This is a genomic window from Bacillus sp. TH19 (assembly GCF_016651075.1).
GTDB lineage: Bacteria > Bacillota > Bacilli > Bacillales > Bacillaceae_G > Bacillus_A > Bacillus_A mycoides.
Window position 1 is genome coordinate 871,292 of sequence record NZ_JAEKEO010000007.1, and the last position, 230,686, is coordinate 1,101,977.

Sequence of the window (230,686 nt, forward strand, 5' to 3'; positions counted from 1 at the left end):
TTCCTCACTTCGATCGTTCTCCTTACGATGGTTTCGCAATTCGAGCAGAAGACACGAAGGAAGCGAGTCAAGAGCATCCGATTGAATTTGAAGTAATAGGGGAAATCGGAGCAGGATCTGTTTTTACAGAAGAAGTAGGGGCTTTTCAGGCGGTTCGTATTATGACAGGAGCAGCTATTCCAGAAGATTGCAATGCAGTCGTAATGCTAGAACTGACGGAAGGATTCGAGAGGAACGAAAGTACATATATGAAGTTAAAACGTCCTTTCCAAAACGGTGACAATGTGTCATTTAAAGGAGAAGATATAAAACAAAATCAAGTCCTCGTTAAGAAAGGTCTTGTAATCAATCCAGGTGTTGCCGCATTATTAGCGACGTTTGGATATAGCACTGTGAAAGTTGTAAAACAGCCTGTTGTCGGTATTGTAACGACAGGAAGTGAATTACTAGAAGTGCATGAGGCGTTAGAGCCAGGGAAAATTAGAAATAGTAACTCTTACATGATTGCCGCTCAAATTATGAAAGCTGGCGGGAAAGTGCGTTACTATGGACAACTTGCCGATGAGTTAGATGCATGTTTTACAGCTGTTAAATCAGCGATGGATGAGGTTGATATTTTAATTACAACGGGCGGTGTTTCAGTAGGGGATTACGACTATTTGCCAGCTATTTATGAAAGGTTACAGGCGAATGTACTCTTTAATAAAATAGCGATGAGACCGGGGAGTGTAACGACAGTAGCTGAAGTTGATGGAAAGCTACTCTTTGGTTTATCAGGTAATCCGTCAGCTTGTTATGTAGGTTTCGAATTATTTGTGCATCCAATTATGAAAACGTATTTGCATGTGAAGGAGCCTCACGTATATAGAACTGATGCTATTTTACAAAAAGATTTCCCGAAACCAAATCCGTTTACTCGTTTTGTAAGAGCAAAAGCGAGTATTGTTAATGGGGCACTACAAGCGATGCCAGTCGGTTTAGATAAATCGAGTGCAGTCTCTTCACTTGCGGATGCAAATGCTTTTATCGTGCTGCCTGGAGGAACGAGAGGATTTGAAGCAGGAATGAAAGTGTCTGTATTATTGTTAGAATGCTCTGAGGGAAGTGATTGGCCGTGGACAAAGCCTCTTCAATCTTACAAATAGTAGGGTATCAAAATAGCGGGAAAACAACACTTGTAGAGAAGATGGTGCATGCATTAACTGAAAGAGAAATGAAGGTTGCTACAATTAAACATCATGGTCACGGGGGCTTTCCTGAAGTAGCGCAAAAAGATAGTGAAAGACACAGAAAAGCTGGTGCTGTAGTAAGTAGTGTAGAAGGTGCCGGATTACTATCTTTGTCCTCTTTGCGAGATGAATGGTCCTTGCAAGAAATTATCCGCTTGTACGAATTTTTTGAAGTAGATACGATTTTAATAGAGGGCTATAAAGCTGAGAACTATCCGAAAGTAGTGTTACTTCGTTCTGCGGAAGACGCTGAACTTTTACATAAAGTAGAAAATATAGCGGCAGTTATTACGTGGTATGATGCTTCGTCAAATGTACGAGAAGAATATAAAGTATTTCATATAACAGAAGAAACATTGTATATAGACTGGTTTTTACAAACGGCTAGGGGTGCAAAATGATAAATACGTATTATGAAGTAATTGATACAGAAATCTCGATTGAAGAGGTGACAAAGAAAGTAGTTCGCCGTGAATGTGGTGCTGTTACAACATTTATCGGGACAGTTAGGGAGTTTACGAAAGGGCGTCGTACACTATACTTAGAGTATGTAGCTTATAAGACGATGGCAGAAAAGATGCTACAGAAAATTGGGTCAGAAGTGAAGGAGAAGTGGCCTGGTACACATGTTGCGATTACGCATCGCATCGGCACGCTGCAAATTTCTGATATAGCGGTTGTTGTTGCTGTATCAACGCCTCATCGCAAAGAGGCTTATGAAGCGAATGAATATATTATGGAGCGTATTAAGCAAATTGTTCCGATTTGGAAAAAGGAGTTTTGGGAAGATGGTGACTCATGGATTGGTGACCAATTAGAAAAAACACCATATCCAGCAGGAGAGCCTGGGAAGGAGTTATAAATATGATTCGAGTATTGTTATTTGCTAACTTGCAAGAAGAAGCAGGAACGAGTGAATTACAAATAGAGAAAGAAAATATTACTGTTGCAGAGTTAAAAGATATTGTTGCGAAAGAATATAATGTACCAGTGTCAGCGCCAATTATGGTTGCGATTAATGAAGAGTACGCAAATGAAGATGACACGATACACTCTGGTGATGTAGTTGCACTAATACCACCAGTGAGTGGTGGTTAATATTGGATTTATGCTATAAAAAACGACTTTCCTAAATAGGGAAAGTCGTTTTTTTATGGCATTTTGGAGAACACTATCTTATAGGAAAAGGAGGAAGTTATGAAAAAGATATGTGTAATGATTGCAATGATATGTTCTGTTTTTTTCTTTTCTCCAAGCAATTCTTTGGCAAAAGAATCGACGGAACAGCTTTTAGAAAGTGCGTTACTGAATCGATATTACTCGGTTATAAGGCAAGTGACAGAAGATCAACATGAATGTGAATCTGTTATAAATATAAAGCGTCTCGGTAAGAAGGATGAGTTCGTTCCTAGATTTGAAATTATGCTACAATTTCTTACGTTTCAAGGTGCACATAATCCGCCGAATGATAAAGTTACACTTACATTGGAAGATAATTTAGATTACGTAAAGATAAAGAAAGTGGAGCGAGAAAAGAATGTTTCTGGTGCTATTGTAGAAAAGATTTGTGCACGGAAAAACGAAAAAATAAAAGCTCACTCTAATGATTTAGAGCGGTAATCTATGACATTTTGTAGAGAAAGGTAATGAGCGATGGATATACTTTTAGCGATTTTACCAGCTATATTTTGGGGGAGTATTGTGCTATTTAACGTGAAACTGGGCGGGGGACCGTATAGTCAAACGCTCGGTACAACGTTCGGTGCACTTATCTTCTCAATTGTCGTTTATATTTTTATGAAGCCGGTATTAACTCCGACCGTTATTGGAGTTGGAATTGTATCTGGCTTATTTTGGGCACTTGGTCAAGCGAATCAATTAAAAAGTATTGATTTAATGGGTGTTTCTAGAACGATGCCGATTTCAACAGGGCTTCAATTAGTCGCGACAACATTATTTGGGGTTATCGTGTTTCATGAATGGTCAACGACGATATCGGTCGTTCTTGGAGTTTTGGCGCTCGTTTGTATTATTATCGGGGTTATTTTAACATCGCTTCAAAGTAAAGAAGAGAAAAATGCAGAGCAAGCAGGAAATTTTAAAAAAGGAATTATTATTTTATTAATTTCAACAGTCGGTTATTTAGTTTACGTAGTAGTTATCCGGTTATTTAACGTGAACGGTTGGTCGGCTTTATTACCACAAGCGGTCGGTATGGTATTAGGCGGGATTTTACTCACATTTAAACATCATCCATTCAATAAATATGCGATTCGAAATATTCTTCCAGGATTGACCTGGGCAGCTGGGAATATGTTTTTATTCATTTCACAGCCAAGAGTTGGGGTCGCAACAAGCTTTTCCCTTTCACAAATGGGAATTATTATTTCGACGCTTGGCGGGATTTTTATATTAGGTGAAAGGAAAACGAAGCGTCAATTAATTGGGATTGTTATTGGTATCGTTTTTATCATTGCAGCTGGAATTATGCTGGGGATTGCGAAAGGTTAAGGAGGTATTAAAATGTATAGCGATTTAGAAGGGAAAGTCGTCGTTATTACAGGATCAGCAACTGGTCTTGGAAGAGCCATGGGAGTAAGATTTGCTAAAGAGAAGGCGAAAGTTGTTATTAACTATCGCTCAAGAGAGTCAGAAGCGAACGATGTATTAGAAGAAATAAAAAAGGTAGGTGGAGAAGCGATTGCTGTAAAAGGTGATGTGACGGTTGAGGCAGATGTTGTGAATCTCATTCAATCTGCTGTGAAAGAGTTTGGTACGCTCGACGTTATGATTAATAATGCAGGGATAGAAAACGCGGTACCGTCGCATGAAATGCCGTTAGAGGATTGGAATAAAGTAATTCATACAAATTTAACAGGTGCTTTTTTAGGAAGTCGTGAAGCGATTAAATATTTTGTGGAACACGATATTAAAGGTTCGGTTATTAATATGTCTAGTGTTCATGAGAAAATCCCGTGGCCATTATTTGTGCATTATGCGGCTAGTAAGGGAGGGATTAAGCTTATGACAGAAACGTTAGCGTTAGAATATGCACCAAAAGGTATTCGGGTAAATAATATTGGTCCTGGTGCAATTAATACGCCAATTAATGCTGAAAAATTTGCTGACCCGAAAAAACGTGACGACGTAGAAAGTATGATTCCAATGGGGTACATTGGAAAACCTGAAGAAATCGCAGCAGTAGCAACGTGGCTTGCTTCAGCAGAGGCAAGTTACGTAACTGGAATTACGTTATTTGCAGATGGTGGAATGACTTTATACCCATCGTTTCAAGCGGGGCGTGGGTAATATGAAAGGCCAAAGGGATTTAACTCTTTGGCCTTTTTTACGCAAAAAAAAAATAGCGGTCGGCTATTTTTAAAATTAATGATTGATTGTATCTTGAAGAAATTCTGTTGCTTGATGTTCTGAAACATTCTGTACGAGCGCAACTTCACTAATAACCATTTTACGCGCATTATCTAGCATTTGTTTTTCGCTCGCATTTAATGCTCTTTCTTTATTGCGACGAAGTAAATCACGAACAACTTCTGCACTATCTTGAAGATTGCCGTTCTTCATTTTTTCCATATTCATTGTATATCTTTGTTTCCAAGAGAGTGAGGGGTCTGATTCCCCATGATGAAATTCAAGAAGTATACCATCTAACGTACCTTTATCGACGATATAACGTATACCTGATTTTTGTAATTGATTTATCGGAAGCATTACTTGCATATCTTTACTAATGATGCGTATAACACAATATTGACGCGTAGTGCCTAATATTTCTTTCTCTTCAATTGCTTCGATGATTCCTGCACCGTGCATTGGATAAACGATTTTATCACCAATTTGAAACAAATCATCCACCTCCGTATGTGGTAACTACTTTTAATGATAACATACTAGGATAAAAATGTCAAATTTTATATAATATCACATCTGATATACTGTAGTCAATATATAAAAGTCGTTTTTTTTGTTTGTTTTTTTGCTCTTATAAGTTGAATAAATAGGGGGAATTTTTTTAGAAAAATAGTACAGGCGCAGAAAGAGGGCATATCCACTTATTTTTAAGCATAAAATATAAAATCGCTAATACAATATACCTAAATCCGTTCTTTGCAAGGGAGGGAGAGAAGGTGGGGCGCACAATTAGAATTGATATTACAAATAAAGTTGTAGCTAAATTTAGGCAAGATTATTTGGAATTATATACGAGTAAGTTTATGATAGGTAAGTTTTATGTCTATACTGAAGATAAACAATATGTGTTAGAAGACGGATATATATATGAAGATGGAAAGTTTTATCGCATCATAGATACGCACCGTGGCAATAAACAAGCGGCGGAGGGCTGCGATCTAGGATGGTGTTAACATGATTCGTGTGAAAGTGTTTGATGAAAGTCATGAAAAAGACTTAGAAGACGCTGTAAATGTATTTTTGAAAAAAATTGATGATAGTAACTTTGTAGATATTAAGTACCAAGTCGGTGTTTCTATTAACGATGACGAAAACCAAATTTATTGTTTTTCAGCAATGATCGTTTATAAAGCATAAAAAAGAGCTGGGTGAGCCAGCTCTTTTTTATGTTTTATGTTGGGACAACATGTGTCGGTAATACGTTCATAATAGATTGAGTTGTGCCTAATTTCTTTGTCGCTAAAAGAGGCGCCCCTGTTTCATGGTTTTGGGCATCTGTACACATACCAAGGTGATAACGATCACCTAAAAATGGATCAATATAAAAACCGTTTTTAAAAACTTTATCATTCGGGTGTTTTTCATGGTGAATTTCAGAACAGTTAATGCAATAGAACATAGCTTTCATCTCCTTTTTATTTTTGTTTGAAAAAGTGGGTCGGTAGTCATTTCGCTCCTAAGGAAATGTTGAGGAGAAGAGAAATAACTACCTACCCAAATGGCGGGCATACTCCTTCTGATTTTTACATATCTCGCGTATTGTCCCCGAGGGAAGGAGGAGAGACGAAGTACAGATGAGATAAGTTAGGCGCTTCTCTCAATAGGAGTGATAGAGTTTCATATTGAGGGAATTTTCTATTTTTCATTGCCTTTGTGAGTATATTATGAAGGAATGGTGAGAGGGTGTTTGTCCTGTTGAAAAAATGTTGAGAATTTCTCAACAGTGAAAAAGAGTCTTTCTTGACATGAAACCAAAAGGTGTTATATTGTTAATGTGAAACTAAAAGGTGTTATATTTTAATGCCGAATAAAGGAGATATAAAATGGAACAACAAAATACATTAAATGATATTAAACAAACAATCGTTTTTAACGCGCCTATTCAAAAAGTATGGAATGTAGTATCGACTGCAGAAGGAATTGCGTCATGGTTTATGCCAAATGATTTCGAATTGGCGGTAGGACATGAGTTTCATGTGCAATCACCTTTCGGACCATCACCATGTAAAGTGTTAGAGATTGATGAGCCGAATTATTTATCTTTCTCATGGGACACAGATGGCTGGGTTGTTTCATTTAATTTGAAAGACCTAGGAGATAATAAAACAGAATTTACGTTAATTCACGGCGGCTGGAAACATCCTGATGAAATCCTTCCGAAAGCGAATGCGAAGAGCTCTATTATTCGCGATAGAATGAATGGTGGCTGGGTAGCGATTGTAAATGAAAAACTGAAAAAGGTTGTTGAAGGTTAAGTGTCCTCGTCAGCAGCGAAATATGATGTATTTCAAGCAATTGCTGATCCAACCCGCCGAGAAGTGTTACGATTATTAAGTGATAAAGAGTTACCAATTTCAAAAATAACGGATCATTTTCCGATGAGCCGTACTGCAGTTGTAAAGCACCTTCATATTCTTTCAGAAGCGAATTTAGTGAGTGGAAGAAAGAGTGGAAGAGAGAAGATATATCGTTTGCACCCAGAACCATTAGAGGAATTACAGCAGTGGCTCTCGTACTATGAACGATTTTGGGATAATAAATTGTCCGTGCTTAAACATATTGTGGAGAATGAAGAGTAGATTTTATGCAAAAAGGATGACCAAAATGGTCATCCTTTTTTTATTGTTCACTTGTTTGTTTAGCTGGCTTTAATAGGATCCAAGCGATAATTAATGTGAATACCGCTAATACGAAAGTGCTCATATAAATGACGTGTACACTTGATGCTAATGCGGATTGTGACTCGGTTACCACGTTTGCTGTAGTTCCGCCGTGTCCGCCAGATACAAGATCAAGGTTTTTAATGCCACGTGCATGAATCATCGTATTGAAGATCGTTCCGAAGATTGCAGCTCCTAGTGTTTGACTAAATGTATTAATAAATGTATTTAAACCAACTGCCGTTCCGCGCGTATGGGCCGGTACAGCTGCTTGAATTGTTACCATGTAAATTGGTGTAACAAGCCCCATTCCTAAGCCGAATAATCCGACTGCAACATAAATAAGGAATGATGGTGAATCTGTTGATAATGTAAATAATAAGAAAGTAGCAACTGATAAAATGCTAGCTCCAAGTAAAATAATTTGTTTCGTTTGTAACTTGCCAACTAAGTTACCGGAGAACATAGCACCGAATGTCCACATAACAGGAATCGGCATTAAAATGAGTCCAGCCTCTGTCGCATTTTTTCCTAAAACACCTTGGCTCCAAATTGGAAGATACACTGTAATACTAATAATCATTGCGCCAGCAATAAGTGTTAGTATGTTTATTGTAGATAATGTACGGTTAGAGAAAAGTGCTAGCGGAATTAATGGCTCCGGAGACTTTTTCTCGATGTATAAGAAAATAATGAATGAAACAGCGGCAAAGATTAATAGGCCGATAATTGAAATGTCTCCCCAGTTTTGCTTACTGCTACCTGTTAATAATGCGTATAGTAAAGCAATTGTACTTAATGAGAAAACTGTCGCACCAAGATAGTCGATATGTTGCTTAGCGGCGGACTTAACAGATTCCTTATAAGAAGTGGCAAACATTAAGCAAGCGATAATTCCAAAAGGAACGTTTAAGAAGAAAATATAGCGCCAAGAAAGAGAATCGACTAAAAATCCACCTACTAACGGCCCAATAACACCAGATACACCCCAAACGGCACTCATCCAGCCTTGTGCTTTCGCGCGGTCTTTAGCTTCGCTATATAGATCTCCAATAATCGTCATTGTGATCGGCATAACAGCACCAGCCCCTATACCTTGAAGAGCACGGAAGAAGATTAATTGTTCCATTGATGTAACGACTCCGCAAAGTGCAGAACCGATTAAGAAGATTGTTGCTCCGATGAGCAGAACTTTTTTACGGCCGAATAAATCAGCTAGCTTTCCGTATATTGGAGTCGAAACAGCTGTTGCAAGCATATAGATTGCATATACCCAACTAACAAGTTCGACACCTGACAAATCACTCGTTATACGAGGGATCGCTGTACTAACAATCGTTCCTTCTACCGCAGAAAGAAACGTCATTAGCATTAAAGACATCATGACTTTTTTTCTCATTTGTTTTCCCCTTACCCTTTTTCGAATATTCAACAATATAAAATATAAAGGTACTAAGGTATATAAAGCAACAAAAAAGCAATGGGAAGTTAGGAGGAAGGGATATTTTTGAAGAAACGGTCGACATATTTAAAGTATCGCCGATATAATTTCGTGTATTACTTTGCTATTTCAACATACTAAAAAAAGAAACAGGAGTCCCTGTTTCTTCTTTAATATTGCATTTTTGAATTTTGTCCTGCTGTTGTTCCGGCAATTCGGCCAGTAACAAGGGCAGATGTAATGTTATAGCCGCCAGTATAACCGTGAATATCAAGAACTTCTCCACAGAAGTATAAACCATTCGTGAATTTCGAAGCCATTTCTTTCGGGTTAATTTCTTTAACGGATACCCCTCCGCCAGTAACGAATGCTTTTTCAAGTGACTGCGTACCATTTACATGGACGGTAAATTCTTTAAAATCTTTCACAAGTGCGCGAATCTTCTCATGAGAAACTTGTCCAGCTTGTTCGCTACCGTCAATTTCATTTTTTTCTAATAAGAATAGGAAGTAACGTTCAGGAACATAGCCTTTTAAAACGTTTTTAATTCCTTTTTTCGGATCTTCTTTCATTTGTTTCAGCATGCGCTGGAACAGTTGCTCACTATTTTCTTCTGGCAATGCATCGATACTCATGTGCACTGTGTTCGTTTTAAACTTTTTCATCGCTTTCACAACGAATTGGCTACAGCGAAGAGCAGCAGGACCAGATAGGCCGAAGTGAGTGAAAAGCATGTCCATTTTATGAGAAATGATAACTTTTCCTTTCGGGTTTAATACACTTAAGTTTACATCTCGTAAAGCAAGACCTTGTAATGTGCGGTCACGAATAAACGGTTCGTTTGAAAGAATTGGTACTTCTGTTGGGAAAAGTTCTGTAATTGTATGCCCAGCTTTTTCAGCCCAAGCGTATCCGTCTCCAGTAGAACCAGTTTGAGGAACAGATTTTCCGCCAACAGCGATAACGACGTGATTCGTTTCTAACACTTCACCTGTTTGCAGAATAACAGCCTTCGTTTGACCGTTTTCATACTCAATCGTTTCGACAGGCGTATTCGTACGTATTTTCACACCTAAGTCTTTTAATCGTGTTAACAGTGCATCTACAACAGATTGCGCTTTATTTGATACTGGGAACATGCGGCCATGATCCTCTTCTTTCAGTTGTACACCGAGATTTTCGAAGAATGTAATAATATCTTCATTACTGAAAATAGAAAAAGCACTGTATAAGAAGCGACCATTTCCAGGTATATGTTTAACGATTTCATCAAGTGGTAGACGGTTCGTTACGTTACAACGACCACCACCAGAAATCGCAAGTTTACGTCCTAGTTTATTTCCTTTATCAAGAAGTAAGACGCTTGCGCCTTCTTCAGCAGCACCGATTGCAGCCATTAGCCCTGAAGGACCGCCGCCGATGACAATAACATCATAATGCATAATATATCGACCTCATTTTCTACATTTCCTGCCTAAAAGAATAGCATGTTTTCCCTTAAAAGAAAAATAGAGTGAAGTACTGCTTAAGAGGAGAATTGTGGTACAATACAAAAGTTAGAGTTCAGCATTATCCTGCTATTTATGGGCAATAAGACTACTACCTTAAGATTTTGGAGAAGTAAAGAGGGAGTTAAAGCAGCCTGTAAATGCTTGAATGGTTAGTAGGAGGAGAGTCTCCCACTAATTATAGTTTCACTTTATGTAGATGTAGGAGGATTTTCGTATGTCCGATTCAAAATTTCTGCGCGGAACGCTTATTGTGACGTTAGGGACATTTTTAGTAAAGTTCTTAGGCATGATTTACGTTTTTCCGTTTCATGCATTAGTAGGCACAGAAGGCGGAACGCTCTATACATATGGATACATTCCATATACGATATTTTTAAGTATCGCAACGGCAGGAGTGCCGCTTGCTGTTTCTAAGTTTGTTTCCAAATATAATGCACTTGGAGATTATAAAACGAGCCGGAGAATGTTCCGCTCGGGAATGGTTATGATGATAGTAACAGGAGTTCTTTCCTTCTTAGTACTGTACATGACCGCACCATTATTTGCAGAAGCAATGCTTGGTAAACAAAGTTTACAAAATAAGATAGAAGAAGTTACGACGATTATTCGCCTCGTAAGTTTTGCGCTTATTGTTGTGCCGGCAGCAAGTTTGATTCGTGGTTATTTCCAAGGCCACCAATCGATGGGACCGACTACGGTTTCACAAATTATTGAGCAAATTATTCGTATCGTCTTTTTATTAGCGGGTAGTTTCATCGTTATTAAAGTACTTGGCGGTACAGTAGCAACGGCAGTTGGGGTTGCGACATTCGCTGCGTTCGTTTCAGCAGTTGGAGCACTTGGCGTATTAATTTGGTACTGGTTAAAACGTAAAAAATATTTGGATCAATATTTAATTGAGCAAACTGTACCAGAATCGACGGTAAGTACCGCTCAATTGTTTAAAGAGTTGTTTGCATATGCAATCCCTTACGTTGTAATTGGATTAACAATTCCTTTATATCAACAAATTGATACATTGACATTTAACTCTATTATGCAGGCGATTGGTCAAGGAGATATCGCAGAGCGAGCACTCGGTATTTTCACGATGTGGACGCATAAATTAATTATGATTCCAGTATCACTTGCAACAGCGTTTAGTTTAACGCTCGTGCCAGCGATTACAAAGTCGTTTACTGAAAAGCAATACCGTTATTTGAAATTACAAATTACACAAACATTCCAGGCGAATATGTTTTTAACATTGCCAGCAGTTGTCGGTATTTCTACACTTGCATATCCGATTTACACTGCTTTCTACGATTCAGACCCACTAGGTGGACAAGTATTAATGTGGTATGCGCCAGTTGCATTGTTATTCGCTTTATTCACAGTAACAGCAGCAATTCTGCAAGGGATTAACCAGCAGAAACATGCGATTGTTGCGCTTGTGATGGGTGTTATTTTGAAATTTGCATGTAACGTAATCTTTATTCGTTATTTCGGTACAGTTGGGGCGATTTTGGCTACTGCAGTCGGCTTCTTAGCTTCCGTATGGTATACGAATAGACAAATTAAAAAACACGCACACTATTCATTTGGTGTTGTATATAAGAGAACATTCCAAATTGCAGTCTTAACACTTGTAATGGTTATTGCTGTAAAACTATCACAATGGCTTCTATCCTTCATGATTTCGCCTGATGGCCGTATTGGTGCTCTTATTACAGTTGCGATTTGTGCAGGTATTGGTGGTCTTGTTTACGGATTGTTAGCGATTCGCACAGGAGTACTAGAAAGAGTATTTGGCGGAGAAGCTTTAGAGAAAATCCAGCGTAAACTTGGTAGTAGATTCAAAATAAAGTTGAAATCAAAAGGGGCGTAAATACGTCCCCTTTTCTATGATAAATAAAGAAGGTGAAGAACATGAGATTAGATAAATTATTAGCGAATATGGGACACGGAAGTAGAAAAGAAGTAAAGAAATTACTGAAAGACGGCGTTGTGAAGATTGATGGAACGCCAGTGAAAGATGCGAAGTTTCATGTGAACGTAGAAGAGCAAGAGGTTATGATTCACGGTGAAGTTGTGGAATATAAAGAGTTTGTTTATTTAATGATGCATAAACCACAAGGTGTTATTTCAGCGACAGAAGATGATAACCACGAAACAGTAATAGATTTATTAGAATTAGAAGATGCGATTTTCGATCCATTCCCTGTTGGAAGGCTCGATATTGATACAGAAGGTTTCTTATTAATCACAAATGATGGGAAGTTAACGCATCAACTATTATCTCCGAAAAAGCATGTGCCGAAAAAATATTATGCACACATTTCAGGTGTTGTAACGGAAGAGGATGTAATAGAATTCGCTAAAGGTGTTATTTTAGAAGATGGCTATGAAACGAAGCCAGGCGAACTTACAATTTTAAAAAGTGATAATATTTCTGAGATTGAACTCGTTATTACAGAAGGAAAATTCCATCAAGTGAAGCGTATGTTTGAAGCGGTAGGGAAAAAAGTAGTTTATTTAAAGAGAACAGAGATGGGACCTTTAATGTTAGATGAAGAGTTAGAACTTGGGCAATATCGTGAATTAACAGATGAAGAAGTAGAAATGTTAAAGACGTATCAAGTAGATAACGAAAAGTAACGCCAATTTCAGAGCATAGAAAAGACCCCTTTCTAATGAGTTAGAAAGGGGTATGTATTTATTTACATACAATTATTTTTTATTATGAGGTCATTCTCACTTTCTTTCCTGTCGTTGTCCACTTGCCGCGGCAAGGGCTATACACGAGTTCATTAAACTGCAACACATTTAGATCACGTTGTATTGTTCGCGGTGTGATCCCGAACTCATCTACAAGGTCTTTCGTTGTTACCGTACCGTTTTCATTGATGTACATATAAATCGATTTAATGCGTGTTAGCATACGAGTAGTTGTAGGTTTCAAGAGAAAACCGCTCCTCTACTAGTTTTTTTGACCCCATTCAGGAAAGAAGGTCGTTACTACCATTGTACTCTACATGATAAAATTCATGCTTTAATCTACTTAAATTTTACAAAAGTTTAACAAATATTCATATAGAAAAATATTGGTAGTTGACATTGTATGTCTGGTCAGTCAACTAACTCATAAATTTCTACGTAAAACGCCAAATTCCTGCAAATTTTTTTGAAAAAATAAAAGAAAAACTAATAAGAAATATCTGAAATATTACAATTGTCCGTTATTAGGTTTTCATGTATGGCACAAGAGATTTTCGTTTGCTATGATGAAAGAGACAATATAGTGAAGGATGGATGTGTGATGTCGACGATTAATTGGACAGAAGAAGTTACAAAACGAAAAGATGATTTAATTCGTGATACACAAAAATTTTTACAAATTAAAAGTGTATGGGAAGAAGAATCTGCGAAAGAGGGCGCACCATTTGGTGAAGGTGTAGAAAAAGCCTTATCTTTCATGTTACATAAAGGAGAAGCAGAAGGTTTCTGTTCTAAAAATTTAGAAGGATATGCAGGTCATCTTGAAATGGGACAAGGAGAAGAATTAGTAGGTATTCTTTGTCACGTTGATGTTGTACCAGAAGGAGATGGCTGGACAACGCCTGCGTATAGTGCGGATATTCGCGACGGGAAGATTTTTGCACGCGGTGCAATTGATGATAAAGGGCCGACGATGGCAGCTTATTATGCGATGAAAATCGTTAAAGAATTAGGCTTACCTCTTTCAAAACGTGTTCGTATGATTTTAGGAACAGATGAGGAAAGTAATTGGAAGTGTGTAGATCATTATTTTAAAAATGAAGAAATGCCAACAATTGGTTTTGCGCCGGATGCAGATTTTCCGATTATTAATGCGGAAAAAGGAATTTCTGACATACAAGTTGTGCAAAGTGGTGGCGAAGAGAAAGAAGGCACATTTAAGCTTATTTCATTTGAGTCAGGTCGTCGTTTAAATATGGTTCCTGATTTTGCAGAAGCAGTTATTACAGGAGAAGATGTAAATACACTTACAGTAGCATATGAAGAGTATTTACAAACTGCTAAAAAAATAGGTAAAGCAATTGTAGAAGGAAAGACGGTGACGTTGCAAATCAAAGGGATTTCAGCTCACGGATCTACTCCGGAAAAGGGAGAAAATGCAGGTTTATTATTGGTAAACTTCTTAACGAAAGTTTCTCTTGATGGAAAAGGGGCTTCATTTGCCTCGTTTGTAACAGAAACATTTACAGGTGATATTATGGGAGAAAAAGCTGGTATTTCTTATAAAGACGATATTAGCGGGCCGTTAACAGTGAATGTTGGTCGCCTGTCTTACTCGCAAGAAAACGGTGGTAATTTAGGATTAAATGTACGCTATCCAGTTACAACTAACTTTGAAGAAACAATTGCAAAGTTAAAAGAATATGTTGGTACTCATGGATTTGAAGTAGCGGATTATTCTAACTCTCGCCCGCATCACGTTGACAAAGATCATACGTTAATTCGTACTTTGCAACGTGTATATGAAGAACAAACTGGTGAAAAAGCTGAATTGTTAGCAATTGGCGGTGGTACTTATGCTCGTTCATTGAAAGCTGGTGTTGCATTTGGCCCGTTATTCCCAGGAAAAGAAGAACTTGCGCATCAAAAAGATGAGTACATTGAAATTGAAGATTTATTAAAAGCGACAGCGATTTATGCTCAGGCAATTCATGAATTAGCGAAATAAAAGATATTTAAATAATGACCGCTCTCTACTTTAGAGGGCGGATTCTTTTTAGCTGAATGAGATAAGGAAGAAAAGCAACAATAACATAAAGGAGACGATGTAGATGGTGCCGCATTATTTTGTCGCAGTAACTTTACCACGTCATATAAAAGAAATTCTTTCTAATTATAAAGAGGAAATGAAGGGTGAATTACCATTTCGCTCGTGGGTACATGAAGAAGACTATCATATTACCCTTTCATTTTTAGGAAGTGCGACAGAGGAACAGTTAGAAGGAATAAAGAATGGATTACAAACACTTACAGAAAAAACGGAATTATCGTTCACGTTACAAGGACTTTCTACATTCGGACAGGTGGACCAGCCGCGTATATTTTGGGCGGGGATAAGTGATAATCAAGATTTGTTTACTTTACAAAAGCAAGTGCATACAATTTGTGAAGAAAATGGCTTCTCTCTAGATACACGTCCTTATCATCCACATATTACTGTTGCGCGTAAATGGGTAGGAGAAAAAGTGTTTGATCTGACAAATGTAAAAGAGTTACCTGTAACATCATTTCAAGCAGATACGATTACTTTGTATGAATCTCACGTTAAGGAAACGCCGAAGTATAAATCGATTACTGAAATAAAACTACAAAAATAGAATGTATGAAAACGTTTTTTATACAGGTGAATATACTATAGGGAATAATGTGTTACTGTATAGAGCTTCGCTGATAAGAAAATCCTTATCATTTGCAGCTCGTTTCATTTTAACTTTAAGAATGATGGTGATTTTTTATGTTGAAAGTAAAACGTCCATTTGATGCCTATTTAGATGAAATGAATAAAATTACAATTTTGCTCCCGCATGCGTATGGAACAAGCCGGACATTTCGTTTACAAGAAGGAAGCAATGTGAAAGAGTTACCGATTGTTCATACTATTGCTCTTCCAGATGCAACGAAGTATGAATGCTTTATAGAAGAGCCGATAGATGTGGGGAAATATTATACAGTACGGGATGAACGGAATGAAGAAACAGATTTACAAATAGGCGCTGTGATTCGAACAGTAGTTTTCGATGAAAAATATTATTACGAAGGTACCGACTTAGGTGCTGTGTATACAAAAGAAGAAACAATATTTAAAGTATGGGCTCCGACTGCAAGGCTTGCGAAAGTACGGATTTATAAAAGTGATAAAGAATATATTGATTATGAAATGTACAGAGAAGAAAACGGAGTGTGGATTCATACATTACAAGGTGATCATGATGGAGCACGATATACATTCCTTGTTTGTATTAATTTAATATGGAACGAAGCGGTTGACCCTTATGCAAAGTCTGCGACGATAAATGGAAAATACGGCGTCGTTATCGATTTGGAAAAAACGAATGTGACAAAACGAGTAGAATTATCACCATTACAGTCAATGACAGATGCCATATTGTATGAACTGCATATTCGTGACGCTACTATTCACCCAAACAGTGGGGTGAATAAGAAAGGAACATATAAAGGGCTAATGGAAGAGGAGACAGTAGGGCGAAATGGGACATTAACAGGATTGTCTCATATAAAAGATTTAGGCGTTACACATGTTGAACTATTACCTTTACATTGTTTTGGTGGTATAGATGAAGTGAATCCTGCTTCCGCATATAATTGGGGCTATAATCCATTATATTACAATATACCAACAGGATTTTATGTTACAAACCTTTCTGATCCATATAACAGGATAGTAGAGTGTAAACAACTAATTGAAACATTTCATGATCACGACATTCGAGTGATTATAGATGTTGTATACAATCATGTTTATGAAAGAGAATTATCATCATTTGAGAAGCTTGTCCCGGGATATTATTTTCGTCATGGGGAAGACGGTATGCCTTCTAATGGGACGGGAGTTGGAAATGATATAGCATCTGAACGGAAAATGATGAGGAAATTTATTATAGAATCTGTTTTATATTGGCTTACTGAATACAATGTTGATGGATTCCGATTTGATTTAATGGGAATTTTAGATGTTGAAACGATGAATGAATTACAAAAAGAAGTACGAAAAATAAAGCAGGATGCGCTGTTATTAGGTGAAGGATGGGATTTGCAAACACCGCTTCCTCTTGAAGAGAAAGCGACGTTAAATAATGCGAATAAAATGCCATGTATCGCACAGTTTAATGATCAATTTCGTGATGGAATAAAAGGAAGTACTTTTAATATAAATAAACGTGGCTTTGCATTTGGTGGGCATGTAGACTGTAATCATTTGCAGTATATAGTAGCTGGTAGCCTTTTAAGTATGAAAGAAACAGGATTGTTCCTAGAGCCAGTACAAAGCATCAACTATGTAGAATGTCATGACAATATGACGATGTGGGATAAACTAGTGCAAAGTAATCCAGAATCAGAAGAAATTTTGAAAAGGCGTCATCGTTTAGCAACTGCAATGGTTATTCTTTCACAAGGGATTCCTTTCTTACATGCGGGGCAAGAGTTTTATCGTACGAAGCAAGGGAACGAAAATAGCTATAATGCAAATGATGAAATTAATCAATTAGATTGGGATCAAAAAGAGAAAGAGATGGAGACCGTTAACTATATAAAAGGGTTAATTGCGATTCGCAAAGGGCATGGGGCATTCCGATTACAAAATGTAGACCTTATAAAAAAGCATATGACTTTTTTGCAAACATCTACAGAAGTACTGGCATACTACTTAGAGCATGTAGAATTATTTGGACCGTGGAAAGAAATTGTAGTTTTATTTAATAGCGGTTTGGAAGCTAAAACGGTGCAGCTTCCAAAAGAAGAAACGTGGCATGTGTTAGTAAACGAAAAGCAAGCGAAAATAGAGCCAATTTCTTCATTTAGAGGAAAGGAACTTCAATTGGCTCCAATTAGCACGTATATATTGACGATAATGTGACAAATCGCTACTTGACGATGAGAATGTAATAAATGTAGAATTGACAAAGGTGACGATTTTCATAAGTTGTCATTCTATGATTGATTTTGTAAAATAAACTAGAAGAACAGGTGATTTATCCTGTTTTCGGCTTATGCCAAGTTTTTTCATTCAAATACAGTAAAATATATGAATCCACAACATGTGTAGAAATGTTGCGGTTTTTCTTTTCATAACTATAAAAGATAAGGATTTGTTAACGGGTAATGAATATGGAATGGTTGGAACAATTATTAGGAAAAGAGTGGAGTCTTATACCGGCTGGTGGAGTAACGGGCGATGCATATATTGCGCAAAACGGACAACAAAAGTTATTTTTAAAGCGGAATACATCGCCCTTTTTAGCGGTATTGTCAGCAGAAGGAATTGTTCCAAAATTACTTTGGACAAGAAGGGTAACGAACGGTGATGTAATTTCTGCTCAAAAATGGCTTCCGGGACAGAAGTTAGAGCCAGAGGATATGAAACTAGAACGTGTTGCGAAACTTTTGAAGAAAATACACTCCTCTAAAGCGCTTGTGCAGATGATTCAAAGGCTAGGAAAGCAGCCGCTTCATGCGCAAGAGTTATTACAACAATTACAGCTCGTTTTAAGAGGAGATATAAGAGTTGATGAAACAATTCAGCAAGGTCTTCAATATTTAACGGAGTCATTAAAAGATATTGAGTACAATGAATTCGTTGTATGCCATTGTGATGTAAACCATAACAATTGGATATTGTCGGACGAAGATGAATTGTTTTTAATTGATTGGGATGGGGCTGTTATTGCTGACCCAGCTTTAGATCTTGGTATGTTATTATATTGGTATGTTCCGCGCCATGAATGGAGTGAGTGGCTCGGATATTATGAGATTGAACTAGATGAATCATTGCTTAGGCGTATGAGATGGTATGTGATAGCACAAACGATTTTATCTATGCAATGGCACACAACAAAAAAGCAGCAAGCAGAAGCTAAATATTGGCATCAATATTTACAGCAACTACTTGCTTCAGAATAATACTTAAGAAAAATTGTCCATTCCAGCAATCCACTGAGTAAGTTGTTCTTGATTATTGGAAATATGGTTGTCCAAATTAGAGGAAGATTTACCCGATTGACTATAAGAATATACATCGTTTAGCATTACTTTAGTGTCACTACTTATACTATCGTTTGCGAGTAACGATTGAATGAGTCGCTCTAATTGCTCGCATTCAGAAACTGTCCCGCAGCAATCACTTTGATGGTTGACTAAAATATCTTTTAACACTTCTAATTGATGCTGTTGATTAATTGGCATGAACGGATCATCCTTTCGAGTGTTTTTCTCTCCCTAGAAATGTAAGAGAAAAAGCTGTTTCGTCATGGAATGTTTAATGCTTTATGTAGTTTTTATCAAAATGGTACATCTTATACTTGAAAGAAACGGACCGAGTGCTCGTACGTACTTGGTTTTTTGTTTGATAGATTGATTAAAACAGAAAGAAGGAATTTTTCCTTTAAAATAGTTTTGTAAAGAGAGGGAGACATCTATGCGTTTAAGACATAAGCCTTATGCAATGGATCGAATTAATGAGTATTCACATATCGTAATTGGAAACCCAGAGGAGAGCGCTGGTAACTGGAAAGAAATATTTGGAAATGAACAGCCAATTCATATTGAAGTAGGTACAGGACGTGGCCGCTTCATGTATGATATGGCAAAAGCAAATCCGCATATTAACTATATTGGAATTGAAAAATTCACAAGTGTTGTTGTAGATGCACTTGATAAATTAATTGAAGAAGAAGTACCGAACTTAAAGTTAATTAATAAAGATGCTGAAGATTTAACAGTTTTCTTTGCGAAAGGTGAAATTGACCGCGTTTATTTAAACTTCTCAGATCCATGGCCGAAGAATCGTCATACGAAGCGTCGTTTAACGTATAAAACATTTTTACGCAATTATGAAGAAGTGTTAGTAGATGGCGGAGAAATTCATTTCAAAACTGATAACCAAGGTTTATTTGAATATTCTATTATGAGTATGGCTGAGTATGGTATGTTATTAACTTACCTTAGCCTAGATCTTCATAATAGTGATTATGAAGGAAACATTATGACAGAATACGAAGAGAAATTTTCTAGTAAAGGTCATCGTATTTATCGAGTTGAAGCAAAATATCGTACGGAGCCTATGCAGTAATGCATAGGTTTTTTATATGAAAAATAATCGGAATATTATGTTAAAATTAAATGGAAAAGGGGGATGGGATATGGAACAGTTACAAATTGGAAATATAAAAGTGACGTGGCTAAAAGGTGGGAATACACATTTAGATGGAGGCGCGATGTTTGGAGTTGTGCCAAAAGTACTTTGGTCACGAAAATATAAACATAATGATACAAATCATATTTATTTACGAACAGATCCGTTACTCTTACAAACGAAAGAAGGAAACATGCTTATTGATTCAGGGATAGGGAATGGTAAATTGAATGAGAAAATGAAGCGGAATCAAGGTGTAACAGAAGAATCATCAGTTAAGGAATCTTTAGAAAAATTGGGACTGAATAATGAAGATATTCATTACGTCTTAATGACGCATCTTCATTTTGACCATGCATCTGGTTTAACAAAATGGGAGGGAAATCGCCTTGTTCCGGCGTTTCCGAACGCAACGATTTATGTAAGTGAGACTGAATGGAATGAAATGAAAAATCCGAATGTTAGATCGCGTAATACATATTGGAAGGAAAATTGGGAGCCAATCGTTGATAAGATTGTTACGTTCAGGCAAGAAGTAGAAATTACGGATGAAATAAAGATGGTGCATACGGGTGGTCATAGCGATGGACATGCTGTTGTCGTCCTTGAAAGTCAGGGTGAAACGATGCTTCATTTAGCGGACATTTTACCGACGCATGCACATCAAAATGTATTATGGGTAATGGCATACGATGACTATCCAATGACATCGATTGAACATAAACAAAAGTGGATGAAGTATGGTGCTGAAAAAGAGGCGTGGTTTACTTTTTATCATGATGCATATTACCGTGCAGTAAAGTGGAATGAGGAAGGGCATATAGTGGAGAAGATAGAGAGAAAAACAAATATAGAAGCTTAATATTAATAAGAGGAAGGTGTCCAAAAATATTTATTGGAACAATCTCCACTTATTATGTATTGCTGTTATTATCAGCTTTTGTTGGTAATTCTAAAAAAAAAGAGGTTCACCTAATGGGAAACCTCTTTTTATGCTGCTATAACCTCTAAAACAGTACCTGTTTTAGCATCAACTAAAAATTCAAATCGTTCTTGTATTTCATCTAACATCGTTGTAAGACCGCCGCGATAAACTTCGTACGCGACATCATATTTTTCAAATGCCTCCGGAACCATATGTACCCAAGAGCCAGTAATTTCACCTTTATGACTTAATGCTTGTTTCACCATTTTCAATGCTTTTTCTGAAGAAATATGGGATTGTTCTTGTACTTTGTTTGCAACGAAATAACCAGCTGCGAACCCAACGCCAAGACCTGTGACTAAACCTTTCCAGCTCATATATTCACCTCAATTCTGTAAAATAAAAATAGTGTACCAATAATAATTATAATGCAAATGCAACTAAAAAAGAAGAAACTAGAAACATTTCGAAAATTTCGTTACAATAAAAGAGGTATTCTACTAAGGTTTGAAAGAAGGGGACTTCGTGAATAAAGAGACATTACAATTATTTCGTACGTTAACAGAATTACAAGGTGCATCAGGTTTTGAACATGATGTGCGCAGTTTTATGAAGCAAGAATTAAGCAAATATGCTGATGAGATTGTGCAAGACGGTTTAGGTAGCGTATTTGGTCTGAAAAAAGGGGACGAAACTGGCCCGCGCGTTCTTGTAGCAGGTCATATGGATGAAGTAGGTTTCATGGTTACGCAAATTACGAAAAATGGGATGCTTCGTTTTCAAACGTTAGGTGGCTGGTGGAGCCAAGTACTATTAGCTCAGCGTGTACAAGTTATGACGAAGAATGGTCCTGTTATTGGGGTTGTTGGTTCCATTCCTCCTCATTTATTAAGTGATGCGCAACGTGCAAAACCGATGGATATAAAAAATATGTTAATTGATATAGGTGCAGATAGTTATGAAGATGCGATTGAAATTGGCATAAAGCCAGGGCAACAAATCGTTCCAATCTGCCCATTCACGCCAATGGCAAATGAAAAGAAAATTATGGCGAAAGCTTGGGACAACCGCTATGGATGTGGCCTTGCTATCGAATTGCTAAAGGAATTAAAAGATGAAACATTACCAAACACATTATACTCTGGTGCGACTGTACAAGAAGAAGTAGGTCTTCGCGGAGCACAAACTGCTGCAAATATGATTCAACCAGATATTTTCTATGCGCTTGATGCAAGTCCAGCAAATGATGCATCTGGTGATAAGACGCAGTTCGGTCAATTAGGAAAAGGCGCTCTTCTTCGTATTTATGACCGTACAATGGTAACACATAGAGGAATGCGTGAATTCATTTTAGATACAGCAGAAACACATAACATTCCGTACCAATACTTTATTTCACAAGGTGGTACAGATGCGGGCCGTGTGCATACAAGTAACTCTGGTATCCCATCAGCAGTAATTGGTGTTTGTGCACGCTACATTCATACACATGCTTCTATTTTACATGTTGATGATTATGCGGCAGCGAAGGAATTAATTACGAAGCTTGTGAGAGCGACGGACAAAACGACGTTAGAGACAATTAAGAATAACGCGTAAAGAGGAAGGGTGAAAAACCCTTCTTTTTTTAGGTTGAATAGATGACCCAGCGATGAATGGGAGCGGTCAGTGTCTAGTTGGTGTTCGAGGCTAGTATTAGGATAGAATGATGAATTTATATAGAGGTGAATGAAATGAAGGTAGTAGTTGGATCGAAGAATAAGACGAAGGTTGGGGCTGTGGAGAAGGTTTGGGAAGATGCTGAAATTACATCTCTTTCTGTTCCATCAGGAGTAGCAAATCAGCCTTTTTCAGATGAAGAGACGATGCAAGGAGCAGTAAATAGAGCGAAGAGAGCATTGCAGGAAGGTGCAGCTCATATCGGCATTGGGCTAGAAGGCGGCGTTATGAAAACGGAGCATGGGTTATTTATGTGTAACTGGGGTGCTTTAGCGACGATTGAAGGTAAAACATTTGTTGCGGGCGGGGCACGTATTAAGTTACCAGACGATTTTTTAGCACCGCTTGAAGAAGGAAAAGAGCTAAGTGAAGTGATGGAAGAGTTTGTAGAGCGAAAAGATATTCGTAGTCACGAAGGTGCTATCGGTATTTTTACAGATGATTATGTCGACCGAACGGAATTATTTGTACACGTTGTTAAGTTACTTGTTGGGCAATATAAGTATGATGAAAAGCAAGCATAAACCTTGCACCATGCGCGATGTATGGTAGTATAAAGAAAAGATTATAGTGTGAAAAAGTGCACTCGTTAGAGGAGGAAATATAGATGAAATCATTAGAAAGCATGGAACAATTCCAAGAATTAAAAAATGAAGAGAATGTAGTCTTCATGTTCTCAGCAGAATGGTGCCCAGATTGCCGTTTCATTGATCCATTTATGCCAGAAGTAGAAGAGAAGTATAGTGATTTCTCATTTTACTATGTAGATCGTGATGAATTTATTGATTTATGCGTGAAAGTAGACGTATTTGGCATTCCAAGCTTTGTAGCGTACAATAAAGGTGAAGAAACTGGACGCTATGTAAATAAAGATCGTAAAACACAAGAGCAAATCGAAGAGTTTATTGAAGGTTTAAAATAAGACAATTAGCCAATTGAATTGTAAAAACAACCTCTACCTTCGCGGGGGAGGTTATTTTTTTGGAAGGGAGGAAAAAGAGATGAAAATGACAAGTAAAAAGATGAAAGACGAGTTAATGAAGAAATTATCTCGACCAGAATGGGACTGTCATTATGATAGCGAGAAAGAAGTTCTTCGTATTGAACAAACAGACTCGAAAAAAGGTATTAACGTATCACTTCCAGGAGTAGTTGCAAAATGGGAAGTGAACAAAGAAAAAGCAATTGAAGAGGTCGCTTATTATGTACAAGAAGCGCTAATTGCAATGCATAAAGAAGAAAATAGCACGGCGAAAATTTTACCTGTTATTCGCTCTACTTCTTTCCCGAAACAATCAGAAGAAGGGAATCCGTTTATTATGACGGACCATACGGCGGAAACACGTATTTACTATGCGCTAGATTCTAATAAAACGTATCGATTAATTGATGAGCGCTTATTGCAAAAATTAGAGCTTACAGAGGAACAAGTACGTGAAATGGCATTATTTAATGCTCGCTCATTAGGCTATGAATTTAAGCAGGAGACAGTAGCAGGTAATACATTCTACTTTTTAAACACAAATGATGGATACGATGCGAGTCGTATTTTAAACGAATCGTTACTACACTCGATGCGTGAAAAGATCTCTGGTGATATGGTTGTTGCAGTTCCTCACCAAGATGTATTAATTATTGCTGATATCGTCAACGAAATCGGTTATGATATTATTGCACAAATGACAATGAAATTTTTTGCCGAAGGGCATGTTCCGATTACATCACTTTCATTCGTATATGAAGATGGGGACTTCGAACCAATCTTTATTTTAGCGAAGAATCGGAAGAAGACAGATGGAAAAGAGAAAGGATGAACGAAGTGAACATTTTTTACAACCTTGAAGGAATTGGTGACACTTTAATTGTTACCTTAAAAGATATTACTTTAGAAAACCGTACATTTGACCGTAAAGGAGATGTTGCTCGCGTATACGATCGTGAAAGCAACGTAACAGCAGGATTCAACATCTTTAATGCGTCTTCTTATGTAGAAGTAACAGACAACGGAAACGTTACATTAACGAAAGAGTTTGTTGAAAAAATTAACGGAATTTTAGCGAAGAATGGCTTTGAAGAAAAAGTAGAAGCTGATTTCACGCCGAAATTTGTTGTAGGCTATGTAGCTGAAAAAGAGAAGCATCCAAATGCTGATAAATTAAACATTTGTACAGTAGAAATCGGTACAGAAACATTACAAATCGTATGTGGTGCACCAAACGTTGATGCAGGACAAAAAGTTGTTGTTGCAAAAATCGGTGCTGTAATGCCAAGTGGTATGTTAATTAAACCAGCTGAACTTCGCGGTGTTCCTTCTTCTGGAATGATTTGCTCTGCACGTGAGTTAGAGCTTCCAGATGCTCCAGAAGAAAAAGGTATTCTTGTATTAGAAGATAGCTTTGAAGTTGGACAAGAATTTAAATTTTAATTGATGTTAGAAAAAGTAGTCTCGCATATGTGAGGCTATTTTTTTGTGCGAAATTCCTAGCATTGTAACGTTTCCTCTCAAAATCTATATTGTATTTCAAAAATGGATTAGGTAAAATTTAGAAAAAAGAAGGGGGTAGACGTATGAAACAACAACCAAAAATTGCAGAACTTCTGAAACGAATTGAAACTTCAAAACAGCAAGATATCGAACTAGGTTCCTATGAAATATATGTGTTTAGCGAAAATGAATTAGAAAAAGGACAAATCGGTTATCGATATGATAAACATAAAAATTCATTAATAAGTGAAGAAAGTGGAAAATGGAAAGAGGAATGGATTGTTATCGGATATGAAACGGATATGGGGGATCCTGTTTTCGTAAATGTAGCTGATGATGCTTATCTAGTCTATACCGCAGAGCGTGGTACAGAAACGTGGCAACCCGTTCATATTGGAAATATGGATGAAATTATAAAACAATTATAAGAAAAACTTTGAGACCGGTGCAAAGTGATAGGAGAGAAAAATGAAGTATATAAAAATAATGAGCGCTATTGCAGTCATTGGAATATATATGGGAGGTTGTTCGCAAGAAGAGCCGAAAAAAGAAACAACATCTTCTATACAAGAAAAAAACAAAGATAATAAGGAAGACGCACCGGTAGAAAAGCAGCAAGAAGAACAAGAAAAGAAAGAACAGCCGCAAGCAATTCAAACGAATGAGCAAGTGGAACATAAGCAGGAGGAAGTGCCGGCCGAGGAAAAGAAAGAGGAAACTACACCGCTGCAGCCAACTGAGCAACCGCTGCAAAATAATGAACAAAAAGTAGAGAGTAATGAAAAACAAGAAAAGTTTCTCGTCGTTATTGATCCAGGGCATCAACAAAAAGCGAATTTAAATTTAGAGGCAATTGGTCCAGGAGCAACTACGCAAAAATATAAAGTAACAGACGGAACAGCGGGAGTTGTAACGAAAAAGAGGGAATCAGTTCTTGTATTAGAGATGGCTTTTATATTGAAAGAAAAACTGGAAGCAAAAGGTATACAAGTATTGATGACGAGAACGTCACATGAGGTTGATATAAGTAATAAGGAACGAGCAACATTCGCGAATGATCATAAAGCGAATTTATTTTTGCGCCTTCACGCAGATGGTTCTGAAAATCCAAATCAAAGTGGATTTGCTGTATTGACACCGGCAGAAGGAAGTCCGTATACGAAAGAGATTTATGCTGAAAGTCTTCAAGTCTCTCAAACGATAGTAAATAAAATGAGAGAGAATCATCAAGTGAAAGTAAATGGAATTAAATTTCGGGATGACCTTTCTGGATTTAATTGGTCAAAAGTTCCAGGAGTACTATTAGAACTTGGATTTATGTCAAACCCTGAAGAAGACAAAAAATTATCTGACCCACAGTATGTAAATTCTTTATTGCAAAGTGTAACGGATAGTGTGGATGAATATCGGAAGGGTAAAGATTAAACGAGGTCTTACATGTAAGACCTCGTTTTTCTATATGAAAAACAATCGTGAATTAGAATATTATGGATAAAACTAATATGCTTAATTTTACCTGCACTTTTTGCCGAATGCTGATACAATAAAGGATGTTACTATTTAGTAGAAAGAGTGGTAAACATGTTAGATTGGATGAAAAAGCTGTTTAACAAAGAGGAAGAAAAAACAGTGATGAATAAAGAAGTACCGGCACAAATTGAAAGTCAGCCGAAAATTCCTCGTGTAAACCACTACACTGAAGCAAGAGAAGCACAAATGGCAAGTCGGAATGCAGGGAAATGTCGTTTTCCATTAATACCAGATAATGGCTTCGATGAGGAGGATGTAAGAGAACTGCCTAACTTTGAAGAACAACCTATTCAAAGAGGAGCATATGAAGAACAGCCTACTCAAAGAGGAATAAAAGTGGAAAGAAGCAGACGACCGTATGTGGAAACAGAAGCACCTACATATGAGGAACCGGAATTGCAATATGAACCGGAACCAGAGCCTGTCGTAAAAAAAGCATTCGTACCGTCGCAAGAAAGTAACCGTAGACCATTTCGTCCAACAGAAATGATTTCTCCGATTTATGGATATAACCGTCCTTCAGTAGAAACGAAGGTTGTGCAGGAGGAAGAAAAGGTAAGAGAAGATCTTGAAATATCTGTTGAAGGAAAAGCTGTTGTTGACGCATGGTTAGAGAAAAAGGGATATACATTATCTGACTTTTCGGGAGTTCTACAAGGAAGTTCATCTGTTAAGAACGGAGTGAACGAACGAAGTAATAAAGTAGAAGAAAAATCGGTTGTGGATACATGGTTAGAGAAAAACGGTTACGAAGTTGAACGTCAAGCCCCTTCATTAGAAGAAAGCCTAAGTGATGATTTGCTTCATAAAACAGTAGGACAGCATGTGGAAGAAGAGGCTACAATTGTACAAGCCTTGAAGCAGGAGCAAGATGTAGTGGCGTTATCATCTACAGAAGATAACGAAGAAACTTTACAAGAAGAGTCAATAGATTCTAAAGTAGAGCATGTGTATTCGATATTAACAGAAGAAAATGAATGTAATACAGAAATAGAAGAAACTGTTGCTGAAGTTGCAGCAAATCAAGTCGAAGAAGAAACATTAGAAGATGTAGTGATTGTAAAAGCAGATGAAAAGCTTGAAGAAACAATTACTATAGAAATACCAGATGCTTTTGAAGACGCTAAGGAAGCAGAAGAAGTTGTGGAATTAGAAGCAACTGAGGAAGCGATAGAAGAAGTTGTGGAATTAGAGAAATCTGAGGAAGCGACAGAAGAAGTTGTGGAATTAGAAGAAACTAAGGAAGCAGCAGAAGAAGTTGTGGAATTAGAGAAATCTGAGGAAGTGACAGAAGAAGTTGTGGAATTAGAAGAAACTAAGGAAGCAGAAGAAGTTGTGGAATTAGAAGAAACTGAGGAAGCAATAGAAGAAGTTGCAGAATTAGAGGAAGCTGAGGAAGCAGCAGAAGAAGTTGTAGAATTAGAGGAAGCTGAGGAAGCGACAGAAGAAGTTGTGGAATTAGAAGAAACTAAGGAAGTGACAGAAGAAGTTGTGGAATTAGAAGAAACTAAGGAAGCGACAGAAGAAGTTGCAGAATTAGAGGAAGCTGAGGAAGCAGCAGAAGAAGTTGTAGAATTAGAGGAAGCTGAGGAAGCGACAGAAGAAGTTGTGGAATTAGAAGAAACTAAGGAAGTGACAGAAGAAGTTGTGGAATTAGAAGAAACTAAGGAAGCGACAGAAGAAGTTGTGGAATTAGAAGAAACTGAGGAAGCAATAGAAGAAGTTGCAGAATTAGAGGAAGCTGAGGAAGCAGCAGAAGAAGTTGTGGAATTAGAAGAAACTAAGGAAGCAGCAGAAGAAGTTGTAGAATTAGAGAAATCTGAGGAAGCGACAGAAGAAGTTGTGGAATTAGAGGAAGCTGAGGAAGCGACAGAAGAAGTTGTGGAATTAGAGGAAGCTGAGGGAGCGACAGAAGAAGTTGCGGAGTTAGAGGGTACTAAGGAAGAAGAACCAACTTCTCAAGAAACAGTAATTGAAGAAACGATGAATACAGATTTAGTGGAAAATACACCAGTTGCAGAGCAACCAGTGATTTCTCAACAAGAAACAATTACGTTCAAGGAAGAAAGTGAAGTATTCGTACCAGTTTCAGAAACGGATGAGCAAACAAAGAAAGATGTTCAAAACTTTGCGAACGTTTTAGTTGAAGAAGCGGAAGAAAAGAAGCAAGTTGCTGAAGAACAGCCTGCTTTACAAATAGAAGAACCGAAACGTGAGAAAAAACGTCATGTCCCATTTAATGTTGTCATGTTAAAGCAGGATAGAAAGAAATTAATGGAAAGACATGCGGCAAGAACGAACGTAATGCAATCAACTGTCAGTGAACGAGTGGAAGAAAAGCCAATGCAGCAAGTGGTAGTAGAACCACAAGCAGAAGAAAAGCCAATGCAGCAAGTGGTAGTAGAACCACAAGCAGAAGAAAAGCCAATGCAGCAAATGGTAGTAGACCCGCAAGTGGAAGAAAAACCAGTGCAGCAAGTGGTAGTAGACCCGCAAGTGGAAGAAAGTCCAGTGCAGCAAGTGGTAGTAGAAGCCCAAGTGGAAGAAAAACCGATGCCGCAAGTGGTAGTGGAACCGCAAGTGGAAGAAAAACCGATGCAACAAGTAGTGGTGGCTGGACAAGTACAAGAGCCAATTTCAAGTACGGAAGTACAAGAGAAAGCATATGTTGTAAATCAAAAAGAGAACGATATGCGCAACGTACTACAAGCGCCACCGAAGTATGAACTTCCGCCATTAACGTTGTTGTCAATTCCACAGCAGGCAGCATTAGATAATACGGAGTGGCTAGAAGAACAGGAAGAATTATTAAATACGACATTTAATAATTTCCATGTTGGAGCACATGTTATTAATGTGTCACAAGGGCCGGCGGTAACTCGTTTTGAAGTACAACCAGACCCAGGTGTGAAAGTAAATAAAATTACAAATTTAAGTGATGATATTAAGTTAAGTTTAGCTGCGAAAGATATTCGAATTGAGGCGCCAATTCCGGGGAAGAGTGCAATTGGAATTGAAGTTCCAAACAAGGAAAGTAAGCCAGTATTCCTGCGTGAAATTTTAAGAAGTCCTGTATTTACAAAGAGTGAATCACCGCTTACAGTTGCGCTGGGGCTTGATATTTCAGGTGATCCAATTGTAACGGATATTCGAAAAATGCCACATGGACTTATTGCGGGTGCAACTGGTTCAGGGAAAAGTGTGTGCATTAACGCGATTTTAACGAGTATTTTATATAAAGCGAAGCCGCATGAAGTGAAGTTGATACTAATTGATCCGAAGATGGTTGAGCTTGCACCATACAATTCTGTTCCACATCTTGTAGCACCTGTTATTACTGACGTAAAAGCAGCTACAGCTGCGTTAAAGTGGGCGGTTGAAGAGATGGAACGTCGTTATGAATTGTTTGCTCATGCTGGTGCTCGTGATTTAACTCGTTACAATACGATTGTAAGTGGTAGAGAAATCCCAGGTGAGACATTACCTTATATTGTAATTGTCATTGACGAGTTAGCGGACTTAATGATGGTTGCTCCTGGTGATGTTGAGGAAGCGATTTGTCGTATTGCACAAAAAGCGCGTGCTTGTGGTATTCACTTATTAGTTGCGACGCAGCGTCCATCTGTAGACGTTATTACAGGTTTAATTAAATCAAACATTCCAACGCGTATTGCGTTTACAGTATCATCTCAAGTTGATTCGCGTACGATTATCGATATTGGGGGCGCGGAGAAGTTACTTGGTCGTGGTGATATGCTATTTTTAGGAAACGGCACATCTAAACCAGTTCGTGTACAAGGTGTATACGTATCAGATGATGAGATTGAAAGAACAGTTGATCATGTGAAAAAGCAAATGAAGCCAAACTACTTATTTAAGCAAGAGGATTTATTAGCAAAATCAGAGCAGAGTGAGTCTGAAGATGAACTATTTTTTGATGCATGTCAATTTGTTGTAGAGCAAGGGGGAGCGTCCACATCTTCTGTACAGAGAAAATTCCGCATAGGTTATAATCGCGCGGCACGTCTAATTGAAGAGATGGAGTCGCAAGGGATTATTTCTGAAGGAAGAGGAACGAAACCGAGAGATGTCCTTATTTCTGAGGATGAATTCGCTGCTATGCAGGAAACAAATGTATAGGAAACGGTTTTGCTGTATACTAATAGAAAATGTTGGATAGTAAAGTAGGGAGTAAAGCGACATGAAAGAAATTGAATTAAAATTAAAAGGTGAAATAAATCGACTAACAAATAAAACATTTAAATTTGATGAACGTGTTGGAGAAGGCTGGTTCTCTGCCGTTTACTTTTTAAAAACTAGAGAAATCATTGAAGAATTTCGCCCGAAAAGCGTTGTAACAATGCAGTTTTTTCAAAAAGAACATGCAGTTCTTTGCGGAGCAGATGAGGTAATCGCATTGCTACAAACATTTGCCAAAAATCCTGAGGAATTAGAAATTCATTCTTTAAAGGATGGCGATAATATTAGTCCGTTTGAAACAGTTTTAACAATTCATGGTCCTTATGAATACTTCGGCTTTTTAGAAGGTGTAATTGATGGGATTTTAGCTCGTCGTACATCAGTTGCGACAAACGTATATAACGTTGTCCAAGCTGCACGTAGTGTAGATAAAGAAAAACCGGTTATTTTCATGGGAGATCGTGACGATCATTATACGCAACAAGCTGGTGACGGCTATGCGGCATACATCGGAGGTATGAGCGCGCAAGCGACGCATGCAATGAATGAATGGTGGGGCAGAAGTGGTATGGGGACGATGCCTCACGCTTTAATTCAAATGTTTAATGGTGATGTTGTTGAAGCTGCAAAGGCATATCATAAAAAATTCCCAGAAGATGAATTAGTCGTACTAATTGATTATAACAATGATGTCATCACAGATGCACTTCGCGTAGCGCGTGAATTTGGATCAACATTAAAAGGTGTACGTGTCGATACGTCTCGCACAATGATTGATCAATACTTCATTCGTCACCCAGAAGTACTTGGAACATTCGATCCACGTGGTGTAAATCCATCACTTGTATTTGCACTTCGTAAGGCTCTTGATGAGGAAGGGTTCCAACATGTAGATATCGTTGTAACTGGTGGGTTTGATGAGAAGCGTATTCGTGAATTTGAAGCTCAAAATGTTCCTGTCGATATATACGGAGTAGGAAGTAGCTTATTAAAAATGAATATTGGTTTTACTGGTGATAACGTAGAATTAAATGGAAAACCAGAAGCAAAAGCTGGTCGTAAATACCGTCCAAATTCACGTCTAGAGCGTGTTCAATTAGAAACAAAAGAAGATATGTAAAAGCGAGAAAAACTGATAGGTGATTGACCCTATCAGTTTTTCTGTTATCATAGTATAGCGGCTTGTTTTTTGCTATAATAAATGTGTTATGGACATAAAAGAAGTACGTACGAGTTTATCACTGATAAGTGAATATAAAAAGAAATTCACTGCATCAGAAATGTATGATGATTACCAAAATAAGAAAAGATTCATATACTGTCTTATAGATAGGCCGTTGTATTAGTTCGAAATGTTGGAGGTTCTTTAAGATGACAGTTTACCATTTTGTAGGAATTAAAGGAACAGGAATGAGTTCATTAGCACAAATTCTTCATGACATGAAGCATACTGTTCAAGGGTCTGATTATGAAAAGCGTTTCTTTACACAAACAGCATTGGAAAAGCGTGGTATTTCCATCCTTCCTTTTGATAAGAATAATATTAAAGAAGGACAAGTGATTATCGCAGGAAATGCATTTCCTGATACGCATGAAGAAATCGTAGCAGCAAAAGAATTAAATATCCCAGTACATCGTTACCATCACTTCTTAGGTGATCTTATGAATCAGTACACAAGTGTTGCTGTAACTGGTGCACATGGAAAAACATCAACAACTGGTTTGTTAGCCCATGTAATGCAAGGTGCACACCCAACATCATACCTTATTGGAGATGGAACGGGGCATGGGGTAGAAAATAGTAAGTATTTTGTATTTGAAGCTTGTGAGTATCGTCGTCATTTCTTGTCTTACTATCCAGACTATGCAATCATGACAAATATCGATTTCGATCACCCAGATTACTTTGCAGACATCAATGATGTATTTAATGCATTCCAAGAGATGGCATTGCAAGTGAAAAAAGGTATTATTGCATGTGGTGATGATGAAGAACTTCAAAAAGTTCAAGCGAAAGTACCTGTTATTTTCTATGGATTTGGAGAAGATAATGATTTCCAAGCACGTAACATTCAAAAGAGAACTGATGGTACTATATTCGATGTATTCGTTCGTAATACGTATTATGACACGTTCAAAATTACAGGATACGGCGATCACAGCGTATTAAATGCATTAGCAGTAATCGCGCTTTGCCATTATGAAAACGTTGATGTAGAAGCAGTTAAGCATCAGCTAACAACTTTTGAAGGCGTAAAACGTCGCTTTAATGAAAAACCAATGGGAGAACAAGTTATCATTGATGACTATGCACACCATCCGACAGAAATTAATGCAACGATTGAAGCAGCTCGTCAAAAACATCCAGAGCGTGAAGTTGTCGCTGTATTCCAACCACATACATTCTCACGTACAGAGAAATTTTTAGATGAGTTCGCGGAAAGCTTAAGTAAAGCTGACCAAGTATACTTATGTGATATTTTCGGATCAGCACGTGAAAACAAAGGTGAATTAACAATTGAAGATCTGCAAAAACGTATCGATGGCGCAGAACTAATTACAGATACAACAACGGATGTGTTAAAGAAACATAAAAACGGCGTTCTTATTTTCATGGGCGCAGGTGACATCCAAAAATTCGAAGCAGCTTACGTAAAAGAAGTTCAAGTTGCAGAGAAGTAATAGAAAAGACGCATAGCTTGGCTGTGCGTCTTTTTTTGTTGTGTCCGATTTTTATTTATGTATTGACCTAGAGTTAGCTCTAGGTTGTAAGATGAATATGTAAAAACAAGGGGGAGAAAACATGTATAAAATCGGTGAAGTCGCAGAATTAACAGGGATGGGTATTCATACTTTGCGCTATTATGAGAAACTAGGTTTATTGCCACCACCAACGCGGAATAGTGGCATTCGTCAGTATACAGAAGGTGATGTGCGCCTATTAAAATTTTTATATTCATTAAAGCAAACAGGAATGTCTTTAGAAGAGATGGCTGAGTTTGCAAGTGACGGATGTATTATAGAGGAGATTAAACAGCGGGAAGAGGAAGTACCTGCGAAAATAAAAAAGAGGATTTCAATTTTAACAACACACTTAGATCGATTAAGGGAACAGCAGGAGCAATTGCAAAAAGTAATTTTGTTAACAGAGGAGAAGTTAGAAATTTATTATGGTTTTCTAGAAGAGAAAAACTCGGAGGCCAACAATGAAGAATAAAGTATACGCTCAGTTACTAGGGTTTGCGATTTTCACTGGTGGAACATTTAATGCTTCGAAATATGCGGTGCAATATTTCGAAGCGATTCATATAGCGGCATGGCGTTTTGGGATTGCTGCATTTGTGATGTTATGTCTGTTAAAAATACGAAAAGATTTTGAGGTGGAGGTATGGAGGCAGAATAGGGCTTATTACCTTTTGCTAGGTATTGTTGGTGTATTTGGTTTTAACTTCTTTTTCTTTTTAGGTATGAAACATACAGAAGCTATTAATGGTGCACTTATTATGGCGACGAATCCGCTCGTTACGATGCTATTAGCAAGTGTTATTTTACGAGAAAAAATTATAAAGCGCCAAGGTATTGGAATGTTACTTGCATTACTTGGTGTTGTTTTTGTACTTACACAAGGTTCATCTACAATACTACAAAGCTTATCATTTTCAAAAGGGGATTTTTATATTTTATTAGGGAATATTTGCTGGGCGTTATACGGTGTACTAGGCAGAAGGTTTATTAAAACTGGTAGCCCAATACAAACTACGACATATACGATGACGATTGGTGCTCTTGCCTTTATTGTGATATCTGTCACTCAAAAAAGTATAGTACCAGTTTTGGAAGTTCCTTTGTTAGCTTGGGGAGCGATTCTCTTTATGGCAATTGGAATGAGTGTGCTCGGTTACTTATGGTGGAATAATGGAATTGCTCAAATTGGGGCAGCAAGGACATCTTTATTTTTTAATTTAGTGCCTGTTGTTACAATGATTATTTCTTTTATTGAAGGAGTAAATATAACGCCCGCACAATCTGTAGGAATGATATTAGTTGTTACGGGAGTATTATATTCTTCTGGTTTTATACAAATAAAACCGAAAAAAGTGTGAATATTTAACATTTTGTATCTGTAAGTGTTAGAATAATAAGAAAAATAAAAAGGGGCTAAAAAACATGTTCACACTCCGAGTAGATGACGAAATCGAACTACAACTATTAGAAAAACATCATAAAGAGGAATTATATCAATTATTAGATCAAAACCGTAACCATTTAAGAAGATGGCTCCCTTGGGTAGATGGAACGAAATCAGCTGATGCGTATAATGAGATTTTTCCGATGTGGTTAAAGAAATTTGCAGAGGGAGATGGGTTTGAGGCTGGTATACGCTATAAAGGAAAGCTCGTTGGGATGGTAGGTATTCATCCGGTGAGCTGGGGTAAGAAAGCTACGAGTCTTGGATATTATCTTGCAGAAGATGCTGGCGCGAAAGGTATTATGACGCGAAGTGTGAAGGCTGTGCTTCATTATGCATTTGATAATTTAAAGCTGAATAAAATTGAAATTCGTTGCGGTGTTGAAAATGCGAAAAGCCGTGCGATTCCAGAACGTTTAGGTTTTAAATTAGATGGTATTTTAAGAGATGACGAATGGTTATACGATCATTTTCAGGATATCGCTGTGTACAGTTTACTAGCTTCAGAATGGAAAAAAATTCGATGAACGAGAAGATTTGTATTATTCCGTATGAAAGTATGTTTCAAGAGGAAGTAGTAGATCTTATCGTTCATATTCAGCGAAAAGAGTACAAGGTCCCTATTACGAAAGAAGAGCAGCCGGACTTACTAGAAATAGAAACGTTCTATCAAAGGGACAACGGAAATTTTTGGGTAGCAACTTATGATGGGAAAGTAGTTGGAACGGTAGCTTTATTAGATATTGGAAAGCATCAAGTAGCGCTAAGAAAAATGTTCGTGAAGAAAGAGTTCCGCGGAAAAGAATGGGGCGCATCACATACGCTACTTCAAACGGCAATTTCTTGGGCGAAAGAAAAGAACTTGGAAGACATTTATTTAGGAACAACAGTTAAATTTCTAGCAGCACACCGTTTCTACGAAAAGAATGGTTTTCAAAGCGTGAGTATAGAAGAGTTGCCAAAAAGTTTTCCAGTGCTAGAGGTAGATAAGAAATTTTATAGGTATACTGTTTAAAAAGGTCATTCATAAATGATCTTTTTTTATGAACTAAAATGGAGATAATGGTATAATTTGGATTAGGGGGTGTGGGTATGAACTTTCCAATTCAGAGAAGTAAGTTAGGAATGATTTTCGTTAGTATAACGTTAGCTTTTATGGTGATATATCCAATAGTTATGTTCTTTACAAGAAAAGGGGATTGGGCTTCAGCTCTAATTGGGATGGGATTATGTTTTATTGTAAATGTCCCTCTCGTTTGGGAAATGTTCATTAAAAAACATAAAGTAGAAAATGGTATTTTAAAATACGGAATTTTAAATGACGACGTTGTATTAAAAGATATAAGAGTTATTCGTCAAGTTGGAAAATCATTTGAGATTATAACGAATGCATATAAAGTACATATGATTGCGATGCCGCAAGATCCGGATGAATTTTTGGCGCTTATCGCGAAAGAAAATCCATATGTGAAAATAGAAATGGTAGGTAAGAAATGAAATATGTAAAACTTTTGTTTTGTTTGGAAATTTTGTTTGTGCTTGTTGGTTGCACTAGAGTATATATGAAATGGGATCTGCCCTTATATGTCCCAATATTAATAGGTACTATCGTAGTGACGCTTTTATTTTATTTTCATTTTCAGCAAACAAAAAGCGAGAAAAATAGCTCCATATAAAGTAGGGGGATTAGAAATGAAAAAGATCTATATGTTGTTTTTGTTTCTGCTAACTGCATCCATTCTTTTAATAGGATGTAGTGCGAAGAAAGAGAAGTCTGATGTTAGTTTAGAAAAGGCACAAAAAATTGAAATTGAATCGCTTATTGATTCGAGTGATAAAAAAACAATTACCGATAAGAAAGAAATCACAAAGTTGTTTGAATCAATCAAAATGGATGAGTGGGAAATGGAATCGGCTCCTTTAGATACTCCGCAAGGGAAAACGTTTAAAATGTATCAAGAGGATACACCGAAATTATTGGATTCGGGTAAAGATAAAAAAGAGTTACATGAAATTGGTACTATGACAGTATATAAAGATGTCCCTTATGTCGAAGTTGAAATGAAAAATAAGAAAATGAGTTTTAAAGTGCCAGAAGATGTGGCGAAAGATTTATTACAATATTAATAAAAAGACGCTCGGAGAAAATTCCGAGCGTTTTTCATTATTTTAAGTTCTCTGGGTTTAAAGCTTCTAGTTCAGTTACAACGAAGCGTCCGTCTTTACGGATTAATACGTCGTCGAAGTAAATTTCACCGCCGCCGTATTCAGGGCGCTGAATGCATACTAAATCCCAGTGAATGTTAGAGTTGTTGCCGTTCCATGCATCATCATAAGCTTGTCCAGGTGTGAAGTGGAAGCTGCCATCGATTTTTTCATCGAATAGAATGTCACCCATTGGATGTAAGATGTATGGGTTTACGCCGATTGCAAACTCACCAACGTAGCGTGCGCCTTCGTCCGTATCGAAGATTTTGTTAATGCGCTCTGAATCGTTTGCAGTTGCGTCAACGATTTGGCCATTCTCAAATTTAAGTTGTACATTTTCAAATGTATAACCGTTGTAAGGAGATGGTGTGTTGTAAGAAACTGTACCGTTAACAGAATCGCGAACTGGTGCAGAGTATACTTCACCATCTGGAATGTTTAAATGACCCGAGCATTTAATAGCTGGAATGTCTTTAATAGAGAATGTTAAGTCAGTTCCAGGGCCAGTTAAGCGAACCTTATCTGTTTTATTCATTAATGTAACAAGGCTATCCATCGCCTTATCCATTTTACCGTAGTCTAAGTTACAAACTTCGAAGTAGAAGTCTTCGAAAGCTTCTGTGCTCATTTTAGCAAGCTGCGCCATAGAAGCATTTGGGTAGCGAAGAACAACCCAGCGTGTTTTCGGAACACGGATGTCTCTATGAACTTTTTTGCCAACTGTTTGGCCGTGAACTTTCATACGTTCACTTGGAACGTCAGCTTGTTCGTTAATGTTATCACCAGAGCGAAGGCCAATGTAAGCATCCATATCTTTCATTACACTAGCTTCATATGCAGCGATTTGTTCGAAATGTTCTTCAGTAGCACCCATTAATAAAGAGCGATCTACTTGATGATCTTTTAAAGAAACGAATGGGAAACCACCAGCTGCATATGCTTCTTTTACAAGTGCAGTTACAAGTTCTTTTTGTAAGCCAAAGTTTTCAATTAATACTTTTTCGCCTTTTTGTAAACGAATAGAGTAGTTAATTAAATTGTATGCTAACTTTTCAATGCGTGGATCTTTCATATGTAAAGCCTCCCTACTAATTATGTATCCTCTCCTATTGTAACCTACTTAGTGGAATTTGTTGAATCATTTATGTTAAAGTTAACGAATAAGTATGAAAATTCTAATGGAAAGATAGGGATTAGAATGAAACGGAAAATGATTGTATAATGGGAGAAAGTATGAAAAAGATAAAGGAAGTGATGAAATGCAAGTTCTTCTATATGTAAGTGCGGCTATTATCGCGGTTGCTTTCGCAGTATTAGTAGTGTATGTATGCAGAACGTTGTTATCGGTTCAGAAGACGTTAGAAAACGTTGCGAGCACGTTAGAAGGTTTAGAAAAGCAAATGCAAGGAATAAGCGTAGAGACGGAGCAATTATTACATAAGACAAATGCGTTAGCTGATGATATTCAACAGAAGTCACAGTCGCTAAATAAAGTAGTAGAAGGTGTGGATGGAATCGGAACGACGATCCACTCTTTAAATACGAAGCTTCGCAATGTATCAGAGTCTGTTACGGACGAAATTGAAAATAATGCAGATAAAGTAGCACAAGTTGTACAGTGGAGCAGCGCAGCAATTGAAGTATATAATCATTACCGTACTACGAGACAAGAGAAAAAGATTGAAAAAGAAGAGCGTAAACTTGAGAAAGCTGAGCAGAAGGCTGAAAAGAGAGAGAAGCGCTCTAGACTTCGCATGAGAGGTGAGTAATGATGAGTATGATGAAGATTGAAACGATTGAAGAACTTGAAGCGTTAGTAGAAAAGAACGAGCCTTACGTTCTTTTTAAACATAGTACGACATGTCCAATTAGTCACGGTGCATATACTGAGTTTCAAGCGTATTGCGGTGAAGAAAGAGAAGTGCCAGCATATTACTTATACGTACAAGAGGCGAGAGATGTTTCGAACCATGTTGCAGAGCAGTACAGCATTAAGCATGAATCTCCGCAAGTGTTATACATAAAAGATGGAATGGTAGTATGGCATACATCGCACTGGAATATTAAAAAAGAAGCTTTAGAAGAGAATGTAAAATAGGGAGAGGCAAGCGAAGGGCTTGCTTCTTTTTTATTTTGTTGCAATATATTTAATGGTACACTAGAGATACTTTAAAACTAAGTAAATTGACTTTTGAAAGTGGGTTTTAAGCAATGAAGAAAATGGCATTATGCATCGCAAGCTTAAGTTTATTACTGGGGGCTTGCAGCAATAATACTATTGAGAAGAAGGATGAAGTTGTACAGAAAGATACGAAAGAAAAAAGTATGATTCCAAGAACTGCTGTTTCTAAGGATTACTATAGAACTGTTATTCCTTTAAAAGAACAAAAGGTAATTAATACAGTTAATGTTAAAACTAATTCTAAACTAGATTTAGCAGAATATGAAAATGGTTTAATGGATATTGCTTCAAAACAATTCGATACAGAAAATTACGTATTACAATTAAATCAATATATTCCAGAGAAAACAATTGATGAATTAGTTACGAAACAAGAAGTACCAGTTTTGACTAATATTATAGAACAGGACTACTTCGGCAAACAAAATTCAAATGAACTAAGCTTATCTGGTGTTGTTATTGGTTTATCTATGTCTTCAAGTGTATCTAATGAGGAAGCTATTTCTAAAGGTACTGAAGTCGCTAAGGGGCTTATAGAAGCTATTAATAAAAATGATAAATATAACAAATCTCCAATTACGTTTGCTATATTTAAGCAAGAAAGTACAAGTTCTTTAAAGAATGGTACTTATATTTCAAGCGCTACTGTTCAAAAGAACGAGACTAATCTTGGAAATTGGGATACTATTGATGAAAAGTCGTATTCGTATCCTTCTCAAGAATTTGAGGGGGCACATGGAGAAGATAATGATAAGCTAAAGAATTTTTCTAAAGCAATGAAGGCATTTTCTCCAGGAGATTATATCCCTGTTAATGCTAAGATTTCTTATAAGCAAAATAAGATGGATAAATTAAAGATGGATATTGTCGTTAAATATAACGGTAAGTCAGAATTAATGGCACTCTCTCAAACGGCTGCTCAAAGTATGATAGAACAATTTCCTAAAGATGCTAAAGTTCAATTACAAATAAAGTCCGAGAATAAAATCGAGGCTGTTATTATAAAAGAGAAGAACAGCGATAAACCGTTTGTTTCTTTCCTATAATAAAAAAAGACAGTTTTTAAGCTGAGGCTACTGAAAAAGTGAATACTTCGAGAAAAACATTTCGAATTTCCTAAAGATGTTGAAAGAAGAAAGGAGATCATTACCTGTACATAATAGGGAATGACCTCTTTTTTCTTATGAAATAGACTCTTTCAGTGCCTTCTTTAAAGTGTCAGATTATGTTGATGTTATTCAAATTGGCGCTCGCAATATGCAAAACTTTGAACTGTTAAAGGCAGCTGGTGCTGTAAATAAACCAATATTATTAAAGCGTGGTTTATCAGCAACAATTGAAGAATTTATTAATGCAGCAGAATATAGTATGGCAGAGGGGAATGGTACTATCATTTTATGTGAGCGTGGTATTCGCACATATGAAACAGCAACGCGTAATACGCTTGATATTTCCGCTGTGCCAATTTAAAAGAAAGAAACACATTTACCTGTTGTTGTCGATGTAACGCATTCTACAGGGCGATGTGGCCTTCTATTACCGTTTGCAAAAGCGGCTATGGCAATTGGGGCTTTTGCTATTATGGCTGAAGTACATCCAGACCCAGCAGTTGCATTATCAGATGAAGCGCAGCAAATGGGTATTCCAGAATTCAATGAGTTTATGAAAGAATTAAAAGCATTCGGAAGTAATTTATAAAAAGATTTCTTAGTCTATGTAGCCCTTGTTACATAGCTTTTTTACAAAAATTGACCTTTTTTGCATGAAAAATACGAAAATACGAGAAAAGAAGCGAATTTTTTCGAAACTTTTGCGGGAAAATATTGTATGACCCTGTGTTTTTAGCGTATCATTAGTAAAAGGAAGAACTCGGGACGATTGTTGGCATCTGCAAATAGAGTTGATGTCTTTTTTTCATTCAAGTGAACCGATACATAAAAATAGATAACATAAATAGAAGGAGTGTGCGAAGAGATGAACGTAACAATCTATGATGTAGCGCGTGAAGCAAATGTTTCAATGGCTACCGTATCACGCGTTGTGAATGGTAACCCAAATGTAAAGCCTACAACAAGAAAGAAAGTATTAGAAGCAATTGATCGTTTAGGATACCGCCCGAATGCGGTAGCACGTGGACTAGCAAGTAAGAAGACAACTACAGTGGGTGTTATTATTCCTGATATCTCAAATACGTTTTATGCAGAACTTGCTCGTGGAATTGAAGATATCGCAACAATGTACAAATATAACATCATTTTAAGTAACTCTGACCAGAACAAAGAGAAAGAGTTCCACTTATTAAATACGATGCTTGGGAAACAAGTGGACGGGATTGTTTTCATGGGTGAAGATATTACAGATATTCACGTTGAAGAGTTCAAAAAATCTCCAGTACCAATTGTATTAGCAGCGTCATTTGATGAACAAAATGAAACGTCATCAGTAAATATTGATTATACACAAGCAGCTTACGATGCAATGAAGCATTTTATTGAGCAAGGACATAAACGTATCGGTTTCGTCTCTGGTCCTTTCATTAATAAAGCAGGAAGCGCGAAGAAGTTACAAGGTTATAAAAAAGCTTTAGAAGAAGCAGGTATTTCATATGATGAAAATCTTATAATTGATGGAGATTACACATATGATTCAGGTATAGAAGCGTTTGAAAGACTTTGGGGCATGGATGAAAAACCAACAGCAATCTTCGTATCTTCTGATGAAATGGCACTAGGTGTAATCCACGCAGCACAAGACGCGGGATTAAACGTACCAACGGATATCGAAGTGCTTGGTTTTGACAACACACGTCTTGCATTAATGGTTCGCCCGCAACTTTCGACAGTTGTACAACCAATGTATGATATCGGTGCAGTAGCAATGCGTCTACTAACGAAATATATGAACAAAGAAAAAGTAGAAGATCACTCAGTTATCTTACCTCACCGTATCCAATTTAGAGATTCAACGAAGTAAGAATAAGAGAGCTCACAGCGATAGCTGTGAGCTTTTATTCATATTCAGGATAATGGTGTTTAACTACTGTATCTACACTTTCAGTTTTCTTAACATGTAAAAAGCGTGCATATAATTCTTTTCCTGTCTCAAATGGTGTGTCATCTAATTCGAAAACATGCAACACTTTTCTAAACGTCCATGTTACTTGCTCACCGTACATATTATCGTACGTATCTTCAGACTGTAGAGCTATCTTTTCACCTAGCTCATGAGCTTCCTCTAAACTGTTCGCCTTAACGAGAATGATACTTTCTTCAAAAAGTGTATCGTGATTCTCTTCATAATGTTCATCAATTTTACTAGGATTAGGTTTACCTGAATGGACAGATTCAAATAATAATTTTACAGCATACACATGAGATCAGTCTCCTTATGCTGAATGTTTTATTTTATAAACAATACTCGCGATAAGTGAAGCCGGTATTGTAAATACGTTACTTTGATAATGATAATGTACTTGGGATTCTTCATAAGACATTTTGTCGTAAAGTTCATTTTGAGACACGTTCATTTTTTTCTGTTTTTCCTTGAGCATCTTAATATAGTTGTACTGTATTGGGACGAGAATGATGAAATAGGCTAATACGATTAGTGAAATCCAAATCATTATGAACACTCCCTTACAAAGAATATTTCTATATAACAATTATATCAATAAAAAGAAAAAATAACCATTTATTATTAGGACTAATTTTCTTCTAAAAATGCGAACAGTTCCTCTTGGTTTCTTAAATTGCGATCAATACATGTTTGAGCAATACATTTTAATCCTTGTAATAATGTGTCTATGTACAAAGTATCGTACTGAATTATATTTCCCTCTACCATTGTTTCATCTTTTTCCAAGTTAATTGATATTTTTAGTACAGCTGTATTGCTTTGCAAATTTACAACGTCGATGCAAAAAAACTGTTTTTCTAAGTCAATCGTAACATAATCGAATCTTTCGGATAGCTCCAAATTGCATGTGGTAGTGTATTCCAAATGAAAGCCTCCTTATTGTGTAAGTGTATGTTGTAATGCTTTCGCTACAGTAGGGGGGATTCCTTGTTATATGTCACACAAGTGCAAATTTAACTATTATAGGGCAATGTCATGTATAATAGAAAGAAAAGGCTTGTGAGGGGGGAGAAGAGATGATCGTTCTTTGGATAATTACGCTTTGCATGACCGCTATTTTTGCATATATGACGTTAAAACAAAATGGCTTAAAGCGATTTGTTCCAGGAAGTATTCTTGCAGGAATCGCCCTTATCACGTATGTAATTTCTATTTTTATTGAAAGTGTATCAGTGGACATGAGCACAAGTTTAATGTTTATGGGTATTACACTATTTGCAGGTAGTATTATGGTACTTATGGTTGCTGGTATTATTTTATTTATTCATATGAATTCGGAAACTTTATAGCATATAGAAAAGGCATGTCCCAAGGGGGCATGCCTTTTTATCCGTTCAATTATGCTCTATCTTTAGAAGAGTTTTGTTGTTTTAGTAAGTCGCGAATTTCGCCAAGAATTTCTTCTTCTTTTGTTGGTTCTGGAAGTTTTTCTTTCTTTTCTTCTTCTTCTCTTTTAGATGTTAGTTTGTTGAAAACTTTAACAAACATAAAGATAGCAGCTGCAATAATTAAGAAATCAAAAATAGTTTGGATGAAGTTACCATACATAATAGATGATTTACCGAATGTAAGTTTTAAATCTGTAAAGTTAACGCCGCCCAGTACCATACCAAGTAATGGTGTGATGATATCTTTTACTAAAGAACTAACGATTTTACCGAATGCAGCACCGATTACAACCCCGACAGCTAAATCGATTACATTCCCTTTGAATGCGAATTTTTTAAACTCGTTCCACATGTGTTAATCCCATCCTTTCCACGATTCAATATGAAATTTATAATTCCTATCAACATATTCTATAGAAATTTGCGACAGAAATAAAGGGAAAATGGGAATGAAAGTAAATTCTGAAAAATGTATCCGTTTTAATTTTTGTTTGCATTCTCCAGTAGAGATTGCAACAGTTGCTGCGTTTTTAATCCTTCTAATCCATCTACAACAGGTTTTGTATCTCCGTGAACACATTCGATAAAATGATGAACAGCATCTTCAAAACCGCGCTGTTTTAACGTCGTATCCCATGATGGTGAACCGCTTTGCGAAACGGAGTTTTCTTGTTCAATTTCAAATGTGTTCATATTTTTTACGCGAATGATTTTCCCTGTTGTTACAAGTTCAATTTGTTCTAAGTTTGTACCGGCATGGCGATGCATCGCTGTAGAAAGTAACAGTCCATTTGCAGTTGTATATGTATGATGTCCGTAAAGAAGTTCATTCTTTTCATTAATTTGCATCATATTATGAACGACGTTAAGATCATCATTAGCTAACCAGCGAGCAGTATCTACAATATGTAAGTAATCATCTAACATAGTAAAGTCGTACGTATATGGCCCGACTTTATTTGTGCGGTGTTTTTCAATTCGAACCCATGAAATATCATGAGCTTGCTCTTTTGCAGCAACATACATAGGAACGAATCGGCGATTAAATCCGACCATTAACTTTCGGTTATGCTTTTCGCTCAACTCGACTAGTTGCTCAGCTTGTTCCACTGTAGCTGCTAGCGGCTTATCAACATAAACGTCGATTCCTTTTTTCAGAAGTTCAGAAACGATTTCATAATGTGTAGCAGTTGAACTGTGAACGAAGATTGCATCACATTCCGAAGCTAACGTTTCAATAGAATGGAAGTCTTGAATGCGGTATTGTTGGCAAACTTGTTTCCTTTTCTCTGCGTTAGGTGTAAACGCCCCTACAAAATTCCAATCTGTTTCTTTTGTAAGTGTTGGAAGATAGGCCTTTTGCGCAATACTTCCAAGTCCAATCATCCCAATTTTAGGTTTGTTCATGTTTATTCCCACCCTATTAATATTAATGTAACGGGTTAAATGTAGCATAGGGTGGGGGAGGAAGGCAAAAATTAGCTTTTTACTTACGCCCTTCTAACAAAATCTTCTCTATCTCTTCAAAGTTATGAGCGCGAGCATGCTCTAACGGGGTAACACCATCGTTGTCTGGAATATTTACATCTGCACCGTGCTCAATAAGAAGCTGAATGACTTGTTGCTGTGTTTCGTTTCCATTACTTAGTACGATGGCTTCCATTAAAGCGGTCCACCCGAGATTATTTACATGGTTAACATCAATAGTTGTTCGCGTAAGGAGTTCTTTAATAACATCAATATAGCCATGTTCTGAGGCGGGGATAAGAGCTGTTCCGCCGTAACGATTCGTAAGCGATGGATCTGCACCGGCATCAATTGTTAGTTTTAAAATATCAAAGTAACCTTCTGCACCGGCGTATAGAAAGGGATTGTTTTTCATATCGTCTTGGATATTTACGTCAGCACCAGCGTCGATAAGAGCTTTGGCGGTTTTTACATCATTTTTGTATGTAGAAATCATAAGAGGGGTACGTCCTTTACTGTCCGTTATATTTATGTCAGCCCCTTTTTTGAGTAACGATATAACAGTATTCGTTTCTTGTTTCTCAGTAGCTGCTAGTAGCGCTGTCTCCATGTTTGTCATCTCCTTTTTTACTTCTTGTTCTTGCGAGCATCCTTGCAAAAAAATTACGCAACAGATCATGCTTAATGTTTTTTTGAACATGGAATTCCAACCTCCTCATTTCAACTGTAAAATAAGAACATTAAATTTTTATAAACTGACGCTAAAATTACTATAAAATCGCTTGAGTATTTGAACATATATTTTTATGCTTATGAGTAATAAGGTTTGATAAAGTGAAACTTTAATCAGTGGGGGGGTACCCCCACTGATTATTAGTTGAACCAATCGGGCTTTTATGGGCAGTTGATCCCTACCTAACTTCGTTGCTTTCTCTGAATTTTGAGGTGGGGGGTCTTACTGCCCGTTAATGCGGGATAAAGTGAGGATGTAACATATGTCTATTAAAACAAGATTTTTATTCTCTTATATTGCTGTTATTCTCGTTTCCATTACGCTCATATTAGTCGCGGGATTTTTAATTGTTTTTTCCATAACAGGAGACTTGGAATCGGTGAAAAATTTCTATAAAAGTTCCTATATTCAAAAGCCGCTTACGCCAGAAGAAGAGAATACGTATATTGAATTGAAATTAGCGGCAAAGAAAAATCAATCACAACTATTAGATGAATCGTTCGTTTCATCACTTGAAAAAGAAGGTGTGAAAATAGTTGTAAGAAAGGGAGAAACGATTTCTTATGCTACAAAAATATTTGAAGGTGTATCTTTAAAAGAAGTCATTCCGAAATTTGAATCAGCAAATATTAATAGTCGTGGTACAACGGAACTAGGTGATACATTTTATCGATATGTAAAATTTGATTTTTATTTTCCCGGAGATGAAGAAGGGAGTATATTTGTACTAAAAAGGCAAAGTTCATTTGTCGATCTCACACAAAAATTATTTCCAATTTTGTTCGGAGGGCTTTTACTGTTAGCCATTTTACTCATAGGGTTATTAAGTTATTTCGTCTCAAGAAGTGTGATAAAACCAATTTTTGTATTGAAAGATGCGACTGGGAGAATTAAAGAAGGGGATTTAGATTTTCAAATTCCAGTTACATCCCATGATGAGATTGGGCAATTAAATCATGGATTTGAGGAAATGAGGAAGAAGTTAAAAGGGTCGATTGAGATGCAAACACAATATGAAGAAAATCGAAAAGAGCTCATTTCAAACATCTCTCATGATTTAAAAACACCGATTACATCTATTATTGGATATGTAGAAGGCATAAAAGATGGAGTCGCAAATACGCCAGAAAAAATGGATAAGTATTTAACGACCATTCATACGAAGGCAAAGCATATGGATACACTCATTGATGAGCTCTTTTTGTTTTCGAAGCTTGATTTGAACCGAGTTCCTTTTCAGTTTGAAACGATAGAGTTAAACGTGTTTATGCAAGAATTATTAGAAGAGATGCAGATGGATTTAAGTGAGGGAGGTATAGAAGTTTATTTACAATTACATTCATCACCACTATATGTAACGGCCGATTGTGAAAAGATAAATAGAGTGATATCAAATTTAATTCATAATAGTGTGAAATACATGGATAAAGAAGCGAAGAAAATTACTGTAACAGTATTAAGTGATAACAATAAAGTTATTGTAAAAGTGATGGACAATGGATCAGGTATAGAAGCTGATACGCTGCCGTATATATTTGAGCGGTTTTATCGTGCAGAGCAATCGCGAAATTCTAGCACAGGTGGAAGTGGACTTGGCTTAGCGATAGCGAAGCAAATTGTTGAAGAACATGGCGGGGAAATTTGGGCGGAAAGTAAGCTTGGGGAAGGTACAAGTATTTTCTTCTCATTGAAAAAAGTACAGGAATGTGGTGAGTAGAATGAAGAGAATTTTACTAGTAGAAGATGAAATAAGTATTGCAGAATTACAGCGAGATTATTTAGAAATTAGTGATTTTCAAGTCGATGTAGAGCATTCAGGTGAAATAGGTCTACAAATGGCTCTTCAGGAAGACTATGACTTAATTATTTTAGATATTATGCTTCCGAAAATGAATGGTTTTGAAATTTGTAAACAAATACGTGCTATAAAAGACATTCCGATTTTACTTGTTTCAGCAAAGAAGGAGGATATAGATAAAATTCGCGGACTCGGTTTAGGGGCGGATGATTATATAACGAAACCGTTTAGCCCGAGTGAATTAGTAGCAAGAGTAAAGGCGCATATTTCTCGTTATGAAAGATTATCAGGAAATGTGAGTAAGCAACGCGATACGTTATACATTCATGGAATTTCTATTGACCAGCGAGCGAGAAAAGTTTTTATAAACAATGAAGAAATTGCGTTTACAACGAAAGAATTTGATTTATTAACATTCTTTGTAACGCATCCAAACCAAGTATTAAATAAAGAACAGTTATTTGAACGTATTTGGGGACTAGAATCAGCTGGCGATTTAGCCACTGTCGTTGTTCACATTAGAAAGCTACGTGAAAAAATTGAAAGAGATCCTGCTCACCCGCAATATATTGAAACAGTGTGGGGAGCTGGTTATCGCTTTAACGTGTAATGTACCTGCCAAGTAATTGGTAGGTTTTTTATGTTATTCGAACAAAAAGGGAATAATAGGTAATTTATGTTAAAATATAAAGAGAGATAAAACATAGGAGAGCATGAGAGGGCGTGATACATTTTGGGAGATACATTAAAAGATAATAAATCAAACAAGGCTTTAAAGATTGGGACCAATATCATACTTATCTTATTAATTATCGGTGCAATACAAATGTTTTATGATGAAGATTCTACGAATGATCATTTCGGTGGGTTATTTATGATGGTCTTTTTTGGAATTAAAATAATTTCTAATTTTATGATGAGTATAAAAGCAGGAGATAAAAAGTCGATATTCATTGATGTAGGCTTAATGATTTTTTTGTTCTTCTTGTTGTTTCTAGTGTGAAATATTTCTTTTGAAAAAAGTTCATATTCTTATAGAGGCTGTGAGCTTTCCTTAGTAATAACGGTACTAGTGTAACGATTTATAAAATGTTTGAGTAGTAGAAGTAAACTGAGCAGCTTCTTCTAAAAAAGGATAATGGTTACTCTCCTCAAATATCACAAAGATAGAATTACGTATACCCTCATGCATCTCGATAGAATATTGGATCGGGCACTGTACATCATGTCTTCCGCATATAATAAGGGTCTTTGTTTGGATGGAAGGTAAATTCTCTCTTAAATCAAATGACGGATATTCATTGGCGAAAGTGTTCATCCGGCTAGCGGACATTGTTTTTTGGATTGGTTTACAAAAATAAGAGTTGTAGTTTTCTGGTTTATACAATGATAATTTTGTTCTCTTAGTAGATAATTCTTTTCGTTCTGCATTTGTAAGATGAGGGCTTTTCAAGTTTTCGATGAGTTGTTGCATATAATGAAACTGAGGATGTGCTGGGTGATAAATGCAAAATAGTGTTTCGGTATAGTTACTTGCTGCGGCTCCGGCCATGACTAATGATTGTAAGGAATTTGGATATGTAATCGCATATAAAAGTCCAAGCATACCGCCTGTTGAGTGGCCAGCGAAATGCCATCTTGGGAGTTGTAAAGCTTCTCGTATTGCTTCTAAGTCGTGAACGGTTTCAATCATACTTAATTCTTTTTCTGAATTGGCTTTTGCTGAGTTACCAGCGTTTCGTAAATTAATGAGCAATACACGATGCGTAGCAGTGAAAACATCCGCAAAGTAATCGCCAGTGTCATTAAATTGTGAATAGTGATGTGTAATACAAAGCGGTTCGCCATTTCCTTTTGTAAAGAGTTCGAATGTGCCGCGTTTCGTGTTGATTATTTGTTGTTTCCACATAATATCACGACCTTTTCTCATAAAAGTTGGACCGGCTAATTCTTAAATAAAATATATCAGCGAATCTCAAAATATATCGACTTACCGACAGAAAATGACAATAATAGCTAGCTATAAATAAAAGGAGGCTGTTCAAAAAGCGAGCCTCCTCTCTGTTTAATATAAAGATTTTGTCATATTATTCCGAATAATTTCAAGAGATTTCGCTACAGTTAATGCATTTTTTTCTTCGATTTCTGGTTTTCTAGGGATAGGTTGATACATGTTGTCTGGATCTTCCCATGTAAGGGGAAGGTCGGTTTCTGCTTGTCCTTTCCAAGCGTCAATCCATTCTGGAGGGAGATAACCTGAGATGTTTTGGATGTTGTTCATTTCGAGCCAAATGAGTGCCCAAGCTCTTGGTACGACGCGCCAGTGATCATAGCCACCACCGCCGACAGCAATCCAGCGACCGTCGCAATATTCATTAGCGATTTCACGAGCGAGCTTCGGTATTTCACGGTAAATGTTCATCGTTGCGCAAAGGTGTGTAAGTGGATCGTAATAATGTGCATCAGCACCATTTTGCGTTAAAATAATATCCGGTTTAAAGTATGCTGCCACTTCTTTTACAACTGTTCGATATGAATCTAAAAACGATGCGTCTTCTGTAAAAGCGTCGAGTGGAACGTTAAAAGAATAATTATATCCATTTCCTTGTCCACGTTCATTTACTGCGCCAGTTCCAGGAAATAAATAACGCCCAGTTTCGTGTAATGAAATGGTGCATACGTTAGGATCGTCGTAAAAAGACCATTGTACCCCGTCACCGTGATGAGCATCTGTATCAATATATAAAACGCGTAAACCGTATTTCTTCTGAATATATTTCATTGCGATAGAGCTATCGTTATAAATACAAAAGCCAGATGCTTTACCACGGAAGCCATGATGTAAGCCGCCGCCTAAATTGAGGGCGTGCTTTACTTTCCCAGAAATAACAGCATCGACAGCTGTTAATGTTCCGCCAACGAGTAATGCACTTGCTTCATGCATATTTGGAAACATTGGTGTATCTTCTGTTCCAAGTCCATATGTCATCGCAATTGATTTTTCTAACTTTCCTTCTCCAGCAAGTTTTACCGCATTTATGTACTCCTCTGTATGAATGAATGCAATTTCCTCATCTGTAGCCATTCTTGGCGGGATGACTTGAGAAGGGGAGATAAAACCACTCTTTTGTAATAAGTCATACGTAAGTGTGACGCGTAGTTGGTTAAAAGGATGATCAGGGCTAAAAGAATAGCCCCGAAAGTCATCCGAATAAATGAAGGCGCTGCTCATGCTTGCATCCCCATTATGTTTGGCCATAATACGCGGTAGCCCTCTGTTTCGAGTGCATCAATCACTTTTAGAGGATTCATCGTTTGAATGCGGAAAACGAGTACTTTATCATTCTCATCTTTTGCTGGATAGACGAGAACGCTCACAATATTTATTTGTAAATCACTAAAAATAGCAACGACTTTTCCAAGAATACCAGGTTCATTTTTCACTTGAATTTCAATTTGTGAACTCGGTTGATGAGCTCCTGTTAATTTTACTAACGTGTGCAGCACTGTAGATTCAGAAATGATACCTACGAGTTTTCCAGCTTTCGTAACAGGAAGACAGCCTATTTTATTTTCAAAAAATAAAGTCGCAATTTCCTCAACGAAATCGAGAGGGTGACAAGTCATAACAGGGTGTTTCATTATGAGTTCAAGCGGTTGCTTCAGCATATCGAGTGAAACTTGTTCATCTAAAATAGACGGACTTGCATCTCTTACATCCCGATCAGAAATAATGCCTACGACATGATTATTTTGATCGACAATTGGAATGTGCCGAATACCTTTCGTACGTATCGTTCGGATTGCTGTTTCAATTGTATCGTTTGGATGCAGTGTTACTACATCTTGATTCATAATTTCTTCTACAATCATTCCAGTTGCCCCCTTTATTAATACATAAAACGATTGTGAAAACGTAGACGATCGAATGCTTGAATGGAATCCGTATCAACACGTTTACCGATGCGGACCATTAAACAGTTGGCAGGATGTGAACAAATTTCAGGATCGTCTGTAGCCATCCATTGTAAACCACCAGCATTCATCATTTTTTCCATTACTTTTCGGTATTCCCAAACATTTAAGCCTGTTTGTTTTAAATCCCAGTGCCAATAATATTCAGTCGTTAATATAATGTAATCTTCCATATGATCGTCCATCATTGAAACTTCTAATAAATTTTTTCCGACAGAGCAACCACGAAAGGCTGGGACAACTTCAATCGCCCCGAGTTCAATTAAGTTTTCAATCTTTCCTTCTGACCATCGCTCGAGCGGATCAGGATATAAGTATGTAACATACCCAACGATCGTTTGGTCATGTCTAGCAATAATGAGACGAGCTTCTGGTAATTTAGAAATTTCGACAATTGCTTTATATTGCTGCTCGGCAGGACGAAACGCAATTAAGTCTGGATGAAATTCATACATTTCAAGATTATGTGTAGAGACAGGACCTTCAATAATTAAAGTGCCTTTCGCTGTTTTTAAGTTTCTGGCATTATATATTTTTTTATGGATCAATGTATTGCTCACCACCTTGAGGGTTTGTGAATCTATTAATATCGTACTTTATAATATATGCGATGTGAATCGAATTTTGTCATTAAAAATTTGTCTAAAAATCAACAAAAATACTGAAAATTTTAAATAATGTCATTATAATAGATAATAGAATACATAGGAGGGGGATGTAAAGTATGAAAGTGGAAACGCTTCCTGTCATTAAAGGAGAAAATAATTTGCCGAATTATGAAGAGGCATACGCGAATTTTAACTGGGAAGAGGTTAATAAAAATTTTACTTGGAATGAAACAGGCCGAGTGAATATGGCGTATGAGGCAATTGATAAGCATGCGAAATCCGATCGAAAGAATAAAGTAGCACTTTATTATCAAGATGGATCGCGAAAAGAGAAATATACGTTTAAGGAAATGAAGGATTTTTCTAATAAAGCAGGAAATGTCCTGAAAAACTATGGCGATGTTGAGAAAGGCGATCGCGTTTTTATTTTTATGCCGCGTTCCCCAGAATTATATTTCGCACTTTTAGGTGCAGTGAAATTAGGGGCAATTGTTGGACCATTATTTGAAGCATTTATGGAAGGCGCAGTTCGCGATCGTTTAGAAGATAGCGAAGCGAAGGTGTTAATTACAACTCCTGAATTGTTAGAGCGCATACCATTAAATGATTTACCTGCTTTAAAAACAGTCTTCCTTGTTGGAGACAATGAAGAAGAAGGCGGTAAAACTGTAGCGTTCAATCCTTTATTTGAACAAGCTTCAAAAGAATTACATATCGAATGGTTAGGCCGTGAAGACGGTTTAATTCTACATTACACATCTGGTTCTACTGGTAAGCCAAAAGGTGTCCTTCATGCTCAAAACGCAATGGTTCAGCACTATCAAACAGCGAAATGGGTATTAGATTTAAAAGAAGATGATGTATATTGGTGTACAGCTGACCCAGGCTGGGTAACTGGAACAGCTTACGGTATTTTTGCACCGTGGTTAGTGGGAGCATCAAATGTTATTTTAGGCGGGAGATTTAGTCCAGAGGCATGGTATGAAGCACTGCAAGATTACGGTGTAACAGTTTGGTATAGTGCACCGACAGCGTTCCGTATGTTAATGGGAGCTGGACAAGACGTAATTAAAAAATATGATTTATCACAAGTGCGTCACGTATTAAGTGTTGGTGAGCCATTAAATCCAGAAGTAATTCGCTGGGGTATGAGCGCATTTGGACTTCGTATTCATGATACGTGGTGGATGACAGAAACAGGCGGACAAGTTATTTGTAACTATCCTTGTATGGAAATCCGTCCAGGTTCAATGGGGAAACCAATTCCGGGTGTGAAAGCAGCGATTGTTGATAATGAAGGAAATGAAGTGCCTCCATACACAATGGGGAACTTAGCGATTGGTAAAGGTTGGCCATCTATGATGCGTGCGGTTTGGAATAACCCACAAAAATATGATTCTTACTTTATGCCGGGAGATTGGTACGTATCAGGTGACTCTGCTTATATGGATGAAGATGGATACTTCTGGTTCCAAGGACGTATTGACGATGTAATTATGACGTCAGGTGAGCGTGTTGGTCCATTTGAAGTAGAAAGTAAATTAATCGAGCATGCTGCTGTAGCGGAAGCTGGTGTAATTGGTATTCCTGATCCAGTACGCGGAGAAATCATTAAAGCATTTATCGCGCTTCGCGTGGGATACGAACCATCTGATGAATTAAAAGAAGAGATTCGTCAATTTGTGAAAAAAGGCCTAGCAGCTCATGCAGCGCCAAGACAAATTGAATTTAGAGATAAATTACCGAAAACGAGAAGTGGTAAAATTATGCGCCGTGTATTAAAAGCTTGGGAGCTAAACTTACCAACAGGTGACTTATCAACGATGGAAGATTAAGAAGGAAGGGTCTGAACAAGTAATATGTTCAGACCTTTCTTTTTTTATGGTATCATAAACTTATACATACGAGTTAAAGGGGAGAAGGAAATGAAAACAGAAAAAGAAAAGATGATACTTGGGGAAATGTACATACCAGCTGATCCTGTTTTGATTCAAGAGAGGGAGCAGGCTCGTATATTAACGAGAAAATTAAATGAAACACCAGAAGTACAATTAAAAGAGCGTAGCGAAATCGTAAAAGAACTATTCGGAACGACTGGAGATAACATTCATCTTGAATCTTCTTTTAGATGTGATTACGGTTATAACATTCACGTTGGTGAAAACTTTTACGCAAACTTTGACTGTACGATTTTAGACGTATGCCCGGTGACAATCGGAGTGAACTGTATGTTAGCTCCAGGTGTTCACATTTATACAGCAACGCACCCGCTTGACCCAGTAGAGCGCATAAGCGGATCAGAGTACGGAAAACCAGTTACAATTGGCGATAACGTATGGATTGGCGGAAGAGCGATTATTAATCCAGGTGTAACGATTGGAGATAATGCGGTGATCGCATCTGGCGCTGTTGTAACGAAAGATGTGCCGGACAATGTAGTAGTTGGCGGGAATCCTGCGAAGATTATTAAAAAAATAAAATAATATTTGAACGAAGTGCCTTCCTCGTCTGTATACATTTATGAAAGAATAGATGAGGGAGGCTTTTTTATGTCTAATAAATTACTTCTTGCTTTTGCCGTAATTGGAATTATCGTCGTATTTTCTTGTGGTTTGCTATTACCGATGCCAATCGGATTTAAAGTATCAATGATTACAGCCGGTGTCATGATGATTGTTATGTTTTCAATCATTATTCCGTTTGATAGAAAACATATAGTACGGAAAAAAGGATATAAAATTGATTTTACAAAAACAAAAGTGTATTTTCGCTGGAATGTATTTGATACGATTTCGGCTTGTTTGGCAGTGTATGCGTGCATATGTGTGCAAGCATTAAATATTTTAGTTTCAACCGGACAGACAATTCAAAACCCGTATGTTCAATTTTTTACGAATCAATCGCAAGTATGGATTATTGTCGCAAGTTGCTATTTAATTTCCCGCATTTCGTTAACGTTAAAAGGAATAAAGGAGATCAAAAATCATGGCGCAGATTGGGATTGAGGAGGAGCTCATGCTTGCGTATCAAAGTGGAGATAAACAGGCGGGAGAAAAACTATATGTTTTGATCAAACCAACGCTATACACATTTTTGTATCGATTTAACCGAGATGAACAATTAAGTATCGATCTCGTGCAAGATACGTTTTTGACGTTAGAACGTAAGAAACATATGTATGAACCTGAAAAAGGCAAAATAAAAACGTATTTATTTCAAATTGGTTATCGTCTTATGATTAATAAATTAAATAGAAGAAAAAAGTGGCGTACGCTTTTGCCGTTTTTAGTGCCGATTCAGGAAAAAGAATTTTCTATCGAAGACCGGCTCACGGTAAGAGCGGCAATTTTGAAAGTTCCTGAAGAACAGCGGGCTGTCCTTATTCTTTCTTATTATCATGATATGCAGCAAAAAGAAATTGCAGAGATATTAAACATTCCGATTGGAACAGTGAAGTCGAGACTCCATAACGGGATAAAGAAACTGAAACAATTGCTGGAGGTGGATGAAATTGAGCGAAAATCCCTTTAAGAGTGAATATAAATTAAAACAGCATTTAGATAGTGACCATGTAGAAATACCGGATTTTCCAAAAACGGTAAGTCGCTTCGATCGATTAATCGGATTTCTTGGTTCTCCAGCGAAAGATCCTGTGGAGGCAACGATTGGAAATGATTTATCGGTTGTGTTTCATGTATCGTTATTAGTTGGAGTTCCAATTCTTTCTCTTATTACGATACTCTTTGCGACGTTGTAAAGGATTGGCAAGGAGAGAAACCCTACCTCTATTTGACACGCCTATATAAATGATGGTATAAAGAAAAGTATATGAATAATTGAGCGTGGAAAGGGAGAAGTAGTGATCATTTCCCTGTTTTAGAGAGCTGATGGTCGGTGGAAATCAGCACATAGATGATCGCGAATTACGCCCCTAGAGCATCTTTTTTCGATTGAATTGTATTCAAAAGGGAAAAGACGGTGCTAAGCCGTTATGTAAATAAGGTGGTAGGCTTTTTTTGTCTGCAACTAGGGTGGTAACGCGATGATCAAAATCGTCCCTTATTTAAAGGGGCGATTTTTTTATGTTTTCAACCTTCACGCCAGTAATGAACTTAAAGGAGAGTATGTAGGATATGGGTATTTTACAAGATCTTGAATTTCGCGGTCTAATTAACCAGCAAACAGATGCTGAGGGCCTTGAGAAATTATTAGAAAAAGAAAGCGTTAAATTATACTGTGGTTTCGATCCGACAGCGGATAGCTTACACATCGGTCATATGTTACCAGTATTAATGTTACGTCGTTTCCAATTAGCTGGTCACCAACCAATCGCACTTGTTGGCGGTGGTACTGGTATGATCGGTGACCCAAGTGGTAAAAAAGCTGAACGTACATTAAATACGAAAGATACAGTTGCTTACTACACAGAAAGCATTAAAAACCAACTTTCAAACTTCTTAGAGTTCGAAAACGTGGACAACCCAGCAACAATGGCTAATAACTATGATTGGCTTGGTAACTTAGATGTAATTTCATTCTTACGCGATATCGGTAAAAACTTCGGTTTAAACTATATGTTAGCAAAAGATACAGTAGCATCTCGTTTAGATACTGGTATTTCATTTACTGAGTTTAGTTATATGATTTTACAATCATACGACTTCTTAAACTTATACCAAAACCATAATTGCCGTCTACAAATCGGTGGTAGTGACCAATGGGGTAACATTACAGCTGGTCTTGAATTAATCCGTAAATCAGAAGAAGATGCGAAAGCGTTCGGTTTAACAATTCCACTAGTTACAAAATCTGACGGTACGAAGTTTGGTAAAACAGAGGGCGGCGCAATTTGGTTAGACCCAGAGAAAACAACTCCTTACGAGTTCTACCAATTCTGGATTAACACAGATGACCGCGACGTTGTTAAATACTTAAAATACTTCACATTCTTATCTCATGAAGAAATTCTTGAGCTTGAAAAGCAAGTAACTGAAGCACCAGAAAAACGTGCAGCACAAAAAGCATTAGGTTCTGAAATGACTAAACTTGTTCATGGCGAAGAAGCATTAGAGCAAGCGATTAAAATTTCAGCTGCATTATTCAGCGGCTCTGTAGCAGAACTGACTGCAAGCGAAATCGAACAAGGATTCAAAGACGTACCATCTGTAGAACGTACTGCAGAAGATACAGTATTAATCGACTTACTTGTAGAAAGCAAAATCTCTCCATCAAAACGCCAAGCACGTGAAGATGTAACGAATGGTGCAATCTACGTAAACGGTGAGCGTACACAAGCATTAGACTACGTTGTAACAGAAAACGACCGCATCGAAGGTAAATTCACAATCATTCGCCGCGGTAAAAAGAAATATTTCTTAATTCGTTACTAATCAGAAACGAATATAAAACAAATAATACCTCGAATTGTAGGCTGAAAAGTCTATGATTCGGGGTTTTTTATGTACGAATTTAGATTGCCTTACGAGTTCTTGTAAATAGAATATGAAGAATTAATACGATCATATAAAGTAAGCTAATGAGCATAACAATAAATGCTGTTGGATAAAATTTTGCCGCATATATAAAGAAATCGATTTGATAAATATCTTGGTAATTTGAAACGGTGCCTTTAAAGTAATTCGTAAACTTAGCGCTATATTTCCATTCATCGGGATAGTCTATTAAATTACTCCCTTGATACCAACTAATCAAAGCTGAAGTAATAAACAGCATAAACGAACTGCCTAGTTGAACCATTTGGTTTATTGTCAAAATGAAACAACCTCCTATTTAATGGTTATTATAGCGTGCATTCGTATTCCTGTAACCTTTTTGTTGTAATCTCCTTTTCGAGTTCATACGGAAATCACATGTAAGCGGTATGATAAATGTATAACAAATAGAAAGGAGTGGTAAAACAAAATGTCACTAGAAGCGCTCATTATTTTTTCTTTGCTAAACGCTGGTCAGCTTGCAGAGCATTCGAAGGTTGATGTACATAAAGAGCAGAAAGATGCTTATGTATATGTTCAAAAAGAGGAAAATAAATAATTTTAATATATAAATAAAAGCTATCAGAGAGAACGTTTTAGTTTCTTTGGTAGCTTTTTCTATTGAGATATAATTTGGAAGTAATGAAAAAAGGAGTAGTCTGAAAATGAAATGATTATATGTTTAAGGGAATAAGTATAACAGCATGTAATGAAGATGGATTATAAAATTTTGCACAATAAACTGAGCTAGTATTAAAGAGAATCCAATCGTTGGAATGAATAAAAGAGAAGTAAGGACGATTATCCATAACTCATGAAAAAACTTCCTTGAAGTATCTTACTATACATACGACATTTATATAAATAAAAAAAGCCCAGGCCCCTTGATAAACAAGGTTCCTAAGGCTTTTAATAATACTCTTTGCAGAGTACCGAGATTAACGAGAGTAGAACTCTACGATTAATGCTTCGTTGATTTCAGCTGCTAACTCAGAACGCTCAGCGTGACGAGTGTAAGTAGCTTCTAACTTATCAGCATCGAAAGTTAAGTATTCTGGTACGAAGTTGTTAACTTCGATCGCTTCTTTAACAACAACAAGGCTGTTAGATTTTTCGCGAACGCTGATAGTTTGGTTAGGTTTAACGCGGTAAGATGGGATATCTACGCGAGCGCCATCAACCGTGATGTGACCGTGGTTTACTAATTGGCGAGCTGCACGACGAGTGCGAGCTAAGCCCATGCGGTAAACTAGGTTGTCAAGACGAGCTTCAAGAAGGATCATGAAGTTTTCGCCGTGCTTACCAGGCATTTTACCTGCTTGGTCAAATGTGCGACGGAATTGACGCTCAGTCATGCCGTACATGTGACGAAGTTTTTGTTTCTCTTGTAATTGTAAACCGTATTCTGAAAGTTTCTTACGTTGGTTAGGACCGTGAGGACCTGGTGCGTAAGGGCGTTTTTCTAATTCTTTTCCTGTGCCGCTTAGAGAGATTCCAAGACGACGAGACAGTTTCCATGCTGGACCTGTATAACGAGCCATAGTTGACTCCTCCTTTAAAAATGTTTTTATTTTCGTAAAATAAAAACAGACGTAATCGATATTTACGGGTATTTTGTTTTCATGTACCTTCGCTCCAGCAGCAGGGAGTTACGAGATACACCTCCGCAGAGGAACAAAATACAAACGATAAACTCACATTACAAGGCTGCCTTTTTATTTTACACAAACGCTATTATATCTTTTACTTACAGTTTCGTCAAGAGACTCCCTTTTTGTTTTATGCAGATAAATTTTGGGAATTAACAAGAAGGAATTTAAAACAATATAAAAGAAATGATAGAAACACAAATAAAACGCTTACATAAAATGTGGTAAAAACGTTCATCAGTTTTTTACTGGTGGATATGTGGCAATAAAGACATAAGGGGGATGTTTTTATGAAAAAGAAGCATATGGAGACAGCGTTAATTCATCACGGTTATACATCAGAGGAACATAAAGGAAGTTTAACACCACCTTTATTTCAAACGTCTACATTCACATTTGAGACTGCGCAACAAGGAGAAGCGAGTTTTGCGGGAGAAGATCCATCTTATATTTATTCAAGGCTTGGGAATCCAACTGTGAAATTATTTGAAGAACGTATGGCTGTTTTAGAAGATGGAGAGGAGGCGCTGGCGTTCGGTTCAGGTATGGCAGCCATTTCAGCAACTTTAATCGGTTTTCTAAAGGCTGGAGATCATATTATTTGTTCAAATGGATTATATGGATGTACGTACGGTTTTTTAGAAGTATTAGAAGAGAAATTTATGATTACGCATTCGTTTTGTGATATGGAGACAGAGACTGATATTGAAAATAAAATTCGTCCAAATACAAAGCTCATTTTCGTTGAAACACCGATAAATCCAACGATGAAATTAATTGATTTAGAAAAGGTGATCGGGGTAGCGAAGCGCAATGATTTGCTTGTTATTGTCGATAATACGTTTTGTTCCCCTTATTTACAAAGACCTCTTGAACTTGGTTGTGACGCCGTCGTTCACAGTGCGACAAAATATATTGGTGGTCACGGGGATGTTGTAGCGGGTGTAACAATTTGTAGAACGAAAACGTTAGCTGATAAAATTCGTCCGATGCGAAAAGATATCGGCGGTATTATGGCGCCGTTTGACGCGTGGTTATTGTTACGCGGATTAAAAACATTAGCAGTAAGAATGGATCGTCATTGTGATAATGCGGAAAAAATTGTATCGTTTTTGAAAAATCATGAAGCAGTAGAAGGTGTTTGGTATCCCGAGGGAGAATTAGCATCCCGCCAAATGAAACGAGGCGGGGGCGTTATTTCTTTTTCAATTAAAGGCGGGAAAGAGGAAACACAGTCGTTTATCAATGACCTCCATTTTATTACAATTGCCGTAAGTTTAGGTGATACAGAAACGTTAATTCAGCATCCAGCGACGATGACGCATGCAGCTGTTCCAGCTGAACTAAGAAAAGAAATGGGTATTTTCGATAATTTAATACGCCTATCTGTCGGCTTAGAATCATGGGAAGATATCGTTTCTGATTTAGAACAGGCACTAAAGAAGATATCTACTGTTAGTAATCAATAAAGTGAAACTTTAATCAATGGGGGTTTTGTCCATCCCCCGCTGATTATTAGCCCTCACAAATCGGGCTTTTACGGGCAGTTATCGCCCACCTAACTTCCTTGTATTCGCCGAATTTACTGCCCGTTAATGCGGGATAAAAAAGAGTGAGCTATCGGTTTCGTACGTTACGTACGTAATCGATAGCTCACTCTTTTCTTTATTAAATATGTTTTAGGAGTGTTTCCACAAACTTTTCTAAATAGTGCTGATCTACTTCATCGAAACGATCTTTTTCAGGACTATCAATATCAAGCACACCAATGATATTTCCTTCTTTCATAATCGGTACAACGATTTCAGAATTAGAGGCACTATCGCAAGCGATATGTCCTGGGAATTGGTGAACATCTGCTACAAGTTGCGTTGTTTTTGTTTCAGCTGCAACGCCGCAAACACCACGTCCGAACGGAATACGCACGCAAGCTGGCATCCCTTGGAATGGTCCAAGAACAAGTTGATTTCCTTCTGTTACATAAAAGCCAACCCAATTAACGCGATCTAAAAATTGATTTAATAGTGCGGACGCATTTGATAAGTTTGCGACTACGTTCGGTTCGCCAGTTAATAATGCATCCAGTTGTTTAATTACTGTCTCATATTGCTCTTCACGAGATCCTGCATAACTTTCTTTTGTAAACATGGAAACAACTCCCTTTTTAGCGAGATATGTAAAACGATAGCAAAATACGATGTATTTCACATGACTTTGTCGATAGAAAATTAAAGGAATTTGTCTTAAAAGTCAAGAAATTTAAACTATAGCTGTTCAGTGAGAGGAAGTGAGCGCATGAAACAGACGAAACAAAAAGTAATTGATGCGGCAATATCGTTGTTTAACACGAAAGGTTATGATGGAACGTCGGTGCGAGAAATTGCAAAGCGAGCGGATGTGAATGTAGCGAATATTTCATATTATTTTGCTGGAAAGCAAGGGTTATTAGAACAGCTTATTACTGATTTTTTAGAAGGATATATTCACGTAATTGAAACGTCATTTGAACAGAGAGAATATTTATCGGCTAAAGATGTGATGGTGCAAATGGTGCGCGGGATTTTACGATATCAATTTGATAATAGAGAACTGACACGTTTTTTTTATAGAGAGCTTTCGCTTGATACGACATTAATTCGTGAAGTGATGACCGTTTATTTTTCTAGAGAAAGATATTATATAGAGCAAATCATTAAACAAGGACAAATGAAGCAAGAATTTAAAAAGGTATCTTTTACAATGTTTATGACGCAATTAAAAGGCATGATGAATATGCCGTTTTTATATCCACAATATATATCAGAGGTGCTACACTCATTTCCGTCTGAGACGTTTTTCTTAGAAATGTATACGAAGGAAATTGAGCAATGGATGGAACGAACATTATATAAAGCGAGTATGTATTATGAACTACCAAGAGCTGTTCATATGTGAAAAATCCCCACCTAACGAACTGAGGTGGGGATTTTTATATGTTGTTTTCTTTGCCATAAATTGTTGCATACTAGCGCAATAATTGTTAATGAACAGCTAATTGTATACCTAGAAATATGTGATGTAAGGAAAATGATTATGAATGTGTTTCAATGTATGGGCGCGAAACCAATAATTGCGGTTGAAACATCTTATGCAGAACCGATGATTACGATGGTAGGAGCTGGACTTGGTATAACATTGCTTCCGGAAACCGCGTTACAGTAAGCCGTAATGCGAGGTAACGTACGTGCGATTTCTGTAGAACCACCACTAATGCGAAAGATTTATTTCGTCTCTCATATGAAAGAGAGCTCGTTATCCGGCATTAACTGCCCGTAAAAGCCTTACCTTTATTGCATTCATTTGAGGACGGATAATGGAATAAGTGGAATATTAAGAAATATTACAATCACATGTAAAGAAACATGAAATTTTAAAAAAAACTAGGTCAAAAACACGTCATTACATGGTATGATTAGAACATTGTTAGTTGTTAAATATAGGGGAATTCCCTTTTTATACATAATGCCTTCCATTTCATAAACGGAACGGACAAAAAAAGAGATATAACTAGGAGGCTTTTTTGCATGGATTCTATCCTGACGATCGTTATCATTGTAGTAAGCTCTATTCTAGTGCTGCTCATGATAGAGCTTGTGATAAGAAATCGTTCATATAAAGATATTGAAGCACTGGAGCAGTGGAAACAAGAGATAAAAGATAAACCTGTGGCAGATGAACTAAAGCGGGTAAAAGATTTAAATATGACAGGTCAAACAGAAGAGCTGTTTGGTAAATGGCGTGAAGAGTGGGATGAAATTGTATCAACAACTCTTCCGAAAGCTGAAAAAGATTTAGGGCAAGCGCGAAAATTCGCCTCGCAATTCTCCTTCCGCAAAGCAAAGCATGCGATGAAAGAATCCATAAGTGGTTTAGATGACGCTGATAATCGTATTACAGACATTTTAAATGAATTACAGCAACTGTTAGAAAGCCATGAGAAAAATAGCGCGGAAATTGAAGGGTTACGTGATACATATCGTAGTATGAAAAAGAGCGTTCTTGCTCATCGACACATGTATGGAGCAGCTGAGCAAAAAATTGAAGAGATGTTAGATGTTGAATCCGAGAAGTTCAAAACTTTTGAAGAGGCAACAGATAATGGTGATTATTTAAAAGCGAGAGAAATTGTTATTAGTTTAGAAGAAGGCTTAGCAAGTTTAGAAATCGTTATTCATCAAATTCCGGATTTATTGGTAGAGTGTCAAGCGACATTACCAGTTCAGCTGGAAGATTTATTACAAGGCCATGATGATATGATAAGACAAGGCTATGTATTAGAGTATTTGGAAATCCCTAAAGAAGTCCGCGATATGACGACACAACTACACACATGTTTAATGGATATACAGGAACTTCATATAACAGAAGCAGCAGAAAAAGTAGAGAACTTAAAAACTCGTTTAGACAGTTTTTATGATCAACTTGAACAAGAAGTGCATGCGAAACATTATGTGGAGCAAAAAACACTGTCTGTTTATGAAGATTTAGAAGAAATTCGTACAGAAACAATTGAAACGAAAATAGAAACACAACTTGTGAAACAAAGTTATCAATTACAAGACAAAGATATTGAGTCACAAAAAGTAATTGAAAAGCAAATGCATATTTTAATGAAACGTTTTGAAGTGTTACAAATACGCGTTGCTGAACAAGATATTGCATTCTCTATCATTCGTGAGGAACTAGAAGAGGTTTATGAGCAATGTGAAACTTTAAAAGTACTTCATGCAGAATATAAAGAAATGCTGCAAACGATGCGCAAAGAAGAATTTGAAGCACGTGAGAAGTTACAAGAAATGCGAAATACAATTTTTGAGACGAAACGTTTTATGCAAAAGTCGAATTTACCAGGTCTTCCAGAGAGTATTATGGAAGATTTACAAAAAGGGCAAATGGCGATGCAAGCTGTATATGAGCAATTAGAAGTAAAGCCGTTAAATATGAATACTGTAAATAGCAGTTTAGAAGAAGCATACACAGTTGTGAATGGTGTATCTGAAATGACAGAAGAAGTAATTGGACAAGCTTATTTAGTTGAAAAACTAATTCAATACGGTAACCGATACCGCAGTCATGATGAGAATCTTGCAGAAAGCTTAAATTATGCGGAGAAATTATTCCGTGAATATCAATACGATGCAGCTTTAGAACAAGCGGCTTCTATATTAGAGCAACTTGAACCTGGTGTTGTTCAAAAAATAGCTGAATATGTAGACAATGAGCAAACCCTTTAATAAAGGGTTTGTTTTTTTGTGTAATTTTGAAGTCGATGTTGCTATAATGAATAGCGGAATACAGTAAGGTTGTTCGTTTCAAAATAAAGTGAAACCATAAGTGATGGGGTTTCATCCACCACTGATTATTAATCTTCACCACTCAGTATGCCTGCAAATGGCCGGGGGAAATGTACACTTTTATATAAAAACGGAACCTTTGAGTAGTCTTAGCGTAATTACACGTATTTGTGATATGATTATATGATGTGATAGCGCTGAAAGGGGAAGAACGATGATCTATTTTGATAATAGTGCGACGACGAAGCCATATCCAGAAGCGCTTCAATCGTACGTAACGGTTGCAGGGAAATATTTTGGTAATCCTTCTTCTATTCACTCGCTTGGAGGAGAGGCAGAGCGTCTATTAACACAATCGAGAACGATTGCGGCACAGCTCCTTCACGTTAAACCTTCTGAAATTATTTTCACATCAGGTGGAACGGAAGGGAATAACCTTGCGATTAAAGGGATAGCGATGAGGAATCGTTCGCGCGGCAAACATATCATTACAACAAATATTGAACACGCGTCTGTGTTTGAAGCATATAAACAATTAGAAGATCTCGGTTTTGATGTAACGTATTTACCGGTTAACGAGCACGGTGTTGTATCGGTAGAAGATCTAAAACGAGAACTTCGTGAAGATACGATTCTTGTGTCAATTATTCACGTGAACAACGAGACTGGAGCGATTCAGCCCGTTGCTGAAATTGGAACATTATTAACGAACTATCCGAAAATAAGATTCCACGTGGACCATGTACAAGGGATAGGAAAAGTACCACTTGATTTATACGCTTCTCATATTGACCTTTGTTCAATATCTGGACATAAATTTCATAGCGTAAAGGGGACAGGTCTTCTTTACGTACGTGATGGTGTAAGATTAGATCCAATCTTATCAGGTGGTCAACAAGAGCTCAAGTATCGTTCAGGTACAGAAAATTTACCTGGTATTGTAGCGATGGTGAAAGCACTTCGTATGACGATGGAACAAGTGAAAGAAAAGATAGTTCATTTGCAAAATTTACAAACAGAGCTGGTCCGTTTCTTTAAAGAGATGGAAACTGTAACGATTAATACATCACTTGAATATGCGGCACCGCACATTTTAAATGTATCATTTGTCGGTTTAAAACCAGAAGTAGTCGTTCATGCTTTAGAAGAGCATGGTGTATATGTATCGACGAAGTCTGCTTGTTCTTCAAAAGCAAATGAAGTGAGCAGAGTACTAGTGGCAATGGGAGTACCGCACGCCGCAGCTACAAGTGCGATTCGCATTAGTCTAGCACCAGACAACACGATGGAAGAAGTAAAACAATTTGAAGGTATTGTTAAAGAGACGATGCCAAAATTATATGAAGTGATGAGGTAAAGAAATATGATGACATATGAATATATTTTAGTTCGTTATGGAGAAATGACGACAAAAGGAAAGAACCGTTCTAAGTTTGTAAGTACGTTAAAAGATAATGTGAAATTCAAATTAAAAAAATTCCCAAACATTAAAATTGATGCAACACATGATCGTATGTACATTCAGTTAAATGGTGAAGACCATGAAGCAATTTCTGAAAGATTGAAAGATGTATTTGGTATTCATAAGTTTAACTTAGCAATGAAAGTACCATCAGAATTAGAAGATATTAAAAAAGGTGCATTAGCAGCTTTCTTACAAGTAAAAGGTGATGTGAAAACATTTAAAATTACAGTGCACCGCTCTGATAAGCGCTTCCCAATGAAGACGATGGAGTTACTTCCAGAAATCGGTGGGCACATTTTAGAAAATACAGAGGATATCACAGTAGATGTTCATAATCCAGATGTGAATGTACGTATAGAAATTCGCAGTGGTTACAGCTATATTATGTGTGGTGAGCACATGGGAGCTGGCGGTTTACCAGTTGGCGTTGGCGGAAAAGTAATGGTACTTCTTTCTGGTGGTATCGATAGCCCGGTAGCAACTTACTTAACGATGAAACGCGGCGTATCTGTGGAAGCAGTTCACTTCCATAGTCCACCTTTCACAAGCGAGCGCGCGAAACAAAAAGTAATCGATTTAGCACAAGAGTTAACGAAATACTGTAAACGTGTAACACTTCACCTTGTTCCATTTACTGAAGTGCAAAAAACGATTAATAAAGAAATCCCATCTAGCTATTCTATGACAGTTATGCGTCGTATGATGATGCGTATTACAGAGCGTATTGCAGAGGAGCGTAATGCACTTGCAATTACGACTGGTGAAAGTCTTGGACAAGTAGCGAGCCAAACGTTAGATAGTATGCATACGATTAACGAAGTGACAAACTATCCTGTTATTCGTCCGCTTATTACGATGGATAAATTAGAAATTATTAAAATTGCAAAAGAAATTGGAACGTATGATATTTCAATTCGTCCATATGAAGACTGCTGTACAGTATTTACACCAGCAAGTCCATCGACGAAACCGAAGCGTGAGAAAGCAAATCGTTTTGAAGCGAAGTACGATTTCGCGCCGTTAATTGAAGAGGCTGTAGCGAACAAAGAAACAATGGTATTACAAACAGTAGAAGTAGTGGCTGAAGAAGAAAAATTCGAAGAACTTTTCTAAACCCATAAATTACCACATTCAAATGTGCATGAAGTCATGTTGTTTATCACACTCTATACTCACAAGGAGGTGATACAACATGGCAAGCACAAATAAATTAGCAGTATCTGGTGCTCAAGCAGCATTAGATCAAATGAAATACGAAATCGCTCAAGAGTTTGGTGTTCAACTTGGAGCTGATGCAACATCTCGCGCTAACGGATCTGTTGGTGGCGAAATTACTAAACGTCTAGTTTCACTAGCTGAGCAACAATTAGGCGGTTACCAAAAATAATCCCATATACGATGGCTTAGAAAGAGCGGGTTCTCCCGCTCTTTCTTTTTGTCGTTTTCGTCGTTATTTGCCGGTGAATCGTTATGTTAAAAACATCGTCGCTATACATTCATACATCATTTCGACATAAATATAAAAAAATTGTCAAAAGAAGAGGGTTCAAAATTTACTGAAAATTCTTTATTATATAAGGGAGGCATAGAAATAAAGGAGGATGTTATATGAAAAGAGAGGAATTGTTAGCGCCGCCGTCTTATAATTTAGTTTCGGAAATAGAGAAATATACGAGTGATAAAGAGAAGCTTGCTTTAATTTGGCAAGATGATAAAGGGAATAGACGAGAGATTACATATTTTGAATTAATGCAAGGTGCGAATAAAATTGGAAACGCTTTTATAAAAAGTGGCTTACAAAAAGGGGACAAGCTCCTTATTATGATGCCGCGCTTAATTGAAGCTTACATGACGTATATTGCTGCGATTAAAGCAGGATTTGTCGTTATTCCAAGCTCAGAAATGTTGCGTAAAAAAGATATCGAGTATCGTATTGGGCACGGAGAAGTAAAGGCTATCGTAAGTTACGAACCGTATATTGGACAATTTGACGGCGTAGAAGCGGTGGAATCTCTTCAAAAATTCGTCCTGAGCGAGCGATCAGTAGATGGATGGACGAATTTAAAAATAGCATTAGAAACGGAAAGTGATACGTTAGAAATGGCGAAGACGGATAAAGAAGATATGGTCTTTTTATCTTATACGTCAGGGACGACAGGAAATCCAAAAGGAGTTGTTCATACGCATGCATGGGCATACGCTCATTTACGTACAAGCGCCCCGAACTGGCTCGGAATCGAAGAAGAAGATGTTGTATGGGCAACGGCTAGTCCAGGCTGGCAAAAATGGATTTGGAGCCCGTTTGTAGCGACTCTCGGTTCAGGTGCAACAGGATTTGTATATAACGGCAAATTTGAACCAAAAACATATTTAAATTTATTAGGTGATAATAAGGTGAATGTACTTTGCTGTACACCGACTGAGTATAGATTAATGGCAAAGGTAGAAAATTTAAGTGAGTACAATTTAGAAGCGTTACATAGCGCTGTATCGGCAGGTGAGCCGTTAAACAGGGAAGTCATTGAAACGTTCCAAAGGCATTTCGATATTACAGTAAGAGACGGCTATGGGCAAACGGAAAATACACTACTTGTTGGAATAATGAAAGGGATGGACATTAGACCAGGATCAATGGGAAAACCGACGCCAGGAAATCATGTTGATATCGTAAATGAGGAAGGTATTCCGGTGCAGGTAGGAGAAGTTGGCGATATTGCAGTTCACATTGAAACACCAGCCCTCTTTAAGCAATATTATAAAGATGATGAGCGCACAGCGATGCAATTCCGTGGTGATTATTATATTACGGGTGATAAAGCGAAAAAAGATGAAGAAGGCTATTTCTGGTTTGAAGGGCGCGGTGATGATATTATTATTAGCTCTGGCTATACAATCGGCCCGTTTGAAGTAGAAGATGCGCTTGTAAAACATCCTTACGTAAGAGAATGTGCAGTTGTCGCAAGCCCTGATGAAATTCGCGGAAGTGTCGTGAAGGCATTTATCGTATTAAGAGAGAATATAGACAAGAACGAAGAAACATTAATTCCAGTGCTCCAACAACACGTCAAAGAATTGACTGCACCATATAAATACCCTCGCAAAATTGAATTTGTAGATGAACTACCAAAAACGATTTCCGGAAAAATTCGCCGTATTGAACTTAGAAAACAAGAAATGGAGCTTCCTTCAAAATAATTTTGAAAATAGGGAAGTAAATAGTTGAATGAAATGTAAAACGATGATATCATAAAAACGAACACAAGTTCGATTTTATAAACTAAAAAAAGAGGTGTCCGTATGATTTTAGGTATTAATCCGTACTTAGTTTTAGATGGTAGTGGGCAAGAAGCTGTACAGTTTTACAAAGAGGCGTTAGACGCAAAAGTAGAAGTAATGCGAACTTTTGGTGACATGCCTGAAAATCCAGAATACCCAATTCCAGCTGAAGCGAAAGAGCGCGTTTTACATGCTACTTTAAAAGTTGGTAATACGGACCTTATGATTTCTGATACATTCCCAGGTCAAGGGCATGCAATCGGATCTCAAGTAACAATCGCAATTCAAATTAATAATGCAGAAAAAGCGAAAGAAGTATTTGATAAGTTACAAGAAGGTGGAGAAGTTATTATGCCACTTCAAGAAACTTTCTGGAGCCCAGCATACGGACAAGTAAAAGATAAATTTAACATTGAATGGCAAGTTACAACGAACCCTACTGAACAAAATTAATTTTTGGGAAAGCACCATTTTTAATCGAAATGGTGCTTTTTTTATACATATTAATTTCGTAGACTAAAGGGAAAAGGGGGATGAGTATATGGGAGAAATTTGGTATGGCGGCACCATTTACACTATGCGAGAAGAGAATGAAAAAGTAGAAGCTATTTACGTTGAAAATGGCGTCATTGTTCATATAGGGAATAAAGAAGAGTTAGAAAACCGATATTCAGAAGTGAAGTTATATGACTTAAAAGGGAAAACGATGATTCCAGGGCTGGTTGATAGCCATATGCACCTTATTGGCCATGGGGAGAGGTTACTTCGTCTAGATCTATCAAATTGCAAATCTTATAGCGAAGTACTTACTCTTGTTCAGAAGCGCGTAGAAGAAGCGCCAAAAGGATCTTGGATTATCGGAGAAGGATGGAATGAAAATAATTTTACAGATACAAAACAAGTTCATGTACGTGATTTAGATGAAATCTCTAAAGAACATCCGATTTTATTAAAGCGTGTTTGTCGTCACGTGACATGGGTGAATTCATACATATTGCAAGAAGCGAACATAACAGAAGCGACGCAAGATCCAAAGGGCGGAAAAATTGGTCGTGACTCATTAAATAAATTAACAGGACTTTTATATGAGCAAGGACAAGAGTTAATTAAACATGTTCAGCCCGAAATAGATGGAATGTATTTGCAAAGTGCTCTGCAAACAGCGATTTCAGACTGCTGGCAATACGGACTCGTTGGCGGGCACACGGAAGACTTAAATTATTATGGCGGCTTTCAAAAAACGTACAATGCGTTTTCACACGTTATAAAAGAAATGCGGTTTAAAGCGCATTTACTCGTTCACCATGAAGTAGCGAATGAACGAAAAGAATATGAAAATGATCACTATATTGAATTTGGTGCGATGAAAATTTTTTCTGACGGCTCTTTTGGCGGAAGAACAGCTTTATTAAGTGAACCGTATGAAGATGCGAAGGAAACAAATGGAGTTGCCATTTTCTCACGTGAAGAGCTTGCAGGTTTAGTGAAAAAAGCACGAGATTTACATATGCCAGTTGCGATTCATACAATTGGTGATTTATCGCTTGAATATGTCATTGATGCACTTGAATTATATCCACCGGCAGAAGGATTACGTGACCGTATTATTCATTGTCAGCTAGCTCGTGAAGAGTTGATTGAAAGAATGAAACAATTGCCAGCTATTATTGATATTCAGCCAGTCTTTGTTTCGTCAGATTTTCCATCAGTGATTGAAAAACTAGGAGAACGCCGTCTTCGTTATGCGTATGCTTGGAAGACGTTACTGGATGCAGGATTACACTGTAATGGAGGCTCTGATGCTCCAATTGAACAAGTGAATCCGTTTTTAGGTATATATAGTGCTGTTACACGTAGAAGTTTTATTGACGGCGTATGCTATATGCCAGAAGAAAGATTAACGGTATATGAGGCTGTCTCTTTATTTACAACAGGAAGTGCGTATGCAATCGGAAAAGAAGCGAAGCGAGGACAAATCGCAAAAGGATATGAGGCAGACTTTACGATATTAGACCGCAATGTTTTTGAAATTGAGGCGGAAGAAATAAAAGAAGTACAGGCAGAAATTACCGTCATTGATGGGAAGATTGTTTATAGAAAAGACGTCTAAAAATTTGAGGGAGCGGCTCCGAAAATACATTTTGGTGCTGCTTCCTCTTTTTAGATAGGTTGATGATGTCGGTAAATTGATATTTTGGGTAAAATCGTTGATATAATTTCATATACTGTTGTCCTGTTCCAAAATGTTTTGTGAAACAGCGTCAAGTTGCATTTGATAAATAAAAAACCCTCGAATTATGGAAATCCCATAATTCGAGGGTTTTTTGATTACTATAAAAACGTTCTCTGTACTTTTTCCCAGAAAGAGTTGTTTTTTAATTTAACAGTTTTAATTTGTTTATCGCTTAAACGAACAACGGCTTTTTCCACTTGTTTAATGCTAAGTGCTTCGTTATCCATTCCGATAACAGGATAATCATTTCCATCCGGTTTAAGTGTTAAAGTTAACGTACGCTCGTGATTTAAAAGGAACGGTGACCCGAGTGTACGGTATGTGTTGTTATTTAAAGATGCTAGTTCGCTTACTTGGAAACATGGGATAAGTGGATCGACAACTGCACCATGTAATGATTTATTGTAAGCGGTACTTCCTGTTGGTGTGGAGATAACTAATCCATCACCTCTAAAGGTTTCGAAATGTAAATTGTCGACGTGTACATCTACGACAAATGTTTTAATGATACTAGAGCGTAATGTGAATTCATTTAAACAATGGAAAGATGTACCGTGATCTACATCTACTTGAATTGTTGGATATTTTCGCACTTCAATTTCGTTTTTTGTAATTTCTTGAAGGGCTGTATCAACGTGATCGATGTGGAAATCGCAGTAGAAAGAAATTTCATCTTTCGTAGAAATACCTGCGTATAAGCAATCTTCTCTAAAGCCGGTTTTACGAACGGCTTGTAAGAAAGTCCCATCATCTCCAACGCTGACGATAGCGTTTGCATTTTTTGGATGATCTAATATGGTAAATCCATTCTCCTCTAAAATACGATATACTGGTTTCATTTTTTCAACGAGCGTTACTTTGTCATCACCATAAAAGAAAAATAAATTGCGACGATTTGCCATTATGTATCCCTCCACTGCAGTTAAATTTTCTAGTCTTAGTGCTACATATCGTCAGAGTATGTTTCTGGATGATATGTTCAAATAGTATATTTCGATATAAATTGTCAAAATTCCTTTTTATTTTTAGAAAAATTTTTATATTCAATTTTATCAAAGTCTGTTTAATGATGAATAAACTTGTCGATAATGGGTATGGAGTGAAAGGATGGTACGAATGAAGTGGCTCGTAATTGGAATGATAATTCTTCTACTTTTTATTTTGCTTATACTATTATCGAAAATATCGCTTAAGGTGACGTTTTTATATTCAGAAATGGAAAAACAATGTTTATTTCAAGTGAAAATATGGATGATTCGATATACGTTTGATGTATTGGAAAGAATTGAAAAACAGCAGAAGAAGACAGGACAAAAAATTAAAAAAGCTGAAGAGGACGGCGGAATAGATAATAAAATTATGGCACAACTCGATAGTATAGGGGAACTGATAAAAAAGCTTCAAGACGTTCATACTATTGTTAAAGATTTTCTCAAAAGAGTGAAAATCAATGGTTGGAAATGGCATACGCAAATTGGAGCAGGCGACGCGGCTAGTACTGGAATTGTCACTGGATATGCATGGGGGACAAAAGGAATGGCTGCTGGAGTTGTAGGACAATATATGCATATTGTCGACGTACCAGAATTTGAAATTACTCCTGTTTTTCAAGGAAAGGGATTTGCATCAAGATGCGAGTTAACAGCATCTTTTCGTATATTCCGTACTGTAAAAACAGCGATAAAATTACTCGTGTTTATGAGAAAGCAAAGATCTGGTATGACAGAAAAATCTGTTCAAGCATAGGGGGGATATAGAATGGACCATCCAATTCAAGGTTTAATGACAACCGCAATGCAGCATTTAAAACAAATGACTGATGTAAATACAATTGTTGGTGACCCAATTAAAGCGGCAGATGGAAGTGTAATTCTTACAGTTTCGAAAGTCAGTTTTGGATTTGCTGCTGGTGGAAGTGAATTTGGTAAAGTAGAACATTCAGGCCGTCATCCATTTGGCGGGGGAAGTGGTGGAGGAGTTTCTATTAATCCTGTTGCCTTTCTTGTTATAAATGGAGAAGGTGTGAAAGTATTACACTTAGATAAGCAAACACACGTCATCGATAAAATAATTGAATTAGCGCCACAAGCTGTTGATAAAGTGAAAGAAATGATGGATAAACGAAAAGAAGATGATCCTGAATTTCAAATTTAACGAATAAAGAAGCTGATCAGTGGATTAGCTTCTTTAATTTTTTTGTAAATAAAGCGATTTTATTTGCATTATCGATAGGGACAAACTATCATTTACATTGTACATATTTTGTTTAAAATAAGGGAGGATTTTTAAGTGGCAAATGTAACTTTTAAAGGTAACCCAATGACTTTAGTTGGAACAGAAGTTAAAGTTGGCGATCAAGCGCCTAACTTCCAAGTATTAGCAAATGACTTATCTCCAGTAAGTTTAGAAACATACAAAGGTGAAGTGAAATTAATTAGTGTTGTACCTTCAATCGACACAGGTGTATGTGATGCACAAACTCGTCGTTTTAACGAAGATGCAGCAGGTATTGAAAACGCGAAAGTATTAACAATTAGCGCTGATTTACCATTCGCTCAAAAACGCTGGTGTGCAGCAAACGGTTTAGAAAATGTTGTAACACTTTCTGATCACCGTGACCTTTCATTCGGTGAAGCTTATGGCTTAGTAATGAAAGAACTTCGTTTACTTGCTCGTGCAGTATTCGTAGTAGATAGCAATGACAAAGTAGTTTACGCAGAATACGTAGGCGAAGGTACAAGCCATCCAAACTATGAAGCAGCATTAGAAGCAGCTAAATCTGCGAAGTAATGTAAATGAAGACGACCTCTCATTAAAGTTTTACTTTAGAAGAGGTCGTCTTTTCTCATGTATTGTTAACTGAACCAATATATGAGAAAAGACGTTACATCATAAACAACTTGAAGGGGAGCTCTTTGCAAGAGGTCGCTTTTTCTTTTGGGAAAAATTTAGATTATGGTATGATATAAGTTATGTGTAAAAGAGAGAAGGAGGAATGTACGTGAGTCAGGCAGTAGAAACATTATTTTCTATTTTTGATTCTTCTACGGTAGTTTTACGTAAAGAATTAGATGTAACATATTTAGAGGCGCTTGTAGAAACAGGTGATAACTTGTTTGAAGGAGCGATTTTACAAGAGGAATTATCCGAATCAACAATTGAACGGTTGAATCGTGAATATAGTACGTTTAATGAAGAAACATATAAAGGGGAAGAAATTCGTAAAGCATTTCAGCTAGCCATTTTAAAAGGAATGAAAGAGGGCGTACAAGCGAATCACGAAATGACGCCAGATGCAGTTGGAATGTTCATGAGCTACTTATTCCATAAGTTTATGCAAGGTCAAAAAGAAATTACTGTTTTAGACCCTGCAATTGGAACTGGTAACTTAATGACTACATTGTTTAATAGCGCCAAAGAAGAACTAACAATGAGTGGATTTGGTGTAGAAGTGGATGAGGTGTTAATTAAACTTGCTTTAGTAAATGCAAATTTACAAAAGCATGCAATCGAATTCTTCCACCAAGATGGACTAGCACCACTTTATATTGATCCAGTTGATGCAGTCGTTTCAGATTTACCAATTGGTTATTATCCAAATGAAATTGTTGCAAGTGAATATACATTAAAAGCAAATGAAGGAATGTCATATGCACATCACTTATTTATTGAACAAAGTGTGAAACATACGAAAGAAGGCGGGTATTTATTCTTCTTAGTACCAAACTTCATTTTTGAAAGTGATCAAGCGCCAAAGCTACATGCATTCATTAAAGAGACATGTTTTATTCAAGGATTATTACAGCTTCCTGTTTCCATGTTTAAAAACGAGAAAAATGCAAAAAGTATATTTGTTCTCCAAAAGAAAGGCCAAGGTGTAACAATGCCGAAACAGGCACTACTAGTGGAATTACCTAAATTCTCTGACATGAAGGCTATGGAGAACATTATGGATCAATTGAATACTTGGTTTGCAACACATAAATAATACGATATATATGTAACAGGGTTAGTAATTAATGTAGTACAGTTTTATAGGATATGTAATGTTTTTTAATATATACAAGATTTAACTGAATTTTTTTGAAATCTGTAATATATTTTTTTCTTGGTGTTACAATTTTTTCACTTGAAATATATGTCGGACGATGTTTAAATTAAAATCGTGAGTATAAAATTTACTAATGATGAAACGTTTTCATAATGAGTGAATTTAATTAGATAAAATCGAGCGGTTTGTGGAATGATCCACACAACTACCAAGAGAAAAAGGGGCGAAAGACTAGATGTCAAAAATCATCGCGATTAACGCAGGAAGCTCTTCGTTAAAGTTCCAATTATTTGAAATGCCAAGTGAAACAGTATTAACAAAAGGTTTAGTAGAACGTATTGGTTTAGAAGATAGTATCTTCACAATTACTGTAAATGGCGAAAAACAAAAAGAAATTACAAACATCCCAGATCATGCAGTAGCAGTTAACATGCTTCTTAAGAAATTAACTGAAAACGGAATCGTAAAATCTCTTGATGAGATTGGCGGTATCGGTCACCGTGTTGTACACGGCGGCGAAAAATTTGCTGATTCTGTTTTAATTGATGCTGAAGTATTAGCTGATATCGAAGAATTAAGCGATTTAGCACCACTTCACAACCCAGCAAACCTTGTTGGTATTAAAGCATTCCAAGAAGTACTACCAAACGTACCAGCAGTAGCAGTATTCGATACAGCATTCCACCAAACAATGCCGGAATCTGCATTCCTATACAGCTTACCATATGAGTACTATGAGAAATTTGGTATCCGTAAATACGGTTTCCACGGAACTTCTCATAAATATGTAACTGAGCGTGCGGCTGAATTATTAGGTCGTCCAATTGAAAGCTTAAGCCTACTTTCTTGTCACTTAGGTAACGGTGCAAGTATCGCAGCAGTAGAAGGCGGTAAGTCTATCGATACTTCTATGGGCTTCACTCCACTTGCTGGTGTAACAATGGGTACACGTTCTGGTAACATTGACCCTGCGTTAATTCCATACATCATGGAAAAAACAGGCCAAACTGTAGAAGAAGTAGTTAGCGTATTAAACAAGAAGAGTGGTATGTTAGGTCTTACTGGTTACTCTAGTGACCTACGTGACATCATTGCGAAAGAAGAAGAAGGCGACCACCGTGCGAAAGTAGCACTTGACGTGTTCGTGAGCCGTATCCATAAATACATCGGTTCTTACACAGCTCGTATGAAAGGCGTTGACGCTATCATCTTTACAGCTGGTGTAGGTGAAAACAGTGCAATTATTCGTGAGCGCGTATTAGAAGGCCTTGAGTACATGGGCGTATACTTCGACGTAAAACGCAATAACGTATTCGGTGAAGAAGCATTCATCAGCTTCCCGCACTCTCCAGTAAAAATTATCGTAATTCCAACTGACGAAGAAGTTATGATTGCTCGTGACGTATTACGTCTTGGAGATATTGGTTAATATACTATATAAAAAAAGACGAGATCCTATAGGATTTCGTCTTTTTTCTTTTGGATATAGTTTAAAATTCCATCTGGATATAGCACTTTTTCCTTCTGAATGAAAGCTGTAATGGGAATCCATTTCGCATACGATACGATTTGCTCATCTTGTATATTCATTTTTTTCATTTCATATAGTGACATGTCTAATAAGCGTAAAGAATATAGCTGAATGATTTCATGACCAATTTCTCCATCTAGATGAAAGATGTTTTCTAAGCAGCCTAAATAATTGGTGATTTCCACTTCTGTGTGAAGCTCTTCTTGAAATTCGCGAATAACAGTATGTGCTGATTTTTCACCAAGTTCAATTGATCCGCCAAGAGGTCGGTAATATGTTTCATCGCCTGTATGATATTTTTGTACGAGAAGGCGACCGTGATGTATAGCAATGCCAAAAGCTTTTGCACGTGGATACATATATAATTACTCCTTATTTATTTTGTATAAGGATGATTATAAGGCAGGGTGTGATAAAAGGTGACGTGTATTTAAGCGTTTGGCCGAATTGTGATGCCATTAAATAAGTCATTCCAAAATGCTTCATTGTACTGGTATATATCCATCACTGGGCATTTTATAACACAAATATTTTGTAATCCCCAATCTTCTTGGGCGATAGTTGGTACATCTTCAGGAATGAGTAATAGGACAGAGAATGTATGTTTAACTATTTGAGATAAAATTTGTTCCAAGGAACGTGCTTCTTCGTATGTTCCTCCCGTTCGAATAAACAATGTGGATTCTGCCGTTTCGATTGTAGTTAGAAAACGATTAATTCGATGCTCATAGTTTAACTTAATTTCTGTATAAGAAGGCCAGGATGTTGGTGTGTTTACATCTGTTTTAAAGTCGTGACAGGAGTCGATTTCATATAGGTTGTCACGGATTCTTAATTTCGCATCATCATCCCAAAATGAGATGAAGGATAAGTTTTCGAACTGTAAAAAACGGTCAAATCGATTTTGTAATAATAAATTCACTTTTTCTAATGAAGGGCTTAGCATAAAATCGATAACACCAAAAAATGGTGATAATTCGAATTGATATAAAGCCCAAGCAGGCCAGCAGTTTTGTCCTAAGCTGAATACTGCATTATATTTTTTTTTTATATTGGATAGATTCATGTGATTCATCTCATCCTTTTTGCTAACATTTTATGTCACTAAAAAATGGTATGTGAATAAAGATAGACAAGCATATTTGCAAAGAACAAGCGGAAATATGTTACAATAGGAAAAAATCGAACGAGGTGGTTGTTGTGATGCGATCGAAGCGAGAACAAGCCATTTTAGACAATATAAAAGAGTGGGAAGGGCAATTAGTAGAGCAAGAAGCGACCGATTTTCAAAAGATGTTTGATAAGTGGTTGCATACTACAGTTGCAAAACTACCTGAGAAAAAACGAAAAGACTTTTTTACGAAAGCAGATGGATGGCTCTTTCATTTGCATGCACTTATTCAAAGTTCACAATCACAGCTAGATGCACGTAATCGTATTTTAGGAACATCGAGATTATTTGATGAATCAATTGAGCAACTTGAAGATTTGAAGGCGTTATCTATTGATCAATTAACATACATAGCAGAGCAGCAAACAGCACGTCATCGTCTATATTCATTCGTACAAGGCGGAGCAACTGGTGCTGGTGGTTTATTATTATTAACGGCTGATTTTCCGGTTATGATTGCGTTAAATGTGAAGGCTGTCCAACTTGTTGCGACATCATTTGGGCATGATGTGAACAAGCCGTATGAAATGATGCTTGCGTTAAAGGTATTCCATGCAGCATTATTGCCGGCGAGACTTCAGCAATATGCATGGTACAATTTACTGAGAGAACTCGAACAAGAGGATTCATTCTTCTATGAAGGAGACGAAGCAGTATTAAAGCCAGCTTCTACTGAGGTTGTGTTAAAACAAATTTTGAAGACGTTTTCGATTTATGCTCTTCGTCGTAAAGTATTCCAAGGCATTCCTGTACTCGGAATGGCGATTGGCTCTACAGTGAACTATCGCTTAACGAGGAATGTTACTGAATTTGCAAATAAGTTTTATCAAGTACGCTACATATTAGAAAAAGAAAAGAGAGCATGAAAAAAAGCGAGAGGCCGAAGCCTTTCGCTTTTTAGTTTGTTGCATGTTTTTTGGATATTGGAATAGAAACGGGTTGCTTTGCTGCTTTCTTTTCTGTTTTTGGATAGTAAATTAAATCCAATGTTTTTGCCTGTACGGCAATCGAAAGAATAGTAAAAGCAATTTCTGTCCAATTTAAATAATATAATGAAAGCGCAAGAACAATCGCGTCAAAGACGAAGAAAATTTGCCCAATTGTAAACCGAGTTCGTTTACTTAATATAATTGTTAAAATATCGTCTCCACCGGTTGCACCGCCAAATCGCAATATAAAACCGAGTCCAATACCAGCTAACGCACCGCCAACTACTGCAGCTACAAATAAATTATTTGATAAATCTACCGTAAAAGGAGAATAATTTTCCATAAGGGAATAAAATACTCCGAATGAAAGTGAACCTAAGAATGAATAGCCAACCATTTTTCTACCTAAAAATGAAGCACATAGTAAAATAATAGGGATATCCATTACTACAGTTGAAATAGATGGTGAAATATCATAAAAATTTTGGATGAATAGTGCAATACCTACAAAGCCACCTTCTGTTAAGTGGTTTTGGAAGTGAATGTGATATAGCGCTGCTGCTAATATAAATGAACCGATTAAAACCATAAAAACTTCTTTAATAATTTGTCGACTTTGGATGTTCCTCATCGTTATTCCTTCTTTCCGTAGTTAGTAGTCCTTTGGTGATGTAAACTAACTACGAGCTCACATGTAGCTTTCAGTTAGTTTACGAAAAAAACTAACTACGCTATATGTCGCTGAAGAAATAACGAATAATCCTCTCGTCCATCAATTCTCCCTACCTTCGTTTTAGTTTAAGTCTTAAAGCGACTAAACAAAACGGGGAGTAGGATTCTTCATTTAGCAATCCTGCTCTTCTTTGTTTTGTTTAGCTAGTAACAATTAAGTCCTAAACAAAACGCTATGTGTAAGAAGAGTCTTTTTTTTGCCAAATTATCCTTCGGGCAATCATAATTTCCCCACTCTCGTATTTTTTTCGCTAGACTAAAGTATCTGAGCTGAAAAATACGCTACGTGTATGATTCGTCAATACGATGCCACATGCTCCTTCGAGCGATCATGATATCAAAATCCCTTCCTTCAAGATTTATATTATTATATCATACTTTCAAAAAATACATGCGGATGGAAACCGACAATAACCGAAGAGAATCTACAAAAAATGTTATGTTTAAATATTTTTGTAGAAAAGCCTAAGTTATTTCGTAGAACTGGACAACTTTTAGAAGTTTGTCCAATAAGTAAGAAAAGAAGGGTTTTTATTCAATTGTATTGTTCTCATCACTTTTATCTTTAAAAAATGCATCCCAGCTAATGATACTTAAAAAAGTTAAAGCGATAATAATGAAAGCTCGCATAAGTTTGAGACCTCCTTTTGTACATAGTATATGAATAATTTGTTTCGGAATGTGTCATTTTTTTACAAGCTCTAACTATTATGAGAGTATATTAATATAGATAGATGAGGGGGAGAATGGAGATATGCTAAAAGACATGTTTAAAAGAAAAGAATTAAAATGTGTTTCATGTCAGAAAAAGATTCAATATGAAGAAGAGCTAGTTGCTTTTGTAAAGTTGCCGAAAGAAAGAAGTATATTAGTAGGCCCGTTTGATGTATGTTTAGCAAAAACGGCGCAAGAAATATATTGCAAAGCTTGTTACGACAAAAAAGCATGACCCGAATTAATTGAGGGGCATGCTTTTTTCATTGGTGTGCTTTTCCCTCAGATACGTTTTGGGTTAGACGATACCAAAGCCAAAGATCGTTAATAATTGAAGCAAGATCGGCAATTTCTGAATTTAGCTTGCAAGAAATTTCGAAGTCTTCTTCGTTATTTAAGTGGTGCTGTTTCGCGTTAATATGGTGCTCAAGTTCTTTTATGCGATCAGGTATTTTTCCGCGAACTTGCTCCCATTTTAATAAAATAGAATGCTGCGCTTGTTCAGAGATGTCTTCCCATTTTTTTTGTATGTTCGGTACTTCAATTCCTAGATGTTCATTGTATATAAAATACTTTTTCATAGACACCCCTCCATTTTCCTTCCTCTATTTTACATAAAAAAAGAAAGAAGTTCGACGAAATTGTTTGAAAAAATTTTATAAATTCCCCTTGATTCATTTTATGAAAGGTGATAAAGTTTGGATTATTATAAGAAAAGATGAATATTTATTCTTTAGGGGGATGCAAAATGGAGAAGAAAAAAGTGGTATTAGCATATTCCGGAGGTCTTGATACTTCCGTTGCAATTAAATGGTTACAAGAGAAGAATTATGATATTATCGCGCTTTGCTTAGATCTAGGGGAAGGTAAAGACTTAGCGTTTGTAAAAGAAAAAGCACTTTCAGTAGGTGCAATTAAATCATATATGATTGATGTTCAAGAAGAATATGCGAATGAATATGCATTGATAGCGATGCAAGCTCACACGTTATACGAAGGGAAATATCCTCTTGTTTCTGCATTATCTCGTCCGCTTATTGCAAAAAAATTAGTAGAAATTGCAGAGCAGGAAGGCGCAAGTGCAGTTGCACATGGATGTACAGGGAAAGGGAATGACCAAGTTCGTTTTGAAGTTTCTATTCAAGCGTTGAATCCATATTTAGAAGTTATTGCGCCTGTACGTGAATGGAAATGGTCACGTGAAGAAGAAATTGCATATGCAAAAGAAAATGATATACCGATTCCAATTAATTTAGATAGCCCGTTTTCAATCGATCAAAACTTATGGGGACGCAGCAACGAATGTGGAATTTTAGAAGATCCATGGGCAGCGCCGCCAGAAGAAGCATACGAGATGACATTAGCATTAGAAGATACACCGAATAAACCAGAGTTTGTAGAAATCGGATTTGAAGCAGGAGTACCGACGACTTTAAACGGCACTGCATATTCACTTTCAGAACTAATTAAAACGTTAAATGCACTTGCTGGCAAACATGGCGTTGGACGTATCGACCATGTAGAAAATCGCCTTGTCGGTATTAAATCTCGTGAAGTATATGAATGCCCAGCAGCAATGACATTAATAACAGCGCATAAAGAACTTGAAGATTTAACACTTGTGAAAGAGGTTGCTCATTTCAAACCGATGATTGAGCAAAAACTAACAGAATTAATTTATAACGGTTTATGGTTCTCACCTTTAAAACAAGCGCTCAATGCTTTCTTACAAGAAACGCAAAAAAATGTAACAGGTACAGTGCGTGTGAAATTATTTAAAGGTCATGCGATTGTAGAAGGGCGTAAATCTGAGTACTCTTTATACGATGAAAAATTAGCAACGTATACTGCCCAGGATGAATTTAATCATGATGCAGCAGTTGGATTCATTTCATTATTCGGTTTACCTACGAAAGTATACAGCCAAGTGAATCAAAAGAAGGTGGAAGCGTGAGCAAACTTTGGGGCGGACGTTTTACAGAAGAAGCGGAAGCGTGGGTTGAAGAGTTTGGAGCATCCATCTCCTTTGATCAACAATTAGTAAATCAAGATATAAAAGGGAGTATCGCACACGTAACGATGTTAGCAAAGCAAGGCATTGTTACGAAAGAAGAAGCAGAGAAAATAAAGATAGGGCTTCAATATTTACTAGAGGAAGCGAAACAAAATAAATTGAATTTCTCAGTCGAGGCTGAGGACATTCATTTAAATATTGAAAAGATGTTAATTGAAAGAATCGGTGAAGTAGGAGGGAAACTTCATACAGGCCGAAGCCGTAACGATCAAGTAGCGACAGATATGCATTTGTATTTAAAAGAAAAAGTAGAAGATATTATAAAAGCTACAAAACAATTGCAAACTGTTCTTGTTCATCAAGCGGAAAATAACATTGAAACAATTATGCCCGGCTATACGCACTTGCAACGTGCACAGCCGATTTCATTTGCGCATCATATTCTTGCTTACTTTTGGATGTTAGAGCGCGATGTGAATCGTTATGAAGATTCGTTAAAGCGTATTAACATTTCACCATTAGGAGCAGGAGCACTAGCTGGTACAACATTCCCAATTGACCGAGAATATAGTGCGGAGCTTCTTGGATTTAATGGAATCTATGAAAATAGTTTAGATGCGGTAAGTGATCGTGATTTCATACTGGAGTTTTTAAGTAACTCATCTATGCTTATGATGCACTTATCACGCTTTTGCGAAGAACTTATTTTATGGAGTAGTCAAGAATTTCAATTTATTGAAATGAGCGATCAATACGCAACAGGAAGCAGTATTATGCCGCAGAAGAAAAATCCGGATATGGCGGAACTTATTCGTGGTAAAACTGGCAGAGTATACGGTAATTTATTCAGTTTACTTACAGTAATGAAAGGATTGCCGCTCGCTTACAATAAAGACTTACAAGAAGATAAAGAAGGAATGTTTGATACAGTGAAAACAGTAGAAGGATGCCTTCATATTATGGCAGGCATGCTTGAAACGATGACTGTAAACAAAGAAAAAATGGGGCAAGCTGTGACGCAAGACTTCTCTAACGCAACAGAAATTGCCGACTATTTAGCAAGCAAGGGACTGCCGTTCCGTCAAGCTCATGAAATTGTCGGGAAACTAGTTCTTCATTGTACGCAAAAAGGAATCTATTTATTAGATGTACCACTTGAAACGTATAAAGAAATGAGTCCGTTATTTGAAGAAGATTTATATGAAGTTCTTTCGCCATATGCAGCTGTAAAGCGTCGTAACAGTGCTGGTGGAACAGGGTTTGAACAAATTGAAAAAGCTTTGGAGAAGGCGAAGGGGTTAGCCATAGAGTTTGTTGGAATTTGAATGATGTATGATATAGAGGGTAAGGTGCTTTTTTAGAAAGTACCTTACCTTTTTGTATTTAGACTTTTAGGTGCGTATCTATCATTTCATAATTATTCTTCATAATCATAAAATGATGTTTCTCATGAATCGCTAATAGTTGGATAGATTGAATAAGGTTAGGGTAGTGAGCAATTGGATCTAAAAATACGATATGTCCTGCGATATTTTCTTCTATATTTTGAACTAGTTTTTTTATTTCATCTGTTTCACGTGAAAGTAATTCTTCTAATTCTATTGCACTCATAGAATAATAGATTTTTTTTGAAGGGATTAAAATCCAAGGAGCTTTCATTCCTTTGCCGTGTTTTTCTTTATATTCGGCATAAATGTCATGTATTTCAGTTGCAAATGGGGTGTTTTTTCTTAGCTTGGCATAAGGGATAAGAGTGAAAGCGAATTTAATCGCTACTTTTAGCATCCTTGTAATTAAATATAAGTGATAAAAGTGTTCACCAATAGACCATTTTCCATCCTCTTTCCTATACCATAGTTGTTCATGTGAAAGTGAATAAAGCTTAGGAAGGAACTGGCTTCTTTGTACATGTAATGTGTGAAAATGTTTTGAGATATTTTCGGATTTCATATTTTGGTATCCTCCATCCTTTTTCCTAATTATAACATTTTCCGCATGAATTTAATTAAGCCTAGAACAATATGTTCTAGGCTTAAAGTTTCATCGATTAATCATACTTATGTCGACCTTCCGTAATTCGAATATACTCAATATCCATCAAATCTCTAAGTAATGCACCATTACTTACTTCCACACCATGTTTCTCTTTAAAATGTGTGCGGATCGTATCTAACATTTCGATTTCTTTCCCATTCACATCTAAAATAATACGTTCATAATCATCCATGTAGCACCCTCCTTTTCTAAACACATATATTTTGTCCGTCTATTACTAAAAAATGTATGTTAGTGTAATGTTAGAAAATAAGAAAGGAATGGAAAATGAGACGTATTTATTTTGTAGGGTTAATTTTGTATACGCTAATTGTATTACACGTTGCATTCCCAAAAATATTTACATTTGAGAATGTAAAAACAATACATATAGCAATATCTATCTTTACTTTATTTGTAGTAGATTGCTGTATTTCTGTATGGCTTTCTAGAAAAAAGAAAGTACAAGAAGTAAAAGATAAAAAAGAAATAGAACGGAAAAAGAGAAAACGTTCATTTTGGATGACAACGTATTGTTTTTCTTTAGTGATTGCTGCTGCATTTTTTAGTGAGCATATTCCACTAGAAAGATTGGATATTGAATTTTGGGCAATTGTATTTGCATGTTATTTTTTTATACATTTTCTTCCTTATATGAAAGAAAGGCGAGGAGAAGAGGAAGATCCGATTGAAGAAGAAGTGAGAGAACAAGAGAGTAAGAGAATAGAAGAAGACATAAAGAAACTTGGCGAACAAAAGTGGTATTTAAAATCAAAAATTATATATGTTCTTTGCTTCATTACGCCGCCAATCGGTTATTTGTATGTTTTTTTGCTTCGCAAAAAAATGACAGAAGATGCAAAGCAAACGTACTTAACGGTTGCGACGTTAATGATGGCGCTATGGTCTTTGAAGTTCCTTCCGCCTTATGTGTTTGCAGTTGTAATTGTTGTTGTAGCTTGTCTCGTATTTATAGTGAAATATGTGAAATGAAAAACACCAAGCCCATGTGGACTTGGTGTTTTTTTATTATAAATTAAAGATCACCTTGCTCCTCATCACCACGAACAACAAGGACATCGCATTTCGCATAGCGAATAATATGTTCAGAGACGCTACCAATTAGGAAACGTTCAACTGCATTTAAACCAGTTGCACCACACATAATTAAGTCCACTTTATTGTTTGGAGCAATTTCTTTTGAAATTTTAGATTTAGGATTACCGAATTCTAATACAGTTTCAATGTTTTCAAGGCCAGCTTCAAGCGCAGTTTTTTTGTAGTCTTCTAATAAGTCTTCTGCAAATAGATTTGCACGTTCAGCAATTGCTCGGCTATAGGCCTCTACTGCGGAGTATGCTTTTACATCAACAATATGAGCGATTGTTAATGTTGCGTTGTTTCGTTTTGCAACTTGAATTGCTTTTTTAAAGGCTTTTTCTGCTTCTTTAGAACCGTCCACCGCAATTAAAATATTTGTATATGTATTATTCATAGTAAATTCCTCCCAATCATTTTTATTACCGTTTACAACTTTATTATAAAACAAATTTTGGTAATGTGCTTGTCGGAAACGTTACAGAATTTTGAAAACTTTGCCTTAATTCGTTTTAGTTGTAATTGAAGCGAGAACTTGTTACATATGGAGTATAGCAATTTAAAAGGAGGCATGTTTGTGAGACACGCGCTCATTACAGCCGGTACGAAAGGTTTAGGAAAGCAAGTAACAGAAAAGTTATTGGATAAAGGATATTCAGTAACAGTAACATATCATAGCGATACAAGTGCTATGGAAACAATGAAAGAAACATATAAAAATATGGAAGAACGTCTACAGTTCGTGCAAGCTGATGTCACGAAAAAGGAAGATTTACATAAAATAGTAGAAGAAGCGATGAGCCGTTTTGGCAAAATTGACTTCTTAATTAATAATGCTGGTCCTTACGTATTTGAAAGGAAAAAATTAGTCGATTACGAAGAAGGCGAATGGAATGAAATGATCCAGGGTAATTTAACAGCGGTGTTTCATTTATTAAAACTTGTCGTACCGATTATGAGAAACCAGCAATTTGGCCGTATTATTAACTATGGATTTCAAGGGGCAGATAGCGCGCCTGGATGGATTTATCGTTCAGCCTTTGCAGCTGCGAAAGTCGGACTTGTTTCTTTAACGAAAACAGTCGCATACGAAGAAGCTGAATACGGTATTACTGCGAATATGGTATGTCCTGGTGATATAATTGGTGAAATGAAAGAGGCAACGATTGAAGAAGCACGAAATCTGAAAGGTAGTAACACACCAATTGGTAGATCTGGAACAGGGGAAGATATCGCAAGAACCATTTCGTTTTTATGTGAGGACGATTCTGATATGATTACTGGCACGATTATTGAAGTAACAGGCGCTGTTGATGTTATTCATAGACATCGATAGAATTAAATAAAGTGAAGTTTCGAATAATTGGACAGTTTATCCTTTATACTGAGAGGTACGGATAATACTGTCCTTTCATATAAGATTAAATCTATCGGAAAACTTGTATTATTTTTTGTCAAATATTGAGATATTATGTTAGAATATAAGAGTATAGAAAGCGCTTTAAAAAATGATTCAGGGGTCATTTCATAACTCAAGGGGGAACTAATAATGCGTATCGGTATTCCAACAGAAATTAAAAACAATGAAAACCGCGTGGCAATGACGCCAGCGGGAGCTGTACATTTAGTACAAAATGGTCATGAAGTTTTTGTTCAAAAAGGATCAGGTGTAGGATCAGGCTTTACAGATGAAGAATACGTACAAGCTGGTGCGAAACTTGTTGAAACTGCTGAAGAAGCATGGAATCAAGATATGGTTATGAAGGTAAAAGAGCCAGTTGAAAGTGAATACGGTTATTTCCGCGAAGGTTTAATTTTATTCACATACTTACACTTAGCTCCAGAGCCAGAATTAACAAAAGCATTAATTGATAACAAAGTGGTATCAATTGCATACGAAACAGTACAATTAGACAATCGTTCTTTACCATTACTTGCACCAATGAGTGAAGTAGCTGGTCGTATGTCTGCGCAAATCGGTGCACAGTTCCTTGAGAAAAACAAAGGTGGTAAAGGTATTTTACTTGCAGGTGTTCCAGGGGTGAAACGCGGTAAAGTAACAATTATCGGCGGTGGTCAAGCTGGTACAAACGCAGCGAAAATTGCAGTAGGTTTAGGTGCAGATGTAACAATCATCGACTTAAGTGCAGAACGTCTTCGTCAATTAGATGACATTTTCGGAAACCAAGTAAAAACGTTAATGTCTAACCCGTATAACATTGCAGAAGCTGTAAGAGAATCTGATCTTGTAATCGGTGCAGTATTAATCCCAGGTGCAAAAGCGCCAAAACTTGTAACAGAAGAAATGATTCAATCAATGGAACCAGGTTCTGTTGTTGTAGATATCGCGATTGACCAAGGTGGTATTTTCGAAACAACTGACCGTATTACAACTCATGATAACCCAACTTATGAAAAACACGGCGTTGTTCACTATGCAGTTGCAAACATGCCAGGTGCGGTTCCACGTACATCAACTCTTGCATTAACAAACGTAACAGTACCATATGCAGTACAAATTGCTAACAAAGGCTACAAAGAAGCTTGCCTAGGCAACACTGCATTATTAAAAGGTATTAATACATTAGATGGCTACGTAACATTCGAAGCAGTTGCAGAAGCGCACAGCTTACAATATGCAGATGCAAAAGAGCTTCTTGAAAAAGCTCCTGCTTTATCATAATAGAAATAAAATAAAGACCTTTCCTTTGTAGGAAGGGTCTTTTTATTTAAACTAATTATCTAATTTCTTCACAATTTTCAAGCCGAACATCATTGTGAAGAAAAGAATTCCAAACAAGTAATACAGGGCATACTCTACTCGTATCGTCGAATTTTTGTCAGTAATATATAAAATAAATAGTATCGCAGAGCCGATTAAATGAGAGAGACCGAAAATTTGCGCCATAAGCTTTAAACTCATTTTCTCAATTCGTTCATCTATCTCAGGTAATGGGTATTTCTCGGACTCTTTCTTTTTCTTCTTAAAGAATATTCGTTTCACTACAAATAGTACCAAGGCTAAGAGTATGTATACGCCAGCGAATAGAAGGACAGAACGAATCTTTTCTTCATCACTACTATTGAAATAAAGGAAAATCGATCCTAACATTAAAATGGTAAGATGTGAAATGGATTCTTGATTAAAAGTATTTTTCATTCTTTTTCCTCCCCAGTTTTGTCTAATTGAAATAAATCTTCTACTTTACAGCCGAAAAACTCACATAATTTCAATGCTAATTCTAAACTTGGGTTGTATTTATTCTTCTCGATAGCGATGAGGGATTGTCTAGTGATTTGAACAGAGGAAGCTAATTGCTCTTGGGTGATGTCTCTAACGACGCGGAATTGTTTCACTTTATTTTTAATCAAATATACAAAGTCTCCTTTTTGTAAATTTGTTACTTTCATAATATCCATTTATAGGTAAAAAGCAAATGAAACTTTACAAAAAGTAAATAAAACTTTACGAGAAATATTGCTTGTTATGATGTTGTTTTTTGTGATAATTTGGAATTAAATGAAAAATTAAAGTCGATAGAGGAGATTCAATGGGGAGCAAAAAGAGTAAGAAAAAGCAAGCTAAAAGACAAAAGTATATAAAGAAAAAACAGGAACAGAACATACCTCTTTCAAAAAAAGTAGTCATTATGATAGAAAAAACATTTCGGTATATTTGTATGGCTCTGTATGTGATTTTTTGCGTGTTTTTATGTGGGATGGTTAAAAATTTTGGGATAACCCCTAATGTTATTGAAGGTATTTTTGGCGTTACACTTGTTATGGTAGAAGGATTCTTATTCTTTATATTATTTGATAAAGTGTGGCCTAGTCATGAAAGTAAAAAAGATAGAAAAAGAAGAAAAAAATCTTCATCCGATTCAAGCTCATCAAGCGGATTTGGTGATTACAGTAGCAACGATTGTAGCAGTTCAAGTGATGGTGGAGGAGATTGCGGAGGTGGAGGAGACTAAATTAGTTTTTCAGAAGAACGACTAATGAAAGGGTGGGACGAAAGATGGAAACTGTGAATTTATTAGAATTAACAAAGGACATTCAAGAACAACATAAAAACTTCGTCGTTTCAAATGTAAATAATCATTGCTTACGAATCGCCGTATTTACTGGTGAATATGATTGGCACTATCATTCTAATTCGGATGAATTATTTATTGTGCTAGAGGGAGAACTACTTATCGATTTTGAAGATGGAGAGACGGTGGTTTTAAAGCCAAATGATTCTATCTTAATTCCAGCATGCACGATCCATAGAACGAGAGCATTCAAGAGAACGGTAAATCTTTGTTTTGAAAATATAGAGGCGGATACGATTAAAGTGGAGCAATTATGAAAAAATTATCTGTAGCCCAGTATAGAAAAATCCTTCCGATTTTAGAAGGTCATACAAGGACAACAACCTTTGCTCATGCGGTATGTGATCAAATGATAGATGGTGAAGTTTTTGCAAACGAGAAGTTAACAGCAGGACTAATTCGTACAGCTAATGGTATCTATTATTTATTTGGTGATACGGATGATCAAAATTATAACGAATATTTATTTGCGTATTTAAAAATGGCTATTGAAAAAACAGAGAAACGATTTACACTGTTCACTTCGAGTGAAGAGTGGGAAATGATGATTGAAGAGTACTTTAGTAATGCATTTCGGAACATCCCACGAATGACATTTCAATTTCAAAGAGAAGTTTTTGAAGACAGAAGAATAGAATTAAACAAAAATACATATGAAATTAAACGTATTGATAAAAGTGATATAGAACGAAGTAATGAATTTACAGAGGATTATTACAAAGAATATTGGGGATCAAAAGAAGTGTTTTTAAATAACGGCTTTGGTTTTTGTATAGAACAAGATGGGATGATTGTAGCCGAATGCGTCTCAATATTTAGAGGGAATGGTTTTGCTGAAATTGATATTGCAACACATGAAGCACATCAAGGGAAAGGGTTAGCTCAAGCTGTCGCAACACGTTTCATTGAACAGTGTATACAAAATCATATTACACCATGCTGGGATTGTAATGTAGATAATATTCCCTCGCAAAAATTAGCTAGTAAATTAAGCTTCCATAATCCAGTAGAATATGTTTTGTTTGTCCGCAAGAAAATGGGGGAATAAAAGATGAACGTAGAATTAACAAGATTCAAAGTCAAGCCAGGTAAAAGTCATCGCGTAGATGAATGGATGCAGCTTCTTAATGATAATATGAAAGAAGTGCTTTTGACATTAAACGACGAAAAGATGTATGTAGAGACAATTTTCCGGGAAATAAGAGATGGAGAAGAGTACTTATATTGGTATTCTGTGCAAGGAGAAGGCGGGGCTCTTGTCGAAAATTCTCATCATGAAATTGATAAAAAGCACTTAGCGTTTTGGTATGAATGTATTGATGAAGAAACACCGTCTGTTGATATGAAAACAGAAGTTGTTATGATTCAAGATGTTGTGAAGGAAGTAATGAAATAATAGAATAGTATGTTGGAGAGAAGCGCATCAAAATAGATGTGCTTTTTATTTTGAAAAACGATTTAACAATAAACTCAAAAGAATTTCTATACCAAATGAAGTCTTTAGCAAAAAAATAGTGAAGGTATACCAAGTGATTATTTTGAACAATATTATAAAGCAATAAAAAACACCAAACCAAAAGACCTACCAATATACGGTGTAGTCGTAACAGGAAAAATAGAGAATTTACAAGGTTTACAAGGAGCACCATATATTAAGGCGGCTGTAAGAGGCGTAACAGTTGAGAAATATTGATTACAATTAATTAATGTGAATAATCAGAAAATTTATGTTATAATATGGGAAAAGGAGGCTTATATGAGGCAAATACATGGAGCAATTTATATTTACATAACAATGTTTTTCGTAGGAGCATCTTATGGATTAGGGCATATGTATTCGCATCCTATATTAACTTTTTTAAGCGGAGCATGTATGGTGTTTGCGCTTCTTGTCCACCTTTTCTCAGTTTGGATCGTGAAATTTCAAATTAATATTAGTGAAATAGAAGAAGGCACTTTTTGAGTGGCCTTCTTTTTTAATAATATTGGCGGAGCCCCTGCAGTAATTTTTCAATTTCGCATTCAGTTTCTTTACATATAGACATTGTGCGTAATCTGAAAAATAAACTACGTAAGAAAGATTTTATATTTCCGTATAGAAATTCGTACGAGTCAATATGTAGTGTCGGTTTTTGAACTTGCAATTGAGCTACTAGATCACGAAGGGCTAATATGAGTACTTCTTCCGCTAGGCCATTTTGCAGCATTACGACAATTGGACAAACGATACGTTCATCTTCTTCATACTTGTAATAGATGGAATGGATACAAACTTTATTTAATAAAGTTGTTAGTATTTCTTCGTAATGTGAAGCTCCTAGTTTAGGATTATTAACAAGCGCTTCAAATGTATCGGAAGCATGAGCGATACTATGTGCCCAGCCATGGTCTTGCACATAGCCTCGTAAGTCATGTTCTTTGTTCATATATAGAATTAATTTATCTTTTACATTTAAAATATCAGCCTGTGATAAGAAATTATGTTTTGTATCAGCATCGATAATGAGTGCGATTAATAATGTTGTAAATGCACGGGTAAATACAGCATCGTCGTCATCTGAATGAATCTTGTAAAATAAATAGTTTTCATTGATGCTTTCTGATAATAGTTTCTGTAAGTGTGAGTGTGAAAGGTAGTCCTTTTTAATGAGATGATAAAAAGTAGAGTAAATGAGTTTGTCTCTTAAATAGCTATCAGTAACACCGATATGTTGAAGCATACTTGAACTTAAAGAATCAATATGAATTGTGTTATCTAGTATGTAATTATTATTACGAATTTCTTCTAACTGTTGCTGTAACATATAAATCCTCCTTTTTTAGAAAAATCTGTATATTAATACTATAATGAGAGGAAGAAATAGACAAGAAATAAGTGCTTTTGAATGGGGGGACATTATGAAGAGAGCATTATTCTTTTTTATTAGTATTTTCTTTTTTGGAAGTTGTTCGATTTCGTATGTTACTTTTTCTAGCGAGAGCAAAAGTTGGACGGGGCAATATAAAGGTCATATTAAGGATGACAGTGAAGATGGAATGTTTACGTTTCAGTATAAGGGCGGAGATGGAAATACAGAATTTAAAAATTTAGAGATTGCTATTAATGAAGCGTTCAGTACAATGACACAAACGTCAGAAAGTCATAAAGGGGCAAGGATTGAAATGAAATCATCTTGTGTAAGTTGTGCGCCTCTATCTAAAGATGAACCGATAGAGGTTGTGATTAAATGGGATGATAAGTATGAAGAGAAGATGGTTTTAAAGCGGAAATAGCGAAGAGTGAGGGATTAAAGATGAATAGAAATATGAAAATTTCTATTCATATATTTTTAAGTGTATTTCTAATCATATTATCAGCGTGTACTACGAAAACAGTAGAGCAAGTAGAAGTAAAAGAAGAACCTAAAGAAGGGTATGTAATATTGAGAAATGGCACAATATTTTTTGACAGTGATAAAACTTTTAAAACAAAAGTAGAATTGCAAAATTATATGGAACAACCAATGAATAAAGAGCATCCATCAGATACAGTCTTGAGCTTTAAGGATAAAAACGCATATGATCAATTAAAAACAGGGGATAAAATAAATGTATGGTCTTCTCAGATACTTGAAAGTTATCCAGCAAAAATGATTGTAGAGAGACTTGAAATAGTAGAGAAATAGAAAAAGGTAGCGATCACGCTACCTTTTTATTATTTCACAAATTGTAATTCTTTCGGGAACTTCGTTAAGATCTCTGATCCATCTTTTGTGATGTAAATATCATCTTCAATACGAACGCCACCTACGTTTGGTACGTAAATACCTGGTTCGATTGTGAAGACCATACCTTCTTTTAATAGAGAATCGTTGCCTTCTTTTACATCTGGATATTCGTGTACGCTAATTCCAAGTCCGTGACCAAGGCGGTGTGGGAAGAAGTCTCCGTAACCTGCATCTGCGATAACAGAGCGAGCAGCATTGTCAATTGCACCAAATGTAACGCCTGGTTTACATGCTTCAACTGCTTGTAATTGTCCAGCAAGTACAGTGTTGTAAATGCGAGTTTGTTCTTCAGAAAGTTCACCGAATGCTACTGTACGTGTAATGTCAGAGCAATAACCTTCAATGATTACACCTAAATCAAATAGTACGAAATCGCCGCGTTTCATTTTGTTAGCACCTGGAATACCGTGTGGAAGAGCAGAGTTTGCACCTGCTAATACCATCGTATCGAATGACATTTTATGGATGCCTTTTGTTTTTAATTCATGCTCAATAATTGCTAATACTTCTAGCTCACTACGATTTTCTTTAATTGCATTTACACCAACTTCAACAGCATAATCTGCCATTTTAGCTGCTTCACGTAAAATAGAAAGTTCTTTTTCGTCTTTAATTAAGCGAAGCTCGCGAACTTTCTCTTCAGCTGATTTGAAAGCTGCATTTGGGAATAACTTTGTTAATTCTTCGTAACGTTCTACGTTTAAATGTTCTTTTTCAATTGCAACTGCATTTGCATCAATACCACGATCTTTAATTGCTTTTGCAATCATATCCCATGGTTTGTCCGTATCAGTAAATCCGATAATTTCATGTGCCCAGCCAGCGTTACGCGCTTGGCCTTCTTCCATTTTAGGACAAATTAAAATAGGCTCTTTTTCTTGGAATACAAATATACCAAGTAGTCTTTCATGTGGTTCACAGTGGAAGTTTGTCATGTAGAAAACGTTTGGTGTAGAAGTTAAGAACGCAGCTTCTACGTTTTTTTCTTTTAGCCATTGCATTAAATTTTCTAATCTAGCATTCATCGATTGGCACCCCCGAGATATTTAATTACAAATATAACTTTACATCGGACGAAAGCGTTATGACAAGTAAATAGATGTTAGAAAAGACAGGGAATTAAGAAATCATGTAGAATAAAAAGTGTGAATGTGAATAGGGGAGGAATGTAATGATGAAAGTATCTTATCACGGGCATTCAGTTGTAAAGATTGAAACGAATGGCAAAGTTATTTTAATTGACCCATTTTTAACGGGAAATCCGAAAACAGATTTAAAGGCTGAAGATGTAAAAGTTGATGCGATTATTTTATCGCACGGACATGGTGATCATGTTGGGGATACAGTAGAGCTTGCGAAGAAAAATAATGCAGTTGTAGTAGCACCGTTTGAACTAGCAACATTTTTAGGATGGCAAGGTGTAAATACACATCCAATGCATATTGGTGGTTCACATGAATTTGACTTTGGAAAAGTGAAATTTACTCAAGCATTCCACGGCTCTAGTTATATTGATGAAGAAAATAAGACGATTACATATACAGGTATGCCAGCTGGTATTTTGTTTACAGCAGAGGAGAAAACGGTATATCATGCAGGAGATACTGCTTTATTCTCTGATATGAAGTTAATTGGAGAACTGAATAATATTGATTTAGCATTTTTACCAATTGGCGATAATTTCACAATGGGGCCAGAAGATGCTGTGTTAGCATCAAAATGGATAGAGGCGAAAACAGTTGTACCGATGCATTACAATACGTTCCCAGTTATTGAACAAGATCCATATCAATTTGTAGGAAAGCTACAAAATTGTACAGGGAAAGTATTAGAAGCTGGAGAAAGTATTACACTATAAAAAAGAAACCCTTCATTTGAAATGACAAGTGAAGGGTTTTTTATGTGTGTAGTACAGTTTTTAAAGTCTGTATTTGTTTAGCTGATTCTTCTTGTTTTGTACGTGGCTGTTCGGGTGTTTCATTCAACTCCATTGCAACTTTTTTTCCATCTACGAAAGCTAAAAATACAGCACCTACAACCTCTAAAAATTTTTTCATAATGTATTCGCTCCTTTGTTTCATTTCTTGTCTTAATTGTATATTGAAGCGTCTGGACAAACTATCGAACGAGATGACAATACCATTACATTGTTGTAATAGAATGACTGGTGGAATGTAAGGGGTATTTTGTTATAAAAAAAATGGTACAGGCATATAAAGAGAGAGTGTAACAGTTTTGAAAATATAGTATACTGAAAATACAACACATGAAGAATTTAGGGAAAAGAAAGTATGGTGAAACCATTTGGCTACCAAACATAATCAAATTTTAGAACATATTAATAGCCTGCCGGTAGGGCATAAAATTTCTGTGCGGCAAATTGCGAAAGATTTGAGTGTAAGTGAAGGGACAGCTTACCGTGCAATTAAAGACGCAGAAAATAAAGGATATGTTAGTACAATTGAACGTGTCGGAACAATTCGAATTGAACAAAAGAAGAAAGAGAATATCGAAAAACTGACATATGCAGAAGTCGTTAACATTGTCGATGGTCAAGTACTTGGAGGCAGAGAAGGGCTACATAAAACATTAAATAAATTCGTAATCGGGGCTATGAAATTAGAAGCGATGATGCGCTATACAGAAGCAGGGAACTTACTTATTATCGGTAACCGTACGAACGCACATCAATTAGCATTAGAAACAGGGGCTGCTGTATTAATTACAGGTGGATTTGATACAGAAGAGCATGTGAAAAAGTTAGCAGATGAATTGAAATTGCCAATTATTTCGAGTAGTTATGATACATTTACGGTCGCAACGTTAATTAACCGTGCAATTTATGATCAACTTATTAAGAAAGAAATTGTACTAGTTGAAGATATTTTAACACCAATTGAAGAAACACTATATTTAAAGCCTAGTGACATAGTGCAGAAATGGCATGAGTACAATGAAGAAACGATGCATGGACGTTATCCAATTGTTGATGAAAATAAAAAGGTGTTAGGTATTGTAACTTCAAAAGATATGATTGGTGTCGTGAAAGAAACACCAATTGATAAAGTGATGACAAAGCATCCAATTACGGTAAACGGAAAAATGTCTGTCGCAGCTGCAGCACGTATGATGGTATGGGAAGGTATTGAGTTACTTCCTGTTGTGGAAGAAGGGAATAAATTGCAAGGGATCATTAGTCGCCAAGATGTACTTCAGGCGCTGCAAATGATTCAACGTCAACCGCAAGTTGGGGAAACAATTGATGATATTGTAACGAACCAATTTATGACGCCGAAAGAAGCGAAAAATGAGCATTTGTATCAATTTTCAGTGACGCCACAAATGACGAATTCAATCGGGACGTTATCTTACGGTGTATTCACAACAATTGTGACAGAAGCAACAAACCGTGTCATTCGTGCGCAGAAGAAGAGCGATTTAATTGTTGAAAACTTAACCATTTATTTCGTTAAGCCAGTTCAAATTGATAATGTTGTATCAGTTCATCCGAAAGTATTAGAAATTGGGCGTAAATTTGGTAAGATTGATGTAGAAGTGCATCATGAAGGTAATGTTGTCGGGAAGGCATTACTTATGGTGCAATTGATCGATAAATAAAAAGATGGAACAAATCGCTTTGGTTTGTTCCATCTTTTTTGTTTTATTGGGTTTGGAAGCTGTTGTTAAAGATGTGGAAGAGTTTTAGCGGGAAATATATATAAGGAGAGATGAATGTATAATTAGAAAAAACAGAATATTAATTCACTTAGATTGTATACTATGATATAATTAGATTGTAAGATAATGGATGTCGGAAGGGGGATGCATTATGTCATCAGAATTACTCTTTTTTGGTGGTATCGCACTCTTTTATTTCCTTGTGATGATACCAATTCAATACTTATACTTACAAGGATTAAATGAAAAAAAGAAACGAACAGGATTATCTCAGCAAGAACTATACAAACAGATGTCTTTTGGAGAAGAACAATTACATTTTCACGTGCAAGGTAATCCCTTTAATGTACCATCTGCGTTTGTTGCATATATGATTTTGAAAGTGAAGGGACGTAAAAAAGCATCACAATGTTGATGCTTTTTTTACGTTGTTTTATAAGATTCGGCTTCTTTGACTGCTAATGGTAGAAAATGTTTATATTGGCGGAATCCATTAAATGTACTCGCGCTGCCAAGTAAAATAAACAAAACACCAACGATAATGCGTGCAGTTGAAAGTTCTAAAAAGAATTGGTTTATCCCAAAGAAGAGGACGAATAAGCCGAGTGCCATTGCGGATTTTCCAGAGAGCCAACCTTTCTCCATTGGACGGTTTGTACGAAAGAATTTTGTTTTGTAGAAGAGGTACAACACAAATGAGATGATAATACAAAAGACGAATACTGGCATAATACACGCTCCCATCGATTGGTATAAAAATAACAATTTAGAAAAAAGAAAAATCTAAACTTTCTAACTTTTATTATAAAGCAATTGTTCGCATGTATGAAATGTTTTCCGTTATAATGGGGGATAAAGTGAAACTTTAATTAGTGTGGGGAGATCCCACGTACTAATTATTAGCCCTCACCAATCGGGCTTTTACGTGCATCCAGGCTCCAAATTAATTTTGCCCCATTGTTTTTAATACTTTTGAGGTGGGAGTCTTACTACACGTTAATGCGGGATAAAATGAAGAAGTTGAATAAAAAGGAGATTATACATATGCATGAGCAAATTTTAGGAGCAATTAAAGAGTTTGATACAATTATTATTCATCGTCATGTACGTCCGGATCCAGATGCGTTAGGTTCTCAGTGCGGACTTGGTACAATTCTGCAAGAATCGTTTCCAGAGAAAAATATTTATATGGTTGGGTACAACGAGCCTTCTTTATCGTTTTTACGAGTAATGGATGATATTGAAGATAGTGTATATGAAGATGCACTTGTTATCGTGTGTGATACAGCGAACCAAGAGCGTGTTTGTGATCAGCGTTATGCAAAAGGAAAGATGTTAATTAAAATTGATCATCATCCGAATGAAGACCCGTACGGAGATATTACATGGGTAGATACGACAGCAAGTTCTACAAGTGAAATGATTTATGAATTTTACAGTTATGGAAAAGATAAAGGATTAACGATTTCAAAGGAAGCAGCTCGCCTTATTTTAGCGGGTATTGTTGGAGATACAGGTCGTTTCTTATTCCCAAATACAACAGCGAAAACACTTCGTTACGTAAGTGAGCTCGTTGACATGGATGTAAAATTCACAGATTTATACAATGAAATGTATAAAACGAAAGAAAAAATTGCTCGTTTAAACGGTTATATTTTACAAAACTTTACGATGGTAGAAGAAGGCGCAGCGTACATTAAATTAACGAAAGAGGTACTAGAAGAGTTTGATGTACTTTCTACTGAAGCATCTGGTGTTGTCGGAGCACTTGGTAATATTGATGGATTAAAGGCATGGGTTCTATTTTTAGAGGAAGATGATGTTATTCGTGTTCGTCTTCGTTCAAAAGGACCAGTTATTAATAAGTTAGCAATGCAATATAATGGCGGAGGACATCCGATGGCTTCTGGTGCAAAAGCATCTTCTTGGGAAGAAGCAGATCGCCTGTTTGCTGATTTACGTGAGCTGTGTAGATAAAAATTGTATGTTGAACGAAAGAGAAGGAGAGGCACTGAAGCCCTCCTTTTTTTATTTTTCTTTCTCTATATCAATACTAATTTCAAGTACGGTATCAAAAGAGACTGTGTCTACTTTAAAGCGGTATATACGATCGTAATGTTTGTACGTTTTATTTTCGATGACTTTTTTGAGCAGGTCTTTATTTTTTGCGATGCTTTGAATGTTTTTCGTTAAAAGATGCTGGAGATCATTATGGATAGAAGTGGTCATGTTTTCAAGTGTAAGATTGTCTAAATCGTATTTTTTTCGATTTATAATTTTTATTTTGATTTCTTGAATTGTTAAGAGCCGTTTATTTTCTGTGTTCAATTTCTCTTGGTCTTCGAGAAGGACGTGGAGTTTTGCTTCTTGTTTTTCGATAATTTCTTTTTGTTCTGCTATTTTACTAGTTTGTTCTTCTTGAAAAACACCGTATATGTACAAAAAAACAAACCAGCTCAACACGCCTCCAACAGCAGCGCCAGCTAAAACTAAATACCACCTTTTGGCTGTATTGGCACTGGGTACTCTCATACATGTTCCTGTGTAAGCCATTTAATAATAATAAGACCAGTTTGCATACCGCCAGTTGCAAAAAAAATAAGGAGAATTTGTTTTACGATATCTTTCATATCTCCGCCAAAGAAGCTTCTTTCAAAGCTATAAAAGGTATCGAACGTTCCGCCAATTGCTGCAACGAGTGCCCAAATTCTTAAATTTTGGGCGAATTGATTAATATAAGTTAGAGCTGGTTTTCCGATGAGAAATGCACCAAATCCGCCAATTAATGAACCACCAAGTATAACTCCAAAGGCAATAAAATAACTAATAATAAGCAGAGAGAAAAAAGTATGTTCTCTTACATCCATCGTCATTCCCCTTTCTTCTTCATATATATGGACAAAGTATGAGAAGTATGTTTTGATTTCCGCTTTCCTCATCACCTATAATAAAAGTAGTCACATAGGTAAAGAGAGGGTACAACAGTGAAGTTTGTGCATTTACAATGTCAAACCGTTTTTAGTTTATTAAAAAGTGCTTGTAAAATTGATGAGCTTGTCATTCGGGCGAAAGAGCTTGGATTTTCATCGCTGGCCATTACAGATGAAAATGTTATGTATGGAGTTATTCCGTTTTATAAAGCATGCAAGAAAAATGGTATACAGCCTATTATCGGCTTAACAGCTTCTATTTTTAGTGAAGAAGAAGAAAGGTCTTATCCACTTGTCTTACTTGCTGAGAATGAAATAGGCTATCAAAATTTATTAAAGATCTCTAGCAGCATTATGACGAAGTCAAAAGAAGGTATCCCGAAGAAGTGGCTTGCTCATTATGCGAAAGGGTTAATTGCAATTTCACCAGGGAAAGACGGAGAGATTGAACAGCTATTATTAGAAGATAAAGAGAGTCAGGCTGAAGAAGTAGCTCGTACGTATCAAAATATGTTCAGCAATTTTTATATAAGTTTGCAGCATCATGCGATTCAAGATGAACTACTTTTACAAGAAAAACTGCCTGAATTTATTAATAAGGTAAACGTTCCAGTCGTTGCAACAAATGATGTTCGCTATATTAATCAAAGTGACGCACTTGTTCATGAATGTTTATTATCTGTTGAAAGCGGAACGAAAATGACTGATCCAGATAGACCGAGAATGAAAACGGATCAGTATTATTTAAAGTCATCGGATGAAATGGGAGCACTATTTTCTCATGCTGAGGAAGCGGTTCAAAATACAATAACAATAGCGGAACGTTGCCAAGTAGAAATTCCTTTCCATGTAAATCAATTACCGAAATTTCCTGTTCCATCTAACGAGACGAATGATACGTATTTGCGCCGTGTTTGTGAAGAAGGCTTGCAGAAACGCTATGGTACGCCGAAAGAAGCGCATATAGGACGTTTGGATCATGAATTAAATGTTATTTCTCGTATGGGATTTAGCGATTATTTCCTCATCGTATGGGACTTTATGAAATATGCACATGAAAATCATATTTTAACTGGGCCAGGCCGTGGATCGGCAGCTGGTTCACTCGTTTCTTACGTATTGGAAATTACAGATATTGATCCGATTGAATATGAATTATTATTTGAAAGGTTTTTAAACCCTGAACGTGTGACACTTCCAGATATTGATATTGATTTTCCAGATATAAGACGTGATGAGATGATTCGATATGTGAAAGATAAATATGGTCAGCTTCGTGTTGCTCAAATTGTAACGTTCGGAACTCTTGCAGCGAAAGCCGCAATTAGAGACATTGCTCGTGTAATGGGACTCCTGCCAAGAGATATTGACATATTTTCAAAACTTATCCCATCAAAGCTTGGTATAACGTTAAGAGATGCATATGAGGAATCGCAATCGCTCCGTGAGTTTATACAAGGGAATCTGTTACATGAGCGTGTGTTTGAAATTGCAAAACGTGTAGAGGGATTACCGCGTCATACGTCTATTCATGCAGCTGGCGTTATTATGAGCCAAGAACCGTTAACGGGAAGTGTAGCGATTCAAGAAGGGCATAACGATGTTTATGTTACGCAATATCCAGCTGATGCATTGGAAGAACTTGGATTGCTCAAGATGGATTTTTTAGGCTTACGTAATTTAACGTTACTTGAAAATATTATAAAATTTATTGTTGAAAAAACTGGGAAACAAATTGATATAAGAAATTTACCTCTGCAAGATGAAAAGACGTTTCAATTGTTAGGAAGAGGGGATACAACAGGTGTATTCCAGCTTGAATCAGGTGGTATGCGAAATGTACTTCGTGGGTTAAAACCGAATGAATTTGAAGACATAGTCGCTGTTAACTCGTTATACAGACCAGGACCGATGGAACAAATTCCAACCTTTATTGAATCGAAGCATGGGAAAAGACAAATTGAATATTTACATCCGGATTTAAAGCCGATTTTAGAAAGAACATACGGCGTAATTGTATACCAAGAACAAATTATGCAAATCGCATCGAAGTTAGCTGGATTTTCGCTTGGAGAAGCGGATTTGCTGCGCCGTGCAGTGAGTAAAAAGAATCGTGATATTTTAGATCAAGAACGTAAGCATTTTGTTCAAGGTTGTTTGGAAAACGGATACGATGAGACATCTTCAGAACAAATTTATGATTTAATTGTAAGATTTGCGAATTACGGTTTTAACCGAAGTCACGCTGTAGCTTACAGTATGATCGGATATCAGCTTGCATATTTAAAAGCAAATTATACGCTGGAATTTATGACTGCGTTATTATCAAGTGCAATTGGAAATGAAGATAAGATTGTGCAGTATGTACGAGAAACGAAGCGGAAAGGTTTTCACGTTTTACCGCCGTCTCTTCAGAGAAGTGGTTACAACTTCCAAATAGAAGGGAATGCGATTCGATATAGTTTACTTTCGATTCGGAATATCGGAATGGCTACCGTGACGGCATTACTCGAAGAACGAGAGGAAAAAATGTTCGAAGATTTATTTGAGTTTTGTCTTCGTATGCCATCAAAATTTGTAACAGAGCGAAATTTAGAAGCGTTTGTCTGGTCTGGTTGTTTTGACGGTTTTGGTGTTTCGAGGACGACGTTATGGAGAAGTCTTAAAGGAGCGTTGGAGTATGCAAATCTTGCACGTGATTTTGATTTAGGGGATGCTGTTCCGAAATCAAAATACGTACAAGGAGAAGAGCTATCCTTTATTGAACAGTTAAATAAAGAGAAGGAAGCACTCGGTTTTTATTTATCTAGCTATCCGACAGCGCAGTATGCGGAGCTAGGAAAAGAATTAGAAATTCCATCTCTTGCTCAGGCGATGCGACATAAGAAAAAAGTACAAAGAGCGATCGTATATATAACAAGTGTGAAAGTTATTCGTACGAAAAAGTTGCAAAAGATGGCGTTTATTACATTCTGTGATCAAAATGATGAAATGGAAGCCGTTATTTTTCCAGAAACGTATATACATTTTTCGGACAGGTTACAAGAAGGTGCAATCGTTTTAGTTGATGGTACGATCGAGCAAAGAAATCATAAGTTGCAATGGATCGTGAATGGACTATATCCGCTAGAAGAAATGGATGTTTATGAAGGAATGAAAGAAGCATCTGTTTACGTGAAATTGCCGTCTCAATATGAAAAAAAGCTTGTAAATCAGGTTACAAAAATATTGTTTGATTATTCAGGTTTTACGAAAGTACTAATTTATTATGAAAAGGAACATAAAATGGTACAATTATCTCGAAGTTTATCGATTCATCCAAGTGAAGAATGTCTAGGAGCACTTCGTGAAATTGTCGGTGACGAAAATGTCGTTGTGAAAATATAATGGACAATTTCCCTACACTTCGATTATTATAGTAGTAGTGTTCGTGGTCAGACCACTTGGAGAAATTGATATCAGCAAGCATAATTTGAGGAGAGTGGATAGTTTGTCAACACTTCGTGAAGAAGCACTTCACATGCATAAAGTGCATCAAGGAAAATTAGAAACTGTATCAAAAGTAAAAGTAGAAAATGCAAAAGATTTAAGTCTTGCATATTCTCCAGGGGTTGCAGAGCCTTGTAAAGAAATTTATGACGATAAAAGTAAGGTATATGAATATACAATGAAGGGAAATATGGTAGCAGTTGTGACAGATGGAACGGCTGTACTTGGTCTTGGTAACATTGGACCTGAAGCATCTCTTCCAGTAATGGAAGGTAAAGCTGTATTATTCAAGAGCTTTGCTGGTGTAGATGCATTCCCGATTGCCTTAAATACAAACGATGTAGATAAAATTGTTGAAACTGTAAAATTAATGGAGCCAACTTTTGGCGGTGTAAACTTAGAAGATATCGCAGCGCCAAACTGCTTCGTTATTGAAGAACGTTTGAAAAAAGAGACAAACATTCCAATATTCCATGATGATCAACACGGAACAGCTATCGTAACAGTAGCAGGCCTTGTGAACGCGCTGAAGTTAGTTGGAAAGAAAATGTCTGACATTAAAGTTGTCGCAAATGGTGCAGGTGCAGCAGGTATTGCAATCATTAAACTTTTATACCGCTATGGTGTACGTGACGTTATTATGTGTGACCGTAAAGGTGCAATCTATGAAGGTCGTCCTGTCGGTATGAATCCGGTGAAAGATGAAGTTGCAAAATATACAAATAAGAGTCGTATAGAAGGTTCTTTAGCTGACGTTTTACAAGGTGCGGACGTATTCATTGGTGTATCTGCAGCAGGTGCATTAACTGAAGAGATGGTTCGTACAATGAATGACGATGCAATTATTTTTGCAATGGCGAATCCGGTTCCAGAAATTATGCCAGAATTGGCAAAAGCAGCGGGCGCAGCTGTTGTTGGAACAGGTCGTTCTGACTTCCCGAACCAAGTAAATAATGTACTAGCGTTCCCAGGGATTTTCCGCGGTGCACTTGATGTACATGCGACACAAATTAATGAAGAAATGAAGATGGCAGCTGTACAGGCCATTGCAGAGCTTGTATCAGAGGATGAGTTGAATGCAGATCATATCATTCCAGCACCATTTGACGCGCGTGTAGCGCCTCAAGTAGCGGCTTACGTTGCGAAAGCAGCAATGGAGACAGGAGTAGCTCGCCGTCAAGTAGATCCAAATGAAGTCGCTGAGAAAACAAAACAATTAGCGCTGATTGGTAAAGAATAAGCGAGGAATTTCCATTGACATCATCAAATACAAAAGTATATCTCGAAATTGTAAAAAAAATCCGTTCCATTATGGAAGAGGATTGTTTAGTAGCAGGGGATCGTTTGCCATCTGAGCGTGAGTTAAGTTCACGCTTAAATGTTGGACGTTCCTCTGTAAGAGAAGCATTACGTGCGTTAGAGCTGGTAGGATTAATTGAAACGAGACGTGGTGAGGGAACGTTTATTCGAAACTTTTACGATAACGGTCTTGTACAATTAATTGCTCCGTTCTTGCTGCAAGATGAGAAAACAATTCGTGATTTATTACAAACAAAACGATTGCTTGAGAAAGATATGATTCGACTTGTATGTAATTTACCGAAAGAAACGTTTTCTGAAGTACTAAGTAAATTACACAAAGTGCTTGAAGAAAATGAAAGCTCAATTCCGGTGCTTCATCAAACGTTCTTTAAAACACTTATTGAACAATTCGATAATTATTTACTCTATCGCATTTGGATGATCGTAAATGATTACGTTGCAACTCTTTCTTGTGAAGTTTCAGGAGATTCTATCGAAATGTATAGAAAGCTTTATGCTACTTTGGAAGTGAAACAAGAAAATGATGCATTAAAAATTTACGATGAATTAGTAGAGAATATACAGTTTCACTCGTAATGTATAAAATTTGTCGAAATGACCATGACACGTTATGACAAACATTCTACCGCATAGCGGTTAAAGTTAAACGTAAAGAGAGAGGTTATTAGACAGATTGAGAAGATAAGGCTAACATCAAACATTGGTGTTAGCCCCATTTTCTTCTTACGCTAACCTTAGCTCTCAATGAAGGGGGTCAAATTGTGCTAAGAGATTTATTCGTGAAAAAGAAAAAGTACGCTGCAATACCTTCAGAACAAGTACGAAAAGATGTACCAGATGGCGTTATGACAAAATGTCCGAAATGCAAAAAAATCATGTATACGAAAGAGCTTCTTAAAAATTTAAAAGTATGCGTGAATTGTGGATATCATCATCCGATGAATGCATGGGAACGCCTTGATAGTATATTGGACGAAGGTTCATTTCGTGAGTATGACAAAGAGATGGTTTCACTAAATCCACTTGAGTTTCCGGGATATGAAGAGAAACTAGAAAACGATCGTAAGAAGACTAAATTGAATGAAGCGGTTGTAACTGGTGAAGGAACAATTGATGACATGCTTGTTGTTGTTGCAGTAATGGATTCTCGTTTTCGAATGGGCAGCATGGGCTCTGTTGTAGGAGAGAAAATTGCCCGTGCGGTTGAAAAGGCATACGACTTACAAGTTCCATTTATTATCTTTACTGCTTCGGGTGGTGCTCGTATGCAAGAAGGGATATTAAGTTTAATGCAAATGGCAAAAACAAGCGTAGCTTTGAAAAAGCATAGTAATGCAGGAGGGTTATTTATTTCTGTTATGACTCACCCAACGACGGGCGGGGTTTCAGCGAGTTTCGCTTCACTTGGTGATTACAATCTTGCAGAGCCAGGTGCACTTATCGGATTTGCTGGTAGACGCGTAATTGAACAAACAGTGCGTGAGAAACTACCGGAAGATTTCCAAACGGCAGAATTTTTACTAGAGCACGGTCAATTAGATGCGGTGGTGCATCGTGATGATATGAGAGAATCACTCCGTAAGATTTTAGAAGTTCATCAAGGGGGGGAAATGGCTGTATGGCAGAGCTAGAATTTGAAAAACCAGTTGTTGAGCTAAGAAATAAGATTCGTGAACTGAAAGACTATACGAAAAACAGCCAGATGGACTTCAGTGAGGAGATTCGTATTTTGGAAGACAAGCTAGAAAAACTAGAGGAAGATATATACGGCAATATGAAAGTATGGGACCGTGTTCAAATTGCTCGTCATGCAGAACGACCGACAACGCTCGATTATATTGAGCACTTATTTACTAATTTTTTTGAATGTCATGGAGATCGCCTATTTGGCGACGATGCAGCGATTGTCGGCGGCATTGCGAAATATAAGGGGATGCCCGTAACTGTAATTGGGCACCAACGCGGAAAAGATACGAAAGAAAATATTCGTCGTAATTTTGGGATGCCTCATCCAGAAGGATATCGAAAAGCACTGCGTCTAATGAAACAAGCGGAAAAGTTTAATCGTCCCATTATTTGTTTCATCGATACGAAGGGAGCTTATCCTGGTAAAGCAGCTGAAGAACGTGGACAAAGTGAGGCAATTGCCCGTAATTTATTTGAAATGGCGGGTTTAACTGTACCTGTTATTTGTATCGTTATCGGTGAAGGTGGTAGCGGTGGTGCGTTAGGTCTTGGAGTAGGAGATTACATTCATATGCTGGAAAATTCCACTTATTCTGTTATTACACCAGAGGGTGCGGCGGCGATTCTTTGGAAAGATGCTGGTAAAGCAAAAGAAGCTGCAGAAGCGATGAAAATTACAGCATTAGATTTGAAAGAATTAGGTGTAATTGACGAAATTATTCCAGAGGCAAAAGGCGGAGCACATCGTAATGTTTTGAAACAATCAGAAAATATAGATTTAATGCTTAAGAAAACTTTTGAACAATTAAGCGGAATTTCGAAAGATGAATTAATCGAAAAACGTTATGAAAAATATATGAAAATTGGGCAAGTTTCGTTTTCAAACGCTTCCATTGGGATAAAATAAGAAAAGCGTGCGTTCCTCTTCGCGAATGCACGTTTTTATTATGAAAAGACACATCTTCTCCATTGTGTTTTTGTATTTTTTCGTGTTATTTTATTATAAGGCAAATAATCTTTATGAGGTGAGTACAAATGAAACGTATTGGTGTATTAACAAGTGGTGGAGATTCACCTGGTATGAATGCTGCCATTCGTGCAGTTGTTCGTAAAGCGATTTTCCATGATATTGAAGTATATGGTATTTACCATGGATACGCTGGTTTAATTTCTGGTCATATTGAAAAATTAGAACTTGGTTCTGTTGGCGATATTATCCACCGTGGTGGTACAAAATTATATACAGCAAGATGTCCTGAGTTTAAAGACCCAGAAGTACGACTAAAAGGAATCGAGCAATTAAAGAAACATGGTATTGAAGGACTTGTCGTTATTGGTGGAGATGGTTCGTACCAAGGCGCAAAAAAATTAACTGAGCAAGGATTCCCATGTGTAGGTGTACCAGGTACAATCGACAATGATATCCCTGGAACAGACTTCACAATTGGTTTTGATACAGCTTTAAACACTGTTATTGATGCAATTGATAAAATCCGTGATACAGCTACATCTCATGAACGTACATATGTTATCGAAGTAATGGGACGTCACGCTGGAGATATCGCATTATGGGCTGGTTTAGCTGATGGTGCAGAAACTATCTTAATTCCAGAAGAAAAGTATGACATGGAAGATGTTATCGCTCGTCTGAAACGCGGTAGTGAACGTGGTAAAAAGCACAGTATTATCGTTGTAGCTGAAGGTGTTGGAAGTGCAATTGACATCGGTAAGCACATTGAAGAAGCAACAAGCTTTGATACTCGTGTAACTGTATTAGGTCACGTACAACGTGGTGGATCACCAAGTGCACAAGACCGTGTATTAGCTAGTCGTCTTGGCGCAAGAGCAGTTGAATTGTTAATTGCTGGTAATGGCGGACGTTGTGTTGGTATTCAAAATAATAAACTTGTTGATCATGACATTATCGAAGCGTTAGCTCAAAAGCATACAATCGATAAAGATATGTATCAATTATCTAAAGAATTATCTATCTAATCGGCTTAATGCCTTGTATTTGGGAACGGTTTCATAATTTTCGGAGGTGCAATATGCGTAAAACTAAAATTGTATGTACTATAGGTCCTGCTAGTGAAAGTATTGAGAAATTAGAACAATTAATGGAAGCGGGTATGAACGTTGCTCGTTTAAACTTCTCTCATGGTAGCCATGAAGAGCATGGAGCTCGTATTAAAAATATTCGTGAAGCTTCAAAGAAAACTGGTAAAACAGTTGGTATCTTACTTGATACAAAAGGTCCAGAAATCCGTACACATGACTTCGTAGACGGACAAGCTGAGCTTGTAACAGGTGCAGAAGTAATTCTTTCTACTGAACAAGTATTAGGAACTGCAGAGAAGTTCTCTGTATCTTATGCTGGCCTTTATGATGATGTTGATCCAGGCTCTCGTATTCTAATCGATGACGGTCTTATCGAACTAGAAGTAATCGAGAAAGCTGACGGAAACATCCGTACAAAAGTATTAAACAGCGGAACTGTAAAAAATAAAAAAGGTGTTAACGTACCAAACGTAAGCATTAAGCTTCCTGGTATCACTGAAAAAGACGTGCAAGATATCGTTTTCGGTATCGAGCAAAAAGTTGATTTCATCGCAGCATCTTTCGTACGTAAAGCATCTGACGTATTAGAAATTCGTGAATTATTAGAAGGGCATAACGCTCAATACATCCAAATCGTACCAAAAATCGAAAACCAAGAAGGTATCGACAACATCGATTCAATCTTAGAAGTTTCTGACGGTTTAATGGTTGCTCGTGGTGATATGGGTGTAGAAATTCCACCAGAAGAAGTACCATTAGTACAAAAACGTCTAATCAAAAAATGTAACGTATTAGGCAAACCAGTTATTACTGCAACACAAATGTTAGATTCTATGCAACGTAACCCACGTCCAACTCGTGCGGAAGCAAGTGACGTAGCAAACGCAATCTTCGATGGAACAGATGCAATCATGCTTTCAGGTGAAACTGCTGCGGGTCAATACCCTGTAGAAGCTGTAACAATGATGGCTAACATTGCGGTACGTGTTGAAAAATCATTACAATATGAAGATATGTTCAAAAAACGTATTAAAGAGTTCACGCCAACAATTACAGATGCAATTAGCCAATCTGTTGCGCACACAGCACTTGCTCTTGATGTAGCTGCAATCGTAGCTCCAACAGAAAGTGGACATACTGCGAAAATGATCTCTAAATACCGTCCGAAATCTCCAATCGTAGCTGTAACATCTGACGAGCAAGTAGGACGTCGTCTTGCACTTGTTTGGGGTGTTCAAGCATTTATGTCTGAGAAACGTGCAGCTTCTACTGACGAAATGTTAGATACAGCAATTCAAACAGGTATGGATGCGGGTCTAATCGGACTTGGAGATACTGTAGTAATCACTGCTGGTGTTCCAGTTGCTGAAACTGGTACAACAAACTTAATGAAAATCCACGTTGTTGGTGAAAAAGTTGCTAAAGGGCAAGGGATCGGTCGTAAATCTGCAAAAGGTAAAGTAGTTGTAGCGAAAACAGCTGCTGAAGCTGTAGCGAACGTAAACAAAGGTGATATCCTTGTTACGACAAGCACAGATAAAGATATGATTCCTGCAATTGAAAAAGCTGCTGCTCTAGTTGTAGAAGAAGGCGGTCTAACAAGCCATGCAGCTGTTGTAGGTGTATCAATCGGTATTCCTGTTATCGTTGGTGTAAACGGCGTAACAACAACTTTAAAAAATGGCCAAGAAGTAACAGTTGATGCAGCACGCGGAATTGTTTATAATGGACATGCGGAAGTGCTATAAGAAGTAATACGGAGAGAAGGATCGGAGTCCTTCTCTTTTTTTTACACAAAAAAGGATAGAGATAGCTTTAAATACCTGAAATCGCTTTGAAAAACGTTTATTATAATGTTTAGTGGGAGAGGGTTATTTGTCCTTTGTGAAGCTTGTATGAGCGTTTTAAGGGGCTTATAAAGGGTTTTGTAAGGGTGATGCTTTCAAACCTTTTAAATGAAATATGAAGGAGTGTGAGCTATGAAGTGGTTACTGTTCTTACTTATTTTAGTGCCGGCGATTGAGATTACGGTGTTAATAGGGTCGAGTCATGTAATAGGTTTATGGTCTACGTTCGCTATGATTGTATTTACGGGTATTGTGGGTGTATATTTGGCGAAACGACAAGGGTTTAAAGTACTTAGAGAGATTCAATTTAGGCTAAATAGAGGAGAAATGCCGGGTGATGCGGTTCTAGATGGTATTTTTATATTCGTAGGAGGTATTCTTTTAGTACTGCCTGGATATGTGACGGATATAATAGGTTTTATCTTTGTTGTTCCTATAACGAGGGCTTTATTGAAGCCGGCTGTTATGAAGTGGATTGATTGGAAATTTAGAAAGAGAACTACTATTATTGTTCAGAAATAACGCGTAGATTATAGCGATCTACGCGTTATTTTTTTATTTGCCACTTATAGTCAATTGTTAGCTTCCTGATCGGGTTGGATTTTTGTTAGTTATTAAACGATAGGATGCAGAGGGTTCTTGTGAATGAAAAGTGTTACGTTAGGATGATGTTTTTTGCTTGTAGTAAGATTCGACTAGTGAGCAGAAGTTAGACAGGAGAAGAAAAATTACTGATTAAAGGGTTCATCTGCCTCGTTTTGTATATTTATTCATTTACATAAAAAGAAATAAATGTAAGTAATAATTATAAAGTATATAGAATAAAAATGTATTTTTGTCCTAAAATATGCGTTTTTATGCAAAAAAATAAGAGGATTATCCTTTTTTAGGAAATTCTCTTGTAGATGTAGGTAGTACAAAAAAGTACAGTGAATAATCAGTGGGAAATTCCCACTGATTACAGTTGATTTTTTATTGTGTATGAATTAGGAAATATTATTTTGATGGTGAACCCTTAATGAATTTCCATAAGTCGTGGAATACATGAGCTTTGTGTAATGTATTAAGTAGTACTAATATGACTGGACCGATGATTAATCCTAAAAAACCAAAGAGCTTAAAGCCGACAAATAGAGCGATGAGTGTCGCTAATGGATCTAGTCCAATATTAGATGAAAGTACTTTTGGCTCCATGATTTGTCTTTGGACAATCACGACGATGTATAGGATGAGAAGACCGATGGCGAATGCAGTATCGCCTGTGAAAAATACGTATATAACCCAAGGAACGAAGACGGCTCCAGTTCCTAAATACGGGAGTAAATCGACAACCCCTGTAATAATCGCGATAGTAATTGCGTATGGCACGCGTAATATTAAAAGGCCGATTAGTACAATGATAGTTGTCATAGATACGAGTGTAAGTTGCGCTTTAACAAAACCAAACAAAGCTTTTCTTAAATCGACAAAAATAGTTTTTCCGTATCCATGCAAACGATTAGGGAGAAGTTTTCTTACTTTATGAGCAAGACGGTGCCAATCGTAACTAATGAAGAAGGTGGCTAATAAGACGAAGACAAGGACAGTTAAAGTTGTTGGTAATGCACTAATGAAATTTGTTAACCCACTTATAATGGCGGTTAAAAGTTCTTTCATTTGTGTCGTTGCTTCGGTGCCTAAGTTTTGAATGTTTTGTGTAATAGTGTATCGCTGTGGTTCTCCGAGATGATTAAATTTAGAGATTAAATCATCATAGAGAGGCATAATATGATTAAGTGCAAATTGTTGGGCGAATGCAACGATATCTGGAAACTTAACTGTAACAATTTGTAGTAAGTACGTTGTGGCAGATATTGCTTCAGTTACAAGGTATGTAACAAGTCCAACGATAGCTCCGAATACGAGAATTAAGCTAACGAGTACCGCTAATGCGCGAGGGAATTGTAGTTTTTGATTAAGGAAATTGACGACAGGATTAATCAAATAAGCGAATGCAAAAGCGATAATAAAAGGGTAGATAAGGCCTGACATGTACAGCAATGCATAGAACCCAACTACCGTTGCTACAATGACAAACATGAGTCGTAATATCATATATAGTAAGTTTCGGTTCAAAGATGTATACCTCCCATTCCAATTTGGATTATCCTAATTCGTTCAACTTATAACTAGTGAGATTCACTGATCAAAGTTTCACTTTATGTTATAGTGGAATGATGGATTTTTCCTGCTTTTTCAATATATGAGTGACCGGAAAAGCTTGGTGTTGATGCTTCTACTATATGGTAAAAACTTCATTTTCTCTTCTTTTTATTTTACCTGTTTCTTAATAGAAAAGAAAGGAGAGACGACCGTTTTTAAAAATGTATACATGCTTAAATTTTTGATGGTTAGAGTTTCAGTTTGTCATTTTAAAATATGAAAAAAATAAAGTGGTTATTGTTGCATATACATCGATATAGCATGTATAACGATAGGTTTAAAGGTATTTTTGTTTGGAAGCGAGTTCATTATTTTCAGAAAGGAAGTGCAAACATGATTAGTCAGTCAACGTTATTTTTATTCATACTACTTATTATAGGACTTATTGCTAAAAACCAATCGCTTACTGTAGCTATTGGAGTGTTATTCTTATTGAAATTTACGTTTTTAGGAGATAAAGTCTTTCCTTATCTACAAACGAAAGGGATTAACCTTGGTGTAACAGTCATTACAATAGCAGTGCTCGTACCGATTGCGACAGGGGAAATAGGCTTTAAACAACTCGGAGAAGCAGCGAAATCGTATTATGCATGGATTGCTTTAGCCTCAGGTGTGGCGGTCGCTTTGTTAGCGAAAGGCGGCGTACAATTATTGACGACGGACCCACATATTACAACCGCACTTGTTTTTGGGACAATTATAGCTGTAGCTTTATTTAATGGAGTCGCTGTAGGTCCATTAATTGGGGCTGGAATTGCCTACGCAGTTATGAGTATTATACAGATGTTTAAATAAGGAATTTTATAGTAATATAAAATTTTTGAATTCTTTCTGTTCACAAAAGTCAGATAATTGTTTATAATAGGATTAGAAACTTTGAAAAGTTACATAACAGCAGAGACTTTACACCAGATAAAATAAAAACAACATAAAACAATTTTATAATGATATTGTTTTATGTTGTTTTTATCATAAACTCTTCGGAATTTATTTTCCTCACTAACTTGTTGTTCTGAGCGTGAGGATTCGGGGAGACATTCACGCTCATGCTTTCCATGTAAGTAATGGACAATAAGAGGGGAACATCGCAATAAATTTGCATGAACGTGCATTTTGCTTGCCTAAAGAGTGAACGAGCGTTCATAATTTATAAGGGGAGCAAATAGATATAAGGAGCAAGGTTGGGAGAATTTTCAGGAAAAGGAGAGAATGTCATGACTGTTATTCGAGGTTTAGAAGGGGTAGTAGCAACAACATCATCTGTGAGCTCTATTATTGATGATACATTAACTTATGTTGGGTATAATATTGATGATTTAGCTGAGAATGCTACGTTCGAAGAAGTAGTGTACTTATTATGGCACCGCAAGCTTCCTAATGAAAAAGAACTAGCGGAATTTAGTGGAACAGTATCTGAATACTATAAAGTACCAGGTGAGATTTTAACATATTTGAAACAAGTAGATTTAAAAATCGCGCACCCGATGTCGGTTTTACGAACTGCGATTTCCATGCTATCATTATATGATGAGAGCGCTGAAATAATGGATGGAAAGTCTAATTATTTGAAAGCGGTTAAATTACAGGCTCAAGTCGGAACTTTAATTGCGGCTTATGCAAGAATTCGTAAAGGGTTAGATGTTGTTGAGCCAAGAAAAGATCTATCATTAGCTGCAAACTTCTTGTACATGTTAAATGATCGTGAGCCAAATGAAGTTGAAATTGAAGCTTTTGATAAGGCACTTGTACTTCATGCCGATCATGAGTTAAACGCTTCTACATTTACTGCACGTGTTTGCGTAGCTACACTTTCAGATGTGTATTCTGGTATTACAGCAGCAATCGGTGCATTAAAAGGTCCTCTTCACGGCGGGGCAAATGAAAATGTAATGAAGATGTTAACTGAAATTGGCGAAGAAGAAAATGTAGAATCATATATTCATAATGCTCTTCAAAATAAAGTGAAAATTATGGGATTTGGTCATCGCGTATATGAGCATGGTGATCCACGCGCGAAACACTTACGCGAAATGTCTAAGAGATTATGCGTGCTTTTAGGAGAAGACAAATGGTATAATATGTCTATCAAAATTGAAGACATTGTAACAAAAGAAAAAGGTCTTCCACCAAATGTTGATTTCTATTCAGCTTCTGTATACCATTGTTTAGGAATTGACCATGACTTATTTACACCTATCTTTGCAATTAGCCGTATGTCAGGCTGGTTAGCTCATATTCTAGAACAATATGAAAACAACCGTTTAATCCGTCCGCGTGCTGATTATGATGGACCGACACATCAAGTGTACGTTCCGCTAGCGCAACGATAAGCGAAAAACACTATTTTGATAGTGAAAATACGCTTTCAAAAGTCTGATTTTTTTGGGAAGATATAATGATTAGAATATTTAAATTTGAATAACGGTTTGAACTGAGGGGTTATTCCCTCAGTTTCATACATATGAAATTTCAAACATGGGGGTTATCACATTGACGACAGGTGAAAAAATTACTGTAACTAATGGTGTTATGAATGTACCAAACAATCCGATTATTCCATTTATCGAAGGAGATGGAATTGGTCCTGATATTTGGGCTGCAGCATCTCGCGTAATAGAAGCAGCAGTTGAAAAAGCTTATGATGGTGAGAAGAAAATCGTTTGGAAAGAAGTGCTTGCAGGGGAAAAAGCATTCAACCAAACAGGCGAGTGGTTACCAGAAGAGACTTTAAATTTAATTCGTGAATATTTAATCGCAATTAAAGGTCCACTTACAACTCCAGTTGGTGGTGGTATTCGTTCTCTAAACGTTGCGCTTCGTCAAGAATTAGATTTATATGTATGTCTACGTCCAGTTCGTTACTTTGAAGGTGTTCCTTCACCTGTAAAACGTCCGGAAGATACTGATATGGTTATTTTCCGTGAAAATACAGAAGACATTTACGCTGGAATTGAATATGCACAAGGTTCTCCAGAAGCAGAAAAAGTTCTTGCTTTCTTAAAAGAAGCAATGGGTGTTAATAAAATCCGCTTCCCAGAAACATCAGGGATTGGTATTAAACCAATTTCAGAGGAAGGGACAAAGCGTCTTGTTCGCGCTGCAATTCAATATGCAATTAACGAAAAACGCTCTTCTGTTACATTAGTTCATAAAGGAAACATTATGAAATTTACAGAAGGTGCTTTCAAAAACTGGGGTTACGAAGTAGCGGAACAAGAATTTGGCGACAAAGTATTTACTTGGGCTGAATATGATCGCATTGTTGAAAAAGATGGAAAAGATGCAGCGAATAAAGCGATGGCAGACGCAGAAGTGGCTGGGAAAATCATCGTAAAAGATTCTATTGCAGACATCTTCTTACAACAAATTTTAACTCGTCCACGTGAGTTTGATGTTGTTGCAACAATGAACTTAAACGGAGACTACATCTCTGATGCACTTGCTGCACAAGTAGGTGGAATTGGTATTGCACCTGGTGCAAACATTAACTATGTGACTGGACATGCTATCTTTGAAGCTACACATGGTACAGCTCCAAAATATGCAGGTTTAGATAAAGTAAACCCATCTTCAGTTCTTCTTTCAGGTGTATTATTATTAGAGCACTTAGGATGGAACGAAGCTGCGAATTTAGTAACTGATTCAGTTGAGAAAACAATTGAATCAAAAGTAGTAACTTATGATTTCGCACGCTTAATGGAAGGTGCAACAGAAGTGAAATGTTCTGAGTTCGCTAATGAACTTATTAAAAACATGGATGTAGCGATAATCAAAAACGCATAATTAAAGCGGGGGGTAAATTATGACAATCAAACGCAAGAAAGTTTCAGTCATCGGTGCAGGATTTACAGGAGCAACAACAGCATTCTTATTAGCACAAAAAGAACTTGCAGATGTTGTATTAGTGGACATTCCACAGCTGGAAAATCCAACAAAAGGGAAAGCGTTAGATATGTTAGAAGCGAGCCCAGTACAAGGTTTTGATGCTAACATTATTGGTACATCTGATTACGCAGATACTGCTGATTCTGACGTTGTCGTTATTACAGCAGGTATTGCGCGTAAGCCTGGTATGAGCCGTGATGACTTAGTAGCAACAAACTCTAAAATTATGAAAAGTATTACGCGCGACATTGCAAAACATTCACCAAATGCGATTATTCTTGTATTAACAAATCCAGTTGATGCAATGACATATTCTGTATTTAAAGAAGCAGGATTCCCGAAAGAGCGTGTTATCGGTCAATCGGGCGTATTAGATACAGCTCGTTTCCGTACATTTATTTCACAAGAGTTAAACCTTTCTGTGAAAGACATTACAGGATTTGTTCTTGGTGGACATGGTGACGATATGGTACCTCTTGTACGCTATTCCTATGCAGGTGGCATTCCGTTAGAAACATTAATTCCAAAAGAGCGTTTAGAAGCAATCGTAGAACGTACACGTAAAGGTGGCGGTGAGATTGTAGGCTTATTAGGAAACGGTAGTGCATATTACGCGCCAGCAGCTTCTTTAGTTGAAATGACAGAAGCGATCTTGAAAGATCAACGCCGTGTATTACCAGCTATTGCGTACCTTGAAGGTGAATATGGTTATAGTGACCTTTACTTAGGGGTACCAGTAATTCTAGGTGGTAACGGAATTGAAAAAATTATTGAATTAGAACTTCTTGCAGATGAGAAAGAAGCGTTAGATCGCTCTGTAGAATCTGTACGTAACGTTATGAAAGTTCTTGTTTAATAATTAAATATAAGTGGAAAAAGATTCGGGGCCCCGAATCTTTTTCTACTATATATTGAAATGTTTTTTTGAAATAATATGAAAACGCTATCATTTGGTGTATCCTATAATGAAACTATAGACTTATACTATACATTGCCCTCATCACAGTAAATTTCGGATAAGGTATCGCTTTTAGTAGGATAATAAGGTGAAAAAATCGGAGGGGGTTGTAACATGTTAAAGAAAAAAGTTCAAATTGGTCGTAGAATGGATGAAATTACAGTAGGAGAGAAATTATCTATCACTGAAAAAATTGAGGATAAAGATTTGTTATTGTACTTAGGGTTAACGAATGATGCCAATCCATTATATATTCAGCATGATTACGCATCCCAAACTCCGTATGAAAAGCCGATTGTCCCAAGCATTATGCTAACGGGACTGATTACAACGGCGGTTACGAAATATTTACCAGGTCCAGGTAGTCATATTACTAGGAAGGACCTTACGTTCGTGAAACATGTTCACCATTATGAAACGTTACAAATCCACTTTGAAGTTGTGGCTGTTTCAGAAGAGGAACATACAATTGATATGCTTGTATTTGCTCATGATGAAAAAGGAGAAACTGTTGTAAAAGGTTCATTAACAGTAACACCACCTTTTAAATCTGTTTCCATTATGGAAAAAGCATTAGATAATTTTTAAAATATGAAAATATGAATAGCGCTAGCATACCTTTTATAAGGGGCTAGCGCTATTTTAGTTAAAAAATCCTTCTTTGAACCCTTCAGCAAATTCTGAACAACCTGTTTTAATCGTATCCCAGCTAGGTACGTTAAAAGTAAGGAAACATGTTACTACTAAAGTTAAAATAGGTAGTAATATTCGCATAATAGCCCCCTTTTATCGAATTTATTTATATATTTAAATTAATAATATGATTATTGGTAATTGAAGTCAATTAAGGGGGAGGTTTTTTTAGATGAAGTGGAAAAGAGAAGACGTTATCTTTGAAACGATAAGAGAAGCTGAAGTATGGGCCGATTCAATCGCAAATGAAATGTACGGGAAAGTATTTGATGGATATGAAACACCAGATTATAAAATAGCGTATGCTCTTTCGTTTTTCCTAGCGCAAAATCGAGAGTTTATAGTTCATACGGAAAAAGAGTTTAAAAAAGATAGATTCATCTATAAAGTTTGGATAGCGACCGGATAGAGGGAATGAAGTTACGATTGCTTTTATTTTCCGAAACTCTAGTACAAACGAGCTCCATGAATAGACAATTATATTGAGGGAGACCTTGTTTTCTAGTATGATGAGAATAACGGGGAAAATACTAGGATGAAGAAGGTTTCAAGTCTATAACTTGGAGGAAAAGAATGAACAATCGTATTTTAGTAGTTGATGATGAGGAATTTATCTTAACTTTAATTGAATTTAATTTACAACAAGCTGGGTTTGAAGTTATTACAGCAATGGATGGAGAAATGGCGCTTCAAAAAGCGACTACAGAACGCCCAGATTTAATTATATTAGATTTAATGCTTCCAAAAATGGATGGTATGGAAGTTTGTAAAGAATTACGATTGCAGCGTATTATGACGCCGATTTTAATGTTAACAGCAAAAGATGATGAATTTGATAAGGTGCTAGGTCTTGAGCTTGGGGCTGATGATTATATGACGAAGCCATTTAGTCCAAGGGAAGTTGTTGCTCGTGTGAAGGCGATTTTGCGCCGTACGAAATTACAGCAGGAAGAACAAGTTTCAGAATCGCCAGATGAAGAGAGCATCAAAATTGCAGAACTTAAAATTTTACCGGAGTTTTATGAAGCGTACTTCCAAGGAAGGAAACTGGAATTAACACCGAAAGAATTTGAGTTACTTGTTTATCTTGCGAAAAATAAAAGTCGTGTATTAACTCGTGACCAATTATTAAGTGCTGTATGGAATTATGATTTTGCCGGTGATACAAGAATTGTTGATGTCCATATTAGCCATTTGCGCGATAAAATTGAACAAAATACGAAAAAACCGACGTACATTAAAACGATACGTGGTTTAGGTTATAAATTAGAGGAGCCAAAAGTGGATGAATAAGTTTCGTTCCAGGCTTCTTTTTACATTTGTTTCTCTTATCGTTTTTATTTTAGTTGGACTAGGTGTATTATTAGAAACTGTATTTGAAAACTACTATATAGATCATGCTAAAGAGAGAATGATAAAAGAGACACAGTATGTTGCGGTATTAGCAGAAGAGCAAGGGTTTGATGCTGTTTTAAAAAAGCCTTATGTATTTGAAAAGTTAGAAGAAAAAATACCAGCTTCTATTATATTTGTTGATGAAAAAAAGAAAGTTCAATATAGCGGAGGGCAACCATCTGAATTTAGTCAAGAGATGATTAAAGAACTTTCTTCCGAAACAGCAAAGAAAGAAAATAAAGTCATTACGAAAGAAACAGATCAAAAAAATGAATTTTATCATGCTGTGTTCGTCCAGGATGTAGAAGGGAAACAAGGATACATTTTGGTGAAAAGTACAATTGATACTTTGAGGGACGTTCACCAAAAAACGTGGGGATTATTAATTATCGGATTTGTTATCGCTTGTCTCGTAGTCGTATTTTTAGGTATGAAAATTACGGGGCAATATATTAGGCCGATTGAATCGGTTACGAAAGTTGCCATTGAATTAGCGAAGGGAAATTATAAAGCACGCGCTTATGAAAGTCATTCGGATGAAACAGGGATGCTGAGTAAAGCGATTAATATTTTAGCTCGTAATTTACAAGAGATGACTCTTGAGCAGGAAATGCAACAGGATCGTCTGCATACGTTAATTGAAAATATGGGAAGTGGAATGATTTTAATTGATAGCCGCGGTTATATAAACCTTGTAAACCGTTCTTATAAGGAAACTTTCCACGTAACAGATGAAGAATATTTAGATCGCTTATATTATGAATCGTTTCATCATACAGAAATTATTGAGCTTGTGGAAGAAATCTTTATGACAGAAGTGAAAGTGCGTAAACAAATGTTATTGCCGCTTGGAATTGAGCGAAAGCATTTCGAAGTATATGGAGCGCCAATTATTGGGACGAACCATGAATGGAAAGGTATTGTTCTTGTGTTCCATGACATAACAGAGTTAAAGAAATTAGAACAAATGAGAAAAGACTTTTTAGCGAATGTTTCTCATGAACTAAAGACGCCAATTACTTCTATTAAAGGTTTTTCAGAAACGCTCTTGGATGGGGCTATGGATAATAAAAAATTCTGCGAACATTTCTTACATATTATTTTAAAAGAAAGTGAACGCATGCAAGGATTAATTGAAGATTTATTAGACTTGTCAAAGATCGAGCAACAAGGGTTTAAACTAAATATGGGGACCGTTGATATGAAGGAACTTCTTGAAGATATTCATATGGTGCTTGATAATAAAGCGGGAGAAAAAGAAATCTCTTTACAAGTGAATGCATTGAAACGAGTTTCCGTTATTGGAGATCCAGGCCGCTTGAAACAAATCTTTATTAATTTAATTAATAACGCGATTGTATACACACCGGCTGGAGGCGTTGTTTCTGTTGAATTGGCAGAAGATAAATATAATGCTTATATAAAAGTATCTGATACTGGAATTGGTATTAGTAAAGAGGAAATCCCACGTATTTTTGAACGCTTTTACCGAGTGGATAAAGCAAGAAGTAGGAATACGGGTGGAACGGGTCTTGGTTTATCAATTGTAAAACATTTAGTTGAAGCGCATCAAGGTACGATTACGGTGGATAGTGAGGTTGGGGAAGGAACAACATTTACAGTTGTTTTACCAAAATCAGCTACTGAAAAATAGGATGAAGGATATTTACAATATATTAACAATGGCTTAATTAAATATTAATAAAGCTCTGTTAATATAATATATGAAAACCCCTTCATCCAAGGAGTAATTTTGGACGAGAGTAGTTATGCTATTCTCGTCACTTCCCTTTATGCCAATGTAAGTCTGTTTATATATGATAGAAAAAAACCGTTATTTTTCTTCTCTCTATTAGTCATGTTAATATAGAGAGAGGACAGGAACGGTTTTTTTCTGTGGGAAAAATCGTTTCAAATATGTATGGGGAGGTTTGTAGTTTGGAAAAAAAAGTCGTATTAGTAGATGGTAATAATATCGCGTATCGTGCTTTCTTTGCACTACCGCTTTTAAATAACGACAAAGGTATACATACGAACGCAATTTATGGTTTTACAATGATGTTAATGAGGATACTAGAGGAGGAAAAACCGACGCATATGCTTGTGGCGTTTGATGCGGGGAAAACAACATTCCGTCATAAAACGTATAGTGATTACAAGGGAGGGCGTCAAAAGACTCCACCTGAGTTATCAGAGCAATTCCCGTTTATTCGTGAGGTGCTTGATGCATTCAATGTACCGCGTTATGAGCTGGAAAATTATGAAGCGGATGACATTATGGGAACGTTAGCGAAAGAAGCGAGTGAGCAAGGGTTTCATGTTAAAGTTATTTCAGGAGATAAAGATTTACTGCAACTTGTTTCAGATAATACACTCGTATGTATTCCTCGCAAAGGGATTACGGAAGTAGATGAATATACGAAAGAAGCTTTATTTGAGAAATATAGCTTATCACCAAAGCAAATTATCGATATGAAAGGTTTAATGGGAGACCAATCGGATAACATTCCAGGTGTACCAGGTGTTGGTGAGAAGACAGCCATTAAATTATTAACGCAATTTGAAACAGTAGAAGCAGTATATGAAAACTTAGATCAAGTGAGTGGAAAGAAATTAAAAGAAAAGTTAGAAGCGAATAAAGAACAAGCTCTTATGAGTAAAGAACTTGCGACTATTATTACAGACGCACCGATTACTGTGCATGTAGATGATATGGAATATAAAGGGTATGAACCAAGCGATTTGATTCCAATGTTCGAGAATTTAGGATTTACATCCCTTTTAAATAAGTTAGGTGTTACGCCGGAGGAAACGGCTCCAGCTGAATTAGATGATATTACATTTGATATTGTAGAAGAAGTTACAGAAGAAATGCTTCAGCAAGATAGTGCGCTTATTGTTGAAGTGCAAGAAGATAATTATCATAAAGCCGATATTCAAGGTTTTGGTATTCAAAATGAAAATGGTTGTTACTTCATTCCAGCCGATGTTGCTCTTAAATCGGATGCTTTTAAAGAGTGGCTTGCAAATGGAGAAATGAGAAAACATACATTTGATGCGAAGCGTGCTATCGTTGCTCTCAAGTGGAAAGGTGTAGATATTCAAGGGATTGACTTTGATTTATTAATTGCCGCTTATTTACTTGATCCAGCCGATACAGATAAAGATTTCCGTACTGTAGCGAAAATGAAAGAAACGCATGCCGTAAAATCTGACGAAGAAGTTTACGGGAAAGGTGCGAAGCGTGCTGTTCCGGAGCTAGAGGTAGTAGCGGAGCATGTAGCTCGTAAAGTGCATGTATTATATGATGTAAAGCAAACGTTCTTAGAAGAATTAAAAAAGAACGAGCAATATGAATTATTTACGGAATTAGAATTACCACTTGCACGTGTATTAGCTGATATGGAAGTGAAAGGTGTAAAAGTTGATACGGAGCGTCTTCGTAATATGGGAGAAGAACTTGCAGGTAGATTAAAGGAAATGGAACAGGAAATTTATAAGCTTGCGGGGACAGAATTTAATATTAATTCACCGAAGCAACTTGGGGTTATTCTGTTTGAGAATTTAAACTTACCAGTTATTAAAAAGACGAAAACAGGTTATTCTACGTCGGCGGATGTATTAGATAAACTTATGGATCGTCATGAAATTATTCCAAATATTTTACATTACCGTCAATTAGGAAAGCTAAATTCAACTTACATTGAAGGTTTATTGAAAGTCGTACATGAAGATTCATCTAAAATCCATACTCGTTTTAATCAAGTGTTAACGCAAACAGGTCGATTAAGTTCAACAGATCCGAACTTACAAAATATCCCGATTCGCTTAGAAGAAGGAAGAAAGATTCGTCAGGCATTCGTTCCATCAGAAGAAGGATGGATCATGTACGCGGCTGATTATTCACAAATCGAACTTCGTGTGCTTGCTCACATTGCAAATGATCCAGGGTTAGTTGAAGCGTTCCAACATGACATGGATATTCATACGAAAACAGCTATGGATGTATTTGGTGTTGGGAAAGACGAAGTAACATCTAACATGAGACGACAAGCAAAAGCTGTTAACTTCGGAATTGTGTATGGTATTAGTGATTATGGTCTTTCGCAAAACTTAGGAATTACAAGAAAAGCAGCAGCGGAATTTATTGAAAAGTATTTAGAAAGTTTCCCTGGTGTACAAGAATACATGGATGAAATCGTAAAAGATGCGAAACAAAAAGGATATGTGGTTACATTATTAAATCGTCGCCGTTATATTCCGGAAATTACGAGTCGTAATTTCAATTTACGTAGCTTTGCTGAGCGTACAGCTATGAATACACCAATTCAAGGTAGTGCGGCTGATATTATTAAAAAAGCGATGATTATTATGGCAGATCGTCTAGAAGAAGAAGGATTACAAGCGCGTCTTCTTCTGCAAGTACACGATGAATTGATATTTGAAGCACCAAAAGAAGAAATTGAAAAATTAGAGAAGCTTGTACCTGAAGTAATGGAGCATGCAATTGAACTAGCCGTTCCATTGAAAGTTGATTATTCTTACGGTCCAACTTGGTACGATGCGAAATAAGGACGTGATGAAATGCCGGAATTACCAGAGGTTGAAAACGTTAGACGAACGCTTGAAAATCTTGTAACAGGAAAAACGATTGAAGATGTCGTTATTACTTATCCCAAAATAGTAAAACGACCGGATGATGCAGAAATTTTTAAAGAAATGCTAAGAGGCGAGACAATTGAAAATATAAAGCGAAGAGGTAAGTTTTTGCTTTTGTATGTAACGAACTATGTAATTGTTTCACATTTGCGCATGGAAGGTAAGTTTTTACTTCATCAAGAGGATGAGCCGATTGATAAACATACGCACGTCCGTTTCTTATTTACAGATGGAACTGAATTACATTATAAAGATGTGAGAAAGTTTGGTACGATGCATCTCTTTAAGAAAGGTGAAGAGTTGAATCAAATGCCTCTTGCTGACTTAGGCCCGGAGCCATTTGATGCTGAATTGACACCGCAGTATTTACAAGAAAGATTGCAAAAAACAAATCGTAAAATAAAAGTCGCATTATTAGATCAGCGTCTTTTAGTAGGGCTTGGAAATATATATGTAGATGAAGTGTTATTCCGTTCTCAAATTCACCCAGAACGAGAAGCTGCATCTTTAACAGAAGAAGAAATAGAAAGAATTTACGAGGCGATTGTTACAACGCTGGGCGAAGCTGTTAAGCGAGGCGGAAGTACAATTAGAACGTATATTAATTCACAAGGACAAATTGGTTCGTTCCAGGAACTTCTAAATGTATATGGGAAAAAAGGAGAACCGTGTGTGACTTGCGGTACGCTATTAGAAAAAACAGTTGTTGGCGGAAGGGGAACACATTACTGCCCAATTTGCCAACCTAGAATATAGAAAAGGGATAACATCGGATAGGCATTTGTCATATACATAGAGCAGAGCTATGTATAAGGGAGGAGCTTACCGATGTACCTTTATTTATCTCTTATTTTATTAGCTTTTACATTAAGCTTAGATAGCTGTAGTGTAGGGCTAACATACGGGTTAAGGAGCGTAAGAATTCCACTAAGATCAATTATAATTATCGGGATCTGTTCAGCAGCTGTAATGCTCGTTTCCATGGGAATTGGACATATGATCGCGAAAATATTTTCACCTGTTATCGCAACGCGTATCGGCGGATTTGTTCTTATTGGAATAGGTATTTGGGTATTATATCAATTTTTTCGAAGTGATAAAAAAGAAGAACCGAAGCAAGAGGAGAAGGTTTGGAAACTAGAAATTGCTTCGCTAGGGTTAGTGATTCAAATTTTGCGGAAGCCGACTGTTGCGGATTTTGATAAATCAGGAACTATCTCTGCAGGAGAAGCGTTACTTCTCGGTATCGCTCTTTCTATAGATTCGTTTGGTGCTGGAATTGGTGCATCTTTATTAGGTTATGCACCTGCTATGATGGCGATATTAGTCGCGGTTATGAGTTCTTTATTTTTATTTATTGGAATGAAGCTTGGTACGGTTTTGTCGAATATGAAATGGTTACAAAAATTTACATTCCTGCCTGGGGTATTACTCATTATTATTGGAATTTGGAAAATGTAAGTATGGGCGTGGAACATTAGTTTCGCGCCTTTTATTATAAGGGGGATTATGATGACAGTAGTAATTGGATTAACAGGAGGCATTGCAAGCGGAAAAAGTACGGTATCAGAAATGTTTCGTGAGCTAAGTATACCGGTTATTGACGCAGATGTTATTGCAAGAGAAGTTGTAGAACGAGGAAAACCAGCATATAACAAAATAGTAGAAGTATTTGGAACGGAAGTGTTACAAAAGGATGGAGAACTGGATCGGCCGGAATTAGGAAGTGTCGTTTTCCATAATGAAGAAAAACGATTGCAGTTAAATAAAATTGTTCATCCGGCAGTGCGTGAGGAAATGAATATGCAAAAGGAAATGTACATAAAAGAAGATGTGCAAGCGGTTGTGTTAGATATTCCTCTTTTATTTGAAAGTAAATTAACGAGTCTCGTTGATCGCGTTTTAGTTGTAGCAGTTACGCCGAATACACAATTAGACCGTTTAATGAAACGAAATAACTTTTCAGAAGAAGAAGCAACGGTGCGGATTCAATCTCAAATGCCATTAGAAGAAAAAGTGAAGAATGCAGATGAAGTGATAAATAATGATGGCACAATTATGGAAACGAAAACACAATTACAGGTAATTTTAAAGAAGTGGAACATTATTGATTAAAAAATTGTGAAATTAATGAAAATGCTTAGTGACATTCCTCCTTTTTGTGTTATACTAATATTGGGATTTGAGATAAATAGTATAACGCATTCAAGGGGGATAACATATTATGACTCGTGTGGCAATTAATGGATTTGGACGTATTGGGAGAATGGTGTTTCGTCAAGCAATAAAAGAAAGCGCATTCGAAATTGTAGCAATCAATGCAAGCTATCCGTCCGAAACGTTAGCACATTTAATTAAATATGATACAGTACACGGTAAGTTTGCCGGAACAGTGGAAGCATTTGAAGATCACTTATTAGTAGATGGGAAAATGATTCGCCTTTTAAACAACCGTGATCCAAAGGAATTGCCTTGGACAGATTTAGGTGTTGAAGTTGTAATTGAAGCAACTGGTAAATTTAATTCAAAAGAAAAAGCAATTCTTCACGTTGAAGCTGGAGCGAAAAAAGTTATTTTAACAGCGCCTGGTAAAAATGAAGATGTAACAATTGTAGTTGGTGTGAATGAAGACCAATTAGATATTACAAAACATACCGTTATTTCAAATGCATCTTGTACAACAAACTGTTTAGCACCTGTTGTAAAGGTGTTAGATGAGCAGTTTGGAATTGAAAACGGTTTAATGACAACTGTTCACGCTTATACAAATGACCAAAAAAATATTGATAACCCACATAAAGATTTAAGAAGAGCACGTGCTTGCGGACAGTCAATCATTCCTACAACGACGGGTGCTGCGAAAGCGCTTGCAAAAGTTCTTCCGCATTTAAATGGAAAACTTCATGGTATGGCGCTGCGTGTACCAACACCAAACGTGTCTCTTGTTGATTTAGTAGTAGACGTAAAACGTGATGTAACAGTTGAAGATATTAATGAAGCATTCAAAACTGTTGCAAACGGTGCGTTAAAAGGAATTGTAGAATTTTGTGAAGAGCCTTTAGTGTCTATCGACTTTAATACAAATACACACTCAGCTATTATTGATGGTTTATCTACAATGGTAATGGGTGATCGTAAAGTGAAAGTACTTGCTTGGTATGATAACGAGTGGGGTTACTCTCGTCGTGTTGTAGATCTTGTAACGTTAGTTGTTGATGAATTAGCGAAACAAGAAAATGTGCAACATATTTAAGTGAACGAGAGAGGGCAAGTGAAAATTTGCCCTCTTTTTATTTTTTTCTGAAAAGGAAAAAAATTATATAAGTATATTTTTAAATAGTGGACATACCACGAAACGTTGGGATTACTGTATTCGTGAATCATTAATTTTTTTTAGGGAAAAGTAAAGAGGAAAATATGACAGAAAATCGAAAAAACTGTTGTTGCAAAATGAAAATAAACAAAGTATACTAACACTCGTAAACTTAAGAGCTGAGGTACGTAGTCACTACTTAAAGGGTTAGGACCTCTCTGGACTAACTTTCCCCCGTGGTAGTGGAGCAAGCCAAATTGCAAATTAGTTTTCAATTCGAACAGTTAGAATAAATTTACAAGGGGGAACTGTAGAATGGATACTATGGATACGATGGGTCGTCACGTGATTGCTGAACTTTGGGATTGCGATTTCGACAAGCTTAATGACATGCCGTATATTGAACAATTATTTGTGGATGCAGCACTAAGAGCTGGTGCTGAAGTACGTGAGGTTGCTTTTCATAAATTTGCACCACAAGGTGTAAGTGGAGTAGTAATTATCTCGGAATCACATTTAACAATTCATAGCTTTCCGGAGCACGGTTACGCAAGTATTGATGTTTATACTTGTGGGGATCGTATTGATCCAAATGTTGCTGCAGAATATATTGCAGAAGGTTTAAACGCGAAAACGCGTGAGAGCATCGAGCTTCCTCGAGGCACTGGTAGCTTCGAAATTAAGCAGAGAGAAACAAAAGCTCTTTAAAAAAGAACATAATTGATTTAAAATGTAAAGAGGTGTATAATGCACCTCTTTTTTAGTTTATATAAAATAGGATCACGATATGTAATAACTTAGAGTGGTCATTATAGAAGAATGAGTTATATAATATTGTATATATATTTTCACATGTAGGTGAGTAGCGAAAGAATAAAGATTATAGTGTAAAGGAGTGAATGAATTGCGTTGTCCATCCTGTTTTCATAATGGAACAAGAGTGTTAGATTCGCGTCCGGTAGACGAGGGGCGCTCTATTCGAAGAAGAAGAGAGTGTGAAAGTTGTTTAAGTCGCTTTACGACATTTGAAAGAGTAGAAGAATCACCTCTTATCGTTGTTAAAAAAGAAGGAACACGAGAAGAGTTTAATAAAGAGAAAATTTTACGCGGTTTAATTAAAGCGTGTGAAAAAAGACCTGTATCTTTAAGGCAGTTAGAGGAAGTAACACAAAGTGTGGAGCGTGAACTTCGTAACTTAGGTATATCAGAAGTGAAAAGTGATATGATTGGTGAAATTGTTATGGAAGAACTTCGTGATATTGATGATGTTGCTTACGTACGTTTTGCTTCTGTGTATCGTCAATTTAAAGATTTAAATGTATTTATTGAAGAATTAAAAGATATACTGCAAAAAGAGAGAGAGTAGAAGGAATCTCTTTATATACTGTAAGTAAACGAGATAAGAGAGCTAGAAGCGGAAGCTAATAGCTCTTTTTCGCTAATAAATTATATAATAAAGATAGAACGAGTGAAATGTAGGCTAGATTGGATGAGAGAAAGGAAAAGCAAGAATGGAAAAACAGTCATGGATGGAGCTATTGCCGATTGATCGTTATAAAGTAAGTGCGAAAGGGTTGTTACATAATTACGACCGGAAAGTATTAACGATGTTGTATCAGCCGTTAATAGGTAGTAGAGCTTTTAGCTTATACATGACACTATGGGGAGAGTTAGAGCAAGATCGTGTGTTTGGAAAAGAGAATACACATCACTCCCTTATGGTGACTATGCAAATGCAACTTCCTGAAATATATGGGGAACGAGTAAAGTTAGAAGCGATTGGTCTTTTAAATGTATATATTAAGAAAGAAAAAGATATTCGGATGTTTATATATGAATTGCAACCACCTTTATCTCCGAAGCAGTTTTTTGATGATATTGTTTTAAGTATCTTTTTATATAATCGCTTGAGTCGGACAAAATACAACCAAGTAAAGCAATATTTCTTAGAAGAAGAATTCGATTTTGCTTCTTATGAAAATGTTACGCGCTCCTTCAACGATATATTTGATTCGTTTAACCCAGGTCAGTTTGAATATGCGCAAGAAGAACTGCGTATCCCGAAAACGACAATTATGCCAAGTAACGAGAATGGGGATGCTCCGAAAGTTTGGAACGATTTCTTTGATTTCTCTTTATTTGTAGACGGACTATCAGCCCTTGTTCCTAAAAAGGCGATTACAGATCAAGTGAGAGAATGTGTTATTACACTCGCTTATGTGTACGGTGTGGATGTGTTATCGATGCAAAATATCGTTCTTGGCGCAGTGACAGAAGTGCAAACAATTGATATCGAAAGGCTTCGGAAGGGAGCACGCGATTGGTATCAATTCGAAAATGGTCAAGCGTTACCTGTATTAAGTGAAAGAGTGCAACCTCATGCTGCTCGTACAATGAAAGAGAAAGAGCCATCTACGCAAGAAGAGATGCTAATGAAACAGTTAGAGGAAATCTCGCCAAAACAACTATTGAAAGAGATTTCAGGCGGTGCAGAGGCGACGAAAGCGGACTTGCAAATCGTTGAGGATGTAATGATAAATCAAAAGTTAACGCCAGGGGTTGTGAATGTACTTATTTATTACGTTATGCTACGCTCAGATATGAAGCTTGCTAAAACGTATGTCGAGAAGATTGCTGGACATTGGGCGCGAAAAAAGGTCGGTACAGTAGGCGAGGCGATGGCGCTAGCGAAAGAAGAGAATCGTCAATATCAAGAGTGGGCTGAGACGAAGAAAAAAGGTCGTACAGCGAAGAAAACAGTGCGAAAAGAAATGGTACCAGATTGGCTTAAAGAAGAGTCGAAAGAAGAAGAGAAAGAACCTGTAAAAAATGACGTAAGTGCGAAAAAAGATGCAAGTACGTTAGAAGATGAACGGAAACGATTAGAAGAAGTATTGAAAAAATATAAGCGTGATTAATAAAAGAAAATGAACGCTCTTTGAGGTGAGAAAATGGAGCATATTCAAAATTCATTTACGAAATTAATGGAAAATAAAAACTTTAAAAATAGATATGAGGTCTTAAAGGCAGAAGTGATGGCGCACCCTCGTGTGAAAGAATTTATAGACGAGCATAAAGGTGAAGTAACGACTTCTATGATTGAACGAAGTCTTGTGAAGTTATATGAATATATTGGACAAAGTGTAGGGTGTGCGGATTGTCCAGATTTAGGCTCATGTAAAAATATGCTACAAGGATATGAGCCGAAGCTCGTCATTCAAGGTAAGATGATTGATATTCAATACGATCGTTGTATTAGAAAAGTAGCATATGATGAGAGAAAAAAATATGAAAAACTCGTTCAAAGTGTATATATGCCAGTTGACATTTTGCAGGCAACTATGGAAAATTTAGACCCTTCAGATTTAGATGCACGTATTGATGCAATAGGTGCAACGAATGAATTTTTAAACACATACGAACCAGGTAAAAAAGCACAAGGTTTATATTTGTACGGTAAATTTGGTGTAGGGAAAACGTATCTTTTAGGGGCAATTGCAAATGAGCTTGCGCGAAAGAAAATTAGTTCGATGCTCGTATACTTCCCTGAATTTTTACGTGAAATCAAAAGTTCGATTCAAGATAATTCGATTAGCGGAAAGATTGATGCTGTCAAACGTGTACAAGTATTAATGTTAGATGATATCGGGGCAGAAGCGATGTCAAGTTTTGTACGTGATGATGTACTCGGTGCAATCTTGCAATTCCGTATGTTGGAAAACTTACCGACGTTCTTTACATCTAACTTTGATTTTAAACAGTTGGAACATCATTTAACGTATACACAGCGCGGTGAAGCAGAAGAGATGAAAGCGGCCCGTATTATGGAACGAATTAAATATTTAGCGAAGCCAATCCCAATTGGCGGGAAGAATCGTCGTAATAAGTAAAGAGCGAGCTGAGAAGCTTGCTCTTTTTTATCCCGCTATTGGCGGGCAGTAAGACTCCCACCTCAAAATTCGGCTGTAAAGCAAAGAAGTTAGGTGGGAGCCCTGCTGCCCGTAAAAGCCCGATTGGTGCGGGCTAATAATCAGTGGACGATGGACAAAACCTCCAATGATTAAAGTTTCACTTTATTTTAATCATTTTTTCAGAGTAGCTTGTATCATTTTTTTCTCCCTCCCTTAATATATATAAAATTAGCAAGCCATATCGAGTGGATGTTCTAACAATGGGAGATAGGTTTCTACTAAGAGTGAACTTCCATAGATCGGACTCTTATAGGATTTGTAACGTATAGATGCAATCCTTTAGAGCGGGGATAAAAGGGGGGACAAAAGTGATTGAAATTTGCTTCGAAGAAAAAAATGATGCTGTGTACGTATACAGACAACTAACGAAAAGAACAGAATCCTTATATAAGGAAACAAGTGTATATTTAAACGAACAAAAGGTTGTTATTCATATACCATTATGTGAATCAAATTATATTGAAAAGATTTTATTGCCAGTATTACTATATTTCATTATGAATGTGAAACAAAATGAATGGATTCATACCATTTTAAAGGAAAAGTTTTTTTATGAAGAACAAGAAGAGTGTCATCAAATATTGCATATGGCACATGAGATTTTAAAGGAAAGAAGAAAAGGAGTAGCTAGTGATTTAACACGTCAAAAATTTGAATCTTATATTGCGTCGTCTTTGAGTGATTGGCTTTGTGATCCGCTCTCATTCTCGTTTTCATCATACGTTCGTTTTCGTCTTCGTACATATAGGGAAATGGTAACTAAGCTTGCTGAAGTTGCAATTGATGAGTATAAGATGGAGCAGGAATACCAAATATTCATTGAGACACTTCGCCAACAAGTAAGTAGCCGGAAATCACGTTTGTCCTGTGTACATCTTATTTTTGATGAAAGTTTTATTTTCTATGATGATAAAGGTAGGCGTTTAAAACAGGAGAAATTGGTTCAATATATAGATGAAGAATTATTAAAGAAACAGGATGTATATATCGATACGAAAGTAATTGCACCACTTCTTTCTATTTCGCCGAAAAAGATTTATTTATATACGAAAGAACAAGATCATAATATGATTATTACTTTGCGAAATGTATTTCAGGAACGAGTGCAACTACATGGATTACATGAATTTGAGCGCAATGTGAAAAATTTAAAAAATAAAGGTAACGCCCTTGATTTTCTAAGTTTTTGAGCATATAATTACCTACATAAATGAAATATATTGAAATGTTATGATGAGGACATGGGTAGTTTTCTACGATTTTCAGAGAGGGAAGCCTTAGGGTGTGAGCTTCCTAGTACGGGATAATTACTTACCACCTCTAAACTTTAGCAGTGAACGTTTTTCTAGTAATTGCTAACGGACAACACCGTTATGTTGAACTTGAGCAATTAACAATAAGGTTAATTGGAACAAGGGTGGAACCACGAATTCAACACTCGTCCCTTTTTATGGGATGAGTGTTTTTTATTTTGAAAAAAAAGAGGAGTGACCAGTGATGGCAGATGTAGTTAAAATTACTTTCCCTGATGGAGCTGTGAAGGAGTTTCCAAAAGGAGTAACAACTGAAGAAATCGCAGCTTCTATTAGCCCAGGCTTAAAGAAAAAAGCTGTGGCTGGAAAATTAAACGATGAGATGATCGATCTTGTTACACCAATCGAAGAAGATGGTGCAGTTTCTATTATTACATTAGATTCTGAAGATGGCTTATATATTTTACGCCACTCAACAGCTCACCTTTTAGCACAAGCGTTAAAACGTTTATATAAAGATGTTAAGCTTGAGCTTGGCATTGGTCCAGTAATCGAAAATGGCTTCTACTACGATATTGATATGGAAGAAGCAATTACAGTTGAAGACTTCAAAAAAATCGAAAAAGAAATGCAAAAAATCGTGAACGAAAACTTAGAAATCGTTCGTCATGAAGTGCCACGTGCAGAAGCACTTCGTCGCTTTGAAGAAATCGGCGATGAGTTAAAATTAGATTTAATTAACGATCTTCCAGAAGATGCAGTTATTTCAATCTATGAGCAAGGCGAATTCTTCGACCTTTGCCGTGGTGTTCACCTTCCATCTACAGGGAAGATTAAAGTGTTTAAATTATTAAGTGTTGCTGGTGCTTACTGGCGCGGCGATAGCAATAATAAAATGTTACAACGTATTTACGGTACTGGATTCGTTAAGAAAGCAGAATTAGATGAGCACTTACGTATGCTTGAAGAAGCGAAAGAGCGCGATCACCGTAAATTAGGTAAAGAGTTAAAACTATTTACTAATAGCCAAAAAGTAGGACAAGGTTTACCACTTTGGTTACCAAAAGGTGCAACAATTCGCCGTATTATCGAGCGTTACATCGTTGATAAAGAAGCAAGCTTAGGCTATGATCACGTATACACTCCAGTATTAGGAAGTAGAGAGCTTTATGAAACTTCTGGTCACTGGAACCATTACCGTGATGGCATGTTCCCATCAATGGAAATGGATAATGAAGAGTTAGTTCTTCGTCCAATGAACTGCCCTCACCATATGATGGTTTATAAAAATGATATTCACAGCTACCGTGAATTACCAATCCGTATTGCGGAACTTGGAACAATGCACCGCTATGAAATGTCTGGAGCATTATCTGGATTACAACGTGTACGCGGAATGACTTTAAATGATGCGCACATTTTCGTTCGTCCAGATCAAATTAAAGAAGAATTAAAACGTGTTGTAAACTTAACGTTAGAAGTGTACAAAGATTTCGGTTTAGAAAACTATTCATTCCGTCTATCTTATCGTGACCCAGCAGATACTAAAAAGTATTATGCTGATGATGAGATGTGGGAAAAAGCACAAGGTATGTTAAAAGAAGCTATGGATGAAATGGGTCTTGATTACTATGAAGCTGAAGGTGAAGCGGCATTCTATGGTCCGAAACTTGACGTTCAAGTTCGTACTGCTCTTGGAAAAGACGAAACACTTTCAACTGTACAATTAGACTTCTTACTTCCAGAACGCTTTGAATTAACTTACGTTGGTGAAGACGGTAAACAACATCGTCCAGTTGTAATTCACCGTGGTGTTGTATCAACTATGGAACGTTTCGTAGCCTTCTTAATTGAAGAATACAAAGGCGCATTCCCAACTTGGTTAGCTCCAGTTCAGGCGCAAGTAATTCCAGTTTCTCCGCAAGTACATTTAGAATATGCGAAGAAAGTACAAGATGAATTACGACGTGCTGGTATCCGTGTTGAATTAGACACTCGTGAAGAGAAAATTGGTTACAAAATCCGTGAAGCACAAATGCAAAAGATTCCGTACATGCTTGTAGTAGGTGACAATGAAGTTACTGAAAATGGCGTTAACGTACGTAAATATGGTGAACAAAAATCAGAAACAATCGCATTAGATGCGTTTGTTGACATGATTAAGGTAGAAGGAAAACGATAAGAAAGAGCCGCGGTATACCGCGGCTTTTTTATGTATTATAAAAAAGAAAATCTAGAAAAAATAACCAAACAATACTTATCATAAAAAAGTATTGCAAGTATGCTGGTTGTTTGTTACAATATTTCTTGTTGTTAGTAAAACACATCGCGTCTTCTTGACAGACGTCATGTCCTATGATAAACTCATCAAGGATAATAGAATATGGTTTTGACAAGTAGAAGCACCCGCTTCTCACCTGATGGACGCATTCGCAGTTAGCAGGTAAATGTATTTCTTACTAAAGATATTACAAGTGTGGGTGCCGTGTGCCCGCACTTTTTTTATTCGGGTTCTACAATTGCAAAACGTATTCTAAGAAAACCTTGGAGGTGGCTTACTATTAGCAAGGATATGATGATTAACGAGCAAATTCGTGCACGTGAAGTACGCTTAGTTGGCGCAAACGGCGATCAACTTGGAATCAAGTCTCGTAATGACGCTTTAGACTTAGCTGCAGGTCTTAATCTTGATTTAGTATTGGTTGCTCCAAATGCGAAACCACCAGTATGCCGCATTATGGACTACGGTAAATTCCGCTTTGAGCAACAGAAGAAAGAAAAAGAACAGCGCAAAAATCAAAAAGTAATTAGCATGAAAGAAGTTCGTTTAAGTCCAACAATTGATGAACATGACTTTAACACAAAACTTCGTAATGCTGTCAAGTTTTTAGAGAAAGGCGACAAGGTTAAAGCGTCAATTCGCTTTAAAGGACGTGCCATTACTCATAAAGAAATCGGTCAACGTGTTTTAGATCGCTTCTCAGAAGCTTGTGCTGAAGTTAGTACAATTGAATCTAAGCCTAAAATGGAAGGACGTAGTATGTTCTTAGTTTTAGCACCGAAAAACGATAAGTAATAGATAGAGGAGGAAATACCTATGCCTAAACAAAAAACTCATCGCGGCGCTGCAAAGCGTTTCAAAAAGACTGGATCTGGTAAACTGAAGCGTTCTCACGCTTACACAAGCCATTTATTCGCTAACAAATCTACAAAAGCTAAACGTAAACTACGTAAAGCTGGTGTAGTTAGCGCTGGTGACTTCAAACGCATTCGTCAAATGCTTGACAACTTAAAATAAGTTCGGCTGATATATAGAACAAACTAGGAGGTAATATTATGCCAAGAGTAAAAGGTGGTACAGTTACTCGTCAACGTCGTAAAAAAGTTATAAAATTAGCAAAAGGTTACTACGGTTCTAAGAGTACATTATTTAAGGTTGCTAACCAACAGGTTATGAAATCTCTAATGTATGCATTCCGTGACCGTCGTCAAAAGAAACGTGACTTCCGTAAATTATGGATTACACGTATCAACGCAGCAGCTCGTATGAATGGTCTTTCTTACAGCCGCTTAATGCACGGTTTAAAAAATGCTGGCATCGAAGTTAACCGCAAGATGCTTGCTGACTTAGCTGTTCATGACGAAAAAGCTTTCGCTGAATTAGCAACAGTTGCAAAAAACAACATTAACTAATTGTTTAAAACCTTAGAAGATTTTCTTCTAAGGTTTTTTTATTTACATTTATTGTAAAATCCTCCACTTATTATCGTTATTTCTTGCTCAAGTATATTAAGATGTGCTTGTAAGAAGTTTTGTAACGATAACGAGGAGGCTTTTACATGAAAGTAGGAAAGATTAACGGATGTGTCGTTATCGATAGGACAAAATCAATATAAAAGCTATAGCGATATAAAAGAATATATATATAAAGTCAGGAGAATCCTCCTGACTTTTTTTATTTGAACTCATTCGTGAGAAGTGCATCTTTCCTAGCAGAAACGACACTGCTATAATGGAAAGATGATATGGAGCTTTCATCAAGTGAACAATATATGAGTGATGATTGAAACGTATTTGCAAATTAAGGACAAGCTATCTTTATAAAGATGTAGGTAGCTGACTTGTTAATAAGAAACGAAAAATAATAATGAACTTTGAGATGAAACAACATTGTTGCGGAAAATGCGATGTTGGAGGAGGACAATAGAATGGACTTACTACAACTATTTAAATTACAAAAAGAATTAGATGACCGTATTGTGAAAGAACATGACTTACAACCGAAAAAATTGTTAAAAGAAAAAATGTTAGCTCTTCTTGTAGAAATTGGAGAACTTGCAAATGAAACACGTTGTTTTAAATATTGGAGCAATAAACCAGCTTCAGAACGTGAAGTAATATTAGAAGAATACGTAGATGGTTTACATTTTATTTTATCAATCGGAATCGATTTAGGAATTGATAAAAACTTCTTATTCTATAAATGTGCGCAAACGAATAAAACACAAGTGGAAATTTTCTTAGACACATATGCGAAAGTAATTCGTTTTACAGATCAACCTTCTATTACGAACTATATTGAACTATTTACAAGCTATCTTCGCCTTGGACAAGCGCTTGAATTTGAACAAGATGAAATTGAAAAAGCATATTTAGATAAAAATGAAGTAAATCATCAGCGTCAAACACAAGGATACTAATTTAATTTTTGAATATTTCAATTTCCTTTTGTATAATAAAGTGACTGAAGAAAAAGGAGGGTGTTGGCAATGATAAAATTAGACGAGACATTGACAATGCTAAAAGAATTAACAGACGCACGCGGTATTGCGGGTAACGAGCGCGAACCACGTGAAGTAATGAAGAAATATATTGAGCCGTTTGCAGATGAACTTTCTACTGACAATTTAGGAAGTTTAGTTGCGAAAAAAGTTGGGGAAGAAAACGGCCCGAAAATTATGGTTGCAGGTCATTTAGATGAAGTCGGATTTATGATTACGCAAATTGATGACAAAGGCTTCCTTCGTTTCCAAACGGTGGGTGGCTGGTGGTCGCAGGTTATGCTTGCACAGCGCGTAACGATTGTAACGCGTAAAGGAGATGTAACAGGTGTAATTGGTTCAAAACCACCGCACATTTTACCTCCAGAAGCTCGTAAAAAGCCAGTTGAAATTAAAGACATGTTCATCGATATTGGTGCTTCTAGCCAAGAAGAAGCGATGGAGTGGGGCATACGACCAGGAGATCAAGTTGTACCGTACTTCGAATTCCAAGTGATGAAGAATGAAAAGATGTTACTTGCAAAAGCATGGGATAACCGAATTGGTTGTGCAATTGCAATTGACGTATTAAAACAATTAAAAGATGAAAAGCATCCAAACGTTGTATACGGCGTTGGGACTGTACAAGAAGAAGTTGGTCTTCGTGGTGCGAAAACATCTGCAAACTATATTAAGCCAGATATCGCATTCGCAGTAGATGTAGGTATTGCTGGTGATACACCAGGTGTAACGGCAAAAGAAGCACAAAGTAAAATGGGTGATGGTCCGCAGATCATTCTATATGATGCTTCTGTTATTGGTCATACAGGTTTACGTGATTTCGTTGTTGATGTTGCGGATGAATTACAAATTCCATATCAGTATGATTCTGTAGCGGGCGGGGGAACGGACGCAGGAGCAATTCACATTTCTGTAAATGGTATCCCATCTATGGCAATTACGATTGCGACACGCTACATTCATTCTCATGCAGCGATGTTACATCGTGATGATTATGAAAACGCAGTGAAGTTAATTGTAGAAGTTATTAAACGTCTTGATAAAGAGGCTGTACATAACATTACATTTAATTAATAGAAAAAAGCGAAGGATAACCTCCTTCGCTTTTTTCATTTTTAAAACGGTCTTTCTAATCCTGCTGCAGTATGAGCTCCTAAAATAATTAAGCGAGTTAATTGCATTGCCATGAAATGTGGGGTATAAATCATGCCTCTTTTTAACCATGACATAATCATTCCGATATGAGCGCCTGTAACATAACTAATAAGAATATCACGAGGGACCATAAGGTCTTCATCATCTGGCTGGGAAATAGATAGGCTTAATGTTAAATGTGTTTGAATTGTTTTCATCATTTTATAAGAATAGTTTCCAGCTGCCTTATCGCCGAGCATAACGTTATAGAAATTAGTATTATCTGCGATATGCTCAAACAAAGCTAAAAAAGTTGGATGCGGTGAATCAAAAGTGAGCTGAAAATCTTCTTTATTTCGATTTTGTGGTTTAATTACTGCAGCTAGTTTTTCTAACATTTCTTCTATGCTTTTTTCTAATAAATCATATTTATCATGGTAATGGCTATAAAATGTAGCACGATTTACAGGAGCGCGTTCCGCGATATGTTGCACAGTTACATTTTCGAAGCCCTTTTCGCCTACTAAAGCGACAAAAGCATCCTGTATGAGTTGTCTCGTTCGTTTTACACGTGGATCATTTGTATTTTTAATAGACATTTTTACTTCACCTCGTTTAATTTTTTAACCTTAAACAACACATGTATAGTGTAATGTTGTTTAAACAACATATAGGTTTAAATTGTTGGTTGTAGATTCGGGATAATTATTTATAATTATAAACGATAGTCCTTTAGAAATCAGCACCGCTAGGATGCAGACAAAACATAGTTTGCGTCGTAAAAGGTGTGCTTTTTTTGTTTAAAGGTTAATATAATTAACAATTAAACAATATAAACACTAAGGATGTAAATAGTTTAGAAAAAAATTATATGCGATATAAGGAGAGGAATGCAATGAATCAGTTTCGAAGAATGGTAATTATCAACATTATCACATTAATTGTATTAGTTGGCGGCGGTATTGGCGGTTATTACTATTACAATCAATCGGAAAACTATTTAAAAACAGAAAATGCAAAGATTGATGGGAAAGTAATCCCAATTGCATCACCAGTAGCAGGTAAATTAACAGACTGGAAAGCTGAAGTCGGAAAAAATTACAATGAGAACGATAAATTAGGTGCGGTTACTGTAGCAGGAGCAAATGGTGAGCAAACAGTAGATGTAACAATTCCGCAAAATGCAACAGTTGTACAATCAAATGCAACAACTAATGCGTTCGTTGGGGCAGGTAGCCCAATTGCTTATGCATTTGATATGAGCAATTTATGGGTAACAGCAAATATTGAAGAAACAAATATTGATGATGTTCAAAAAGGCCAAACGGTAGATGTGTATGTAGACGCATACCCAGATACAACGTTAACGGGAAAAGTAGAACAAGTTGGATTAACAACAGCGAATACATTCTCGATGTTACCATCAAGTAACGCAACAGCGAACTATACGAAAGTAAAGCAAGTTGTACCAGTTAAAGTTTCTTTAGATCATAGTAAATCAGTAAATATTGTTCCTGGAATGAATGTGTCAGTTCGTATTCATAAGTAAGGGGGAGATGAGATGTCCTCAATTGCAATTGTAGGATATGCACTATTTTGTATAATCGTCTTCTTCCTTGTAAATCGTCTTTTACGAAAGAAAAAAACGAATGTGGGAGAAGAACAAGTCCCAGCCGTAAGTAAGATAGAAGTAAGTCAAGCAGAAACAGTAGAGAAAGAACTTGAACAAAAACAAGAAACAGAAGCTTCTAACGTAGTGGAATTAGAAACAGGGAAGCAAGAGCAAGTAAAACAGGAAAAAGAAATGCTGAAGAGACAATTGCCGGTAGAGAATGTGAATGTAAAGGCAGTTGTAGCTGTATTAATTCTCGGTATGTTCGTTTCTATTTTAAACCAAACGATCATTAATGTTGCACTGCCTCCATTAATGAATGAATTTAACGTATCAACTTCAACAGCACAATGGTTAATTACAGGCTTCATGCTTGTAAACGGGATTTTAGTACCAATCAGTGCATTTTTAGTTTCACGATTTACGTATCGTAAATTATTCATAGCAGCAATGTTATTCTTCACTGTAGGATCTATCATTTGTGCTACATCAGGAAACTTTACAATGATGATGACAGGCCGTGTTGTTCAAGCGGTTGGTGCAGGTATTTTAATGCCAGTTGGTATGAATATCTTCATGACATTATTCCCGCCTAATAAACGCGGAGCAGCTATGGGGTTACTTGGGGTAGCGATGATTTTAGCACCAGCTATCGGACCAACTGTAACAGGTTGGGTAATTGAAAACTATAGCTGGAACTTAATGTTCTATGGGATGTTTGTTATCGGTTTAATTATTACGTTCTTATCTTTGAAATTCTTTACACTAGCTCAGCCAGTGTCTAAAACAAAGTTAGATGTATTCGGTGTTATTAGTTCAAGTATTGGACTAGGTAGCTTACTGTACGGATTTAGTGAAGCTGGAAATAATGGCTGGACTAGTGCAGAAGTTGTTATAACACTTATCATCGGTGTCGTTGGTTTAGCTGTATTTATTTGGAGAGAGTTAACAACAGACAATAAAATGCTTGATTTACAAGTGTTTAAATATCCGACGTTCACTTTCACATTAGTAATTAATGCGATTGTAACGATGGCCTTATTCGGAGGTATGTTATTACTTCCAGTATACTTGCAAAACATTCGCGGTTTTACACCGATGGAATCTGGTTTATTATTACTTCCAGGATCATTAATTATGGGGATCATGGGACCAGTTGCAGGTAAACTATTTGATAAGTATGGTATTCGTCCGTTAGCAATTGTCGGATTAGCCATTACAACATTTGCGACATATAAATTTACAACGTTATCGATGGATACACCGTATAGCGTTATTATGACGGATTATATTATACGCTCAATTGGTATGTCATTCATTATGATGCCAATTATGACAGCTGGTATGAATGCACTGCCGATGAAATTAATTTCTCACGGTACAGCAACGCAAAATACGTCAAGACAAGTAGCTGGTTCAATTGGAACAGCGATATTAATCACGCTTATGACGCAACAAACTACTGCTCACGTAGCGGATTACGGCAATATGTTAACAACGTCAAACCCGATTTTAGTTGATAAAGTACACGGTATGGGCCAAAGCTTAGCGGCATTAGCCGGATCAGCTCAAGCAGGAGATGCGATGAGTACACAACTATTATTCGGACAAATTTCAAAGCTATCTGCAATTAACGGTATTAACGATGCCTTCTTAATTGCAACAATACTCGCAGGTATTGCTTGGGTGTTATCGTTCTTCTTACCATCAGGCAATAAACCAAATAGAAAAGCAGGGAATTAATTTCCCTGCTTTTTTGTCTTTTTAAAGAGTGAGATATAAAAAATGATAACCAGCTACGGAGCACAGCCCTGTTATAAACAAAATTGTTCCCATAGCACGAATGCTGGATATTTGTCTTCCGCCTATAATAGCTAATAGTCCAGCTAAAGAGAAGAAACACCAATATAAAGTTCCTGAAATTGGAAGCATCCCCTCTAAATCTATTCCAAAACCTATACAAATGATAGGAACAACGATAAGCGATATGCTAATCAAACCAGCAATAATAGTAAGTGATTTACGATATTTAATGCCAGCAATAATTAAAAAAATGCCAACGATGAATTGGCATAACATCAAAGTAAGAGCCAAAACCATCCAAGTTAATATTCCAAACACTTCTGTATTACCTCCGATAAAATATTATATATAGAATGAATCCCCTACAGACATAAGTACCCAGAAAATAACCCCTAATATGCCAGCGATAAAAATAATGAATCCCATATTACGTATACTTTTAATCTTTGCCTGTAATCCATTTAATCCTGCCAATAATCCAGTTAAAGAAAACAGTATCCAGTATAAAGTAGTTGAAATAGGGAGGATCGTATCGCTATTCACCCCCATGCCCCAAAAAACAAAAGGTAGTGTGACAAAAGATAGGATAAGTAGCCCCATTAAACCCACAAATAATTTAAGATGTTTAATGCTAGTAATAATTAAAAAAATACCACCGAAAAATCCGCATAAAACAAGAAGTGGCATATAAAAAATCCAAAGTAAGCTCGACATAAATAATCTCCTTCTATGGTGATGAGTTATATTTTACTACATGAGGTTTATTTTGGATATTATTAATAAATATGTATAAATTGATAGAAATGAGAAGTGATGATACGAATTAATAAAAGAGGTATCGCGATGACACCTCTTTCTAACTCAAGAATGCTAACATATTATTCATAATATGAAATAACATAGCTGGAATAATGGATTTTGTTTTTTTACATAAAATAGCCATTAATAATCCCATGAAGAAAGTAATTACCATTACTCCAAGTGAGTATGTATGAGTGATACCGAAGAAGAAGCTTGTTAAAATGGCTGCAATCCAAAATGGAAAGCGCTCTGAGAAGAAGCGAAGTATAAAGCCACGGAAAATAAGTTCTTCAAAAATTGGTGTGAGTATAGCGAAGCCGAGAAGTAATAATATTTGATACTGCTTAAAAACGTCTAAGTTTAGCGCGGAAGATTGCTGCTTTGTTGCGTCTTGGAACACATAATTTAACAAGATGTAATTGAGTATAATGTTTATAGCGAAGAAAAGAAGTAAGTATACGTATGTACGCCATTCTTTAAGTACTTTAAAGTTAAAAGATTTTAGTAGTAATTTTTTTGCGGGTTCAAATTTGAAAATGAAGAATAACAACACGGCTAGTTGTAATACGATACTTGCAGTATTTGCAATAGATTCATACAGGGCAATTTGTTTTTTATCTGTAAGACCGGCTGTATAAATTGTTAAGGGCATTGCGAGGAACACAGTAATAAGTCCGGTTCCGAAAAAAGCGAATAAAACGGAGCTAATAAATTGTCCCCATGACATAGAGTATTTCTGTTCATTAGAAAGTTGTGTAGCGGGTTGCATTTGTAAAATCACCTCTTTATATTTGTATATTTAATTATAAAGTATTTTGCTTTTGGGTGTAACATTTAAATATTACATACAAAGGTGTATTTTTCGCAAAATAATAAAAGAGGTATCACCCTATAGTGATGCCTCTTTCTCATTGATAACTATGTTCTGCCTTGTCATTCAATTTCTTTTGCTCTATTTGTAATTCACGCTCTACCAATCGGTCTAATTGCTGAATAGCTTTCAATGCTTTTTCGTAAGAAATCGTTCTATAATGGTGCGCTCCGCCCGGTTCTTCATCTGCTTCGTCTGCCCATTTAATAATGTTTTGAAGAGATGTTCTTTCAATTTCTTGCTGTACTAAGAAAGAATCTGTATGAAGAAGAATCGCAATAGAAATTTCTTTTGCTAGTTTAGGATGTTCTCCTAATCTAATAAGCAATTTATGAGATCTTTCTGCCCCTTTAATCGCATGTATATCATTCTTTTTATACAAGTCATAGTCCCATTCGCCGCCTGTGTACCACGTATGATGTCCGATATCATGAAGGAAGCCAGCCTTTGTCGCAGCATCGACTGAGGCGTGATGCTTTTTGGCTAAGTGAAACGCATGGTAAGCGACAGCAATCGCGTGGACCATTCCAGAACGGTTTACATATTTTTGTGTAATGTGATGTTTAAAAACTTGTTCAAGCGTAATACGTTGCATAAAACATTCACTCCTTTTATCTAATGATGTACATGAAGAAAAATCGATCGGTTTAAATGTATTTTGAACATTGTACTCCATCGGGGTAGCGTTAGTAAAGTAGAAATGTTTAGGAGAAGAAAAATTTTATAGACATAAAAGGTCACCTTAGTTTTTTTTCTAAGGTGACCTTTTATTGCTTATTTTTTTAATCCTTGCTCCAGTGTTCCTAACATTTCGTGTTTTTCATTTTCATCAGCATTTTTCCAAATGACTTCGAATAAAACGCCAAGACCTGGAAGCATTTTTTCTTCACCGCTTTGAATTGCATCGACAATCGTTTCTTGTAATTGATCTTGTGAATTTCCAGATACATTCGCTAATACCGCGCCGCGTAAATTAAAACTCATTATCTTCACCTCTTCTTCAGAATTGAAACTGACGTTAGTTTTTGTTCTTTTTTATGTAAATATGTATGAAAAATAGGCTATAATGATAAGACAAGAAGAGAGGGAAGTACATATTATGAAAAACATTGATTCAGTACAAAACCCGCGTGTGAAGCAGTGGAAAAAGCTGCAGACGAAAAAAGAGCGCGATAACAAAGCTTTATTTTTTGTAGAAGGATTCCATTTAGTAGAGGAAGCGTTAAAGGCAGGAGTTGTAACAGAACTTATCGTTTCAGATCAGACAGATCTTCCGAAAGATTGGACAGTTAATGATGTTGAAATGTATATTGTGCCTGAAGCAATTGTAAAAGTACTTCGCGAAACAGAAACAACGCAAGGTGTATTTGCTGTTTGTGAGAAACATGAGAAAGAAGTAGCTCTTACTGATGGGAAATTTCTTTTATTAGACGGCCTTCAAGACCCAGGTAATTTGGGAACGATTATTCGTACAGCGGATGCAGCGGGTATTCATGCCGTTGTGCTTGGAGAAGGGTGCGTTGATGTTTATAATAGTAAAGTACTACGATCTACACAAGGTTCTATTTTCCACTTACCGGTTGTGAAAGGGAACTTAGAAGAATGGGTAGACAAGTTAAAAGAAAATAACGTCCCTGTATATGGAACAGCTCTTGAAAATGGAGTTCCATTTGGTGAAGTAACCCCGGCTGGAAGTTTTGCATTAATTGTAGGGAATGAAGGAAGCGGCGTACGCCCAGAAATTCTTGCGAAAAGTGATCAAAACTTGTATATTCCGATTTACGGCGGGGCAGAATCATTAAATGTTGCGGTTGCAGCAGGGATTTTAACGTATTATTTACAAAGCCCAGTTGCGAATCGATAAAAAACTTCTTATAATAAGTTGAAGTACATGTTCATAAAAAAGTGGTGAAATGAGTATCGAACTTTTTTGAACATATAATAAAAGTATATTAATGAAAAACGTTGATAGAGAAGAGTAGCTTACAAAATCGCCATATAGGGAGAGAGTGCCGTAGACTGAAAGCATTCTTATGGTAGATGGAAGTGAATTCACCTCTGGAGTTGGCGCCAGGACCATTTATATGTAAAGGCGTTCCGGTCAGAATTGATCGTTATAACTAATGAGTGGGCAGACTTGTTCTGTCAATTTAGGGTGGTACCGCGAATTTACCTCGTCCCTTTTTGGGAGCGGGGTTTTTTTATTTTTAAAATTAGGAGGGTTCCAAATGGAAGCACGTTTAAAAGAGCTAAAGCAAAAAGCGTTAGAGCTTATTGAAGAAGCGAAAGAGCTAAAGGGCTTAAACGACGTACGCGTAGCGTATTTAGGGAAAAAAGGTCCAATTACAGAAGTATTACGCGGCATGGGAAAATTATCAGCAGAAGAGCGTCCACGTATGGGAGCATTAGTAAATGAAGTACGTGAAGCGATTCAAACGCGTCTAGAAGACAAAATTGGTAACTTAGAAAAAGCAGTAATTGAGGCGAAATTAGCTACTGAAACAATTGATGTTACACTGCCAGGTCGTCCTGTTGAAACAGGTTGTCACCATCCGTTAACAGCAGTTGTTGAACAAATTGAAGATGTATTCATCGGTATGGGTTATGAAGTAGCTGAAGGCACAGAAGTAGAAAAAGACTACTACAACTTCGAAGCATTAAACTTACCGAAAGATCACCCAGCGCGTGATATGCAAGATACATTCTACATTACAGAAGAAACGTTACTACGTACACATACATCTTCTGTGCAAGCACGTACGATGGAAAAGAATAAAGAAAAAGGACCGATTAAAATTATTTGTCCTGGTAAAGTGTATCGCCGCGATGACGATGATGCAACGCATTCACACCAATTCATGCAAATTGAAGGTCTTGTAATTGATAAAAACATTCGCATGAGTGACTTAAAAGGTACACTGCAAGTATTCGTGAAAAAGATGTTCGGTGAAGATCGTGAAATTCGTCTTCGTCCAAGTTTCTTCCCATTCACAGAGCCGTCTGTAGAGATGGATATTTCTTGTATGATGTGTCACGGTAAAGGTTGTGGCACTTGTAAAGGGACTGGTTGGATCGAAATTTTAGGCGCAGGTATGGTTCACCCGAACGTACTTGAAATGGCTGGTTATGATTCAAAAGAATATCAAGGTTTCGCATTCGGTATGGGCGCAGAGCGTATCGCAATGTTGAAATACGGCGTAGATGACATTCGTCATTTCTATACAAATGATGTACGTTTCTTACAACAATTCAAACGAGCGTAAGGGAAGGAGAGGATAAATATGTTCGTATCATATCGTTGGTTACAAGAGTATGTAGATATTAAAGATGTAACAGCACAAGAACTAGCAGACAAAATCACGAAAAGTGGTATTGAAGTAGAAGGTGTTGAAGTATTAAATAAAGGTGTAAAGGGTGTTGTAGTTGGTCACGTATTAGAATGTGAAAAACACCCAGAAGCTGATAAATTAAGCAAATGCTTAATCGATATCGGTGAAGAAGAGCCGGTTCAAATTATTTGTGGAGCTGCTAACATTGCAAAAGGTTTAAAAGTACCAGTTGCAAAAGTTGGCGCTGTACTTCCTGGTAACTTCAAAATTAAAAAAGCAAAACTACGCGGGGAAGCTTCTCACGGTATGGTTTGTGCTCTTCAAGAGCTTGGTATTGATGGGAAATTCGTTGCGAAAGAATATGCAGACGGTATCTTCATCTTCCCAAGTGATGCTGAAGTTGGTGCAGATGCACTTGAAATTTTAAATTTACATGATGAAGTACTTGAGCTTGGTTTAACACCAAACCGTGCAGATTGCTTAAACATGTTAGGTGTTGCATATGAAGTAGCTGCTATTTACGGCCGTGAAGTAAAACTTCCAGCTATCGACTTACAAGAAACAGAAGAAAAAACTTCTGATTACATTTCTGTAAGTGTAGAAGCGAAAGAAGAAAACCCATTATATATTGCAAAAATGGTGAAGAACGTAAAGATTGGTCCATCACCAATGTGGATGCAAACTCGTCTTATGGCAGCTGGCATTCGTCCAATTAGTAATGTAGTTGATATTACAAACTACATTTTAATGGAATACGGTCAACCGTTACATGCATTCGATTACGATAAATTAGGTTCAAAAGAAATCGTTGTTCGTCTTGCAAAAGAAGGCGAAAAGATTCAAACATTAGATGCTCAAGAACGTACGTTACAAAGCCACCACCTTGTTATTACAAACGGTGAAAAAGCGTTAGCTGTTGCTGGTGTAATGGGCGGAGCGGATTCTGAAGTTGATAGCGAGACAGTAAACGTTCTAATTGAGTCTGCATACTTTGCAGGTCAAACAGTGCGCCGTACATCAAAAGACTTAGGTCTTCGTAGCGAATCAAGTGCACGTTTTGAAAAAGGAATCGACCCAACACGTACATTTGAAGCAATTCAACATGCAGCTGCTTTAATGGCAAAATACGCTGGTGGAGAAGCACTTGAAGGTGTAGTAGAAGCTGATAACTTACAAGTACAAGAACGTACAGTATCTGTTACAGCTGAAAAAGTAAACCGTGTATTAGGTACAGATATTTCTGCGAGTGAAATGGGTACAATGTTCACAAACTTAAAATTCCCATTCACAGAAGTAGAAGGAACATTCCATGTAAATGTACCAGCACGTCGTCCTGACATTACAATTTCAGAAGACTTAGTAGAAGAAGTAGGTCGTCTGTATGGTTATGATCACATTCCAGTTACATTACCATCTGGAACAATGACACGTGGTAAATTAACATCAGCACAAACGAAACGTCGTAAAGTACGCCGCTTCCTAGAAGGTGCTGGTTTATATGAAGCAATCACATATTCATTAACAAGCGCTGACAAAGCGAAACAATATATGGTTGAGCCGAACGAAAAAGCTCCTGTAAATCTTGCGCTTCCAATGAGCGAAGAGCGTAGCCAACTTCGTTTAAGCTTAGTGCCACAATTGTTAGAAGCCGTTTCATACAATGTTGCACGTAAAAACGACAGCGTTGCATTATATGAAGTAGGTTCTATCTTCTTACCAACAGAAGCAGGAGAACTTCCGAAAGAAGAACAACATCTTGCAGGTGTTATGACAGGTCTTGCTCTTCACCATGCATGGCAAGGTGAGAAGAAAGTTGTAGACTTCTTCGTTGTTAAAGGTGTATTAGAAGGATTATTCGACGTACTTGGTGTGGCAAATCAAATCATTTATGCACCAGCAAAACGTGAAGGTATGCACCCAGGCCGTACAGCTGACATCGTATTAGATGGTGAAGCAATCGGATTCATCGGTCAATTGCACCCGGAAACAGAAAAACAATTAGATGTGAAAAATACATTCGTATTCGAATTATCTCTTGCAAAAGTATTCGGTGCAGACGCTGAGGAAACTTACTACTTAGCAATTCCACGTTTCCCATCTATGACACGTGATATGGCTGTTGTAGTAACAACAGAAACAAAAGCGGGTGAAATGAAGCAAGTCATTGCTGAAGCTGGCGGAGAACTTCTGAAAGACGTAGCACTATTCGACTTATACGAAGGTGAAAAAATGGAAGAAGGCAAGAAATCACTTGCATTCTCTATGAACTACTTCGATGCAGAACGTACATTAACAGACGAAGAAGTAACAGAAGCACATAACCGTGTATTAACAGCGGTAGAAGAGAAATTTGGTGCGGAGTTACGTAAGTAATAAAAAATTGCCGGATTAAGTCCGGCAATTTTTTTATGGCACGATTGTCGGTAAGTCGATATATTGCGAAAATCGCTGATATATTTTCTGGCATCTTGCATCTTTCTCTCGAATGTAGTACATTAATTTTAGTTTAACAAAACGAAAGACGATGATAAGGAAAAGTAGTATATACTATAATCCAAAGCGAGTCAGGGACGGTGAGAGCCTGATGAGGCGGTATATGTGAAGAACACCTTGGAGTTGCTAACCGAAATTGAAACTTGTATTCAAGAGTAGACTTAGACGGGAATCCGGCCTGTTACAAACCGGGAAGTATGTATTACATACGAGTTAAAGTTGGTCTTTATGACAAATTGGGTGGTACCGCGAAGTTTAACCTTTCGTCCCTTTATGGATGAAAGGTTTTTTTGTATTTAAATATATGAGTAAAGGAGAATTTTACTATGGAAAACACATTAGTAAAAAGTCTGTATAGAGATACAGATAAATACGCAGATCAAACAGTACAAGTATCAGGTTGGATTCGTAACTTACGTGATTCAAAAGCATTTGGTTTCATCGAATTAAACGACGGTAGCTTCTTCAAAGGTGTTCAAATCGTTTTCGATACAGAATTAGAGAACTTCAAAGAAATTGCAAAGCTTCCACTTAGCTCTTCAGTTAAAGTAGAAGGTAAAGTAATTGCAACGCCTGGAGCGAAGCAACCATTTGAAATTAAAGCAGAAAAAATTGATATTGAGGGCTTATCGGATTCTGATTACCCACTTCAAAAGAAGCGTCATACGTTTGAATATTTACGTACAATCGCTCACTTACGTCCAAGAACAAATGCATTCTCTGCAACGTTCCGTGTGCGTTCTATCGCAGCATTTGCGATTCACCAGTTCTTCCAAGAGCGTGGATTCGTACATGTTCACACACCAATCATCACTGGTAGTGATACAGAAGGTGCAGGCGAAATGTTCCGCGTAACAACGCAAGATTTAAACAACGTACCTAAAGGTGAAGACGGACAAGTTGACGAATCAAAAGACTTCTTCGGTAAAGAAACAAACTTAACAGTAAGTGGACAGCTGAATGCTGAAGCTTATGCGTTAGCATTCCGTGATGTGTACACATTCGGTCCTACATTCCGTGCAGAAAACTCAAACACAACTCGCCACGCAGCTGAGTTCTGGATGGTTGAGCCTGAGATTGCATTCGCTGAGTTAGGCGATGTAATGGATCTTACAGAAGATATGCTGAAATATGCAATGAAATACGTACTAGAGCATGCACCAGAAGAAATGGACTTCTTCAACAGCTTCGTTGATAAAACAGTTCTAGAGCGCATGAACAACGTAATCAACTCTGACTTCGGTCGCATCACTTATACAGAAGCAATTAAAGTACTTCAAGAATCAGGTGCTGAATTCAAATACCCAGTAGAATGGGGTATTGACTTACAAACAGAGCACGAAAGATACTTATCAGAAGAAATCTTCAAACGCCCTGTATTCGTAACTGACTATCCGAAAGACATTAAAGCATTCTACATGCGTATGAACGAAGATGGTAAAACAGTAGCAGCTACTGACCTTCTAGTTCCTGGCATCGGCGAATTAATCGGCGGTAGCCAACGTGAAGAAAGAATGGACGTTTTAGTAGACAGAATTAAAGAATTAGGTATGAACGAAGAGGACTACTGGTGGTACTTAGAACTTAGAAAATACGGCGGTACAAAACACGCTGGATTCGGTCTAGGTTTCGAGCGCTTCCTAATGTACATTACTGGCATGGCTAACATCCGTGACGTAATTCCATTCCCAAGAACTCCAGGTTCTTCTGAGTTCTAAAATATGAAAAAAGCGAGAGGGTTTCCTCTCGCTTTTTTTATTGGAAAGGGTGTAACTACAAGCCGAATTTTATAAAGTATTTCACGATTGGAAAAGATGTTGTTCATAGTTCCCTTCCCACTTCATATATAAGTAAAACGAATGCGACATTTATAGGGAAGGGGTTTTTGTACAATGGGAGAAATTCCAAGTCATACAAAGTGGACATTGCGTGACAAGTATATAGTGATCACTGGTGCAACAAGTGGTATTGGATTAGCGGCAGCTAAGGTATTTGCAGAACGCGGTGCCAAACTAGGAATCATTGCACGTAACGAAGCAAAAGCGAATGATGTTATGACTCAAATTAAAAATGTAACGAATGGGAATGCAGTGGTAGATATATTTTTAGCTGATATGGCTTCCCAACAATCTATACGCCGGGTAGCTACTGATATTTTAGAAAGGTGTCCGAGCATAGATATATTAGTGAATAATGCTGGTGCTTTATTTCAAACAAGGAAGCTTACGAAGGACGGTTTGGAGATGACCTGGGCGGTAAACCATTTAGGTCCATTCTTACTCACTAATTTGTTGTTGGAGCGTTTAAAAGAAAGTGCTCCTGCTCGTGTCATTACCACTGCATCTCACGGTCACAAAATGGCTAAAAAGGGAATTGACTTCGGTGATCTAGATGCAGAACAACTTTATCGCGGTGTTAAGAAGTTCATGGGCGATCCCACAATGCGTTATGCGCAAACAAAACTGGCTAACATTTTATTCACCTCTGAATTGGCACAGCGGTTGGAGGGAACGAGTGTTAGTGCCTATAGCTTTGATCCAGGGCTAGTGGATACGAATTTTAACCAGGACAATGGTCTGGTTGCTCGCTTAACTATGGCAGCAATGAAACCTTTCTCTCGTACACCCGAGGAAGGTGCTGAAACTCTAATATGGCTAGCAGAATCAACTGAATTTACTGATCATAGTGGTTATTACTATGCCGATAAGCAAATAGGAAAAATGTCTGAAGCTGCCTTGGATAAGGATGCCGCAAAACGTCTATGGGACATTAGTGAAAAACAGACAGGAGGATAAAAGAGTAGCCAGTATATGTTCAGATGGTTATGCTGAATAGTTTTTTACTCTTAAGTGAAAAGTAATCTTGGGGGTGATTGTAATGAGTAAGAAAGTGAAAACAGACCATTCTAGATCAAGCTTAGGTTCTCCGGAAGTGGAAGGACAAGGAACGACTACGCATGAAACGGGTTCTTATAAAGTACCTTCATCAAATAAGAAGCAGAAACGAAGTTAAACATAAAAAGGGAGTCATGGAGACTCTCTTTTTTTAGGTGAATAGTGAATATATATCGTCCTAAATTTAAATATATATCGATATAACGAAGAAGTGCGACAAAAATAGGAACGTGTGAGATTCTATTTATCCATTTTTCATCCATAAAAGGCGAAAAGAATTCAATTCTTTTCGCCTTGTTTAGTTCATTCATATCCTGTCGATACTAAAAAGTAGTTATTTTTTTAATAAGCGAAACGCCTTCTCTGTATTAGCAAAATGCACTTTCACAAACTCAGATAGTCTTTCTTTACCGACTTTTTGAATTAATTTAGCAGCGGCAATATCAACTTGTTTACCAGCACCTTTCGGAAGTTGCATACCAGCTTTTTTGCTTAGTTCGTCAAATTGTTTTACGAATGAGTAACGAGCTAAAATGGAAGCGGCGGCTACTGCTAAATGGACACTTTCACCTTTTGTAGCGAAGTAAACATTTTCACGCTGTACCTGTTTTTGTTTCGCTAAATATTTATAGTATGTATCAGGCTGTGTAAATTGGTCGATTAAAATGCCTTCTGGTTTTGTAGGCGCGATTTTTGCCAATAAGTTTGTGATGGCTTTGTTATGCAGTAAAGCTTTTAGTTTACCTTGGTTGTTTCCTTTATCAAATAGCTCGTTATATTTTTCATTATGAAGAACGAGGGAGCTGTAAGGAACAACGTGAAGGAGTTGTTTTGCAATCTCAGCAATTTGAGCATCATTTAAGTTTTTGGAGTCTTTTACACCGAGTTCTTTAAAAAGTGGAATTTGCTTCGCATCCACATATACAGCAACAACTGTCATCGGTCCGAAGTAATCACCAGTACCTACTTCATCGGACCCTAAAATCGACATTGTACCAATAGAAGAAGGTGGTGCATATTGATGCGAATTGACCGATTTTTTTACAGTGGATTTTGGTGTTTGAGAGACAGTTTGCCAACGAGAAGCTTCTGCTTCAGCACGTCCACCTTGAAACATCACTTTTCCTGATTTATAAGCTGTAATTGTGCAAGATGGAACCTTTGCCATAAAGATACCGCCTTGCGGAATTTTGGGGCTAAGTGCTTGTTTGTATTGTTGTTTCATGTCTTCAATTACTGTAGAACTTGTTTGTATTACGATAGAATTTGACAAAATGGTCGCTCCTTTTTTATGTTGTTATTTTTATCATATCGGATTGTTCTTTCTGTTTCCATATTATGATGGTTCATGGTATGATAAACTTTAGGATTCTGTACGTGATTGGAGGCCGGTGAGTTGTCACAACAAAAGGGAAATAAAAGTCGAATTAATGTAGAAATATATGGCCAACAGTATTCAGTTGTTGGCGATGAAAGTACAAGTCATATCCGCATGGTAGCAGCGATTGTGGATGATAAAATGCGCGAACTCAATGCCAAGAATCCTTCGCTTGATACGAGTAGACTAGCGGTATTGACGGCGGTAAACGTCATACACGATTACATAAAATTAAAAGAAGAACATGAGAAGTTGAAAGAAAGTATGACACAAAAAGGAATGGAATAAACATGATTGATATTATTATCATTTTATTGCTTGTTATGGGATTTTTCCTCGGTTTACGCAGAGGATTTATTTTGCAACTTGTAAAGTTAACAAGCTTTATTATCGCATACCTCGTTGCATACTGGTACTGTAAAGATTTAGCGCCAACGCTTGCGAAATTTATTCCGTATCCATTCGATAAGAATGTATCTGTTCCAGAATGGATAGATGCGAATAATATTGAGGGTGTCTTCTATCAAGCAATTGCGTTTATTGTATTATTTATTATTACAAAAATCGCACTTTCACTACTTGGTAATTTACTGAATATGTTTGCAGAAATCCCAGTTTTAAAGCAAGTCAATGCGGTTGCTGGGGCACTTCTTGGCTTTTTAGAAGTGTATATCATTCTGTTTGTCTTAATTATTGTTGGAACAATTCTTCCAATTGAACAAATACAAACACCATTACAAAAATCATCAATTAGCAAAATAATTGTAGACGATACACCGATTCTTTCTGAAAAGGTGAAGGAACTATGGCAGACAGGTAGCAGAGTGTAACTTCTCTTTTTTCGGAAAGAGAAGTTTTTTTCTATGAAAGAAAGGCGGGGAAATGATGAAAGTGAATAAAAAACAAGTTATCAAATTACTAGAGACAATTGGCCTATTTATGGAACTAAAGGGCGCGAATCCATTTAAAATATCTGCATTCCGTAAAGCGGCGGCAGCACTAGAAAGTGATGACCGTAGTCTTTCTGAAATTGAAGATTTCACAAAGATTCCAGGTATCGGAAAAGGAACAGCAGCAGTTATTCAAGAATATATAGAATCGGGAACATCTGAAGTACTACAAGAACTTGAAAAAGAAGTACCAAGCAGTTTATTACCACTATTAAAACTACCAGGCCTTGGTGGTAAGAAGGTGGCCAAGTTATACAAAGAACTTGGTGTTGTTGATATGGAAACGTTAAAAGCTGTTTGTGAAGAAAATAAAGTACAAGCTTTAGCTGGATTCGGTAAGAAAACAGAAGAGAAAATATTAGAAGCAATTGATCAAGTAGGCTCTCGTCTAGAGCGTTTACCAATTGCGATGGTATTGCCTATTGCCGGGGAAATAGAGGAGAAATTGTCGAATGTTGCTGAAATAATTCGTTTCTCACGCGCTGGTAGTTTACGCCGTGTTCGTGAGACAGTGAAGGACTTAGATTTCATCATTGCAACGACAGAGCCAGCAGTAGTGCGTGAACATTTACTACAATTTGATAATATGATTGAAGTGATTGCAAGTGGAGATACGAAAGTATCTGTTCGTCTTCAATATGAATATGATATTTCAATTGACTTCCGCTTAGTAAAACCAGAAGAATTTATTACAACTCTTCACCATTTCACAGGATCAAAAGACCATAACGTAAAAATGCGCCAAATTGCGAAAGATAGAGGCGAAAAAATTAGTGAATACGGTGTGGAAATCTTAGAGACAGGTGAAGTGAAAACATTCGAAACAGAAGAAGCATTCTTTGCCCACTTTGGCCTTCCATTCATCCCACCAGAAGTGCGTGAAGATGGAAAAGAAATTGAATTAATTAAAGAGTATCCGAACTTAATTCAGTTCTCTGATATACAGGGTGATTTACATATGCATACAACGTGGAGTGACGGTGCTTTTTCAATTGAAGAAATGGTACAAGCGTGCCGCGCTCGTGGATATAAATTTATGGCAATTACTGATCACTCGCAATACTTGAAAGTAGCGAACGGTTTAACGAAAGAGCGTCTTCGTGAACAAGCGAAAGAAATTGAACGTATGAATGAAAAGTATCCAGACATTACAATTTTGCGCGGGATTGAAATGGACATTTTACCAGATGCGACACTTGATTTTGACGATGAAGTATTAGCAGAACTAGATTATGTCATTGGAGCCATTCACTCTAGCTTCTCACAAGACCGTGAAACGATTATGAAGCGTCTTCGCACTGCACTTGAGAATAAGCATGTCACAATGATTGCCCATCCGACAGGACGTCTTCTTGGGCGCCGTGAGGGTTACGATGTAGATACAGATTTATTAATCCAGCTCGCAAAAGAAACAAATACAGTTTTAGAATTAAATGCAAATCCAAACCGTCTAGATTTAAGCGCGAAATTATTAAAACAAGCACAAGATGCTGGTGTAAAAGTAGCGATTAATACGGATGCCCATACACTTGAAATGTTAGAAGATATGGAAACAGGTGTAGCAGCAGCGCGTAAAGGTTGGATTCAAAAAGATAACGTGATTAACACATGGGATATTGAACGTTTATTAGACTATATTAAACGTAATAAGTAATACAGGGGGGACCTGCAACATGTTAGAACGAACGTTGCGTGTATTAGAATATAATAAAGTAAAAGAACAATTACTTGAACATACAGCATCTTCACTTGGTCGTGATAAAGTGAAGAATTTAGTGCCAAGCACAGATTTTGAAGAAATTGTGGAATTGCAAGAAACAACGGATGAGGCAGCGAAAGTCATCCGTTTAAAAGGACATGTACCACTTGGAGGGATTTCTGATATTCGTGCAAATATTAAGCGTGCGAAAATTGGAAGTATGTTAAGTCCTCATGAATTAATTGAAATCGCAAGTACGATGTACGGTAGTCGCCAAATGAAACGTTTCATTGACGATATGATTGACAACGGTGTTGAGCTTCCAATTTTAGAAACACATGTCGCACAAATTGTGTCTTTATATGATTTAGAAAAGAAGATTACAAATTGTATTGGTGACGGCGGTGAAGTAGTCGATAGCGCAAGTGACAAATTGCGTGGTATTCGTAATCAAATTCGTACTGCGGAAAGCCGTATTCGTGAGAAATTAGAAAACATGACGCGTTCTTCAAACGCGCAAAAAATGTTATCAGATGCAATTGTAACGATTCGTAACGAACGCTACGTAATCCCGGTAAAACAAGAATACCGCGGCGTATATGGTGGTATTGTTCACGATCAATCTGCTTCTGGACAAACATTATTTATCGAACCGCAAGTAATCGTGGAATTAAATAACGCACTTCAAGAAGCACGTGTGAAAGAAAAACAAGAAGTAGAACGCATTTTAATGATGTTAACGGAAGAAGTAGCAGTGGAAGCTGATATTGTTTTATCAAACGTAGAAGTAGTTGCAAATCTTGATTTTATTTTTGCGAAAGCTCTTTATGCGAAGCGAATTAAAGCGACGAAGCCAATCGTAAATAATGAACGCTACATGGATTTAAAACAAGCACGCCATCCGCTTATTGATCCGGAAATTATCGTGCCAAATAACATTATGCTTGGTAAAGACTTTACAACAATCGTTATTACAGGACCGAATACAGGTGGTAAAACAGTTACACTTAAAACAGTCGGTATTTGTGTCTTAATGGCGCAATCTGGTCTTCATATCCCAGTAATGGATGAATCAGAGATATGTGTATTTAAAAACATCTTTGCTGATATCGGTGATGAGCAATCGATTGAACAAAATTTAAGTACATTCTCTTCTCATATGGTAAACATTGTAGATATTTTAGAAAAAGCTGATTTTGAAAGTTTAGTCCTATTTGATGAATTAGGTGCTGGGACAGATCCGCAAGAAGGGGCTGCACTAGCGATTTCTATTTTAGATGAAGTATGTAACCGTGGTGCTCGCGTTGTTGCAACGACGCATTACCCAGAATTAAAAGCATATGGATACAATCGTGAGCAAGTTATTAATGCGAGCGTTGAGTTCGATGTGAATACATTAAGCCCAACGTACAAATTATTAATCGGTGTACCAGGACGTAGTAACGCCTTTGAAATTTCGAAGCGTCTTGGTTTGTCTGATCGCGTTATTGATCGCGCTCGTAACCATATTAGTACAGATACGAACAAAATCGAAAATATGATTGCAAAGCTAGAAGAAAGCCAAAAAAATGCAGAGCGCGAACGAAAAGAAGCGGAAGAGCATCGTAAGCAATCTGAAAAACTTCATCGTGAATTACAACGTCAAATTATTGAATTTAACGATGAGCGCGATGAAAAATTATTAAAAGCGCAAAAAGAAGGGGAAGAAAAAGTCGAAGCTGCAAAGCAAGAAGCAGAAGGCATTATTCAAGAACTTCGTCAATTGCGTAAAGCACAGCTTATAAACGTGAAAGACCATGAGCTTATTGAAGCGAAGAGCCGTCTAGAAGGTGCGGCGCCAGAGCTTGTGAAGAAACAAAAAGTAAACGTGAAAAACACAGCGCCAAAACAACAGTTACGATCAGGTGATGAAGTAAAAGTGTTAACGTTCGGTCAAAAAGGTCAATTGCTTGAAAAAGTAAGTGATACAGAGTGGAGCGTACAAATTGGTATTCTGAAGATGAAAGTGAAAGAATCCAATATGGAATACATTAATACACCGAAGCAAACTGAGAAAAAAGCAGTCGCAAGTGTGAAGGGTAGAGATTATCACGTGTCGTTAGAGCTAGACCTTCGCGGCGAACGTTATGAAGATGCAATGATGCGCGTTGAAAAATATTTAGACGATGCACAGCTTGCAAGCTATCCTCGTGTATCAATTATTCACGGTAAAGGAACAGGAGCGCTTCGCCAAGGTGTACAAGATTACTTGAAGAAACATCGCGGTGTGAAAACCTACCGCTACGGTGACATGGGCGAGGGAGGCCTAGGCGTAACAGTTGTCGAATTAAAATAGCAAACAACCAAACAAAAGGGGAAACCATTATATGTTTATGGACAAACTTGCAAAAGTATTGTTAGCTTGTTGCGGAATATTTTTGGTAATTGGGGTTATTTATTTAGTTGTTTTTGCGAAGTAAAGGAGCGTCAATCTTGGCATAATGATATTGCCATGGATTGACGCTTTTAATCTATAAGAAAAGGAACAAAACATGAAAATCAACCAATACATAAGCGAAGCAAAATCCTGCTCAAGACGTGAAACAGACCGTCTCATTAAAGCAGGACGTGCCTGTATTAACGGTGAAGTATGTACGCACGGTGCACTCGTTAATGAAGGTGATATTGTAACAATTGATGGGCAAGTTATTGTAAAAGAAGAGAAAGAAAAGGTGTATATTGCCTTCCATAAACCAGTCGGAATTACTTGTACAGCAGCCGAACATATTGAAGATAATATTATTGATTATATCGATTATCCAGAACGAATCTTTCCTGTTGGACGATTAGATAAAGCATCGGAAGGACTCATCTTATTAACGAATGACGGTGCGATTGCGAATCAAATTTTGCACGGTGATCATGAGCATGAGAAAGAATATGTTGTCGCTGTTGATAAGCCGTTTACAGATTGGTTTATTGATGAGATGTCCAGCGGTGTAAAGATTAAAGATGGAATGACGAAGCCATGTAAAGTGACGAGAGTTAATCAGTCTACATTCCGCATCGTTTTAACGCAAGGAATGAATAGGCAAATTCGTAGAATGAGTCGTGCTTTCGGATTTACTGTAACAAAGCTAAAGCGAGTACGCATTATGAATATAGAGCTAAATGAGCTTGAAGCTGGAAAATGGCGAGACATTACACCTAAGGAATTAGAAATATTAATAGGGCAGTTATAGGGAGGAAAGTTTTCTCCCTATATTTTTTTGTCAGAAAAAATAAAACTATTGATTTTTTAAAAAATAGCCCATATAATAAAAAACAACAAGTTTCGACAACATATTTTATAAAAGTAATGATGAGGACATGAGTTGTTTTTGACGATTCTCAGAGAGGGAAGCCTTAGGCTGTGAGCTTCCTAATACGGAAAGACAAACTTACCACCTCTAAACTTCAAGAGTGAACTGCAGATGCATTGTAATTCTTGGCGGATAAAACCGTTATCAATTTACACGAGCTATAAAATGAGCTTATTTCGTTATAAATTCATTTTATTAGAATAAGGGTGGAACCACGATTTCAACACTCGTCCCTTTGTTAGGGACGGGTGTTTTTTGCGTTCTTTTACGGGGAAGTATGCTTGAAAGAGGATATGTGACGGATTTTAATTCAGAATATTTTGTCAATAAAATAATTAGGAGGTAGTAGAAATGAAGTCATCTTTAAAGTTTTCTGAGATGTTTGCAATAAGCTTAATGTTATTTGCACTGTTTTTCGGTGCCGGTAATATGATTTTCCCACCAGCGTTAGGGCAAGGTGCTGGAACAGATGTATGGATCGCGTTATTTGGCTTTATCGTAACAGGTGTAGGACTGCCTTTATTAGGAGTTATTGTTATAGCTCTAAAGGGAGATATTAATGAATTAGCAGGACGTGTACATCCTCTATTCGCGCTAATTTTCATTACTGCAATTTATTTATGTTTAGGCGTATTTGTTAGTGTGCCACGTACAGGGACTGTTGCTTATGAAATGAGTGTTGCACCGTTTTTACCAAGTGAGATAGCTGGTCAATCGTATCCACTTGTTATCTTTACATTTATTTTCTTTGCAGTTACTTTCTATTTAGCATTAAACCCATCGAAATTAGTGGGGCGCATTGGTAAAGTGTTAACTCCAATTTTATTAGCTGTTATTGCAATTATTGTAGCGAAAGCAATTATGACTCCAATGGGAGAGTTTGGTGCCCCTACAGAAGCGTATAGTGCCCCGCTCTTTAAAGGTTTTATTGATGGATATTTAACTTTAGATGGACTTGCAGCACTTGTTTTCGGAAATGTTGTGATCAATGCTTTAAAAGCAAAAGGCATTACAAATAAGAACAGTATTGCAAAAGTAACAATCTTTGCAGGATTTATTGCAGCACTTGGCTTACTTCTTGTTTATTTAGCACTTGCTTACCTTGGAGCTTCTAGTGTTTCACTTGGAATGGGAGCAAACGGCGGAATTATTTTAACAAACGTCGTGAATCATTTATTTGGTAGCTACGGAACATTATTACTAGGTATCGCAATTACAGCAGCATGCTTAACAACTTCTGTCGGTATTGTTGCAGCTTGTGGAGAATATTTTTCTTCGTTATTACCAAAGCTTTCTTATCAAAAAGTCATTTTCATTTTCTCTTTATTAGCATTTATGGTAGCAAATCTTGGTTTAACTCAGTTAAACGCATTAGCATTACCAATCTTAATTGCAATTTACCCAATTGGTATCGTACTGATCGTATTATCACTTGTTGAAAACTATATTCGTCTTCCATTAGCTATGTATGTAGGCGGTATTGTAGGCGCATTTGCAATTAGCTTCTTTGATGGATTGCATAATGCCAATCTTCAAGTAGCGGCCCTTGCTCCTATTTTAGATGAAATTCCATTATATAGTGTAGGGATTGGTTGGTTAGTTCCGGGTATCATTGGAATTGCAATTGGATATGTAGTTTCTTTATTTCAAAAGCAAGAAATTGCTGTAGAAAAATAAGGGAAAGAGGCTTTCTTTAAAAGAAAGCCTCTTTTTTTGTAGAAAAATTATATATAGAAGAATTCAGATATTAAAAATTTTATACGCAATATAGTTGACAAAAAAATTACCAGTAGGCTAAGATTGACTTAGTTGTGGAAATATTGGAAGGGAAGAGGTTTTCTATGACTATATCATTTTTGTAAGAAGAGGTGATAAAACGATAGAATTAGGCGGTTTATTTTTTTGAAATTCGTTGAGAATGATAATCAATAAAATGATGAAAGAGTTTTATGTTTATTCTTATAGGAAAAATTGGTGGGATTATTTTTTTGTCTATCAATGAGAATGATAATCAATATATTTCTAACTACATAGTGTTACTCGTTATAAAATAGAGATAGAAAGATTATTTTTTTCTTATATATTGAGAATAATTATCATTTTCAAAAAAGAAAAACAAGGAGGCAGTAAGGTAAATGAGAAAGTTTTCGGTATTACCCGCTTTTATTATGACATTCGTATGTATGCTAGCTTTTCTCGTAGTGCCATTCGGACAAGCTTCGGCAAATGTAGCTGACGGTACTTACGATATTAACTATGTCATACAAAAAGCAGAAAATGATTCAGCTTCAATGGCAAATGATTATTTTGAAAAACCAGCTAAGTTAATTGTAAAAAATGGTGAGATGAGAGTACAAATTCCTATGAATCATAGTGCTTGGATTACAGAATTTAAAGCACCAGAGAACGGGAACTTTGTTGATGCAAAAGTTGTTAGTAAAGATGAATCTGCAGATAAAAGAACTGTAGAGTTTAAAATAGACGACTTATCTAAACCAGCAGCTGTAAAAATTCATGTTGTTGTACCGAACGTAAATTATGACCATAACTACACAATTCGCTTTGCGTTTGATGCAAATGTAAAAGCAGTAGGTGGAGAGAATAAGGTAACTGCTGCAACAAAAAATGAAGATCAAACTCAAAAAAATACACAAGTAAAAGAAGAAGTGAAGAAAGAAGAGAACAAAGAAAAAAACAAAGATGTAAATAAAGGAACAAATGAAAGTGGGAAAGCTGAAAAAACAGATAACCCAAAAACAGGCGATGAAGCACGCATCGGATTATTTGCAGCGTTAATTCTTATTTCAGGTGTTTTCTTAATTCGTAAAGTGAAGTTAAGTAAATAAATCTTTTGAAGGGTGATGAATATATGTTTAAACAATTTAAAATGATTATTGCCGTATTTGCTGTTTTATTTACGTTTATAGCAACACTAGGTTCACAAGATACAAAGGCTGCTACAAAATTAGCTGATGGAAAATATAATATTGCTTTTACTGTATGGAAAGGCGATAAAGATGAATCATCTAGAATGAATAGTTATTTTGAAAGTCCGGCAACATTAACAGTTAAAGATGGAAAACAATATGTTTCATTCAAAGTGAAAGATAGTACTTCTATTAAAAGTTTACAAGTAGAAAAAAATGGTCAATTCGTAGAAGCTACTGTGTTAAGTGAAAATACAAAAGAGAATACTAGAGTTGTAGAATTTGAAGTTGCTGACTTGTCAAAAAAACTAAATGGCAAGGTGAAAATTAATATCCCAATTATTAATTATAACGCTTCGTATGATATTCGTTTTGTATTTGATGGGAACAGCATTAAATAATTGGAAGTTTTTAAAAAAGGAGAGTCATTCTATTGAACAGGTATTTTAAAATTGTTGTTGCAATGTTTCTAACGATTTTCACATTCGTATCAACGCTACAACCACTTGCAGTTCAAGCTGCTAGTCAACTAGCTGACGGTGAATACTCAATCGGTTTCAAAGTTCTTAAAGACACATCAGATGAAGAATCTATGATGAATCAATACTCTGTAAGTCCAGGAACTTTAAAAGTGAAGAATGGGAAAAAGAAAGTATCCTTTACGTTAGAACATAGTTCATGGATTACAAAGTTTGAAACGGAAAAAAGTGGTCAGTTTGTTGCGACAAATGTAATTAGTGAAGATCAAGAAAAAGATACAAGAGTCGTAGAATTCGATGTGGACGATGTAGAGAAGGTATTAAATGCGAAAGTAAAAGTAGACATTGATTTTTTAAATTATCATCATGACTATGATGTGCGTATTGCATTTGATCAAAATAGTATTACACCGATTCATGTAGAACAACCAAATGAAAAAGAGGACCCAGCTAATAAGCCAGATCCAAATGAAAATCCGGATCCGAGTCAGAAGCCCGACCAAAAGCCTGACCCAGATCAACAACCAAATTCTAACACAATTAAAGATGGAGAGTACAGCATTCCATTTAAAGTGTTAAAAGATCAAACAGATGAAGAATCTAAGATGAATACTTACATGGTAAATCCAGGGGTATTAAAAGTAGAAAACGGTAAGAAAAAAGCAATTGTAACGTTAAAAAATAGCTCATTAATTAAAAATTTCCAAACGGAAAAAGATGGCGCATTTGCTGATGCAAAAGTAGTGAGTGAAGATAAAGAAAAAGATACAAGAGTCGTAGAATTTGAAGTAGACGATTTATCTAAAAAGCTAAATACAAAAGTATTTATTGAAGTGGCATCACAAAGTTACAAGCAAACACATAATGTACAACTTTTATTTGAACAAGATAAACTTGAACAAATTAAAAATGAAGAGAAACAACCGGAAGTAGAAAAACCAGATACTGAAACAATTAAAGATGGTGAGTACAGCGTTCCGTTTAAAGTGTTAAAAGATCAAACAGATGAAGAATCTAAGATGAATACTTACATGGTAAATCCAGGGGTATTAAAAGTAGAAAATGGTAAGAAAAAAGCAATTGTAACACTAAAAAGTAGCTCATTAATTAAAAATTTCCAAACGGAAAAAGATGGTGCGTTTGTTGATGCAAAAGTAGTGAGTGAAGATAAAGAAAAAGATACAAGAGTAGTAGAGTTTGAAGTAAACGATTTATCTAAAAAACTAAATACAAAAGTATTTATCGAAATGGCATCAAGAAACTATAAGCAAACACATGATGTGCAACTTTTATTTGAACAAGATAAGCTTGAACAAATTAAAAATGAAGAGAAACCAGAAGTAGAGAAACCAGAAGTAGAGAAACCAGAAGTAGAGAAACCAGAAGTAGAAAAACCAGAAGTAGAGAAACCAGAAGTAGAAAAACCAGAAGTAGAGAAACCAGAAGTAGAAAAACCAGAAGTAGAGAAACCAGAAGTAGAGAAACCAGAAGTAGAGAAGCCAGAAGTAGAGAAACCGGAAGTAGAAAAACCAGATGCTGAAACAATTAAAGATGGTGAATACAGTATCAATTTCAAAGCTTTAAAAGATCAAACAGAAGAAATTTCAATGATGAACACGTATACAAAGAGTCCAGGCGTGTTAAAAGTGAAAGATGGTAAAAAATATGTATCATTCACATTAACGAATAGCGCTTGGATTACAAAGTTTGAATTTGATAAAAATGGTTCGTTTGTTGATGCGAGTGTATTGAGTGAAGATACGAAAGCTGATACGCGTGTAGTGGAAGTGGAAGTAGCAGATTTATCGAAAAAATTGAACGCAAAAGTAAAAGTCGATATCCATTCAATGAATTATCATCATTTCTATGATATTCAATTTGCATTTGATAAAGATAGCATTAAACCGTTAGATAACCAAGGCGGAAACGACAACCAAGGCGGAAACGACAACCAAGGCGGAAACGATAACCAAGGCGGAAACGATAACCAAGGCGGAAACGACAACCAAGGCGGAAACGATAACCAAGGCGGAAACGACAACCAAGGCGGAAACGACAACCAAGGCGGAAACGATAACCAAGGTGGAAACGACAACCAAGGCGGAAACGACAACCAAGGCGGAAACGACAACCAAGGCGGAAATGATAACCAAGGTGGAAACAACAACCAAGGCGGAAACGACAACCAAGGCAATAATACAACAATTGATCCAAACGCTCTTAAAGACGGTGAATACAGCATTGGCTTTAAAGTATTAAAAGATCAAACAGATGAAATATCAATGATGAATACATACACAAAAAGCCCAGGTGTATTGAAAGTAAAAGATGGTAAGAAATATGTATCGTTTACATTAACAAATAGTACATGGATTACAAAGTTTGATTTTGAGAAGAATGGCTCGTTCGTTAATGCAAAAGTATTAAGTGAAAATAAAGAGCAAAATACAAGAGTAGTAGAAGTAGAAGTAAATGATTTGTCTAAAAAATTAAATGCAAAAGTAAAAGTAGATATTGATTCAATGAATTATCACCATTTCTACGATGTTCAATTTGTATTTGATCAAGATAGTATCAAAGCTTTAGGGAACCAAGGTGGAAACGATAACCAAGGTGGAAACGATAACCAAGGCGGAAACGACAACCAAGGCGGAAATGACAATCAAGGTGGAAATAATACACCGAAAGTAATAGTTGATCCGAAAAATTTAGTAGATGGTCAATATGATATTACATTTAAAGTGTTAAAAGACAAAACAGAAGAACTTTCAAAGATGCATGACTATACTGTAAATCCAGCAAAATTAATCGTTAAAGATGGTAAAAAGTACATTGAGATGACGCTGAAAAATAGTGCGTGGATTACGAAATTCCAAACAGAAAACAATAGTCTTTTTGCTGATGCAAAAGTAGTAAGTGAAGATAAAAATGCAAATACGCGAGTAGTACAATTTGAAGTAGAAGATTTATTTAAAAAATTAAATGCAAAAGTGAAAGTAGACATTGATGAGATGAACTACCACCACTTCTACGATGTCCAAATTCAATTTGATACAAATAATATTGGTGCGTTAGGGACGATTAAAGAGGATCCGAAAAAAGATCCGAAAAATGATCCGAACAATCCAGTGATTACACCGAAAGTAGATAATGTAAAAAAAGTAGATAATCCTGATTTTAACCGAAATGCAGATGATAAGAAGAAAAAAGAAGATCAAAAAAATGATTCGAAAAAAGAGAAAAACTCAAAAACGGCAGATACAGCACAACTAGGTTTATACATGGTGCTATTGCTTGGGTCACTTGCTTTACTAGTTCGTAAATATAGAGCAGGAAGATTGTAATTTTTGGAGTCTTGATGCATGTTCGCATGCATCAAGACTTGTTTCATATTGTTTGGAAAGGAGTGGTGATTGAGAGTGAAGAAAATTGCTAGTGTACTAATGGCTATCATTCTATTAGTGAGTGTAGCTGGATGCTCGGCGCCCAAAAAAGAAGCAGCAAAACAGGTAAAGAGTGAGAGTAAAGAGAGAATTGTTGCAACGACAGTTGCTGTTACTGAAATTATGGATGCGTTAGAAGTAGATTTAATTGGTGTACCAACAAGTACTAAAGATTTACCAAAGAGATATAAAGGTTTACCTGAAGTTGGGAATCCGATGAGTCCTGATATGGAAAAGGTAAAATCATTAAAGCCGTCAGAAGTATTATCCGTGACAACACTTGAATATGAATTAAAGCCAGTTTTTGATGGTGTAGGTATGAAAGCAAACTTTTTAGATCTAACAAGTTTAAAAAATATGCAAAATTCCATTAGTAATTTAGGTAAGCAATATGGACGTGAAAAGCAGGCTGAAGCAGTTGTAACTAAGTTAGATAACAAGGTTGCAGAGATTCAAAAAGCAGTAAAGGGAAAGAAAGAACCGACAGTGCTTATTTTATTAGGTGTACCGGGGAGTTATTTAGTAGCAACAGAGCATTCTTACATTGGAGATTTAGTGAAACAATTAGGTGGTAAAAACATTGTACAAGGTGAACAAGTAGAGTATTTAGCTTCTAATACAGAGTATTTAAAAAAAGCTGATCCAGACATTATTTTACGAGCGGCACATGGTATGCCTGATGAAGTTGTAAAAATGTTTGATAAAGAATTTAAAACAAATGATATTTGGAAACACTTCGCTGCAGTTAAAAATAATCGTGTTTACGATTTAGAAGAGCGTTTATTTGGAACGACAGGAAATTTAGCAGCGACTGAAGCGCTAGATGAATTGAAAAAAATGATGTATCCGTGATGCATTTTAATATAAAGGAAGATTAGCATGAATAAAAAATTTTGGAGTTTCTTTATTGTTACTGTATTACTCATCATTATGACTTTGTTGTCAGCGACGAAAGGTAGTTTAGAAGTAGGTATTATTGACCTTGTACAAGGAATATTTACAGGGGCAAATGAAGATGTTGAAGTGATTAAAGATTTACGTTTCCCACGTATTATTATTGCACTATTTACTGGAGCAGCTCTTGCTGTTTCCGGCGTGCTCTTCCAAGCTGTCATGAAAAATCCACTTGCTGATGCTGGGGTAATCGGGATATCTTCAGGAGCAAGTTTTATGACACTTGTTATTATTACGCTATTCCCGCAATTCTTTTTCTGGACGCCGGTATTCGCCTTTCTAGGTGGTGCGTTTGCATGTTATCTCGTTTATTCGTTTTCATGGAAATCAGGATTAAGTCCGCTTCGCATTATTTTAATTGGTATTGCCATTAATGCGATGTTCACTGGATTAAATGAATCGTTCATTACGATTTGTGGATACTTCATTAAGAGTATTAAGCAAACGACGACTTCTAATATAACGATGAAGACGTGGGGCGATGTAGAAATAATGGTTACTTATGGAACAATTGGTCTTATTCTTGCACTGTTTGTCGGAGCTTGGTGTAACTTACTATCTCTACAAGATAAGACTGCAAAAAACTTAGGCTTGCACGTGACGAGAGTTCGTCTTATTATTTCTGCCATTGCAGTACTCTTAGCGGCAGTATCAACAGCAATTGCAGGTGTTATCGCTTTCGTAGGATTACTCGTTCCGCACATTTCAAGACAACTAGTTGGTTCAGACCATAAAGCATTAATTCCATTTTCTGCTCTTGCAGGGGCGTTATTAATTTTGACGGCGGATACGATTGGAAGGTTAATTGTGCCACCTAACGAAATTCCAGCAGCGACGATTATGGCAGTTATTGGTGGCCCATTCTTAATATTCTTGCTTAGAAAGAGTGATAAAGTTCATGGAAATTAAAAATGTAACCTTTTCGTACGATAATGTAACGGATCGATTAAAGTCGGTTAGTAGTGAAATAGAGATTGGTAAAATTACAACAATTATTGGACCAAACGGTTGCGGGAAATCAACATTACTTGGTGTGATGTCAAGAAATCACGATCCTCGTAGTGGAGAGGTAATACTTGATGGGAAGGCAATTAGCCAATATAAACCGAAAGAGTTTGCTAGAAAGTTAGCCGTTGTCCATCAACAAAATGAAGCACCGGCAGATATGACGGTAGAGAAATTAACAAGCTTTGGCCGTATGCCTCATAAAAATATATTTTCTTCGCAAACTGATGAAGATAGAGAAGCAATAGAAAGGGCTTTAGCATGTACGAATTTGCTAAGTAAACGTGATAAGGAAATTCATGCTTTATCTGGTGGAGAAAGACAGCGTGTTTGGATTGCCATGACGTTAGCTCAGAAGACGCCAATGCTCTTTTTAGATGAACCGACAACATATTTAGATATTTATTATCAACTTGAAATATTAGAGTTAGTAAAAGAATTAAATGAAGCACAAGGATTGACAATCGTTATGGTATTACACGATATTAATCAGGCGATTCGCTATAGTGATCATATCATTATTATGAAAGACGGCGAAATTGTTACAAAAGGCAAGCCGAATGATGTTGTGACAGAAAGTATGATAAAGACGATATACGGTGTAGATGTCGTTGTAAAGCAAGATGAAGATACAGGGGTGTATATGGTCCCAATGGGTATTTAAATATGCGAACAATCCGTTTTGAGGTGATGATTTGAGTAGTAAAAAAGAACGGAAGAAGAATTCTTTTTTTCAACGAATACTTACAGTTGTTTTTTTAGGTACCTTTTTCTATTCAGTATATGAATTAGGTGATATTTTCATGGATTACTATGAAAATCGTAAAGTAATGGCCGAAGCACAAAACATTTATGAAAAGAGTCCGATGGAAGAGCAATCACAAGACGGGGAAGTACGTAAACAGTTCAAAGTTCTGCAGCAAATTAACCAAGAAATAGTTGGATGGATTACGATGGATGATACACAAATTAATTATCCAATCGTTCAAGCAAAAGACAATGATTACTATTTATTTCGAAATTATAAAGGTGAAGATATGAGAGCAGGAAGCATTTTTATGGACTATCGTAATGATGTGAAATCTCAAAATCGAAATACTATTTTATATGGTCACCGTATGAAAGATGGTTCTATGTTTGGAAGTTTAAAGAAAATGTTGGATGAAGATTTCTTCATGTCGCATCGTAAATTATATTACGATACATTATTTGAAGGATATGATCTTGAAGTGTTTTCGGTGTATACAACAACAACTGATTTTTATTACATTGAAACGGATTTTAGTAGTGATACGGAATACACATCATTTTTGGAGAAAATTCAAGAAAAATCGCTGTACAAAACGGATACAAAAGTGACAGAAAGTGATCAAATCGTAACACTTTCGACGTGTGACTATGCACTTGATCCAGAAGCGGGAAGATTAGTAGTACATGCGAAACTAGTAAAAAGACATTAAATAAAAAAAGTATAGAATATGAGAAGTGGTAACACTCTTCATATTCTATACTTTAAAAAATAAATATGCTTACTGTGCTGCAGCCATTGGCATACGTACAACTTTTACATCATAGTAAGCAATTTTATTATCAAGAATATAGTCTGGCATCCCGCCTTGATGTGAGTGAGCATCTTTAAATGCTGAGCTCTTTGTCCAACCTTGGAAATCTTCTTTTGCATTCCAGCGAGTGCTAATTGTTACTTCATCATAATCAACTGTATTTTGCGTTAAAAGAACTTCTAATCCTAAAAATCCTGACATTGTTTCGACTCTACCCACTTTATTAAAACGCTCAATTAATTTATGGCCATTTCCCTTTGTAATTTTAGTTGTATTTGTAACAATAATCATGTTTATTCCTCCTATAAATGTAGCCTTTATTTTCAAGAACTCATATACATTAAATGATAATGAAAATCATTATCATTGTCAATAGTAATTTTCATATAAATGTAGAATTAAGGATGAATTTACTATTATATAAATAATTTGACCATATAGTTAATGAAGTTATATATTATTAAAATAAAACAAAATAAGAAATATACATAAGCAAAGTATGGTTTATACCTTGCTTTCGCAATACTATGAACAAGGAGGGTATTATGGTCGAATCACTGTTACTTAGTATCGTTATTATTATTACACTAGGCATCGCCTCACAATGGACTGCATGGCGCTTCCAGCTCCCTGCTATTGTTGTTATGGCAGTTGCCGGATTATTAATTGGTCCAGTTTTCGGTATTATTAATCCAAAAGAGGTGCTTGGAGATGTTTTTAGTCCACTCGTATCACTTTCTGTTGCTATTATATTGTTTGAGGGTAGTTTAAGTTTAGATGTACGTGAACTGAGGGGACTATCAAAACCAGTATTTCGTATTGTTACGTTTGGTGCGTTTATTGCTTGGATTGCTGGCTCACTTGCAGCCCATTACGTCGCTGGATTAGATTGGGCGGTTGCATTTATTATTGGAGGACTTTTTATTGTGACAGGTCCAACTGTAATTATTCCGTTGTTACGCCAAGCACGATTAAAGCCAAGGACAGCTGCAATTTTAAAGTGGGAAGGGATTATCGTTGATCCGTTTGGAGCATTACTTGCTGTATTCGCCTTTCAAATTGTAAATTTCTTAACGAAAGAAAATGTACACTTACATACGTTACTATATTTCTTTGCAGGTTCGTTATTTGCAATGGTACTTGGGTATGCGTTTAGTATTTTTATGAGTTATATGATTTTAAAAGGGAAAGTACCAGAATATTTAAAGGCACCGATTTTGCTCGTTACGGTATTACTATGCTTCGGCATTGCAGATGAAGTCATGCATGAAACAGGTATGCTAGCCGTAACAGTAATGGGGATTACACTTGCACGGATGAAGAAATATATTTCTTCTATCGGTGATATTCGTCATTTTAACGAAAATATTTCCGTACTATTAACATCGACTGTTTTCATCATCTTAACAGCATCACTTCCAAGAACGACGATTATGGAGATTTTTAGCTGGCCTATTATTAGCTTCGTACTTATGATGATATTTGTTGTTCGTCCTTTATCAATTTGGGTATCGACAATCGGAACAGAGTTAACAAGATCAGAAAGGGCGCTAGTTGGTTGGATTGCGCCGCGAGGTATTGTTGCATTAACGGTTTCAAGTTACTTTGCGACGGAGTTATTACAAGAAGGGTATAAAGATGCTTCTATATTAACAGCACTTACATTTGCACTCGTAATTACGACCGTTTGTGCTCATGGATTTTCAATTGGATTTTTAGCAAAAAAATTAGGATTAGCCAATACACAGCCGCCAGGTATTTTAATTTCAGGAGCTAGTAGATTCTCAACTGCATTCGCTATGCATTGTAAAGAGATGGGGATTCCGAGCTTAATCGTAGATGTATCGGAAGAACATTTGCAATGCGCAAAAGTGAAAGGGCTTAATACATATAACGGCCAAGTACTCTCAGAGCAGTTGCAATTTGAAGTAGATATGAATCAGTATGAATACTTAATTTCAGTTACAGATACGGATTCTTATAATGTATTAGTCGCAAACACATATGTACCGCAGTTTGGACATCATAATACATTTTTACTTCCGATTCATGATGTGGAAAAGATTGAGCAAGAACGCATCTCTCTTTCGAAAAAAGCTCATTTACTGTTTGGTCAAAATGAAATTTATGAAGAGTTAGATAGAAAAATTGAAGAGGGTTATACATTTAAAACGATACAAGTTGAGGAAGAACAAAAAATTAATAAAGAAGAGAGCGATTCAGAGGATGTAATATTATTTATTCGTCACGATGATGGTAGTCTTACTTTTTCAACATTGTATAAATATATAGCGGTTATACCAGGAGATGAGCTAGTTGTACTAGCAAAGCAATAATATGGTATAGTGAAACGAGGCTTTTTTCAGCCTCGTTTTTTACATTGCTTCCTACTAATTAGAAAGCATTCAAATGGAAAGGAAGACATTACATGCGATCTGAAGTAACTATAAAAATAAAACCGAAGTTTATAAAAGAAATTAAAAGTGGATATCCACTTATTTTAAAAGATGCTATTCAAAATTTAAATGATGTACGTGAAGAAGGAACAATCATCAACGTAGTAGATGAGAAGAACCAATTCATCGGAAAAGGCTATTATGGAAAACAAAATAAAGGATATGGATGGATTTTAACGAGAAAAGAGAAAGAGCAAATTAATCAACCTTTCTTTGAAAGTAAAATCAAATCTGCTTTACATAAACGAAAAGATTTTTATAAATCAAATGATACAACAGCATTTCGTGCCCTGAATGGTGAGGGCGATGGCCTTGGTGGTTTAATCATCGATTATTATGACGGCTATTACGTAATAAGTTGGTATAGTGAAGGGGTTTATACTTTCCGCGATGAGATTATAGCAGCACTTCAAAAAGTAGCAAATTTCAAAGGGATTTATGAGAAAAAGCGTTTTGATACGAAAGGGAAATACATTGAAGGTGATGATTTCGTCGCAGGAGAGCGCGGTGAGTTCCCACTTATCGTAAAAGAGAACGGTGTAAACTTTGCTGTATATTTAAATGACGGGGCGATGGTTGGTGTGTTTTTAGATCAGCGTAACGTTCGAAAACAAATTCGTGATAAATATGCAAAAGGAAGAACGGTTTTAAATATGTTCTCTTATACTGGGGCTTTCTCTGTATTTGCAGCGCTTGGCGGTGCAAGTAAAACAACAAGTGTGGACCTTGCAAATCGTAGTTTAAGTAAAACGATTGAGCAGTTTAGTGTAAATGAAATTGATTATGAAGCACAAGATATTATTGTAGAAGATGTATTTCTGTATTTCAAATATGCAGCTAAGAAAAAGATGAAATTTGATATGGTTGTACTTGATCCCCCAAGCTTTGCACGCTCTAAAAAATATACGTTCAGTGCGGCGAAAGATTATAAAAACTTATTAAAAGAAACAATTGCGATTACAGAAAATAACGGTATTATCGTTGCTTCTACAAATTGTAGCGCATTCGATATGAAAAAGTTTAATGGCTTTATCGATACAGCATTTAAAGAAATGAACGGTAAATATAAAATATTAGAAGAACATTCTTTACCGGAAGATTTCCGTACAATTGATCAATTTAAAGAGGGAGACTATTTAAAAGTAGTTTTCATCGAAAAAATTAAAGGTTAATGAAAATAAGAAAAGGAGCTCAAGTTTAAATGAGCTCCTTTTCTTATTGAATAATATTTTGTACTCTGCCAACCTGTCCGTCTTGCAATCTTACTTTAATGCCGTGCGGATGTGAAGGTGAGTTCGTTAAAATATCTTTTACAATTCCTCTTGTTAGCTTACCTGTACGTTGATCTTGTTTTAATACAATATCAACTTCAAGACCTGATGAAATGTTAGATCGTTTTTGCCCGTTCATTTATACACCTGTACGTCTACGTTGGTTGTTTGTTTTCTTCGTTTGTTGGTTTTGTAATTTTTTCGTTTCTTGACTTTGACTTCCATTATTTGAGCCGTTTCCATTTCCTTGCTTTTTCTTCGCAAGTTGTTCGCGCATTAAATCAGCTAAGCTTACTTTTTTGTTTTCTGACATGATAAGTCTCCTTTATATAAAGTTAATTATGAACAATCGTAGTGAATTTCATCATATCATTGTTAAGGAAGGAAGGGAAGTTGGTTTGAAAATTCATATAATTCTTTCCAGCATTCATTCGTTACGATACAATTAAATTGTTAATGTTTGTTAAAAAAGGGGATAGAAATATGTCACATCATATTTTATTAGTTGAAGATGACATCTCAATTCAAGAGATGGTTGAAACATATTTAGTAAAAGAAGGTTTTCAAGTTACAATCGCATCTGATGGAGAAGAAGGAGTTAACGCATTTTTAAAAGGTTCATTTGATTTGATTATCCTCGATATTATGATGCCGAAGTTAGATGGGTTAGAGGTTGTGCGAATCATTCGAGAAAAAAGTGCCGTTCCGATTTTAATGATGTCAGCGAAAGATACAGATGTTGATAAAGCTGTTGGATTAGGACTTGGAGCAGATGATTACATTTGTAAGCCGTTTTCTATGATTGAATTAGCTGCACGTGTAAAAGCGGGTATTCGGAGGTCTACAAAGTATTCGGCTGTGGAATCAAAAGATGAGGCGATTCAGATTGGTGATTTAATAATTGACCCAATTAATTTTACTGTGGAGAAAAAGGGAAGACAGCTTAAACTTACTTTAAAAGAATTTGAGATTTTAAAGCTATTCGTGAAGAATCAAAATCGTGTTTTTACGAAAGCACAAATATATACGCTTGTTTGGAATGAAGAATATTATGGTGATGATAATGTTATTAATGTTCATATGAGAAGATTACGTGAGAAAATTGAAAGTGATCCATCTAATCCAGAATATATTAAAACATTATGGGGCATCGGCTATAAGTTGGAAGTGATGTAGTATGGTTGTATTTTTAACAGTGGTGATTATTATATTGCTTATCGTTATTTACGTGCAATATAAAATTAGGAAAAATAGTAGTAGGAATTTACGCTACACGTATGAGAAGTTAAATCGAATTGTAAAAGAACAAACTGGTGAGAAGCTATTAATTATGACAGATGATCTAGAATTGCAAAAGTTATTAGTGGCGATTAATCATTTATTAGATGCAAAACAGAAAACGAATGCAGATCATGCGAAAGTGGAAATTTCGATGAGAAAAATGCTTTCAAATATTTCGCATGATTTGAAAACACCACTAACAGTTATTCTTGGATATACCGAAATGTTAAATAAGGATAAAACGATAAATGAGGAAGAGAAGCAAATATTACTCGAAAAGGTGCATGTAAAAACACTAGAAGTGATGGAACTGATTCATAAGTTTTTTGATTTAGTAAAATTAGAATCCGGTGACAAAGCAATTGAGATGACAAAAGTAAATATGAATGAAGTTTGTCGCGAGAAGATTTTATCTTTTTATGATTTAGTGACGACGAAAGGGTTTCAAGTTCATATTGATATACCAGAAAGAAATATATATGCACTTGGAAATGTAGAAGTATTAGGTAGAGTATTGAATAATTTAATATCAAATGCGATTACATATGGTGACGATGGAAAGACACTTGGTATGACGTTAAGAGATGATGAAACGAGTGTGTATATAGATGTATGGGATACAGGAAAAGGAATTGATGAATCTCACATTGATAAAGTGTTTGAGCGTATGTACACACTTGAAGATTCCAGAAATAGATTGTACCAAGGAAGCGGTTTAGGGTTAACGATTACGAAAAGGCTTGTGGAAGCGATGGACGGAGAAATACATCTTTCTAGTAAGCCGTATGAAAAAACAATTTTTACAGTTGTATTAACAAAGATGCTGTTTTAGCTTGTAGAGAAGTAAATTCTACAAGCTTTTTTTTCAGCGTAAGGAATTTGTAAGGAACGGGTAAGAAAAAAGAGATTTCCGTTGTCTATTATAGAAATATAGAGCAGTGCGAAAGGGGAAAGTGACATGACATATATATTAAAAACGAACCAGTTAACGAAAGTGTTTAAAGGGAATGAAGTTATTTCTAGCGTTAACATGCATGTGAAAAAAGGAGAGATTTACGGTTTTTTAGGACCGAATGGTGCTGGTAAAACAACGATTATGAAAATGATTACAAATTTAATAAAACCGACGAGCGGTGATATTGAAATTTTCGGTGAGAAGTTAACAGACACATCTTATGAAGTATTAAAAAGAATGGGGACAATTATTGAATATCCAATCTTTTATGATAAATTAACGGCGAAAGAAAACTTAGAATTACATTGTGAATATATGGGGTATTACGATAAAAATACAATTGATCATGCGTTAAATTTAGTGAAACTACACGGCATAGAAAATAAAAAAGTAAAAGATTTTTCATTAGGGATGAAGCAACGACTTGGTATTGCAAGGGCGATCATGACAAAGCCAGAACTACTCATTTTAGATGAACCGATTAATGGTTTAGATCCAATTGGTATTAAAGAGTTACGAGACTTATTTAAAATGCTCTGCAAAGAATATGGCATTACGTTATTAGTCTCTAGTCATATTTTAGGTGAGATGGAACAAATGGCAGATACAATTGGTGTGATTCAAAATGGAAAACTAATAAAAGAAGTTTCGATGAAGAGTATTAACGGAAAACAAACAGAGTACATTGAAATCACTGTTCCTGATGTGAAGCGTGCAGCTTATATTTTAGAAGATAAACTCGCTATAAAAAATTACAAAATAATGAGTGGAAACATGATTCGTGTGTATGAATTGAAGGCGACGCAGCAAGCCATTTCAAAAGCACTCATTATGAACGATGTAGAAATTGAAAGTATTAATAAGAAACATAGTTCTTTAGAGGAGTATTTCTTAAATGTAATGGATGGAGAGGGCATTCATGCTTAATGGATTGTTAGTGAATATAGTAAGTGGATTAATCGTAATGTTCATAAGTGGGATTTTATATTATAGAAAACCAGTGCGGAAATGGTTGTTAATTTTACTAGTGATAGGAATGTTAAGCGTAGTTACTGCTGGAATTAGAATGTTAGTAGCGTAGAGGCAGTTATATAAGGAATGGAGGCATGGTTTATATGCTTAAATTAATGAAGCTTGAATGGAAGAAACATCAATTATCTAGTTATTTTAAAAGTGTAGCAATTTGTATTATAGCAATTTTCACCGTAGTAAACCTCATGGCGTTGGGAGCGAAAGACGAGGTAGATGGGCTATTCTCTGACTTCACGCAACAAATGGTTTTAATAAACACTGTTATTAGGATAACATTCATTATTTTTAGTTCGGTCATTTTATCACGTTTAATAATTGATGAGTATAAGAACAAAACAATACAACTATTGTTTATGTACCCACTGCAAAGAAAAATGCTAATGAGGGCGAAATTAACAATTGTTTTTTGTTTTTGTTTTGTGAGCACGATTATCGCTACTTTCAGTATTAGTTTACTCGTATATTTTGTGAGTCCAATGATGGGGCTGATTGAAACGCCAGCTACGATAGGTGAAATAATAGCTATCGTTCCAGCTACTTTTATAAATGCATTTATGATATCTGGTATAAGTTTAATTCCTTTATTTTTTGGGATGAGAAAGAAATCGACACCGACAACAATTACTTCTGCAGTAATAATTGGGATGCTAATTAGTAGTAACTTTGGTTCTGGAAACGGTCAAGTAAGTATGTTTAATTTTATCGCTATCCCAATAGTGCTCTGTTTATTAGGGATTTTTATTAGTTATCTTTCATATCGTAAAATCAACAAAATTGATGTGGCGTGAAGTAAGCTTAAAACAACAACGAACTGGGGTATGAATAGTGAAAAAAATAATAGTAATTGCAATTTTAAGTTAATTTCAGTAGCTTACATGAAAGGAGGACTATCATGCTACGTCTTATGAAGCTAGAAGTGAGGAAGTTTAAGCTTGGATGGTATGTGAAGAGAGCGGTTATTGCGAATATCGTTATACTGGCACTACTAATCTTCGTTAGTATCGTTGCTCAAATAGAAGGGGATCCAAAAATAAGGGATCCGCAGATAATTTTGTCGATGGCTAGTGCGTTAGTAAGAGCAACATTTATTATTTTTGGTGGCGTACTAATAGCCAAGTTAATAATTGATGAATATAAAAGTAAAACAATACTACTCATGTTTTCTTATCCAATTAACCGAAAGAAAATGATGGCTAGTAAGTTGGCTGTTACAGCGACATTAACACTTATAACAGTTATTTTATCGAACATTTTAGTAGTAGGAATTTTCTTTGGGATAGATAGTTATTTTTCAATTCTTCCTAATTCATTCACAGTAGATCAATTGATTCAAGAAGGGATAAATCTTATTCCTTTAGCCATTGCCACGGCAGGAATAAGCTTAATTCCTCTATATTTCGGGATGCGTAAACGTTCTGTGCCAGCTACAATCGTTTCTTCTATTATCGTTGTATTAATCGCAATTAATAACCCGCCCATATTTCCTATAGCGACGTTTCTTCCTCTTCAATTCACATTTGCAGCGATTGGAGTTGCGATTGCATATTACGGAATTAAAAATATAGAGAAGGAAGATATAACAGTATGACAAGAATACGTAAAAAAGAGTTGGCGTTATACCAACTCTTTTTTGTATATGTATGCTTCGTTACTACTCTGTAAATTTATAGTGTTTGCTTAAATACTCTTGCACTCCTGGAGAAATGTTAAAGTTATTAGGACCTTTATATTCGATAGTAAACTCTCCATCTTCAATTGTTTCAAAGGCGATTGCATAGCTATTCATTTTAGCATCGTAAGAAGTATTTTTGACTTCTGCATCTAGATCAAAGTATTTTGTAATATATTCTTTTGATTCCGTAACTGCTGTTTGTTTTCCCCAAGGGGTACCATAACTTGTGAAATAAAGAGATACACCGATAACTCCAATGATAGAAGTTAGTAAGAGAGTTCTTATTGTTATTTTTTTGTTTTTTGTATTCAATTTAGTTCCCTCCAATTAATATGAATTTATCTTAACGTATTTTCTCATAAAATACCATTTAGTAGAAAATAGTTTCACATGAAACAAGTTACAGAAAAAGACAAGGTGCATAAACACCTTGTCTTTTTCTGTCGTTACATTTGGGGAGCTTCCATTCCAGTAGCAGCCCATTCTTCTTTTGCAGGACCATATACACCAGGGACTGTTAAGCCAGCTTGACGCATTAAAACAGTCATCTGTCCGCGGTGGTGATTTTGATGATTGATGAGTGTCATTAAAAATATAGAATTCGGCATAGGACGACCAAAGAAGTTATTAATAGTAGTTAAGTCTTCATCAGTCCACTCACTTTGAAGTGCTTCAATAAAAGCCGTATTCACTTTGCGATACCCATCTGCAATTGTTTTTGCTGAAGTTGGTACAGGATAATCTTTCGTTTCTCCTTCAAACTTAAGCCCTGTCCCTGATAGCATAACAGGAAGTGCTGTAACGATATGCCAAGCGACTCTCCCTAAAGTCCAGTGCCCAGGTGCAATTTCTTGTGATAAAGATTCATCGGTTAATGCATCGATCATCTTCTGAGTAGACTCAGCCTCGTATGTCCATGATTGTAGAAAACCTTCAATAGTTTGGTACATAGTTATCCCTCCTGTTTTTCGCTCGTATATTAAATTCGTGAGAGATAATATAATCCCTGTTTCATAAGCGATACTTAATTAAGCATTGCTACAATATAAAAATAATTAGAAAATATTTGTAAAAGTATCAGAAAACCGCCCTATGCATTCGTATATATAATGAATAGAGAATGGAGTAAAGAGTGGTGATAAGGGTGAAGGATATAGAAATAGTAGAAGGTCTTCGGAAACAAGATATGTTAGCATTACATACAGCAATTGATCGATATGGAGATTTAATTTATAAGGTGGTTCATAGTGTTTTAGATACGGCACATAGTAAGGTGCTAGTGGATGAATGTGTTGACGATATTTTATTAATCGTTTGGTACAACATTAATAGTTATGATAAAAATCGTGGGAAGTTTAGAAATTGGCTTATATCTGTTGCGAAATTTAAAGCCATTGATTATAAACGAAAAAGTAATAAGGTCTATCAATTACAAGAGTTTCAGCAAAAAATATATGTAGAAGGAAAAAATGTTAATTTAACAAAATATGAGGGTATTTTAAGTGTTAATATTTTTTGGGAATTTTGACGAAATAATAACGATTTATACGGATTTTAATATATCGTATTGAAATGCATACGTGTATCAAGGTTGAAGGAGCTGAAATTCCTTAAATGAGGAAGGCGAAAGTACAAGCGAAAGGAGAGCGTATTGCATGTAATATTTATTAGAATGTAAGGAAAAAAACTTTGTTTATAAAAGGTTTGTTCCAGAGCGGGTAGTTGATAAGGAAAATAAAAACTGATTTTTATTAGAAAGATATTTTTAATTAGTGGGCTTACTTAAAAGATCGAACACGAAGGAGGGTCAACATGTCTTTATGGAGTAATAATGCAAATGGATATTGTGGATGTAATAATCAAAATGGTTTACATGTTGATTCGTGCTGTTTTAGTTGCGATGGGACAGTTCCTAAGCTCGGTCCAACAGGTCCAACAGGAGCGACAGGTGATACAGGAGCGACAGGTTCAACGGGAGCAACAGGAGCAACGGGAGTAACGGGTGCAACGGGAATAACGGGAGCAACGGGAATAACGGGAGCAACGGGAGCGACAGGTTCAACGGGAGCAACAGGAGCAACGGGAATAACGGGAGCGACAGGTTCAACGGGAGCAACGGGAGCAACGGGAGCAACGGGAGCAACGGGAGTAACAGGAGCAACAGGAGCAACGGGAGCAACAGGAGCGACAGGAGCAACAGGTCCAATAGGTCCAACAGGAGCAACAGGAGCAACAGGAGCAACGGGAGCAACGGGAGCAACGGGAGTAACAGGAGCGACAGGTTCAACGGGAGCAACGGGAGCAACGGGAGTAACAGGAGCGACAGGTTCAACGGGAGCAACGGGAGCAACGGGAGTAACAGGAGCGACAGGTTCAACGGGAGCAACGGGAGCAACGGGAGTAACAGGGGCAACAGGAGTGACAGGAGCAACAGGTCCAACAGGTCCAACAGGAGCAACGGGAGCAACGGGAGCAACGGGAGTAACGGGAGCAACAGGAGCAACAGGTCCAACGGGAGCAACAGGTGAAACAGGAGCGACGGGAGTAACAGGTACAAGTATCACGGCAACGTATGCATTTGCTAATAATACATCGGGTACGGCAATATCAGTATTACTTGGTGGGACAAATGTCCCACTTCCAAATAATCAGAATATCGGTCCAGGAATTACAGTGTCGGGGGGGAACACAGTATTTACGGCCGCAAATGCAGGGAATTATTATATTTCATATACAATTAATATAACAGCTTCATTATTAGTTAGTTCGCGAATTACAATTAATGGGGCACCGCTTGCTGGGACTATCAACTCTCCTGCATTAGCAACGACTTCATTTAGTGCAACAATTATTACGACTCTTGCAGCGGGGAGTGCAATTAGTTTGCAGTTGTTTGGATTGTTAGCTGTTGCCACGTTATCAACGACTACACCTGGTGCAGTTTTAACGATTATAAGATTAAGCTAAGTAACGTGAACTCTCTTATTCTTTTAAAATTAAGAGAGTTTATACATATAATAAGAAGTTAACGAAGTAAAGCATAGTTATACAAAAGTCAGAATATTATGATTGTAACGCTGTTCTGACTATAATATAATGAAAACAATCATCATGAATGAACATTCATTTATTTTCACAAGTATTGGAAGGGGGAATGAGAGTGGAAAAACCTTGGTTGCAGAGTTATCCAGAGGAAATCCCAGGTACGATTTCTTATGATATTCAGCCACTTCATGGATATTTAGAGAAAATAGCTTCTCGTTATCCAGAAAAGAAAGCGCTTCATTTTTTAGGTAAAGATGTTACATTTTCAGATTTCCATGACAAGGTAAAGAAGTTTGCGAATTATCTTCAAAGGCTTGGTGTTGAAAAGGGAGATAGAGTTGCGATTATGTTGCCGAATTGTCCGCAATCCGTAATCGGTTATTATGGTACTTTGCTTGCGGGGGGGATTGTTGTACAAACGAATCCTCTTTATACAGAAAGAGAGCTTGAGTATCAACTTCATGACTCGGGGGCAAAAGTCATTCTTTGTCTTGATTTAGTGTTTCCGAGAGTTACTAATGTTCAAAATGCCACAAAGCTGGAGCACATTATCGTAACTCGTATTGCAGATTTCTTACCATTCCCTAAAAATTTACTTTATCCATTTGTACAAAAAAAGCAGGCAAATCTTGTTGTGAATGTGTCGGAAAGCGAAACGATTCATCTTTGGAAATCGGTAGAAAGAGAAAGTAATGCTGATGTTGAAGTTCCATGTGATCCCGAAAATGATCTAGCCCTTTTGCAGTATACAGGGGGAACGACAGGGTTTCCAAAAGGGGTTATGTTAACGCATAAAAACCTCGTTTCGAACACTTTAATGGGAGCGCATTGGTTATATAATTGTAAAGAAGGAGAAGAGGTAATTCTTGGTGTTCTTCCGTTTTTTCATGTGTACGGGATGACAGCTGTAATGAATTTAAGTATTATGCAAGGATATAAAATGGTGCTTATTCCGAAGTTTGATATGAAAATGGTTTTTGAAGCAATTAAGAAACATAAAGTTACACTATTTCCAGGAGCACCAACCATTTATATTGCTCTATTAAATAGTCCTCTTTTAAAAGAATATGATATTTCTTCAATTCAGGCTTGTATTAGTGGTTCTGCACCGCTTCCTGTAGAAGTGCAGGAGGAGTTTGAGAGAGTTACAGGTGGTAAATTAGTAGAAGGTTATGGATTAACGGAGTCATCACCAGTTACACATGGGAATTTTTTGTGGGAAAAGCGTGTGCCGGGAAGTATTGGGGTACCGTGGCCGGATACAGAGGCAATCATCATGTCACTTGAAACAGGAGAGTCATTACCTCCAGGTGAAATTGGTGAAATTGTTGTAAAGGGCCCACAAATTATGAAAGGGTATTGGAATAAGCCAGAAGAAACGGCGGCTGTATTGCAAGATGGCTGGCTTCATACAGGTGATGTAGGATACATGGATGAGGATGGCTTTTTCTATGTGAAAGATCGTAAGAAAGATATGATTGTTGCTAGCGGTTTTAACGTATATCCTCGGGAAGTAGAAGAAGTGTTATATGAACACGAAAAGGTGCAAGAAGTGGTAACAATCGGTGTTCCTGATCCGTATCGAGGGGAAACTGTAAAAGCGTTTGTTGTTTTGAAAGAAGGCGCTGAGTGTTCTGAAGAAGAATTAGATCAGTTTGCACGTAAATATTTAGCAGCTTACAAAGTTCCGAAGGTATATGAGTTTAGAAGTGAGTTGCCGAAGACGACAGTCGGAAAAATTTTACGTCGTGTCCTAATAGATGAAGAGAAGAGAAAGAATGAGGATGAGCAAACGGGCTAAGGCCCTTTCTTTTTGAAAAAATAGGATTGACACTTTTCTAAATAGTCAGTATTATAAGAATATGAATGACTATTCATTCAGTCATCTTCTTGAAGGGGACAGTAAAGTGAAGAAAAATAGACCGAAATACAATCAGATTATTGATGCTGCAGTCATTGTGATTGCGGAGAATGGATACCATCAAGCGCAAGTTTCTAAAATTGCAAAGCAAGCTGGGGTAGCTGATGGCACGATTTATTTATATTTTAAAAATAAAGAAGATATATTAATATCCTTATTCCAAGAGAAGATGGGAGAATTTGTTGAAACAATTCGTCAAAAAATAGCAGGAATTGAAAGCGCTGTAGCGAAGTTATTCATGTTGGTAGAAACGCACTTCTTGCTGTTGTCACAAAATGATCCTCTTGCTATCGTTACGCAATTAGAGCTAAGGCAGTCCAATCAAGACTTGCGCCTTAAAATAAATGAAGTATTAAAAGGCTACTTACAAGTTATGGATGAGATTTTAGAGACAGGTATAAAGCAAGGTGAATTTCAGGCGGATTTAAACGTTCGCGTGGCAAGACAAATGATCTTTGGAACAGTAGATGAAGTTGTGACCAATTGGGTAATGAGCGATCATAAGTATGATCTGGTCGCACTTTCAAAAACGGTACATGGGCTACTTATTGCAGCTTGTGGTTATCGTCAATAATGGGAGGGATCATGTTGAAATTCCTATCTGTAAAAGTTGAAGATCATATCGCGGTGGCGACGTTAAATCATGCGCCAGCTAATGCGATGTCTTCACAAGTTATGCATGACGTTACTGAATTAATCGATCAAGTGGAAAAGGATGATAACATTCGTGTTGTTGTTTTACATGGTGAAGGACGCTTCTTCTCAGCAGGGGCAGATATTAAAGAATTTACATCTGTTACTGAAGCGAAGCAAGCAACAGAGTTAGCACAGCTTGGACAAGTTACGTTTGAGCGTGTTGAAAAATGCTCAAAACCAGTTATTGCGGCAATTCATGGAGCGGCACTTGGCGGCGGCCTTGAGTTTGCTATGTCTTGCCACATGCGCTTTGTAACTGAAAGTACAAAGCTTGGTTTACCTGAATTAACACTTGGATTAATTCCTGGTTTTGCAGGTACACAGCGCTTACCACGTTATGTTGGTAAAGCGAAAGCTTGTGAAATGATGTTAACAAGTACACCAATTACTGGTGCAGAAGCATTACAATGGGGACTTGTTAACGGAGTGTTTTCTGAAGAATCCATTTTAGAAGATACGCTTAAAATTGCAAAACAGATTGCTGGAAAAAGCCCAGCAACAACTCGTGCTGTGCTAGAGTTATTACAAACGACAAAATCGTCTCATTATTATGAAGGTGTACAGCGTGAATCACAGATTTTTGGTGAAGTATTTACGAGTGAAGATGGAAGAGAAGGCGTAGCAGCGTTTTTAGAAAAACGTAAGCCTTCATTTAGTGGTAGGTAGTCCAATTATTTTTTTAATAAAAATTAACAGAATTTTAAAATTGATAGAATCTTTCTGAAAAATAAGGGGGTAAATGGAATGAACATCTACGTACTCATGAAACGAACATTTGACACAGAAGAAAAAATCGTAATTAAAAACGGTGCAATTTACGATGGCGAAGCGGAATTCATCATCAACCCTTACGATGAATATGCGATTGAAGAAGCGATTCAAGTAAGAGATGCACAAGGTGGAGAAGTTACTGTTATAACAGTTGGTGGCGAGGATAGTGAAAAAGAACTTCGCACAGCATTAGCGATGGGCTGCGATAAAGCGGTACTAATTAACATTGAAGATGATGTTGAGAATGGTGACCAATTTACAACAGCAAAAGTGCTCGCTGAATATTTAAAAGATAAAGAAATCGATTTAATTTTAGGCGGGAACGTTGCGATTGACGGTGCATCTGGACAAGTTGGTCCACGAGTAGCTGAAGCGTTAAATATCCCATACGTAACGACGATTACGAAGCTTGAAATTGATGGTACAAATGTGAAGATTGAGCGTGATGTTGAAGGGGATACAGAAGTAATTGAATCATCATTACCTCTTCTAGTAACAGCGCAACAAGGTTTAAATGAACCGCGTTATCCATCACTTCCAGGTATTATGAAAGCGAAGAAGAAGCCACTAGAAGAAGTAGAATTAGATGATTTAGATTTAGAAGAAGATGATGTGGAAGCAAAAACAAAAACAATTGAAATCTATTTGCCTCCTAAGAAAGATGCAGGAAAAGTGTTACAAGGCGAGCTGCAAGATCAAGTAAAAGAACTTGTATCGTTGCTCCATACAGAAGCGAAAGTGATCTAATAAAATACGAAATTATATATGCAGGAGGGAAAATCTATGGCTCGTAAAGTATTAGTAATGGGTGAAGTTCGTGATGGATCGCTACGTAACGTTTCGTTTGAAGCGGTAGCAGCAGCAAAAACAATTGCAGAAGGCGGTGAAGTGGTAGGTCTTCTAGTTGGAGACAGCGTTGCCTCTTTTGCAAATGAATTGATTCATTACGGTGCAGATCGCGTTGTGACAGTTGAAAATGATAAATTAAAATCATATACATCTGATGGATATGCACAAGCGTTTTTAGCTGTATATGCTGAAGAAAAGCCAGAAGGCATTGTATTTGGACATACGGCACTTGGTAAAGATTTATCACCAAAATTAGCAGCGAAATTAGAAGCTGGTTTAATTTCTGACGTAACGGCTTTAGAAGTTGAAGGTGGAAATGTTATCTTCACTCGTCCGATTTACTCTGGTAAAGCATTTGAGAAGAAGATCGTAACAGATGGTATATTATTTGCGACAGTGCGTCCAAATAACATTGCAACTCTTGAAAAAGACGAGTCTCGCACAGCTGACGTGTCTTCTATTACAGTTGATGTGAAAGATTTACGTACAATCATTCAAGATGTTGTCCGTAAAACTGCAGAAGGTGTTGATCTTTCTGAAGCGAAAGTTATTATAGCTGGTGGACGTGGTGTGAAGAGTGAAGAAGGATTTAAACCGTTAAAAGAATTAGCTGACGTACTAGGCGGCGCTGTTGGAGCATCTCGTGGTGCTTGTGATGCTGAGTACTGTGATTATTCATTACAAATTGGTCAAACAGGTAAAGTTGTTACACCAGACCTATACATTGCATGCGGGATTTCTGGTGCGATTCAGCATTTAGCTGGTATGTCTAATTCAAAAATAATCGTTGCGATTAATAAAGATCCAGAAGCTAGTATCTTCAAAGTAGCTGACTATGGTATTGTCGGTGATCTGTTTGAAGTATTACCTCTTTTAACAGAAGAGTTTAAAAAGTTAAAAGTACATTCATGATTTGAGTACCCTTGAGTTCCAAGTGAAGTACCCCTATATATAGAAAAAGGTGAGAGATCCCCTGTCTCTCATCTTTTTAGTATTTCATCCATATTTTTATATAGTATAAAGGAACATTTTTTTGTTACAATACATAACGATACATAATATTCGCCACGTATAAAAGTTAATGATATACTCTTGGTAGAATATACTTGAAGGAGGAAATAAAATGGCAATTATAAATGCAAATGACCAAAGCTTCGCAACTGAAACTAGCGAAGGTGTTGTACTATTAGATTTCTGGGCGCCTTGGTGCGGACCTTGTAAAATGATCGCTCCTGTATTAGAGGAAATCGATTCAGAGTTAGGCGAGAAAGTAAAAGTAGTAAAAGTGGACGTTGATGAAAACCAAGAAACTGCTCGTCAATTCGAAGTAATGAGCATTCCAGCTCTTTTCGTATTAAAAGACGGTAAAGTGGTTGATCAAGCGTTAGGATATAAACCGAAAGAAGCGTTAGTAGAATTAGTTTCTAAACACTTCTAAAATAAAGAAGCTACCATTTGGTAGCTTTTTTTATTTTCTTTTTTACAACCTTTCCGTTACAATAAAAGAACGTATGTTGGGTGTTTTGGCATAGTATGTTTTTATGTGAAAATAAAAATGATAAGCATAAGCATGTAGAAATGGAGGGAGACGAGTGCACGAGCATTTAAAAGAGAAGTTAGCAATTTTGCCCGATCAACCTGGTTGTTATTTAATGAAGGATAAGCAGGGAACGGTTATATATGTCGGAAAAGCAAAGGTACTCAAAAATCGTGTGCGCTCGTACTTTACTGGTTCGCATGATGGGAAAACACTTCGGCTTGTTGGAGAAATTGTTGATTTTGAATATATTGTGACTTCCTCAAATTTGGAGGCTCTTATTTTAGAGTTAAATTTAATAAAAAAATATGATCCAAAATATAATATTCAATTAAAAGATGATAAAACATATCCTTTCATTAAAATTACAGCTGAAAAACAGCCGCGCTTACTCATTACGCGAAATGTAAAAAAGGATAAAGGAAAGTACTTTGGGCCTTATCCAAATGCGCAATCGGCACATGAAACAAAGAAATTATTAGATCGTATGTATCCACTTCGTAAATGTTCAAATATGCCAGATAAAGTTTGCTTGTATTATCATATGGGTCAATGTTTAGCACCTTGTGTGAAAGAAGTAACGGATGAGCAAAACAAAGAAATTGTTGATGAAATTATTAAATTCTTAAACGGTGGGCATAAAGAAATTCGTTCAGAATTAGAAACGAAGATGTATGAGGCTTCAGAAAAGCTAGAATTTGAACGGGCGAAAGAGTTGCGAGATCAAATTGCTCATATTGATGCAATTATGGAAAAGCAAAAGATGATTATGAGTGATTTAGTGGATCGCGATGTGTTTGGATATGCAGTTGATAAAGGGTGGATGTGTGTTCAAGTTTTCTTCGTTCGAAAAGGAAAGCTAATTGAACGTGATGTTTCTATGTTTCCGATTTATGATGAACCAGAAGAGGGATTTTTAACTTTTATCGGTCAATTTTATGAAAACAGTAGTCATTTCAAGCCGAAGGAAATTGTTGTTCCAGGAAGTATAGATTCAGAATTAGTAGAGCGCTTTTTAGAAGTTGAAGCGACACAGCCGAAGCGTGGGAAGAAAAAAGATCTTGTGGAATTAGCAAATAAAAATGCGAAAATTGCACTAGAAGAGAAATTTCACTTAATTGAACGTGATGAAGAACGGACGATTAAAGCTGTTGATAATCTAGGGAAGCAACTAGGGATTGAAACACCATATCGTATTGAAGCGTTTGATAATTCAAATATTCAAGGAACAAATCCTGTTTCAGCAATGATTGCTTTTATCGATGGGAAACCAGCGAAGAAAGAATATCGGAAATATAAAATTAAAACGGTTCAAGGTCCTGATGATTACGAATCTATGAGGGAAGTTGTAAGACGCCGTTATACGAGGGCGCTTAAAGAGAATTTACCTTTACCAGATTTAATCATTATTGATGGTGGAAAAGGCCATCTGGCCGCTACAAGTGATGTTCTGGAGAATGAACTCGGATTATATATTCCGATGGCAGGGCTTGTAAAAGATGACAAACATAAAACATCACATTTAATTATTGGAGCTCCGCCTGAACCTGTGATTCTTGAGAGGAATAGCCAAGAATTTTATTTATTGCAACGCATTCAAGATGAAGTGCATAGATTTGCAATTACATTCCATCGCCAGTTGCACGGGAAATCGGTCATTCAATCAGCATTGGATGATATTCCAGGAATCGGCGATAAACGAAAAAAGGTATTGCTAAAACATTTTGGTTCATTAAAAAAGATGAAAGAAGCTTCCATATCGGAATTTGTCGAAGCAGGTATGCCGAAAAATGTTGCAGAGATGATTTATACTTATTTAACAGATAAGAAGACGTTGTAGTTTACAACGTCTTCTGTTTTTTGGTATAATTTCTGAAGATTTAAAATAAACACACCTGAATGAATATACAAAAAAGTCAACTAAACTTATATGTCTAGTTGACTGTAAGTAGATGCTACACTTCAATGAGATCTTTTATATCCCATTTAACAAGAAATGTAATAGAGTCTGAACGCTTTTTCTGTTCCTCATAGGACTCTGCAACGACGTTTCTTTGTCTTTGAATTTGCTCGGCGATAAATCCAGCTTCTAATTGATAAGATGAATGTCTTTTTTGTTTTTGACGCTCAGTAATAAGTGTACCTTTAAGTTGAAACTGCATTTCACGACGTTTATGTTCAATGATACTTAAAGTGCCCCAACCAGCTTTTTCGAAAAACTGAATGACTTCTTCAATTGTTTCTAGCGGATATTTTCTCGCAAGGTTTCTACCAGCCCAGTATAAAATACCATCTAAATCGTTACCAATTAAATCAGGTAGTAATTCTTCACGTAGCAATTCATAAGCGAAGGCGTTCAATGAAACATCTTCTAAAGATGTTATATCGATTGTATTTTTGCTCACAATATTCCCCTCTTTCTATAGGGATTATTATATAACATTTTTCATTTATAAAAATAGATTTTTCTTTGGGGAAATCTGAATATATAAGAAAAAAAAGAATTGGCAAATTATATGCAAATTATGTGCAAATTATGTATACGTTTTCTTGACGCTTCGACAAAAATAGGGGTAAAATGAACTTGTTATCAAATTATGCTGAAATATTTCGAATAATTTTTTCAGTTTTTCTTATGCCAATAGTGAAAAAACATTATTGTTGTAAATTAATCTGAAAACAGCAGTCAAACATTCAAGGGGGTAATGGGGACATGAAAGGCCGCGAGTATACGTTTCGTAAGTGGCACTCATTAATGGGGGTCATTCCGGTTGGTGTCTTTTTGACGCAACATTTAATTGTAAACAACTTTGCAACAAGGGGAGCAGAGGCTTTTAACAAAGCTGCAGGCTTTATGGAGCTCCTTCCATTCCGGTATGCGCTAGAAATTTTCATCATCTTTTTACCTATACTGTACCATGCTATATATGGCTTATATATTGCATTTACAGCTAAGAACAATGCGGTATCTTACGGCTATTTCCGTAACTGGATGTTCGTCTTCCAACGAATTTCAGGTATCGTTACGCTGATCTTCATTTCTTGGCACGTCTGGGAAACTCGTATTCAAGCATTGTTAGGTAAAGAGGTAAACTATGATATGATGGCAGATATTTTAAACAACCCATTTATGTTTGGTTTCTATTTAGTTGGTGTTGTTTCAACAATTTTCCACTTTGCAAATGGACTATGGACATTCTGTATAAGCTGGGGAATTACAGTATCTCCACGTTCACAAAGAATCTCTACTTATGTAACATTAGCTATTTTCTTAGGTCTATCTTATGTAGGTGTGAGTGCATTATTAGCGTTCATCGATCCACAGCTAGCAAACCAGTAAGGAGTGGGAGAGCATGAAAGGGAAACTTATAGTAGTCGGCGGTGGCTTGGCCGGCTTAATGGCAACGATTAAAGCGGCAGAAGCAGGAGTAAATGTTGAGCTATTTTCTTTAGTACCAGTAAAACGTTCACATTCTGTATGTGCCCAAGGTGGAATTAACGGTGCCGTAAATACAAAAGGTGAAGGGGATTCTCCATGGATCCACTTTGACGATACAATTTATGGTGGGGACTTCTTAGCGAACCAACCACCAGTTAAAGCGATGTGTGATGCAGCACCTGGTATTATTCATTTAATGGATCGCATGGGTGTTATGTTCAACCGTACGGAAGAAGGACTTCTGGATTTCCGTCGTTTCGGTGGAACACAACATCACCGTACAGCATTTGCTGGCGCAACAACTGGTCAACAATTACTATATGCATTAGATGAGCAAGTACGTCGTCATGAAGTAGCAGGACTTGTAACGAAATATGAAGGTTGGGATTTCTTACGAGCTGTTGTAGATGATGAAGGTGTGTGCCGAGGAATCGTCGCGCAAGACTTACAAACTATGGAGATAAAAAGTTTCCAAGCTGATGCCGTGATTATGGCAACAGGGGGCCCTGGTATCATCTTTGGAAAATCAACAAACTCTATTATTAATACAGGTACAGCAGCGTCTGCTGTATATCAACAAGGTGCATATTATGCGAACGGTGAGTTCATTCAAATTCATCCAACGGCAATTCCTGGAGACGATAAGTTACGTCTTATGAGTGAATCTGCACGTGGTGAAGGTGGACGTGTTTGGACGTATAAAGATGGTAAGCCATGGTACTTCTTAGAAGAAAAATATCCAGCTTACGGAAACCTTGTACCTCGTGATATTGCAACGCGTGAAATCTTTGATGTTTGCGTAGAGCAAAAACTAGGTATTAACGGTGAAAACATGGTGTACTTAGATCTTTCTCATAAAGATCCGAAAGAACTAGATATTAAACTTGGTGGAATTATTGAAATCTATGAGAAATTTACAGGTGATGATCCTCGTAAACTACCAATGAAAATCTTCCCAGCAGTTCACTATTCAATGGGCGGATTATGGGTTGATTATAAGCAAATGACAAGTATTCCAGGTTTATTTGCAGCAGGTGAGTGTGATTATTCTATGCACGGTGGTAACCGCCTTGGTGCGAACTCATTATTATCAGCAATTTACGGTGGTATGGTAGCAGGACCGAACGCAATTGAGTATATGAAAGGTCTTTCTAAATCATCTGATGCTGTTTCATCTACTGTATATGAGCAAAATGAATTAATCGAAACAGAGAAATTTAACAATATTTTAATGCTTGATGGTAACGAAAATGCATATGTTCTTCATAAAGAGCTTGGAGAATGGATGACAGATAACGTTACAGTAGTTCGTGAAAATAAAAAGTTACTAGAAACTGATGCGAAAATTGAAGAGTTAATGGCGCGTTACAAACGCATTAACATTAACGATACAGCAAGATGGAGTAACCAGGGTGCTTCATTTACACGCCAACTTGCAAATATGTTCGAGTTAGCACGTGTTATTACAATTGGCGCATATAACCGTAATGAAAGCCGCGGAGCGCATTACAAACCAGAATTCCCAAATCGTGATGATGCAAACTTCTTAAAAACTACGATGGCGAAATTTGAGGGAGAAGGAAAGGCACCAGCATTCCATTACGAAGAAGTGGATGTTTCATTAATTAAACCACGTAAACGTGACTATTCCTCAAAACATGATGTAGCTGCTAAGGGTGAAGAGAAGGGGGATAAGCAACATGTCTGAGAAAACAATCCGCCTCATCATTACGAGACAAGATGGACCAGATGCACAAGAGTTTGATCAAGAGTTTGAAATTCCATATCGTCCAAATATGAACATTATTTCGGCACTGATGGAAATTCGTCGTAATCCTGTTGATTCAAAAGGAAACCAGACGACTCCGATTGCATGGGATATGAACTGTTTAGAAGAAGTATGTGGTGCTTGTTCGATGGTGATTAACGGAAAACCACGTCAATCATGTACAGCTCTTATTGACCAGTTAGAGCAACCAATTCGCTTAAAGCCGATGAAGACATTCCCGATTGTACGTGATTTACAAGTTGACCGTAGCCGTATGTTTAACGCGTTAAAACGGGTTAAAGCTTGGATTCCAATCGACGGTACGTACGACCTAGGGCCAGGTCCAAGAATGCCAGAGAAAAAGCGTCAATGGGCATATGAACTTTCGAAATGTATGACATGTGGTGTTTGCTTAGAGTCATGTCCGAACGTAAACAGTAAGTCTGACTTTATTGGACCAGCACCGCTTTCACAAGCGCGTTTATTTAACTCGCATCCAACTGGTGAAATGCATAAAGCAGATCGCTTACGTGCAATTATGGGTGATGGAGGACTTGCAAACTGTGGTAACTCTCAAAACTGTGTGCAATCATGTCCGAAAGGTATTCCATTAACAACTTCAATTGCAGCATTAAACCGTGATACAACAATTCAATCGTTCAAAGATTTCTTTGGTAGCGATAATAACTATTAATAAATATTGCCTCTTCATGTTGAAGAGGCAATATTTATAACTTTATATTTCTGTTTATTCTGTTTATCCTGCATTAACGGGCAGTAAAAATCCCACCTCAAAATTCAGGTGGAGCAAAGAAGCTAGGTGGGAGATCAACTGCCCGTAAACGCCCGATTGGTGCGGGCTAATAATCAGTGGGGGATGAACAAAACCCCCACTGATTAAAGTTTCACTTTATTTTAAGGGCGAAAAGGAGAGGGAACGATGAAGAGAATTTCTTATATTGAAGACTTTGAGCAATGGGAAAGTGGTTTTTCATTTTATAATCCTGTCAAAGTTCGTTTTGGTGAAGTAGATATGTTTGGACATGTAAATAATGTCGTTGCTTTTACATATTTTGAAGAAGCGCGTATCGCATTGTTTAAAGAACTCGGATTTATGCAAGAATGGACACATGAATCATCAGAAACGATGATAGTCGTCGCAGATCTACAATGCAATTTTATTAAACAAATTTATTTTGATGAGCAGTTGAAAGTATATGTAAAGGCGGGAGCGGTTGGGAATTCCTCTTTAGATTTACACTATATGGTCAAAAATGCAGAAGGAGAAGTTTGTTTAGTTGGACGCGGTATGATGGTCCAAGCATCGAAAAAAACTGGAAGAGGCGAACCGTGGACTGAGGAATGGAAGGAATTATTACAATAATAGAATAAAAGAAAAATAAGAGAGCGATTCGCTCTCTTATTTTTTGTCCTTCGTTGCCTCTTCTAATGTTAGGTGGTGCTTATATATGTATGCGGCATATGGATTGCCAACGTAGCGTAAGTGCCACGGTTCATATGAATATTCTGTTGTCTCTGTTTTATCCTCTAAATAACGAATGACAAATCCAAACTCATGGGCATGTTCTGCAACCCATTTTCCTTCTGCTGTCTCTCCGAAAATTGGTTCTAATTGGAATTTGGCAGATTTTGAGCTAATATCCATTGCTAGACCAGTTTGATGCTCACTTGTTCCAGGAATTGCACTTACCGAATCAGCCTCAGCTTTTCCTTGGCGTTTAATATATGTATTATGTAATGACTGTTGGCGTTTGTAAGAACGGTAACCTGAAACTGCTGTAAGTTCTAAACCTTCTTCTTTCGCTGCTTGGAACATTTTTTCAAGAGCGTCTGCAGCATCTTTGCGAAGTAATGTTTTCTCTTTATCTTTTGGACTACTAAATGGTACGTTCGGTTTCGTTAAATCTTCTGGAATGTACCCATTTGGTAATTTACGATGTTTATTGACTAATACAAGAGCAGAATCTGGATTTGTTACAACGGAAAAATTATTATCTAGTTTCTTTGCGTTATGATCAGCTTTTGGAAAAGCAGGAATCTCTTCTTTTGGATGGTTACTATGTTTTTGACTTTCGACAGCTTTCGCCTCATTTTGCAGTGGTGATTTAGAAGCAAAGTAAGCGAAAGATGTGATACCGATTACAATAGTAATGGCAGAAATAATTATTATCTTTTTCATGATACCTTGTAATCACTGTCCTTTCTTAATAAAATATGTATCGCTTTTATTATAAGTCTAGTTTATTGAAAAAGAAATATAAGAGTCATAACGTAATAAAAACGCAAAGAAAATGTCAGAAAATGTGTGAAATTGTAGTATTTTTTCATATAATTCATTTCTTATCTTTCATGAAGTTCATTTTTTATGTAATATATGTATATAAGAAGATGTAGCGATTATCGAGAATAAAAGACCTCTGGTATAGACTAGGAGTGAATGGGAATGGATTTTGCAACAATTATTGGAATCATTTTAGGAGTATTAGCGGTAGTCGTAGGGATGGTCGTCAAGGGCGCTGACATAACAGCCTTACTAAATCCTGCCGCAGCACTAATTATTTTCGTCGGTACATTTGCTGCAGTGTGTATTGCCTTTCCGATGAATCAATTAAAAAGAGTTCCAAAATTATTTAAAGTTCTTTTTGGTTCAAATAAAAGAGATTTAAGTTATGAACAATTGCTAGAATTATTTGTTCATTGGACATCTGAGAGTAGAAAATACGGTATTTTGTCTTTAGAGCAACAATTAGATGAAATTGAGGATGAATTTCTTTTGCGTGGTATGAAATTTGTTATTGATGGTGTATCTGCAGAGGATTTAGAACAAATTTTAGAAGCCGAATTAGAAGCGATTGAAGAGAGACATGCAAAAGGGGCTGCTATTTTCTCGCAAGCTGGTACATATGCACCTACACTAGGGGTTTTAGGTGCTGTTATTGGTCTTGTAGCTGCACTTGGAAATTTAACTGATATTGAAAAGCTAGGGCATGCTATTTCAGGTGCGTTTATTGCAACGATTTTCGGTATTTTTTCAGGTTACGTATTATGGCATCCGTTTGCAAATAAATTAAAGCAAAAGTCTGCTGCTGAATTAGAGAAGAAACGTTTAATTATTGATTGTTTATTAATGTTACAAGAAGGTACATATCCGTTTATTATGAAGAACCGCATTTTAGGTGCACTTTCTGCAACTGAGCGTAAAAAGCTAGAAAAAGGAGCAGAAAAAAATGCGGAGTAAGAAAAATAGAAGAGGTAAAAAGAAAAAACATGATGAGCATATCGATGAAACTTGGTTAATTCCATATTCTGATATGTTAACGTTGTTATTTGCATTGTTCATCGTATTATTCGCAATGAGTAGTATAGATGCTGCAAAGTTTAAACAGATGGCAGTTGCTTTTCGAAGTGAGTTAGCCGGTGGAACAGGAAATAAAGAATTTTTAAGCGATCAAAAACCAAATGAGGAAAAAGAATTATCAGCAAATAGCCTTGAGGCAGAACAAGCAAAAAAACAAGCGGAAGATAGAGCTAAAGAAAAAAAAGAAATGGATGAGTTGAAAGCATTACAAAAAAAGATTGATCAATATATTAATGAGAAACAACTATCCTCTTCTTTTCAAACTAAGTTAACTGAAAAAGGATTAATGTTAACGATATTAGAAAATGTACTATTTGATTCAGGGAAAGCAGATGTGAAGTTGGAATCGTTAGGGATTGCAAAAGAGATGTCTAACCTACTTGTTTCAGCATCACCTCGTGAAATTACAGTGTCGGGTCATACAGATACGGTTCCTATCGCAAATGCTCAGTTTGCATCAAACTGGGAGTTAAGTACACAGCGTGCAGTTAATTTTATGCAGGTGTTACTCCAAAATAAAGAATTGCAACCAGAAAAATTTAGTGCAGTTGGTTATGGAGAATACCGTTCAATTGCACCAAATGATACGCCAGAAGGAAAAGCGAAAAATAGACGTGTAGAAGTATTTATTTTACCTTTAACAAGAAATATGAAATAAAAGAGGATGGCGAAGGCCATCCTCTTTGTTATTTTGCATCAAATGATTTTAAATTGTCACGACGGATTTTGTCTTTTTCTGCATCTGATTTTTTGAAATTATAGTCATATAGAGCACCTTCCCAATCACCGTACATTGGATTAGGGAAAATGATGAATTTCTCACCAAATTGTGCTTTTGATTCTGCTACTGTTTCATTGCGATCTTTCACAGATTTTCCATCAAAACCAGTGAAATCAGATAAGTTGTCACCGAAGAATAGGACGATGTCATGTGTTTGAGAAACAAGTTCACGACGCTTTTCTTTCCCTTTTTCTTTCGGGTCCTGTAGTAATATATGTTCTTTCGTCGCTTGAGGAGCACCTACGCGCTCAAGGTTTTTAATTGTTGCATCTAGTTGATTTGTTTTACGATTTGAGATGTAGTAAATATCTACACCTTTAGACTCTGTATATTTTAAGAAATCAATAGCGCCTGGAAGAGCTTCAGCTTCAGCTTTATTAATCCAATCGTCCCATTTATAAGGATAGCCTTTTCCTGTTTTTACGCTCATTGCTTGATGGGGACTGTTATCTAAAACAGTTTCATCTAGATCAAGTACGATAGCAGGTTTTTTTTCTGTCCCTTTTGCAAGAGCTGCATCAAGCTTTAATTGACCAATATTGTAGCCTTGGTAGTAAAGTGCTTTCGTTTCGCCAGCTGTTTGATACCATAAATCGGCCATCAATTGCTGGTCTGTTAATTGTACTTTCTCTTCTTTTGCCACTGTTTTCTCAGCTGTTCCTGAACATGCTACAAGCGATGTGGAAAGAACGGCTATAGATAATAAACTGGTAATACTCCTCTTCATCTTCATATGTATCCTCCTCGATGTTAGAAAATCATCTTATATTATATATTAAAATCTAAAAATTTTTTTATGAACATTTGCATATTGTCTTTTGTATATATAGTAGCATGTCCTATATTAGAAAGATGGGGAAAATAACAAAAAGTGATTTGACGTGTTTTATTGTCGAAATGACAATTATAATTGACAAATATATCTTTGTTATTTACAATTTTAACTAAATAAAACAAATGGTGGATGGGGGATCATGATACGTATAAAAGATTGAAATATAGTACTATATTTTATTTCGAACAATCATAGTCTTTAATAGAGAGTACGAATGATACTAAAGGGGAGGCTTTATACATTGAGTTTACAAATTCAAAACTTAACAAAAATATTCGGAGAATCTAAAGCGGTTAATGGTTTGCAAATCTCGTTACCGAAAGGTGAAGTGTTAGGGTTACTTGGCCGAAATGGTGCAGGGAAAACAACGACAATTAAAATGTTACTAGGTTTATTAACGCCAAATGAAGGTTCTATTACGTGGGATGGAAAATCATTTGGTGATAGCGGGGTAACAATTGGATATTTACCAGAAGAAAGAGGCTTATATACAAAAAGTAGAGTAATAGACCAATTGCGATATTTTGGTAGATTAGAAGGAATGACGAAAAAAGAAGTAGATCTTGCAATTGATCACTGGTTAGAGCGCTTAGCAATCCCAGAATATAAATTCAAAACAGCAGGAGAACTTTCGAAAGGGAACCAGCAAAAAATTCAATTGATTGCTGCTCTTCTTCACAATCCAGAACTTCTTATTTTGGATGAACCATTTAGCGGACTTGATCCAGTTAATGCTGGAATGTTGGCTAGTATTATTGGAGAACAAGTACAGAGCGGAAAGACAATTATTTTATCTAGTCACCGTATGGAGCAAGTAGAGGCTTTTTGCCAACATGTATGTATTTTGAAAAAAGGTGAAGCAGTCGTAGAAGGACAATTAAGTGATATTAAGAAAGAATACGGTTTTCGTAATTTAACAATCGAAGATACAAAAGAGAATGAAAAGGGATTAGAAGCTATACATGTCCCGTATGAAAAACAACAAGGCCTTCTTTATGTGAAAGTACAAGATGATGCAGAAGCTCTAAAGATTTTGCAACAATTGCAAGAACAAGGTGTTGGTTTACGACAATTTAAAATGTTAGAGCCGACGTTAAACGAAATCTTTGTAGAGAGGGCGAAATAAATATGCGTAAATTTTCTCATGTATTTTCATTTTATTTTAAAGAAGCATTTTTATCTAAAAAATCATTAATTACGAGTGCGATTTTATTTTTAGTTGTGTTTGGGATTTTTGCATTTAATCATTTTACTTCAGGCGATGATAAAAATAAGGATAAAGATAAAATTGCAGTTGTAGTAGAGAGCTCCACATACAAAGTACAAAAAGAAGAGCTAAATAAGCTATTGCCATCAGCAAAAATAACGGTTGGTTCAAAGGATGATTTTGATAAACTGCATAAGCAAGTAGAAGAAGGCGATTTAGATGGTCTATTCCATGTGACGGAAAAGGATGGGACTCCAGCAGTTACATATATGTATAATGGATTTCCAAGCCAAGCAACTTCTGCGATTATGGCGGGTTATTTAAAACAACAATATACGAAGGTGACGATTGCAAAAAATAATGTTTCACCAGAAATTGCGCAGCAATTACAAGCAGAAATTCAAGTGAAGCAAGAAGCGATAAAAGATCGTACATCTTCTTTCGGAATTGCATATTTCTTTACATTTGCTTTGTATATGTTTATTGTAGCTTTCGGAAATACAATCGCAATGAATATTGCATCTGAAAAGGCGTCACGTGTAATGGAAGTAATGCTTCCGAAAGTAAAGCCTCTTACGATGATGTATGCGAAAATTTTGGCGGTTGTTTCAACGGCGTTATTACAACTTGTAATATTGGCGTGTGGTTATCTTATTCCTTATTTGTTAGGTTGGGTCGATTTAGAAAGTGCTTCATTACTTGGTGTTCCAATTGACTTTACAAAATTAGATGCAAAGGTTATAAGTATGTTTCTTGTTTATTTCATTACGGGGTATTTACTTTATGCGATGATGTACGCTGCGGCTGGAGCTGTTGTGTCTAAGACAGAGGATTTACAAGCTGTATCTTTCCCGATAATGATTTTGATCATGGCTGCATTCTTCATTAGTATTAAATCATTAAGTGATCCAAATAGTACTATTGTTGTTGTAAGTTCGTATGTTCCGTTTTTCACACCGATGGTTACCTTCTCGCGGATTGTAGCTGGTGAAGCAGGTATGTTAGAGATTACGATAACATTAGTAGTTTTATTGGCGACGATTGGTATATTAAATGCGATTACAAGCCGTATCTATGTAAACGGTGTAATGAATTACTCTGATAAAGTGAAGTTTAAAGATTTGGCGAAATTTATAAAGCGTCAATAATAGAGGGAAAGCATGATTTTCTAATGGAATCATGCTTTTTCTTTACCCCGCATTAACGGGCAGTAAAACTCCCATCTCAAAATTCAGCTGGAGCAAAGAAGTTAGATGGGAGATCAACTGCCCGTAAACGCCCGATGGGTTCAACTAATAATCAGTGGGGGATGAACAAAACCCCCACTGATTAAAGTTTCACTTTATGTATAAATTAAAAATAGTATATAATAATAAGAGTTGTCTTTTAATAGAATGAATAAAAAGGAGGGTGTGCAGATGGGAATTAGTAGTCGTTTTACAGTAGGTGTTCATATGTTAACGTTACTTGCAATAGATCGAAACTCTCGCTGTACCTCTGAATGGATTGCTGGTAGTGTGAATACAAATCCAGTTGTGATTCGTCGCATTACAGGAATGTTGAAGAGAGCAGGACTTGTTGATGTACAAGCTGGTAAAGGTGGTACGACACTTGCTCGTGATTTAGATGAAATTACATTACTTGATGTATATAAAGCTGTGGAAGTTGTAGAAGAAGGACATCTATTTTCTTTCCATGAAAATCCCAACATTGAATGTCCAGTAGGAGCTAATATTCAATCGGTATTAGAGATTATTTTAATACAATCGCAAGAAGCGATGGAAAACGTACTTGCAAATGTAACGGTGCAGCAATTAGTTACAAATTTAAAGTCGAAAATTAAAGAATAAAAAAAAGCGAGCTTCCTCATGATGAGGGCTCGCTTTTTTTATTCGGAAATATTGAAAGTTCTATTTTTCCGTATTTAAAATAAACTTTCCTACAACAGCTGCTACGATACCACCAAAAATTGGGGCAACGATGAACACCCATAGTTGAGAAATTGCTTCTCCGCCAGCGAATAGAGCTGGTGCGATACTACGAGCTGGGTTAACAGATGTTCCAGTTAACGGAATACCTAATAAGTGAATTAATACTAATGTGAAACCAATTACTAGTCCAGCTAAAGAAGAACTTCCCTTTTTACCTGTTACAGCAACGATAACTAAAACAAATACGAAAGTTAAAATGAATTCAACTAAAAATGCTCCAGATAAACCAAGAGTTCCAAAACTATTTTGTCCTAAATTATCTAAAGGTAATTTAGCAGATCGTAAAATTGTTACTAACGTTGCAGTTCCTAATAAACCACCTAAAATTTGAGCTAATAAATAATAGCTAAGTTCCATAGCGTTCATTCTTTTGTTGATGAACATAGCGATTGATACTGCTGGGTTAATATGACATCCAGAAATTGTTCCAATGCTATATGCCATAGCCACGATAGATAATCCGAAAGCCATAGCGATACCTAATGTTCCAATTCCTTCAATTCCGCCACCAATGACAGCTACTCCAGTTCCGAATAATACAAGTACAAATGTACCAATAAATTCAGCAATTGCTTTTTTTAACATAATTTACCTCCTATTAATGCACATGAAAGGTATTATAACATAGGTTTTAGTATAAACAGCTAATGAAATACTATTCTGATAAGGCGAAATAGGGAGATAATAAAAATAGATATGGTTCTATGAAGAAGAACCATATCTATTTTTATGCTGATTTTTTTTGTTTAATGACTGGAACAGAACGGTTTAAAACACTATTTACGATCATTCCTAGCATGATAATAATCATCCCAATCAGTGACAGCCCGCTAGGGAATGAACCATTTAAGAAAATAATCTCACCAAGCACAGTGAAGACCATCGTTCCAGCTTGTGTTGCTTCAACAGCTCCAAGTAAAGCAAGATTGTCTTTTGCTAAGTCAGTAGCAAAGAAAAATGTCATCGTCGCAATAACTCCGGAACATAATGCTAACAAAAATCCTTGCATCATTTGACTTGATGATGGAATACCGGTAGTGGAAAATCCGTATATACCAAGTAGGATTGTAATAGGGAGACTTCCGATTGCCATTCCTAATACACGTTGGAATGTATCAAGACGCCCGCCAACAAGTTCCATCATTTTTCGGTTACCGAACGGATATAAGAAAGCCGCTAATACGACAGGTAAAAATCCCGAGATGAACTGAGTCATTGTAATATGACCCGCTGCAGTCGCTTGCATACAAATTACACCAAGTAAAATAAATAATGCTACATATAAACTGCGAAGTGGAATTTTTCCACGTACAAGTTTTGTACCTGATTTCGTTTCTATTTTAACGAAAAATAATGGTGATAGTAGTAAACCTGCTAATATCGTAACTTGCCAAGTTCCAGCAACGAGCCAAGCTGGAGAAAAAACAGCTGCGAAACTTAATAAAGAATAGAAGCCGATGCCAGCGACCGAGCCCCACCCAATCCATACAAATGGATGTTTTTTTAATTCTGCCCATAAAGCTCCTAAGTTTTTGCGAAATAAAACGATAAGGAATAAAATAGGGAGAGCAAATAGAAAACGGAAGGAAGCAGTCCAAGCCCAGCTTGTTCCAGATACATTCATTGCTCTGTTAATAATAAAGGTTGCAGAAAAAAAGGCCGATGATAAAAGACCTAGTAATATTGCGCGCATGAAGTATGGCACTCCTTTCGGAATTGAGTATTTATGTATAGTATAATATACTTAAAGTTAATAAAAGTAAACTATTTTATATTTTAAGGTGGTTTTTATATATGAAAGAAAATGAAGATATGCAAACGAAAGAAGTAATTCAGCAAGTAGGTCAGCTATTAAGACAAATTCGAAATGAACAAAAATTAAGTTTAGAAGAATTAGCCCAAAAAACAGGGGTTAGTAAATTAACATTAGGGAAAATTGAGAGAGGCGAAACGAATCCAACGTTAGCTGTTATTTGGAAAATAACGAAAGGGTTATCGATTCCTTTATCGAGATTAATGGTTGTTGGAGAACCTGTAGCTGTTGCGCGCTGCGGAGAAGGATTTGCAGTAGATGTAGGACAAGCATGGCATTTAGAAACGATGTTCCGTTACACGAAAGAAACAGGGATGGAAATGCACCGTGCTTGTTTAAGAGCGAATAGTATATATGAACCGGAAGCTCATCATGAAGGAGCAATTGAGCTTGTAACAGTAATGAAAGGGAAAGTTTCTATTCAAGTTGAGAATGACGTATATGTGCTAAATGAGTTTGACTCCATTCAGTTTGAAGCTAATAAGAAACATAGTTATAAAAATGAAGAGGATGAAGTAGCGGTATTACATTTAACGATGAAATATTCTTCATGAAAAAATCCCCTATAGAAAAATCTATAGGGGATTTTTTATACGCTATGCTCAAATATATGAAAGAATGTATTAGTAAGAGCGTGGCATAAGTAATAAACAAATAAAATAAACTAAAAACCCCGTCCCAAAACATAAAATAGCAATGACCCAAAGTATGCGAATGAGAGTAGAGCTAATATCAAAATATTCTCCTAAACCACCGCATATACCAAATAACATTTTATCAGTTTCGGATTTATATAACCTCTTCGACATATTATGATCCTCTCCTTTTTATATCACCGCTGTTATGTATGAGTGATACAGTGTACTTTTATTCTATATGGAAATTTATGAGAAGACCATTAGGTTATATTACATTTTTTTGTGAAAGGACAATACAGTGGATTAATTGTCTTAATTTTCAGTTGGTATTAAAATGAAAATGAGGGTGTGACGTATTTTCTAATATAAGGTGGGGAAATGGTAATGACATTATATTGGTTGACTAATGTAAAGTTTGAAACAGGTTATACATATGAAGAAGCGAAAATTTCACAAACGGAAACTGAGATATGCAGTCTTCTTATTGAAGATGGGCGAATTAAAAGAATTATAGCGGGAATCGCCCAAGAGGAAGGAACGTTAACTTTTGATGCTAATCGTTTATTAGTTTTACCAGCTTTTGAAGAGATGCATATTCATATTGATAAAACATATTATAGTGGGCCTTGGAAAGCTTGTATGCCAGCAGAAAATATTTTTACACGTTTTAATGAAGAAAAAACGATTTTACCAAAGCAATTAGCAACTGCTCAAGACAGGGCGGAAAATATGCTAGAGTTATTGCTTCGAAATGGCGCAACAAATATTAGAACGCATTGTAATGTGGATCCGGTTATTGGACTTCGTAATTTAGAGGCAACGTTAGCGGCTTTAGGAACATATAAAGATCGGTTGTCTGGTAGAATAGTTGCATTTCCGCAACATGGATTATTGCGAAGTAATTCTATGCAACTTGTGAAAGATGCGATGCGTATGGGCGCACAATTAGTTGGCGGAGTGGACCCAGCTACAGTAGATAATGATATTGAAAAATCATTACATACGATTATGGACATTGCGGTAGAATTTAATGCGGATGTTGATATTCATTTGCACGATGCGAATAATCTTGGAACGTTTACAATGAAGAGATTAGCAAGTCTAACGGAAGAAGCAGGATGGCAAGGTCGTGTAACAATTAGTCATGCGCTTGGACTTGGTGGTGTTACTGATAAAGAAGCTGAAGAAGTGGCAGAAAGACTAGCAGCATTAAAGATTGATATCACTTCAACCGTTCCAATCGGTAAACAAGTAATCCCAATTCCATTATTAGATCGAAAAGGAGTTAAAGTTTCATTAGGAAATGATAGTATTACAGATCATTGGTCTCCGTTCGGCACAGGTGATATGCTTCAAAAGGCAAATCGATTGGCAGAACGATTTGGTTGGAGTGATGAAAGGTCTTTAGGGAAAGCTCTTCGTTTTATTACTGGAGGGAAAGAAACGTTAAATAATGAAGGAAAACGAGTGTGGCCGAATGTAGGGGATGAGGCAAGTTTTGTTTTAACGAATGCAACATGCGCCGCGGAAGCAGTGGCTCGTCAAACAGAGAAGCGTGTAGTTATGTATAAAGGGAATGTTGTTATAGGGGATTTAGATCAAGTGAAATCTGATAATCTTGTATAGAGGAATCGTTTAGATGTTTTTAGAAGGGTTCTAATTGTGAAAATAGAACCCTTCTTTTTTATTTAGTAGAAACAGGGAAGTACTATACTTCCTTATAAGGAAGCAAGAAGGGATGAAAAGTTTGGACAATCAACATAATCAAAATCATATTATGGGAACTTTGCAATGGTTTATTTTTTTATTAGCAAACTCAATCGCGCTACCAATTGTCGTTGGCGGATTATTTCATCTTACGACGGAAGAAGTATTTTATTTAATGCAGCGTACGTTTTTCGTAGTTGGTATATCTTCTTTTTTACAAGGATGGCTTGGACATAAGCTTCCGATTGCGGATGGACCAGCTGGATCTTGGGTTGGTGTATTTACCGTGCTTGCTTATGCAACTGTAGGGCAGGATCAATTACATAGTACATTGCAAATTTTAGAATTAGGAATGATGGTTGCGGGAGTTGTTTTAATAGGGCTAGGAGTAACGGGAGTTATCGGGCGTATTTTATTTTTATTTACGCCGCTCGTGACAGGGACGTTCTTACTTTTATTATGTTTACAATTAAGTGGTGTATTTTTAAAAGGAATGCTAGGAATTACAGCTACTGTTTCTCAAATTGATGGATTTACAGCATTAATTGCTTTTGGCATATTTTTATTCGTAGTCATACTCTCCAACTTCGGAAAAGGGTTTGTTAAAAGTTATGCGGTTTTAATAGGGTTAATTAGTGGCTGGATTATTTTTCTCATTGCAGGAAAAGTGACGATCCCATCTCAAGTAACTCATTTTGTGCAACTTCCACATATATTCGCGTGGGGAATTCCAAAATGGAATACAGGTATGGCTGTATCAAGTTTCGTTATGGTATGTATTTTAGTTTCAAATACAGTGGCAGCTATTATAGCAATTAATCAAGCTACCATTCATAAAGCGACTATTGAACAAAAACAGTTGAAGGATGGAACGTGGGTTGGAGGGATTTCACATATCATTTCCTCTGTATTTTCAACTGTAGGTGTCGTTCCGTTACCAGCAACGGCAGGGTTTATACGCTTAACAAAACAAAAATATATACGATCGTTCTTAATGGCATGTGCGTTACTAGTCGTAATGTCTCTTTTTCCAAGTATCATTCGTTACTTAGCGTCTTTACCATCCGCTGTCGCATCAGCCGTTTTAATGGCTTCGTTCGTACAGTTAATTGGAATTGGATTTAATAATATAAAACAAGTGGAGCTCAGCGAAAGGAATGTAACGATTTTAGGAGTTGCTATATTATTTGGAAGTGGTGTTATGTTTTTACCGTCTGGAGCACTCCAATCCTTGCCGTCTGTGATGCAATATATATTCGGAAATGGTTTGTTCGTAGGTACAGTTGTCAGCATATTACTAGAACAAATATGGCGTACTGAAAAGTAAGTGGATAAAAAGAGTGTACGCACTGTATAAAAGTCTAAAATAACATAAGAAATAAAGCCCATTTTCATTCACCACCTGCACATTTCGTTCATACAATATCTTGACTAAATAAACACCCAACTTACACATATACAGCTCTGGCTTAAGCAAGGAGGGTTATACCAGTTGAAGGAAAAAGCGTATCAATCTAAACCGTTACTCACAAAGAGAGAAAGAGAAGTATTTGAATTACTGGTTCAAGATAAAACGACGAAGGAAATTGCAGGTGAACTGTTTATAAGTGAAAAAACAGTACGTAATCACATCTCAAACGCAATGCAAAAGCTAGGGGTTAAAGGACGTTCACAAGCAGTTGTTGAGCTTCTTCGTATGGGAGAGCTCGAACTATAAGAAAGCAGCCGACTTTTATACAAAAGGTCGGCTATTTTTCTGTTTGTTTCATGCTCCATATGAATGATAAGAATGTTTCATACATAAATAGGTAGTAAGGAGGGGATATGTTGAAAAGGGTATTATTAGTTTCAACAAGCGCTCATGATTTGAATGGACACCCGACTGGTTTGTGGCTGGAAGAGCTCGCAGCTCCTTATCATTTATTTAAAAAAGCTAAGTTCGATGTTGATATTGTGTCGATAAAAGGCGGGAGAGTACCAATTGATAGAGTGTCTATTCCGAATGGCATACCTCGTGAATTTAAGCATGTCGCTTCTTTATTGCAAAATACGAGGGCGATTTCAACTGTTCACTCTTCAGAGTATGATGCGGTATTATTTTGTGGTGGGCACGGGGCGATTGTAGATTTTCCAGGTAATCCATATGTAGCAAATTTAATTGAGAATATGTACAATAATAACCGGATCGTAGCGGCTGTTTGTCACGGGGTAAGTTCTTTAGTTGGTGTGAAAAATAAAGATGGCTCGTTTTTTGTTGCCGGTAAGCGTATAACAGGTTATACAAACGATGAAGAAAAAGCTGTACATTTAGAAAATCGAGTTCCGTTTTTGCTAGAAAGTAAGTTGAAAGAAGAAGGGGCTTTATTTTATGTAGCACCTAATTTCACGCCGCATGTTGTAGTAGATGGGCGTTTGATTACAGGGCAGAATCCGCAGTCTAGTGTGGGAATAGGTAAGGCTATAAAAAGAGCTGTAAATAAATTATAGAAAAGGTGCCCGCTACTAACAAAGGTAGCGGGTACTTTTTATGTATAGCGTAGATTGAAATTGTAATAAACTAAAAAGACGTAATGAGTATAATAACTTCATTTATAAACATTCATGAATTTGCTATACTATTTTGTATGAACAAAAGGGGAGGCTCTTTTAAATGAGAAAAGTAGCGTGTGCAAATACTTATATTAATAAAATAAAGCCCGTTATTCGAAAGACGAGTTTTAGCCAATTAAAAATAGATGAAATTGCGAAATATATGGATATTAGTAAAGCTACTTTATATAAACGTTTTTCTTCGAAAGATGAGGTTATTGAGGCAGTAGTAGAGGATTTTATAAACTATCTTCTTGAAGGAGATGCGGATAATCAAGATGAAAGTATGTCGTTTACAGAACGTTTCCAAAAGACGTTTATCCATTCTTTAAAATGTGTGACGTATATTTCGGATGTCTTTTTACAAGATTTGAAAGAAGCGTATCCGCATTTGTCGGATCAATTAGTCGCTGCACAACAAAATCGCAATCGTAATTTGCAAATGTTTTTTGAATCGGGTATGGAACAAGGTTACTTTAATAAAATGAATGCGCAACTATTTATGGTGCAAGATGATGTGATGTTAAGACGCATTATAGATCATACTTTTTGCATTCAGTACGATATTACGTTAAAGCAAGCGATACTTGATTTCTACAATTTGAAAAAATACCAACTGTTTAAACCGGAATTTTTAGATGTAGTTGATGATTCTGAAATTGAAAAAGAAATTATAGCTAATCTACAAATGATTTCGTAAAAAAAGCAGATTTCCCTTACTAGAGGGAAATCTGCTTTTTTAGTACATATTATTTTTGCAACTGTTTTAATACTAATTCAGCTACTGGACCACCTGAAGCAGGGTTTTGACCAGTAATTACACGATTATCTTCTACAGCGTAAGCTTCCCAAGGTTGCGCAGCTTTTTCGTAAAGTCCTCCATATTTAACGAGTTCATTTTCTGTTAAAAATGGAACGAATTGATCTAATTCAGCTAGTTTCTCTTCTTCATTTGAGAATCCTGTTACTTTTTTATCGTTAATTAAACGATCCCCGTTACTTAATGTGATATGGAATAAACCAGCAGCTCCGTGACAAACAGAGGAAACAATTCCGCCATTTTCATAAATGTTGCGGCTAATATTTTGAAGTTCTTTGTTTTCTGGGAAGTCCCAAATAACTCCGTGACCACCCGCGTAATAAATAACAGCGTAGTCTTCTTGATTCACTTCACTCGGTTTCATTGTAGAACCGAGACGATTCATAAATTCTTTCTTTTGATACCATTCCCAATCAATGCTCTCCGCCATCGCTAAACTATGCGGATCAATCGGTGTATAGCCGCCTTGTGGACTGACATAATCTACTTCGTAACCAGCTTCTTCTACTTTTTTAACGAAATGGACAGCTTCACCAAGCCAAAGCCCGGTAGCTCTATTTAAATTTGGGTATTTTTCTACGCTCGTTAATACAACTAACATTTTTTTCTTCATCATAATCCTCCTGTAATGTTTCTTCTATATAAAAGTTCTTTATTTACTTGATTGTATTAAGTTAGAAATTGCAAATTTGAATAACCATGTCAGTCCCCCTTATACCGGATTCGAAATTAGTGTATAACAATTTTTGGACAAAGTAAACTAAAAACACTAAATTAGTTTACTTTGTATATTTTTCGTTGACAAACTGTAATGCTGAAACTATGATAGTTCCATGAATATCGAACAACATAATGTTACGTTTCGAATTCAATTTGTCGCGCGATAAATTTATACATTTGATGAAGTTGTTTAGTAGTGATAGAGGAGCTAAACAACTTTATTTTTCATTTACAGTTACTACAATCAGAAGAGGTGTTACGCATGGGGAAAGATATAAGTAACCATTCAAAATGGTTTGTTTTCACATTATGTTTTATCGTTTTATTAGGACCGATGAATGCGGTTTTATTTAATGTAGCGTTAGAGGATATTGCTAATGATTTATCTATTAGTCAATCGAAAGTAAGTTGGGTTGTAGTAGGTTATTCCTTAGTTGTCGGTATTGGTTCGGTGATATATGGGAAGTTGGCTGATCGTTATAGCGTAAAAAAACTATTGATTATTTCAATTATCATATTTGTAGCGGGTTCTATTATTGGATTTATGAATCAATCTTATGCGATTACCATTCTTGCAAGATTAGTGCAGGCGAGTGGGGGCGCGGCGTTTATTGCGCTTAGTATGATTGCAGTGGCAAAATTAGTTGCTCCCGCTAAGAAGCCTGGTGCATTAGCGATGATTAGTTCTTCTATTGCATTAGCAATAGGCATTGGTCCTTTAGTTGGCGGGGCTATTACAAATACATTAGGGTGGCCATATTTATTTTTATTTATGGTTATTTCAGTAGTTGGGATTTTCTTGCTTATAAAATTTATGCCAGAAGAAGCGCAGCATACGGATGAAGCGTTTCATTTTGATTACATTGGAGCGGCGTTATTATTTGCATTCATTACGACTGTTTTATTAGGTGTCAATATTAATAGTTGGCTATTTGTGTTATCGGTAGCTTTCTTATTTTTATTCACGGTTCGTATGAAGAACGCGGAGCATCCATTTATTGATATTGAGTTATTTTCGAACAAACCATTTCTTCGTTTAATAGCGGTCGGGTTTATAATTAATGTGGCGTTATGTGCTAGTCTATTATTATTGCCATCACTGTTAGGAAGAGTGCACGGATTGTCGCCATTCGTTATCGGAATTGCATTGTTTGTTGCATCACTCTTTGGTATTGTATCTAGTTTTATTACGGGGAAGATTGTCCCTTCGTTTGGAAATGTGAATATGATTTATGTAGCGTCTGTCATTATGATCGTTGGCTTTTTAATTTTAGGGCTTATTCCGAACGGGAACTTAATCATTATTTTAGTGGCGGTTATTTTAACATTTATGAGTTATTCAGCTATTCAAGTATCATTAAACACATTTATACCGAAAACATTACATCCAGCTAAAGTTGGAGTCGGTCTTGGTTTATATAATTTAATTAACTTTTTCGGTATGGCATTTGGACCAGCTGTAGCGAGCAAAGTTATGGAATCTACAAATAGTTATCGTTTGAATTTTATTTTAATCATCATTTTAATTTCTGCTCATTTCTTCTTATTAATAGGAATGTCTTCTTTCCAAAAAAAGATGGAGCAATAAAGTGAAACTTTAATTAGTGGGGGGCATCCCCCACTAATTATTAGCCTACACCAATCGGACTTTTACGGGCAGCCCGATCCCCTATATAACTTCTTTGCTTTCGCTGAATTTTGAGGTGGGGGTCTTACTGTCCGGCAAATAGCGGGGTAAATACGCAATTTATATAGAAGGTCGGTTATTTTTCTGTCTTGCAAATTATGAAAAAAAGGAGCAAAATAAAAAAGGTCCTGATCTATATAGGTACAAATGAAAATTTTTATACAGGGGCACTTTAAGTTAGCGAACTTAAAGTGTGTAAAATATACTGATAAACATAAAAGATGATGAATGAGAAAACGGGTGATTAAGTTGAATAGAGCGATCGGTGTTATTGATTCAGGAGTGGGCGGTTTAACAGTAGCGAAGGAATTAATTCGTCAGTTGCCGAAAGAGCGTATTATATATTTAGGGGATACAGCACGTTGCCCTTATGGTCCGCGTTCTCGTGAAGAAGTGCGTCAATTTACGTGGGAAATGACGGAGCATTTATTAGATTTAAATATCAAAATGTTAGTTATTGCGTGTAATACAGCAACTGCGGTTGTATTAGAAGAAATGCAGAAACAATTACCAATTCCAGTAGTTGGAGTTATTCATCCAGGATCACGTACAGCTTTAAAAGTGACAAATACGTATCATGTTGGGATTATTGGAACGATTGGAACAGTAAAAAGTGGCGCCTATGAAGAGGCGCTAAAGTCTATTAATAACCGTGTTATGGTAGAAAGTTTAGCGTGCCCACCTTTCGTTGAGCTTGTAGAGAGTGGGAATTTCGAAAGTGAAATGGCGTATGAAGTTGTAAGAGAAACATTGCAACCGTTGAAAAGTACTGACATTGATACGCTTATTCTAGGATGTACACATTATCCGATTTTAGGTCCTGTTATTAAAAAGGTAATGGGGGATCAAGTACAATTAATTAGTTCGGGTGATGAAACAGCGCGTGAGGTAAGCACGATTTTATACCATAGTAAGATGCTAAATGAGGGAGAAGAACAAAGTGATCATCTCTTCTTAACGACTGGTAAAATAGGCCTGTTTAAAGAAATTGCATCAAAGTGGTTCGGTCAGCCGATTGAAAATGTGAAGCATATCAATTTAGAAATAGAATAATAGTAGATTCATATAAGAGAACTCCTGAGAAATCAGGGGTTTTTTCTGTATAAGTAGCCATAGCTTGTTCTAAAACATGAAACAGCTCGTATACATAATAGTACAAACTTAGATTTTAGGGGGGAATGGCATGCCTAAATCCACTTTTAAATGGGTTGTTGGTGCTACTGTGAGTGCGATTTTATTATCAGGGTGTGGCTTGTTAAATCAAGAGAAAGCGACAGAACAAATTGATCCGCCAAAAAAAGTTACGTATACAGAAGGTGAAAAGAAAGAAACTGCTAAAAAAGATAAACAAGGGCAAACAGTAAATAGAGAGTTATACCTCGTTGATAAAAATGGATATGTCGTACCGCAAACTATTGCAATGCCTACTCCGAAAGCGAATGAAGTTGTACAGCAAACGTTAGAGTATCTTGTGAAAGATGGACCAGTTACAAATTTATTGCCAAATGGATTTCGAGCAGTCCTTCCAGCGAATACGACGATGACCTTGAATTTGAAAAAAGGCGGGACAGCAGTAATTGATTTCTCTAAAGAAATGAAAAATTATTCAAAAGAAGAAGAACGTCAAATTGTTGAATCAGTAGCGTGGACTTTGACTCAATTTACAGAAATAAAACAAGTGCAGTTCCAAATAAATGGTGAAAAGTTAGTGAAGATGCCTGTTGCGGGTACACCGCTTGGTGAAGGTGTAAGTCGTGCGAATGGAATTAACTTTGATGATGAACAAGTAGCAGATGTGACGCATACAAAACCGGTTACACTTTACTTTATGGCGCAAAATAATAATAAGCAGCAATATTACGTACCGGTAACAAGGCGCGTTGCAGAAGGAAAAGAAAATGATTACTCGGCAATTGTGGATGAGCTTGTAAAAGGTCCGATTCAAGGGTCGCTACTAAATGATTTTAATCCAGGAGCTAAGCTTATTACGAATCCAAAAGTGGAGAACGGAAATATTACATTAAACTTTAATGAAAATATATTTGTGAACCCAGACAAAAACATGATTTCAAATTATGTGTTGAAATCGTTAGTCTTATCTTTAACGGAAAAACAAGGTGTGAAAAATGTTTCTATTGAAGTGAATGGGAAAGCAAATCTTATGGATGAGAAAGGTGAAAAGTTAATAAAACCTGTTGATCGTCCACAAAACGTGAATACAGGTAGTTTTTAATCGCGAATAATTTGATATACTTATGTAAGAAAGGGGAATTGCTTTTTGAGTTCCCCTTCTTTTATTGTTATACATATCGTACATTTAAATTTGGCTATACTAATGAGAGTATTTATGAGGGGGTTATTTTTATGCGAGTAGATGGTAGAGGAAAAGCAGAGCTACGCCATATACATATTCATACAAATTATTTAAAACATCCAGAGGGATCAGTACTAATTGAAGTTGGGGATACAAAGGTAATTTGTTCAGCGACAATTGAAGAGCGTGTACCGCCGTTTATGCGCGGAGAAGGAAAAGGCTGGGTAACAGCAGAATACTCAATGATTCCACGTGCGACAGAGCAACGTACAATCAGGGAGTCAAGTAAAGGGAAAGTAACAGGGCGTACAATGGAAATCCAGCGTTTAATTGGACGAGCATTACGTGCGGTTGTTGATTTAGAAGCGCTTGGCGAAAGAACGGTTTGGATTGACTGTGATGTAATTCAAGCGGATGGCGGAACGAGAACAGCTTCTATTACAGGTGCTTATGTAGCGATGGTATTAGCTTTTGAAAAATTATTGCAAGCAGAAAAAGTATCTAAAATTCCGGTGAAAGATTATTTAGCGGCAACGTCAGTAGGTGTTGTTGAAGAACAAGGTGTTGTTTTAGATTTAAATTATGCTGAAGATTCTAAAGCAGACGTTGATATGAACGTTATTATGACTGGAAAAGGTCAGTTTGTTGAAGTGCAAGGAACTGGAGAAGAAGCGACGTTTAGCAGAGCTGAATTAAATGAATTACTTGATGCTGCTGAACAAGGGATTTTCCAACTTGTTGAAAAGCAAAAAGAAGCGTTAGGTGACATCGTATCTCATATAGAGTAGAGGTGGAAAATATGAAGCAAGTTGTTGTAGCGACGAAAAATCTTGGGAAAGTACGTGAGTTTGCTGAGTTATTTGAGAGATTTGACTTAGAAGTGAAATCTTTACACGATTTTCCTCATATTGAAGAAGTCGAAGAAACTGGTGAAACATTTGAAGAAAACGCAATTTTGAAAGCGGACAGTCTTAGTAGACAGTTGAATTCCATCGTAATTGCGGATGACTCAGGTCTTATTGTAGATGCCTTAAACGGGAAACCAGGTGTATATTCAGCTCGTTTTGCTGGAGAGCCGAAAGATGACCAAGCGAATATCGATAAAGTGTTGCAAGAGTTAACTGACATCGATTTAGAAAAACGTACAGCTCGTTTTTACTGTGCACTAGCGGTTGCTTTCCCTGAGGCAGATAAAGAGCCGGTTATTGTAAACGGAACGTGTGAAGGGAAAATCTTAGAACAGCGCCGCGGGGAAAATGGTTTTGGATACGATCCGATTTTTTATGTAGAAGAATATAAAAAGGCAATGGCGGAACTAAGCTCAGATGAGAAAAATGCCATTAGCCACCGCGGACGCGCTCTTCGTAAATTAGAAGAGAAAATCCCGGAATGGTTTTTAGAAGAATAAGGGAGAGAGATTGATGAAAGCTTTAATCGTAAGCGATAGTCATAGCTCTGTGAAGGAATTACAGCAGTTAAAAGAGAAATATGAAGGGAAAGTAGATGTCATGATTCATTGTGGTGATTCAGAGCTAACGCCTGCTCACGAAGAGCTACAATGTTTCCAAGTTGTAAAAGGGAATTGTGATTATGCTAACTTTCAAGATGAAATTGTAACTGATGTAGATGGAATTCGTTTCTTAGTTGTACACGGTCATCGTCATGATGTGAAAATGACGTTACAAACGTTAGCGTATCATGCAGAAGAAGTAGGAGCACAAGTAGCGTGCTTTGGACATTCTCATGTATTAGGGGCAGAATTACTTGATGGGATTTTATTTATTAATCCAGGAAGTATTTTGCTCCCGCGCTCTCGTGTGGAAAAGACATTCGCTTTATTAGAAATGGATGAAAATCATATAGAAGTTCGTTTTGAAACATTAGATGGACAGCTGGTGGAACAAGCAATTTTTAAAAGAGGATAAGAAAAATTATCCTCTTTTAAAAAAGTGTTGACTTTATAAGTAGTTATGAATATAATAAATATTGTCGATAGGGCAACGGCGCTAACGAAGAAAAATAAAATAACATATGCGGGTGTAGTTTAGTGGTAAAACAAGAGCCTTCCAAGCTCTGGTCGAGAGTTCGATTCTCTTCACCCGCTCCATGTCCCAGTAGCTCAGCCGGATAGAGCATACGCCTTCTAAGCGTACGGTCGGGAGTTCGAATCTCTCCTGGGACGCTAAAAAAACCTTGTTATCTTTTGATAACAAGGTTTTTTGTTTGTTTTAAATTAGTTATTAATAAATTTTTCAAAGACAAAACCGTAATCTTTCACGTTATATTGCTTTTTCGTATCAACGAGCCAGTTAAAGGCGATCTCGTTCATCTCTTTAAACTGTTCTGCTAAATTTACTTGTGCATTTGAAATACGGCTGAAAGCGTTAGATGCCATATCTAAACTTTTATGTGCATACTGCAATGTAATGTCGTTGTCGTATGAAATTTCTTCGATTTTAAGAAGAGCCTTATATAAATCTTTTAATTCTTCAATATGTTTTTTATGAACATCAATTGAGTAATGCTCATCTCCCATTTGAAATTTAATTTCTACATCTAAATCAATCGTTCCTGCAGTTTCAAGTGCTACGTTTTTAATTTGATATTTACTATAGCTAAAGCGGCGTAATGTACGTTTTTTGCTTGTGGCACTTGTACCATCTAGGTGAATTAATCCTTTGTTTGTAAAGCAATATTCATCCGATTTTGATTTAATAAGAAAGTAAATTTCCTCCCCATCTTCATGCATTACGTAATCATCAGCATCAACCTTATCATAATCTTTTGGTGTAATGACAGAACCTACATCGCTTAATCCTAAAACATCAGAAGCCATTTTTTTGAACATATATAATCCCCCTTGTAAATTAAATTCTTAATTGTACAAAAATATATTAACATGATTTTAAACTTATTTTTGAAATCTTACAACTCTGTAAGGTAAGTGTAAGGAAGTTCGATGGTAACAAATTACTAATCTTATATAATGAAGATAACAACGATAAATGAGGAGGAAGAGATGATGAAAGGATTAATCGTAACGGGTTTAACAGTAGCTTTTGGGTTTGTGGCGTATGAAAAGTTAACATATGTAATTGATGTTGTAAAACATTTAGTAGCGTAGAAAAAACTGCCATGAGAGGGAAAGGGAATGAGTGAATGAATGGAATGGTTATTTGGAATTATAGGTACTTGTAGTGTAGTTTTATTGTTCTTTGTCCCGAGTGGTATACTTAGTTCGACAACGAGTTTGTTCTTTTTAAGTTTGTTTGCTTGTACGATGCTTATTATTATGTTTTTAATGAAGCGAAGTAAACCAATCTTCTATTTTAGCATGATTGTTATGGCAATTATTGTTCTCCAAATTATTACCCTTGTTATATACCCCACAATTATAAAAGCTTTCCATTAATGATGAACCCTCTGCCGTCTGTTGCTGAGGGTTTTTGTTTGTGAAAAATGAATTTTATTTAGAAGTTTGTTGTTTTTTTGTTATGAAAATAGAATATTCCTATATTTCAAATAAATAATTTTAGAATGTTGTGTTCTCATTACGCATTTGATATATTTACTTTGAAGATCATTAAAATCTAGAAAAAGAGGCGGACGTATGGATAAAAAAGAAAATACGGTCGTATTGTTTCCGCAACTATCAGAACGCTATATTGATAAAGGTTTTTTAGCGTTGAAAGAGCGGGAATTCGAAGATGCATTGCGCTGCTTTGAAATATTACGTCAGTATAATGCAGAAACGGAACAAACAGAATTAGCTTCCGTTATTTGTTTGCTAGAATTAAAACGTATGGAAGAAGCGAAAGAAAAATGTGAGCAGTTGCTTGAAACAGGAGCTGTATTATTTGGTGATATTCTTGAAACGTATGTAACTATTTTAGTTCAAACAAATGATTATGAAGGTGTCATTGAAACTGTTGAGGAAGTTTTGCAAACGAAAGATATAATTCCTGAGCAAAAGGAAAAATTGGCGCAGCTTGCTTTGTTTGCGCAAGGGATGCTGAATGAAGAAGATACACCGCTAGTGGATTCGAATTTTGAATTAGAAGAATTTACCGATGGGCTTTTTGGAGAAAACTTTGGTCAAAAGCTAAGAGTGATCCAGAAACTTTCGTTAAAAGACCTGGATCTCGCACTTCCTACTTTAAAGAAATTTTTAATAGACGAAGATCAGCACCCGTATTTAAAAACTTCTATTTTGTATAAAATGGTAGAAAATCAAATAGAAGAAGAGATAGAAGTAGAGAAGTTTGGAAATACGATAAAGGTGATTCCAGCATTTACAGGTCATAATGAGGAGCAATCCGATAAAATTATACATAAATTCTCAAACCGATTAGAGCAAAATTATCCAGATATATTTAGTACGATGGTTACATACTGGAAAGAATTACAAATTAGCATTTTTCCGTTCCCTCTATTAATGGATAAAGTAGAAATTTGGGCTGCTGTCTTAGAGAGAATTGGAAGAAAGCGTTTCGGATTGGCTATTGATGAAGAAGAACTTATGACAGCGTACAATATTGAGTTTGAGGAATTTCATATTGCCTATCAATGGTTACTGCGCATTGAAAGAGAAGGGTATTTGCCCGTATAATTATGAAAAAGAATCGTTCAGTTATTGAAACGAGCACATTCTATGTTATAATGTAAGGGTTGCAAAAGGCAGAAATCTGCCTGTTTGTAAGAGAAGAGGAGTATAATTCTCTTACTTAATATGTTTCATATTAGTCTCGAACAAAATATACCGTAGTTGTCTTTTAGACAATTAGTAGATTGGAACATTGTATCTGAAAGCTTTTTGCTAGAGGGTTATTTGTACATTTGTTATTTCAAGAAAGAGATAATAAAAATTTTGATCTATAGAGGTATGTGCATACATTATTATAGTTGGAGGGAAAGAATAAATGTCTACAAAATGGGAAAAATTAGAAGGTAACGTTGGCGTTTTAACAATCGAAGTTGATGCTAAAGAAGTAAATAACTCTATCGACGCTGCATTCAAAAAAGTAGTAAAAACAATTAATGTACCAGGTTTCCGTAAAGGGAAAATGCCTCGTCCATTATTCGAACAACGCTTTGGTATTGAATCTTTATACCAAGATGCTTTAGATATCATCTTACCAAAAGCATACGGTGAAGCAATCGATGAAGCTGGTATCTTCCCAGTTGCTCATCCTGAGATTGACATCGAGAAATTCGAAAAAGGCCAAAACTTAATTTTCACTGCAAAAGTTACTGTAAAACCTGAAGTTAAATTAGGTGATTACAAAGGTTTAGCAGTAGAAAAGGTTGAAACAACTGTAACTGACGAGGATGTAGAGAACGAAGTAAAAGCTTTACAAGAGCGTCAAGCTGAACTAGTTGTTAAAGAAGACGGAACTGCTGCAGATGGTGATACAGCTGTAATCGACTTCGAAGGTTTCGTTGATGGCGAAGCATTTGAAGGCGGAAAAGGCGAAAACTATTCTCTTGCAATCGGTTCTGGTACTTTCATCCCAGGTTTCGAAGAGCAAGTAATTGGTCTTAAATCTGGTGATTCTAAAGAAGTTGAAGTAACATTCCCAGAAGAGTACCATGCTGCTGAATTAGCTGGTAAACCAGCAACATTCAAAGTAACAATTCACGAAATCAAAACAAAAGAACTTCCTGAGTTAAACGACGAGTTCGCTAAAGATGCTGACGAAGAAGTTGCAACTCTTGATGAATTAAAAACAAAACTTCGTACAAACTTAGAAGAAGGCAAAAAGCACGAAGCTGAGCACAAAGTACGTGACGAAGTAGTAGAATTAGCTGCTGCTAACGCTGAAATCGACATTCCAGAAGCTATGATCGACACTGAGTTAGATCGTATGGTTCGTGAATTCGAGCAACGTTTAAGCCAACAAGGTATGAACCTTGAGCTTTACTACCAATTCACAGGTACTGACGCTGACAAATTAAAAGAGCAAATGAAAGAGGATGCACAAAAACGTGTAAGAATCAATCTTGTTCTTGAAGCTATCATTGAAGCTGAAAACATCGAAGTTACTGAAGAAGAAGTAACTGCAGAAGTTGAAAAAATGGCTGAAATGTACGGTATGCCAGTAGACGCTATCAAGCAAGCTCTTGGAAGCGTAGACGCTTTATCTGAAGATCTTAAAGTGCGTAAAGCTGTAGACTTCTTAGTAGACAACGCTGCATAATAAAATAACAAGGCGCGATTTTAATCGTGCCTTGTTTTATAAATATAGAAATATATTTATAAAACTTTTCGATGAAGAAGGAAAAGTGCCTTTGTAAGTCGAATATACATATTTCAAAAGTTTTAAAATTTTTTTATTTGTACATAACTAGTCATATTATTTGTATTTCTCGCTACGTAGTGACATAATATGTATTTACATACGATACATTTATCGTGTACATACGAAGGCAAGAGGTTAGCACTTTGTAAGGGGTGTGAAAATATGTTTAAATTTAATGATGAAAAAGGTCAATTAAAATGTTCTTTCTGTGGTAAAACACAAACGCAAGTTCGAAAGTTAGTTGCAGGTCCAGGTGTTTACATTTGTGACGAGTGTATCGAGCTTTGTACTGAAATTGTACAAGAGGAGCTTGCGAAGGACGAAGAAGTAGAATTCAAAGATGTACCGAAACCGGTAGAAATTCGTGAAATCTTAGATGAGTATGTCATCGGACAAGATAACGCGAAAAAAGCACTAGCGGTAGCGGTATATAACCATTACAAACGCATTAATTCTAACAGCAAAATTGATGATGTAGAATTAGCGAAGAGTAATATTTCACTTATTGGGCCAACTGGTAGTGGTAAAACATTATTGGCACAAACATTAGCGCGTATTTTAAATGTTCCATTTGCAATCGCGGACGCAACATCTTTAACAGAAGCTGGATACGTTGGGGAAGATGTAGAAAACATCTTACTAAAACTAATTCAAGCGGCTGATTACGATGTAGAAAAAGCGGAAAAAGGAATTATTTATATTGATGAGATTGATAAAGTGGCACGTAAGTCCGAAAATCCATCAATTACACGTGATGTATCTGGTGAAGGTGTACAGCAGGCACTTCTGAAAATTTTAGAAGGTACTGTAGCGAGCGTTCCACCTCAAGGTGGTCGTAAGCACCCGCATCAAGAGTTTATTCAAATTGATACAACGAACATCCTATTCATTTGTGGTGGAGCGTTTGATGGCATCGAGCCTATTATTAAACGTCGCCTTGGTGAGAAAGTAATTGGATTTGGTGCTGAGAAGAAAAATGCTGATGTAAATGAGAAGCATGTTTTATCTCACGTTTTACCAGAGGATCTTTTAAGATTCGGTTTAATTCCGGAGTTTATCGGTCGTCTTCCAGTTATTGCGAACCTAGAGCCGCTTGATGAAGATGCTCTTGTAGATATTTTAACTAAACCGAAAAATGCACTTGTTAAGCAATTCCAAAAATTATTGGAGCTTGACGATGTTGAGTTAGAGTTTGAAGAAGGTGCACTAGTTGAGATTGCGAAAAAAGCAATTGAACGTAAAACAGGTGCTCGTGGACTTCGTTCTATTATTGAAGGCTTGATGCTTGATGTAATGTTCGAACTTCCATCTCGCAAAGATATCGAGAAGTGTATTCTTACGAAAGAAACAGTAGCTGATAATGAACCGCCGAAATTGGTGTTACAAGACGGTACTGTACTTGATACAAAAACATCTGCATAATGCGAAGAAGAAACAGCAATTTTTATAATTGCTGTTTTTCTTTATGTTTAGCACTATTCCTCCCAGGAAATACTAAAAGGTAAAACATAGCGGGAGGAAATGAATTATGAGCTGGACAAATATATTTTTACTTGTTCAACTTGTTTTTGGCGTAATTGTCGGATTGTATTTTTGGCATTTACTTCGAAATCAGCGAACACAAAAAGTTTCAATTGATCGAGAATCAAAAAAAGAATTAGAGCAGCTTCGTAAAATGCGTGAGGTTTCTTTAACAGAGCCGCTTGCGGAAAAGGTACGTCCTACATCCTTTATAGACATTGTAGGGCAAGAAGACGGGATTAAGTCGTTAAAAGCGGCTCTTTGTGGTCCTAATCCGCAACATGTGATCATATACGGTCCGCCAGGTGTCGGAAAGACAGCGGCAGCACGCCTTGTATTAGAAGAAGCGAAACGAAATCCGAAATCTCCATTTCGTACAAATGCAACATTTATCGAACTTGATGCGACGACAGCTAGGTTTGATGAGCGTGGTATTGCGGATCCATTAATTGGTTCAGTGCATGATCCTATTTATCAAGGAGCAGGTGCAATGGGACAAGCGGGTATCCCGCAACCGAAAAAAGGGGCTGTAACAGATGCGCATGGTGGTATTTTGTTCATTGATGAGATTGGTGAATTACATCCAATTCAAATGAATAAAATGCTAAAAGTGTTAGAAGATCGGAAAGTGTTTTTGGAAAGTGCGTATTATAGTGAAGAAAATTCGATGATTCCAACGTATATACATGATATTTTTCAAAAAGGTTTACCTGCAGATTTTCGCTTAGTTGGTGCAACGACACGTTCACCAGAGGAAATTCCTCCTGCAATTAGGTCGCGTTGTTTAGAAGTGTTCTTCCGTGAGTTAGATACAGAAGAAATTCAAAAAGTAGCGAAAAATGCAGCTGACAAAGTGGAGATGCAAGTAGGTGAGAACGGTATCGAAATGATTGGAATGTATGCAAGAAATGGGCGAGAAGCAATTAATCTCGTGCAAATTTCTGCTGGTATGGCGATAAATGAAGAACGACCTTTCATTAAAGATGAAGATATTGAATGGGTTGTTCATTCTAGTCAGCTTACACCAAAGTACGAAAAACGTATTTATCCAATTCCGAGAATCGGTCTTGTGAACGGGCTTGCTGTATATGGGCCGAATACAGGTGCGTTATTAGAAATTGAGGTAACAGCTATTCCTGCGAAAGATAAAGGATCAGTAAATGTCACTGGAATTGTAGAAGAGGAAAGTATTGGAAATCAAACGAAATCAATCCGTCGTAAAAGTATGGCGAAAGGTTCTGTTGATAATGTGTTAACAGTACTTCGTTCTCTAGATGTGTTGCCAGAAGGGTATGATATACATATTAATTTTCCTGGTGGTATCCCGATTGATGGTCCTTCAGCAGGTATTGCTATGGCAACAGGTGTATATTCAGCAGTGCATCGTACGTATGTGAATAATGAAGTAGCGATGACAGGTGAGATAAGTATCCACGGAGAAGTGAAGCCTATTGGTGGTGTGTACGCAAAAATAAAAGCTGCGAAAAAAGCGGGAGCTAAGAAAGTCATCATTCCGGCTGAAAACATGCAACCATTTTTGTATACAATAAAGGGAATTGAGATCATTCCTGTTCGCAAATTAAAAGAAGTATTTGAATTAACATTTATGCAGGAAAATGTGCATCGTGAGCTTGATGCACATAATGATTTGGGCGAAACAGATGCACAATCAATGTGAGAATATACAATAATAAAAATTTGCCAGACTTCGTTTAAGTTTGTATGCTTAAGCGGAGTCTTTTTTCTTTTCGTGAGGCACAAAAAAACAGGGGATTTACAATTGCGAAGAATCTCTGCAATTGCATCTAGATGTATTGTAATATAAAATAGTTGAACAGGAGTTTAATTTATTATGGAGGTGCTATGTCTAGTATGAATACGAATGAAAGAATTGTGCCCCTCCTACCATTAAGAGGCATTCTCGTATATCCAACGATGGTTCTGCATCTTGATGTAGGACGTGATAAATCGATACAAGCACTAGAGCAGGCGGCAATGGATGAAAATATCATCTTTTTAGCAATGCAAAAAGAAATGAATATCGACGATCCGAAAGAAGATGACATATATAGTGTAGGTACAGTGGCGAAAGTGAAGCAAATGTTAAAATTGCCGAACGGTACGCTTCGTGTCCTTGTAGAAGGTTTACATAGAGCAGAAGTAGTAGAGTTTATCGAAGAAGAAAATATAGTGCAAGTTTCTATTAAAACGGTAACGGAAGAAGTAGAAGATGATTTAGAAGAGAAGGCTCTTATGCGTACGTTACTGGAGCATTTCGAACAATATATTAAAGTTTCGAAAAAAGTTTCAAATGAAACATTTGCAACGGTAGCTGATGTAGAAGAACCGGGAAGACTAGCTGATTTAATTGCTTCTCACTTACCGATTAAAACGAAGCAGAAACAAGAGATTTTAGAGATTGTATCTGTGAAAGAACGACTACATACACTTATTTCAATTATTCAAGATGAACAAGAGTTACTTAGCCTAGAAAAGAAAATTGGACAAAAAGTGAAACGTTCAATGGAGCGCACGCAAAAAGAATATTTCTTACGTGAGCAAATGAAGGCAATTCAAACTGAACTTGGTGATAAAGAAGGCAAGGGCGGGGAAGTTGAAGAACTTCGTGAGAAAATTGAACAGTCGGGAATGCCTGAAGAAACAATGAAGGCTGCACTGAAAGAATTAGATCGTTATGAAAAATTACCTGTAAGTTCTGCTGAGAGTGGTGTCATTCATAATTATATTGATTGGTTATTAGCTCTCCCATGGACAACAGCAACAGAGGATATGATTGACCTCACTCATTCGGAAGAAATTTTAAATAAAGATCATTACGGTCTTGAAAAAGTGAAAGAGCGAGTACTTGAATATTTAGCTGTACAGAAGTTAACGAATTCATTAAAAGGGCCAATTCTTTGTCTAGTAGGACCTCCTGGGGTTGGGAAAACTTCGTTAGCTCGTTCTATCGCAACATCGTTAAACCGTAATTTTGTACGTGTTTCTCTTGGTGGTGTGCGTGATGAATCTGAAATTCGTGGTCACCGTCGTACATATGTAGGAGCGATGCCAGGACGTATTATTCAAGGTATGAAGAAGGCGAAAACAGTTAATCCAGTCTTCTTATTAGATGAGATTGATAAAATGTCTAACGATTTCAGGGGAGACCCATCAGCGGCGTTACTTGAAGTGTTAGATCCAGAACAAAACCATAACTTCAGTGATCATTACATTGAAGAGCCATATGATTTATCGAAAGTTATGTTCGTTGCAACTGCTAATACACTTGCAAGTGTTCCGGGCCCATTGCTTGACCGTATGGAAATCATTTCAATTGCTGGTTATACAGAACTTGAAAAGGTGCACATTGCTCGTGAGCATTTATTGCCGAAACAATTAAAAGAGCACGGTTTGCGAAAAGGTAATTTGCAAGTACGTGATGAAGCGCTTCTTGAAATTATTCGTTATTATACACGCGAGGCTGGTGTTCGTACGTTAGAGCGTCAAATTGCAAAAGTTTGCCGTAAAGCAGCAAAAATTATCGTTACAGCAGAACGCAAGCGCATTGTTGTAACAGAGAAAAATATTGTTGATTTACTTGGTAAGCATATATTCCGTTATGGTCAAGCTGAAAAAACAGACCAAGTTGGTATGGCAACAGGTTTAGCTTACACAGCAGCGGGCGGCGATACACTTGCAATTGAAGTGTCTGTAGCGCCAGGAAAAGGGAAATTAATTTTAACAGGGAAACTTGGGGATGTTATGAAAGAATCCGCACAAGCCGCGTTTAGCTATATTCGTTCTCGTGCAGAAGAACTTCATATTGATCCGGATTTCCATGAGAAAAACGATATTCATATTCATGTTCCAGAAGGAGCAGTTCCAAAAGATGGACCATCAGCAGGTATTACGATGGCAACGGCACTTATTTCTGCACTAACAGGTATTCCTGTAAGTAAAGAAGTTGGTATGACAGGTGAAATTACACTTCGTGGTCGTGTATTACCGATTGGTGGTTTGAAAGAAAAAACATTAAGTGCTCACCGCGCGGGATTAACAAAAATTATTTTACCGGCGGAAAATGAGAAAGATTTAGATGATATTCCAGAGAGCGTAAAAGAAAACCTTACGTTTGTGCTTGCATCTCATTTAGACGAAGTATTGGAGCACGCATTAGTAGGAGTGAAACAATGAAAGTAACAAAAGCAGATATTGTAATTAGTGCCGTTAAACCGGAACAATATCCAGACAGTGATTTACCAGAAATTGCCTTAGCAGGTCGTTCTAATGTCGGGAAGTCTTCCTTTATTAATAAAATTTTAAATCGTAAAAAGTTAGTACGCATTTCTTCTAAACCAGGAAAAACGCAAACGCTGAACTTTTTCTTAATCAATGAAATGATGCATTTTGTTGACGTTCCAGGTTATGGATATGCGAAAGTATCTAAAACAGAGCGCGCGGCATGGGGCAGAATGATTGAAACTTACTTTACAACACGTACGCAATTAGACGCAGCTGTATTAGTAGTTGATTTACGTCACCAACCAACAAAAGATGACATTATGATGTATGATTTCTTAAAGCATTATGAAATCCCAACAATTATTATTGCAACGAAAGCCGATAAAATTCCGAAAGGGAAATGGCAAAAGCATTTAAAAGTTGTAAAAGAAACGCTTGCTGTTGAAATTGGCGATGAAATCGTTCTATTCTCTTCTGAAACAGGACTTGGAAAAGAAGAAGCATGGAAAGCAATTCATAAAATGACAAAAACAAAAAACGCGTGACGAATGTCGCGCGTTTTTTTTTATTTACTAAACTTTTAGCGTACGTTTAATGTAACTTCAATATTTCCTCTTGTTGCTTTAGAGTAAGGACATACACCGTGAGCGGCTTCTACAAGTTCTTGTGCTTCGGCATGAGAAACACCAGCAACATGTACGTCAAGTACAGCAGATAGTCCGAAACCACCATCTGTATCTTTACCGATAGAAACGTGTGCAGTCACTTCTGTACTTTCCACCTTCATACGTTTTGTACGAATTACAAGTTGTAATGCACTATCAAAGCAAGCTGCATAACCAGCTGCAAATAATTGTTCTGGATTTGTTGCTTCTCCGCCTGCGCCACCTAGTGCTTTTGGCATTTTTACATCAAGATTTAATATGCCATCATCTGAAACTACCTTACCGTTTCTTCCACCTGTTGCTGTTACTGAAGCAGTATATAATTTATCCATGTTTATTCCCCTTTTCTGTCATTAATTTTTTTCATTGTTTCAATTAACGTGTTTAATTGGATTAATAAAGAATGATATTCTTGCTCTGTAATGCCTAAATTTGTAGCCATCGTTGTTGGTAATGAACAAGCTATTTCTTTTAAATCTTTACCTTGTTTTGTTAATTCAATACAAACTTTTCGCTCGTCTTCTTTTGAACGAACACGTTGTACAAGTTTTAATGATTCCATACGTTTTAACATAGGTGTTAAAGTACCAGAATCTAAAAATAGACGTTCTCCAATTTCTTTTACTGTTAGTCCGTCTTGTTCCCAGAGTACGAGTAAAGTAATGTACTGGGGATACGTAATGCCCATTTCTTCTAAATAGGGGCGGTAAAAACGGGTAACCTCTCTAGAACAAGCGTAAATAGAAAAACAAAGTTGGTTATCTAGATGCAAAGGATTTTCTTTCATAGGCAACTCCTTGTATTTTTAAATTGTGCACAATTTAATTTTGTAAAACCAATATAACGAAAAAGAAATACAATGTCAAATGCATTGCATCGAGAAAGTGAGTACTATATTTTGGAACAATCATACATATTTTCCTTCATGATGAAAGAAGATAGAAAAGATGATGTTATAATTAATATGGAATAGTTTCCATCACTTGATTATGAGGACTTTTTTTGGTAACGTACAAATAGAGTTGTTATTTTATAATTATTATAAAGTAGAAAGTTCTTTATTAATCTTACTGAAGCTCCTTTATTACATATGGAGAATAAATAAAAAATAATCAGTTGTTCACACGATTGTCAGATTCATAAGAGGAAAGTTGTATTATGATAGTAGATAAAGTGATAAAACGGGTGAAGGGGGACATGCTGCGTGCATATTCTTGTTGTTAGTGTAAATTATCGAACAGCCCCTGTAGAATTTCGTGAGAAACTCACATTTCAGGCAGCAGAGCTAGAGCAAGCAATGACTACATTACAAAACCAAAAGAGCGTGCTAGAAAATGTCATTGTATCAACTTGTAATCGCACTGAGATTTACGCTGTTGTCGATCAATTACACACGGGACGGTATTACATTAAGAAGTTTTTAGCTGATTGGTTTCAGCTTGAAATAGAAGAAATCGCACCATACTTGTCTATTTTTGAACAAGATGGCGCAATAGATCATTTATTCCGCGTAACGTGCGGTTTGGATTCTATGGTTGTTGGAGAGACGCAAATTTTAGGTCAAATAAAAGATAGCTTTTTAGAAGCACAACAAGTAAAAGCGACAGGTACAATTTTTAATGAGTTGTTTAAGCAAGTGGTTACGTTAGCAAAACGTGCGCACTCAGAAACAACGATTGGTGAAAGTGCGATGTCTGTTAGTTATGCTGCTGTTGAGCTCGGAAAGAAAATATTTGGCGATTTAACAGATTGTCATGTACTTATTCTTGGTGCGGGTAAGATGGGTGAACTTGCACTGCAAAACTTATACGGAAGTGGAGCTCGTAAAGTAACGGTTATGAATAGGACGCTTACGAAAGCGGAAGTGATGGCTGAGAAATATATGGGACATGCAAAGCCTTTAAGTGAATTGCAATGTGCATTATTAGAAGCGGATATTTTAATTAGTTCAACGGGTGCATCAGAATATGTCATTACGAAAGAAATGATGACAAAAGTAGAGAGAATGCGCTCTGGTCGTCCGTTATTTATGGTTGATATTGCAGTACCACGTGATATTGATCCGGCGATTGATGAATTAGAAGGCTCTTTCTTATATGATATCGACGATCTGCAAGGTGTAGTTGAAGCAAACCGTGCTGAACGTTTAAAAGAAGCAGAGAAAATTCAATTTATGATTGAAGAAGAAATGGTTTTATTTAAAACGTGGTTAAGTACGCTAGGTGTTGTACCGTTAATATCAGCTCTTCGTGATAAAGCGCTAGCAATTCAAAGTGATACGATGGAAAGTCTTGAGCGAAAAATACCAAACCTTAGTGATCGTGAGAAAAAAGTAATTAGTAAACATACGAAAAGTATTATTAACCAATTGTTAAAAGACCCAATTTTAGTAGCTAAAGAATTAGCTGTTGAAGAGGGAGCTGGCGAAAAATTAGCTTTATTTGCGAAGATTTTTGATTTAGAAGTGGAAGAAGCGGGAAATACGGAAGAAGTAGAACATAAAAGAGCGTGGACACCATCCGTTCCATCTTTATAACTTGGAAGGATGATCGGATGAGTTTTTTAAATAACAGTATTATTTATCATATTGCAATTATTTTATATGCTTGTAGCATTAGTTTATATTTTATAGATTATTTCCAAAGTAACCGAAAGGCGAACCGCTTTGCTTTTTGGTTACTTTCGATTGTATGGGTTCTGCAGTCTATCTTTATGTTGCTTAGGGCTACAGATTCAGAAACGAATCCTATTTTAACTTTATTATCAGGGATTTATTTTTATGTTTGGTTATTGATTACGATGTCATTAGTCATTAATCGATTTATGCGTATTGACTTTTTAGTCTTTTTTACAAATGTTGTAGCATTTGGCGTAAGCGCTTTTTCTATTTTTACACCGCTCGGGAAGATGTCGCCAGTACTTGCAGAGCAATTAGTTTCAGAACTTGTATACGTGCATGTCGGTATGGCGATTATTTCTTATGCAACGTTTACTGTATCGTTTATTTTTTCTATTATGTATTTATTGCAATACCGACTATTAAAAAAGAAAAAGTGGAATGCGAGATTAAGAAGATTAGGAAATTTGCCGAAGCTTGAATCTATGTCTTACGGATTAAATTTATTTTCTGTTCCGTTTTTCTTATTAGCAATTATATTAGGATGCATATGGGGATATACAAAATTGGATAATTTCCATTGGTATGATACGAAAGTAATTGGGTCTTTTGTCGTTCTATTTGTATATTGCGTGGGCTTATATTTACGAGCAGCAGATGTGTTGCAAGGTAAGAAAATTGTGCAGTGGAATATCGGGGCATTTCTCGTAATGCTAGTTAACATTTTTCTATTAAGCAGTTTATCTAATTTCCACTTTTGGTATTTATAATGAGGAGAGAGAATTATGCGCAAAATTATTGTAGGTTCACGAAAGAGTAAACTAGCATTAACACAAACTAATTGGTTTATTGATCAATTAAAAGCGCTTGGTTTACCATATGAATTTGAAGTGAAAGAAATCGTCACAAAAGGTGATGTTATTTTAGATGTTACTCTTTCAAAAGTAGGCGGAAAAGGTTTATTTGTAAAGGAAATTGAACATGCGTTACTTACGAAAGAAATTGATATGGCTGTACATAGTATGAAAGATATGCCAGCTGTACTTCCAGATGGATTAACGATTGGTTGT

General features: G+C 36.5%; 244 protein-coding genes, 2 tRNA genes, 4 pseudogenes and 6 other annotated features (2 of these 256 cut by a window edge). Of the genes and pseudogenes, 189 read left to right on the forward strand and 61 right to left on the reverse strand.

Annotated features, from left to right (window positions below):
• The 7 genes from JFU54_RS08220 to JFU54_RS08250 all read left to right on the forward strand — a co-directional run.
• A protein-coding gene (locus JFU54_RS08220; RefSeq protein WP_201064208.1) for a molybdopterin molybdotransferase MoeA crosses the window boundary here: on the forward strand, positions 1–1,145 show its 3' portion. It extends 145 nt beyond the left edge of the window; the window shows 1,145 of its 1,290 coding nt (coding positions 146–1,290); its start codon lies beyond the left edge, outside the window; its stop codon occupies positions 1,143–1,145.
• Positions 1,109–1,630: a molybdopterin-guanine dinucleotide biosynthesis protein B gene (mobB, locus tag JFU54_RS08225; protein ID WP_201064210.1), complete on the forward strand. Its 522-nt coding sequence runs from the start codon at positions 1,109–1,111 to the stop codon at positions 1,628–1,630. Before JFU54_RS08220 ends, mobB begins: the two co-directional genes overlap by 37 nt.
• Positions 1,627–2,091: a molybdopterin synthase catalytic subunit MoaE gene (gene moaE / locus JFU54_RS08230; protein WP_002129479.1), complete on the forward strand. Its 465-nt coding sequence runs from the start codon at positions 1,627–1,629 to the stop codon at positions 2,089–2,091. The genes mobB and moaE overlap by 4 nt, the downstream gene beginning before the upstream one ends.
• 2 nt (positions 2,092–2,093) lie before the next feature.
• Positions 2,094–2,327 carry a molybdopterin converting factor subunit 1 gene (gene moaD / locus JFU54_RS08235; RefSeq protein ID WP_002067685.1) on the forward strand — a complete coding sequence of 78 codons (234 nt, stop codon included), beginning with the start codon at positions 2,094–2,096 and terminating at the stop codon, positions 2,325–2,327.
• A 99-nt stretch (positions 2,328–2,426) separates the two neighbouring features.
• Complete coding sequence (locus JFU54_RS08240) at positions 2,427–2,849, forward strand: DUF3888 domain-containing protein (protein ID WP_063218520.1); 423 nt, start codon at positions 2,427–2,429, stop codon at positions 2,847–2,849.
• 33 nt (positions 2,850–2,882) lie between these two features.
• Positions 2,883–3,740 carry a glucose uptake protein GlcU gene (glcU, locus tag JFU54_RS08245; protein WP_201064212.1) on the forward strand — a complete coding sequence of 286 codons (858 nt, stop codon included), beginning with the start codon at positions 2,883–2,885 and terminating at the stop codon, positions 3,738–3,740.
• A gap of 12 nt (positions 3,741–3,752) precedes the next feature.
• Positions 3,753–4,538 (forward strand): glucose 1-dehydrogenase, encoded by a 786-nt coding sequence (locus JFU54_RS08250; RefSeq protein ID WP_002015659.1) that lies wholly within the window; start codon positions 3,753–3,755, stop codon positions 4,536–4,538.
• Between the two features lie 75 nt (positions 4,539–4,613).
• Here JFU54_RS08250 and JFU54_RS08255 read toward each other — a convergent pair whose 3' ends face one another.
• Positions 4,614–5,093 carry a CarD family transcriptional regulator gene (locus tag JFU54_RS08255; RefSeq protein ID WP_002143447.1) on the reverse strand — a complete coding sequence of 160 codons (480 nt, stop codon included), beginning with the start codon at positions 5,091–5,093 and terminating at the stop codon, positions 4,614–4,616.
• A 281-nt stretch (positions 5,094–5,374) separates the two neighbouring features.
• Here JFU54_RS08255 and JFU54_RS08260 point away from each other — a divergent pair, with 281 nt between their 5' ends.
• Both JFU54_RS08260 and JFU54_RS08265 read left to right on the forward strand, forming a co-directional pair.
• Positions 5,375–5,611: a DUF2553 family protein gene (locus JFU54_RS08260; protein ID WP_002089059.1), complete on the forward strand. Its 237-nt coding sequence runs from the start codon at positions 5,375–5,377 to the stop codon at positions 5,609–5,611.
• A gap of 1 nt (position 5,612) precedes the next feature.
• The gene (locus JFU54_RS08265; RefSeq protein WP_000621751.1) at positions 5,613–5,795 is read left to right on the forward strand and encodes a sporulation protein Cse60; all 183 of its coding nucleotides are present in this window, start codon (positions 5,613–5,615) and stop codon (positions 5,793–5,795) included.
• A gap of 34 nt (positions 5,796–5,829) precedes the next feature.
• Here the strand turns inward: JFU54_RS08265 and JFU54_RS08270 are convergent, their stop codons facing one another.
• Entirely contained in the window at positions 5,830–6,057 is a 228-nt protein-coding gene (locus tag JFU54_RS08270) for a DUF3973 domain-containing protein (protein WP_002129470.1), read from the reverse strand.
• A gap of 424 nt (positions 6,058–6,481) precedes the next feature.
• Here JFU54_RS08270 and JFU54_RS08275 point away from each other — a divergent pair, with 424 nt between their 5' ends.
• The gene (locus JFU54_RS08275; RefSeq protein WP_002015664.1) at positions 6,482–6,913 is read left to right on the forward strand and encodes an SRPBCC family protein; all 432 of its coding nucleotides are present in this window, start codon (positions 6,482–6,484) and stop codon (positions 6,911–6,913) included.
• Positions 6,914–7,237: an ArsR/SmtB family transcription factor gene (locus JFU54_RS08280; protein ID WP_002015665.1), complete on the forward strand. Its 324-nt coding sequence runs from the start codon at positions 6,914–6,916 to the stop codon at positions 7,235–7,237.
• A 40-nt stretch (positions 7,238–7,277) separates the two neighbouring features.
• Here JFU54_RS08280 and JFU54_RS08285 read toward each other — a convergent pair whose 3' ends face one another.
• The gene (locus JFU54_RS08285; RefSeq protein ID WP_002164945.1) at positions 7,278–8,717 is read right to left on the reverse strand and encodes an MDR family MFS transporter; all 1,440 of its coding nucleotides are present in this window, start codon (positions 8,715–8,717) and stop codon (positions 7,278–7,280) included.
• Between the two features lie 212 nt (positions 8,718–8,929).
• Positions 8,930–10,201 carry a BaiN/RdsA family NAD(P)/FAD-dependent oxidoreductase gene (locus tag JFU54_RS08290; protein ID WP_201064213.1) on the reverse strand — a complete coding sequence of 424 codons (1,272 nt, stop codon included), beginning with the start codon at positions 10,199–10,201 and terminating at the stop codon, positions 8,930–8,932.
• 283 nt (positions 10,202–10,484) lie between these two features.
• Between JFU54_RS08290 and JFU54_RS08295 the strand changes: the two genes are divergently transcribed.
• Complete coding sequence (locus tag JFU54_RS08295; RefSeq protein WP_002129465.1) at positions 10,485–12,137, forward strand: putative polysaccharide biosynthesis protein; 1,653 nt, start codon at positions 10,485–10,487, stop codon at positions 12,135–12,137.
• Between the two features lie 41 nt (positions 12,138–12,178).
• Complete coding sequence (locus JFU54_RS08300) at positions 12,179–12,907, forward strand: pseudouridine synthase (RefSeq protein ID WP_201064215.1); 729 nt, start codon at positions 12,179–12,181, stop codon at positions 12,905–12,907.
• An 82-nt stretch (positions 12,908–12,989) separates the two neighbouring features.
• On the opposite strand, the gene JFU54_RS08305 is transcribed toward JFU54_RS08300, so the two are convergent.
• Positions 12,990–13,211 carry a DeoR family transcriptional regulator gene (locus JFU54_RS08305; RefSeq protein ID WP_000805512.1) on the reverse strand — a complete coding sequence of 74 codons (222 nt, stop codon included), beginning with the start codon at positions 13,209–13,211 and terminating at the stop codon, positions 12,990–12,992.
• A 357-nt stretch (positions 13,212–13,568) separates the two neighbouring features.
• On the opposite strand from JFU54_RS08305, the gene pepV reads away from it, so the two are divergent.
• The 4 genes from pepV (at position 13,569) to JFU54_RS08325 (ending at position 18,946) form a co-directional block, all read left to right on the forward strand.
• A complete protein-coding gene (gene pepV, locus JFU54_RS08310) occupies positions 13,569–14,975 on the forward strand; it encodes a dipeptidase PepV (protein ID WP_002034386.1) in 1,407 nt (468 codons plus the stop codon).
• A gap of 103 nt (positions 14,976–15,078) precedes the next feature.
• Positions 15,079–15,624, forward strand: a complete 546-nt coding sequence (thpR, locus tag JFU54_RS08315) for an RNA 2',3'-cyclic phosphodiesterase (protein ID WP_197219501.1) — start codon at positions 15,079–15,081, stop codon at positions 15,622–15,624.
• A 137-nt stretch (positions 15,625–15,761) separates the two neighbouring features.
• A complete protein-coding gene (gene pulA / locus JFU54_RS08320) occupies positions 15,762–17,903 on the forward strand; it encodes a type I pullulanase (protein WP_242489421.1) in 2,142 nt (713 codons plus the stop codon).
• Between the two features lie 245 nt (positions 17,904–18,148).
• On the forward strand, positions 18,149–18,946 hold the full coding sequence (locus JFU54_RS08325; protein WP_002034382.1) for a phosphotransferase family protein: 798 nt from the start codon (positions 18,149–18,151) through the stop codon (positions 18,944–18,946).
• A gap of 3 nt (positions 18,947–18,949) precedes the next feature.
• Here the strand turns inward: JFU54_RS08325 and JFU54_RS08330 are convergent, their stop codons facing one another.
• Complete coding sequence (locus JFU54_RS08330; protein ID WP_063218517.1) at positions 18,950–19,228, reverse strand: YtzH-like family protein; 279 nt, start codon at positions 19,226–19,228, stop codon at positions 18,950–18,952.
• Positions 19,229–19,460: 232 nt separating this feature from the next.
• On the opposite strand from JFU54_RS08330, the gene trmB reads away from it, so the two are divergent.
• The gene (gene trmB / locus JFU54_RS08335) at positions 19,461–20,114 is read left to right on the forward strand and encodes a tRNA (guanosine(46)-N7)-methyltransferase TrmB (protein ID WP_002015624.1); all 654 of its coding nucleotides are present in this window, start codon (positions 19,461–19,463) and stop codon (positions 20,112–20,114) included.
• 70 nt (positions 20,115–20,184) lie between these two features.
• Positions 20,185–21,039 (forward strand): YtnP family quorum-quenching lactonase, encoded by an 855-nt coding sequence (locus tag JFU54_RS08340; RefSeq protein WP_033709506.1) that lies wholly within the window; start codon positions 20,185–20,187, stop codon positions 21,037–21,039.
• 128 nt (positions 21,040–21,167) lie between these two features.
• On the opposite strand, the gene JFU54_RS08345 is transcribed toward JFU54_RS08340, so the two are convergent.
• The gene (locus JFU54_RS08345) at positions 21,168–21,479 is read right to left on the reverse strand and encodes a PepSY domain-containing protein (protein ID WP_002015622.1); all 312 of its coding nucleotides are present in this window, start codon (positions 21,477–21,479) and stop codon (positions 21,168–21,170) included.
• A gap of 148 nt (positions 21,480–21,627) precedes the next feature.
• On the opposite strand from JFU54_RS08345, the gene JFU54_RS08350 reads away from it, so the two are divergent.
• The 17 genes from JFU54_RS08350 (at position 21,628) to JFU54_RS08430 (ending at position 37,352) form a co-directional block, all read left to right on the forward strand.
• On the forward strand, positions 21,628–22,701 hold the full coding sequence (locus tag JFU54_RS08350; protein ID WP_002089046.1) for a M42 family metallopeptidase: 1,074 nt from the start codon (positions 21,628–21,630) through the stop codon (positions 22,699–22,701).
• A 134-nt stretch (positions 22,702–22,835) separates the two neighbouring features.
• Entirely contained in the window at positions 22,836–23,345 is a 510-nt protein-coding gene (locus JFU54_RS08355; RefSeq protein WP_002089045.1) for a DUF84 family protein, read from the forward strand.
• 83 nt (positions 23,346–23,428) lie between these two features.
• Positions 23,429–23,743, forward strand: coding sequence for a thioredoxin family protein (locus JFU54_RS08360; protein WP_193645433.1), 315 nt, complete (start codon positions 23,429–23,431; stop codon positions 23,741–23,743).
• A gap of 79 nt (positions 23,744–23,822) precedes the next feature.
• On the forward strand, positions 23,823–24,635 hold the full coding sequence (locus JFU54_RS08365; protein ID WP_002089043.1) for a DUF1444 domain-containing protein: 813 nt from the start codon (positions 23,823–23,825) through the stop codon (positions 24,633–24,635).
• On the forward strand, positions 24,632–25,246 hold the full coding sequence (gene ytpR, locus JFU54_RS08370; RefSeq protein ID WP_201064217.1) for a YtpR family tRNA-binding protein: 615 nt from the start codon (positions 24,632–24,634) through the stop codon (positions 25,244–25,246). Before JFU54_RS08365 ends, ytpR begins: the two co-directional genes overlap by 4 nt.
• Before the next feature lie 143 nt (positions 25,247–25,389).
• A complete protein-coding gene (locus JFU54_RS08375; protein WP_002015616.1) occupies positions 25,390–25,734 on the forward strand; it encodes a hypothetical protein in 345 nt (114 codons plus the stop codon).
• Between the two features lie 40 nt (positions 25,735–25,774).
• Entirely contained in the window at positions 25,775–26,731 is a 957-nt protein-coding gene (locus JFU54_RS08380; RefSeq protein WP_201064219.1) for an N-acetylmuramoyl-L-alanine amidase, read from the forward strand.
• 156 nt (positions 26,732–26,887) lie between these two features.
• A complete protein-coding gene (locus JFU54_RS08385) occupies positions 26,888–30,976 on the forward strand; it encodes a DNA translocase FtsK (RefSeq protein WP_201064220.1) in 4,089 nt (1,362 codons plus the stop codon).
• Between the two features lie 61 nt (positions 30,977–31,037).
• On the forward strand, positions 31,038–32,156 hold the full coding sequence (locus JFU54_RS08390; RefSeq protein ID WP_002015597.1) for a nicotinate phosphoribosyltransferase: 1,119 nt from the start codon (positions 31,038–31,040) through the stop codon (positions 32,154–32,156).
• A 251-nt stretch (positions 32,157–32,407) separates the two neighbouring features.
• Positions 32,408–33,718: a UDP-N-acetylmuramate--L-alanine ligase gene (gene murC, locus JFU54_RS08395; RefSeq protein WP_002015598.1), complete on the forward strand. Its 1,311-nt coding sequence runs from the start codon at positions 32,408–32,410 to the stop codon at positions 33,716–33,718.
• A 121-nt stretch (positions 33,719–33,839) separates the two neighbouring features.
• Positions 33,840–34,253, forward strand: a complete 414-nt coding sequence (locus tag JFU54_RS08400) for a MerR family transcriptional regulator (protein WP_201064221.1) — start codon at positions 33,840–33,842, stop codon at positions 34,251–34,253.
• The gene (locus JFU54_RS08405) at positions 34,243–35,139 is read left to right on the forward strand and encodes a DMT family transporter (protein ID WP_002164956.1); all 897 of its coding nucleotides are present in this window, start codon (positions 34,243–34,245) and stop codon (positions 35,137–35,139) included. Before JFU54_RS08400 ends, JFU54_RS08405 begins: the two co-directional genes overlap by 11 nt.
• Before the next feature lie 64 nt (positions 35,140–35,203).
• On the forward strand, positions 35,204–35,752 hold the full coding sequence (locus JFU54_RS08410; protein ID WP_002015602.1) for a GNAT family N-acetyltransferase: 549 nt from the start codon (positions 35,204–35,206) through the stop codon (positions 35,750–35,752).
• Positions 35,749–36,240: a GNAT family N-acetyltransferase gene (locus JFU54_RS08415; protein WP_002167558.1), complete on the forward strand. Its 492-nt coding sequence runs from the start codon at positions 35,749–35,751 to the stop codon at positions 36,238–36,240. The genes JFU54_RS08410 and JFU54_RS08415 overlap by 4 nt, the downstream gene beginning before the upstream one ends.
• Positions 36,241–36,317: 77 nt before the next feature.
• Positions 36,318–36,722, forward strand: coding sequence for a PH domain-containing protein (locus JFU54_RS08420; RefSeq protein WP_201064222.1), 405 nt, complete (start codon positions 36,318–36,320; stop codon positions 36,720–36,722).
• Positions 36,719–36,901, forward strand: coding sequence for a hypothetical protein (locus JFU54_RS08425; RefSeq protein ID WP_201064225.1), 183 nt, complete (start codon positions 36,719–36,721; stop codon positions 36,899–36,901). The genes JFU54_RS08420 and JFU54_RS08425 overlap by 4 nt, the downstream gene beginning before the upstream one ends.
• A gap of 16 nt (positions 36,902–36,917) precedes the next feature.
• Entirely contained in the window at positions 36,918–37,352 is a 435-nt protein-coding gene (locus JFU54_RS08430) for a hypothetical protein (RefSeq protein WP_002129451.1), read from the forward strand.
• 37 nt (positions 37,353–37,389) lie between these two features.
• Here the strand turns inward: JFU54_RS08430 and JFU54_RS08435 are convergent, their stop codons facing one another.
• Positions 37,390–38,505 carry an aminopeptidase gene (locus tag JFU54_RS08435; RefSeq protein WP_002034367.1) on the reverse strand — a complete coding sequence of 372 codons (1,116 nt, stop codon included), beginning with the start codon at positions 38,503–38,505 and terminating at the stop codon, positions 37,390–37,392.
• Positions 38,506–38,692: 187 nt separating this feature from the next.
• On the opposite strand from JFU54_RS08435, the gene JFU54_RS08440 reads away from it, so the two are divergent.
• The 5 genes and pseudogenes from JFU54_RS08440 to ccpA all read left to right on the forward strand — a co-directional run bounded on the left by JFU54_RS08440 (position 38,693) and on the right by ccpA (position 42,588).
• A complete protein-coding gene (locus JFU54_RS08440; protein WP_012261840.1) occupies positions 38,693–39,202 on the forward strand; it encodes a DUF948 domain-containing protein in 510 nt (169 codons plus the stop codon).
• A gap of 2 nt (positions 39,203–39,204) precedes the next feature.
• Positions 39,205–39,531 carry a bacillithiol system redox-active protein YtxJ gene (gene ytxJ / locus JFU54_RS08445; RefSeq protein WP_002067603.1) on the forward strand — a complete coding sequence of 109 codons (327 nt, stop codon included), beginning with the start codon at positions 39,205–39,207 and terminating at the stop codon, positions 39,529–39,531.
• Positions 39,532–39,644: 113 nt separating this feature from the next.
• On the forward strand, positions 39,645–40,661 hold the full coding sequence (locus tag JFU54_RS08450; RefSeq protein ID WP_061674727.1) for a CamS family sex pheromone protein: 1,017 nt from the start codon (positions 39,645–39,647) through the stop codon (positions 40,659–40,661).
• Between the two features lie 172 nt (positions 40,662–40,833).
• Positions 40,834–41,313 (forward strand): annotated as a pseudogene (locus tag JFU54_RS29710) (bifunctional 3-deoxy-7-phosphoheptulonate synthase/chorismate mutase); the annotation flags it as partial.
• A gap of 276 nt (positions 41,314–41,589) precedes the next feature.
• Positions 41,590–42,588, forward strand: coding sequence for a catabolite control protein A (ccpA, locus tag JFU54_RS08465; protein WP_002034370.1), 999 nt, complete (start codon positions 41,590–41,592; stop codon positions 42,586–42,588).
• Positions 42,589–42,622: 34 nt separating this feature from the next.
• Here the strand turns inward: ccpA and JFU54_RS08470 are convergent, their stop codons facing one another.
• The 3 genes from JFU54_RS08470 to dhp61 form a co-directional block, all read right to left on the reverse strand.
• Entirely contained in the window at positions 42,623–42,985 is a 363-nt protein-coding gene (locus JFU54_RS08470; protein ID WP_002184820.1) for a DUF4288 domain-containing protein, read from the reverse strand.
• A gap of 15 nt (positions 42,986–43,000) precedes the next feature.
• On the reverse strand, positions 43,001–43,237 hold the full coding sequence (locus JFU54_RS08475) for a DUF3949 domain-containing protein (protein ID WP_088040255.1): 237 nt from the start codon (positions 43,235–43,237) through the stop codon (positions 43,001–43,003).
• 80 nt (positions 43,238–43,317) lie between these two features.
• On the reverse strand, positions 43,318–43,614 hold the full coding sequence (dhp61, locus tag JFU54_RS08480; protein ID WP_002143417.1) for a protein Dhp61: 297 nt from the start codon (positions 43,612–43,614) through the stop codon (positions 43,318–43,320).
• A gap of 152 nt (positions 43,615–43,766) precedes the next feature.
• On the opposite strand from dhp61, the gene JFU54_RS08485 reads away from it, so the two are divergent.
• Positions 43,767–44,039: a DUF3917 domain-containing protein gene (locus JFU54_RS08485; protein ID WP_000636592.1), complete on the forward strand. Its 273-nt coding sequence runs from the start codon at positions 43,767–43,769 to the stop codon at positions 44,037–44,039.
• A gap of 49 nt (positions 44,040–44,088) precedes the next feature.
• On the opposite strand, the gene mscL is transcribed toward JFU54_RS08485, so the two are convergent.
• The 3 genes from mscL to JFU54_RS08500 form a co-directional block, all read right to left on the reverse strand.
• Positions 44,089–44,490 carry a large-conductance mechanosensitive channel protein MscL gene (mscL, locus tag JFU54_RS08490; protein WP_061689096.1) on the reverse strand — a complete coding sequence of 134 codons (402 nt, stop codon included), beginning with the start codon at positions 44,488–44,490 and terminating at the stop codon, positions 44,089–44,091.
• Between the two features lie 128 nt (positions 44,491–44,618).
• Positions 44,619–45,545, reverse strand: a complete 927-nt coding sequence (locus JFU54_RS08495) for a Gfo/Idh/MocA family protein (protein WP_201064227.1) — start codon at positions 45,543–45,545, stop codon at positions 44,619–44,621.
• 79 nt (positions 45,546–45,624) lie between these two features.
• Entirely contained in the window at positions 45,625–46,305 is a 681-nt protein-coding gene (locus JFU54_RS08500) for an ankyrin repeat domain-containing protein (RefSeq protein WP_201064229.1), read from the reverse strand.
• A 295-nt stretch (positions 46,306–46,600) separates the two neighbouring features.
• On the opposite strand from JFU54_RS08500, the gene JFU54_RS08505 reads away from it, so the two are divergent.
• The 3 genes from JFU54_RS08505 (at position 46,601) to JFU54_RS08515 (ending at position 49,139) form a co-directional block, all read left to right on the forward strand.
• Positions 46,601–48,055, forward strand: coding sequence for a sensor histidine kinase (locus JFU54_RS08505; RefSeq protein ID WP_201064231.1), 1,455 nt, complete (start codon positions 46,601–46,603; stop codon positions 48,053–48,055).
• A 1-nt stretch (position 48,056) separates the two neighbouring features.
• Complete coding sequence (locus tag JFU54_RS08510; RefSeq protein ID WP_002034338.1) at positions 48,057–48,746, forward strand: response regulator transcription factor; 690 nt, start codon at positions 48,057–48,059, stop codon at positions 48,744–48,746.
• A gap of 123 nt (positions 48,747–48,869) precedes the next feature.
• Entirely contained in the window at positions 48,870–49,139 is a 270-nt protein-coding gene (locus JFU54_RS08515; protein ID WP_002129432.1) for a hypothetical protein, read from the forward strand.
• A gap of 66 nt (positions 49,140–49,205) precedes the next feature.
• Here the strand turns inward: JFU54_RS08515 and JFU54_RS08520 are convergent, their stop codons facing one another.
• From JFU54_RS08520 to acuA, 4 genes are all read right to left on the reverse strand, one after another.
• A complete protein-coding gene (locus JFU54_RS08520) occupies positions 49,206–50,066 on the reverse strand; it encodes an alpha/beta fold hydrolase (RefSeq protein WP_201064233.1) in 861 nt (286 codons plus the stop codon).
• Between the two features lie 135 nt (positions 50,067–50,201).
• Positions 50,202–51,368, reverse strand: a complete 1,167-nt coding sequence (gene acuC, locus JFU54_RS08525) for an acetoin utilization protein AcuC (RefSeq protein ID WP_201065574.1) — start codon at positions 51,366–51,368, stop codon at positions 50,202–50,204.
• Positions 51,365–52,009 (reverse strand): acetoin utilization AcuB family protein, encoded by a 645-nt coding sequence (locus tag JFU54_RS08530; protein WP_002190901.1) that lies wholly within the window; start codon positions 52,007–52,009, stop codon positions 51,365–51,367. The genes acuC and JFU54_RS08530 overlap by 4 nt, the downstream gene beginning before the upstream one ends.
• A gap of 17 nt (positions 52,010–52,026) precedes the next feature.
• The gene (gene acuA, locus JFU54_RS08535; RefSeq protein WP_002112293.1) at positions 52,027–52,659 is read right to left on the reverse strand and encodes an acetoin utilization protein acetyltransferase AcuA; all 633 of its coding nucleotides are present in this window, start codon (positions 52,657–52,659) and stop codon (positions 52,027–52,029) included.
• 176 nt (positions 52,660–52,835) lie between these two features.
• Here acuA and acsA point away from each other — a divergent pair, with 176 nt between their 5' ends.
• The 6 genes from acsA to tyrS all read left to right on the forward strand — a co-directional run bounded on the left by acsA (position 52,836) and on the right by tyrS (position 58,109).
• Complete coding sequence (gene acsA, locus JFU54_RS08540; RefSeq protein ID WP_201064234.1) at positions 52,836–54,554, forward strand: acetate--CoA ligase; 1,719 nt, start codon at positions 52,836–52,838, stop codon at positions 54,552–54,554.
• 90 nt (positions 54,555–54,644) lie between these two features.
• The gene (locus tag JFU54_RS08545) at positions 54,645–55,202 is read left to right on the forward strand and encodes a maltose acetyltransferase domain-containing protein (RefSeq protein WP_061674735.1); all 558 of its coding nucleotides are present in this window, start codon (positions 54,645–54,647) and stop codon (positions 55,200–55,202) included.
• Positions 55,203–55,268: 66 nt separating this feature from the next.
• Positions 55,269–55,724 carry a hypothetical protein gene (locus JFU54_RS08550; protein ID WP_061674736.1) on the forward strand — a complete coding sequence of 152 codons (456 nt, stop codon included), beginning with the start codon at positions 55,269–55,271 and terminating at the stop codon, positions 55,722–55,724.
• Positions 55,705–56,250, forward strand: coding sequence for an RNA polymerase sigma factor (locus JFU54_RS08555; RefSeq protein ID WP_201064235.1), 546 nt, complete (start codon positions 55,705–55,707; stop codon positions 56,248–56,250). Before JFU54_RS08550 ends, JFU54_RS08555 begins: the two co-directional genes overlap by 20 nt.
• Positions 56,231–56,476 (forward strand): hypothetical protein, encoded by a 246-nt coding sequence (locus JFU54_RS08560; RefSeq protein WP_001293781.1) that lies wholly within the window; start codon positions 56,231–56,233, stop codon positions 56,474–56,476. The genes JFU54_RS08555 and JFU54_RS08560 overlap by 20 nt, the downstream gene beginning before the upstream one ends.
• A 77-nt stretch (positions 56,477–56,553) precedes the next feature.
• Positions 56,554–56,782, forward strand: a binding site (T-box leader).
• A 70-nt stretch (positions 56,783–56,852) separates the two neighbouring features.
• Complete coding sequence (gene tyrS / locus JFU54_RS08565; protein WP_201064236.1) at positions 56,853–58,109, forward strand: tyrosine--tRNA ligase; 1,257 nt, start codon at positions 56,853–56,855, stop codon at positions 58,107–58,109.
• Between the two features lie 79 nt (positions 58,110–58,188).
• Here the strand turns inward: tyrS and JFU54_RS08570 are convergent, their stop codons facing one another.
• Positions 58,189–58,491, reverse strand: a complete 303-nt coding sequence (locus JFU54_RS08570) for a YjdJ family protein (RefSeq protein ID WP_201064238.1) — start codon at positions 58,489–58,491, stop codon at positions 58,189–58,191.
• Between the two features lie 150 nt (positions 58,492–58,641).
• Between JFU54_RS08570 and JFU54_RS08575 the strand changes: the two genes are divergently transcribed.
• Positions 58,642–58,770, forward strand: coding sequence for a hypothetical protein (locus JFU54_RS08575; protein ID WP_000050938.1), 129 nt, complete (start codon positions 58,642–58,644; stop codon positions 58,768–58,770).
• A gap of 379 nt (positions 58,771–59,149) precedes the next feature.
• On the opposite strand, the gene rpsD is transcribed toward JFU54_RS08575, so the two are convergent.
• Entirely contained in the window at positions 59,150–59,752 is a 603-nt protein-coding gene (gene rpsD / locus JFU54_RS08580) for a 30S ribosomal protein S4 (RefSeq protein ID WP_002015568.1), read from the reverse strand.
• A 398-nt stretch (positions 59,753–60,150) separates the two neighbouring features.
• On the opposite strand from rpsD, the gene megL reads away from it, so the two are divergent.
• Positions 60,151–61,329 carry a methionine gamma-lyase gene (gene megL, locus JFU54_RS08585; RefSeq protein WP_201064239.1) on the forward strand — a complete coding sequence of 393 codons (1,179 nt, stop codon included), beginning with the start codon at positions 60,151–60,153 and terminating at the stop codon, positions 61,327–61,329.
• Between the two features lie 199 nt (positions 61,330–61,528).
• Here the strand turns inward: megL and JFU54_RS08590 are convergent, their stop codons facing one another.
• Complete coding sequence (locus JFU54_RS08590) at positions 61,529–62,008, reverse strand: GAF domain-containing protein (protein ID WP_201064241.1); 480 nt, start codon at positions 62,006–62,008, stop codon at positions 61,529–61,531.
• Positions 62,009–62,155: 147 nt separating this feature from the next.
• Here JFU54_RS08590 and refZ point away from each other — a divergent pair, with 147 nt between their 5' ends.
• The 9 genes and pseudogenes from refZ (at position 62,156) to JFU54_RS08635 (ending at position 72,044) form a co-directional block, all read left to right on the forward strand.
• Positions 62,156–62,794 (forward strand): forespore capture DNA-binding protein RefZ, encoded by a 639-nt coding sequence (gene refZ / locus JFU54_RS08595; RefSeq protein ID WP_002088994.1) that lies wholly within the window; start codon positions 62,156–62,158, stop codon positions 62,792–62,794.
• Positions 62,795–62,881: 87 nt separating this feature from the next.
• Positions 62,882–63,175 (forward strand): annotated as a pseudogene (locus JFU54_RS08600) (LysR family transcriptional regulator substrate-binding protein); the annotation flags it as partial.
• 248 nt (positions 63,176–63,423) lie between these two features.
• Positions 63,424–65,133, forward strand: coding sequence for a septation ring formation regulator EzrA (ezrA, locus tag JFU54_RS08605; protein ID WP_033709498.1), 1,710 nt, complete (start codon positions 63,424–63,426; stop codon positions 65,131–65,133).
• 274 nt (positions 65,134–65,407) lie between these two features.
• On the forward strand, positions 65,408–66,550 hold the full coding sequence (locus tag JFU54_RS08610; RefSeq protein WP_201064242.1) for a cysteine desulfurase family protein: 1,143 nt from the start codon (positions 65,408–65,410) through the stop codon (positions 66,548–66,550).
• 6 nt (positions 66,551–66,556) lie between these two features.
• A complete protein-coding gene (gene thiI / locus JFU54_RS08615; protein WP_002067574.1) occupies positions 66,557–67,771 on the forward strand; it encodes a tRNA uracil 4-sulfurtransferase ThiI in 1,215 nt (404 codons plus the stop codon).
• A gap of 79 nt (positions 67,772–67,850) precedes the next feature.
• A complete protein-coding gene (locus JFU54_RS08620) occupies positions 67,851–68,045 on the forward strand; it encodes an alpha/beta-type small acid-soluble spore protein (protein ID WP_000168891.1) in 195 nt (64 codons plus the stop codon).
• A gap of 221 nt (positions 68,046–68,266) precedes the next feature.
• Entirely contained in the window at positions 68,267–69,853 is a 1,587-nt protein-coding gene (gene mbcS, locus JFU54_RS08625; RefSeq protein WP_201064243.1) for an acyl-CoA synthetase MbcS, read from the forward strand.
• Between the two features lie 102 nt (positions 69,854–69,955).
• The gene (locus JFU54_RS08630) at positions 69,956–70,387 is read left to right on the forward strand and encodes a VOC family protein (protein ID WP_201064244.1); all 432 of its coding nucleotides are present in this window, start codon (positions 69,956–69,958) and stop codon (positions 70,385–70,387) included.
• An 88-nt stretch (positions 70,388–70,475) separates the two neighbouring features.
• Entirely contained in the window at positions 70,476–72,044 is a 1,569-nt protein-coding gene (locus JFU54_RS08635; RefSeq protein WP_201064245.1) for an amidohydrolase, read from the forward strand.
• A gap of 221 nt (positions 72,045–72,265) precedes the next feature.
• Here the strand turns inward: JFU54_RS08635 and JFU54_RS08640 are convergent, their stop codons facing one another.
• Positions 72,266–73,069 (reverse strand): NAD kinase, encoded by an 804-nt coding sequence (locus tag JFU54_RS08640; protein WP_012261821.1) that lies wholly within the window; start codon positions 73,067–73,069, stop codon positions 72,266–72,268.
• Positions 73,070–73,274: 205 nt separating this feature from the next.
• Between JFU54_RS08640 and JFU54_RS08645 the strand changes: the two genes are divergently transcribed.
• The 5 genes from JFU54_RS08645 (at position 73,275) to ackA (ending at position 77,647) form a co-directional block, all read left to right on the forward strand.
• The gene (locus JFU54_RS08645; RefSeq protein ID WP_016102961.1) at positions 73,275–73,913 is read left to right on the forward strand and encodes a DUF2953 domain-containing protein; all 639 of its coding nucleotides are present in this window, start codon (positions 73,275–73,277) and stop codon (positions 73,911–73,913) included.
• A 12-nt stretch (positions 73,914–73,925) separates the two neighbouring features.
• A complete protein-coding gene (gene ytfJ, locus JFU54_RS08650) occupies positions 73,926–74,321 on the forward strand; it encodes a GerW family sporulation protein (protein WP_000350005.1) in 396 nt (131 codons plus the stop codon).
• A 135-nt stretch (positions 74,322–74,456) separates the two neighbouring features.
• Entirely contained in the window at positions 74,457–74,957 is a 501-nt protein-coding gene (gene tpx, locus JFU54_RS08655) for a thiol peroxidase (RefSeq protein WP_002015549.1), read from the forward strand.
• Positions 74,958–75,168: 211 nt separating this feature from the next.
• Positions 75,169–76,155, forward strand: coding sequence for a class I SAM-dependent methyltransferase (locus tag JFU54_RS08660; RefSeq protein ID WP_201064247.1), 987 nt, complete (start codon positions 75,169–75,171; stop codon positions 76,153–76,155).
• A gap of 298 nt (positions 76,156–76,453) precedes the next feature.
• Positions 76,454–77,647 carry an acetate kinase gene (ackA, locus tag JFU54_RS08665; RefSeq protein WP_002015546.1) on the forward strand — a complete coding sequence of 398 codons (1,194 nt, stop codon included), beginning with the start codon at positions 76,454–76,456 and terminating at the stop codon, positions 77,645–77,647.
• Between the two features lie 26 nt (positions 77,648–77,673).
• Here ackA and JFU54_RS08670 read toward each other — a convergent pair whose 3' ends face one another.
• Positions 77,674–78,108 (reverse strand): NUDIX hydrolase, encoded by a 435-nt coding sequence (locus JFU54_RS08670; protein WP_201064248.1) that lies wholly within the window; start codon positions 78,106–78,108, stop codon positions 77,674–77,676.
• Between the two features lie 71 nt (positions 78,109–78,179).
• Positions 78,180–78,815 carry a DUF1796 family putative cysteine peptidase gene (locus JFU54_RS08675; protein WP_201064249.1) on the reverse strand — a complete coding sequence of 212 codons (636 nt, stop codon included), beginning with the start codon at positions 78,813–78,815 and terminating at the stop codon, positions 78,180–78,182.
• A gap of 137 nt (positions 78,816–78,952) precedes the next feature.
• On the opposite strand from JFU54_RS08675, the gene JFU54_RS08680 reads away from it, so the two are divergent.
• The gene (locus JFU54_RS08680; RefSeq protein ID WP_016102963.1) at positions 78,953–79,786 is read left to right on the forward strand and encodes an EcsC family protein; all 834 of its coding nucleotides are present in this window, start codon (positions 78,953–78,955) and stop codon (positions 79,784–79,786) included.
• Positions 79,787–79,817: 31 nt separating this feature from the next.
• Here JFU54_RS08680 and JFU54_RS08685 read toward each other — a convergent pair whose 3' ends face one another.
• Complete coding sequence (locus JFU54_RS08685; protein WP_002015542.1) at positions 79,818–80,480, reverse strand: YitT family protein; 663 nt, start codon at positions 80,478–80,480, stop codon at positions 79,818–79,820.
• Positions 80,481–81,335: 855 nt separating this feature from the next.
• Here JFU54_RS08685 and JFU54_RS08690 point away from each other — a divergent pair.
• Positions 81,336–81,530, forward strand: a complete 195-nt coding sequence (locus tag JFU54_RS08690; protein ID WP_002034321.1) for a hypothetical protein — start codon at positions 81,336–81,338, stop codon at positions 81,528–81,530.
• Between the two features lie 28 nt (positions 81,531–81,558).
• On the opposite strand, the gene JFU54_RS08695 is transcribed toward JFU54_RS08690, so the two are convergent.
• The gene (locus tag JFU54_RS08695) at positions 81,559–81,876 is read right to left on the reverse strand and encodes a hypothetical protein (RefSeq protein WP_002015540.1); all 318 of its coding nucleotides are present in this window, start codon (positions 81,874–81,876) and stop codon (positions 81,559–81,561) included.
• Positions 81,877–82,043: 167 nt separating this feature from the next.
• Between JFU54_RS08695 and JFU54_RS08700 the strand changes: the two genes are divergently transcribed.
• The gene (locus JFU54_RS08700) at positions 82,044–83,249 is read left to right on the forward strand and encodes an argininosuccinate synthase (RefSeq protein WP_002129394.1); all 1,206 of its coding nucleotides are present in this window, start codon (positions 82,044–82,046) and stop codon (positions 83,247–83,249) included.
• Positions 83,246–84,634 (forward strand): argininosuccinate lyase, encoded by a 1,389-nt coding sequence (gene argH, locus JFU54_RS08705; protein WP_159147164.1) that lies wholly within the window; start codon positions 83,246–83,248, stop codon positions 84,632–84,634. Before JFU54_RS08700 ends, argH begins: the two co-directional genes overlap by 4 nt.
• Positions 84,635–84,692: 58 nt before the next feature.
• Here the strand turns inward: argH and JFU54_RS08710 are convergent, their stop codons facing one another.
• Together JFU54_RS08710 and JFU54_RS08715 are read right to left on the reverse strand one after the other, a co-directional pair.
• Entirely contained in the window at positions 84,693–85,259 is a 567-nt protein-coding gene (locus JFU54_RS08710) for a DinB family protein (protein ID WP_201064257.1), read from the reverse strand.
• A gap of 97 nt (positions 85,260–85,356) precedes the next feature.
• On the reverse strand, positions 85,357–85,536 hold the full coding sequence (locus tag JFU54_RS08715) for a hypothetical protein (RefSeq protein WP_002112241.1): 180 nt from the start codon (positions 85,534–85,536) through the stop codon (positions 85,357–85,359).
• Positions 85,537–85,631: 95 nt separating this feature from the next.
• Here JFU54_RS08715 and JFU54_RS08720 point away from each other — a divergent pair, with 95 nt between their 5' ends.
• Positions 85,632–86,336, forward strand: a complete 705-nt coding sequence (locus JFU54_RS08720) for a hypothetical protein (protein ID WP_201064259.1) — start codon at positions 85,632–85,634, stop codon at positions 86,334–86,336.
• Between the two features lie 43 nt (positions 86,337–86,379).
• On the opposite strand, the gene JFU54_RS08725 is transcribed toward JFU54_RS08720, so the two are convergent.
• Positions 86,380–86,838, reverse strand: a complete 459-nt coding sequence (locus JFU54_RS08725) for a universal stress protein (protein WP_002112239.1) — start codon at positions 86,836–86,838, stop codon at positions 86,380–86,382.
• Between the two features lie 147 nt (positions 86,839–86,985).
• On the opposite strand from JFU54_RS08725, the gene JFU54_RS08730 reads away from it, so the two are divergent.
• Together JFU54_RS08730 and ald are read left to right on the forward strand one after the other, a co-directional pair.
• Entirely contained in the window at positions 86,986–87,777 is a 792-nt protein-coding gene (locus JFU54_RS08730) for an SDR family oxidoreductase (RefSeq protein ID WP_002067562.1), read from the forward strand.
• A 213-nt stretch (positions 87,778–87,990) separates the two neighbouring features.
• Positions 87,991–89,124 (forward strand): alanine dehydrogenase, encoded by a 1,134-nt coding sequence (ald, locus tag JFU54_RS08735; protein ID WP_002015529.1) that lies wholly within the window; start codon positions 87,991–87,993, stop codon positions 89,122–89,124.
• Positions 89,125–89,175: 51 nt separating this feature from the next.
• On the opposite strand, the gene JFU54_RS08740 is transcribed toward ald, so the two are convergent.
• Positions 89,176–89,601 carry a hypothetical protein gene (locus JFU54_RS08740; RefSeq protein ID WP_002164985.1) on the reverse strand — a complete coding sequence of 142 codons (426 nt, stop codon included), beginning with the start codon at positions 89,599–89,601 and terminating at the stop codon, positions 89,176–89,178.
• Positions 89,598–89,861: a helix-turn-helix transcriptional regulator gene (locus JFU54_RS08745; RefSeq protein WP_002015527.1), complete on the reverse strand. Its 264-nt coding sequence runs from the start codon at positions 89,859–89,861 to the stop codon at positions 89,598–89,600. Before JFU54_RS08745 ends, JFU54_RS08740 begins: the two co-directional genes overlap by 4 nt.
• A gap of 131 nt (positions 89,862–89,992) precedes the next feature.
• Here JFU54_RS08745 and JFU54_RS08750 point away from each other — a divergent pair, with 131 nt between their 5' ends.
• The 6 genes and pseudogenes from JFU54_RS08750 to JFU54_RS08775 all read left to right on the forward strand — a co-directional run bounded on the left by JFU54_RS08750 (position 89,993) and on the right by JFU54_RS08775 (position 92,498).
• Positions 89,993–90,415 (forward strand): hypothetical protein, encoded by a 423-nt coding sequence (locus JFU54_RS08750; RefSeq protein WP_002164987.1) that lies wholly within the window; start codon positions 89,993–89,995, stop codon positions 90,413–90,415.
• 44 nt (positions 90,416–90,459) lie between these two features.
• Positions 90,460–90,792 (forward strand): cupin domain-containing protein, encoded by a 333-nt coding sequence (locus JFU54_RS08755; RefSeq protein WP_002015525.1) that lies wholly within the window; start codon positions 90,460–90,462, stop codon positions 90,790–90,792.
• A complete protein-coding gene (locus JFU54_RS08760; protein WP_002143366.1) occupies positions 90,789–91,583 on the forward strand; it encodes a GNAT family N-acetyltransferase in 795 nt (264 codons plus the stop codon). The genes JFU54_RS08755 and JFU54_RS08760 overlap by 4 nt, the downstream gene beginning before the upstream one ends.
• Positions 91,584–91,586: 3 nt before the next feature.
• Positions 91,587–91,931 carry a DUF6176 family protein gene (locus tag JFU54_RS08765; RefSeq protein ID WP_002034307.1) on the forward strand — a complete coding sequence of 115 codons (345 nt, stop codon included), beginning with the start codon at positions 91,587–91,589 and terminating at the stop codon, positions 91,929–91,931.
• Between the two features lie 50 nt (positions 91,932–91,981).
• Positions 91,982–92,228, forward strand: a pseudogene (locus JFU54_RS08770) (anti sigma factor C-terminal domain-containing protein); the annotation flags it as partial.
• Between the two features lie 63 nt (positions 92,229–92,291).
• Positions 92,292–92,498 (forward strand): hypothetical protein, encoded by a 207-nt coding sequence (locus tag JFU54_RS08775; protein WP_201064261.1) that lies wholly within the window; start codon positions 92,292–92,294, stop codon positions 92,496–92,498.
• A 13-nt stretch (positions 92,499–92,511) separates the two neighbouring features.
• Here JFU54_RS08775 and JFU54_RS08780 read toward each other — a convergent pair whose 3' ends face one another.
• Positions 92,512–93,339: a DUF2785 domain-containing protein gene (locus JFU54_RS08780; protein ID WP_201064263.1), complete on the reverse strand. Its 828-nt coding sequence runs from the start codon at positions 93,337–93,339 to the stop codon at positions 92,512–92,514.
• 94 nt (positions 93,340–93,433) lie between these two features.
• On the opposite strand from JFU54_RS08780, the gene JFU54_RS08785 reads away from it, so the two are divergent.
• Positions 93,434–93,808 carry a hypothetical protein gene (locus JFU54_RS08785; protein WP_201064265.1) on the forward strand — a complete coding sequence of 125 codons (375 nt, stop codon included), beginning with the start codon at positions 93,434–93,436 and terminating at the stop codon, positions 93,806–93,808.
• Between the two features lie 20 nt (positions 93,809–93,828).
• Positions 93,829–94,200 carry a DUF3221 domain-containing protein gene (locus JFU54_RS08790; RefSeq protein ID WP_201064267.1) on the forward strand — a complete coding sequence of 124 codons (372 nt, stop codon included), beginning with the start codon at positions 93,829–93,831 and terminating at the stop codon, positions 94,198–94,200.
• A gap of 29 nt (positions 94,201–94,229) precedes the next feature.
• On the opposite strand, the gene pepQ is transcribed toward JFU54_RS08790, so the two are convergent.
• Entirely contained in the window at positions 94,230–95,327 is a 1,098-nt protein-coding gene (pepQ, locus tag JFU54_RS08795) for a Xaa-Pro dipeptidase (RefSeq protein ID WP_201064269.1), read from the reverse strand.
• Between the two features lie 149 nt (positions 95,328–95,476).
• Here pepQ and JFU54_RS08800 point away from each other — a divergent pair, with 149 nt between their 5' ends.
• The gene (locus JFU54_RS08800) at positions 95,477–96,160 is read left to right on the forward strand and encodes a metal-dependent hydrolase (RefSeq protein WP_002167583.1); all 684 of its coding nucleotides are present in this window, start codon (positions 95,477–95,479) and stop codon (positions 96,158–96,160) included.
• A gap of 40 nt (positions 96,161–96,200) precedes the next feature.
• Here the strand turns inward: JFU54_RS08800 and JFU54_RS08805 are convergent, their stop codons facing one another.
• Complete coding sequence (locus JFU54_RS08805; protein ID WP_002164990.1) at positions 96,201–96,359, reverse strand: hypothetical protein; 159 nt, start codon at positions 96,357–96,359, stop codon at positions 96,201–96,203.
• 247 nt (positions 96,360–96,606) lie between these two features.
• Between JFU54_RS08805 and JFU54_RS08810 the strand changes: the two genes are divergently transcribed.
• Entirely contained in the window at positions 96,607–97,920 is a 1,314-nt protein-coding gene (locus JFU54_RS08810; protein ID WP_002067504.1) for a DRTGG domain-containing protein, read from the forward strand.
• A 211-nt stretch (positions 97,921–98,131) separates the two neighbouring features.
• Positions 98,132–98,395, forward strand: a complete 264-nt coding sequence (locus JFU54_RS08815) for a DUF3949 domain-containing protein (RefSeq protein WP_201064270.1) — start codon at positions 98,132–98,134, stop codon at positions 98,393–98,395.
• Positions 98,396–98,403: 8 nt separating this feature from the next.
• Here JFU54_RS08815 and JFU54_RS08820 read toward each other — a convergent pair whose 3' ends face one another.
• Positions 98,404–98,709, reverse strand: a complete 306-nt coding sequence (locus tag JFU54_RS08820) for a YtpI family protein (RefSeq protein WP_002088950.1) — start codon at positions 98,707–98,709, stop codon at positions 98,404–98,406.
• Between the two features lie 315 nt (positions 98,710–99,024).
• Here JFU54_RS08820 and JFU54_RS08825 point away from each other — a divergent pair, with 315 nt between their 5' ends.
• Positions 99,025–99,957 (forward strand): DHH family phosphoesterase, encoded by a 933-nt coding sequence (locus JFU54_RS08825; protein WP_002167586.1) that lies wholly within the window; start codon positions 99,025–99,027, stop codon positions 99,955–99,957.
• 51 nt (positions 99,958–100,008) lie between these two features.
• Here JFU54_RS08825 and ytrI read toward each other — a convergent pair whose 3' ends face one another.
• Together ytrI and JFU54_RS08835 are read right to left on the reverse strand one after the other, a co-directional pair.
• Entirely contained in the window at positions 100,009–100,512 is a 504-nt protein-coding gene (gene ytrI, locus JFU54_RS08830) for a sporulation membrane protein YtrI (protein WP_002088948.1), read from the reverse strand.
• Entirely contained in the window at positions 100,509–100,922 is a 414-nt protein-coding gene (locus JFU54_RS08835) for a YtrH family sporulation protein (RefSeq protein ID WP_002034291.1), read from the reverse strand. The genes ytrI and JFU54_RS08835 overlap by 4 nt, the downstream gene beginning before the upstream one ends.
• Before the next feature lie 42 nt (positions 100,923–100,964).
• Here JFU54_RS08835 and dnaE point away from each other — a divergent pair, with 42 nt between their 5' ends.
• From dnaE to JFU54_RS08875, 8 genes are all read left to right on the forward strand, one after another.
• A complete protein-coding gene (dnaE, locus tag JFU54_RS08840) occupies positions 100,965–104,297 on the forward strand; it encodes a DNA polymerase III subunit alpha (protein WP_002143352.1) in 3,333 nt (1,110 codons plus the stop codon).
• Positions 104,298–104,430: 133 nt separating this feature from the next.
• Positions 104,431–105,639 carry an NADP-dependent malic enzyme gene (gene ystJ / locus JFU54_RS08845; protein ID WP_161793975.1) on the forward strand — a complete coding sequence of 403 codons (1,209 nt, stop codon included), beginning with the start codon at positions 104,431–104,433 and terminating at the stop codon, positions 105,637–105,639.
• Positions 105,640–105,653: 14 nt separating this feature from the next.
• Positions 105,654–106,298, forward strand: a complete 645-nt coding sequence (locus JFU54_RS08850; RefSeq protein WP_002143351.1) for a FadR/GntR family transcriptional regulator — start codon at positions 105,654–105,656, stop codon at positions 106,296–106,298.
• 185 nt (positions 106,299–106,483) lie between these two features.
• On the forward strand, positions 106,484–107,353 hold the full coding sequence (accD, locus tag JFU54_RS08855; protein WP_002015500.1) for an acetyl-CoA carboxylase, carboxyltransferase subunit beta: 870 nt from the start codon (positions 106,484–106,486) through the stop codon (positions 107,351–107,353).
• Complete coding sequence (gene accA / locus JFU54_RS08860; RefSeq protein WP_000818787.1) at positions 107,341–108,315, forward strand: acetyl-CoA carboxylase carboxyl transferase subunit alpha; 975 nt, start codon at positions 107,341–107,343, stop codon at positions 108,313–108,315. Before accD ends, accA begins: the two co-directional genes overlap by 13 nt.
• Before the next feature lie 128 nt (positions 108,316–108,443).
• Entirely contained in the window at positions 108,444–109,403 is a 960-nt protein-coding gene (pfkA, locus tag JFU54_RS08865; protein ID WP_002034288.1) for a 6-phosphofructokinase, read from the forward strand.
• 53 nt (positions 109,404–109,456) lie between these two features.
• Entirely contained in the window at positions 109,457–111,214 is a 1,758-nt protein-coding gene (gene pyk, locus JFU54_RS08870; RefSeq protein ID WP_002015497.1) for a pyruvate kinase, read from the forward strand.
• A gap of 231 nt (positions 111,215–111,445) precedes the next feature.
• Positions 111,446–111,835, forward strand: coding sequence for an FxsA family protein (locus JFU54_RS08875; protein WP_002088939.1), 390 nt, complete (start codon positions 111,446–111,448; stop codon positions 111,833–111,835).
• Between the two features lie 474 nt (positions 111,836–112,309).
• Here the strand turns inward: JFU54_RS08875 and ytvI are convergent, their stop codons facing one another.
• A complete protein-coding gene (gene ytvI, locus JFU54_RS08880; protein ID WP_002143350.1) occupies positions 112,310–113,428 on the reverse strand; it encodes a sporulation integral membrane protein YtvI in 1,119 nt (372 codons plus the stop codon).
• Positions 113,429–113,848: 420 nt separating this feature from the next.
• Here ytvI and JFU54_RS08885 point away from each other — a divergent pair, with 420 nt between their 5' ends.
• The 5 genes from JFU54_RS08885 (at position 113,849) to JFU54_RS08905 (ending at position 118,946) form a co-directional block, all read left to right on the forward strand.
• Positions 113,849–114,310 carry a DUF441 domain-containing protein gene (locus tag JFU54_RS08885; protein WP_000625507.1) on the forward strand — a complete coding sequence of 154 codons (462 nt, stop codon included), beginning with the start codon at positions 113,849–113,851 and terminating at the stop codon, positions 114,308–114,310.
• A gap of 386 nt (positions 114,311–114,696) precedes the next feature.
• Positions 114,697–115,845 carry a citrate synthase gene (gene citZ, locus JFU54_RS08890; protein WP_002015492.1) on the forward strand — a complete coding sequence of 383 codons (1,149 nt, stop codon included), beginning with the start codon at positions 114,697–114,699 and terminating at the stop codon, positions 115,843–115,845.
• Positions 115,846–116,005: 160 nt separating this feature from the next.
• The gene (gene icd, locus JFU54_RS08895) at positions 116,006–117,298 is read left to right on the forward strand and encodes an NADP-dependent isocitrate dehydrogenase (RefSeq protein WP_002088934.1); all 1,293 of its coding nucleotides are present in this window, start codon (positions 116,006–116,008) and stop codon (positions 117,296–117,298) included.
• 19 nt (positions 117,299–117,317) lie between these two features.
• Positions 117,318–118,256, forward strand: coding sequence for a malate dehydrogenase (gene mdh, locus JFU54_RS08900; RefSeq protein WP_002034284.1), 939 nt, complete (start codon positions 117,318–117,320; stop codon positions 118,254–118,256).
• Between the two features lie 216 nt (positions 118,257–118,472).
• The gene (locus JFU54_RS08905) at positions 118,473–118,946 is read left to right on the forward strand and encodes a MaoC/PaaZ C-terminal domain-containing protein (RefSeq protein WP_002015489.1); all 474 of its coding nucleotides are present in this window, start codon (positions 118,473–118,475) and stop codon (positions 118,944–118,946) included.
• Between the two features lie 54 nt (positions 118,947–119,000).
• Here JFU54_RS08905 and JFU54_RS30075 read toward each other — a convergent pair whose 3' ends face one another.
• Entirely contained in the window at positions 119,001–119,132 is a 132-nt protein-coding gene (locus JFU54_RS30075) for a hypothetical protein (protein ID WP_002015487.1), read from the reverse strand.
• A gap of 91 nt (positions 119,133–119,223) precedes the next feature.
• Here JFU54_RS30075 and JFU54_RS08910 point away from each other — a divergent pair, with 91 nt between their 5' ends.
• The 19 genes from JFU54_RS08910 (at position 119,224) to JFU54_RS09000 (ending at position 139,497) form a co-directional block, all read left to right on the forward strand.
• Positions 119,224–119,460 carry a hypothetical protein gene (locus tag JFU54_RS08910; RefSeq protein WP_061673942.1) on the forward strand — a complete coding sequence of 79 codons (237 nt, stop codon included), beginning with the start codon at positions 119,224–119,226 and terminating at the stop codon, positions 119,458–119,460.
• Positions 119,461–119,624: 164 nt separating this feature from the next.
• Entirely contained in the window at positions 119,625–120,344 is a 720-nt protein-coding gene (phoP, locus tag JFU54_RS08915) for a two-component system response regulator PhoP (protein WP_002015484.1), read from the forward strand.
• Entirely contained in the window at positions 120,337–122,100 is a 1,764-nt protein-coding gene (gene phoR, locus JFU54_RS08920) for a sensory box histidine kinase PhoR (RefSeq protein ID WP_002164994.1), read from the forward strand. Before phoP ends, phoR begins: the two co-directional genes overlap by 8 nt.
• Before the next feature lie 284 nt (positions 122,101–122,384).
• Positions 122,385–125,018, forward strand: a complete 2,634-nt coding sequence (polA, locus tag JFU54_RS08925; protein WP_002164995.1) for a DNA polymerase I — start codon at positions 122,385–122,387, stop codon at positions 125,016–125,018.
• A gap of 12 nt (positions 125,019–125,030) precedes the next feature.
• A complete protein-coding gene (gene mutM / locus JFU54_RS08930; protein WP_201064271.1) occupies positions 125,031–125,861 on the forward strand; it encodes a DNA-formamidopyrimidine glycosylase in 831 nt (276 codons plus the stop codon).
• A 72-nt stretch (positions 125,862–125,933) separates the two neighbouring features.
• Positions 125,934–126,566 (forward strand): sporulation membrane protein YtaF, encoded by a 633-nt coding sequence (ytaF, locus tag JFU54_RS08935; protein ID WP_002164996.1) that lies wholly within the window; start codon positions 125,934–125,936, stop codon positions 126,564–126,566.
• 51 nt (positions 126,567–126,617) lie between these two features.
• Entirely contained in the window at positions 126,618–127,220 is a 603-nt protein-coding gene (gene coaE, locus JFU54_RS08940) for a dephospho-CoA kinase (RefSeq protein WP_201064272.1), read from the forward strand.
• A 109-nt stretch (positions 127,221–127,329) separates the two neighbouring features.
• On the forward strand, positions 127,330–128,358 hold the full coding sequence (locus JFU54_RS08945) for a glyceraldehyde-3-phosphate dehydrogenase (protein ID WP_002164998.1): 1,029 nt from the start codon (positions 127,330–127,332) through the stop codon (positions 128,356–128,358).
• Between the two features lie 384 nt (positions 128,359–128,742).
• Entirely contained in the window at positions 128,743–129,126 is a 384-nt protein-coding gene (gene speD / locus JFU54_RS08950; protein WP_002003660.1) for an adenosylmethionine decarboxylase, read from the forward strand.
• Positions 129,127–129,322: 196 nt separating this feature from the next.
• Positions 129,323–129,784 carry a transcriptional regulator NrdR gene (gene nrdR / locus JFU54_RS08955; protein ID WP_001203686.1) on the forward strand — a complete coding sequence of 154 codons (462 nt, stop codon included), beginning with the start codon at positions 129,323–129,325 and terminating at the stop codon, positions 129,782–129,784.
• Between the two features lie 145 nt (positions 129,785–129,929).
• Positions 129,930–131,336, forward strand: coding sequence for a replication initiation and membrane attachment family protein (locus JFU54_RS08960; protein ID WP_002015474.1), 1,407 nt, complete (start codon positions 129,930–129,932; stop codon positions 131,334–131,336).
• 33 nt (positions 131,337–131,369) lie between these two features.
• Positions 131,370–132,308 carry a primosomal protein DnaI gene (gene dnaI / locus JFU54_RS08965; protein ID WP_002015473.1) on the forward strand — a complete coding sequence of 313 codons (939 nt, stop codon included), beginning with the start codon at positions 131,370–131,372 and terminating at the stop codon, positions 132,306–132,308.
• A gap of 389 nt (positions 132,309–132,697) precedes the next feature.
• Positions 132,698–133,579: a putative sporulation protein YtxC gene (ytxC, locus tag JFU54_RS08970; RefSeq protein ID WP_002164999.1), complete on the forward strand. Its 882-nt coding sequence runs from the start codon at positions 132,698–132,700 to the stop codon at positions 133,577–133,579.
• A 31-nt stretch (positions 133,580–133,610) separates the two neighbouring features.
• Positions 133,611–133,838, forward strand: a binding site (T-box leader).
• A 48-nt stretch (positions 133,839–133,886) separates the two neighbouring features.
• Positions 133,887–135,824 (forward strand): threonine--tRNA ligase, encoded by a 1,938-nt coding sequence (thrS, locus tag JFU54_RS08975; protein WP_201064273.1) that lies wholly within the window; start codon positions 133,887–133,889, stop codon positions 135,822–135,824.
• A gap of 206 nt (positions 135,825–136,030) precedes the next feature.
• Positions 136,031–136,151 (forward strand) — a sequence feature (ribosomal protein L20 leader region).
• A 63-nt stretch (positions 136,152–136,214) separates the two neighbouring features.
• Complete coding sequence (infC, locus tag JFU54_RS08980; protein ID WP_002015470.1) at positions 136,215–136,718, forward strand: translation initiation factor IF-3; 504 nt, start codon at positions 136,215–136,217, stop codon at positions 136,716–136,718.
• A 21-nt stretch (positions 136,719–136,739) separates the two neighbouring features.
• Positions 136,740–136,940: a 50S ribosomal protein L35 gene (rpmI, locus tag JFU54_RS08985; RefSeq protein ID WP_001125945.1), complete on the forward strand. Its 201-nt coding sequence runs from the start codon at positions 136,740–136,742 to the stop codon at positions 136,938–136,940.
• A 38-nt stretch (positions 136,941–136,978) separates the two neighbouring features.
• Positions 136,979–137,335 (forward strand): 50S ribosomal protein L20, encoded by a 357-nt coding sequence (gene rplT / locus JFU54_RS08990; protein ID WP_001138364.1) that lies wholly within the window; start codon positions 136,979–136,981, stop codon positions 137,333–137,335.
• Between the two features lie 515 nt (positions 137,336–137,850).
• Positions 137,851–138,342: a dUTP diphosphatase gene (locus tag JFU54_RS08995; RefSeq protein ID WP_002015469.1), complete on the forward strand. Its 492-nt coding sequence runs from the start codon at positions 137,851–137,853 to the stop codon at positions 138,340–138,342.
• Between the two features lie 69 nt (positions 138,343–138,411).
• Positions 138,412–139,497, forward strand: a complete 1,086-nt coding sequence (locus tag JFU54_RS09000) for a M42 family metallopeptidase (protein WP_002088917.1) — start codon at positions 138,412–138,414, stop codon at positions 139,495–139,497.
• Positions 139,498–139,538: 41 nt separating this feature from the next.
• Here JFU54_RS09000 and JFU54_RS09005 read toward each other — a convergent pair whose 3' ends face one another.
• The gene (locus tag JFU54_RS09005; protein ID WP_002015467.1) at positions 139,539–140,156 is read right to left on the reverse strand and encodes a TetR/AcrR family transcriptional regulator; all 618 of its coding nucleotides are present in this window, start codon (positions 140,154–140,156) and stop codon (positions 139,539–139,541) included.
• A gap of 296 nt (positions 140,157–140,452) precedes the next feature.
• Between JFU54_RS09005 and JFU54_RS09010 the strand changes: the two genes are divergently transcribed.
• Together JFU54_RS09010 and JFU54_RS09015 are read left to right on the forward strand one after the other, a co-directional pair.
• A complete protein-coding gene (locus tag JFU54_RS09010) occupies positions 140,453–141,106 on the forward strand; it encodes an HlyD family secretion protein (RefSeq protein ID WP_002143336.1) in 654 nt (217 codons plus the stop codon).
• Between the two features lie 12 nt (positions 141,107–141,118).
• Complete coding sequence (locus JFU54_RS09015) at positions 141,119–142,912, forward strand: DHA2 family efflux MFS transporter permease subunit (protein WP_201064277.1); 1,794 nt, start codon at positions 141,119–141,121, stop codon at positions 142,910–142,912.
• Positions 142,913–142,933: 21 nt separating this feature from the next.
• Here the strand turns inward: JFU54_RS09015 and JFU54_RS09020 are convergent, their stop codons facing one another.
• The 5 genes from JFU54_RS09020 to sspI form a co-directional block, all read right to left on the reverse strand.
• Positions 142,934–143,290, reverse strand: a complete 357-nt coding sequence (locus tag JFU54_RS09020) for an ammonia permease (RefSeq protein WP_201064278.1) — start codon at positions 143,288–143,290, stop codon at positions 142,934–142,936.
• Positions 143,291–143,314: 24 nt separating this feature from the next.
• Positions 143,315–143,686, reverse strand: a complete 372-nt coding sequence (locus tag JFU54_RS09025; protein ID WP_063218383.1) for a hypothetical protein — start codon at positions 143,684–143,686, stop codon at positions 143,315–143,317.
• Between the two features lie 142 nt (positions 143,687–143,828).
• Positions 143,829–144,542, reverse strand: a complete 714-nt coding sequence (locus JFU54_RS09030; RefSeq protein WP_201064280.1) for a CPBP family intramembrane glutamic endopeptidase — start codon at positions 144,540–144,542, stop codon at positions 143,829–143,831.
• Positions 144,543–144,681: 139 nt separating this feature from the next.
• Positions 144,682–145,239: an HD domain-containing protein gene (locus JFU54_RS09035; protein ID WP_002143328.1), complete on the reverse strand. Its 558-nt coding sequence runs from the start codon at positions 145,237–145,239 to the stop codon at positions 144,682–144,684.
• 179 nt (positions 145,240–145,418) lie between these two features.
• Positions 145,419–145,628 (reverse strand): small acid-soluble spore protein SspI, encoded by a 210-nt coding sequence (gene sspI, locus JFU54_RS09040; protein ID WP_000009511.1) that lies wholly within the window; start codon positions 145,626–145,628, stop codon positions 145,419–145,421.
• 82 nt (positions 145,629–145,710) lie between these two features.
• Between sspI and JFU54_RS09045 the strand changes: the two genes are divergently transcribed.
• From JFU54_RS09045 to JFU54_RS09070, 6 genes are all read left to right on the forward strand, one after another.
• Positions 145,711–146,508: a TrmH family RNA methyltransferase gene (locus JFU54_RS09045; RefSeq protein WP_201064282.1), complete on the forward strand. Its 798-nt coding sequence runs from the start codon at positions 145,711–145,713 to the stop codon at positions 146,506–146,508.
• A gap of 92 nt (positions 146,509–146,600) precedes the next feature.
• Positions 146,601–146,829: a binding site (T-box leader), on the forward strand.
• Between the two features lie 43 nt (positions 146,830–146,872).
• The gene (pheS, locus tag JFU54_RS09050) at positions 146,873–147,907 is read left to right on the forward strand and encodes a phenylalanine--tRNA ligase subunit alpha (RefSeq protein ID WP_002015457.1); all 1,035 of its coding nucleotides are present in this window, start codon (positions 146,873–146,875) and stop codon (positions 147,905–147,907) included.
• An 18-nt stretch (positions 147,908–147,925) separates the two neighbouring features.
• Positions 147,926–150,346, forward strand: a complete 2,421-nt coding sequence (gene pheT, locus JFU54_RS09055) for a phenylalanine--tRNA ligase subunit beta (RefSeq protein ID WP_201064284.1) — start codon at positions 147,926–147,928, stop codon at positions 150,344–150,346.
• A gap of 142 nt (positions 150,347–150,488) precedes the next feature.
• Positions 150,489–150,740, forward strand: a binding site (T-box leader).
• Positions 150,741–150,792: 52 nt separating this feature from the next.
• Positions 150,793–152,184, forward strand: a complete 1,392-nt coding sequence (asnS, locus tag JFU54_RS09060; protein WP_002034242.1) for an asparagine--tRNA ligase — start codon at positions 150,793–150,795, stop codon at positions 152,182–152,184.
• Between the two features lie 174 nt (positions 152,185–152,358).
• Complete coding sequence (locus JFU54_RS09065; RefSeq protein ID WP_201064285.1) at positions 152,359–153,261, forward strand: SDR family oxidoreductase; 903 nt, start codon at positions 152,359–152,361, stop codon at positions 153,259–153,261.
• Between the two features lie 82 nt (positions 153,262–153,343).
• The gene (locus JFU54_RS09070; RefSeq protein ID WP_002112167.1) at positions 153,344–153,478 is read left to right on the forward strand and encodes a YuzL family protein; all 135 of its coding nucleotides are present in this window, start codon (positions 153,344–153,346) and stop codon (positions 153,476–153,478) included.
• A gap of 216 nt (positions 153,479–153,694) precedes the next feature.
• Here the strand turns inward: JFU54_RS09070 and rnhC are convergent, their stop codons facing one another.
• Positions 153,695–154,633, reverse strand: a complete 939-nt coding sequence (gene rnhC, locus JFU54_RS09075) for a ribonuclease HIII (protein WP_201064287.1) — start codon at positions 154,631–154,633, stop codon at positions 153,695–153,697.
• 123 nt (positions 154,634–154,756) lie between these two features.
• On the opposite strand from rnhC, the gene zapA reads away from it, so the two are divergent.
• The 13 genes from zapA to srtB all read left to right on the forward strand — a co-directional run bounded on the left by zapA (position 154,757) and on the right by srtB (position 170,996).
• Positions 154,757–155,026, forward strand: a complete 270-nt coding sequence (gene zapA, locus JFU54_RS09080; RefSeq protein WP_002088902.1) for a cell division protein ZapA — start codon at positions 154,757–154,759, stop codon at positions 155,024–155,026.
• 2 nt (positions 155,027–155,028) lie between these two features.
• Positions 155,029–155,568 carry a CvpA family protein gene (locus tag JFU54_RS09085; RefSeq protein ID WP_002034246.1) on the forward strand — a complete coding sequence of 180 codons (540 nt, stop codon included), beginning with the start codon at positions 155,029–155,031 and terminating at the stop codon, positions 155,566–155,568.
• A 55-nt stretch (positions 155,569–155,623) separates the two neighbouring features.
• On the forward strand, positions 155,624–157,342 hold the full coding sequence (gene polX / locus JFU54_RS09090) for a DNA polymerase/3'-5' exonuclease PolX (RefSeq protein ID WP_201064289.1): 1,719 nt from the start codon (positions 155,624–155,626) through the stop codon (positions 157,340–157,342).
• A gap of 19 nt (positions 157,343–157,361) precedes the next feature.
• Positions 157,362–159,722: an endonuclease MutS2 gene (locus JFU54_RS09095; protein ID WP_012261787.1), complete on the forward strand. Its 2,361-nt coding sequence runs from the start codon at positions 157,362–157,364 to the stop codon at positions 159,720–159,722.
• Between the two features lie 196 nt (positions 159,723–159,918).
• Complete coding sequence (locus tag JFU54_RS09100; RefSeq protein ID WP_012261786.1) at positions 159,919–160,608, forward strand: 23S rRNA pseudouridine(2604) synthase RluF; 690 nt, start codon at positions 159,919–159,921, stop codon at positions 160,606–160,608.
• Positions 160,609–160,715: 107 nt separating this feature from the next.
• Positions 160,716–160,966, forward strand: a binding site (T-box leader).
• 113 nt (positions 160,967–161,079) lie between these two features.
• Positions 161,080–162,405, forward strand: a complete 1,326-nt coding sequence (gene brnQ6 / locus JFU54_RS09105; protein WP_201064292.1) for a branched-chain amino acid transport system II carrier protein BrnQ6 — start codon at positions 161,080–161,082, stop codon at positions 162,403–162,405.
• Positions 162,406–162,863: 458 nt separating this feature from the next.
• The gene (gene isdC / locus JFU54_RS09110) at positions 162,864–163,574 is read left to right on the forward strand and encodes a heme uptake protein IsdC (RefSeq protein ID WP_201064295.1); all 711 of its coding nucleotides are present in this window, start codon (positions 162,864–162,866) and stop codon (positions 163,572–163,574) included.
• 23 nt (positions 163,575–163,597) lie between these two features.
• On the forward strand, positions 163,598–164,056 hold the full coding sequence (locus tag JFU54_RS09115) for an NEAT domain-containing protein (RefSeq protein WP_012261783.1): 459 nt from the start codon (positions 163,598–163,600) through the stop codon (positions 164,054–164,056).
• Between the two features lie 32 nt (positions 164,057–164,088).
• The gene (locus JFU54_RS09120) at positions 164,089–167,478 is read left to right on the forward strand and encodes an NEAT domain-containing protein (protein ID WP_201064299.1); all 3,390 of its coding nucleotides are present in this window, start codon (positions 164,089–164,091) and stop codon (positions 167,476–167,478) included.
• A 69-nt stretch (positions 167,479–167,547) separates the two neighbouring features.
• A complete protein-coding gene (gene isdE, locus JFU54_RS09125) occupies positions 167,548–168,429 on the forward strand; it encodes a heme ABC transporter substrate-binding protein IsdE (RefSeq protein ID WP_002088892.1) in 882 nt (293 codons plus the stop codon).
• 27 nt (positions 168,430–168,456) lie between these two features.
• On the forward strand, positions 168,457–169,440 hold the full coding sequence (locus tag JFU54_RS09130) for a FecCD family ABC transporter permease (RefSeq protein WP_002034255.1): 984 nt from the start codon (positions 168,457–168,459) through the stop codon (positions 169,438–169,440).
• The gene (locus tag JFU54_RS09135) at positions 169,430–170,200 is read left to right on the forward strand and encodes an ABC transporter ATP-binding protein (protein WP_201064300.1); all 771 of its coding nucleotides are present in this window, start codon (positions 169,430–169,432) and stop codon (positions 170,198–170,200) included. Before JFU54_RS09130 ends, JFU54_RS09135 begins: the two co-directional genes overlap by 11 nt.
• A 31-nt stretch (positions 170,201–170,231) precedes the next feature.
• Complete coding sequence (srtB, locus tag JFU54_RS09140; RefSeq protein ID WP_002129321.1) at positions 170,232–170,996, forward strand: class B sortase; 765 nt, start codon at positions 170,232–170,234, stop codon at positions 170,994–170,996.
• Positions 170,997–171,065: 69 nt separating this feature from the next.
• Here the strand turns inward: srtB and isdG are convergent, their stop codons facing one another.
• Positions 171,066–171,389, reverse strand: a complete 324-nt coding sequence (isdG, locus tag JFU54_RS09145) for a heme oxygenase (protein ID WP_201064301.1) — start codon at positions 171,387–171,389, stop codon at positions 171,066–171,068.
• A gap of 254 nt (positions 171,390–171,643) precedes the next feature.
• On the opposite strand from isdG, the gene JFU54_RS09150 reads away from it, so the two are divergent.
• The gene (locus JFU54_RS09150) at positions 171,644–173,434 is read left to right on the forward strand and encodes a cation:proton antiporter (protein WP_193662606.1); all 1,791 of its coding nucleotides are present in this window, start codon (positions 171,644–171,646) and stop codon (positions 173,432–173,434) included.
• Between the two features lie 92 nt (positions 173,435–173,526).
• Positions 173,527–174,726 carry a class I SAM-dependent rRNA methyltransferase gene (locus tag JFU54_RS09155; protein WP_002067464.1) on the forward strand — a complete coding sequence of 400 codons (1,200 nt, stop codon included), beginning with the start codon at positions 173,527–173,529 and terminating at the stop codon, positions 174,724–174,726.
• A gap of 43 nt (positions 174,727–174,769) precedes the next feature.
• On the opposite strand, the gene JFU54_RS09160 is transcribed toward JFU54_RS09155, so the two are convergent.
• Both JFU54_RS09160 and JFU54_RS09165 read right to left on the reverse strand, forming a co-directional pair.
• On the reverse strand, positions 174,770–174,964 hold the full coding sequence (locus JFU54_RS09160; RefSeq protein WP_001014315.1) for a YwbE family protein: 195 nt from the start codon (positions 174,962–174,964) through the stop codon (positions 174,770–174,772).
• Positions 174,965–175,138 (reverse strand): hypothetical protein, encoded by a 174-nt coding sequence (locus JFU54_RS09165; RefSeq protein WP_002015431.1) that lies wholly within the window; start codon positions 175,136–175,138, stop codon positions 174,965–174,967.
• Between the two features lie 170 nt (positions 175,139–175,308).
• Between JFU54_RS09165 and JFU54_RS09170 the strand changes: the two genes are divergently transcribed.
• The 6 genes from JFU54_RS09170 (at position 175,309) to JFU54_RS09195 (ending at position 179,681) form a co-directional block, all read left to right on the forward strand.
• Positions 175,309–176,001: a response regulator transcription factor gene (locus JFU54_RS09170; protein WP_002088884.1), complete on the forward strand. Its 693-nt coding sequence runs from the start codon at positions 175,309–175,311 to the stop codon at positions 175,999–176,001.
• A gap of 1 nt (position 176,002) precedes the next feature.
• Positions 176,003–176,938, forward strand: coding sequence for a HAMP domain-containing histidine kinase (locus tag JFU54_RS09175; protein ID WP_201064302.1), 936 nt, complete (start codon positions 176,003–176,005; stop codon positions 176,936–176,938).
• A 126-nt stretch (positions 176,939–177,064) separates the two neighbouring features.
• Positions 177,065–177,988 (forward strand): ABC transporter ATP-binding protein, encoded by a 924-nt coding sequence (locus tag JFU54_RS09180; protein ID WP_063218399.1) that lies wholly within the window; start codon positions 177,065–177,067, stop codon positions 177,986–177,988.
• Complete coding sequence (locus tag JFU54_RS09185) at positions 177,981–178,142, forward strand: hypothetical protein (protein ID WP_002167608.1); 162 nt, start codon at positions 177,981–177,983, stop codon at positions 178,140–178,142. Before JFU54_RS09180 ends, JFU54_RS09185 begins: the two co-directional genes overlap by 8 nt.
• Before the next feature lie 34 nt (positions 178,143–178,176).
• Complete coding sequence (locus tag JFU54_RS09190) at positions 178,177–178,881, forward strand: ABC transporter permease (protein ID WP_201064303.1); 705 nt, start codon at positions 178,177–178,179, stop codon at positions 178,879–178,881.
• Positions 178,882–178,985: 104 nt separating this feature from the next.
• Positions 178,986–179,681 carry an ABC transporter permease gene (locus JFU54_RS09195; protein WP_201064305.1) on the forward strand — a complete coding sequence of 232 codons (696 nt, stop codon included), beginning with the start codon at positions 178,986–178,988 and terminating at the stop codon, positions 179,679–179,681.
• A 63-nt stretch (positions 179,682–179,744) separates the two neighbouring features.
• Here JFU54_RS09195 and JFU54_RS09200 read toward each other — a convergent pair whose 3' ends face one another.
• Both JFU54_RS09200 and JFU54_RS09205 read right to left on the reverse strand, forming a co-directional pair.
• A complete protein-coding gene (locus JFU54_RS09200; RefSeq protein ID WP_001093305.1) occupies positions 179,745–180,077 on the reverse strand; it encodes a YfjL-like protein in 333 nt (110 codons plus the stop codon).
• 134 nt (positions 180,078–180,211) lie between these two features.
• Positions 180,212–180,715, reverse strand: a complete 504-nt coding sequence (locus tag JFU54_RS09205; RefSeq protein ID WP_201064307.1) for a DinB family protein — start codon at positions 180,713–180,715, stop codon at positions 180,212–180,214.
• A gap of 185 nt (positions 180,716–180,900) precedes the next feature.
• Here JFU54_RS09205 and JFU54_RS09210 point away from each other — a divergent pair.
• From JFU54_RS09210 to uvrC, 9 genes and pseudogenes are all read left to right on the forward strand, one after another.
• Positions 180,901–181,257 (forward strand): annotated as a pseudogene (locus JFU54_RS09210) (sigma factor); the annotation flags it as partial.
• Between the two features lie 320 nt (positions 181,258–181,577).
• Complete coding sequence (locus JFU54_RS09215) at positions 181,578–182,732, forward strand: BclA C-terminal domain-containing protein (protein ID WP_201064308.1); 1,155 nt, start codon at positions 181,578–181,580, stop codon at positions 182,730–182,732.
• Between the two features lie 193 nt (positions 182,733–182,925).
• On the forward strand, positions 182,926–184,611 hold the full coding sequence (locus JFU54_RS09220) for a long-chain-fatty-acid--CoA ligase (protein ID WP_016120857.1): 1,686 nt from the start codon (positions 182,926–182,928) through the stop codon (positions 184,609–184,611).
• Positions 184,612–184,717: 106 nt separating this feature from the next.
• On the forward strand, positions 184,718–185,305 hold the full coding sequence (locus JFU54_RS09225; protein ID WP_012261773.1) for a fatty acid metabolism transcriptional regulator FadR: 588 nt from the start codon (positions 184,718–184,720) through the stop codon (positions 185,303–185,305).
• An 11-nt stretch (positions 185,306–185,316) separates the two neighbouring features.
• Complete coding sequence (locus JFU54_RS09230) at positions 185,317–186,093, forward strand: enoyl-CoA hydratase (protein WP_002088868.1); 777 nt, start codon at positions 185,317–185,319, stop codon at positions 186,091–186,093.
• A gap of 78 nt (positions 186,094–186,171) precedes the next feature.
• Positions 186,172–186,945 (forward strand): electron transfer flavoprotein subunit beta, encoded by a 774-nt coding sequence (gene etfB, locus JFU54_RS09235; RefSeq protein WP_002088867.1) that lies wholly within the window; start codon positions 186,172–186,174, stop codon positions 186,943–186,945.
• A 36-nt stretch (positions 186,946–186,981) separates the two neighbouring features.
• Positions 186,982–187,959 (forward strand): electron transfer flavoprotein subunit alpha, encoded by a 978-nt coding sequence (etfA, locus tag JFU54_RS09240; RefSeq protein WP_002015402.1) that lies wholly within the window; start codon positions 186,982–186,984, stop codon positions 187,957–187,959.
• 211 nt (positions 187,960–188,170) lie between these two features.
• Positions 188,171–188,485, forward strand: a complete 315-nt coding sequence (gene trxA / locus JFU54_RS09245; RefSeq protein WP_088040205.1) for a thioredoxin — start codon at positions 188,171–188,173, stop codon at positions 188,483–188,485.
• Positions 188,486–188,639: 154 nt separating this feature from the next.
• Complete coding sequence (uvrC, locus tag JFU54_RS09250; protein ID WP_201064309.1) at positions 188,640–190,424, forward strand: excinuclease ABC subunit C; 1,785 nt, start codon at positions 188,640–188,642, stop codon at positions 190,422–190,424.
• A 115-nt stretch (positions 190,425–190,539) separates the two neighbouring features.
• Here the strand turns inward: uvrC and JFU54_RS09255 are convergent, their stop codons facing one another.
• Complete coding sequence (locus JFU54_RS09255) at positions 190,540–190,989, reverse strand: YslB family protein (RefSeq protein ID WP_002015405.1); 450 nt, start codon at positions 190,987–190,989, stop codon at positions 190,540–190,542.
• A gap of 308 nt (positions 190,990–191,297) precedes the next feature.
• Here JFU54_RS09255 and sdhC point away from each other — a divergent pair, with 308 nt between their 5' ends.
• From sdhC to JFU54_RS09275, 4 genes are all read left to right on the forward strand, one after another.
• Complete coding sequence (gene sdhC, locus JFU54_RS09260; RefSeq protein WP_002015407.1) at positions 191,298–191,924, forward strand: succinate dehydrogenase cytochrome B558; 627 nt, start codon at positions 191,298–191,300, stop codon at positions 191,922–191,924.
• 13 nt (positions 191,925–191,937) lie between these two features.
• Positions 191,938–193,731 (forward strand): succinate dehydrogenase flavoprotein subunit, encoded by a 1,794-nt coding sequence (gene sdhA / locus JFU54_RS09265; protein ID WP_002034228.1) that lies wholly within the window; start codon positions 191,938–191,940, stop codon positions 193,729–193,731.
• The gene (gene sdhB / locus JFU54_RS09270) at positions 193,724–194,485 is read left to right on the forward strand and encodes a succinate dehydrogenase iron-sulfur subunit (protein ID WP_002088861.1); all 762 of its coding nucleotides are present in this window, start codon (positions 193,724–193,726) and stop codon (positions 194,483–194,485) included. Before sdhA ends, sdhB begins: the two co-directional genes overlap by 8 nt.
• 246 nt (positions 194,486–194,731) lie before the next feature.
• Entirely contained in the window at positions 194,732–195,175 is a 444-nt protein-coding gene (locus JFU54_RS09275; protein WP_002034215.1) for an acyl-CoA thioesterase, read from the forward strand.
• A 36-nt stretch (positions 195,176–195,211) separates the two neighbouring features.
• Here JFU54_RS09275 and JFU54_RS09280 read toward each other — a convergent pair whose 3' ends face one another.
• The gene (locus JFU54_RS09280) at positions 195,212–195,991 is read right to left on the reverse strand and encodes a M15 family metallopeptidase (RefSeq protein WP_201064310.1); all 780 of its coding nucleotides are present in this window, start codon (positions 195,989–195,991) and stop codon (positions 195,212–195,214) included.
• Positions 195,992–196,255: 264 nt separating this feature from the next.
• Between JFU54_RS09280 and motA the strand changes: the two genes are divergently transcribed.
• Together motA and motB are read left to right on the forward strand one after the other, a co-directional pair.
• Complete coding sequence (motA, locus tag JFU54_RS09285) at positions 196,256–197,050, forward strand: flagellar motor stator protein MotA (protein ID WP_201064311.1); 795 nt, start codon at positions 196,256–196,258, stop codon at positions 197,048–197,050.
• Positions 197,040–197,828: a flagellar motor protein MotB gene (motB, locus tag JFU54_RS09290; RefSeq protein WP_201064313.1), complete on the forward strand. Its 789-nt coding sequence runs from the start codon at positions 197,040–197,042 to the stop codon at positions 197,826–197,828. Before motA ends, motB begins: the two co-directional genes overlap by 11 nt.
• A 28-nt stretch (positions 197,829–197,856) precedes the next feature.
• Here the strand turns inward: motB and JFU54_RS09295 are convergent, their stop codons facing one another.
• A complete protein-coding gene (locus tag JFU54_RS09295) occupies positions 197,857–198,684 on the reverse strand; it encodes a 5'-nucleotidase, lipoprotein e(P4) family (protein WP_201064315.1) in 828 nt (275 codons plus the stop codon).
• A gap of 343 nt (positions 198,685–199,027) precedes the next feature.
• Between JFU54_RS09295 and JFU54_RS09300 the strand changes: the two genes are divergently transcribed.
• The 3 genes from JFU54_RS09300 (at position 199,028) to JFU54_RS09310 (ending at position 201,843) form a co-directional block, all read left to right on the forward strand.
• The gene (locus JFU54_RS09300) at positions 199,028–199,912 is read left to right on the forward strand and encodes an ABC transporter ATP-binding protein (protein ID WP_113768846.1); all 885 of its coding nucleotides are present in this window, start codon (positions 199,028–199,030) and stop codon (positions 199,910–199,912) included.
• Positions 199,913–199,914: 2 nt separating this feature from the next.
• Positions 199,915–201,141 (forward strand): ABC transporter permease, encoded by a 1,227-nt coding sequence (locus JFU54_RS09305; RefSeq protein WP_002015418.1) that lies wholly within the window; start codon positions 199,915–199,917, stop codon positions 201,139–201,141.
• A gap of 270 nt (positions 201,142–201,411) precedes the next feature.
• Positions 201,412–201,843 carry an Rrf2 family transcriptional regulator gene (locus JFU54_RS09310; RefSeq protein ID WP_002088848.1) on the forward strand — a complete coding sequence of 144 codons (432 nt, stop codon included), beginning with the start codon at positions 201,412–201,414 and terminating at the stop codon, positions 201,841–201,843.
• 60 nt (positions 201,844–201,903) lie between these two features.
• On the opposite strand, the gene JFU54_RS09315 is transcribed toward JFU54_RS09310, so the two are convergent.
• Both JFU54_RS09315 and JFU54_RS09320 read right to left on the reverse strand, forming a co-directional pair.
• The gene (locus tag JFU54_RS09315; protein ID WP_002067333.1) at positions 201,904–202,569 is read right to left on the reverse strand and encodes an aquaporin; all 666 of its coding nucleotides are present in this window, start codon (positions 202,567–202,569) and stop codon (positions 201,904–201,906) included.
• 142 nt (positions 202,570–202,711) lie between these two features.
• A complete protein-coding gene (locus JFU54_RS09320) occupies positions 202,712–203,677 on the reverse strand; it encodes a DMT family transporter (RefSeq protein WP_002129291.1) in 966 nt (321 codons plus the stop codon).
• A gap of 101 nt (positions 203,678–203,778) precedes the next feature.
• On the opposite strand from JFU54_RS09320, the gene JFU54_RS09325 reads away from it, so the two are divergent.
• A complete protein-coding gene (locus tag JFU54_RS09325; protein WP_002034214.1) occupies positions 203,779–204,351 on the forward strand; it encodes a helix-turn-helix domain-containing protein in 573 nt (190 codons plus the stop codon).
• A gap of 69 nt (positions 204,352–204,420) precedes the next feature.
• Here JFU54_RS09325 and JFU54_RS09330 read toward each other — a convergent pair whose 3' ends face one another.
• The gene (locus JFU54_RS09330; RefSeq protein ID WP_002129290.1) at positions 204,421–204,606 is read right to left on the reverse strand and encodes a PspC domain-containing protein; all 186 of its coding nucleotides are present in this window, start codon (positions 204,604–204,606) and stop codon (positions 204,421–204,423) included.
• 213 nt (positions 204,607–204,819) lie between these two features.
• Between JFU54_RS09330 and JFU54_RS09335 the strand changes: the two genes are divergently transcribed.
• The 5 genes from JFU54_RS09335 (at position 204,820) to JFU54_RS09355 (ending at position 209,431) form a co-directional block, all read left to right on the forward strand.
• Positions 204,820–206,061, forward strand: a complete 1,242-nt coding sequence (locus JFU54_RS09335; protein ID WP_201064316.1) for an amidohydrolase family protein — start codon at positions 204,820–204,822, stop codon at positions 206,059–206,061.
• 112 nt (positions 206,062–206,173) lie between these two features.
• The gene (locus JFU54_RS09340) at positions 206,174–207,469 is read left to right on the forward strand and encodes a purine/pyrimidine permease (protein ID WP_201064318.1); all 1,296 of its coding nucleotides are present in this window, start codon (positions 206,174–206,176) and stop codon (positions 207,467–207,469) included.
• A 165-nt stretch (positions 207,470–207,634) separates the two neighbouring features.
• Positions 207,635–207,859 (forward strand): spore germination transcription factor GerE, encoded by a 225-nt coding sequence (gene gerE / locus JFU54_RS09345; protein ID WP_000659484.1) that lies wholly within the window; start codon positions 207,635–207,637, stop codon positions 207,857–207,859.
• Between the two features lie 107 nt (positions 207,860–207,966).
• Entirely contained in the window at positions 207,967–208,629 is a 663-nt protein-coding gene (locus JFU54_RS09350; protein WP_201064320.1) for a type 1 glutamine amidotransferase domain-containing protein, read from the forward strand.
• A 163-nt stretch (positions 208,630–208,792) separates the two neighbouring features.
• Positions 208,793–209,431, forward strand: coding sequence for a TetR/AcrR family transcriptional regulator (locus tag JFU54_RS09355; RefSeq protein ID WP_063218787.1), 639 nt, complete (start codon positions 208,793–208,795; stop codon positions 209,429–209,431).
• A gap of 49 nt (positions 209,432–209,480) precedes the next feature.
• Here the strand turns inward: JFU54_RS09355 and JFU54_RS09360 are convergent, their stop codons facing one another.
• Positions 209,481–210,164 carry a type 1 glutamine amidotransferase domain-containing protein gene (locus tag JFU54_RS09360; protein WP_201064322.1) on the reverse strand — a complete coding sequence of 228 codons (684 nt, stop codon included), beginning with the start codon at positions 210,162–210,164 and terminating at the stop codon, positions 209,481–209,483.
• Between the two features lie 369 nt (positions 210,165–210,533).
• On the opposite strand from JFU54_RS09360, the gene JFU54_RS09365 reads away from it, so the two are divergent.
• The 8 genes from JFU54_RS09365 (at position 210,534) to JFU54_RS09400 (ending at position 216,454) form a co-directional block, all read left to right on the forward strand.
• Positions 210,534–211,859 (forward strand): MFS transporter, encoded by a 1,326-nt coding sequence (locus tag JFU54_RS09365; protein WP_201064323.1) that lies wholly within the window; start codon positions 210,534–210,536, stop codon positions 211,857–211,859.
• A gap of 327 nt (positions 211,860–212,186) precedes the next feature.
• Positions 212,187–213,011, forward strand: coding sequence for a glutamate racemase (gene racE, locus JFU54_RS09370; RefSeq protein ID WP_048517140.1), 825 nt, complete (start codon positions 212,187–212,189; stop codon positions 213,009–213,011).
• A 130-nt stretch (positions 213,012–213,141) separates the two neighbouring features.
• Positions 213,142–214,191 carry a GerMN domain-containing protein gene (locus JFU54_RS09375; protein ID WP_002129281.1) on the forward strand — a complete coding sequence of 350 codons (1,050 nt, stop codon included), beginning with the start codon at positions 213,142–213,144 and terminating at the stop codon, positions 214,189–214,191.
• Between the two features lie 131 nt (positions 214,192–214,322).
• Complete coding sequence (rph, locus tag JFU54_RS09380) at positions 214,323–215,060, forward strand: ribonuclease PH (RefSeq protein WP_002015340.1); 738 nt, start codon at positions 214,323–214,325, stop codon at positions 215,058–215,060.
• A gap of 11 nt (positions 215,061–215,071) precedes the next feature.
• A complete protein-coding gene (locus JFU54_RS09385) occupies positions 215,072–215,680 on the forward strand; it encodes an XTP/dITP diphosphatase (RefSeq protein ID WP_002143277.1) in 609 nt (202 codons plus the stop codon).
• A 13-nt stretch (positions 215,681–215,693) separates the two neighbouring features.
• Complete coding sequence (locus JFU54_RS09390; RefSeq protein WP_002167619.1) at positions 215,694–216,197, forward strand: metallophosphoesterase; 504 nt, start codon at positions 215,694–215,696, stop codon at positions 216,195–216,197.
• 108 nt (positions 216,198–216,305) lie between these two features.
• Positions 216,306–216,379, forward strand: a tRNA-Gly gene (locus JFU54_RS09395).
• 1 nt (position 216,380) lies between these two features.
• Positions 216,381–216,454 (forward strand) — tRNA-Arg (locus tag JFU54_RS09400).
• A 51-nt stretch (positions 216,455–216,505) separates the two neighbouring features.
• Here JFU54_RS09400 and JFU54_RS09405 read toward each other — a convergent pair.
• A complete protein-coding gene (locus JFU54_RS09405; RefSeq protein ID WP_002167620.1) occupies positions 216,506–217,120 on the reverse strand; it encodes a PH domain-containing protein in 615 nt (204 codons plus the stop codon).
• Positions 217,121–217,435: 315 nt separating this feature from the next.
• On the opposite strand from JFU54_RS09405, the gene JFU54_RS09410 reads away from it, so the two are divergent.
• The 7 genes from JFU54_RS09410 (at position 217,436) to yihA (ending at position 226,879) form a co-directional block, all read left to right on the forward strand.
• Complete coding sequence (locus tag JFU54_RS09410) at positions 217,436–217,684, forward strand: hypothetical protein (protein ID WP_001983650.1); 249 nt, start codon at positions 217,436–217,438, stop codon at positions 217,682–217,684.
• Between the two features lie 198 nt (positions 217,685–217,882).
• Entirely contained in the window at positions 217,883–218,881 is a 999-nt protein-coding gene (locus JFU54_RS09415) for a hypothetical protein (protein WP_002034206.1), read from the forward strand.
• Positions 218,882–219,191: 310 nt separating this feature from the next.
• Entirely contained in the window at positions 219,192–220,469 is a 1,278-nt protein-coding gene (gene tig / locus JFU54_RS09420; RefSeq protein ID WP_201064325.1) for a trigger factor, read from the forward strand.
• Between the two features lie 264 nt (positions 220,470–220,733).
• A complete protein-coding gene (gene clpX, locus JFU54_RS09425; RefSeq protein ID WP_000472285.1) occupies positions 220,734–221,993 on the forward strand; it encodes an ATP-dependent protease ATP-binding subunit ClpX in 1,260 nt (419 codons plus the stop codon).
• Between the two features lie 106 nt (positions 221,994–222,099).
• Positions 222,100–223,770, forward strand: a complete 1,671-nt coding sequence (lonB, locus tag JFU54_RS09430; protein ID WP_002015346.1) for an ATP-dependent protease LonB — start codon at positions 222,100–222,102, stop codon at positions 223,768–223,770.
• Between the two features lie 185 nt (positions 223,771–223,955).
• Positions 223,956–226,286 carry an endopeptidase La gene (gene lon / locus JFU54_RS09435; protein WP_002034201.1) on the forward strand — a complete coding sequence of 777 codons (2,331 nt, stop codon included), beginning with the start codon at positions 223,956–223,958 and terminating at the stop codon, positions 226,284–226,286.
• Entirely contained in the window at positions 226,283–226,879 is a 597-nt protein-coding gene (yihA, locus tag JFU54_RS09440; RefSeq protein ID WP_002088829.1) for a ribosome biogenesis GTP-binding protein YihA/YsxC, read from the forward strand. The genes lon and yihA overlap by 4 nt, the downstream gene beginning before the upstream one ends.
• A gap of 35 nt (positions 226,880–226,914) precedes the next feature.
• Here yihA and JFU54_RS09445 read toward each other — a convergent pair whose 3' ends face one another.
• Entirely contained in the window at positions 226,915–227,331 is a 417-nt protein-coding gene (locus JFU54_RS09445) for an organic hydroperoxide resistance protein (RefSeq protein ID WP_002015349.1), read from the reverse strand.
• Between the two features lie 2 nt (positions 227,332–227,333).
• Positions 227,334–227,786 carry a MarR family winged helix-turn-helix transcriptional regulator gene (locus JFU54_RS09450; protein ID WP_002034199.1) on the reverse strand — a complete coding sequence of 151 codons (453 nt, stop codon included), beginning with the start codon at positions 227,784–227,786 and terminating at the stop codon, positions 227,334–227,336.
• A gap of 417 nt (positions 227,787–228,203) precedes the next feature.
• On the opposite strand from JFU54_RS09450, the gene hemA reads away from it, so the two are divergent.
• The 3 genes in view from hemA to hemC are tightly spaced (at most 17 nt apart) and all read left to right on the forward strand, a layout consistent with a single transcriptional unit that may run on beyond the window.
• Complete coding sequence (hemA, locus tag JFU54_RS09455; RefSeq protein ID WP_002129273.1) at positions 228,204–229,535, forward strand: glutamyl-tRNA reductase; 1,332 nt, start codon at positions 228,204–228,206, stop codon at positions 229,533–229,535.
• Between the two features lie 17 nt (positions 229,536–229,552).
• A complete protein-coding gene (locus tag JFU54_RS09460; protein WP_002015354.1) occupies positions 229,553–230,386 on the forward strand; it encodes a cytochrome c biogenesis protein in 834 nt (277 codons plus the stop codon).
• 15 nt (positions 230,387–230,401) lie between these two features.
• A protein-coding gene (gene hemC, locus JFU54_RS09465; RefSeq protein WP_002034194.1) for a hydroxymethylbilane synthase crosses the window boundary here: on the forward strand, positions 230,402–230,686 show its 5' portion. It continues 645 nt past the right edge of the window; 285 of the gene's 930 nt are visible here — the first part of the coding sequence; its start codon is at positions 230,402–230,404; its stop codon lies off the right edge, out of view.

What these genes read in the sequence shown, in the direction of transcription:
- moaE (WP_002129479.1), top strand. Translation starts at nt 1,627, where the DNA reads ATGATAAATACGTATTATGAAGTAATTGATACAGAAATCTCGATTGAA.
- moaD (WP_002067685.1), top strand. Translation starts at nt 2,094, where the DNA reads ATGATTCGAGTATTGTTATTTGCTAACTTGCAAGAAGAAGCAGGAACG.
- JFU54_RS08240 (WP_063218520.1), top strand. Translation starts at nt 2,427, where the DNA reads ATGAAAAAGATATGTGTAATGATTGCAATGATATGTTCTGTTTTTTTC.
- glcU (WP_201064212.1), top strand. Translation starts at nt 2,883, where the DNA reads ATGGATATACTTTTAGCGATTTTACCAGCTATATTTTGGGGGAGTATT.
- JFU54_RS08250 (WP_002015659.1), top strand. Translation starts at nt 3,753, where the DNA reads ATGTATAGCGATTTAGAAGGGAAAGTCGTCGTTATTACAGGATCAGCA.
- JFU54_RS08265 (WP_000621751.1), top strand. Translation starts at nt 5,613, where the DNA reads ATGATTCGTGTGAAAGTGTTTGATGAAAGTCATGAAAAAGACTTAGAA.
- JFU54_RS08270 (WP_002129470.1), bottom strand. Translation starts at nt 6,057, where the DNA reads ATGTTCTATTGCATTAACTGTTCTGAAATTCACCATGAAAAACACCCG.
- JFU54_RS08275 (WP_002015664.1), top strand. Translation starts at nt 6,482, where the DNA reads ATGGAACAACAAAATACATTAAATGATATTAAACAAACAATCGTTTTT.
- JFU54_RS08285 (WP_002164945.1), bottom strand. Translation starts at nt 8,717, where the DNA reads ATGAGAAAAAAAGTCATGATGTCTTTAATGCTAATGACGTTTCTTTCT.
- JFU54_RS08290 (WP_201064213.1), bottom strand. Translation starts at nt 10,201, where the DNA reads ATGCATTATGATGTTATTGTCATCGGCGGCGGTCCTTCAGGGCTAATG.
- JFU54_RS08295 (WP_002129465.1), top strand. Translation starts at nt 10,485, where the DNA reads ATGTCCGATTCAAAATTTCTGCGCGGAACGCTTATTGTGACGTTAGGG.
- JFU54_RS08300 (WP_201064215.1), top strand. Translation starts at nt 12,179, where the DNA reads ATGAGATTAGATAAATTATTAGCGAATATGGGACACGGAAGTAGAAAA.
- pepV (WP_002034386.1), top strand. Translation starts at nt 13,569, where the DNA reads ATGTCGACGATTAATTGGACAGAAGAAGTTACAAAACGAAAAGATGAT.
- thpR (WP_197219501.1), top strand. Translation starts at nt 15,079, where the DNA reads ATGGTGCCGCATTATTTTGTCGCAGTAACTTTACCACGTCATATAAAA.
- pulA (WP_242489421.1), top strand. Translation starts at nt 15,762, where the DNA reads ATGTTGAAAGTAAAACGTCCATTTGATGCCTATTTAGATGAAATGAAT.
- JFU54_RS08325 (WP_002034382.1), top strand. Translation starts at nt 18,149, where the DNA reads ATGAATATGGAATGGTTGGAACAATTATTAGGAAAAGAGTGGAGTCTT.
- JFU54_RS08330 (WP_063218517.1), bottom strand. Translation starts at nt 19,228, where the DNA reads ATGCCAATTAATCAACAGCATCAATTAGAAGTGTTAAAAGATATTTTA.
- trmB (WP_002015624.1), top strand. Translation starts at nt 19,461, where the DNA reads ATGCGTTTAAGACATAAGCCTTATGCAATGGATCGAATTAATGAGTAT.
- JFU54_RS08340 (WP_033709506.1), top strand. Translation starts at nt 20,185, where the DNA reads ATGGAACAGTTACAAATTGGAAATATAAAAGTGACGTGGCTAAAAGGT.
- JFU54_RS08345 (WP_002015622.1), bottom strand. Translation starts at nt 21,479, where the DNA reads ATGAGCTGGAAAGGTTTAGTCACAGGTCTTGGCGTTGGGTTCGCAGCT.
- JFU54_RS08355 (WP_002089045.1), top strand. Translation starts at nt 22,836, where the DNA reads ATGAAGGTAGTAGTTGGATCGAAGAATAAGACGAAGGTTGGGGCTGTG.
- JFU54_RS08360 (WP_193645433.1), top strand. Translation starts at nt 23,429, where the DNA reads ATGAAATCATTAGAAAGCATGGAACAATTCCAAGAATTAAAAAATGAA.
- JFU54_RS08365 (WP_002089043.1), top strand. Translation starts at nt 23,823, where the DNA reads ATGAAAATGACAAGTAAAAAGATGAAAGACGAGTTAATGAAGAAATTA.
- ytpR (WP_201064217.1), top strand. Translation starts at nt 24,632, where the DNA reads ATGAACGAAGTGAACATTTTTTACAACCTTGAAGGAATTGGTGACACT.
- JFU54_RS08375 (WP_002015616.1), top strand. Translation starts at nt 25,390, where the DNA reads ATGAAACAACAACCAAAAATTGCAGAACTTCTGAAACGAATTGAAACT.
- JFU54_RS08380 (WP_201064219.1), top strand. Translation starts at nt 25,775, where the DNA reads ATGAAGTATATAAAAATAATGAGCGCTATTGCAGTCATTGGAATATAT.
- JFU54_RS08385 (WP_201064220.1), top strand. Translation starts at nt 26,888, where the DNA reads ATGTTAGATTGGATGAAAAAGCTGTTTAACAAAGAGGAAGAAAAAACA.
- JFU54_RS08390 (WP_002015597.1), top strand. Translation starts at nt 31,038, where the DNA reads ATGAAAGAAATTGAATTAAAATTAAAAGGTGAAATAAATCGACTAACA.
- murC (WP_002015598.1), top strand. Translation starts at nt 32,408, where the DNA reads ATGACAGTTTACCATTTTGTAGGAATTAAAGGAACAGGAATGAGTTCA.
- JFU54_RS08400 (WP_201064221.1), top strand. Translation starts at nt 33,840, where the DNA reads ATGTATAAAATCGGTGAAGTCGCAGAATTAACAGGGATGGGTATTCAT.
- JFU54_RS08405 (WP_002164956.1), top strand. Translation starts at nt 34,243, where the DNA reads ATGAAGAATAAAGTATACGCTCAGTTACTAGGGTTTGCGATTTTCACT.
- JFU54_RS08410 (WP_002015602.1), top strand. Translation starts at nt 35,204, where the DNA reads ATGTTCACACTCCGAGTAGATGACGAAATCGAACTACAACTATTAGAA.
- JFU54_RS08415 (WP_002167558.1), top strand. Translation starts at nt 35,749, where the DNA reads ATGAACGAGAAGATTTGTATTATTCCGTATGAAAGTATGTTTCAAGAG.
- JFU54_RS08420 (WP_201064222.1), top strand. Translation starts at nt 36,318, where the DNA reads ATGAACTTTCCAATTCAGAGAAGTAAGTTAGGAATGATTTTCGTTAGT.
- JFU54_RS08425 (WP_201064225.1), top strand. Translation starts at nt 36,719, where the DNA reads ATGAAATATGTAAAACTTTTGTTTTGTTTGGAAATTTTGTTTGTGCTT.
- JFU54_RS08430 (WP_002129451.1), top strand. Translation starts at nt 36,918, where the DNA reads ATGAAAAAGATCTATATGTTGTTTTTGTTTCTGCTAACTGCATCCATT.
- JFU54_RS08435 (WP_002034367.1), bottom strand. Translation starts at nt 38,505, where the DNA reads ATGAAAGATCCACGCATTGAAAAGTTAGCATACAATTTAATTAACTAC.
- JFU54_RS08440 (WP_012261840.1), top strand. Translation starts at nt 38,693, where the DNA reads ATGCAAGTTCTTCTATATGTAAGTGCGGCTATTATCGCGGTTGCTTTC.
- ytxJ (WP_002067603.1), top strand. Translation starts at nt 39,205, where the DNA reads ATGAGTATGATGAAGATTGAAACGATTGAAGAACTTGAAGCGTTAGTA.
- JFU54_RS08450 (WP_061674727.1), top strand. Translation starts at nt 39,645, where the DNA reads ATGAAGAAAATGGCATTATGCATCGCAAGCTTAAGTTTATTACTGGGG.
- ccpA (WP_002034370.1), top strand. Translation starts at nt 41,590, where the DNA reads ATGAACGTAACAATCTATGATGTAGCGCGTGAAGCAAATGTTTCAATG.
- JFU54_RS08475 (WP_088040255.1), bottom strand. Translation starts at nt 43,237, where the DNA reads ATGATTTGGATTTCACTAATCGTATTAGCCTATTTCATCATTCTCGTC.
- JFU54_RS08485 (WP_000636592.1), top strand. Translation starts at nt 43,767, where the DNA reads ATGATCGTTCTTTGGATAATTACGCTTTGCATGACCGCTATTTTTGCA.
- mscL (WP_061689096.1), bottom strand. Translation starts at nt 44,490, where the DNA reads ATGTGGAACGAGTTTAAAAAATTCGCATTCAAAGGGAATGTAATCGAT.
- JFU54_RS08495 (WP_201064227.1), bottom strand. Translation starts at nt 45,545, where the DNA reads ATGAACAAACCTAAAATTGGGATGATTGGACTTGGAAGTATTGCGCAA.
- JFU54_RS08500 (WP_201064229.1), bottom strand. Translation starts at nt 46,305, where the DNA reads ATGTTCAAAAAAACATTAAGCATGATCTGTTGCGTAATTTTTTTGCAA.
- JFU54_RS08505 (WP_201064231.1), top strand. Translation starts at nt 46,601, where the DNA reads ATGTCTATTAAAACAAGATTTTTATTCTCTTATATTGCTGTTATTCTC.
- JFU54_RS08510 (WP_002034338.1), top strand. Translation starts at nt 48,057, where the DNA reads ATGAAGAGAATTTTACTAGTAGAAGATGAAATAAGTATTGCAGAATTA.
- JFU54_RS08520 (WP_201064233.1), bottom strand. Translation starts at nt 50,066, where the DNA reads ATGAGAAAAGGTCGTGATATTATGTGGAAACAACAAATAATCAACACG.
- acuC (WP_201065574.1), bottom strand. Translation starts at nt 51,368, where the DNA reads ATGAGCAGCGCCTTCATTTATTCGGATGACTTTCGGGGCTATTCTTTT.
- JFU54_RS08530 (WP_002190901.1), bottom strand. Translation starts at nt 52,009, where the DNA reads ATGATTGTAGAAGAAATTATGAATCAAGATGTAGTAACACTGCATCCA.
- acsA (WP_201064234.1), top strand. Translation starts at nt 52,836, where the DNA reads ATGAAAGTGGAAACGCTTCCTGTCATTAAAGGAGAAAATAATTTGCCG.
- JFU54_RS08545 (WP_061674735.1), top strand. Translation starts at nt 54,645, where the DNA reads ATGAAAACAGAAAAAGAAAAGATGATACTTGGGGAAATGTACATACCA.
- JFU54_RS08550 (WP_061674736.1), top strand. Translation starts at nt 55,269, where the DNA reads ATGTCTAATAAATTACTTCTTGCTTTTGCCGTAATTGGAATTATCGTC.
- JFU54_RS08555 (WP_201064235.1), top strand. Translation starts at nt 55,705, where the DNA reads ATGGCGCAGATTGGGATTGAGGAGGAGCTCATGCTTGCGTATCAAAGT.
- tyrS (WP_201064236.1), top strand. Translation starts at nt 56,853, where the DNA reads ATGGGTATTTTACAAGATCTTGAATTTCGCGGTCTAATTAACCAGCAA.
- JFU54_RS08575 (WP_000050938.1), top strand. Translation starts at nt 58,642, where the DNA reads ATGTCACTAGAAGCGCTCATTATTTTTTCTTTGCTAAACGCTGGTCAG.
- rpsD (WP_002015568.1), bottom strand. Translation starts at nt 59,752, where the DNA reads ATGGCTCGTTATACAGGTCCAGCATGGAAACTGTCTCGTCGTCTTGGA.
- megL (WP_201064239.1), top strand. Translation starts at nt 60,151, where the DNA reads ATGAAAAAGAAGCATATGGAGACAGCGTTAATTCATCACGGTTATACA.
- JFU54_RS08590 (WP_201064241.1), bottom strand. Translation starts at nt 62,008, where the DNA reads ATGTTTACAAAAGAAAGTTATGCAGGATCTCGTGAAGAGCAATATGAG.
- refZ (WP_002088994.1), top strand. Translation starts at nt 62,156, where the DNA reads ATGAAACAGACGAAACAAAAAGTAATTGATGCGGCAATATCGTTGTTT.
- ezrA (WP_033709498.1), top strand. Translation starts at nt 63,424, where the DNA reads ATGGATTCTATCCTGACGATCGTTATCATTGTAGTAAGCTCTATTCTA.
- JFU54_RS08610 (WP_201064242.1), top strand. Translation starts at nt 65,408, where the DNA reads ATGATCTATTTTGATAATAGTGCGACGACGAAGCCATATCCAGAAGCG.
- thiI (WP_002067574.1), top strand. Translation starts at nt 66,557, where the DNA reads ATGATGACATATGAATATATTTTAGTTCGTTATGGAGAAATGACGACA.
- JFU54_RS08620 (WP_000168891.1), top strand. Translation starts at nt 67,851, where the DNA reads ATGGCAAGCACAAATAAATTAGCAGTATCTGGTGCTCAAGCAGCATTA.
- mbcS (WP_201064243.1), top strand. Translation starts at nt 68,267, where the DNA reads ATGAAAAGAGAGGAATTGTTAGCGCCGCCGTCTTATAATTTAGTTTCG.
- JFU54_RS08630 (WP_201064244.1), top strand. Translation starts at nt 69,956, where the DNA reads ATGATTTTAGGTATTAATCCGTACTTAGTTTTAGATGGTAGTGGGCAA.
- JFU54_RS08635 (WP_201064245.1), top strand. Translation starts at nt 70,476, where the DNA reads ATGGGAGAAATTTGGTATGGCGGCACCATTTACACTATGCGAGAAGAG.
- JFU54_RS08640 (WP_012261821.1), bottom strand. Translation starts at nt 73,069, where the DNA reads ATGGCAAATCGTCGCAATTTATTTTTCTTTTATGGTGATGACAAAGTA.
- JFU54_RS08645 (WP_016102961.1), top strand. Translation starts at nt 73,275, where the DNA reads ATGGTACGAATGAAGTGGCTCGTAATTGGAATGATAATTCTTCTACTT.
- ytfJ (WP_000350005.1), top strand. Translation starts at nt 73,926, where the DNA reads ATGGACCATCCAATTCAAGGTTTAATGACAACCGCAATGCAGCATTTA.
- ackA (WP_002015546.1), top strand. Translation starts at nt 76,454, where the DNA reads ATGTCAAAAATCATCGCGATTAACGCAGGAAGCTCTTCGTTAAAGTTC.
- JFU54_RS08670 (WP_201064248.1), bottom strand. Translation starts at nt 78,108, where the DNA reads ATGTATCCACGTGCAAAAGCTTTTGGCATTGCTATACATCACGGTCGC.
- JFU54_RS08675 (WP_201064249.1), bottom strand. Translation starts at nt 78,815, where the DNA reads ATGAATCTATCCAATATAAAAAAAAAATATAATGCAGTATTCAGCTTA.
- JFU54_RS08680 (WP_016102963.1), top strand. Translation starts at nt 78,953, where the DNA reads ATGCGATCGAAGCGAGAACAAGCCATTTTAGACAATATAAAAGAGTGG.
- JFU54_RS08685 (WP_002015542.1), bottom strand. Translation starts at nt 80,480, where the DNA reads ATGAGGAACATCCAAAGTCGACAAATTATTAAAGAAGTTTTTATGGTT.
- JFU54_RS08690 (WP_002034321.1), top strand. Translation starts at nt 81,336, where the DNA reads ATGCTAAAAGACATGTTTAAAAGAAAAGAATTAAAATGTGTTTCATGT.
- JFU54_RS08695 (WP_002015540.1), bottom strand. Translation starts at nt 81,876, where the DNA reads ATGAAAAAGTATTTTATATACAATGAACATCTAGGAATTGAAGTACCG.
- JFU54_RS08700 (WP_002129394.1), top strand. Translation starts at nt 82,044, where the DNA reads ATGGAGAAGAAAAAAGTGGTATTAGCATATTCCGGAGGTCTTGATACT.
- JFU54_RS08710 (WP_201064257.1), bottom strand. Translation starts at nt 85,259, where the DNA reads ATGAAATCCGAAAATATCTCAAAACATTTTCACACATTACATGTACAA.
- JFU54_RS08715 (WP_002112241.1), bottom strand. Translation starts at nt 85,536, where the DNA reads ATGGATGATTATGAACGTATTATTTTAGATGTGAATGGGAAAGAAATC.
- JFU54_RS08720 (WP_201064259.1), top strand. Translation starts at nt 85,632, where the DNA reads ATGAGACGTATTTATTTTGTAGGGTTAATTTTGTATACGCTAATTGTA.
- JFU54_RS08725 (WP_002112239.1), bottom strand. Translation starts at nt 86,838, where the DNA reads ATGAATAATACATATACAAATATTTTAATTGCGGTGGACGGTTCTAAA.
- JFU54_RS08730 (WP_002067562.1), top strand. Translation starts at nt 86,986, where the DNA reads ATGGAGTATAGCAATTTAAAAGGAGGCATGTTTGTGAGACACGCGCTC.
- ald (WP_002015529.1), top strand. Translation starts at nt 87,991, where the DNA reads ATGCGTATCGGTATTCCAACAGAAATTAAAAACAATGAAAACCGCGTG.
- JFU54_RS08740 (WP_002164985.1), bottom strand. Translation starts at nt 89,601, where the DNA reads ATGAAAAATACTTTTAATCAAGAATCCATTTCACATCTTACCATTTTA.
- JFU54_RS08745 (WP_002015527.1), bottom strand. Translation starts at nt 89,861, where the DNA reads ATGGATATTATGAAAGTAACAAATTTACAAAAAGGAGACTTTGTATAT.
- JFU54_RS08750 (WP_002164987.1), top strand. Translation starts at nt 89,993, where the DNA reads ATGGGGAGCAAAAAGAGTAAGAAAAAGCAAGCTAAAAGACAAAAGTAT.
- JFU54_RS08755 (WP_002015525.1), top strand. Translation starts at nt 90,460, where the DNA reads ATGGAAACTGTGAATTTATTAGAATTAACAAAGGACATTCAAGAACAA.
- JFU54_RS08760 (WP_002143366.1), top strand. Translation starts at nt 90,789, where the DNA reads ATGAAAAAATTATCTGTAGCCCAGTATAGAAAAATCCTTCCGATTTTA.
- JFU54_RS08765 (WP_002034307.1), top strand. Translation starts at nt 91,587, where the DNA reads ATGAACGTAGAATTAACAAGATTCAAAGTCAAGCCAGGTAAAAGTCAT.
- JFU54_RS08775 (WP_201064261.1), top strand. Translation starts at nt 92,292, where the DNA reads ATGAGGCAAATACATGGAGCAATTTATATTTACATAACAATGTTTTTC.
- JFU54_RS08780 (WP_201064263.1), bottom strand. Translation starts at nt 93,339, where the DNA reads ATGTTACAGCAACAGTTAGAAGAAATTCGTAATAATAATTACATACTA.
- JFU54_RS08785 (WP_201064265.1), top strand. Translation starts at nt 93,434, where the DNA reads ATGAAGAGAGCATTATTCTTTTTTATTAGTATTTTCTTTTTTGGAAGT.
- JFU54_RS08790 (WP_201064267.1), top strand. Translation starts at nt 93,829, where the DNA reads ATGAATAGAAATATGAAAATTTCTATTCATATATTTTTAAGTGTATTT.
- pepQ (WP_201064269.1), bottom strand. Translation starts at nt 95,327, where the DNA reads ATGAATGCTAGATTAGAAAATTTAATGCAATGGCTAAAAGAAAAAAAC.
- JFU54_RS08800 (WP_002167583.1), top strand. Translation starts at nt 95,477, where the DNA reads ATGAAAGTATCTTATCACGGGCATTCAGTTGTAAAGATTGAAACGAAT.
- JFU54_RS08805 (WP_002164990.1), bottom strand. Translation starts at nt 96,359, where the DNA reads ATGAAAAAATTTTTAGAGGTTGTAGGTGCTGTATTTTTAGCTTTCGTA.
- JFU54_RS08815 (WP_201064270.1), top strand. Translation starts at nt 98,132, where the DNA reads ATGTCATCAGAATTACTCTTTTTTGGTGGTATCGCACTCTTTTATTTC.
- JFU54_RS08820 (WP_002088950.1), bottom strand. Translation starts at nt 98,709, where the DNA reads ATGCCAGTATTCGTCTTTTGTATTATCATCTCATTTGTGTTGTACCTC.
- JFU54_RS08825 (WP_002167586.1), top strand. Translation starts at nt 99,025, where the DNA reads ATGCATGAGCAAATTTTAGGAGCAATTAAAGAGTTTGATACAATTATT.
- ytrI (WP_002088948.1), bottom strand. Translation starts at nt 100,512, where the DNA reads ATGAGAGTACCCAGTGCCAATACAGCCAAAAGGTGGTATTTAGTTTTA.
- ystJ (WP_161793975.1), top strand. Translation starts at nt 104,431, where the DNA reads ATGCATAAAGTGCATCAAGGAAAATTAGAAACTGTATCAAAAGTAAAA.
- accA (WP_000818787.1), top strand. Translation starts at nt 107,341, where the DNA reads ATGGCAGAGCTAGAATTTGAAAAACCAGTTGTTGAGCTAAGAAATAAG.
- pfkA (WP_002034288.1), top strand. Translation starts at nt 108,444, where the DNA reads ATGAAACGTATTGGTGTATTAACAAGTGGTGGAGATTCACCTGGTATG.
- pyk (WP_002015497.1), top strand. Translation starts at nt 109,457, where the DNA reads ATGCGTAAAACTAAAATTGTATGTACTATAGGTCCTGCTAGTGAAAGT.
- JFU54_RS08875 (WP_002088939.1), top strand. Translation starts at nt 111,446, where the DNA reads ATGAAGTGGTTACTGTTCTTACTTATTTTAGTGCCGGCGATTGAGATT.
- JFU54_RS08885 (WP_000625507.1), top strand. Translation starts at nt 113,849, where the DNA reads ATGATTAGTCAGTCAACGTTATTTTTATTCATACTACTTATTATAGGA.
- mdh (WP_002034284.1), top strand. Translation starts at nt 117,318, where the DNA reads ATGACAATCAAACGCAAGAAAGTTTCAGTCATCGGTGCAGGATTTACA.
- JFU54_RS08905 (WP_002015489.1), top strand. Translation starts at nt 118,473, where the DNA reads ATGTTAAAGAAAAAAGTTCAAATTGGTCGTAGAATGGATGAAATTACA.
- JFU54_RS30075 (WP_002015487.1), bottom strand. Translation starts at nt 119,132, where the DNA reads ATGCGAATATTACTACCTATTTTAACTTTAGTAGTAACATGTTTCCTT.
- JFU54_RS08910 (WP_061673942.1), top strand. Translation starts at nt 119,224, where the DNA reads ATGAAGTGGAAAAGAGAAGACGTTATCTTTGAAACGATAAGAGAAGCT.
- phoP (WP_002015484.1), top strand. Translation starts at nt 119,625, where the DNA reads ATGAACAATCGTATTTTAGTAGTTGATGATGAGGAATTTATCTTAACT.
- phoR (WP_002164994.1), top strand. Translation starts at nt 120,337, where the DNA reads ATGAATAAGTTTCGTTCCAGGCTTCTTTTTACATTTGTTTCTCTTATC.
- mutM (WP_201064271.1), top strand. Translation starts at nt 125,031, where the DNA reads ATGCCGGAATTACCAGAGGTTGAAAACGTTAGACGAACGCTTGAAAAT.
- ytaF (WP_002164996.1), top strand. Translation starts at nt 125,934, where the DNA reads ATGTACCTTTATTTATCTCTTATTTTATTAGCTTTTACATTAAGCTTA.
- coaE (WP_201064272.1), top strand. Translation starts at nt 126,618, where the DNA reads ATGACAGTAGTAATTGGATTAACAGGAGGCATTGCAAGCGGAAAAAGT.
- JFU54_RS08945 (WP_002164998.1), top strand. Translation starts at nt 127,330, where the DNA reads ATGACTCGTGTGGCAATTAATGGATTTGGACGTATTGGGAGAATGGTG.
- speD (WP_002003660.1), top strand. Translation starts at nt 128,743, where the DNA reads ATGGATACGATGGGTCGTCACGTGATTGCTGAACTTTGGGATTGCGAT.
- JFU54_RS08960 (WP_002015474.1), top strand. Translation starts at nt 129,930, where the DNA reads ATGGAAAAACAGTCATGGATGGAGCTATTGCCGATTGATCGTTATAAA.
- dnaI (WP_002015473.1), top strand. Translation starts at nt 131,370, where the DNA reads ATGGAGCATATTCAAAATTCATTTACGAAATTAATGGAAAATAAAAAC.
- thrS (WP_201064273.1), top strand. Translation starts at nt 133,887, where the DNA reads ATGGCAGATGTAGTTAAAATTACTTTCCCTGATGGAGCTGTGAAGGAG.
- infC (WP_002015470.1), top strand. Translation starts at nt 136,215, where the DNA reads ATGATGATTAACGAGCAAATTCGTGCACGTGAAGTACGCTTAGTTGGC.
- rpmI (WP_001125945.1), top strand. Translation starts at nt 136,740, where the DNA reads ATGCCTAAACAAAAAACTCATCGCGGCGCTGCAAAGCGTTTCAAAAAG.
- rplT (WP_001138364.1), top strand. Translation starts at nt 136,979, where the DNA reads ATGCCAAGAGTAAAAGGTGGTACAGTTACTCGTCAACGTCGTAAAAAA.
- JFU54_RS08995 (WP_002015469.1), top strand. Translation starts at nt 137,851, where the DNA reads ATGGACTTACTACAACTATTTAAATTACAAAAAGAATTAGATGACCGT.
- JFU54_RS09000 (WP_002088917.1), top strand. Translation starts at nt 138,412, where the DNA reads ATGATAAAATTAGACGAGACATTGACAATGCTAAAAGAATTAACAGAC.
- JFU54_RS09005 (WP_002015467.1), bottom strand. Translation starts at nt 140,156, where the DNA reads ATGTCTATTAAAAATACAAATGATCCACGTGTAAAACGAACGAGACAA.
- JFU54_RS09010 (WP_002143336.1), top strand. Translation starts at nt 140,453, where the DNA reads ATGAATCAGTTTCGAAGAATGGTAATTATCAACATTATCACATTAATT.
- JFU54_RS09015 (WP_201064277.1), top strand. Translation starts at nt 141,119, where the DNA reads ATGTCCTCAATTGCAATTGTAGGATATGCACTATTTTGTATAATCGTC.
- JFU54_RS09025 (WP_063218383.1), bottom strand. Translation starts at nt 143,686, where the DNA reads ATGTCGAGCTTACTTTGGATTTTTTATATGCCACTTCTTGTTTTATGC.
- JFU54_RS09030 (WP_201064280.1), bottom strand. Translation starts at nt 144,542, where the DNA reads ATGCAACCCGCTACACAACTTTCTAATGAACAGAAATACTCTATGTCA.
- JFU54_RS09035 (WP_002143328.1), bottom strand. Translation starts at nt 145,239, where the DNA reads ATGCAACGTATTACGCTTGAACAAGTTTTTAAACATCACATTACACAA.
- sspI (WP_000009511.1), bottom strand. Translation starts at nt 145,628, where the DNA reads ATGAGTTTTAATTTACGCGGCGCGGTATTAGCGAATGTATCTGGAAAT.
- JFU54_RS09045 (WP_201064282.1), top strand. Translation starts at nt 145,711, where the DNA reads ATGATAAGACAAGAAGAGAGGGAAGTACATATTATGAAAAACATTGAT.
- pheS (WP_002015457.1), top strand. Translation starts at nt 146,873, where the DNA reads ATGGAAGCACGTTTAAAAGAGCTAAAGCAAAAAGCGTTAGAGCTTATT.
- pheT (WP_201064284.1), top strand. Translation starts at nt 147,926, where the DNA reads ATGTTCGTATCATATCGTTGGTTACAAGAGTATGTAGATATTAAAGAT.
- asnS (WP_002034242.1), top strand. Translation starts at nt 150,793, where the DNA reads ATGGAAAACACATTAGTAAAAAGTCTGTATAGAGATACAGATAAATAC.
- JFU54_RS09065 (WP_201064285.1), top strand. Translation starts at nt 152,359, where the DNA reads ATGGGAGAAATTCCAAGTCATACAAAGTGGACATTGCGTGACAAGTAT.
- JFU54_RS09070 (WP_002112167.1), top strand. Translation starts at nt 153,344, where the DNA reads ATGAGTAAGAAAGTGAAAACAGACCATTCTAGATCAAGCTTAGGTTCT.
- JFU54_RS09085 (WP_002034246.1), top strand. Translation starts at nt 155,029, where the DNA reads ATGATTGATATTATTATCATTTTATTGCTTGTTATGGGATTTTTCCTC.
- polX (WP_201064289.1), top strand. Translation starts at nt 155,624, where the DNA reads ATGAAAGTGAATAAAAAACAAGTTATCAAATTACTAGAGACAATTGGC.
- JFU54_RS09095 (WP_012261787.1), top strand. Translation starts at nt 157,362, where the DNA reads ATGTTAGAACGAACGTTGCGTGTATTAGAATATAATAAAGTAAAAGAA.
- JFU54_RS09100 (WP_012261786.1), top strand. Translation starts at nt 159,919, where the DNA reads ATGAAAATCAACCAATACATAAGCGAAGCAAAATCCTGCTCAAGACGT.
- brnQ6 (WP_201064292.1), top strand. Translation starts at nt 161,080, where the DNA reads ATGAAGTCATCTTTAAAGTTTTCTGAGATGTTTGCAATAAGCTTAATG.
- isdC (WP_201064295.1), top strand. Translation starts at nt 162,864, where the DNA reads ATGAGAAAGTTTTCGGTATTACCCGCTTTTATTATGACATTCGTATGT.
- JFU54_RS09115 (WP_012261783.1), top strand. Translation starts at nt 163,598, where the DNA reads ATGTTTAAACAATTTAAAATGATTATTGCCGTATTTGCTGTTTTATTT.
- JFU54_RS09130 (WP_002034255.1), top strand. Translation starts at nt 168,457, where the DNA reads ATGAATAAAAAATTTTGGAGTTTCTTTATTGTTACTGTATTACTCATC.
- JFU54_RS09135 (WP_201064300.1), top strand. Translation starts at nt 169,430, where the DNA reads ATGGAAATTAAAAATGTAACCTTTTCGTACGATAATGTAACGGATCGA.
- isdG (WP_201064301.1), bottom strand. Translation starts at nt 171,389, where the DNA reads ATGATTATTGTTACAAATACAACTAAAATTACAAAGGGAAATGGCCAT.
- JFU54_RS09150 (WP_193662606.1), top strand. Translation starts at nt 171,644, where the DNA reads ATGGTCGAATCACTGTTACTTAGTATCGTTATTATTATTACACTAGGC.
- JFU54_RS09155 (WP_002067464.1), top strand. Translation starts at nt 173,527, where the DNA reads ATGCGATCTGAAGTAACTATAAAAATAAAACCGAAGTTTATAAAAGAA.
- JFU54_RS09160 (WP_001014315.1), bottom strand. Translation starts at nt 174,964, where the DNA reads ATGAACGGGCAAAAACGATCTAACATTTCATCAGGTCTTGAAGTTGAT.
- JFU54_RS09165 (WP_002015431.1), bottom strand. Translation starts at nt 175,138, where the DNA reads ATGTCAGAAAACAAAAAAGTAAGCTTAGCTGATTTAATGCGCGAACAA.
- JFU54_RS09170 (WP_002088884.1), top strand. Translation starts at nt 175,309, where the DNA reads ATGTCACATCATATTTTATTAGTTGAAGATGACATCTCAATTCAAGAG.
- JFU54_RS09175 (WP_201064302.1), top strand. Translation starts at nt 176,003, where the DNA reads ATGGTTGTATTTTTAACAGTGGTGATTATTATATTGCTTATCGTTATT.
- JFU54_RS09180 (WP_063218399.1), top strand. Translation starts at nt 177,065, where the DNA reads ATGACATATATATTAAAAACGAACCAGTTAACGAAAGTGTTTAAAGGG.
- JFU54_RS09185 (WP_002167608.1), top strand. Translation starts at nt 177,981, where the DNA reads ATGCTTAATGGATTGTTAGTGAATATAGTAAGTGGATTAATCGTAATG.
- JFU54_RS09190 (WP_201064303.1), top strand. Translation starts at nt 178,177, where the DNA reads ATGCTTAAATTAATGAAGCTTGAATGGAAGAAACATCAATTATCTAGT.
- JFU54_RS09195 (WP_201064305.1), top strand. Translation starts at nt 178,986, where the DNA reads ATGCTACGTCTTATGAAGCTAGAAGTGAGGAAGTTTAAGCTTGGATGG.
- JFU54_RS09205 (WP_201064307.1), bottom strand. Translation starts at nt 180,715, where the DNA reads ATGTACCAAACTATTGAAGGTTTTCTACAATCATGGACATACGAGGCT.
- JFU54_RS09215 (WP_201064308.1), top strand. Translation starts at nt 181,578, where the DNA reads ATGTCTTTATGGAGTAATAATGCAAATGGATATTGTGGATGTAATAAT.
- JFU54_RS09230 (WP_002088868.1), top strand. Translation starts at nt 185,317, where the DNA reads ATGTTGAAATTCCTATCTGTAAAAGTTGAAGATCATATCGCGGTGGCG.
- etfB (WP_002088867.1), top strand. Translation starts at nt 186,172, where the DNA reads ATGAACATCTACGTACTCATGAAACGAACATTTGACACAGAAGAAAAA.
- etfA (WP_002015402.1), top strand. Translation starts at nt 186,982, where the DNA reads ATGGCTCGTAAAGTATTAGTAATGGGTGAAGTTCGTGATGGATCGCTA.
- trxA (WP_088040205.1), top strand. Translation starts at nt 188,171, where the DNA reads ATGGCAATTATAAATGCAAATGACCAAAGCTTCGCAACTGAAACTAGC.
- sdhC (WP_002015407.1), top strand. Translation starts at nt 191,298, where the DNA reads ATGAAAGGCCGCGAGTATACGTTTCGTAAGTGGCACTCATTAATGGGG.
- sdhA (WP_002034228.1), top strand. Translation starts at nt 191,938, where the DNA reads ATGAAAGGGAAACTTATAGTAGTCGGCGGTGGCTTGGCCGGCTTAATG.
- sdhB (WP_002088861.1), top strand. Translation starts at nt 193,724, where the DNA reads ATGTCTGAGAAAACAATCCGCCTCATCATTACGAGACAAGATGGACCA.
- JFU54_RS09275 (WP_002034215.1), top strand. Translation starts at nt 194,732, where the DNA reads ATGAAGAGAATTTCTTATATTGAAGACTTTGAGCAATGGGAAAGTGGT.
- JFU54_RS09280 (WP_201064310.1), bottom strand. Translation starts at nt 195,991, where the DNA reads ATGAAAAAGATAATAATTATTTCTGCCATTACTATTGTAATCGGTATC.
- motA (WP_201064311.1), top strand. Translation starts at nt 196,256, where the DNA reads ATGGATTTTGCAACAATTATTGGAATCATTTTAGGAGTATTAGCGGTA.
- motB (WP_201064313.1), top strand. Translation starts at nt 197,040, where the DNA reads ATGCGGAGTAAGAAAAATAGAAGAGGTAAAAAGAAAAAACATGATGAG.
- JFU54_RS09295 (WP_201064315.1), bottom strand. Translation starts at nt 198,684, where the DNA reads ATGAAGATGAAGAGGAGTATTACCAGTTTATTATCTATAGCCGTTCTT.
- JFU54_RS09305 (WP_002015418.1), top strand. Translation starts at nt 199,915, where the DNA reads ATGCGTAAATTTTCTCATGTATTTTCATTTTATTTTAAAGAAGCATTT.
- JFU54_RS09310 (WP_002088848.1), top strand. Translation starts at nt 201,412, where the DNA reads ATGGGAATTAGTAGTCGTTTTACAGTAGGTGTTCATATGTTAACGTTA.
- JFU54_RS09315 (WP_002067333.1), bottom strand. Translation starts at nt 202,569, where the DNA reads ATGTTAAAAAAAGCAATTGCTGAATTTATTGGTACATTTGTACTTGTA.
- JFU54_RS09320 (WP_002129291.1), bottom strand. Translation starts at nt 203,677, where the DNA reads ATGCGCGCAATATTACTAGGTCTTTTATCATCGGCCTTTTTTTCTGCA.
- JFU54_RS09325 (WP_002034214.1), top strand. Translation starts at nt 203,779, where the DNA reads ATGAAAGAAAATGAAGATATGCAAACGAAAGAAGTAATTCAGCAAGTA.
- JFU54_RS09330 (WP_002129290.1), bottom strand. Translation starts at nt 204,606, where the DNA reads ATGTCGAAGAGGTTATATAAATCCGAAACTGATAAAATGTTATTTGGT.
- JFU54_RS09335 (WP_201064316.1), top strand. Translation starts at nt 204,820, where the DNA reads ATGACATTATATTGGTTGACTAATGTAAAGTTTGAAACAGGTTATACA.
- JFU54_RS09340 (WP_201064318.1), top strand. Translation starts at nt 206,174, where the DNA reads ATGAAAAGTTTGGACAATCAACATAATCAAAATCATATTATGGGAACT.
- JFU54_RS09350 (WP_201064320.1), top strand. Translation starts at nt 207,967, where the DNA reads ATGTTGAAAAGGGTATTATTAGTTTCAACAAGCGCTCATGATTTGAAT.
- JFU54_RS09355 (WP_063218787.1), top strand. Translation starts at nt 208,793, where the DNA reads ATGAGAAAAGTAGCGTGTGCAAATACTTATATTAATAAAATAAAGCCC.
- JFU54_RS09360 (WP_201064322.1), bottom strand. Translation starts at nt 210,164, where the DNA reads ATGAAGAAAAAAATGTTAGTTGTATTAACGAGCGTAGAAAAATACCCA.
- JFU54_RS09365 (WP_201064323.1), top strand. Translation starts at nt 210,534, where the DNA reads ATGGGGAAAGATATAAGTAACCATTCAAAATGGTTTGTTTTCACATTA.
- racE (WP_048517140.1), top strand. Translation starts at nt 212,187, where the DNA reads ATGAGAAAACGGGTGATTAAGTTGAATAGAGCGATCGGTGTTATTGAT.
- JFU54_RS09375 (WP_002129281.1), top strand. Translation starts at nt 213,142, where the DNA reads ATGCCTAAATCCACTTTTAAATGGGTTGTTGGTGCTACTGTGAGTGCG.
- rph (WP_002015340.1), top strand. Translation starts at nt 214,323, where the DNA reads ATGCGAGTAGATGGTAGAGGAAAAGCAGAGCTACGCCATATACATATT.
- JFU54_RS09385 (WP_002143277.1), top strand. Translation starts at nt 215,072, where the DNA reads ATGAAGCAAGTTGTTGTAGCGACGAAAAATCTTGGGAAAGTACGTGAG.
- JFU54_RS09390 (WP_002167619.1), top strand. Translation starts at nt 215,694, where the DNA reads ATGAAAGCTTTAATCGTAAGCGATAGTCATAGCTCTGTGAAGGAATTA.
- JFU54_RS09405 (WP_002167620.1), bottom strand. Translation starts at nt 217,120, where the DNA reads ATGTTCAAAAAAATGGCTTCTGATGTTTTAGGATTAAGCGATGTAGGT.
- JFU54_RS09410 (WP_001983650.1), top strand. Translation starts at nt 217,436, where the DNA reads ATGGAATGGTTATTTGGAATTATAGGTACTTGTAGTGTAGTTTTATTG.
- JFU54_RS09415 (WP_002034206.1), top strand. Translation starts at nt 217,883, where the DNA reads ATGGATAAAAAAGAAAATACGGTCGTATTGTTTCCGCAACTATCAGAA.
- tig (WP_201064325.1), top strand. Translation starts at nt 219,192, where the DNA reads ATGTCTACAAAATGGGAAAAATTAGAAGGTAACGTTGGCGTTTTAACA.
- clpX (WP_000472285.1), top strand. Translation starts at nt 220,734, where the DNA reads ATGTTTAAATTTAATGATGAAAAAGGTCAATTAAAATGTTCTTTCTGT.
- lonB (WP_002015346.1), top strand. Translation starts at nt 222,100, where the DNA reads ATGAGCTGGACAAATATATTTTTACTTGTTCAACTTGTTTTTGGCGTA.
- lon (WP_002034201.1), top strand. Translation starts at nt 223,956, where the DNA reads ATGTCTAGTATGAATACGAATGAAAGAATTGTGCCCCTCCTACCATTA.
- yihA (WP_002088829.1), top strand. Translation starts at nt 226,283, where the DNA reads ATGAAAGTAACAAAAGCAGATATTGTAATTAGTGCCGTTAAACCGGAA.
- JFU54_RS09445 (WP_002015349.1), bottom strand. Translation starts at nt 227,331, where the DNA reads ATGGATAAATTATATACTGCTTCAGTAACAGCAACAGGTGGAAGAAAC.
- JFU54_RS09450 (WP_002034199.1), bottom strand. Translation starts at nt 227,786, where the DNA reads ATGAAAGAAAATCCTTTGCATCTAGATAACCAACTTTGTTTTTCTATT.
- JFU54_RS09460 (WP_002015354.1), top strand. Translation starts at nt 229,553, where the DNA reads ATGAGTTTTTTAAATAACAGTATTATTTATCATATTGCAATTATTTTA.